The organism is Paenibacillus psychroresistens (genome assembly GCF_009728935.1).
In the GTDB taxonomy this organism is placed as follows: Bacteria; Bacillota; Bacilli; order Paenibacillales; family NBRC-103111; genus Paenibacillus_AC; species Paenibacillus_AC psychroresistens.
This window is the reverse complement of record NZ_CP034235.1, coordinates 4,705,540-4,936,225: the sequence shown is the minus strand read 5'-3', so window position 1 is coordinate 4,936,225 and position 230,686 is coordinate 4,705,540. Positions and strand designations below refer to the sequence as shown.

The following is a 230,686-nucleotide window of genomic DNA, read 5'->3' as shown; positions in this document are numbered from 1 at the left end:
AATACATAACATTTACCATCAAACAGTCTGCCTTGAACATCCTCATCTTTACCATAAGTAACGATTCCTCCGTCCAGCTGCGCTACATCCGTAAAACCTTCCTTCAGTAAAAAGCCAGAAAGCTTCTCACAACGAATCCCGCCTGTACAATAAGTTAAAATGGGGCGATCCTTGTATTCACTTAAATTCTGCCTAATCCACTCAGGGAAATCACGAAAGGATTCGACTTCCGGTTTAATGGCATTACGGAAATGCCCTACATCATATTCATAATAATTGCGGCCATCTAAGATAATAACATCTTCGTCTTGCATTTTTTCGTAAAATTCTTTTGGAGAAAGATGTTTACCCGTAATTACATTGGGATCGACATCATCCTCTAGGCGAAAAGTAACCAATTCCTTTTTCGGTCGTACGAATATTTTGGCGAAAGCATGTCCTTCAGAAGGATCTATTTTAAACGATATTCCTTCAAAAAGAGGGTGGCTTTGCATATAGGCCATATAAGTATCCGTTTGCTCTACTGTTCCAGAGAGAGTGCCATTAATCCCCTCTGCCGCTACAAGAATACGGCCTTTAACCCCTAGATCCTTGCAATATTGTAAATGCTCCTTAGCAAACACTTCATAGTTCGCAATGGGCACATATTTATAATAAAGTAGAATGCGATAATTTAACTCTGTAGTCATGTTTTTTCCTCCTATGTGATCCTTCTTTGCTGAAAGACGTTTTCTATTTCTAAAAATATATCAATTTTCACGAGGTGAAGCAACTATGAGGAACGAATAAATAGGCACGACTGTAAAAACCAGCCATGCCCATTTCATTATTTGCAACTGCTAAGGGAGCATAAGTGCATTAATCTCTTTCAAGGAATTCATATCATTTGCTTTAATTTGGGCATTGGATAATGTGTATAATGTGCTATTGATGTACATAATCCGGTTGATGCTCTTGTCGCTGTAATACCAATTACCGCCAGCTTGAGCAAGATCATCTTCATTTAAGTGTGTGATGGTTCCTGTAAGCTTAAAGCCGGTTTTTAAATCTAGATGATAGACAAAGGCACCTTGATAAGCAAATTGTCCATAGGCAGGAGACGGATTGTTTATCGACGGCTTCTCATTGCTGCTAGGGTCGATTTTCATCAGAGTAACTGGGAAAGCCAATAATCCTTTGTCCTTATCGAACAGCAATGCTTTTGGATTGTGCAGCAGCTCTGAATCTGTCCCGCGGTCCCCGATGCTTTCTTTAAACATTTCGATAGGGTGGCTGACATCCGTTACATCAAACATCGCAATTTTCATTCCTTGGTAAAAAGCTGTTGTGCTATTACTACCTGTAATCCCACTATTCCCATTAGATACCACGACCGTGTCTTTGCCAAAACCTATGATATGATTTTCGTCATAAGGATGTAGATAATCACTATAGCCTGGAATTTTTAGAGACCCGAGAACCTTTGGAGATTGCGGATTCGTAAGATCAATAACGAATAATGGATCTACTTGCTTGAAAGTAACGATATAAGCCCGATTCCCCATAAACCTTGTCGAATAAATCCGTTCACCTGGAGCCAAATTTTCAAGCTTGCCTGTAACCTCTAAGGCTTCGTTTAATACATACACATTGTTTTTAGATGTCTGCTCATCATTGCGCCAAGCCTCGCCGCTTGTTGTTGCGATCCGGAAGTAGCCTGCATATTCGTCCATGGCATATTGATTCAATACGGTACCAGGTACCTCGCCACTACCCGCAAAACGAACAGTTGCTTGATCTAACATGAATTTATAGACCAAGCTGGTCGTTTGCTGTTGAGGTAGAGCTATGGGGGAAACATTTGAAGCATTTGCAACAGGCTCTACGCCATTCAGATGCTTATACTGACTTAGAGTTATATAAAGATTTTTCTCTGAAGCAAATACATTCTGGCTGGAGCCTAAATAAGCTTCAACATTTGCTTTGGTAGTGGGTTGATCTAAATTCACTCCGGCTATCAGTAAATAGTTAGGCTGGATGGATTGTGGAAAATAACGCATATGATCATATCCAATAGGAATTAACTTATCGGAAACAGCCGTGTCACGAAAACCAGGCGATGGAACTTCCGTTTTCTCATTCATAATCGAATAGCTGTTCACATACTGGTTTGCGATAAGATAGAGGCTGGCTCCAATTTTACGAGAGGTTACATAGCTGCCTTCAAGCTCAATTTCACGCACCTTTTGGATGTTTTCTTTATTGCGAATGTCATATTGAATAGCCTTTACGGTGCTTTGGCCTCTAATCGGCATCAAACGCTTGGAATCTGCTTGGATCGAATTAGGTGCACTAATCGCAATGTTATTGTATGAAGTACCAATGACTATTAAACGAGTCTCATCTAAGTAAAGCTCTGTTGGCATAAATTGCTGCTCCGTAAAAGGAAGAGTAGCAACGACCTTCATTTCCTCAGCTGGTAAAGCTTTTGTAACAATAATCCGCTGTTTGTTGACTTGATAAATGTATTGGCCATCTGTTTTGACGATGTCTGCTTCATCCACACCTTTTACTTGTACATTTGTACTGGAGTGATCGCTGCTAGCGCCATTAGGTGCCGGCATTGCTGCTACTGGTGCTGCTGGTGCAGTTTCAGCGTTGGATACTGGCGATTTACTAATCAAATCCATAGTTTGGTCTGTACTAGGGGCATATTTAACGAGTAAGTCCTGTAAATGCTTATAGTCGCCTACTACAGGCAATAAACTTGCTTCATTTTCAATCGTAATTTTCTTGGTAATCCCATTCCATTTAACAATCGACCCAAAAGCCTCGCTAAAAAAACGCAAAGGTATCATCGTAGTTCCATTAACAATAATAGGTGCCGTTGCTAATTGAAAGCTAGCTTTATTTCGTTTGGCTAAGGTTTTGTTGATCGTTAGCTGAAGAGTGGTAGTGCCTTTTACAGCCGTTATGGTTTGTTGGGCATTATTCCAGCTGATTTCAGCACCCATGGCTTCGGCAATCGTGCGAAGTGGTACGATCATTGTCCCATTTTGCAAACGAGGTTGCACCGTAAATGCTAATGTTTTACCATCCAACGTAAAGCTGTAAGCACTGTCTGAGCTTGCTGCAAAAGCGGGTGTAATCGACGACACACCAAGTGAGAAGAGGAGCAGTAATACAAGATTAGGATATAAAAGCCATTTTTTCATACAAATAACCCCCGATTTATATTCTTCCTAATCATTAAACGAGAATATCTTCCATTTTGTTGCGTTTTCATTGTAAATAAAAAAGCTCATCCACAACCTATAATCTGGCTGCTGATGAGCATTTAATGTAAGTTCATTCTTATGCGTTTAGCTGCTCCATTTGCTCAATCAGTTCCTTGAACACACTCATCGCTTGTTTGATTGGCTCAGGAGAGGACATATCAACGCCGGCTTTTTTTAGAATATTGATGGAGTAATCACTTCCGCCGCTTTGCAAGAAACCAAGGTAACGATCTACTGCTGGCTGGCCTTCGCTAATAATTTGTTTAGCAAAGCTAGTTGCAGCCGAGAAGCCTGTGGCATATTTGTAAACATAAAAGCTGTTATAGAAATGCGGGATACGTGCCCATTCCACTTCAATATCTTTATCCACAACCATCTCATTGCCAAAATATTGTTTGTTTAAGTTGTAATAAATCGAGCTTAGCTCTTGTGGAGTTAAGGACTCGCCTACTTCTGCTTTCTCGTGAGTGATTTTCTCGAATTCAGCAAACATCGTCTGACGGAAAACGGTTGTGCGGAATTGATCAGCGTAATAAGTAAGCAGGAACATTTTAGCTTTAGGTTCCGTGGTCTTTTTTAGCATGTAATCCATTAGTAAAGCTTCATTCAGTGTAGAAGCGACTTCAGCTAGGAAAATCGTATATTGAGCTTCACGGTAAGGCTGATTGGAGTCGGATAGATAACTATGCATCGCATGGCCCATTTCATGAGCAAGAGTAAACATGCTGTTAAGGTTATCTTTATGGTTGAGCAATACGTAAGGATGTGTGCCAAAGGCACCCCAGCTGTAAGCTCCACTGCGTTTGCCTTCATTCTCATAAATATCGACCCAGCCGTCATTAAAGCCTTGCTTTAATACCTTCAAATAGCTTTCACCAAGTGGCTTTAAGCTTTCTAAGACCATATTCTTTGCTTCATCGTAGGTAATGTCCATTTTAAACTCGTCAACAAGCGGCGCGAATAAATCATACATATGCAATTCATCAACTTTAAGCAGTTTTTTACGCAGCTTCGTATAACGCTGCATTAACGGTAAGGATTCATGAATGGTATCAATCAAGTTAGTGTAAACATCCTTCGAGATATTGTCGCCATATAGGGACATTTCCAATACAGAAGGATATTTTTTAGCGCGGGCATAAAAGACATTTTTCGTGATATTTGCGTTTAGAATAGCGCCGATGGTGTTCTTTTGCTTCGCATAAGTGGCATACATCGCTTCAAAAGCATTCTTCCGTACATCACGGTCTTTGCTTTCGAGAAATTGGATGTAACGGCCTTGTGTCAGCTCGATTTCTTCTCCATGCTCATTTTTAACCTTAGGAAATTTCATATCTGCATTGTTCAGCATCCCAAAAATAGTTCCTGGGGCTTGTGCTAAATTTCCGACCTGAGCAAGTAGAGCCTCTTCTGCTTTGGATAGCACATGAGCTTTTTGGCGCTTCATTTCTTCAAGAGTATGCTTATATAAACTTAAGTCTGGGTTAACGATTAGCGCATTAAGCTGATCATCGGCAAGGCTAAGAATTTCTGGAACGATAAAAGAAAGAGATTCATTAGCTTCAACACTCAGCTTTTTGGACTTTTCGGAGAGGGCTTGAAACTCTGCTTCTGCTGTATCTTCATGGTGCTTCATATTGGCATAAACGTAAAGTCTTTCGGTATGTACGGAAATTTCATCCTCTAAGGCGAAGCAGGCTTTTATGGTTGCCGCATCCTGAAGCTTACTTTGATAGGCATCCACTTTTTTCAATAATTCCTTAGTTGCTTGATATTCTTGATCCCATGCTTTTTGATTGGGGAAAAGGTCTTCGAGCTTCCAACGCTGCTCCACAGGGATTTCTGAACGCTTGGCTAATTGAGTCATAGGTATCCTCCTAGTAAATTGAGATGGTTTACTTTCTACTGCGAGTACCGGTGCTTGAAATGTCTGCATAGTGCAGCAGGCCAATAAACCGATGGACAGGGCAAAGGGAATCATTCGCATAGTCGCGCTCCTAAGTTTTTAGCTTAGTATAGGCGCTTAGTGTAAGAAGCTATACAACATTAGAAAAAAAGCTAAGCTAACCATGACGATCGCAATAAGTGCAAGAGGCCGTTTCATCTGGGGCGGTAGAGAATCGCGCTTCATTATGATTATAAGTGCTAGTGAAAACGCGACAATAATAAAAGTAAGAATCGACCCGGAATCATCCAATTTGTTCACCTCGGTTATATTTTTAAAAAAGCCTTTCTTACACACGATAAGAGAGGCTCTTAAAAGCTATAGTTTTATACCTCGCGGAATGCTGTCATTATATCTTCCCACTCTTGAAGATTATCTGCATAATCAGACTTGGGAAAACGTTGCTCAACCCAATGCATCATAGCAGGACGACTGAGAAAGGTTTGAGAGTCTTCCCCCCATTGATCCGAGATTTCTCTTACATTTAAAGATTTGCCGTTTACCTCAACCGTAAGCATATTCCAATTGTCTTTCTTGTAAATCGAATGTTTTTTAATCATCAGGTACTCCGTTTCTTATATTGTATTATCAAAAATATACTCTATGACAACGTATAAATCAAGAAAATCGGCGACAAACTGCGAGCTAGTATGGGTTGAAGAGAATGGAAAAGGGTGGTAATATCTAAGTTAGGCCAGAGTGGCCATACAGGTAACATGCAGGTGCAGGAAAATGGCATGCATGCAAACTGTAAGATGAGTTGAGGAGAGTTGATTTAGATGAATGAGCCGAGGAAGTTTTATGAGCAAGTGGGTGTTGCGATGACATGTCGCTCCTACACGGAATACGAAAAAATGTTTGTGTTGAATGAGGAAGAGCTGCAGAATGGTGTTATTCTTGACATTGCTGCTGGTGCATCGTCGTTTACAGCAGTAGCCAAAAGTAAAGGATTCAAAGCAATTGCAGTTGATCCGCTTTACCTGAAATCTGTCCCAGACATGGCTGAGTTTGGCCTCAACGAAATAACCTCCTCTACGGATAAATTATCTAAGCTAACCCAAGCCTTTGATTGGAGTTATTATGGCAGCCCAGAGCTGCACCGTGAGAATAGATTAAGATCTTTGGATGTATTCATGAATGACTATGCCAGAGCAGATGCGAACCTAACCTATTTCACTTCCGCCTTGCCCGTATTGTCCTTTGCCTCTAATACGTTTTCATTGATCCTTTGCAGTCATTTTTTATTCTTATATCAGGAACAATTTGACTATAGTTTTCATATAAATGCTGTAATAGAAATGCTTCGAGTATGTCAAGTCGGCGGACAAATTCGAATATATCCTATCTATGATTTTAAAGGCTTGCCTTTCCCGAATTTACAAAAGCTAATGAACCAAATTCAGGAGCATGGTGCAATAGCAGAATTGGCTCCATCTCAGCTGCCTTTTATCCCTGGCTCCACTCATTATTTAAAGATTTCTAAGCTCTAAAATCATTCATCTACACTCATTTTTATCTTGAAAATGAATTTGGATTCATGATATAATACACACAATCGTCACAAATGGCGATATTTTTTAGGAGGTTGTTTATTTGAAGGGTACAGTGAAATGGTTCAATGCAGAAAAAGGCTACGGTTTTATCTCAGTTGAGAACGGTGACGATGTGTTCGTTCATTTTTCAGCAATCCAAGGAGAAGGCTTTAAATCATTAGAAGAAGGGCAATCCATTGAGTTCGAAATAACCCAAGGAAACCGCGGTCCTCAAGCAGCTAACGTCGTTAAATTATAAGTTTAAGTGGTCCTTATAATGACTATTCATTCTACCTAATAGAAGCAGTTCCTCTTGTATGGGGAGCTGCTTTTTTCTGTTTTTAGGCGAATTTAAGGATTGATTTTGACCGCTCTTTTTGAACATGGTAAACTAAGAATAGTAATTTTAACAATAGGGAGCGACATCTCAATGCCAAAGTTTAAGAATTTTAAGGATAGAAAAGGTAAAGCCGATCAAGCACGCAATAATATGTATGTTAAATTAGCTCGCGAAATTTTTGTGGAAGCCCGCAGAGGCGGTGCTAATCCGGATGGAAACTTTAAATTAAAAACTGCGATTGCTAATGCACGCCAGATTAATATGCCTAATGACAATATTGATCGTGCCTTGAAAAAGGCAGTTGGCGGTGCAGATACCGTAGATTATGAAGAAATGATGTATGAAGGCTACGGTCCAGGTGGAGCCGCGATCATGGTTAAGTGTTTGACAGATAACCGCAATCGTTCAGCAGCAGATGTTAGAGCGATTTTTAATAAACGTGGTGGCAATATGGGTGAAACAGGCTCAGTTAGCTATATGTTTGATGAAAAAGGCATTCTCGTTATCGATCGTGAGAAATATGAGCTGGACGAGGATGAACTAATGATGCAAGTGCTAGACAGCGGGGCAGAGGATGTAATTACAACGGATGAAACCTTTGAGGTTGTCACACATCCCCATGAGTTTGAAGTCGTTAAGAATGCTTTGGAAACGGCAGGACTTTCCTTCGCAACAGCCGGCATTCGTTGGATTCCACAGAATACGGTTCAAGCGGATGGAGATAATGCGGACAAGCTCTTAAAAATGATGGATGCGTTTGATGAACTGGACGATGTGCAGGATGTATTTGCTAATTTTGAGGTAGATGAGGCTTAATTAAGAATGGTTAGAATCTCATCAATTTCTTTACGATTTAAACGACCTGGAATCTCCGCTGGATGACCCAATGAAATCACCATATTGATTTGGCACTCTTCCGGAATTTGCAGGTATTCTCTTAATTGTTCTTGAGCTAATAGGACTGGCCCTGTCATTGGACAGGTTGCTAGTCCTTTTGCATGTGCGGCAAGCATTAGGTTCTGGGAGGCAAGACAGCTGCTTTTAATACCTTCCTCAGCCCAAACGGATGCTTCAACTAATTGAATGGGTTCAAATATTTTATCGCGAAATTTAGAGGTGTAAGGTGTAGCTAAACAGATGATTAACACGGGTGCATTAGAGAAAGCAGTGGCATAAGGCCCGAAGGACTTCACAAGCAATCGTGCTTCCCTGTTTAAGCCTTGTTGTTCGGCTGTCTCTGCTCTTAAGTGAAGCTGATCCCAAGTCAATTGCTCAATTTCTTTAATTTTACTCTTGTTGGTAATCGCAATGAATTTCCAGGTTTGAGAGTTGGTATCGCTGGGAGCATAACGAGCACAATCAATAATTTCACGAATATCTTCAACAGATACAGCCTGATCAGTAAAATTACGTATGCTGCGCCGATTGATCAGGATCTCTTTAAATTCGGTATAATTCATCAGGAAGACCACCTTTTGTATGAATTGATACTAGATTCTAGTATCTGGTACTAATTATACTTATGTATGATAAAAATGCAATCGAAATTAAGCTTTACCGTTATTCTTAATAATTCTAAACCCCGCCCCCCCAATTGACTATTAGTAACTTTAATTTTCTTCCCCAGATCACCCTTATTTTCGTAAAGTAGCTTTATCCCGTTTGAAATTTAAGAAATGTAGAAGCAGCCAAGTGCAACCTGCAAAAATCCAGTTAGATTGGGCAAAAAAGAGTGTTAGTGAGCATTTGCCTACAAATATCCAGTTTGTTTTCAAAAAAATGGCCGAAAGAGGTCTTTTTAGCTCTTTTTAGGAATTCTAAATGGATAATTGCAGGTAGATGGCATGAAAAAGGATGAATTGACTTAATGAAACTGTATTTTTGTGTTTTCATTTTATGGACAGAGCTTTAAACTTGTTTACCATTCCATTTCATCTAAACTTTTTCTTAATAGCTCATAGTGCAGAATTTTATGCCCTTTTCCACGTGGGATAGGACGCAACCACTCCTTTTTGCAAAGGGACTGCAAACAACCAACTGAATTTCGGTGGTCTATAACCAAGTGATTTTCAATATCTATGGGACGAATTGGACGAGATAGCTGATAAGCCAATAATACAATTTCTCTTTCTATTCGATTCAATATATTTACAGGAGCAAGTCCTGTCTTATAGCGGCTAAGAATTAGTCGTAGTAAGGTAATACAGAGCTCTGGACGGTGAGCAACATCATCATAGGCAAAGGAAACCACACGAAAACCCATTGCTTGTAGGAAGGTTTCTCGATTCAATTCTTCACAATATCGATTGCGATCCATATCTCGCACATGAGCATCATAACCTTTTATTTCCCAGATTACTTTTACAGGCCCAGGTAGCCAAGCAAAATCAGCGAAATAGGAGCGTCTTCTCAAGTCCAGAATTTCATATTCTGGATGTAAATCATCCAAATTACCAATCAGCGCCCACCAAACATTTCTCAAAAATAAGATTTCTCCATGCTGATGCCCTCGCTCTAACCGTCCTCGCCTTTCTCCAGTTCGCTTCTCTAGATGTTTATCCAGCCAATTTTTATGCGCATTATCAAAATCCATACACTTCTTCCTCCAATTCTACAAATAAAAAACGCCCCTAAACCATCTGATTGATGGATAGGGACGTTCTTCGTCACTTTATATAAACATTATACCTTAAATGGGCTGGGGTGAAAAGGGATTGGTTATAGGAATTAATATCCGATAAGCAGCTGTTTATTAGAGTTTTCAAGTTTCTCAACCACTATCTTGATCTTTAAAATGAGCCAGCAAGAAACCAATCCCAGCTACAAATGCAATTGCGCTAGCAACAATATATAGTGTATGACCACCCCAACGATCAAAGACGAGGCCGCCAAGCAAGCTGCTTATTAATCCAGCCATTCCGCTATAGACGACAGTAAAGATCGCTTGCCCAGTAGCGCGATATTGATCAGGAACAATCTGAGTGATATAACGAAATGCCGTGAATAAAAAGATGCCAAAGGTAATGCTATGCAGGGCTTGAATCATAATAATATAATGGGGTTCTATGGTAATACTCATCAAAAGATACCGAATAACAAAAGCAAAGCTTGCTAAAGCCAGTAAAGGCAGTTCCTTATAACGATCTCCGTATCTGCTTAATAAGAAAAATATCGGAATTTCACTTAATGCTGAAACGGTCCAAGAGTATCCAATTAAAGCTTGACTCGCGCCTAATTCGTGAAGGTAGAGTGATAAAAAAGCATCATTCGCACGATGAGAGATGGCTAAGACTAATATAAGTGAGAGAAAGATAATTAACTTGCGTGATAAAAGGATCTGAAAGAGGCCAGAAAATTCAATTTTTTTAATGTTGCCGCGACTATCTTTTAAGAGAAGTGACAATAAAAGCGACAAACCAATTGTGCTGATGGTTAAGAGTGCAATGAGCTGGGGATGCTCCTTTTGCGATTGCAGCATTATTCCGAAAACTAATGCGGAGGCGGCAAATCCAATGGAGCCCCAAACTCGAAAGGAAGCATAGCTTGCTCCTTTTTTACTGCTGTAAAGTAGTAATTGGCTGTCATTTAAAGTATTTAACGGTGTCTGGAAGAAATAAAAGCCTATCATTGCAATAAAAATCAAGAAATAACTATTCATCTGAAATAAAAATAAAGCTAGACAAAGCTGGCCAATCAAAACGGCAACAATTGTTTTTTTCATAGTATGATATTTATCACTGATATATCCCCAGAACAAATTAGATAATATACTAATCGTTGGCCCAATGGAATAAATTAAGCCAATTTGAGTTTTGCTGTAGCCCATTGAGACAAAATAGGTTGGGAAAAACGAAATGATCAAAGCATTGGTCATGAAAAATGAAAAAGTAAAGCCTCGCAATAAATTTGAACTTTTAATATCTGTTGGTTCAGAACGCATGTATTTCACTCGTTTCTTACAGCTTTTGGATTAGTATAGCATAGAAATGTTTGGCTTGGGTGGCTTGGAGCTTGCATTAGTGGTACATTTATTAGGGTAAGGGGGAATTAAGACATGAGAGCAGAATTCGTTTATAATGACCGATTAGGGATACCAGTACCTGAGTTAAATGAAGATTGGGAAAGCTACCCAATTAAAATACGTGAACAAATTGTTGATGAATGGGAGCAAATTCGTGGTCGAATTCCAGAACGCATCTTTGAATTGGAGAAGATCATAAACATCAAACAGAATCTCTTAAATGTTGAAGAGAATTTCCCGCTGGCTTGTCAGCTGAATTCTCAAATAGCGGAATGTGCCAGTATAATAAATGACTTACATTTATGGTATAGATCAAATCAAGATCTGCACTCGCGGGTTCATCAATAAAGTGATATAATCTTATTTTGAAGTGCAACAACACAAGTATGGGGGCACCATTTTGAATTCCAATCAAGCTAATTCTAAGCTAATACCGCATAATCCCATATCCTTAATGACACGTGTTTATCGTTATATTCTGCCTGAAGTAAAGGCTCAGCTTCATGTTTGGCGTGAGACTGCAGAACGAATCCCAGATCATGAGCTTAAAACCCAAGCGTTAGCAAGCATAGCTACAAAGCAATTTCATTGTGAGGGTGGAGCTGTTTATGCTGCTGCCAATTTGCCGCAAAGACATGTGTTGATCCCTTTAATTGTTGCTTTTCAAACAATCAGTGATTATCTGGATAATTTATGTGATAGGAGTACGTCGCTTGATCCGCGAGATTTTCGCCAATTGCACCAATCTATGCTTGATGCAGTGGATCCTGATGCACCTTTTCACGATTATTATGAATACCATGAGGAAACCGACGATGGTGGCTATTTATTAAAATTGGTAACGACGTGCCAAGCTTGGATTAAGCTGTTGCCTGCTTATGGGCTAGTAGCAGAAGAAGTCAGACAATTGGTCTCATTATATTGTGATTTGCAAGTCTATAAACATATACGTGTTGATCTACGTGAACAAGCTTTATTGGATTGGTGGGAAGAGCAAAAACATGCCTATCCACAGCTCAAATGGAATGAATTTGCAGCTGCAACCGGCTCTACGCTTGGTGTGTTTATGTTCTTTCTAGCAGCGACGGATCGTGGTCTGGATGCAACTAAAGTCCAAGCTATTCGTGAAGCATATTTTCCCTATGTTTGTGGACTTCATATTTTATTAGATTATTTAATTGATCAAGAAGAAGATATAGCAGGAGGAGATCTTAACTTCTGCAGCTATTATGAAAACAAAGACTTTGCCGTTCATCGGATTGCCCAAATTGTATTAAAAGCGAGAGAGCAGGTTGCTTTATTAGAAGCACCATCCTTTCATCGGATGATAATAGAAGGCCTTATTGCCGTTTATTTAACAGACCCTAAGGTTCGCAAGCAATCTGAGGTAAAGCAAATGTCCAAGCAGCTCATGAAAAAGAGTCCGTTAACGCGATTATTCTTTTTTTTCAATAGTAAATGGATTCGATTGGTATCTAATCGTTATTAATGATTTATATTATATAAGGGGGAAGTAGAATGTCAGCTGTACAATCTATTGCAGTATTAACAAGTGGTGGAGATTCTCAGGGGATGAACGCAGCGGTACGTGCTGTTGTTCGTAGTGCATTATTTCATGGATTGAAGGTATTTGCCGTTCAAAGAGGGTTTACAGGTTTAATTAATGACGATATTCGTCAGATGGATTTGCGTAGTGTTGGCGATATTATCCAACGTGGAGGTACTATTCTTCAAACAGCTCGTTGTAAAGAGTTCATGTTACCTGAAGGTCAAGAAAAGGCAGCACAGAATTTGAAAAATCGTGGGATTGATGGATTGGTAGTTATTGGCGGCGATGGTTCTTACCAAGGTGCTAACAAGCTTAGCAAGCTTGGAATTAAAACTATGGGCTTGCCTGGAACGATTGATAATGATATTCCTTTTACTGATTTTACAATTGGTTTTCACACAGCGGTTAGTATTGTTGTTGATGCGGTTAATAAACTAAGAGATACGATGTCCTCTCATGAACGTTCTTCTTTGGTTGAGGTTATGGGAAGACATTGTGGTGATATTGCTTTATATGCTGGATTAGCTAGTGGAGCGGAAACAATTCTTGTTCCAGAAATCGAGTATGATTTACAATCCGTTGCTAAACGTATGAAGGAGAATTTTGATCATGGCAAGCGACATAGTATTATTCTCGTTGCAGAAGGTGTAGGTAAAGGCGACGATATCGCTAAAGCCATCACTGTACACAACGGAATCGAGCCGCGAGTTACGGTGCTTGGCCACATTCAACGTGGCGGTGCGCCTACGCATAATGATCGTATTCTGGCCAGTCAATTAGGTGATTTTGCAGTGCGTCAGTTAATAGATGGCGATTCAGGTAAAGCATGTGGAATTATTAAAAATGTATTAGTAGCTACAGATATTGAGAAAGTTGTGAATACCAAGAAGGAATTCAACATAGAAATGTATAATCTTGCCTTGCGTTTGTCTCAATAATTTAGCGCTAATTCTATTATAGAACGAAAAGTAAGCAGTATCTGAGGATGTAGTAAATCAGATACTGCTTATTTATGTTTAAGTAACACTTTTGTAATGTTTAATTAAGACTTCATTGAAACAAAACCATGACAGAAAAGCCAATGACAGACGAAAAAATGGAAGCGAAATAGAATAAAGTAATAAGACCGTAGTTACTTGAAGGATAAGTAACTACGGTCTAATAATGTTTAATTATATTTTACACCTTCCGTAAATCGGTTCTTGGAATTCCAGAGTAAGAATTCATCAACTCCACTTTCCTTAAGGGCACGTATTTGTTCATCCAACTCATGTTTACCATATTGAATATGTCCAGGCACCCAGGTAGCAGTAAAATCTTGAATCCATGGACGTATGATTGGTTTTAAGGCATCAATCGATTCCAGCTTTTTATGAGTATCCTTCATCGCTCCCAAAATGGTTTTATAAGGGGCAGCATCCGGCACTTTTGAATCAAACCAGCCTGTGCTGTAATGACTTGGATATATCATTGGTGAAATTACATCAACATTCATCGAAATTTTATTGAAATCCTGACCTATTCCTTCAGCTGCTGGGACTGAGGCGGCATATCCGAAGATATCAACAGATACGCGTGCCCCTAATGGGGTTATCTGGTCTTTAGCATATTTAACAAAAGAAGAGACAACATCGGTTCGAGTACGCTTATCTTTGGTATATTTCAATATGTCAGCGCGTTTCTCAAAGCCTTCAGGAAAACGTACATAGTCAAATTGAATTTCTTTGAACCCGGCTTTGATGGCTTCTTTGGCAACTTCGATATTATAATCCCAAACCTCTTGCATATAGGGATTAACAAAGCTGGCACCACTTGTTGCTTTATTCTTCCAAACAGTTCCATCCGCATTAACAAAGGAATATTCCGGTTTCTTCTCTGCCAGAATCGTATCTTTAAACACAACAATTCGGGCAATCGGATAAATATTATGTTCTTTAAATGTCGCCATTAACTTAGGCATATCCCTAATTATCTTCTGTGTAGTTCCAAAAGCTGCTAATTTCGGATTTCCCGTATCATAAGTAATGTAGCCATTATCATCTTTAATATCAAGGACAATGGAATTTAATTCCGTATCATCCAGCAGCTTCAACATGGTTTGGAATCTTTCGACTCCCACGCTATAAGCGGTTGAATAGATTCCTTTTACTTTAACGGCTTCTGGTTGAGGATCCTTTTTATTAATTGGGATAAGAGGTACATCATTTGGAAAGTTGACAACAACTTGTTCAGGTGGCTTATTTGAGTTAATGGAAGCCTGAACCAATTGGTCTATCGTAAGATCTGTATGACTACCGGATAAATTTCCCCAAACCATCATTAATGCAGCAAGTAAAATATCCATCTGTAATTTGTCTCCTAATTTTCAATTATCCTTTTATTATAAAATAATTTCACCGATCCGGACACAGGTAATTTGAAGCATTTTGTTGAAAAATAGCGAATAAGAAAGGGGAGAGCGAAAAAAAACGCCCATTAGTGTAATCGGGCGTCTTTTTGATGCTCATAAATACTGTGTTGAATAATTTCCACTGCATCTTCTGCCACAAGCGCATCGATTCCATTAGCGAGAACAATTTGAAAATCCAGCTCATTTCGCTTCAAAAAAGGATAAAGCTCTGGGGTTAACATCATTACAATCCTGGATAAACTTACAGTTTCCACAGACCTCACCCTTCCAATCGAATTGATATAGCGATTAGAGAAAAGTAAAACGGAAAGCTTACAACATAACCAGAATTCATATGAAATTGTATGCTTCTCAAGTATAACATAATCTGAGGTTAATAGGTATCCGCTATTTTCACGATTTAAGCTTGCGAAACTCTCCAATTACCGTGGTCGTCTCGACTATATTAACAAAAGCTTTGGGATCGCACTCTTTAATAATGGCTTTAAACTCAGCAAGTTCATACCTTGTAATGACTGTCATTAGCATATCTTTTTCTTGATTCGAGTATGCGCCTGCTGTTTTGATCAGTGTGACTCCTCGAGGTAAATTTAGCAATCTTTTGGTGATTAATTCTTTTTGCTCAGTTATGATAAAAGCCGTTACTTTCAAATGGCGAATATGAATGGTGTCCATGACTCTACTAACAATAAACATCGATAGCATGGAATAAAGTGCTAGGTTCCAATCTTCTTTGAAATAACCCAGAGCGAATACGACAATACTATTGAGAGCTAGTAGAAAGGAACCTAATGGAAAATCGTGCTTGCGTGTGAGAATGGATCCAATAATATCAAATCCACCTGAAGAACCACCAATTCGCAGTGTGATTCCAGAGCCAATCCCTAATAAAACACCACCAAATACTGCGGAAATAGTTTGATCAAACTTAAAGCTAATCGAATCGACAGGAATGATCTGCATAAACCAAACGGTAAAAATAACTGAAATCACACTCAATATAATGAATTTCCGTCCAATTGCAATAATTCCCCAAACCAAAACAGGAAGATTGCTGATAAAATAGATCAAGCCAATATTCCAATTGGTGAAATAACCTACAATCATAGCAACGCCGGATAGACCTCCGCTTAACAATTGATGTGGGATAAGAAACAAATTAAAGCTTACTGCGATAAAAGCTGCACCGAGCACGACAACTACTATTTCAAAAAATCGCTTCATCTGCACTCACCTTGTAATAAGTTTGTCAATTTTGGTTGATTTTCATCCAGTAAGTTTATGGAATTCAACAAACCATTCTATTTTTTCTTTTTGGTGAAGGTGCCTGATTTTTCACTTGTACTAGGCTTTTTAAATGAAGGCTTTGAGCCATCGTTTTTTCTTGTGAGTTCCGATGTTGCTGAGCTTGTATTAGATTTTGATTTGCTATTAAAGCTCCCAGCACGATCTGAAGTTGTAGGTACATTTGAATCAGCTTTAGTGGTTGTGGTTTTCGTACTCTGAGTAGATGAAGGCTGGGAGCTATACCCACCATAATCAGAGCCGCTATTGTCACTTAACTCGCCTAATACGGCTTGTATAACAGAAGCTGTTAAGTAAGTTTTTAGAAAATCAGATGCATAGTTATCTTTGGCATATTCGATCGAGTCAATCTCAATAAGTGAGTTTTTCTCATTTGCTGGGTCTTTTTGAATGTTGATGATTTTTGTTTTATAAACCAAAAACATTTTATCCTTGCTTTCCTTACTTTGCTCTTTAGGTGCTTCTTCTTGTGCAAGCTCAGTAGCAACTAAAGGGACGTCTTGATTTTCCGCAGAATATACTTTGGCATTTTCTTTTCCCTTGCCTTGCACATCAACAAGCGGATAGGTTTCTTTAATATAATTGCTTGCATTTGAACAACCAAGCAATAAAGTAAAGATCAATCCAAGGGCAATCCATCCATACCAACGTTTCATCTTTGTTCACCTCAAGGAAATAATGGGATTAAGGACGATTTGTTCTCATAAATTTAACCTCGGATGTTGGAGTTCTTGTACCTTGAAGCGCTACAAATTTACCATCTTGCCACTGCAAGAAGAAATAATTCTCATCGGTTGAGAAATATCGCCAAATTAGAACATCATCGCCACTACGAAAATCTGTACGCCCTTCGGTTCTTGTCACATCGGAACGATGGCTTTCTAATGTGTAAGACATTTCGCCGTCGATGTCCAGAGTTGAAGGGACGTCGTTGGGATCATCTAGTGCACCTTCGACAAATTCACAGATGAAGCACTCATTGGTGCGTCCTTTTTCAATGATAAGACAGGATATGTTTTTGCCATTTTGTAGGTAATAAGCTATGCGGTGAGGGGCATAACCGCGGTCAAAATAGAACACTTTCCCTGAAACGACGTATTCTTCTAAATCAACGGTCACAATATCGCCTACATTTGAATCCTCTAATAAATTAACGACAGCTTGCTGAGGTACTTTTTTTTCGCTTTTAATGATGGCACCAATACGCTTGAAAATGGACATAGTTCCAACGCTCCTCCAATGAAATCACATACTTTAAACATACCCTTTATACGTTTTTTCTGCAATCGGGTTTCAAGATGAAAAATAAATGAAAAGAAAATTGAGCCAACATGGCTATTATTAGGTTAAGTGTGATATAGTAGTAATGATGTTCTTAAGTACGGCATGTATTTTCCATCTGGATAGGGAAATACTTTTTTGTTTGTGTATCGATTTTATGTTCATATGTGGATACTATATGCGTATAGAAAAGTCGCACTTAAGGGTATAAAGAAATATAGGGGTGAGCAACCTTTACCCTGTATAAAAGGAGATTGAAGTCATTTGAAAACATTTAACGAGTTTGGCCTTGAACCTAAGGTACTACAAGCAATTACTGAATTGGGGTACGAGGAATCAACACCCATTCAGGAGGCTACAATTCCTTTGGCTATGGAAGGTAGAGATTTAATCGGTCAAGCCCAAACCGGAACGGGTAAGACGGCGGCATTCGGTATTCCTCTAATCCACAAAATTCAAGTTAAAGAAGAGAAAATCGTTGCACTTATCATGTGTCCTACACGTGAATTGGCGATTCAAGTTGCAGAAGATATCGAGAAATTGGGACGTTTCAAGGGGATTCGTTCATTGCCGATTTATGGCGGCCAAGATATTGTGAAGCAAATTCGCTCTTTGAAGAAAAAGCCGCAAATTATCATTGGAACACCAGGACGTTTGTTGGATCATATTAACCGCAAGACGATTAAGCTGGAAGATGTACAAACCGTTATTCTAGATGAAGCGGATGAAATGCTTGATATGGGCTTTATGGAAGACATTCAATCCATTTTGAAGCTTGTACCTGCAACACGCCACACCATGTTGTTCTCGGCAACAATGCCAATGAACATCCAAAAGCTTGCCCAACAATTTTTACGCAACCCTGAGCATGTTTCAGTTATGTCGAAGAATATCACTGCACCATTGATACATCAGGCATATATTGAAGTTCATGAAAAACAAAAATTCGAAGCGCTTAGTCGTTTAATTGATATGGAAGCTCCGGATTTAGCGATTATTTTTGGACGTACAAAACGTCGGGTAGATGAATTATCAGAAGCATTACAAAAACGTGGTTATTCCGCTGATGGTCTACATGGCGATTTATCACAAAACCAACGTGATGCTGTAATGCGTAAATTCCGTGATGGCAGCATCGATGTTCTAGTTGCAACTGATGTAGCAGCAAGAGGCTTGGATGTTTCAGGCGTTTCACATGTTATTAACTTTGATATGCCGCAAGATCCAGAAAGCTATGTACACAGAATTGGTCGTACAGGACGCGCTGGTAAAGAAGGTAAAGCCTTAACATTTGTAACACCTCGTGAAATTGATCATTTGCATTTTATCGAGAAAGTTACTAAGCATAAAATTGATAAAAAACCTTTGCCAAGCATGGCTGAAGCCATTGAAGGCAAACAAAAAGCAACAGCTGAAAGAATTCTTGACGCTGTACAGAATGAAAAAGGCCATGAATTCAGAGGGCTTGCTATCCAATTGTTAGAGCAATATGACTCTGTAAATTTATTGTCATGTGCTTTACAATTATTAACAGGTGACAGCAAGGAAGTTTCAGTGGAGTTAACTCCGGAAGATCCGTTACGCGCTAAAAAGCGTCATGGCGATATTCGTTCATCAGGTAGACGCCCAAGTGCTCCTTATTCCTCAGGCAGCTCATCAGGTGGATCTTCAGGTGGAAGACGTTATGATCGCAGCTCAGGATCAGGTGGTTCAAGCACTGGAGGTTCAAGCTCACGCCCGCCACGTAAAGAAGGCGGCGGCTGGGAAGGTCGCGATAGCAGACCAGGCAATAGAGATTATAAAGGTACTAACCGGGATGCCAATAAATCCCCGCGCAGTAAAGAAGATTTTGTAAATAAATGAGCTTGATTTAATAAGGAAGGCGATGTTCTTAATGAACCTCGCCTTTTGTTTGAACAAAACTGTTTTTTTAATTTAATTTCCTATATAATAAGACAAGCAGAAAACTCTGCGTATGCTTATTAAGTCAGTTTTCTGGTAAAACTCAGTAAACGCTTACGATGCCAGTTTTCTGGCGAAAACTCAGTACATGCTTACGATGCCAGTTTTCTGGCGAAAACTCTAAGGGGGATATGGTTTTGGAATTTAAAGGGATGATGGGTGGACTTTATAAAATAACGGAATGGATAATGCGGTTAGCGGTCATTAATTTATTGTGGATTGCTTGCTCGATCCCTTTCGTCTTTATTGCCATTGTAGTTTTGCTAACACCTGCTGCGACAACGGATACTTCAATGGATTCATTGATTTGGGGATTAATATTTCTAGCCATTATTGCGCCCTTTACAATCATACCAGCCTCGTCAGCAATGTTTTCCGTTGCGCGTAAATGGGTAACTGGCGATGAGGATGTACCTTTATTAAAAACTTTTTTCCGCAGCTATAAAGAGAATTATAGGCAAGCTATGATAGGAGGTTTTATCTTTGTCATTCTTGCTGCTATTTTGACGGTCAATATGAAATTTTATAGTGGCAATACCATTAATTCACTTGGTTTTCTAGTTTATTTATTCATTGTCCTGTTTGTGTTCTTAATTGCTGCTTTTTTCAACTTTTTATCCATACTAGCTCATTTCCATATGAAGATATGGCAAATTATTAAGAACAGTATTTTACTTACTTTAGGTAACCCGATTCAATCTATTGGGATCTTGGTAGTAAATGCCTTTATTATTTTTATTGGTTACAGATTTGGCAAAGGATTCATGTATGTGTTCTTCACTGGGAGTTTAATTGCTTATTCAACTTTTTGGCAATTTAATCGCAATTTGCAGAAAATTCAAACTAAGTTTGAGAAGCAGAATGCAGAAAAAGAACTATTGGAACAAGAAACTAAAGGCAACGAAATTAAATAGTGTAAAGTTTACTTTCAAATTAGAAAGTCATATAATAAATGAGAATCCTGCGATGCTCGTTACGGTTTTAAGTTGTTTTAAACCAATGACTGTTTTCCGGGAGACCCATATTGAAACGCAGCTGACATGCCCCCGAAAGGGGATCTCAAAAACGTTTCTGCGGTCACCCACCTGCTAAGGCGGGTTTGGAACACGTAAATCGGACGGCAAAGCGGGTTTTAACGTTTTTAATAATTCAATTACAATAGAAGCCCACAAACCAGAAGGAGGGAATTATATTGAAGATTTTTATTGATACAGCTAATTTGGCAGAAATTCAAGAAGCGTTTGATCTAGGGGTTATTGCTGGAGTTACAACTAATCCTTCATTAGTAGCTAAAGAAGGCAAGGACTTTTTTGTAATGCTGAAGGATTTGATTGCGATCGTTGGCGATTTGCCAGTAAGTGCAGAGGTTATTAGCTTGAAATCAGAAGAAATGGTCGAGCAAGGCAAGAAGCTTGCAGCTATTGGGCCTGGTATTGTTGTTAAATTACCGATGACTGAAGAAGGCTTGAAAGCTACTAAGCAATTGACAGCACTTGGCATCAAAACTAATGTTACTTTAATCTTTAGCTCCACTCAAGCTTTATTGGCTGCAAGAGCGGGTGCAACATATGTATCACCATTTATTGGTCGTTTGGATGATATTAATCAAGTTGGAATGAATTTAATCCATGAAATCAGTGAGATTTTTAAAATTCATGGGATTCAGTCCGAAATCATCGCAGCAAGCATTCGTCATTCTGCTCATGTTATTGAATCTGCTTTAGCTGGGTCTGATATAGCTACTTGCCCTTTAAAAATTATTCAAGCCATGATTAAGCATCCATTAACAGATGCAGGAATTGCTAAATTTACGGCAGATTGGGAAGGCTCTAAACTAGGCTCCTTCTAATATCCTGATATATAATAAAAGGCTTAAGCCTAAGTAGTTAAACTACTGGGCTTCAGCCTTTTTTTGCTGATTTATTCTTGGACAAGATCGCTTAATTTGTGAAAAGAATCCTTGAGAATCGGGTATAAATTTCGGTAGATACTGTAGTATTCTTCATATTTAAGCTGGTTTTCTTCATTTGGCAGAATACGTTCTTCAACTTGAATCCATTTCTCACATAAGGAAGCAATATCTTGCTTTAATACACCTGACGCAGCCATCACAGCAGCTCCATAGGCAGGACCATCTGTTGAGTTAACCGTGACGACTGGATATCCGAAGATATCAGCAATCATTTGACGCCAGAATAAGCTGCGAGCTCCACCACCACTTACTCTAAGTTCACTAATGCTAACGGAAGATTGCTTCATTAATTCCAATGAGTCACGCAAACCAAATGTAATGCCTTCCAATACAGCGCGAGTGAGATGGGCTTTGGAATGACGCAAATTCAAGCCGATGAAGCCTCCACGTGCTTTAGGATCTGGATAAGGTGTTCTTTCACCTGTTAAATAAGGAAGGAATAATAAGCCTTCACTGCCAAGCGGAGCTGTTGCTGCTAATTCAGTCAAATATTCATATACATCTCTGCCTTCAGCAGCAGCTTTCTCCAATTCTTCATATCCAAAATGGTTTTTCCACCATTGTAAGGAACCACCTGCGGATAGCATCACGCCCATGCGATGCCATTTATCGGGAACGCCATGACAGAAGGAATGAAGTCTAAATTGATCATCTACCTGATAGCTATCGTCATGTACAAACACAACACCGGATGTTCCAAGAGCTACAGAGGCGATCCCTTTTTTAACAACGCCAACACCAACAGCTCCACAGGCTTGATCGCCTCCGCCTGCTACAACAGGAGTGCCAACAGTAAGTCCTGTTAATTGGCTAGCTTCATCTAATAGACCGCCTACAACGTCATTGCTTTCAAATAACGGCGGTAACCATTCCATTGGAATTCCAAGCTGACTTACAACCTCATTAGACCAACGGCGGTTTGCGACATCAAGAAGAAGCGTACCACTTGCATCAGCTACATCCATCCCGAATGTTCCTGTTAATTTTAGCCGTACATAATCCTTAGGGAGCATGATATGAGCTACCTTGGCATAATTCTCAGGCTCCTGGTCTTTGAGCCAAACAATTTTCGGTGCGGTAAATCCAGTTAATGCTTTATTTCCTGTGAGCTTGCCCAGCTTTTCAACACCTATGGTTGCTTCAATCCATTCACATTGACTGGCAGTACGCTGATCGCACCATAATAAAGCAGGACGTATCACATTCAAATGCTCATCCAAAAAGACAGACCCATGCATTTGTCCGGACAAGCCTACTCCTATAATTTCATTTCCAGAAACAGCGGATTTTTGCAGCAGATCCTTAATACAGGCAATAGAACCATGCCACCAATCCTCCGGATTCTGTTCTGCCCAGCCTGGAAAAGGCTGCAACAAAGGATATTCCGCACTTGCACTGCTTTTTACTTGGCCAGCTTCATCAACTAAAATACATTTAACGGCTGAAGTACCTAAATCAATCCCTAGAAAATATGCCACAACAGTCACCTCGAATTTTTCTTGAAACTTTGTTTAATTGATTTACAAAGTTTGTATTATATATATTCGAACTATATTTTAAAATTCCTGCTTATGCAGGTAAACGATCATAAACGAAGAATAATAAACATAAGAGAAAATGGGAGGAGCAGATAGTCATGTTTGCTGAAGAAAGGCTTTTACGAATTGTAGCCATGGTCAACAAGCTGGGAAAGGCAACAGTAGCGGAGTTAAGTGAGAGCTTAGCTGTTTCCTCTGTAACCATTCGTCGGGATTTAGAGAGATTGGATCAGGAAGCACTTTTGATTCGTACCCATGGTGGAGCCATGGCTTTGCAGAATAATAAACTAGAGATTACTCAAGAGAAATCATTTTCTGAAAAAGAAGAAGCTTTTGCCGTCGAGAAAGAACGGATTGCTGAGGCTGCTTCCAAGCTTGTTAATGATGGAGATGCTGTATTATTGACACCTGGTACAACAAATATGCGCTTAGCGAGAATGCTTATTGGTAAGAAAGAATTAACATTAGTAACTAATGCTGCTAATATCGTTACTCATATCGGAAGTGAGTCTGGTATTGATATCATTCTTACTGGAGGTAAGCTTCGAAACAAATCTTATGCGATGGTTGGGCCATTAGCTGATCAAGCATTAAGTGGAATTCGTGTTGATAAGCTGTTTCTAGGGATTGATGGCTTTGACTTTAACGAAGGATTAACCACCCCCAATTTAGCTGAAGCTAATACGAATCGACAGATGATCTCTATCGCTAAAAAAGTCATTGTTGTAGCCGATCACAGTAAATTCGGCAAAGTTACCTTCTCACAAATTGCTCCGATTAATGTAGTGCATACGGTGATATCTGATCATTTGCTGCCACTCGATGTTGCTGATAAAATCAGGGGGCTCGGAATTGAATTAATTTTATGTTAAGCCTTAATAACTATTGTCAAAGCACTAACTTTGGAATATAATGAAAATGAAAGTAAACGAAACTAAATTATCATAAATGAAGTTACTCTAAATGAAAAGGAAGTGGTGAGTGAACCATGTCAAAAAACCTAGAACAATTAACCAATAGATTTGTCGAGTTACATGGCGAGTCAACGGAAGCTATACGTTATTTCAACGCACCGGGAAGAGTCAATTTGATTGGCGAGCATACAGATTATAATGGAGGTTACGTGTTTCCAGCAGCGTTGACGTTTGGAACTTCTTTATTGCTTCGCAAAAGAGCAGATAATCAGCTGCATATGGCATCTGAGAATTTCTCACTTAATAAAACAATAACCTTAGAGCATGCAGCTAATGTAAAAGAAGATGATTGGATTAATTATCCTAAAGCGATTCTTGTACATTTGGCGAAGCGAGGATTTACTTTTGGCGGCTATGACGTGCTTTATTATGGTGAAATACCCAATGGTGCCGGTTTATCTTCATCTGCTTCACTTCAGCTAGTTACTGCCTTCGGATTTATGAGTATGGAGGGTCATCCGATTGATCGTGTGCAGCTGGCTTTAGTAGCACAAGAGTCAGAAAATCAGTTTATGATGGTTAATTGTGGAATTATGGATCAATTTACGGTATCGATGGGTAAAAAAGATCATGCAATCCTTTTAAAATGTGATGACCTTCATTATGAATATGTCCCCTTCGAAAGCAAAGGATATAAAATTGTTATTGGCAATACAAACAAAAGAAGAGGTTTAGTCGATTCTGAATATAATGCTCGAAGAGCACAATGTGAGCAAGCGGTGCAATTTCTCAGAGCAGCATTTCCCCAATTAAATTTCTTAGGTGAAATTAACTCCGAGCAGCTAGCTGCAAACGCACATTTGATAACAGATGAAGTTGTTCTAAAAAGAGCACAGCATGTTATTGAAGAAAATGATCGAGTGTTGAAATCAGTTACTGCATTGAAGAACAATGAGCTTCATGCATTTGGTGAATTGATGACAGCTTCACACAAATCACTACAATATTTATATGAAGTATCCTGTAGAGAATTAGATGTAATGGTTGAAGCGGCGCTACAATGTCAAGGAGTGTTAGGATCTAGAATGACGGGTGCAGGTTTTGGCGGTTGTACAGTTTCATTGGTCCATGAGGATCATGTGGCGGAATTTATTGAGCAAGTTGGTTCATCCTATGCAGCACAAACTGATTTTAAAGCAGAATTTTACGTAGCAGATATCGGGGATGGCGTTAAAGAGGAGGTCATATAATGGCAGTTTTAGTAACAGGTGGAGCAGGATATATTGGTTCTCATACAGTAGCGGCTTTATTGGAGCGGAATGAAAGTGTGGTTGTGATAGACAATTTGCAGCAAGGCCACCAAGAAGCCGTATTAGGCGGTGTCTTCTATAAAGGCGATATTCGTGATACAGACCTTTTGGATAAAGTTTTTGCAGAGAACGACATTGATGCAGTTATCCATTTTGCAGCTAATTCCTTAGTTGGTGAATCCATGCAGAATCCTGGGAAATATTATCACAATAACGTGTTTGGTGCGATTTGTTTATTAGAGAAAATGAAAACAAGCGGTGTGAAAAAAATTATTTTTTCTTCAACAGCAGCTACTTATGGAGAACCAGAAAGTGTTCCTGTCCTAGAAAGTGATCCGACAAATCCGACAAACACATATGGTGAAACTAAGCTTGCAATGGAAAAAATGATGAAATGGTTTGATGTAGCACATGGAGTTAAGTTTGTTGCCTTGCGTTATTTTAATGCTGCTGGCGCTCATGAGAATGGCCAAATTGGCGAGGATCATTCGCCTGAAACTCATCTAGTTCCTTTAATCCTCCAAGTACCGCTTGGTCAAAGAGAGCATATTGCCATTTATGGTGAAGATTACCCAACGCCTGATGGTACTTGCATTCGTGATTATTTGCATGTATCTGATTTAGCTGATGCGCATATTCTTGCGCTGGATATGCTGCGTGAAGGCGGAGAAAGCAATGTGTATAACCTGGGGAGCGGTAAAGGCTTCTCTGTTAAGGAAATGATCGAGGTTGCCCGTAAAGTAACAGGTCATCCTATTCCAGCGATCGTGCAAGCAAGAAGAAGTGGAGATCCTGCAGTTCTAATTGCTTCCTCGGATAAAATAAAACAACAGCTGGGTTGGAACCCTTCGCGTGACAGCTTAGAAGCAATTATTCAAACAGCATGGAATTGGCATCAAAAGCACCCAGAAGGGTATGGAAAACAGTAGAATAGAGGCGTGGAAAAGCATGAGCCAAGAACCGAATAACACGGATAATGATATTAAATTAAACATAGCAAAGCTTGTCCAATTTGCACTTAATCAGCAATTGCTTGAACATTGGGATGTTGTGTCAGCAACGAATGCTTTGTTGGATTTACTGGGTGTAGCTGAACCGTACTCCGAAGAGTTATTAGAATCAAACGAAAAAAGCGCAGTGGATATTCTATCACACATTTTGGACTATGCTGTAGAGCAAGGTATTCTTCAGGACAATAATACGACACTAAGGGACCTTTTGGATGCCAAAATCATGGGTTTACTCATGCCGCGCCAGTCTGAGGTCATTCGTAAATTCTGGCAGACTGTAGAAGAGGAATCCATTCAAAAAGCTACGGAATTGTATTACCAGCTTTCAATAGATTCCAATTATATTCGGATGGACCGAATTGCTAAGAATTTATATTGGCAAACAGCGACGGAATATGGCAGCTTGGAAATCACAGTAAACCTTTCTAAGCCCGAGAAGGATCCTAAGGAAATTGCACTTGAGCGCAGCTTACCGCAAAGCAGCTATCCTAAATGCTTACTATGTTATGAAAATGTCGGTTATGCGGGCAGATTGAACCATCCTGCTCGTCAAAATCATCGTGTGATTCCGCTTCAATTAGACGGATCAACTTGGTTTTTGCAGTATTCGCCTTACGTTTATTACAATGAACATAGTATTATTTTCTGCGAGCAGCATACGCCAATGAAGATATCACAACACACTTTCACGCGCTTACTTGATTTCGTTGGACAATTTCCACATTATTTTATTGGCTCTAATGCCGATTTGCCGATTGTGGGCGGTTCCATATTGAATCATGATCACTTTCAAGGTGGTCGCCATAGCTTTCCGATGGAGAAAGCAGGGGTGCTGGCATCCTTCTCCATCTCAGAATATCCTCAGGTGAAAATGGGCATTGTTAAATGGCCTATGTCTGTTATTCGGATTTCTAGTAAAGATCCACAGGATTTAATTCTATTGGCAACACGAATTTACGAGGCGTGGCAGGGGTACAGTGATCCAGCAGCTGAGGTTCAATCCGAATCTAAGGTTGATGGAGTATTAACTCCTCATAACACGGTAACACCTATTGCTCGCATGAATGGGGCTGCTGAGTATGAGCTTGATTTAGTGCTGCGGAATAATCGAACTACAGATGAGCAACCTTTTGGCATATTTCATCCGCATGAGCCTTTACACCATATCAAAAAAGAAAACATCGGACTGATTGAAGTGATGGGTTTAGCGGTTTTGCCAGGTAGATTGCAGAATGAAATGCAGCAGATCGAGCAAATACTTACAGGTGAGCTTATTTTCGATTCAGTTATATTGGAAAATACTCAGCATGTCTTGTATAAACATAAAACTTGGATCGAAGAGTTGATTAAGGAATATGGGATTAGCCATTCCGATCAGTCTGCACAAGATTTAGTACGAAATGAAGTAGGAAATAAATTTCTTGCTGTACTGTCAGATGCCGGTGTTTATAAAAATGATCCTATCGGTTTAGAGGCTTTTCATAGATTTATGCTGCATTTGGGTTGTAAGGTTGGCATATAATTGTAAATAAGGTAAAAGAATAGGCCGGATTAGGCTTACTTTTACAATTACCCCTTTTTCTTAGGACGAAACCATGGTAAGATTAAATTTAGTGTGAATGCTTAGACAAAGATGGCCTGTCGCACTTGACTTTATTGAGGGGGGAAAGGCGCATTGCTTAAGCGTAACTTAATCGGCTTATTACGTAGTTTTGATCAAACTGGTGAGAGGGCGAAAGACCCAGCATTAAAAACCAAACACTACAAAATGTCCAGAGATCAAGCTTGGACAGAAGTCACTACTACTTTAAAAAAATTAAACGGATACAAAATCTTACATGAGGTGCAGAATGTCGGTGAAATCGTAATGGAGAAAAAGACGATTACGGGCAGAAGACAGGATATTACCGTAACTCTTTTTTCAGTAACTCCACTAAAAACGGCCATTGATATTTATTCGGCTTCGCGTGGATCCTTGGGGGATTTAGGCTCCAATTACCGTACTATCCTTGAAATCTATCGTACTTTGGATAAAAAATTAGCAGCTTACAGAATTACATAAAAAAGCGAGGAAGAATTTCTTCCCCGCTTTTTTTGCGGTTTGCTTAAATTAATTTAGCTAGAGCTTCAAGAGCTTTGTCAAAATCCGGAGGATTCGTCATTTCACCTAAGTATTCTACATATTGAACTTTGTTGTCGGCATCTACAATGAAGATTGATCTCATCAATAAGCCAAGCTCTTTAATATAAACGCCATAAGCTTCGCCAAATGTTCTATCTTTATAGTCAGACAATGTAGTCAATTGATCTACACCAGCAGCACCACACCAGCGAGCTTGTGCAAAGGGCAAGTCCACACTAATGGTTAGGATAGTTACTTTGTCGCCTAATTTGCCAGCTTCAACATTGAAACGACGTGTTTGTGCATCGCACGTTCCTGTGTCTAGGGATGGAACTACACTAATTAGCTTCACTTTTCCATCATAATCCTTCAAGGAAACCTGAGTCATTAAATCTTTGTTTACTTTGAAATCAGGTGCTGTATCGCCTACTTTAATTTCAGGTCCGATAAGCGTAAGCGGGTTTCCTTTTATTGTTGCTACACCAGTACGTTCTTGTGCCATAAAATAATTCCTCCTATAAATTGTTTTTGAGAAGACTTGGTAATCCGACGTTTCTTATTATAATATGTAGAAAAGGCAATTGTCCAATTTAGGAAAGAAGGATCAGAATGGAACTAAGACAACTGCATTATTTTGTTAGTGTTGCGAAAAAGCAGCATGTCACTCATGCAGCCGAAGAACTGCATGTGGCACAATCTGCTGTAAGCCGACAAATTCATTTGCTCGAAGAAGAATTAAACCTGCAGCTTTTCGTTCAGAAGGGGCGTAATTTACAGCTGACTCCTGTAGGAAAGCTATTACTTAATAAGATTGAAGGTATTCTATCGGATCTAGAGCGTGTAGTCCAAGAAGCCCATGAATTCCTTGATCCGAATAAAGGTGAAATTCGCATTGGTTTTCCGCATAGCTTGGGTGTCAATTTGCTGCCTACAGTTGTTGCTTGCTATCGTAAGATCAACCCTGAGGTTAAGTTTCGTTTAAAGCAAGGCACATATAATAGTTTAATTCGTGATTTAACCAATGGTGAGATTGATTTGAGCTTCATCTCGCCATTCCCTGAGAATCATGCTTTAGTTTCAGGACAGATTCTACTTACAGAGGAGCTTTATGCAATCCTGCCGGCACAACATGAGCTGGCAAACGAAGTATCCTTGCATCTATCCCAGCTTAAAGAAGAACCATTTGTCATGTTCAGTGAAGACTATTCTTTACGTGCGATTGTTCTAGATGCTTGTAAAAGAGTAGGTTTCGTTCCTAAGTTTGGTTTTGAAGGAGATGAAACAGATACAATTAGGGGATTGGTTGCTGCAGGCTTGGGAGTTAGCTTATTGCCAGAGATGGCGATAACAGAGCGAGGACCCTTGCAGCCGGCTAAAGTCCGGTTACAGGAACCTAAAGTAACAAGGACAATTGGATTGATTCGTCGCAAGGGTGAGAAGATTCCACCTGTAGCTGAAAGATTCCAAACCTTCTTAATTGACTATTTTAAGGAAAAATAAAAGCTTCACTTAGCTGAAACAGCTAGGTGAAGCTTTTATAATATTATCTAGGGGATTAATCGTTCGAACGGGCCATTAGAATGTATTTAATCAACGTTAGTACTGATATTAATGCTGCGGCTACATAGGTCATGGCGGCTGCGTTTAAAACCTTGCCAACCCCAACCTGTTCATCGCTGTGCACAAAACCTAGTGGACCCATTGCCCTGCGAGCTCGAGTACTTGCGTTAAACTCTACAGGCAAAGTAATTAATTGAAAGATAACTGCAACGGAGAATAAAATAATGCCTAACGTAAGCAGAAAATGAAATTGAGAAAAAATGAAACCGCCAATAATCAATAGAGGTGCTAATCCAGATGAGAAGTTTACGGCTGGAAATATCTTGTGGCGAGCTACTAACATAGGGTAATGAACCTTATGCTGAACAGCATGACCAACCTCATGACAAGCAACTGCAACGGCTGAAATGGATTTCTCGTAATAGACTGGCTCTGATAAACGTATAATGCGTGTAGTGGGGTCATAATGATCTGTAAGCCGTCCAGCAATAGGTTCAATGGCTACATCATATAAACCATTTGCGTCGAGCATACGCCGTGCTGCTTCGTATCCGGTAACTCCAGCTTGATTAGGGACCTCGGCCCATTTGTTGAACGTACTTTTTACACGAAAGGATGCCCATAATGATACGGCGAACATCGCGTAAATGAAATAATCCATCCAATGAAAGTAAAATAACATTTGATATTCCTCCTCAGAATTTTGTTAATAAAATTCATTTGCTTCTATAGAAGCGGACCTTTGCCAAGCAGAATAAGTAGAGCTTCAATACAAGCTGCGCTTTGTGGTGTTAGGATCTTAAAGGCTTGTTTCATTTGATTCGGTTTCAGGTGATCAAACAATGGACTAAGTTCCTTAACTTCCTTCTCTAATTGATGAAGATGTAAATTAAGTGCTGAAAGCTTGTCGGTGACTTCTCCGTCGTGACTTACTTTCTCCCATTGCTCAAATGTACTTTTAATCTCCTCCAAGCTATATTTCTCTTTCTTCATGGTCTCAATACGTTTAAGGCGAGCTAAGGTTTCATCACTATAATAGCGATAATTTTTGTCTGATCGTTTATCTGGATCAATTAGCCCAAGCTTTGTGTAATAATCAATCGTGCGTTGGCTTATATTCGATATTTTGGCTAATTCTCCAATGCGGTATAGCTTTTCCATAATTCCATCACTCCTTTGGGACATTTCACTCTAATAATGATACTTAATTTAAACCATACAGTCAAAGGTAATGCTTTTTAAGTGTAAATACATAACATCTCATGTTAATTTATATCCAAATCCGAATTATAATGTTAGAAATCCGTTTAATTTTCGTATTTTAGTAAAAAACCTGTTGTCAAAATCAATCACTCTGTATATAATGACAATAAGAAGTAGATTACATGTTATGAAAACTAACATCAAAAGGGAGTGGTTCATGTGTTAAAGAAAATGTTATTTGCTTCAATCTTTATGGTCCTATTGTTCCCCACATTCGCATTCGCTGCTGATGCAACCGTTCCAGAGCTAACAAGCGCGATTAACTCGCTTTGGGTTATGGTAGCCGCAATCCTAGTTATTTTTATGCAAGCAGGATTCGCATTATTAGAAGCAGGATCAACAAGAATGAAGAATGCAGGTCATGTTGCTGGTAAAACAGTTTTAACTTTTGGGATTTGTGCTTTAGCCTTTTGGGCAATTGGTTTCGGATTCGCTTTTGGAGATGGAAATAATTTCTTCGGTACAACTGGATTTTTCGTAGACGGGACAGTAGAGCAAGCAACTAAGTCGTTTAGTTCATTAGCTTTCTCTGATGTTGGTATAAGTCTTAAATTCTTATTCCAGACAGCTTTTGCTGGAGTATCACTTGCAATTGCTTGGGGTGGATTTGCTGAAAGAGCAAAACTATCCGTTTACTTCATATTCGGTCTATTGTTCACCGTTCTTATCTATCCTATTGTTGCTCACTGGGTATGGGGCGGCGGTTGGTTGGCAGATATCGGTATGCAGGATTTTGCCGGATCAACAGTTGTTCATTTACAAGGTGCTACAGCGGCCTTGGTTGCAACGATCTTACTTAAACCGCGTATTGGTAAGTTCAATAAAGACGGTTCAGCTAACTTGATCCCTGGACATAACCAAGTGTTAACAGTATTAGGGGTTATTATCCTTTGGATTTGCTGGTTTGGATTTAATGCAGGAAGCACGCTTAGCGTAATGGGTGAAGGCTTCTTCGGATACATCGCTTTAACTACGAATTTAGCAACAGCTGCCGGTGCAGTAGCGGCATTAGTTGTTTCATGGATTTACTTTGGTAAAGCTGATATTCCAGCTATGCTAAATGGTGTGCTTGCAGCACTTGTTGCCATCACAGCTGCTTGTGCGTTTGTTGAACCTTGGGCAGCAGTTGTTATCGGAGCTGTATCAGGTATTCTTACATTCTTTACTTCTCAGTGGTTTGAGAAATTGGGCTTGGATGATCCGATTTACGCTTTCTCTGTTCATGGTATTGCTGGGATTTGGGGAACACTTTCAACAGGTTTGTTCGCAACTAAGGAATTGGCTGCTAAGGTCGCTATCGGTCAAGCGGGTCTATTCTATGGTGGTGGATGGCACCAATTGTTTGTTCAAGCTAAGGGAGTTTTCGGAGCATTCGCATTTGTTGCTGTACTAAGCTTTATTATTCTTGGTATAATCAGAGTAACTATGGGTCTTCGGGTAACAGAAGAAGAAGAAATTATTGGGCTAGATTTAAGTGAGCATGGTACTTACGGGTATCCTGAGCAAATGAAAAAAGCAAATAATTCAGCTATTTAAATAAAACTATTAGTTTGTTGGGTTGGTGAAAGGGGATTGCATCATGTATAAACTCTCACTTGAAACAAGCCGTGAGCTCATCTTAAACGCTAAAGATTTTAGTAGTTTAAGAGTACTCCGGGATCAGGTGCATGAGATTATACAGGTGCATCCCCTTTTGAGCACCCCAATTGAATGGAACCAGCAATTAAATGACATTCATGATTGGTTGATACAACGATGTATTGTGATTTCAGAACAATTGCTTATAGATAAAGGGTTTGGAGCAGCTCCAGTACCTTATGCCTTTTTACTATTTGGAAGTGGCGGTAGAAAAGAACAAACGCTTTGGAGTGATCAGGACAATGGTTTGATCTATGAGTCAACTGAAGTAGAAGATGAGGAAGAAGTAGCTGGTTATTTTAAAGCTTTGGCTGATTGTATTATTAGCGGTTTAATGGTGCTAGGATATCCTCCTTGTGAGGGTGATGTGATATCGAGCAACGAAAGCTGGCGCAAATCTTTAACAGATTGGAAAAAAAATGTACAAGATTGGTTGGAAGAACCCAATTGGGAGAATATCCGATATCTATTAATAATCGAGGATATGCGAGCCGTTTATGGCGATGTATCAATAGTAGATAAGTTAAAAGAATTCGTAGCTGAATTTATAAGTTCGCATCGTTCCATTCTAGAAAACTTGCTTCAGAATACGTTGCACCGTAAAACTTCATTGGGTATTTTTGGGCAGCTGCTAACGGAGCGGTATGGTGAAGATGCTGGTGGAGTGGATATTAAATATGGCTCCTATATTCCCATCGTAAATGGAATTCGATTATTGGCTATTCAAGAAGATGTTCGAGAAACATCGACTTTAGAACGTATAGATAGGCTTCTGGAATGTAAAGCAATCACAAATGCACAAGCAAACGAATGGAAAAAAGCTATGGCGCTGAATCTTGAATTACGCTCCAAGACACCTTTCCAGCTAGAAGATGGTTTATTCTCCTCAAGGGGGAAATTATTAACTAGCCAATTATCAAAACAAACAAAGAAGGCGTTAAAATATTCTTTATATACAGGAATTGATTTACAGAAGTTTGTCCAGAAAAAGGTACAGCATGAGCTGGATCAATAATAATAAAGGAGATGGTAGCGGATGAAGGAACCTAAGCCCCCTAGCGGGATGTGGCAGCTCTATAAAATGGGCGGCATTACTCCTGCAATTAATTCGATGTTTAATCCGCAGAATGCACAGCAAATGGCCTTCATCCGATCTATCATGAAGGAGCAACGCCAAAATTCATTATATGATGTAACTTTGAATGATCTGCATGCTGTGGTGTTTGATCTGGAAACTACTGGATTCTCCCCTTATAATGGGGATGAAATTATCTCAATTGGCGCTGTGGTTGTGGAAGGCAGAGATGTTAAGTCAGAAGAGACCTTCTATAGCAATGTGAATCCCAAACGCAACATTCCTACAGTTGTTGAGGAGCTTACGGGGATAACTAATAAGATGGGATCAGAAGCACCGGAATTAATCCAAGCCTTACGCAGATTTTTAGAATTTGTCCAGAAGCGAATATTGATTGCGCATGGAACAGGGCATGATAAGCAGTTTTTGAACTCGGCTTTATGGAAAACCTCAAAAACGAATCTCACTCACCGGGTCTTGGATACGATGATGATTGCCAAATGGCTGCATCCTAAACGTAGGGATTTTGGACTGGATTCGTTATTGGATCATTACGAGATTTCGATAGATCCAGCTCAGCGACATCATGCGTTGGGGGATTCTTTAATGACAGCCAATCTTTGGTGTAAGTTTATGAAGGAAATGGAAAACAGAGAAGTCAATAATTTGGGCGATCTATATGCTCATTTAAGTCACATGGCTTAGGGTGAACCCATAATAATCTCAATAGTCTGCTCCTTGATGGAGTGGGGCTTTTTTTGTTGATTTGAGCTAAATTCGAAGGATTTCATGATCGGTTGATTGGGTTGAGTCAAGGAGAGGATGGCATAGATAGGCAATGTCCAAGGGCTTTGTAAGTCAGCATTAGAAGGGTATGCATCAGTAAGGGGATGAGAATGAAAAATACCAATCCAGGGATAACCATGCTTGCTGTAAATTAGCTTAAGCAATTCCTCGCGATTAAATTCAAACTGGTTATTAGCTGAATTCGCGATATTCGTAATACCCCTAAACGATTTTATTGTAAGTGAATCTGGATCATTAGTTCCTAAAAAGACACCACAAGCTTCGTTTGGCAGCTGGAATCTACAGTAATCAATAAGTTCATTATATAATTGAAAAGTTATTTTTATCATTGTCCACACCTCTTAATAGCCCAATAAACATCAAGTATACACATAAATTAGGTTATTTTGAAGTAAGCTTTATTGTACCTCGGCTTCAGGTTTAATCAAGAAGAATACCATTACTAAAGTACCCAAGGCTAAAGAAGAAACGGTAATGAATATAATTTTATCAGACTTTTCCATCATCCAACCAAACAAGGGGGGGCCTAAAGCTACACCTAGAAAGCGAAGGCTGCTATATAAAGATGTAATCATGCCTCGCTCGCTCTTTTCTACAGTTCCTGTAATCATTGTATTCAGACAAGGCAGCAGAAGCCCTGTACCAATACTGCTTAGTGTCAAAAGTCCAATGAAGATATACACATTCTTGAAAAAAAATAAAGTTAATCCAAGCGACACGGTCATAATAATTAAGCCAATGTTCATTAACCACCGCATTAAAACGCCATTTTTCTTGATTTTACTTCCTGTAACGTAGGACGTGATAACCATTCCTAATAATGGGATCGCTAATACTAGCCCTTTAATAACTCCTTTTAAGCTATAGGGAGGCTCCTCGAGGATATTGGATAAATAAAAGAGCACGCCAAACAGAGTAAATAAAGCCAGAGAACCAGCGAGAAACGCAGGGAGCAACCACTTTCCCTTTTCTTTGATAATAGATTTGATGTCCGAAATGTAAGGTTTAAGCTTTTTCGGCTTTGTAGCTTTTTTAGGCTCTTTTATCACCCATACAACGGCTATTATTGAAAGTAGACAAAATATCGGAAAAGCAAAAAATGCTGCATACCAGATAATTAATGCAAATAAAGCCCCTATTATCGGACTAATTACTTTACCAGCACCATTCGAGGCTTCAATTAATCCTAATGCCTTACTTTGTGTCGCGCCTTGGTACATGTCTCCTACGAGGGCTAATGATATTGGGCCTGTACCAGCCGCTCCAATGCCTTGTATGGCCCGTGCAATGATAATGATGGTATAAGAGTTCCAAACAGCCCCAAAGCCTGCTAAAACGCCTGCTAGCCCATAAATGATTAATGAAGGTATTATGACAGCTTTGCGTGAGAAACGGTCAGATAGAAAGCCGGCAATAGGAATGACAATGGCAGCCGTTAAGGAGAATAACGTGATGATAAAGCTGCTTTGTGCTTTAGTAATGCCAAGCTCTGTGACCATTTGAGGCAGGATTGGAATGAGCATAGAGTTGCCTAATACTAGAACCATAGGGATGGTCGCTAAAGCGATAAATTGACCAATGATTCCTTTGGACTTAGTTTTTTTTGAAGGGCTTTGTGTCTCCTCTTGGTCTATGGAGCTTTCGAATGTAACATTAAGCCAAGATTTTGTTTTTGCTTTTGCCAAGGGAATTACGCCTCCTGCAGATCGGTTTGCAATTAATGTTCCCACATGGTAAAACAAACATACGAAGGTCGATTAATTCGAAATTGGAGAAGTGATTCTAAATGGTTGATCAAATATGAATAATAAGCTTTCTAAAAATTTAGCTGTTTTCGTTGTCTTACTGATTCTAATCGGCATTGCCGTATTTCAGAATGTGTCTGCACGAGGAAAAGATGTCTTGAAAAAGGATGATAATGAAGTTGTGGATACAGCTCCTAAGCCTGGGTTTCTCGCTCCAACCTTTCAATTAACGGGATTGGATGGAAAGTCTTATCAGGTTGGGGGTAAACAGGATAAACCTTATATGCTGAATTTTTGGGCATCCTGGTGTGGTCCGTGTGAATTAGAAGCACCAGATTTGAAGAATATGTATGATAAATATAAGGATGATTTCAATTTATACGGTATCAACACTACGGATAAAGACAATTTAGATGATATGAAGAAATTTGTGAAGCAGTATAAATTACCTTTCCCCATCCTGTTGGACAAGGAAGGTAAAGTTGCAGATCTATACCGATTTAACCTTATTCCCACCAGCTTTTTGGTTGATCGTAATGGGGTTGTAGTGGATGTGATTCATATTTTATCACCATCAGAGCTTGAACGGAAAATCAAAAAATTGATTAAAGAGTGAAAAAAACGGCTTATTCTAGAAGAGATCCTCTAGAATAAGCCGTTATAATTTAAACATAGATAGCTATATGATTTAATGATTAACTAAACCGAAACGTTCTTTTTGTTTCTCTGACTCATGTTTAATCTGTGTTTGGCCAATTAATGCATATCGTATGCTATCGATCAGTGCCAACCAGCTTGCTTCAAAGATATTCTCGGATACGCCAACCGTACTCCATGTATTGTTGAAATCACTTGATTCGATTAGAACTCGAACTTTCCCTGCCGTAGCAACCTTATCATCAATCACCCGTACTTTGTAATCGGATAAATGCATATTCTGAATACTTGGATAGTAAGCGATTAAAGCTTTTCTTAGTGCGTTGTCCAAAGCATTTACAGGGCCATTTCCTTCGGCTACAGTGTAGACCGTTTCACCGTGCACTTTGATTTTGATGATCGCTTCGGAAACGACCGCTTGGCTAGCGATTTTCTCGACACTGATTTTAAAAGATTCGAGTGTAAACATTTCTTCAATTTCACCTGAAGCTTGGCGTAATAAGAGTTCAAGTGAAGCGTCGGCACCTTCAAATTGGTAGCCTTGATGCTCCATAGCTTTTATTCTATCAATAATTTCTTTAGTCTGGGCTTGTTCCATATTGAGATTTATATTCAATTCCTGAGCTTTAAACATTAAATTGCTTTGGCCGGCTAGTTCAGAAACCAATACGCGTTGTTTATTTCCTACTAATTCTGGTTTGATATGCTCGTAAGTTCTAGAATCCTTCATTATAGCTGAAACATGAATGCCGCCTTTATGCGCGAACGCTGCAACACCCACGTAAGGTTGGTTCACAGGCATATGCACATTTGCAATTTCACTAACGAACCGAGCAACGGATGTCAAGCTTTGCAGCTGAGGTTCAGTTAGGCAAGGATAGTTAAGCTTTAACTGAAGATTGGGGATGATCGAGCACAAATTTGCATTTCCGCAACGTTCACCATAACCATTCATTGTACCTTGTACCTGTCTAGCACCTGCCTGGATAGCTGTTAAGCTGTTGGCAACAGCAAGCTCGCAATCGTTATGTGTATGAATTCCGATAGGTGTAGTCATTATGCTGCAAACGTGGCTGACAATATCATATATTTCACCTGGCAAGGTACCGCCATTGGTATCGCACAATACGATCCAGTCAGCTCCAGCATCCTCTGCTTTTTTGAGACAGGCTAGGGCATATTCAGGATTATTCTTATACCCATCAAAGAAATGCTCCGCATCATATATCGTTTCTAAACCTTTAGACTTAAGAAATTTAAAAGAATCATAGATCATTGCTAAATTTTCTTCTAATGAAGTCTGTAATGCAGTATGAACATGGAAGTCCCAAGCTTTACCAACTAAAGTGGCCACAGGCATCCCGCAATCAATAATACGCTTTAAGCCAGCATCTGTTTCCACATCTGTATCTTTACGACGTGTACTCCCGAATGCGACGAATTTAGCGTTGTTTAGCTTAATGTGTTTGGCCCGCTCAAAAAACTCTATATCCTTGCTATTGCTGCCAGGGTTACCACCTTCTATGTAATGGACGCCAAGAGCATCAAGCTTTAAAGCTATTTTTATTTTATCTTCAACGGATAGGCTGACACCTTCACCTTGCGTGCCGTCTCTTAATGTTGTATCGAAAATTTTAATATTTGCATTCATAGCGAACGAATCCTCCTAAGGCTATACCAATTTTAGCTCATGCGATAAAATATTATAGCATAATTTCTCATCAAGAACACGCTTTTCGTAAGGGAAATTATGATTATATGTTCAGAAACTTGACCAGCCAAGGGCGGAATTGTATGCTGTAATTGCTTTACTATTTTACGGAGGTGCTCATTTAATGTCTACTAAACCTGAAAGAACCTTATTGCCTGTCCCGAATCCCCATGAGGATCGCGATTATGAAGTGGAAATCGAATGTCCTGAATTTACAGCTTTATGCCCAGTAACAGGTCAACCCGACTTCGCGACAATTATAATTAAATATATTCCAGGCCCTTATATTGTTGAGTTAAAGTCCTTGAAGCTATATATTTGGAGCTTTCGTGACGAAGGTCATTTTCATGAAGATGTTACGAATATGATTCTAAATGATATCGTTAAGTTTATTCAACCGCGTAAGCTGCATGTTACGGGCAAATTCAATGTGCGCGGCGGCATTTACACTACTGTTCGTGCAGAATATGAAGCCAAGCGCTGAGTTCTATCCCAAGGATGGTAGAGTCATTCTGCACACAGATATGAATGCATTTTACTGTTCGGTACATGAAGCAGTCGAGCCTGATAAGTATCGAGGCAAGCCAATAGCTGTTGCAGGGAGCGTAGAGCTGCGTAAAGGGATCGTAGTGACTTCCTCCTATGTAGCTCGTTCCCAAGGGGTTAAGACGGGTATGCAGGTGCGAGAGGCTTTTAAAGTCTGTCCAGAGCTTATCATCATTCAACCTGATTTTGAGCAGTATCGCTTGTTCTCCAAAGCCTTTATGCAAATTGCTTATAGTTATTCACCTTTAATAGAGGCTATGTCTATTGACGAATGTTATTTAGATATTACCGGTTCAAAGCTTTTTGGCTCCCCATTAGAAATTGCTCAAGCTCTGCAAACGAGAATTCGTGTAGAGCTTGATTTGCCATGTTCAATTGGAATTGCACCTAATAAACTACTAGCCAAAATGGCTTCTGATATGAAAAAACCAAACGGGATTTCTATTTTACGAAGAAGAGATGTTCCGCGGCTGCTATGGGACAAACCATGTGCCTATTTATTCGGGATCGGCCGACAAACAGGAGACAAGCTGAGTGTTCTGAATATTCAAACTATCGGACAGCTGGCTGCTGCTGAGGAATCCTTTTTGATCAAACATTTTGGTGTGATTGGCAGCTGGCTGAAGCAGGCTGCTAATGGGATTGACCATTCCCCGGTTAATCCGCTGAATGAAGCAAGCAAGTCGATCGGACATACGACGACATTGCCGCAAAATTTAACAGAGAAAACCGCTATTGATCGCGTTTTTCTGAATTTGGCAGATCAGGTTGCGAGAAGATTGCGAAGACAGCATTTAACGGCTGGCACTATTCAGATTACTATCCGGGATCCGGAAATGAAGACCATTACACGTTCTTTCACTCCAGCAGCTCCGACAGAGAATGCAGATGATATTTACCATGAGGCATGCCGTTTATTTCATTTGCATTGGAAGTCTGGAAAAGCTGTGCGATTATTGGGAATCACACTGCAAAGTCTCCAGGATAAAGATAAATCTGCGATGCAGTTGGATTTGTTTGATTTTGAGAAGCAGCCTAAGAGAGAGCAATTAAACCTAGCCATGGATCGCATTCGAGATAAATATGGGGAAAGCGCCTTGCTTACAGCAGGTATGATCAGTAACGATCCATCCGCTTTAATTCGTAATCACAAGGTACGAGGTACCTCATTACAAATGGATCATCTCAAAATAAGTAATTTTGATGAAGAGTCATAAATTATTGCAGAAATCTTGGGATTAAGTATTTGAACTTTCCATCATTTTGTATTATAGTTTACATGATAGATACTAAATAATGAGGAGGAGTAAGAACAATGGCAAAATACACTTGGGTTGAAAAAGATACATGTATCGCTTGTGGTGCATGCGGCGCGACTGCTCCGGACATTTATGATTATGACGATGAAGGCTTAGCTGAAGTTATTTTTGATGGTGATGGCAATAAAGGGGTTACAGTAATTCCTGACAATCTTTTGGACGACCTTCAGGATGCACAAGATGGCTGCCCTACGGATTCTATTAAAGTAGCAGACGCTGCATTCAACAAAGCAGGTTAATTCTATTACCGTTTGAAACAAAAGGCTGATCTCATTACGTAGTTTAAACTGCGGATGGAGATTAGCCTTTTTGAATTTTAAACAAGTAAAAAAGACTGCCCGCAGAGGACAGTCTGAGTAATATTAAGTAGAATTATACAGGTGTCTTAAGATGCTCGATTACCTCATATAACTTAACAGGCAATGATTTACCTTTCATCATTTTTTCACCGATACAATTGTATTCAAAATATTCTTTGGTTCTTTCATAGGTTGCTTCGGAAACAAGCACTTGGTTAGGCTGAGTGTTCGATTCAATACGCGCAGCTGTATTTACGTTATCACCGATAGCTGTGTAGTCAATTCGCAGATAAGATCCAATATTACCTACAACCACTTCGCCGGTGTTAATACCAATACCAACACTTATCGTAACTCCGTATTTCTCCAAAACATCCGCTCTAACCTGAATCATCCCTTTTTGCATATCATAAGCGGATTTTACGGCAAAGTACTCATGGTGTTTAACATCTAGAGGTGCATTGTACAAGATCATCGCTGCATCTCCAATAAACTTATCAATCGTACCATGATTCTCCAACGCTTTTTCGGTAATTAAGTTGAACATCATGTTAAGGAATCCAACAACCTCTTCTGGCTGTAGCTTCTCTGAAAGTGGTGTGAATCCACGAACGTCGAGGAACAGTACCGATAGCTCTTTACTAATTCCACCAAGCTTAATTTCTTGGTCACTCTTAGCAATTTCTTTAACGAGATCTGGTGAGATATAACGTCCAAATTGTTTGGTAATGTAATTCTTTTGTTTGGTTTCGAAATAAGTTTTTATCGATATATTTACAAGAAAGCTTAACAATAAGGCGGCAATAGGTGAAACAGTATTCACAAAGATTCCATTCGTAGCGGAGTAGGAGAACAAGTAATATTGACCAACCAACATGGCAATTATCAGTACAAAAACAATAATAAAGCTGGTTGTAGGTTTGAACTTCCAGGATAAATAGGCTGCTCCAAGGAACAGGACTAAGATAAGAAAAAAGGTTATTTTCTGTTTCTCAGGTGTGATATGGGTATCATTTATTAATTGGTTAATAATGTTGGCGTGGACATATACCAGCTTAGTTTTACTTTCTATAGGAGTTCTACCATCATCGTTACTTACTCCAGTTGCAGTAAAGCCTATTAGTACGGCAGTGTTTCTAAGCTTATATTTGCCTTCTGTATCGTTCATTATTTTGTGAAATGGGATTACCTGAATGTCGTCGGAATTAAGATCATATTTAATCTGCATTTCCGCATTTTTGTAATTGTTTAGATAGTTGGTATCAACATCAATCCCAATATTACGAGCAGATTGAATTGCTAAGGAATCAATCATTCCTTCGGGTGTATTAATTCTCAGGAATGTTTTGCGAATAACATTATCTTTATCCACGTTTGCATTGACATGTCCTACCTGCGTAACAGCTCCAAACTCAGGAAAAGGCATTATGACACTTTTAGAAGTTATGGGCTCATTTGGATGCTTGATTGTAACATTGGAATTATCAATATCGTTAAACTTACCCGTGAAATCAGCCTGAGCAGGGAGAATAATATTATCATACTTGGCTAAGGCATCAGCAAATGCTTTATCGCTTTCTGGATTGCTTTTTTCATAAAATTGAATATCGAAGCCTATTGATGCGGCTCCGGCTTTTTCTAGATGTTCAATTACAGGTATGTAAGATTTGCGATCCCAAGGAAATGCTCCAAGCTCTTTAAGTGATTCATCGTCAATGGCTACAACCACAACATCATGATGGTATTCATTTGTCATGGTGCTTTTCATATCGAAATCGTACAAAGAGTTGCTTAAAACCAATAGAGGCCCTATTAGTAGAAAACAGAGCAAAAGAACAGGGATATTACCTATTAAAGCGGTTGTCCAAAGTTTTCTTTTCATCGCATGCATTTCTCCCATTTTTTATGAAATTTATTAATCTATAAAAACAATAATACAAACGTTGAAGCTTCACAACACTAAATTGATAAAAAAAGTAATAATATGTCGTAAAGCAGAAAGATTAGCGAAAATGTAATGCAAATTACAGAACATTCGACAATATTCCTCTATAATCAACAGTTGTGCTATTTAATTTGCTATAAAGAGAGGAAGTATCTTACTTATTCCGACAAATTTTTCATTGTGCTTTTGTCTGTTTCAATCTAGAATAGAAGGAAAGTATTACTAAATAACACAATAGCGTCAAAAGTACTATTGAAATATAGGTCTATTATCTATTAATCTATTACAATAGGCTAAATTTATCAAAAAAATAAATAAATTAATGAAGGCAGGAAGGGGAAAAATTATGAAATTCAATCGAAATTTATCAGCAATTGTCATTGCAACATTCTTGTTAACTCTTATTTCGACAGGAATCGCTACACCAGCACTAGGGAAATCTTCACGTATTGCCATAATTTCTGATTTAACAGGTTCAGCTACAGTTAAAAGCTCAGGAGGTTCACGTGAATATGATGCTTACATTGATATGGGGCTAGCTCAAGGCGATTACATAACTACAGATGCTAATTCTTCTGTTACATTTAAAATTAAAGATCATGAGGATGAGGTTACCATCGGTTCTAATGCGGTTGTTTCCCTTACTACATTAACGGATAAAGGCAAAGGCAAGAAATCAAAAATTAAAGTACTTTCAGGTTCCGTTTGGTCGAATGTTAAGAAGCTTTCCGGCGGAGACGACTTTGAGGTAGAAACACCAACAGCTGTCATGGCGGTTCGTGGAACTAAGGTTCTGACAAACGTGGACAGTGAAACGGGTGAAACCTACGTGGCTGTTGCCGCAGGTACTGTTTCTGCAAAGACTAATAGTGAAGATGCTACAGAGGATGAAGGTAAAGAAATTCTGATAGCTCCTTCTCAGCAGCTTTCATTAGATTCTCGCGATGAAGTTACTGATTTGGAAGACAAGGTAGCTATTATTGATCCGGAAAAACTTGTTTCGGAAACTCCTTCTGAAATTATCGAAGCGATTATTAAAGATAAAGCTGATATTGATCGAGAAAATGCTGAGTTTATTGCCGCGCAAAAAGAAAAGATTGCCAATGGAGATCCTACAGGTATTGCTAGAGATGGAGCGGGTTCATCATTAGATACTAAAGATCAAAGCGAATTGGACAAGGTTGCTAAGAACCTTGACAATCTTATCGGTAATGTTGCTAAAACAGCGATAGAAGAGAAAAAAGTAGACAAAGAGAAAATTGATAAAATTATTGAAGAATTAAATAAGGATATTACGGATCCGACTAAAAAATTGGACTTAGATAAAGTCTTGCCTATGGATAAAACCGCAGGAGTAGATCCGGAGCTTCAGAAGAAAAAGGATGAAGAGTTAAAGAAGCTTGAAGCTGCCAAGAAAGCAGCCGATGAAGTGAAAAAAGCAGCTGAAGATGCCGCTAAATTAAAGCTAGCAGAAGCTTTGAAGAAGCTTGATGCTGAAAAAGCTAGAATTGCTAAGGAAAAAGAAGATTTAGGTTTGAATAAACCGACACCGACACCATCACCGATACCAGTACCATCACCTAGTTCATCACCAGCTCCAACAACCAGACAAACGGTGGCTACACCTAGCTTTGACATACCAGCAGGAACATATACTTCTCCACAATCCGTTCATTTTACATCAGCAACTGAAGGTGTTACCTACTATTACACAACGGATAAGACAACACCTACTACTTCGTCTACACCAGGTGCTTTTGTAACTATCGATAAGATTAGCACACTAAAAGTTATAGCTACTAAACCGGGTTACAATGATTCTGCAGTAGCTAGCAGAGATTATACAATTGCTGTGGCTGCTCCATCATTCGATCATGGATCCGGTGCAGTTTCATCCGGTACTCCTGTTACTATCACGACGGTAACTGCAGGTGCAGTTATTCGATATACAACTAACAATACCAAACCTACTTCAACATCTACTATTTTTAACAGCAGCAGCCCGATACAAATTACTTCAGATACAACAATTAGAGCTATTGCTTTTAAAGCAAATCTAGCTGATTCGTCTGAAATCACAGTAGCTTATACATTATCAGTATTACAGACTGCAGAAAAACCAACCTTCTTACCTGGAGAAGGCACCTTTACAACTACAAAAACAATTGAATTATTTTCTGCTACACAAGATGCAACAATTTATTACACAACAGATGGCAGTGAGCCTGTGATCAATGGATCTGGCGTTGTCTCTACAGATTCAATAACACATGCATACACTATTCCAATTAATGTTTCAGTTACCACAACGATAAAAGCAATTGCCGTCAAGCCAGGCATGCTCAAATCTGGTACTGCAACTGGCTTATTTACGATTAATTTACCGTTACCTGCAGTAACAGTTACTCCTACAATAAATCAATTTGGCTCTAATAATTTTGATTTAGTGTTAACTATTAATAATCTTATAGCTGCCAATCAGGTTGCTGGTGTTGAGGTGCACGTAGTCTCTCCTGGAAATGTCAATTTAACTGCACTTCAGAGTGGTATTAGCTCAGCCTTCTTTGGGGAAAGCAGCGTAAAGAGATTTAATAATGCAGTATCAAGAGAAGTGATTTTTGCAGCAGTTCTTCCTACTATGGATCCAGATGCAAATATTACTGGTCCATATGAACTGGTTAAACTTCCATTTTCAATATTTGCATCAACAGAAAATACAACTCAGTATCCACTTACGATTTATATTAAAGTTGTAAATACTGATGGAACAAGCTATACATTTCAGAACTTTAACTTTGGTACAGACATCATAGATACACCTGCAACAATTCCAGTTACTTATTTCAACCCCGTGATTTTAACTGAACAGTAATAAAATTAATAAAAGAAATAGTTACCAACAGAACATCTAACCAATAAAGGAGAAACCTATGAAAAGAATTAAAAGTGTTGTTATAAGTTCGCTGCTTACTGCAGCTTTAGTAGGCGGGACAAGCATTGCATCAGCAAGCATTTCCAAAGATGGTGTTTTCTCCTCAAAGGATTCCAATCAGTTATTGTCTAGTAGTTTGAATGTTGCAGGTACTGGGGATGCAGGGACAACGAATGGAGAAGCGCTTGCTTCTCTGTTCCGTTCCCCACAATCGATCCTAGTTGCTGCAGACGGTTCGATTATTGTTTCTGATTCCAACAGCCAAGTGATTCGTAAAATTGCGGCAGGCAAGGTAACGACATTAGCTGGCGCATCGGTAGAGAAGGATGCACAAGGATTCCCGGTTGGCGGTTTATTGGATGGGACTTCAGACTTATCATTTTTTAATCACCCCAATGGAATTGCACTTGGTGTTAATGGATCGATTTATATAGCTGATACAGATAATCACGCGATTCGTGTGATTGATGCGACTGGAACTGTAACAATTCTTGCTGGTAATGGTGTTCAAGGAAATGTTAATGCTGTTGGCAAGGAAGCGAAATTCAATCATCCTACTGATCTTGCAGTTGCTAAAGATGGTACTGTCTATGTTGCAGATACCTTGAACAATGCCATTCGTAAAATTACAGCAGATGGAACTGTAACTACGTTAAATGCAGCATCGGACCGTAAAGTACTAATAGCTTCAGGTCAAACAATTGCTGCTGGGGATTACTTGGATGGGGCGCTTACTCAAGCTAAGTTTAATGAACCTTCTGGGATTGCGATTGATGCTAAAGGCAATTTATATGTAAGTGATACAGGCAACCAAAAAATTCGTTACATTGATTTGGCATCTGGCCAAGTGACAACAGTTGCAGGTAGTGGGTCATATGAAACTGCTAAAATCAATGTAGTTGGAGACTATGCGGATGGAGATGCAGCTAAGGCGATGTTTGATAGTCCTCTTGGTATCACAGTTACAGATGAAGGTGGATTACTAATTGCAGATAGCTTAAACCATTCCATACGTTACTTATACAACGGTAAAGTATCAACAATTGCGGGGGATGCAGATCAATTCGCTGGTGAAGCTAATGGTGTTGAGCGTTCCACACAATTTAGCGTTCCTACAGATGTTGCAGTAGCAGCAGATGGCACTATTCTTGTCACGGATTCCTTCAACAATAAAATTCGCTCGATTACACCTTATCAATTGCCAGCTGACTTAGCTAAGGATGATTCAATCAAAGTCGTTTATAATGGCAAATCCGTAGTATTTGATTCCAAAGCTGAGATTAAAGCATCACGTACGATGGTTCCATTCCGTGCGATTGCTGAAGCATTAGGTTATGAAGTGAAATATACGGCTGAAGGGCAAATCATAGAAATGACTAAAGGCACAGTAACTATCAAGATGGCTATTGGAGCTAAGACAGTAACTACGATTGAAAAAGATAAAGCTGACGTAATTACAACAATCGATGTTGCACCTTATATAATTGCAAAAGATAATCGTACATTAATTCCAGTTCGCTTTTTTGCAGAACAAGTTGGTCTAAATGTGGAATGGAATCAGAAGAACCACACAGCCATTTTACGTAACTAATTTTATGGATTTGCCAATGTTTATCTAAGGATCGCCTTTCCAGAAATAATGGAGAGGCGATTTTTATATTGGTTTTCTTCAAAAACCGCTGCTTTTTTCCGATATATAAAATGAAGAAGTGGGGGGTGTGCGAATTGGAAGGCTTGGAACAAGAGGATCCGTTATATCTGAAGAATTTTGTAAAGGTCCATCCAGAGAATAAAATGGGCTGGTATTTACTTGGAAAACAATATGAATCACAGGGCAAAGAAGGCAAAGCCAAGTATTGTTTTGCTCAAGCTGGTGATGTATATAGCGCTTTTGAGATGACAAACCCGATACAGTTAGATGCTTCTGAAAAAGCATTGGATCCCAATTCAATTCCAGAACAGAAAATAGTACATAAGATGAACAGGTTGAAGCAAAGAATTAAGATCGCTTATCGAGCTGTCATTGTGGCTTCATTAGTCATATTCGCTTTAACCTATTTGCCTGCAGATGCACTTGAAGAAGCGAGCGAGGATTTGGAAGACATAGCTGTAGCTGAAGCTGATTTGGAGAGCGGTTTAAATGTTTTCTATATCGAGGATGGCAGTATTTCCAATGACATTCAAAAAGCTTTAAATACGATGATTACACCTAATGGTAAAGAAAAAAAACTATCTATTATAGTAAAAGCTCCTAAAAGTGCGGATGGACAATGGGTAATGTGGCAAAAAACACCAGCCCCACTGCTTTCCGCTGAAAGAGACGCAAATTCAGGTAAACTAATCGTTAGCTATCATGATAGCGCCGTGTGTGAATGTACGGCAGTTGGTGGAGCTGCTGCACTACGGACGGTGAAAAGCTGGAAGCAACAGCAAGAACAACTAAGTGTACTAAGATCAACGATGGCTGCTTATGAAAAAGCAAATGGGAAATTGCCAGCAAAAGCAGATTCAATGACTAATGATTACCCAAAGAATATTATCCCAGGATTAAGTGAAGTCATGAGAAAAGCATATCCTTATTACACAGTTGCTGATTCTCATAAAGTTATAATGAAAAACAATCCTATAGTGGACATCAATCCGACTCCACTACCAATGGCTACTAATCAGCCAGAAGATGAAGTGAAGCTGCCAACAGATGATTCTAAACCTTCTACAATACCTAAAGCGACTGCAAAACCAGCTGCTGCTCAGAATGCGACTGCAAATTATGAAATTGTACCACCGCTAGATGACCCATTGGAAATTGTAGTTGATCCTCAAACGCATCAATTGGCATTAGTCAGCGGAAAGGTTATTGTTCGTAAATATTCAATTGGTCTAGGCGGCGAGAAAACACCGCAAGGCAGCTTTACGATTACGGAGAAAGTTCGCAGTCCAAATGGGCATGACAATGGAGATTTTGGCAGTCGTGGGATGACGCTTTCTGACACCCTTTACGCGATCCATGGTACGAATAAGCCATCCAGTATAGGATTGGACGAGTCACTGGGCTGTATCCGGATGCTGAAGGAAGATATTGAAGAGTTATTCGATATGGCCCCGCTTGGGACGAAGGTAACTATCGGTAAGGTAAAGCTGCCACTAGAGCCAACAACGGAAAAAACCCGGTTTCATTCCCCTCATACAGAAGAGGAAACGAATCCAGGTCGGATTTATAAATGGTTGAATTAAGTGTAAACAATTAGAAGTACTGCCATAATGATAATAATTGCACCAGCAGAGGCACCGATCCATATTAACGCTTTTTTGTTGATTTCTTCTTGCTTTTTGCGTTGCATGGGCTTCTTTTTTAACATGGATATCAACCTCTCTATATCTATTTATTTTATATTACCATAATGTAAACGTTTTAGGACAATCTATTTAGATAAATATTTTGCTTGTAATGACAAAATGTGTGAATTGTACTTCCCTTTTGGAGATGAAACATATAAAATACTCAAGAGAATATTTAAATTAGAAATGAGTGTTTGCAAATGTTTTACAGAAAGCTGCTTCGTCCCCTATTATTTGGTTTAAGTGCTGAGAAGGCACATCATCTTACTATACACGGCCTTTCTTTGGCTGAGAAAATCCCAGGCGGTATAAGTCTACTGAGAATGTTATATGGGATGAGCAAGCAGAAAAAGCTAACCATTAAGCTCGGAGGGATTGAATTTCCCAATCCAATCGGTTTGGCGGCAGGCTTAGACAAGAATGCAGTAGCTGTTGCTGGATTTTCTTCAATTGGTTTTGGTTTTATGGAAGTAGGTACAATTACACCTAAAGAGCAGCCAGGTAATCCCTTGCCGCGTTTATTCCGCTTACCTATAGATACGGCTATTATTAATCGAATGGGCTTTAATAATGTTGGCGCAGATCAAATGGCAGTCAATTTGAAAAAGGCCAAACCCTATATAATACCGGTTGCTGTTAATATTGGCAAAAACAAAGTCACAGCCAACGAAGATGCGGTTGATGATTATCGTGCCTGTATTCGGCATTTATATGCAGAGGGCGATTTTTTTGTAGTGAATATCAGCTCACCTAATACTCCTGGTCTGCGTAGTTTACAACATGGCGAAGAACTGCGTATATTACTGGAAGCAGTCAAAGAAGAGATGAGTATACAGCGCAACCGACATGGCGGCAGTAATAAACCAATATGGGTAAAAATAGCGCCAGATGTCAGCGTGGAAGAATTGAGTTATATGATTGAAACCATTGTACAGAGTGGTATCACTGGAGTTATTGCCACGAACACAACATTAAATCGGGATGGACTACAGCATGTTAATGCAACTGAGGCAGGCGGATTAAGTGGGAAACCGTTAACGAACCGATCAACGGAAATTATTAGGCAAATTTATAAGCAGACGAATGGGACGCTGCCGATCATTGGATGCGGTGGTGTTTTTACGGCTGAGGATGCTTATGATAAAATACGAGCAGGAGCTAGCTTAGTTGAAGTCTATACTGCGTTGATTTATGAGGGGCCAAGCTTGATCAAACGATTGAACAAAGGACTTTTGCAATTGTTGGCTCGGGATGGATATTCACATATTTCGCAAGCCATTGGAGCTGACCACCCGAAACTAGGATGAATATCGGATAAACTAATATTCGTTTTCCGTATAGATAGAATGGAGGATTCCGGATGGATGCACGAGATTGGGACAAATTTTTACTCCCCTATGAGCAGGCACTTGAGGAACTAAAGGTTAAATTCAAAATTTTGCGCTCTGAGCTGAAAAGCCGTGAGGAATATACACCTATCGAATTCGTGACCGGCAGAATCAAACGGAAATCCAGTATTCTTGATAAAGCTAAAAAACTAAACGTCCCCATGGACCAAATTGAAACAGGCATTGAGGATATCACTGGAATTCGGATTATGTGCCAATTTGTTGAGGATATCGAGCGGATTCATGAGCTGATCTCAATGAGACAGGATATGAAAGTGATTTATGTCAAAGATTATGTAGTGAATAAGAAGCCAAGCGGCTACCGAAGCTACCATATTATAATTGAGTATCCGGTTCAAACTTCATTAGGAATTAAAAAAGTATTGGCCGAAATTCAAATTCGGACATTGGCGATGAATTTCTGGGCAACGATTGAGCACTCCTTGAATTATAAATATAAAGAGAGTTTACCGGAGAATGTGACTTTGCGCTTGAGTAAAGCAGCAGAAGCTGCCTATTTGCTGGATGAAGAAATGTCTAGCATCCGTAATGAGATTATGGAATCACAGCGCTTGTTTGAGGATAAATCCAATTTGGTTTCTAAAGTGTTGAATGACATTCAAGAGCTGTATTTCTACCATCGAGTTCGTGAGGCTGCGCAATTTCAGCTGCGGTTTAATGAACTGTGGGAAAATGATGCATCATGGAACATGACAGAGCTTTCCTTGGACATTGAAGTGGCATTGGCACGTGCCAAAAAAGATAATCAGAAGCGTTAATGGAAGGACGAAAGGAAGCTAGGAATGGATGCAAGGTTATGATCGCTTATACGTGGATTTTATCTATTATTTTAATATAGAACGGGATTATTTTGAATGTCATGAGGTTATGGAAGAATTGTGGCTCGAGGAGGGGCGTAAACCTCTCTACCAAGGTTTATTGCAGATTGCCGTTGGATTGTACCACCACTGGAATGGGAACGTTGGCGGGTCGATTAAGCTATTCTCACAGGGTATCGATAAATTGCAGCATTTTGCAAGTCCAATTCTAGGGATTGATTTGGCAAAGATCGTTGAAGAGAGTCGAGTTTACGTACAAAAGCTGCTTAATATTACTACGGAGCCGTTTGAATTCTATGATTTGAATATTAGCGTGTTAGACCCAAATCTTGAAGAGCAGCTTGCTGCAGCTATTCTCCGGCACGGTTAACGTAGCCGGTTTTGTTGTTTTATTTCAGTTGCTAATAAGGAGATGACCACTGATGTCCGAGCACTTACCAGCAGCATTCGTTGACAAAATGAAAGTGCTGCTTCAGGATCAATTTCCTGCATTTCTCGCTTCCTATTCAGAGCCCAGATATTACGGTCTGCGAATTAATACGCTTAAGGTTTCCGTGGAGAAATTTAAACGATTGTCGCCATTTCAGTTGAGTGAGATTCTTTGGGCGAAGGAAGGCTTCTACTACGAAGAGGGAGAGCGTCCAGGAAAGCACCCTTACTATAATGCAGGGCTTTATTACATTCAAGAGCCTACTGCAATGGCTCCTGTTGAGTTTTTGGATATCCAGCCAGGAGATAAGGTGCTTGATTTATGTGCTGCGCCAGGCGGGAAATCAACGCAAATTGCCGCGAAGCTTAAGCAAACCGGATTAATTGTTGTTAATGATAACCATGCTGATCGGGTCAAACCGTTAGTCAAGAATCTTGAATTGTTCGGAGTGCGCAATGCAGTTGTTTTGAATGAACTGCCGAATCGACTTGAGCGGGTGTTTAAAGATTATTTTGATAAAATATTGGTGGATGCGCCGTGTTCAGGGGAAGGAATGTTCCGTAAGGAAGAGGAGATGGTTAAGCAGTGGGATCTAAATTCCGCAGCTAAATATGCACTCATGCAGCGGGATATTCTGAAATCTGCTGGGGTTATGCTGGCTCCTGGAGGCCGGCTGGTTTATTCAACTTGTACATTCTCTCCGGAAGAAAATGAAGAAATGATCGCACAATTTATTGAGGAGTCTTCTGATTTCTCTGTGGTTCCGATTGAAGCAGACTTTGGCTTTGTTTCATCCAAGGATGGTTCAGCACGTTTGTGGCCTCATTTGCTTAAGGGCGAAGGCCATTATGTAGCCGTGCTGCAGCGTAAAGGTGAAAAAACAGATAGAGCCACACTTGAAGAACCAACACCTGAGATTCCTTCTAAAAGACCAACTAAACCGGCTGTTAAACCCATTGAGATCGATTTAACACCTTTTCATCAGTTTTGTAAGGATCAATTGTTGCTTGAAATGCCAGGCGTAGAAAAGCTTTATGGAGAGCATCTTTATTTAATGCCCGAGGGCTTACCAAGTCTGGACGGGATTAAGGTTATTAAACCAGGCTGGTACATGGGAGCTGTTCGTAAGAATCGTTTTGAGCCTGCTCACGCTCTAGCGATGGGATTACATGCGGATGAAGCGATAAGAGTCTTACAGCTTAATTCTACGGACGGTGATGCGATTCGTTATCTAAAGGGCGAAACCATCATGGCAGATGAACAAAGTATTGAACGAAAGCACGTAGATAGCCCGGTTAAAGGGCATTGCTTAATTTGTATTGATGGCTTTCCTGCAGGTTGGGGAAAATGGCAAGAGGGCATGATTAAAAATGAGTATCCGGCAGGATGGAGATGGATGGCATGAAAACAACACAGCGTTTGGATAAAATATTAGCACATTCCGGATATGGGACTCGCAGTGAAATTAAGCTGCTTGTTAAACGCCATGCTGTTACTGTGAATGGAAAAGCTATAAAAGACAGCGGACTACAAGTGAACCCAGACACGGATCAAATCGAAGTAGAGGGAGAAAAGGTACATTTTCAAGCTCAAACCTATTTAATGTTGAACAAACCGCAAGGAGTTATCTCTGCAACTGAGGATAGTCGTGAACGGACTGTGTTGGATTTGTTAGAGCCGCCTTTTGCGCATATGGCTTTGTTTCCAGTTGGGCGGTTGGATAAAGATACGGAAGGCTTACTTTTGCTAACAGATGACGGCAAGCTTGCGCATAATTTACTTTCTCCCAAGAAGCACGTGGCCAAGACTTATTATGCAGAGGTAACAGGACTTGTAGATGAATCGGATCAAGCTGTATTTGCTCAAGGGGTAGAGCTGGATGACGGATATGTCACTATGCCTGCCAAGCTAGTTATACTGGTAGCCGGTGATCCTTCTTTACTTAAGAATTCTAAGATTGAGCTGACTATAATGGAGGGGAAATTCCACCAGGTCAAAAGAATGTTTATAGCCGTTGGCAAAAAGGTTACCTTTCTCAAACGAATATCGATGGGAAGCTTGAAGCTCGATGAGTATCTTGCTCCTGGGGAATACCGTGAATTGACGGAGGACGAGCTTCAGCAGCTTAGAGGAGGCAAAGAAAATGAATTATAAGCTCATTGCTTTGGATGTAGATGGCACATTGCTGAATGATGAATATATGCTGACGGAGAAGACCAAATACGCGGTAAAGCGTGCAAACGATGCTGGCGCTCAAATTGTGTTATGTACTGGAAGAGGACCGCAAAATACACTTCCAATTCTAGCGGAATTGGGCTTGGAGGGTATCGTTATTACTCATAATGGAGCAGCTACCGTACAATCAAAGGATCTTAAGATACTTCACGAGGTAACCTTTCTTTCCGAGGACATCAAGCCATTTATTGAGTACTGTCGAGCGAAACAAGCTCATTTTGCGATAAACGCTCCTTTTGAGATTTATGTGGAAGAATTCAATGATGAAATTAAAGCGATGTACAATAAATTTAAGCTAGAGCCAATTGTGACTAAAGATGCTATTGCTCTTGATATTGATCGGGTTAAATTATCTGTTTTTAGCGAACGGACAGCAATGGATCAAATAGAAGCAGATTGGAGAGCGATGGCTAGTCCACTCAGTATTATTAGAAGTGGACATCACTTTATTGATATTATGCATGCAGAAGCTTCTAAAGGCCATGCATTACGCCGATTAGCAGAGGATAAAGGGATCAAACAGGAAGAAATCATGGCCATAGGCAATTATTATAATGATAGTGAGATGATCCTCTATGCTGGATTAGGTATCGCGATGGCCAATTCTCCAGAGCCACTTAAACTTCAGGCGAATGAACTAACAGGCTCTAACAATGAAGATGGAGTTTATCAAGCGATTATGAAATATTGTTTCTAGTGCATAAAAGCTTTCAATAAAATTAAGTCCGTTGGGACAGCCTATAAGAGGAATATCATTCAATTCCTTGGAGGGGTTATCTATGGCAAATGTGTTCTTACGACCAGATTTAAAAACAGCAGGTGGAGAAGTAAGCGATATTCTGCTAAACGGACGATATATTGGTTCATTAACGGTTGTTTATCGTGAGCTTCAACGTGTATCAGGGGCGATTCAATTGGATCAGCCTTCTTTGCCATTCTCAGATAAAGAACATGTATTAAATCACATTCAGACTTACATACAAGCTTTCGCTAGTTCAGTTGAGGCAGCGGAGTGTACGGTTTATGTCAGTTATAGCGCTGTTGATTGCTATATTGATCATTTTGAGCTGAATGGGGAAGACGAATTTGAAGATGACAATTATTTTGAAGATATGGATGAAGAAATAGAAACTTTAGAAATGGCAGGGAAGGAGTACCATTTGGTTATTGTCGGAGAAGGGAGAAGTAACCTGGAATATCATGTATATGATGAGGAACAGGAATGGGCAGCCGAAGCTTTAATCACTATTCGTGATGAGGATGTTGTCGGAGAGATTCATTGGCTATTTGACCCAGAGGAGGAAGAAATTGAAGCGGTTACTGCGCTTCTAATGTCTGATTTTGATGAAGAGGCAATTCATACAATGGTGCTCAACCATCATTATGAAAATGAACTTATCGAACGGATAAATTGTGAGCCCTCTCACTAAAGTCGAAATTACCTAATTTTGCTTCCCTCTTTCGCCAAAAAAGGTCATAATAGAGCGAAAGGGGAGATCAGAATGAATGTGACGCAAAAGGAGCTTAGTCATCTAATATTCTTAGCAGATGTTGTTATGAACGGCAAGAAAAAAGTGATGATGGAAGAAACGCTGCAATGCTTAATTTATATCGTTAAATCCATTCATGAAATCGAGTTGCCTGATAATGTAGTCGAACAAATGCATCTGCATATTGAAAAAATAGAGGAACAGCTGCGTTCAGAGAATGACCGCTTACAGGAGATTCAGCATAATCTGGCTCAGCCCAACCAACGTAAGCCTTTGGGATAGTGATTCTTAATCTGTCCATTGCTTTCTTTTCCCCATCCAAGTGCAAACCCATCGATAGTAATTAAGAGCCATCCATTATGACGACCGTCCCCGTGTAGAGCTTCTCCATGCAAATAACTCAATATCTCAGGTGATGTAGTGGAAAAATCGTAAGAATTAGTAATAACCTCTGGAGATATCGCTAAAGCTAAAGAATGGGTGGGTTCCAGGCGATTTTTCTTGATTGTTCCTAAATGAAGTCCAGGCCTTAATATTTTTAAGCCCTTAAGGTAGTTGGCGTTAAATGGACAATCTGCAACGCGCGGCAGCCAATATAGCTGGTCTCCGAATAATAAAGGCTCTCCTTGCTCTAGCACCAATCCTGGCACATGCATTTCAGCAAAGGATTCAAATAAGCTCCAAGCCTCACTTACCACTTTGGGTAGGTTTTTTCTTTTTTCTGTGTTGTCAAAATATCGTTTTTGAGCGTTTGTATGAGCTTGGATTTCGGCTTTTTTGTGCAAAATAGCAGCAAAATGACCTTCTCCACGATCTAAATGCGGCCAAATGCGTTCCGTGCGAACAAGCTCGAATTGTGGGAATTCCGCGATGATCTTAGCGATAATCAGCTCATTCTCTTCTGCTGAAAAAGTACATGTGGAATAGGCAAGCTGTCCATTTGGCTTTAACATCAGCACGGCTTGGCGCAGAATATCCATTTGACGAATGGCACACATCGTTACATGGTCTGGAGACCATTCGGCAATCGCATCAGGGTCTTTGCGGAACATGCCTTCACCTGAACATGGAGCATCCAACATGATTTTATCGAAAAAGACTGGGAATTTCACAGCTAATTGCTCAGGATTACAAGAGGTAACAACGGCATTGGTTACACCCATTCGTTCGATATTCTCGGAGAGAATTTTTGCTCTAGCCGGATGGATTTCATTTGCAATCAGCAAACCTTTTCCTTGCATCTTCCCTGCAATTTGCGTCGATTTCCCGCCAGGTGCAGCGGCAAGGTCGAGCACAATATCACCAGGCAGCGGATTAAGCAATTCAACAACAGACATAGCCGAGGGCTCTTGGATGTAATAGAGACCCGCTGCATGGTAGGGGTGTTTACCGGGACGAGATGTTGTTTCGTCATAATAAAATCCTGTGGAACACCAAGGAATGGGTTCTATTTGAAAGCTAATTTTTAATGGATTAGTGATAGTATCGCTTATAGCAGATTTCAGCGTATTGATCCGTAATCCCTGCGTTTTTGGTTGATTATAGCTATTCAAAAAGTCATCTGCCGCTTTTCCCAAAATATCACGCATTCGCTCAATAAAGGCTTCTGGAAGTTTTATCATATTAGGTAAAGCTCCTTAATTATTAGTGTAATGTTCTAATCTATAGTACCAATTTGCTAGCTGAAAATGAAGCATGTCCGTTTATTTAGCAATTATAAGGAATTTGTTAGGTAAGTAAATGTAATTCTAACATGAGCTTCTATTTGGGAGGCAATAATTATGGATGGTATCGCAATTTGAAATTATCATGGAAGCTTGGTGGCACTGTAGGGTTCGTATTGGTTCTCGCTTTTTTGGTGTTAATTAGCCCAAATTTAGCGCAGCTTCGCACAATCAGTATAAGCGAAGGTGAATAAATAAGCTTGATTTAGGTAGGATCGGAATTTCTCATTGTGAGAACCTAATCCAGCGTGGTATAATAGAAAAGTTTTTATTGCTTGGAGGGAAGAACATGGGGTTCCATATACCAAAAAAAGTACAAATGCTAGGAGAAGACATTCAGTCAACTCAATTAAAATATCATAACAAACGTGTGTTGATTTCTAAGGAATTTACGTTTGATAGTGCACACCATCTTCATTGTTATGAAGGGAAATGCAAAAATCTGCACGGCCATACGTATCGTTTGCAAGTAGTAGTCTCAGGGCGAACAGATGAGCGAGGGCTTGCGATTGATTTCTCGGATTTAAAACGAATTACCAAGCTGCATATCATTGATCGGTTGGATCATCGATATTTAAATGAAGTATTGCCTTTGATGAATACAACTGCAGAGAATATGGTGGTCTGGATTTATGAACAGCTTCATGCTGCTCTAGAAACGGAATATCCAAATGCTGAAATCCGCCTAGAGGAAATTAGGCTTTGGGAAACACCAACCAGCTATGCTGCGATAACGCGGTCTATGATGGAGGAAGAGTAATATGCATGAAATTAAAATACCAATGGTAGAAATATTCGAAACGGTAGAAGGCGAAGGGACTCGAGCAGGGTTTCCTACCGTCTTCGTCCGTTTGTTTGGGTGTAATTTGCGTTGCTCCTGGTGTGATACTAAATATAGCTATCCGCCTGAACAAGCAGGGGATGTTATGACAATTAGTGAAATCATCGAGCAAGTTCAAACGTTCAGCTCTCGTTATATCTGCTTGACGGGTGGTGAGCCGCTTTTATATGGTGCGCATTCTTTAGCTCTGATCCATGCGCTGCTAGAGATTGAGTCGCTGGAGGATATTCATATTGAGACGAACGGCGCCATTGAATTAGGCTATTATATGGAACGTATTGAATCGCCGAAGGTTAGATATATTATGGATTTTAAACTTCCGGGTTCAGGTGAAATGGAGCGGATGCTCTATAGCAATTTTGCTTTATTGCGTGCGGAGGATGAACTGAAATTTGTCATCGCAAGCGAAGCAGATTTCGCTACAGCAGTTCAGGTTCTGCAGGAAAATCCAACAGCAGCTCTTCCTTTGTTTAGCCCAGTTTGGGAGACAATGCCTCCAGCGAAGCTAGTTGAGCTAATGCTTGAGCACAAGCTTTCACATGTAAAGCTGAATTTGCAGCTGCATAAGATCATTTGGGATCCAGCCAAAAGAGGCGTTTAAACAACAAATAATGCTATTAACAGTAAAGCAGGATGGAAGGTGAAGCAGATGAGTGAAAAAAAGAAAAAAGCAGTGATCATTCTCAGTGGAGGGTTGGATAGTACGACTTGCATGGGAATGGCTTTAGAGCTTGGTTATGAGCTTTATCCATTGACGTTTGATTACGGACAAAGACATCATATTGAAATTGAAAATGCTCGCAGTGTAGCAGAATATTATGGGGTAGCCAAGCAGCATAAAGTGATTAAGCTAGGTTTCCTGCGTGATTTCGGTGGAAGTGCGTTAACGGATCAGTCGATAGATGTTCCTGTGGGTGAGGAAGAAGCTTCTGAAATTCCTGTAACCTATGTGCCAGGGCGCAATTTACTATTTTTATCTATTGCAACGTCCTTTGCTGAAGCTTCTGGGGCTGATGCCATCTATATAGGAGTAAATGCCTTGGATTATAGCGGTTATCCCGATTGTCGTCCTGCATTTATCCATAAGTTTGAAGAAGTTATAGCTCTCGCTACTAAAGTAGGAGTTGAAAGCGATGGTTTGCAGATTGCCACCCCATTAATCGAACTAAGCAAAGCGGAGATAATTCGTGAAGGTGTGAGGTTAAAGGTTCCTTATCATTTGACTACCTCTTGCTACAACGGCCGAGCTGAAGCTTGTGGAGAATGTGATAGCTGCCGTCTACGGTTAAAAGGATTTGCAGATGCAGGTCTCAAGGATCCCATTGCTTATGAACAACAATCTCTATAGTAACAAGCGATTAAGCTGGATCAGAGCGATTCTGGCGCTTGCATTGGTAGGATGGATGGCACTCATTTATTTGAAATCTAACGAACCTTACCAAACGCAAGATATTAGACCACTTCTCACAGAATGGTTTCCTGCTGCTGCGATTAATTATTGGTTGCCTCATTTGGAGTTTAATTATAGTGGTCAGTTAATAACTTGGAAAGAGCCTTATGCCATGCTTGAGTTTTTCTTGCGTAAAAGTGCTCATGTATTGGAGTATGCATTACTTACAGGTTTATGGTTTAGTAATTTGCAATGGACAAGGTTTAAATATTACAGCATTTTATTAAGCCCAATTCTGGCTGTGCTCTATGCGATCACGGATGAATGGCATCAATCGTTTATAGCGGGTCGAACAGGACATGCCATCGATGTAGCAGTGGATTCTATTGGTTGTCTGATTGTTATTATGCTTATATGGCTTTTTCGAAGCAGGAGAAACATAAACAGAGGAGTTAAGAGATCATGAATACTGTGCAAAATCTGCCTGAAGCGATGATTTTTGATTTGGATGGAACGCTTTTTCAAACTGAAACTGTATTAATACCGGCTTATAATCGACTATATGATCAGTTGCGCGCAGAAGGCCTTTTCGAAGGAGAAACACCGGATATTCAGCGGATTCTTGGCAGCCTCGGGATGCTGTTGACGGATATTTGGAAGCGTGTTATGCCTGAAGCAACATTGGCAGCACGAGAACGAGCCAATGTGCTGCTCCTCCAATATCAATTGGAAGAGCTGGCAAACAAGACAGGTGAGCTATATCCTAAAGTACTTGAAACATTAACTACTCTACATCGTAAAGGGATTCGTCTCTTTGTGGCAAGCAATGGCTTAGAGGGTTACGTCAAAGGTGTTGTTGCTGCAAAAGGGTTAGATCACTTATTTGAAGGTTTGTACAGTGCGGGTGAATATCAAACACAATCTAAAGTTGATTTGGTACGTATGTTATTGGTTGAATATGATCTGCAATCGGCTTGGATGGTAGGGGATCGATCCTCTGATGTTGAAGCTGGCAAAGAAAATCAACTTTTTGTAGTTGGCTGCAGCTATGCGGATTTTGGCAATTCCAAGGAGTTGGATGAGGCTGATATTGTAATTGGTACCTTTGGGGATTTACTGAAGCTTACTGCTTTTGATCCAGAATAGCCAAATCAGTAATACGTTGATTACAATTTGTTTGGAATAATATGCCCTGGGGTGTTACCCGGGGTACCCCGTTTTGAATATTTTGAAGAAGTCAAAAGCATATTAGCTTAAGAAAACAAAAAACACCTATTAAAGAAAATAGGTGCATAATTGAGAGATTAATAGGAAAGCAACTAGAGTTGAATGGATTGAGGACGAATGTACTTAACTACTTTATTCTTGCCGGTTGATTTGGCTTTGTACATGGCATCATCTGCTTGTTTAATTAACTGCTCTGCAGTAATTCCAGGCTGGAGCTTGCTGTAGCCAACACTTATGGTAACCCCTGCTTCTTTTTCTACACGTTTGCGGATTTCTTCAGCTAGCTCGCCAGTGACTGTCTCTGGATCAGTGACCAGAATAACCAATTCCTCGCCACCGTATCTTCCACATACGCCAAACTCCTCAGCAGCTTCCTTCATAATTGTGGCAACCTGCTGTAAAGCTTCGTCCCCTTTTTGATGACCTTTGGTATCATTTAATTTTTTGAAATTATCAATATCGGCAAAAATAACCGAGACAGCTACACTATTGCTGACATATTGATTGACACGACTTACAAAATATCGACGATTATAAAGGCCTGTTAAACCATCTGTTATGGAGTTGGTGTAGCTTGTCTGCAATAATTCAACGACTCGTTCAAAAAGAATAATGAATAAAATAGCATAGTAAGCAACGGGTAAAAAATTAGCAATCCCAGAAAAAACCCGTGATTCTGAATCTAGGAAATAGGTATTAATAAAATGGGAGATATGCATGAAAAAATAGAGTGTCAAACCTAAACGATATTTTTGGGTTTGTCCGATCCGATTCGCAACTACAAAATAGCAAATAAAAACTAGGATTAGCAAATATAAGTCCAAGCCGAGATCTTGCATTTGTTCGATCTGTGATTGTGTGCCCTCGAACCAATTATTAACGCTGAAATGCAGCAAGGAAATTACAAACGCCAGAAAAACAGAGCCGTAAAAAAGGAGAAATTGTTTCATTCTAGATGGGTTATAGAGCTGATAGATTCCCATATTCACTAGGATGAAAGAGAGTACTTTTAGAAAGGAAACCAGATATTCAGATAGAGCGCTATGCAAGGTTGAGGCTTCTACGGTAATAACTAAAGCGTATTGAAAGATAACAATAAACAAGGAAATGGTTAATGAAAAATAAGCTTTTTTACGGCGATTGAGGAATAAGCTTAAAGACATGATAAACATTAATATTAAAATCATAATAATTAACGAGGCTGAATAAATATGACTAATTGTGCCGGTAAATAACTCAGAAGGATTCATTTGGAGCCTCCATTTATTAAGCTGTCTATATTATAGCAAAAAATACATTTAGAAGGTACAATAGATAGCGTAACTATGTAATGATTGGAGTGGACACATGAATATTCTACAAGCCTTATTTTTTCCGCCAGAGCAACCAGGCGGGGTTTCCTCCATGATCCCCTACATTCAAGAACGTTACCTTAAAAAGGGCTGGGAGATGGAGTTATTTTCATTACCCAAACGTATACGCAATAAAGGAACTGAAGTTGTGGAATTCTCTACCTTTGATTGGAAGGTTTTTGCCGGCAATCCTACCGTTGAAAAATATATTCAAACCTATAAAGATTATTTATGGTGGACGAAAATGCGTATTACTAAAAGCTATGATTTAATTCATGGGCATCATCCGATTGCCGCTTTAGTTATGAAGCAGCTTTTTCCGGATACTCCTGTCATCATAACGATTCATTCAAGCTACGAGAAGGAGCTAATTCTCAATGGCAAAATTGCTGAGAATGGCCCTGAGCATCAATTTTTGACCGCGATCTACCGCGAGATTGAGGAGAAGGTTGATCGTATTGTGACCGTTTCCGTTTCTTTTAAACAGTATTTATCGGATTATGTGGATGACTTTGATCGGATCGTTGTAATCCCCAATGGATTCGATGAAAAGCGCTTTAAACCGTTTCCACATGAGAATGCTACTACACAATTTATCTCAGTATGTCGGCTAGTTCCAGCCAAAGGATTAGATACTTTATTGCAAGCTTGTTCGTTATTGAAAAAGAATGGGCATCCCTTTGTTTTACATTTAATTGGTGATGGTCCAAGTCGTCCAGAATTAGAGAAAATGGCGATTGATTTAAATATTTATGAGGAAACGATATTTTATGGCTATATGCTGCATCCAGAAGAGTTCATGCCATTTTTTGATGTCTTTGTATTACCATCACAAGCGGAAGCATTTGGCTCTGTATTTGCAGAGGCAGCGTTATGCTTATTGGCATTAGTAGGTACGAATGTAGGCGGTATTGCTGAGCAAATTGAAGATGGCCGCAATGGGTTATTGGTTCCAGTAGGCAATTCAGTAGCGCTTTATCATGCCTTGGAAAAGTTAGTAATCGATCCTAGCTTTCGCTATAATTTAGCAAGAGCGGCTTGGGATAAAGCCAAAAAAACCTATTCGATGAATCGAGTTATTCAACAAATGACTAAGGTTTATGAAATGTATCGGAAACAGGATGGAAATTCAATATAAACGAGGTGTAGCAATGAAAGCCTTTCGATTTATTCATGCGGCTGATCTGCATTTGGATAGCCCTTTTGTCGGAATGGCTGAATTGCCACTTGGGATTCGCGAATCATTGCGGCAATCGACATTTAAGGCAATGGCGAATTTGGTAGAGCTGGCAATTCAGCAAAGCGTTGATTTTGTCTTAATAAGCGGAGATGTTTACGATTTAGCGGATCGTTCGCTGCGTGCACAAATTCGCTTTCAAAAAGCGCTGCAGCGTTTAAGTGCAGCGGGTATTGCAAGCTATATTGTACATGGAAACCATGATCCTGAGGATGGGCGAGCGGCTAGGCTGAATTGGCCAACGCTAGCTTATTTTTTTTCTGCCAGAGAGGTGGAATCATTGCCAGTTAAGCTTGAAGGCAAAGGTACTGTTGCGCAGATATATGGGATTTCGTATGCAACTGCAGCAGTGACAGAGAATTTAGCTAAACGCATTACTGAAAAATATCAGCAAAATATAGGGAGTCATTCGGATTTGTTTCGAATTGGGCTTTTACATACAAATGTCGAAGGAAATCAAGCTCATGCCAATTATGCACCTTGCTCGATTCAAGATTTATTAGGAAGTGGAATGGACTATTGGGCCTTGGGGCATGTTCATACTCGGCAAGTGCTGAATACGGAGCCAGCTATTGTTTACCCTGGCAATCTACAGGGACGGAGTATACGTGAAACGGAGGCAAAAGGTTGTTATATCGTGGATGTATCGGAATTCGGTGAAGCTAAACTGACATTCCATGCCTTGGATGCTATTCGTTGGCAGCAGCGCTCTATTTCCATTCAAGGCATTCATACCGAGCAGGAGCTGAAGGAACGGTTTGAGCTTGAATTGGAGAAAGCTCGTGAGGACGCTGCCGGTCGTGCGTCCATTATACGGATAACCTTAACGGATCGTGGACCGATTCATGTTACGCTGCAAAAAAAGAGTGTGCTGGATGAGCTCATTACTGAATTGCGTGAGGATGAAGTTAGACGGCTTGAAAACTTGGGTAGTTTGAATGTGGGATTAATAGAACTAGATGGGATAGTAGAAACGGCTGATCCGCTAACGGGGAATTATGTATGGATCGAATCTGTACAAGTGCATTCTGGGTTAGAGGTAGATAAAAATTTGCTGCTTGACCAAGAAAGCTTTCTCGGTGATCTTCTGCGTTTATCGGAGTCCATTCTCACGGATGAGGCTTTATTGGCTGCATTTTGTGCGGAGACTTTGGATCCCTTGTTTACGCAAAGTAAAGCGGCTAAGTATTTAAGCGGAGTAGGGCGAGAGGAACATAAAGCTTGGGTGAAAGCCGCACAAGAGCTGGCTATCGACTTTCTGGCCGCGGATGCGAGGTGGGATGAATGAAGCTGCGCACGATTCATGTCGAAGGCTTTGGTTTGCTGCGGGATAAGACGCTGCAGCTGGAAGGCCCGCTGACGTTGCTTTATGGCCGCAACGAAGCGGGCAAGAGCACGCTCATGGGCTTCATCCGCGCGGTTCTGTTCGGCTTTCCAGCACGGGCAAGCGGTGCTGGAAGCCTTGAACCGCTCATGGGCGGCGCCCATGGAGGTTACCTCACCCTCGAGACCACCGAGGGTGAACGCATTCGCGTCGAGCGCCGCGAGGGCGCTTCCGCCAGCGCGGGGCGCGGACGTGCCCCCGGCGGGGGCCACGTGCGCGTCACGCTCGCCAGCGGCGCTCAAGGCGGCGCGGAGCTGCTGCAGCCGCTGCTGGGCGGCATCACTGGCGAGCTGTTCCGCAGCCTGTTCGCGTTCAGCCTTGGCGAGCTGCAAGAGGTTCGCACGCTGCAGAGCGATGCGCTCAGCGGCTATCTCTACAGCGCGGGCTTAGGCGCCCGCGGCGATACAATCATGGCCGCGGAGCGCAAGCTCACGCTCGAGATGGAGCAGCTGTTTCGGCCGCGCGGGCGAAACCAAGCACTCAACCTGACGCTCCTGAAGCTGGAGGAGCAGGAAGCGGACATCCGCCGCAGTAAAGAGCAGGCGGGTCGCTACAATGACTACTTGGCTGAAATGACTAGCTTGGATGAGCGAATTCTCGAGCTGGACCACTTAATGCGCGAGCAAAGAAGCGAATTAACCAAGCTCGAAACGGCGGAGCAAGCAAGAAGCCACTGGCAGCGAGGCAATGAAATTCGAACGGGTCTCATGGATCTGCGAGCTTTTGAAGTTTTTCCTGAGGATGCAATGAACCGTTTTAATGAGCTTACTAAAGCTCAAGAGCTTCTCTTAATCGAGCAGGACAAGCACCAGCTGATGATTGAACAGCTTAGCGAAGAAATGAATGCCATTCAAATAGATCCCGATGTACTATTGCACCAAACAGAGCTGGACGAATTATACGAGCAGCTTACCGTTTATCGGATAGATCAGGATTCGGCCAAAGAGCTTAGCCTCGAAGTAGAACAACAGCGGCTTCAGCTGGATCGACTTTTACGTCAAATTGCCGGGCATTGGAATGAAAGCATTTTGGAGGAGTTTGCTGTTACCGTTGCTTTGCGTGAACAAGTTAGACGCTGGGATGCTGAATTAGAGCAGCTGCAACAAGAGCGAGAGTTTACTTTAAGTGAATTGCAGCGAATGTCTATTCAAATGGAAGAAGCCAAGGAAAAGGCAAATCGACTTGAAAATAAGCTGTTATTGAAAAAGCAAATGGTCTTTGGAGAGTTGACTTTAGACGCACAACAGGAAATGGATACCTTAACCGTTAGCATACCGCAGCTTCGTAAACAGCTTCAGATGAGGCAGCAGCTAAGACTGGAGCTTCGTCATTTGGAGCAGCTAGGGGGGAGAGTGCAGTCCGTTGAAGCAGAGAATAGCACTAATACTTGGCTGCATTCTGCTTTTCGCTGGTTCTGCATGGGGGCATGTCTAATTCTTCCGGTTTATTTCATCCTGCAGAAGCAGCCAATTGGTGCGGTGATTAGCTTTATTAGTCTTTTGATAATTTCACTCGGAGTCTGGGTATATACACCAAAAGCCCAGAGCTCAGTTCGAGCCAAGAGAGTCTTCCCAACTGGAATAGACAAGCTGGAGCAGGATTTAATGGTAATAGATAAAGCTTTATATCAAAGAATGGAACAGCTGGTCGGTTTAGCTGAAATAGCTTCTGCAAGCAGCTTTAACAGTAAGGCATTAACCGATCAACAGCTGGACGAGAGTATAGATCAGCTGCAGCAAGCATCTGATATTTGGCGGGAAGGCAAGCGAGAGCTGCTCCTAGACGAACAAAAATGGCAGGAGGCAGCTGATAACAACACAAAGCTGCAGATGCTCAATAAGACAATCTTAAATAAGCAGAAGGAAAGCTTAGTAAAACTGGCCGAAGCCACAACGGGCTGGCAGGTATGGTTAACTAAAAATCAATTGGCTATCGAGCTTTCACCTAAAAGCGTGTTGGAAATTCTTCAACTGATCGAATCGGGTCAGCAGCAGCTCCAGCAAAAACAACGTAATCAAGCCAAATACATGGTTATCCACAATCGAATAACTGAGTACGAGCATAACGTTCTTAATCTTATGAGCTTAGCCCGCAAAGAGGATATTCAGCTTGCATTGCGAAGTTGGAAAGAAACCGCCGAGCATACCGCACAATCTTTAATTAACCGAAATCGACTAGAACAACAGCTTACACAAACCCAATCACAACAGTTGCTGCATAGGGAGTCTTTGGAGAGGATTCAAAAGCGAATTTTAGATTTATGGCAGGAAGCAGAGAGTCAGGATGAAACGCATTTCCGCTTGCATGTCAGACAGAATAATGAGCGTATGGCCTATAAAGAAGAATTGCGGCAAATAGATGTGGCTCTAGATGTATTTATGAGTTCAACGCGCAAAGATCAATTAGACGGCTTATTATCCGAGCTAACGTCCCAAGAGCTTATCCAGAAAATGGCTGAGGGTGATCAGACTTTGCTAGCTTTGGAACGGGAAGTCGACCAGCTTAAAGACCGCAGAGGCAAATTACGAAGTGAGCTGGAAAAGCTAGAGCAAGGAGCTGAACATTCAGAGCGCTTGCAGCACATCGAGCAGCAAAAAGCAGTTCTAACCGAGCAAGCAGGACAATGGGCTAAGGCAGCTTTTTGTGCCAGCCTATTCAGAAAAGCTCGCGAGCTCTATGAACGTGAACGCCAACCAGGTGTATTGCTGCTCGCTACAGAATATTTTCAAACTATCACATCTGGTGAATATTTACGGGTTAGGGTACCTATCGGTGAGAAAAAAATAATCGTCGAGCACGCAAGCGGGCGAATGATGGATTCATCTTTACTAAGCCGTGGTACCGCTGAACAGCTTTATCTAGCGATGCGATTTGCACTTGCTGAGGAATATGCACGGAAAGCATCGCTGCCATTAATATTGGATGATATTCTTGTTAATTTTGACAAGGAGCGTATGCGGCAGACTCTAGTATTACTTGCAGAGATATCGGCCAAGCATCAAGTGATTTTTTTTACTTGCCATCGTCATGTAGCAGATGCGTTCTCGGAACAAATACCAGCTCATCAGCAGATCCTGCTCTAAAGTGAGGTAAAAACCAGTGGATTTCTGTATTTTACAGCCTATTCTTCGCCCATCTCCTATCATATAATTATTCTGTTAAAAAACAGATTAAGGGAGCTATGCACATGAACTCGCTGAATGAAGCTTTGTGGATATGGAATCGTGAAAATCAGTCTTTGGTCAACCAATATGTGGATTTCCGTCATGAATTTGATTTAATAGAGGCTGCTAGCCATGCTAGCTTGCTTCTATCTGTTGATTCTGATTATGCTGTATGGCTTAATGGGCAATTTGTGGAGTATGGACAATACGATGATTACCCGCAGAATAAAGCTTATGATTACTTAACCGTCGGTCATTTGCTTCATGCTGGAACCAACGTATTAACGATACTTGCTTACTATCAAGGTGAAAGCACCTTCCAATATCGCAAAGGTAATCCGGGACTTATTTATTCCTTAGATACAGGTGAGTCCATTATCTGCAGCGGCTCAGATACCTTTTGCCGCCAGTCCTTGTCATATGTTAACGGCCTAACTACCCATATATCCGTACAGCTGGGCTATACCTTCGAATATAAAGCGGCTTCTGATGATCAATGGCGTGCTCTAAACTATAGGATGTCTGGGGTTTGGGAGGCTGCAGATACTAATCTATTGCTTAATAAGATATGGCCAAGCCTCTACGAAAGACCGCTAAAAAAGCTGATTTTAAAAGAGAGAATCCAAGCAAGCTTAAAGTCGCAAGGAGTGTTTATTCGCAATGCAGAACCAATCGAGACGGCTGCAAAGCTCATCCAAAGTGATTTTTTATCGTTTCGCATGCCTGAGAATATTCTCGTAGACACTTCCGAAATAAATTTAGAAGCACTAACTTCTCATTCAAAGCTGTCACTAGCAGCTTCCTGGTTCAAAGAGGTAACAGGTATTTATCTGGTATACGATCTTGGTCAAGAGGAAAGCGGATTGTTCGAGCTAGAAGTAGACGCTGAGCATGGAGCAATAATTGATATTGGCTATGGCGAGCATTTGGATGACCTGCGTGTTAGAGCTAGTGTGGGAGAACGGAATTTTGCATTTACTTATCATTGCGGCCAAGGTCCTCAAACCTTTACCCATTATTTCAAAAGAATTGCCGGTCGCTATATTCAACTGCACATTCATGGTGTTCAAGAACGATTCGTGTTGCACTATGCCGGAATGAGACCTGTGGAATATCCGATTGAGCTAAGAGGGGAGTTTGATTGCCCGGACTTGCTGCATATGAGAATTGCTCAAACAGCAGTGCGTACTCTTCATTTGTGCATGCATGAGCATTATGAAGATACACCTTGGCGTGAGCAAGCTTTGTACGCATTAGATTCAAGGAATCAAGCTTTATGCGGCTATTATTGCTTTGGGGAATATGATTTCCCACAGGAATCCTTTAAACTGCTTGGAGAATCACTCAGAGACGACGGCTTTCTAGAAATATGCGCACCGGCAGAGTGTGAGATCACAATTCCTTCCTTCAGCTTTATGTGGGTGGTGGAGCTTGCTGAGTTTATGCTGTACAGTGGAAGATTAGAATATATTGCCACGGTCCTGCCAATCGTTCAGCGTATGATGAATGTACACATTTCCAATATGCAGGATGACCTATTAAGGACACCTGTAGAAAAAGGATACTGGAACTTTTACGACTGGGAGAATGGGCTGGAAGGATATGCAGAAATTAATGAGTGCAGATGGGACGCTCCATTGAATCTGGTTTTTGTTATGGCGTTGGAAGCGGCTGGGGCTATGCTGAATTCTTGTGGATTGAGCGAGGAATCGATACGATACACAGCTATTGCTGAGAGAGTTAAGCTAGCGGTACATGAACGATTCTGGGTTTCCACAGAAGGAGCGTATCTAACTTATCAAGAAGCAGAAAGAGCTGATCATTACGCTGAGCTTACCCAAGCCTTAGCTTTATTAGCAGCTATCCCACCTAATGATGAAATTGCTGATCAGGTACGAGCGGGTTTAGCTGTTAAAGAGAATGGATATGTTCCCATTACATTGAGTCATTCGATTTTTAAATTTAAAGCTTTGTTGGGTGAACCGGCAAGATATCAGAACTTAGTTTTTGAATCGATTGGCGAAACCTGGGGATCCATGCTATTCAACGGGGCTACTAGCTTTTGGGAGACGAAGGATGGTTCAGCAGCATTCTCGAATGCAGGGAGTTTATGTCATGGCTGGTCTGCGATTCCACTCTTTTTCTATTATGCTTATTTATTAGGTGTGCAGCCGATCGAACCTGGCTTTAAAACATTTAAAGTCGTTCCTACCCCAGCAGGCTTTCATAAAATATCAGGAGTTGTCCCAACGCCTTATGGACCTATCGAGGTTAATTGGCAGCAAACACCTGCAGGGCTTGAGCTTCGAGTTACACATCCAGATGAGATTAGCAGGGTGATATAATCTTTATCGAGTATCTCTATTAATTCCAAAAAGCCAAGATTCCTCTTTTATAGGGAGTCTTGGCTTTTAATTTTGTGAATTATCCCGAAATGAAATGATATTCCTTTTGTTTATTTCCTCGAGGAGCATTTGAATAAATTTATTTTCCAACTTGTGTTTAATAGCGTCTCTGTAGCAACTGATGAGCTGATGATCGTTAAGCTGAAACATCCTGTATAACCTACTTTTCTATTTTCTGCGTTTCCATTTGATTAAATGCGAGTGATTTTTGGAGAGATACCCATGATTCTAGGATGATGTGTGGTTCAGGTAGTTTAATCTCTGAAAAGCTACGATGAAGGGCATTTTGAAATGCAGCATTAAATTTACCATCGAATAGGTTTTTATCCATTTATATGCACCCTAACTTTGTTGAGCATAAAGTCCTATTTATTATAGTACACTTCATTTGCTCAAGAGTCAGCGCAAACATTATGCATTATTTACCATTTATTTTTCGATTTAATGCAAAAAAATGCAAAAAAAATTGTATATCGGTTATTATCCGAATATACAATCTCTTTTTAATTTGGTAGAATTAGGAGAAGTCATTTCCACCATAGCTGTACGGTTTCTGTGGCTTTTTTCTCGAATAAGGTTGATTTAACTGCTTGTTCCTCTGAGGGAGATAATTGATAAGTCTCTAATATTTTCCCATTAATTAGATTGCTTGCAGAATTAAACAAATTAAGTTTTTTTAAGTTTCTTACAGCAAGATTAAGCTGAGGTGACCATGTAATCGTTTGCATATTTCACCCCCATCCTTTTTTATAAATGTATGTTGTGGATTATTATACCAGAAATAAAAGGGATGTTAAACGATGAAGAAAAAATATATTGTTTTTGTTTTGATAGTGATATTTTTAGCAATTCGAGCATGGGTTGTTTATGTTTCTTTCAGTTATCCATATAGTGGAATAAACTTATTGAAGAATAAGAGCAATGAATATGTAATTAATCAATTTGACATGGCAAAAGCAGCTTCTGTGTTTGGATTACAGTTAGGAGATATTGTATTGAAAGTAAACGGTAATGAGGTGGATGAATATTCTTATGTCCAAAAGTGGAGAACTTTAGACCGCTTCGAATCTTTATTAATAGAGCGAAATGGCCAGCGAATTACAGTTGTAGCTCCTAAACATACTTATTTTGCTAATAGTTTGCTTAATCTTTCATATTTAGGTGAAATTTTAAGCTTTGCAATGGCGTTATTGCTCTATAAAAAGCTCCGTTCATATTCGGCCCGTTTTTTATCACTTGTATTCCTTAATGCAGGAATTGTTTTTATGAGCTTAGGTGTGTCCATTAGAGGTGATTTATTAGGCAAAGTATTTATTAATGCGGGGGTTATGCTGGTTCCAGTTCTTTTCTTGCATTTTTTAATTATCATGCTGCATGAAAAGGCAAATCTTACACTTCCTCGAGGATTTCTTAAATACTTATATTTTCCAATTATTTTATCTACTTTATTATTGTTTATTTGTATTAATATGAAAAACATTGCCTATTTAGTAAATTACTATACCTCATTAGCAACTATGCTATATTTCATCTTGGGTCTTATACTGAATCTATTACTTTTGTCCTATATTTATTTCATACATCGCAATAAGAAAACCTACGCATCTACTTTAATAAAGATTGTTTGGTTAGCGCTTTTTACTTCATTTCTGCCATTGGCACTATTATCATTTTTCCCTAAGTTCTTTTACGGATATGAATGGGTCAACTCATCCATAACTGGATGGGCAGTACTATTTCTACCCATTACTTTTGCTTATCTAATTACGACCAAACAGCTATATGATATAGATACGATATTTCGGAGGATTTTGTTAACCCTACTTATTTCAATTGTTCCAAGTGGTTTCATAGTTGGAGTTATTTCCTTTTATCTACCTAGAGAGAATCTTATTAATAATGTAGGCACTTTGTTTTTTTTAATCCTGATAGTAATCTCATTTGTTCTTTACTCCCTCGAATATATAACAACTAAGCTAGAAAGGGTTATCTTCCCTCGCAAGAATCAGTTAAAGAATGCGTTAAAGAAAATTTCGAAGAATATGGAGTCGATTTCCAATATGCGTGAGCTGAAGGAGATTATTCTAGTAGATATTGTGCAAACGCTACATGTATTCGGAGGAGCTATCGTCTTCCAGTATCCCCATGAGATTGAGTCGATTACGGAAGGGAAAATCAACTTGGCCACAATGGAAAGTTCGCTTTCTAATTGTGAATTAGATTCGGACGAATCTGACTATTCCGTATTCCCCATTAACCAACACGAAGAATACAAAAGCTTTCTCGTCATGACCCGCAATAAAACGAATACACATCTCAATTTAGAGGAGAAGCAATGGTTGGGTTTAATCGTTTCCTATCTGGCGGTTAGCTTAGAGAATCTATATCTAATTCGCAAGCTGAACTTGAAGCTGCATGAGCTAGCAGCGCAAATTCCCAATGAGCAGGCTGCTCAGGAATTTGTCTGGTTTCGCAAGATTATGTTTGAGCTGCAGGAGAAAGAACGGGTTCGCATCGCAATGGATCTCCATGATACAACAATGCAGGATCTCTATTTCTTGAAGTTGAAAATGGAGGCTTTTATGAAAGAGCACATTATATTGGAAGCAGGTGAACGAAAGCTTGCCAGCATTTATGATTATATTGAAATTATTAATAGTAATCTGCGTCAAAGCTGCTTCGAGCTGTATCCGCATTTATTGCAAGAGATTGGTTTAATCGATACGATTCGTCAGGTCATTGAACAAGAGGAAATCGGCTTGCCATTCAAACTGCAATTTATTACAAAGGGCGCTATTAAAATTGAAGAAAGTAGCTTAGAAGCTAAACGTCATATGTTTCGGATTTTTCAAGAGCTGCTGAATAATGCGAAAAAACATTCTAAAGCGACTTCAGTAAAGCTGGAATTAACCTTTCGTCAAGATTATTTTTATTTTATTTATGAGGATGATGGTATTGGGTTTGAAGAGGGGCGTGTAAGTGCTAAAGAAATTAGTTCATCAGGAAATGGTATTGAACAATTAAAAAGCAGGGCGATCTATCTCAACGGAAGATTTGAACTGGAAACGGAGCTGGGAAAAGGTGTGAGGATGCAAATTATTCTACCGAAGGAGGGGTTGATAGCGTGAATAAAGTGATGCGAGTACTTGTAGTTGATGATCATCCCTTGTTTGCCAATGCTACAAAAGCCATATTGCAGGAAATGGAACGAATTGAAGTGATAGGAACGGCAGGCAACGGAAAAGACTGTCTTGAGATGGTGAAAATCCATCAGCCAGAGCTTGTTTTTCTTGATTATTATTTACCGGATCAGCTGGGGAGTCAGGTTGCGAGAATGATTAAAACTCAATATCCGCACATTCATATTGTTATTTTTACTGGAGTCGAGGTATCCAAAATTTTCAATAAATTAATTGAGGCAGGCGTTTCGGGTGTTATCTCTAAAGGTTCTAGTGAAAATACAATCAAGAATATGGTAAATTGCATTAGGGATAACCATGTTGCGGTGCCTCTGTCATTTTTTCAGAAAATGCGAATTATCGAGGATCATACTTCGAATTCATTTGAGCTAACACATGATGAAGTGCAGATTATGACTCTGCTGGTTGGTGGATTTACTCACGAGCAAATCGGTGAGCAAATCCATTTAAGCAAACGTACGGTGGATAATTACTTGAAGCGAATTTATGATAAAATGGGGATTAAAACCAGAGCACAAGCTGTCGAGCAGTTTGTGCAAAGTGACTATTATCTAGAGGCGGATGGGAGAGGTTAAGGATGTTAGTGAGTCTATGCAAAAATCATACTTCCGAAATGAGCAGGTAGATGAAAGTTTATTTTACCTGTAGGTGACCACGCCCAGTAATGGCGATTGCCATGTGGATCATCGTCAATTCTATAGAAGTTAACACTCCAGGCTGATCCGCTTTGTATAGGAATTGAAAAGTTATCTGTAGAGAGCTTAATGGAATAAACATAATTTTTCTCTGCAATTCTCTCGGCAGTAGTCTCAATTCCAACTGCATTCCATTTCTCATTTGGTATTATGGTACCTGCTAAATCATTGGTTACCATGGCATCGAACAAGACGTTGTGAGGACTGACCTCATACTCTTGATATTGACGGCCATCTCCAACTTCATCAATGAAAACCTCGACTACATCTTCTAAATATAAGGGTTCATCTCTATGCTGAAAATTAGCTACTATATAGTCATCCTCACACTCGAAGCGGAAGCAAACAAAATCTTTATTCCAACAAGCTTTAACCTTGGTTTTGAGCCTTGGTTGCTCACCATTCGCTGTTTCTACTAATTCGATCGCTGGAATAGCTTGCCAAGCCTCCGCGGAAAGGGTCTCTACTTTATTACATACATAACTATATGGATTCTGCATTTTATAAGCTCCTCTTTAGGATGATGTCTATGCAATAAATGGTAAACGATGTGATTCTATAAGTAAAGTGTAAGCTGTATGACTTGAAATATAGTATACTATTAAGGTAATATTGCGAAACCAAGGAGGTTGAAAGTATGCCCATCCCGAGATTACCGCAAAATGATCGCGAAATTACTTATCAGGTTGGCTGGAAAAAAGGCACAATACATAAAAAAGTGGATATCGAAACACCTGCTGCTATTGTTGTTGAACCAAAAGGGCTTATATCATATATTTGGCACAAAGCACCTAGTCTTCCTGCTTCAATGGACCTATATGTTTTATGTGCACTCCCTTTGATTAGCGTCTTAGCCATAGCTGCGCTTATTTATTTCCTTACCCAATCTTAGTCAAGCAGAAAAGAGGTACAGCATGTATACAATTTTAGGAGTTTTGGCTGCCGTTTTATGTGTTTTGATCACAGCTGGGACGATTTATACCATTTGGTCGATAGTTAGGCAAAGAAATAATCAACAAAGTAAACAACCTATTTCTGAAACAGTAGGTCGTTACTTTCTAAAATGGTCCTTCATGGATTACGCGATTATCATCGTATTTTTATGTGGTATGTTGTTCTTATTGGCTGAGGTGATTACTGTTATGAAGGATCGGGAAAGCTTCCCACTTTATCATTATGGTTATCTCTTGTCTGGCTTTATTTTTTCATTGCTGGGCATGTTATTCATGGTTGCTCGTTTTGCCATTGTATTAAGGATGGTGCAGAGTATGGACCGAATTGCGCTTGTAGACCATCATAATGAACCAAATGATACTGATACAACCAAATAGCGGATACAAGGTAGATAGCAGCATGCTAAATCCAAGCTGGCTGACCATGTAGCTGAAGCCTAAGAGCAGCGCTAAGAGTATATGGGGGTGGAGACGAGTATAGGGCTGAAGCTGCTGAGTGAGCCCGTACAGACCTGCAATGTAGGTTGTAAAGATTTCCCCGAAAATAACCAAGGTGTACATCAACTGAATACCTCTGCCAAGCCGTTGGATGATGTGGCCCATTGGGATTTCGTATTGTTGAATCCCAGGCATTTGCGCAGATAAGGCGTAATGGGCGGAAAGCAGCAATAAGCCAATTCCAATACCACCTAGAATTCCACCCCAATATAGCACCGATTTATCCTTGATGGCACTACTTAGAGGGACGAGTACTGCTTGAGCGCCTGCCAAGTTAAACGCAGCATATACAATAGGTGAGAACCATATCTGTGCATAGGGGAAATCACTGGTGATTCTTAACCAGCCTGTATGATTAGGAATGTGCCAGGTATGCCAGACGACAATGATTGTAAAAGTAATCATTAGCGGAACAACAAAAGAATTAACCTTCATAATGGCCTGAATTCCATTGGTCAGAACAAAATATGCAAGGACTAGTGTAAGTATCAAGCCAGTTTGGTAAGAGAAATGTAGCTGTTCCTCGAACAAAGAACCTGCTCCAGCTAGCATTACAGCTGATGTCCCCAGTAGGATGAGCATCATAAACCAGCTAATCCAGCGCCCAATAATGGGTCCGAATAAGACTTTGTTTAAATCTTCGTAATTAGAGGCCCCGGCACTTTTAGCCAGAAGCATGACCTTCACACCTATCCATATAAATAAAAATGTCGCCAGTACAATGGTCAAAGCTGCATATCGGCCATATAAAGTGAAGAACTGAAGGATTTCTTGACCGGAAGCAAAGCCAGCACCGACAATCGTTCCCATGTAGGTGAAAGCTACAAGTATAATTTGCTGCCATTTTTTGTTCATTATTTTTTATTTCTCCTTCCTATAAGCTTTTGTACAAGTTATGTAACGGGCCGCAATTGCATGACTGTAAATAAATGCAGGCAAATAAAAACGGCACACCGTTAAGGTGTGCCGCAAACAACATGTATATTTAATTAGGATTCTTCGACTCCGAATAGCTTAATGGATTGAATGGTTTTTGTTTTTGGGTCAATGTCTAGCTTGAGAATAGCTGTTTTAGTATTATAGGAAATCACATAGCTTGTATTCTTATCGGGTTTGCCTAGTAGCTCTAGGGCTTGAGCTGACGTTTGCCCTAAACGAAGTCCGCTCAGTCCAGGATTCACTTTAGTGCTGCTGACATCAACGAATTGAATGCCATTTGTTGTATTAAAGCCAATGCTAAAGCCATCATATTGATAGACTGTAATGGGCTCGGCGGGATCCTCCATGATATAAGTTTCAAGTGGTTTGCCATATTGCACTATTGCCTTCTCTTGAGCTTCACCAATGGCTAGTCCCATAATTTGAGGTTGTTTGGAGCTAAATACGGGAAGCTTCTCTTTAGTTTCAGTTGAAAGGGTCTGTTGAGCATTATTACTAGCAACTGTAGCTTGATCGCTTGATTTAGTTATGGTTGGTTCATTGCTTGTGCTCTGAGTTGGTAATGCTGTCACAGGTTGGACGACTGGCAGATTAACATTCACAACCTCATGGGTCGGTGAAGGTGTGGGTGGAGTAGAAGCAATTGTCGTGTCTATTAAAGTGGAATTACAGCCGGATAGCAATAGTCCGCCAATTATACAAATACAGCCAAGTAGGATTTTTGTTCTTGATTTCATAGGTTCTCTTCTCTCTATAAATAGTGTCTTATAATATTAGACCACTAAATGTGCTAAAAAGTTGCATGAAATGTATATATTTTGTGAAAATTCTTGAAATATTTTCTAATTTTAATGTAATTTATGACTAAGTTTAGTTTATACTTGATAATGACTTCTGGGTTATGATAAATTTACAGCAGATATACGGGTTTATTTAGGGGGTTATTAGATGGAACAATTGAAACAGCGCATATTGGCTGAAGGTGTCATAATGACTAATGAGGTATTAAAGCTCGATGGTATTCTTAATCATCAAGTGGACCCACAGCTCATTATGCAAATAGGTAGACAGTTTGCCTTGCTTTTTGCCAGTGAGAAGCCTACAAAGGTTCTGACCATCGAATCATCTGGTATTACGGTTGCGTTTGCTACTGCTTTGGAATTAAAAGTGCCTATGGTTTTTGCAAGGCGGAAAAAAACACTGACTACGGATGATGATTCTTATTGTGAGCGGGTACCGTCTTTTACAAAAGGAATTGTGACTGATATCATGGTGTCAAAGGCATTTATTTCCAAAGAGGATCGAATCTTGTTTATCGATGATATTATTGCCAATGGTGATGCTGCTAGGGGAATTATCCGCATTATTGAAAGATCGGGTGCTGATTTAGTTGGTTTCGGCGTAGTCGTAGAGAAAACATTTCAAGCGGGGGCAAGGACAATACGTGATTTAGGCGTTCGAGTCGACTCCATTGTGAAGATTTCCAGCTTAGATAATGGAATTATTGCTTTCGAGTAATAAGGAACGGGAAGAAGGGAGGAATTTCATATAATTCACTTCTTCCAACGCAATCATTTTTAATTTATAATAAGATTATGGAATAGAGAGGAGGCAACAACATGGGGAATGAACTGATTCCGTTTGATTACCTAATGGGCAAGCTTTCAGAAGCCAAAAATCATTTTGAACGTGCTCTCGATTGTAAGCACACAGATTTTGATGATCTGTATCCCTATATGATTGAGCATCCTCAATTCTTCTGGTATAAGAGGTATGTGGCTTGGTCCGAGCTTCTGACACTTGTAATGCTTTGCAACGAGTTAAAGGTACTTTGGCAGGAGAGTTTTTCAGAACCGCAGGTGGATTACATCTCTAAACGTGTTATGTCTAGCAAAGTGCTGGATTGCTGGTTTGAAACCAATGATTCCAAAGAACATGTCAGCTAATTTCAAACTAGTTGAATTGTATGACTTAGACCTAAACGTTAACATTCGTTTAGGTCTTTGTGTTAGAATCAAGGATATGCATCGTCTCAATATGCTGTCTTGTTTCGGTTGTCCCTAATTCGTGCAGCTTTATGTAGATATCACGCAGATGATTGTCGTAGGTAGAATTCTCTTCGTTATAATAGGTGCTTAAGCTTAGTGGAAAGCTATGGCTATACGTGGCAAACTCGGCATCTGCAGTGTCTTCAAACAATTGCTTAATTTGATCGTATTCCTCTTCATTGGCGTTAATCACAAAATCATAATTGAATGCAGTTGAGTCTTCCATGATTTCTCCAGATTGTACGGTTACATAGTAGGTTTTTTTATCCATATACGGCTCCTCCTGCATAATCTTATTTGATATTTTGTCCTTGCTGTGGATAATTATGTACAAGCGTTAAATATATTTGGAGGTGTGGAAATAAATGATTACGGATGAACAATTAAATGAATTCCGTGAGGTTGGTACGAAGCTTCGAGTTATTCGTGATATAGATCCCATTAATGACGTAAAGGGCATTGTTGTTGCTTGGGACGAGCATTCCGTATTAATACGCAAGCAAAACCGTAAGGTAATAAAACTTGTACGAAGCTACACCTTCCAGCCTTGGGAGCAAAAAAGAGAAGAGGATGAGACAAATGAAAAAATGGATTCTGGCAGTTAGTTTGGTATTCCTCTGTTTCTTGCCTATCTCATCTGTGTTTGCAGCTGCGGTAAAACCAATCAAAGCAGCGGTAAAACCAGTCAAAGCAGTGGCAAAACCAGTCAAAGCAGTGCCTCCAAAAGTGAAATCGATTTTTATTTTTCTGGACGGCAAGAAAGTAGCTTTTAAATTACAGCAGCCGATCAACGTCAATGGAAGGGTGCTAGTCCCTCTACGTGATATATTTGAAGCGTTAGGCGCCAAAATTGAGTGGGATGATACAACTAAAACAGTCACCGCTAAAAAGGCTGATGTGATAATTACCTATAAGATTGGCAGTTTAACAGGAAATCGCAATAATGAAATCATTGAAATACCAGTAGCGGGTAAATTAGTGGAAGGTACTACGATGATTCCGCTGAGATTCGTTGGAGAAGCGCTTGGGACTAACATTAGCTGGGACGAGCACTCTCAAACAGTACTTGTTTCATCGAAGGTGAAGACAGAGGTTGAAGTGACGAATATTCTCGAAGGGAATGTCGTGGAGATTAAAGGTGGTGACAAAACCGATAAATTAGTTTTGATTGGTTTTGATCAGCTGAATCCCAATTTTGAGGCAGAAGCGACTCAGTGGCTCTCAGAGCAATTAGTGGGTATGACTATTCATGTTGAAATGGATTCTAAGCTAAGGGAAGCACATGGTTATCTGCTGGCTTACGTTTATTTACCAGATGGATCCTTGTTAAACTCGCAAATTTTTGCTAAAGGTTACGCTAAGCTCAAAATGACTGCGCCTAATACCCGCTGGACGGAGCTATTAACTTATGTGCAAAACGGAGCCAAAAACCATAAAATCGGCTTATGGGCGCCCGCTCCGGCAGGTTGATACCTATTCGATTGTAAACTCGCATTCTTCTCGCAAATAGTAGGCGCCGTTAATTTTAACAGAATGCTTCGTATAACGTTCAATAATACCGCCATATTCTAGAATGGCATAAATGTCATCAGCCGTACGTTGCATCACAGAAACTTTACGCTGAGCAAGCGATGCGGCGAAAAGCTCCATGTCGGTTGATATTGTTTTGGATGGGGGATGCATTGGGTTTCACTCCTGTTCAAAGAAATCACTATTACGATTTTACAACTTAACTGCGAAAAAGAAAAGACTGTAATGACCTAGTTTATACTGGAAATTCAAATTTAATTAAATAAACCTCCAAAACTACGATTAGTAGAATTGGAGGTTTTATTCCATTTATTCATGATTACCGATTAATGCAATGATTTGTTTTTTAAGCTGAATGAACTCTTGTGAATCTTTACCCTTGCCCTCATCTTTAAGTGAAGCTGGAATAATAACCTCTTGCTTAATCCGGCCAGGATGAGCATCCATTACATAAACACGTTGAGAGAGGAAAATGGCTTCTTCGATGTCATGAGTTATAAATACAACGGTCATTTTTTCTTTTTTCCAAATGTCCAAGAGCATTTCTTGCATAGAACCTTTAGTCATTGGATCTAGAGCGCCGAAGGGTTCATCCATGAGCAGCACCTCTGGCTTATTGGCGAGTGCCCTTGCAATAGCGACACGTTGCTTCATACCGCCAGAGAGCTCTTTAGGGAATGAGTTGGCAAACCGCTGAAGAGAGACCATTTCCATAAAACGCGCCGAGATTTTACGTTTATCTAAGATATGCATATTCTGCAGGGTAAGACCAAATTCAATGTTCTCTCGTACATTCAACCATGGGAAAAGCGTATAGGATTGGAAAACCATTCCGCGATCTGCACCAGGCCCGTTAATTTCAGAGCCAGAGATTTGAATGGAACCATCGCTTGCTTCCTCTAAACCTGCTAAGATTCGCAATAATGTTGATTTTCCGCAGCCTGATGTGCCAACAAAGCTGACAAACTCATGTGGAAACACATCGAAGGAGACTCGCTCTAAGGCTTGGAATGAATTTTTTTTAGTCTGGTAAACTTTAGAGACGTCTCTAGCAGATATTTTGGCTTCGGTAGCGGTTGTAATTGACATAGTAGCTTATCTCCTTTCCAGCCAAGGGAAGAATTTACGGTGGCAGTAAGCGAAAATGCGATCTGTTAAAAGCCCTAGCAATCCGATGACGATAATTCCTGCGAAAATCTGATCTGTATTAAGAAATCTTTGTGCTTTCATAATGGAGAATCCGAGACCACTACTTGCTGCTACTAGTTCGGCCACAACCAAGTAAGTCCAAGCCCAACCGATTATTAATCGTAAAGTGTTCATTAGGTCAGGAAGCAGGGCAGGAATTAAAACTTTTTCGATGACCTGCCATTGCTTAGCTCCTAATGTATAAGAGACTTGCAGCAGATCATTGGAAACGGCTCTTGTATTGTCTGCAACCATGAGCAGCAGCTGGAAAAAACAACCGATAAATATGACAATGATTTTTGCGGTTTCTCCGATACCTGACCAAACCATGATTAAGGGGATAAAGGCAGTTGCCGGCATATAGCGAATAAATTCAGTTGGCGGAACTAGAATAGCTTCTGCGAATTTATAGGCTCCAGCGAGTATCCCGAGAGGGATCGCTAGTAAACTGGCTAATAAAAACCCCATTAGGATACGGAACAAGCTTATGCCGACATTATTCCAAAAGGTAACTTCATTTAATTGAGTAAAGAGTCTTTGGAAAACCTGGCCAGGAGTCGGAAGAAAGGTTTGCTGCACATAATGGCCATAACTTAATATACTCCAGAATATGAGACCGCCTATAAACATTGAGAGCACACCGGAAACATACCACTTGGTGCTGATTTCGCTACGTATTGTTAGTGTTTTCCATCTACGCTTTTTTTGCACGGTCATACCTCTTTTCGAGAATCAGCTATTTGGATTCTTTGATAATCGCTTCTATGAAGGAGTTATCCAAGAATGACTTAGGATCTGGGATTGATGAGAGCATGTCTAAGCTTTTTAAGAATTCTGCCGTTTTATTAGCTGTGAAATACAAGGATGAATAATCTGTTCCTTCTGTAAATGCTTTTTGATTATCTTCTTTTGTAAAAATCTTCACGCTATCTACACCTAATTTATATTCATCCACTGGAGTTTCAGCTGCTTTTGCCATAATAGCCAAGGACTCTTCCGGATTTTTCTGCCAGTAGTCTAATGCATCAAACCAAGCTAATAGAATATTCTTAACATCATCTGGACGATTTTTAGTAACTGATTCTTTGAATACGAGTAAATCAGGAATTAATCCTGGTGTATCTTTTGAAGAAAATAACAGTTTCCCTTTGCCTTCTGCAAGTGCTTTGCTTAAGAAGGGCTCCCACAATACGGCTGCATCCAGATTGCCTGAGATGAAAGCAGGACCAGCATCATTAACGGTCATATTCGTATATTTAACATCGTTTTCTTTCATTCCGTTTTTATCAAGAGCTGTTAGCATTAAAAGATGATCAACCGTACCTAATTCTGTTGCAATTTTCTTGCCTTTAAGATCAGCGAAGGAATTAATCCCTTCTTTTACAACAACACCGTCTCCACCATTGGAATTATCATTTACAAGAACGGCTTTAAGTGCAATGCCTTTGCTAGCTGGTGCTAGTGTATCACTAAGCGTTTGGCTGTTAGCATCAACCTTTCCAGTTGCTAAAGCAGATAACGAATCACTGTAAACGGGGAAGTAGACCAATTCGGCATTTACGCCGCGTTTTTCAAAGAAGCCTTTTTCTTTAACTAAATACCAGACAAACCAACCTGGCCAAGGGCTTAAAGCGATTTTGATCGGTTCATTCGAGCCTGCTGCACCTTTGTCATCTTTGTTGCCACAAGCAGCTAGTACGGAGCTCAACAATAATACGACAATCATTAATATAAATAGCTTTTTTTTCATTTTAATTCCCACTCTCTTTTTTATTTAATAAAGAAAGCCCGGGAAGATATCGGTTAAGATATCCTCCCGGGCTTTTATCCCTCCGTGTGCACAGCTTTGGACTGTGTGTTTCCTCTTGGACCGAACCGGATAAATCCGTGGAACCCTAGGTAACAATTTGAGTATGTTGTTTTCTTTTTACCACATTTAGGAAGTATTACATTTTGGAGTTCCAAAATAGACTTGCTAATTGGCGAATAAACCTACCTTTAAGCGCGGTCGCACATCTTCGAATAACTTCGATATTGGTTTATCTCATCTTAAGTCAAAACAGCCTATAATGTCAATATACATAACACAAAAATTATTTAATCATGTATCTTAAGTGGATTATTGCTAAATTCAAGATTATATGTGATAATACATAACATAGTAAATGAAAAGGAGTGATCCTTATGTATTCAATTCACTATCACATCAAAATGCATGAATCCTCGCTTAAATCGCAGCAGACTGAATCAGTAACGGAGAAACAAATGTTCAGAATAGATTTAATGAGATGGTTCAAGAAGAAAGCTTAACAAGAAGCTTGTTGTTGACTTAAATAATTTCAGCTTAAGACTATCCAATTATTCATAATGAGGACATAACTTGAGAAAAAGCGTAAAGCCATTGGCTTTACGCTTTTTGATGCTCCGTTTTATTTCACTGGTAGGAAATTCTTGCTTGTTGATTACGGTATTGGGAAGGGGGGATACCATACATAGATTTGAACATGCGTGTAAAATATATAGGCTCCATACCAATACGCAAGGCGATTTGCGTGATCATCATATCCTCTCGCGATTCAAGAAGCGCTGCTGCGGTTTGCATTCGGATACGTTTAAGATATTCGATAGGAGTAGCTCCTAAAACTTGTCTGAACAGCCTTGTTAATTGCCTTTGGGAATAGCCGAATCGTTCCGAAAGCTCTGCTATCGTGAGCCCTCGCTCCATATGGTCTTGAAGGAAAGTGGCTGCTGTGATAACAATCGATTCTTTATAGGATAAAGGACGCCCAGAATTAATTTCCACGGCCTCCCGATTAGATGAGCTTTGTTTGCGAAGTTCTGTCAGGAACACTAGGAGAAGTTCAGTTGTAGACCATATATCATTATCTAGACCAGATAAACCCCATATATCCGAGATTAAACCAATTAATCGACTCGAATCCTGCAAAGCTAACAACTCTGGAACTCCGCCAAATCCCCATGCAGCAGTCGAATCACTTTTTCCCGTGAAAGAAATAAAAGCCACTTGCCAAGGTTCTTCGCCATCTGGAAAATATTCATGGGGAATGGATGCGGGAATATATAGCATGGAAAGTGGAGAAAGTAATTTCCACTCTTTAGCTCCTGAGAAGCGGAATATTCCCTTGCCGGATAAAGTGATTATCAGTTGGTTTGCAGAAAAACCATCGACCCTCGCGATCGGGGTTTGATTCTCAGATCCTACTGTATAGACGGTAAATGGTAGACCAGATTGATGCCCGTTTGAAAAATTTGTCCGCAGCGGCAGCAGTTCAATAGTCATGGTGCATCCCCTTTAAAATGTCCAATTTATGCTGGTGTTTGTCCGTTTTTGAGCTACTTTAACCTATCTATCATACCTTATAATTGGGAAGGTGAACAACATAAAAACGGGCTGGATTTGAGAGGGGACTGTGATTTAGATGATTAACGTGCCAAAGTTTTATGAGGACCTTACTGTCTTACAGCAAGGTCGTTCTGCACCGCGAGCCTATTATATTCCTTACAGCAATACCGAAGCTGCTGCATCTGGCAAACGCGGAAGATCTCCTTACTACCAAACGCTGAATGGCAGCTGGAAATTTCAATACAATACTAGCTTAGCTAGTGTGGAAGACAAATTTTATAAGAATGAAATGGACGTTTCTAACTGGGATTCTCTCATAGTCCCATCCTGCTGGCAGGTGAATGGCTATGACCAATTGCATTATACGAACGTTAATTATCCGATACCGTGTGATCCACCTTTTGTACCAGATGATAATCCAGTAGGACTTTATGTTAGGGATTTTAATGTTTCGGAATCATGGGAGCTCAAAAAGCAGTATATTGTTTTCGAGGGTGTAAACTCTTGCTTCTATTTATGGGTAAATGGTGAGTTTGTTGGCTATAGCCAAGGCAGCCGGGTTCCTGCGGAATTCGACTTAACGGATTTTCTGCGTCCAGGCCAGAATAGAATTGGCGTCATGGTATTGAAATGGTGTGACGGCACCTATATAGAAGATCAGGATGCATGGCGTTATTCCGGCATTTTCCGTGATGTGTACTTACTTGCACGTGACGCTCATCATATTAGGGATTTATTCATTAAACAAGAGATCGCTGATGATTTCAGTAAATCAGAACTTCGAATCGATTTGGAAACAACAGGACCATCAAAGATTATAGCTGAACTAAAAGATGCTGCTGGGAATTTAATTGCTTCTGGAGAGAAGGATGTAGATGGCAATGGTGAGCTTGTTCTGAAGATCGCCAATCCAACGCTGTGGAATGCGGAGCAGCCTTACTTGTATCAGCTTTATGTTCATGCTGGAGCGGAAGTTTTAGTTAACTCAGTTGGTTTCCGTCGAATCGAGGTTCTAAATGGTGTATTCACGATTAATGGCCAGATGGTTAAGCTTAAAGGGGTTAACCGACACGATTCGCATCCCATACTTGGACAAACCATTCCATTAAACCATATGATTCAGGATTTGAAGCTGATGAAACAGCATAACATTAATACGATTCGTACTTCCCATTATCCAAATGATCCACGTTTTCTTGAGCTCTGCAATAAGATTGGCTTCTATGTGATTGATGAGGCAGATCTTGAATGTCATGGAATCGGCATTGCCGAAAATTGGGCAGAGGGAGCGCTGCACAAGCTCTCCGCAAACCCGATGTGGCGTGAAGCCTTTCTGGAGCGTGCAATTAGAATGGTAGAGCGTGACAAGAATCAGCCGTCTGTTATCATCTGGTCCATGGGAAATGAGTCTGGTTTCGATAGCAATCATATAGCTATGCAAGTCTGGACCCAAGAACGCGATGCTTCGCGTTTAGTCCATTATGAAGGCGCAGCTTCCGGCTATAACGGCAGTAAAGACGTGGAAAGCCTGGATATAGAGAGTAGAATGTACGCTACAGTTCAGTCTCTGGAAGAATATGCTATGGACGAGAGCCATACAAAACCACTTTTTCTCTGTGAATACAGTCATGCGATGGGCAATGGGCCTGGAGATCTGCAGGATTACTGGGATGCGATTTATAAGCAACCGAAGCTGATGGGCGGATGTGTTTGGGAATGGTGCGATCATGGGATCCAAACCTACACCGAGAACGGAGTACCGTACTTTGCATATGGCGGAGATTTTGGAGATAAGCCAAATGATGGAAATTTCTGTATTGATGGGCTGGTTACACCAGATCGCAAACCGCATACAGGATTGAAAGAGCTCAAGCAAGTAATTTCTCCAGTTCGCATTGAAGCGGATGATCTAGCAGGCTTAAAGTATAAAGTGACTAATCTCTTTGATTTTCTCGATTTGTCAGTTGTTTATTTAACTTGGAAAATCGAAGTGAATGGTGAAATCGCGAAACAAGGGCATATTTGGGAGCTAAATGCCAAACCGCATGCGAGTCAAGCTGTGAGTGTTCCCTTTGAGAAAAGCTCGAATGGAGCTGCACTGCTCACGTTTAGCGTCCACATGAAAGATGAAACGAAATGGGCTGCAGCAGGCTTTGAGTTAGGTTTTCAGCAATTTGAGTTGGCTGCTGCTACTAGAATAGATAAGGCAAATTTTAAGCCAATATCAGCTATAAAGACTACTGTTCAAGAAAATTTACTAATTCTCGAAGGCTTTGATTTCCGTCATATTTTTGATCAACATACAGGTACATTTATTTCCTTGACTAAAAACGGTGTTGAAATGCTAGGAGCTCCTGCGACTTTTGAAATATGGCGGGCACCCACAGACAACGACAGAAATATTAAGCATAAGTGGATAGAAGAAGGGTACGACAGCACGTTTATGAAAGTTTATGATGTGAAATGGGAGCAGCCAGAGAGATCAAAGGTAAACATTTCGGTATCATTCTCATTAGGCGGCTACATCCGCTATCCGGTTCTTAAAGGCGAAGCTCTTTGGAGTGTAGACGGAACAGGCGAATTAACACTTTCGGTTAAGGCAGCTGTGAGAGATGAGCTAGTATTTTTGCCGAGATTTGGATTGCGCCTAGCGATGCCAAGTGGAACCGAAGAAATTGAGTATGCTGGGTTCGGTCCTCATGAAAGTTATGTTGATAAACGTCGAAGTGTGCACAAGGGTACTTTTCTGCTTTCGGTGGATGAGATGCACGAATCTTATATTTTCCCGCAGGAAAACGGATCCCGCTATGGTACTGAATGGGCCATAGCTTCGAATAGTCAAGGAATGGGATTGAAGTTTGAGAGCTCAACGCCATTCTCATTCAATGCATCCCACTATTCCTTGGAGGAGCTCACAGCTAAGACGCACGCTCACATGCTGGAGAAAAGCAAGCTTACGTTCCTACATCTCGATTATAAGCTCAGTGGGATTGGTTCAAACTCTTGCGGGCCAGAGCTTTTGGACAAATACAGATTAGCTGAAAAGTCATTCACATTCGATTTGAAGATCAGGCCGATATTCAAGGAAGATGAGTAAGGGGTAAATGAAAAGGAGGCATTGGCATGCTATTGGATTTGCGAACAATGGTATTGAGTCGTCCAAACACTTGGCTTGAAGTCATCTCTAAGCTGGATAGCCATAATAATAGAAGTATTTATATCCGTACGATGCAATCGGATGCAAATCCAAGAGAAATATTTCAGATCATTCCACTTGATAGCAATGGGAACGCTAAGCCGTTTGTCGATGAAGCTACAACCTCTTTGGTAGGCTTGAATATGGAGGATGGCAGAGTAGAAATTCTTATTGATGAAGATGGAAATATGCGGATTCGAGGTGTGGCGGCGGGCTTCCAGCTGTTTCGTCAAGAGCCAGATGATAGAGGGTATAAAGCAGATTATCCGTTTGCGATTGGCAAAAGTCGTATTCAAGTAAATGCCTATCGGTCACGTAAACAGTACATGATTTCGATCCTGCAAGGCAAATCTCTGATCGTTGCTCCGTGGGAGGCGGTTACTTGTCCAACCATTGCGCTAAGTTTCTTGCCGGATGAGAGCAGTGGGATTTCGGAGATTGTTATAGAGCCATTTGATACCAGCTGGAAAGAAAGAGTTTACGAAACAGGCTTTCAGACATGTTATGCAGAAGCAGAAGCTGCATTCGAGCAATGGTTGCAGGACTGTCCCCTTGAGGATGGCGGTTATCCAAGTATCCGCGAGTTGGCTGCCTATGTGCAATATGCTTCTATGGTACCGCCGTCTGGATTGCTGACACGGAAAACGATGCTGATCTCTCCGGGCTTTAATGGAGTTTGGAGCTGGGATCATTGTTTTAATGCGATGGCGCTTGCAAGCTCACGTTCTGACATGGCTTGGGATCAGCTGATGATTCCTTTTGACCATCAGGATGATTTCGGAGCTATCCCCGATTATGTGAAGAATGGTGAAATCGTTTGGAATTATACGAAACCGCCGATACATGGCTGGACTTTGCGGAAAATGCTGGAGAAAACGGATGCGATTACGATAACGCAATTGGAGCTTTTCTATCCTAAGCTGACTGCTTGGACAGAATGGTGGTTTAATTATCGGGATTATGATGGGAATGGGATTCCCCAATATAATCATGGCAATGACAGCGGCTGGGATAACTCAACGGTTTTTGGAAGAGCGGGAGCTGTGGAATGTCCCGATTTGTCCGCATTTCTCGTTATTCAGCTGGATGTTCTCGCTGAGTTAGCTGCCAGAATTGGACGCGTTGAGGAGGCACTAGCGTGGCAGCAGCGTTCCGATAAGTTGCTTCAGCTAATGCTGGATTATTTTTGGAATGGTGAAAAATTCATTGCTAAGCGCAGCGGGACGGATGAGGTAATAGATACGGACAGTTTGCTGCATTGGATACCCGTTATCCTTGGATCCAAGCTGCCCAAAGATATTCTACAACGGATAGTAGATGAGCTTGGTCCAAACGGTCCGTTTTTAACGAAGTGGGGTCTTGCTACTGAAAAGCCAAGTAGTCCTCATTATCGCCCTGATGGTTACTGGCGTGGACCTATCTGGTCACCTGTTATGTTTATTGTAGCAGATGGATTGATGAATGCCGGAGAACAGGAGCTCGCGGATGAAATTGCGCTTCAATTTATGCGACTCTGCGAATCAGGCGGATTAGCAGAGAACTACGATGCATTAAATGGTGTCGGCCAGCGTGACCGTTTTCATACTTGGCCAGCGAGTGTATTTCAGCTGTTTGCCACAGATTTTATGAAAGAGAAGGGACCTGTGGAAAAATGAAGCCAAAGTGGAGGGTAGATAATCAAGCAATATCTATTCGGTTTTATGGAGAAGAGCAGCGTTTCTGGAGTATATCCGGGTGTGATAATGAGTGGGAATGGAACATAGAAGCACCGACTTTTGAAGTTAATGGACAGTTAATTCAAGTTAGCTTAAAGGAAATTGATCTGCATAATCCACCTAAACAGCTGCATAACGGGACTAAAGAATATCGACTTGGCGGTAAAATTAGTGGTGCAGAGCATTTACAGCTAGATTGGATTGTCCGAGTGCCGGATGCTGTAAATCCAGTTGTACGTTTCTGCTATGAACTCCGAGCCGACGGAGATTATCGCTTAACTAAGGAAACCGGCAGTGATCGACTGCGTTATGCTGCATTTTCATTGAGCGAATTATCACGTGCTAATGAAATTCGGTTTTCCGAGTTCATCGAGCTGGCCCATAGCTTTTGCCTCACGGAACGTCAGCTTACCTCACGGCATTTTGAGAACAGCGAACGAGTCATGGGACCGATGCTGACAGCAGGTAATGATACCCACCAAGTTTTATTCTCTTACGAGCATGGTTCACAAATACCGGATGCTTTTATTGATTTTCTCCTGACACCAGACCGAAAGGTTGCTATTGCAGCTGTTAAAGGAAATTATTATGATGGTTTTCCTTTAAGCTCAGATATTCCCTTTCGTACAGTCTGGTTACAAGCTGCATACATGTCTGGAAGTGAAGAGGAGCTTTCAGTTGCCTACCGCAATTTTATCCTTAATCATTTCACTCTGAATACGGAGAGCCGCAAGCCTTATATTTTCTACAACACATGGAATTATCAGGAACGAAATCGCAATTGGTACGACAAAAAATATCTCGAGGACATGAATCTCGAGCGAATGCTCAAGGAGATTGATGCAGCTCATATTATGGGGATTGATGTCTTTGTCATTGATACGGGCTGGTATGAGAAAACCGGGGACTGGCAGGTTAGTCGCAAAAGGTTTCCCGATGGGCTGAAGCAGGTGAAATTAAAGCTTGACGAGTATGGGATGAAGCTCGGTTTATGGTTTAACCCGACGGTAGCCTCAATCTCTAGCAGTATGCTTAATAATCATCAGGATTGCATCCTCTCATGGAATGGTGAGAAGTCGCAGCCGCAGAGTATTTGGGAGACAGAAGAAAGTATAACACTTTGTCTGGTCAGCCGTTATGCAGATGCTTTTGCAGATGAGCTAATCCGTCTTGTTCGTGAGGTAGGTGTTACTTATTTTAAATGGGATGGTATCGGTCAATATGGCTGTAATGATCCCAATCACGAGCATGGCACAATATCCAATTCACTGCAAGATCGCGCGGATAGCTATGCTTTCCAACAGGTAGAAGCTATGGTCCGGATTGTCGATAAGCTTTGTGCGGCTTGTCCCGAAGCGATTGTCGATTTCGACATCACAGAAGGGCATCGTTCTGTCGGTCTAGCTTTTCTGTCTGCTGGGAAATATTTTTTGGTTAATAATGGACCTTATTTTCAGAATTATAACGTGCCGATTGATTTGGAGAAGGATAACGTCAACCTATTTTTTTATCCTGGTCCTGCCCGTGGTTGGATTTGCAGGATGCCGCTGGGATATGACAAATGGATTCCATCTGTTCTTTTCTTGACTCATTACCTGCCTGATGATCCGCATGATAACCAATTGATGTCTTTGGCATCACTTATTTTGGGTCAGAATGGGATTTGGGGAGATCTTCCTGCAGTTTCCATTGAGGGAGCAGAATGGATTGGCAGTTTTCTAGCTCGTTACAAAGAGGTTAGCAAAGATATTACAGAGAGTACTTCAGTGAGAGAGGGAGCCATAGGCGGTGTCTTAGAGGTACACGAAAAGCTGTCTGTTACATCCGGAAAGGGTGCAGTTGTACTTTTGTCTGCTGCTGCGGGTATTTATCGTTATATTACTCAGAATAAGCCTAACCCGACTTTCTGGCACACAGAAGGTGTCTCGATTAGCTTTGATACAAAAGGCAGAGCAGTAATCGAAGCCGAGTTCAAAAATACAAGTGCACATATCATTCTATTTGGTATATGAGCTTAACCGCTTCTATATAAAGCCTCCTTTCCATGAGCTGCATTATGGATGGAGGCTTTTATACCTACTTTAAACTAAACATGATATACTAAGGCAACGACATTTTACAATTTATTTACATATAACAGGAGAGTTAACATGCAGCCTTTTCTCAAACGATTCTTTCCCTCCATTTTCATTTCAAAGCTGCTGAAGGTATTTGGTTTCTTAATTGCCAGAGTGCATTTGCTCCTATTACCTCTACTTATATTATTTTATTTTGAATATTTAGCTCGGGATAGTGTAGAAGCCATGTTTACTTGGAGCTGGGAGCAGCCGATGCCTTTCCGGCTTAACTACATCATTGTGTTGGCTTTGTTCCTGCTGTTTATAAGTATTTGCGGTAGGACCTGGATGGCTTATTTGGCGTTAGCAGCGATTATGACGATAATTGGCTTCGTAACCGGTGTTAAGCTCAAGTTTCTTGGAGTCCCCTTGATGCCATGGGATGTTTTGTTGAGTAAAGAAACGGAAGCTATTTCCACGTATTTAACAGGTATTTGGGACTGGATATTGCTGAGCTGGAGCTTTGGGTTTATTGCCATTAGCTATCTGCTGATTCGGTGGGTTCCGCGATTTAATATAAAAATCAAATGGCCAGAAAAAATTATTTTATTGGGGATTTCCTGCTGTATATTATTCAGTGTATATGGCGAAAATCCGCTCGATTTGAAAAATAACTTTCATATTTTTAATGTCACCTGGGATCAAGGACAGAATTATAGATTAAATGGTTTTCTGGTTGCGACTACTTTGAATCTTAAGCTAGCTTTTGTACCCAAACCTGTGGATTATACGGAAGCACATATGAAAGAGCTTATTCAAAGTGTTCCACGCAGAACGAATATTGATCAAACGGTTAAACCTAATATTATTGTTATTCTAAGTGAATCATTATTCGATCCAACTCTGTTGCCCAAAGTGAAGTTTGAAAAAGACCCTATGCCTTTTATGCGTGATCTGATGAAAAATTACTCAAGTGGCTTAATGCTTTCACCCCAATTTGGTGGTGGAACAGCCAATGTTGAGTTTGAGGTGCTTACAGGAAATTCAATGAGGTTTACACCACCTGGCTCCACACCTTATATCCAATATGCTAATCATGGCATTGATTCCTTAGCAAGTATTCTAACAAGGCAGGGTTATGAAGCTACTGCAATTAGCCCTTTTTTTAATTGGTTTTACAATAGTAAGAATGTGTATAAGAACTTTGGATTTTCCCACTATATTAGCCTTGAGTTTTTTGAACAACATTTTAAAGGGCATGAAATAGCCGATGTAGAGGTAACGAAGAATATTATCGCCCAAACCGAAAAGTCAGCAGGCCCTGACTTCATTTTTGCCAACACGATGGAAAACCATCAGCCCTATGATGCGGATAAATTTTATACAAACCCGATTAAAGTGACAGGTGATATAAGTAAGAAGGGATTAGGTATGCTGACGTCCTATACGACAGGAGTAGTCGATGCGGATCTCATGCTTAAAACGTTGGTTGAGTATTATACGGTGAAGAAAGAGCCTACCATTCTCGTATTCTTTGGTGATCATAAGCCTGTTTTGGGTTCGAATTATGGGGTGTATACGGAAACAGGTTATTTTAAGCCGAATGATACGGGGCGTTTAAGAAAGGAATTCGATGTGCCCCTGGTTGTTTGGAACAATTATCTCCCAAAGCATAAGGATGAGCTGGATATTAGTCCTGCATTTCTTGGCTCCTATGTATTGAATCTGGCGGAAAAGGAAGGCACGGCATATACGGATTATCTCTATAATTTCTCGCAAAAGATTCCGATTATTCCACCTTCCTTCTATTATGAAGGCTTTCATATCGAGCAGAATGAGCTTAATCCTTATAAGCTTTTTCAATATGACATGATGTTTGGGAAACAATATGTTTTGAAAGACTACCCACAGCCAATCGTCAATCCTACCTTTAAATTAGGCTATGACAAAATGGTTATAGATTCATTGGATCCTAAGCAAGTTACAGCTGGAGTGGCATTTCAAACCGTGGGCGATGAATCAATTATAACAATATCAGGCCGCAATTTTGTTGAGAAGTGTGAAGTTTATGCCAATGGAAAGCCATTGGATACTCGGCTGCAGGGCGACGGTAAATTGAAGGTATACATTCCACAAAAGCTCATAGATAAGCCTGGTGAAATTACTTTTGTGGTTAAAGTTTTGGATTCGCAAGGTATAGTCGTAGCTGATTCTGAGCCATTTAAGCTAAAAGTCGCAAAGGGATAAGGATAATTTTACAGCGAATACCAAGGAAGATTTCGGAGAAACTAAGGCTGTAGTCCCAATGATATTTAAGGAGGCCATTTAGTTGAAGAATAATAAGAATGATTCAATGGAACAAAAGAACCAAAGCATGAAAAATAAAAGCGATGATGCGCAGAAAAGCAAAGCTAATATCATCGACCCAACGGATAAAAAGCTGCATGCGCCTAACCGTCCTTCGATTTAACTTTTGAGAGAAAATGTCAGTTCGCGATTTATTCGTGGGCTGATTTTTTTTGCGAATGTTTAGACTAATGCGATATCAAATTAATACTCGATATGGCGGATAATAGCCTCTAAATCTTGCGTTTGAACACCCTTCATGTTATTATATCTTCGAATACACGGATGAATTTATTAAAAGTTTTGAAACGTTATTTGCACATTTTAGTCTCACAAGCGGTCATGGCGGAATTGGCAGACGCGCACGGTTCAGGTCCGTGTGGGCTTACCCCCGTGGAGGTTCGAGTCCTCTTGACCGCACCAAACTCTCAAGCCCAACTCTTCCTAGGAAGAGTTCTTTTTATAAATAAGAGATTGACAAAAAAGATCCATTTGTTATAAAATTAAATTATAATTTGAATACGTATTCAAAGTTGAGGTGTCAAGGATGATCTCATCCAAAGATGTAGCCAAGAGGGCTGGTGTTTCACAGCCTACCGTTTCACGTGTACTTAATAATCCAGAGAGTGTTAAACCGGAGAAACGGAATAAGGTCCTGCAAGCAATGGAAGAATTGGGTTATTATCCGAATTTGATTGCCCGCAGCCTGGTTACCAATTCGACAAGAACGATTGCGCTAATATCCGGTACGCTTAAGAATGGATTTTTTGCCGAAACAACGGACTCGATTATTCATATTGCTAAGCAAAAAGGGTATAAGACCATTGTATATTTTGAGGATGAGAATGAGGATGAAATTACAGATTATTGGGATTCGATTATGGGGCATAAGGTGGATGGTATCCTGTTATCGCTGATCAGACTTGATGACCCTAATCTGAAGAAATTAGTTAATTCACAGATCCCTTGTGTCTTTTTTAACAGAAGGCCTCGCAATGAAAGCAATTTTGTTGTACTCGACAATGTAATGGCGGCTAGTTTGCTTACTCAGCATTTGTTGGATTTGGGACACCAAAGAATTGCTTATATTTCTGGGAAAACAGATGTATCGACATTTAACGAACGCAAGCTAGGCTTTGAAGAAACTATGCAACAGTCCAAGATTAAGCAGATACCAGAGCTGATACATTTTATTAATACTTCCAACGATGAGATAGATCAATTGATACCTAAGTTGATTCATAGGGCTGAGCCTCCAACTGCGATTATTTGTGCTACAGATGCTATGGCGTTAATTTGTATAGATATTGTGATGTCTATGGGGCTGCGTATACCAGAAGACATCAGTATTGCCGGAATTGATGATACACGTATGGCTTCACATCAAGCTTTTCAGCTTACGACTGTAGGTCATCAAAAGCTTGCTATGGGAGAGATTGCAGCATTGAATCTAATTGAGATGATTGAAGAAAGCAGCGCTCAAGAGCCATTACGGCAGATTATTCTAAAGCCGGAGCTAGTTATCAGGAAAACAACTGCGCATTTAGTTAAGTAAGGAAGAGTAGCGGCGGTTAATATTCTTAAGCTCTTCTGAACTGGCATTCTCAGAAGCAAATTTTGAATACGTATTCAAAAAAGAATTTTCTTGGAGGTAGACCCTAATGACGAAATGGATAAAAGCAGGAAAAAGTCAATCAGAGCTTCTTGAGTATGACCAGAATGTAAATGAAACAGTACGCGGAATTATAGAAAATGTGGGGAAACACGGGGATAAGTCGGTTCGAGAGCTGTCTGAGAAATTTGATCACTGGTCTCCCGAACAATTCAGGTTAAGCCCAGAGCAGTTGGATGAAATCGTCGCTCGAGTACCAGAACAAGTGAAGACAGATATACGCTTCGCACAAACCCAGGTGCGTAACTTTGCCGAAAAGCAAAGAGCAACCATTCTTGATCTTGAAGTAGAGACGCTTCCAGGTGTTATTCTCGGACATCGCAATATTCCGGTTAATAGTGTAGGCTGCTATATTCCCGGAGGGCGTTATCCTATGGTCGCATCTGCACATATGAGTATTCTTACAGCCAAGGTTGCCGGTGTGAAACGGGTGATTGCTTGCACTCCTCCCATGAATGGAGTCATTCCTGATGCCACGGTTTGCGCAATGGTCTTTGCAGGTGCAGATGAAATTTATATTCTTGGAGGTGTGCAAGCCATGGTCGCCATGGCGCTTGGTACTGAAACCATTAAATCTGTCGACATGCTAGTAGGCCCGGGAAATGCGTTCGTTGCTGAAGCCAAACGTCAATTATATGGTAAGGTCGGGATTGATTTATTCGCAGGTCCAACTGAGGTGCTGATTATTGCAGATCATACGGCAGATGCAGAAATGGTCGCGTGTGATATTCTCGGTCAGTCCGAGCATGGGCCAACGTCACCCGGTGTATTAATTACTACTTCGGAAAAGCTCGCCTATGAAACAATCGACGAAATCCAAAGACAGCTGCTAACGCTATCGACTGCAGATATTGCAAGTGTTGCTTGGCGAGATAATGGAATGATTATTCTCGTTGAAAGCATTGAAGAAGCAGTTATTGAAGCTGATAAGCTAGCCTATGAACATGTTGAGGTTCTTACTGAAAATCCGAGATATTTTCTGGAGCATTTAACCAACTATGGCGCCTTGTTTCTTGGACCAGAAACAAATGTAGCTTATGGTGATAAAGCGATTGGCACCAATCACACATTGCCGACAAAAGGAGCAGCACGTTATACAGGCGGACTTTGGGTAGGTAAATTTCTCAAAACCTGTACCTATCAGGAATGTACCCCTGAAGCAAGCGCTTTGGTTGGAGAATATGTAGCAAGGCTATGTGAGATTGAAAATTTTGCAGGGCATAAAGAGCAAGCGCTCTTGCGTGTTCGCCGTTACGGGAATAAGTAATGTGTAAAATAAGAGGATGAAAACTTGACAAGATTGTTGCTACATTGACAACATCCCTTGCTCAATGATATTATTTGGCAAGCACCACAACACATTCGAGCGTGCACCCCGATTGGGGTGCTTTATTGTATAAATAAGCAGATTTACAACGGGAAAGGGTCGATACATACATATGGAGAATTATAAACATACAGTAGCTTCATTAATTGCCTCTCAATTAGAAGGAATGGAAACAGCCGATGTACTGGAGCTGCTCGAGTATCCGCCGAATCCACAGATGGGCGATCTTTCTATGCCTTGCTTCAGGCTAAGTAAAACCTTGCGTAAAGCGCCATTGGTGATAGCGGAGGAGTTGCAGCGCAGCATCCCAACTCATGAAGCTGTCGAGCGGATTGAAGCTACAGCAGGATATTTAAATATCTTCCTCCAGCCAGCCGTTTTTGCTAAAAATGTACTAACTGAGGTTTTATCCGCACAAGAACAATACGGCTCGCAGAATCTCGGGCAAGGTAGGAAAATTGTTATTGATTATTCATCACCTAATATCGCTAAGCATTTTCATATTGGGCATTTGCGTTCAACAATGATTGGAAATGCCTTATATCAAATATACTCGTTTTTGGGCTACAAGGTTATAGGTGTCAATCACTTAGGAGATTGGGGCACACAATTCGGTAAATTAATGGTGGCTTATCGTCTCTGGGGAGAAGAAGCCATAATTAAGGAAGACGGAGTGACAGAACTACAACGGCTTTATGTGAAGTTTCATGAGGAAGCTGAGGAAAAACCAGAGCTAGATGACGAAGCGCGTGCTTGGTTTGTTAAGCTAGAGCAAGGCGATGCAGAGGCAAATCGACTTTGGAAGTGGTTTGTTGATATTAGCTTGCAGGAGTACAACAAGATTTATGAATTGTTAGGCGTGAAATTTGATTCATTTGCTGGAGAAAGCTTTTATAATGATAAAATGGCTGAAGTTATCCAAGAGCTTAACGATAAAAATATGCTTGAGCAAGACGAAGGCGCTACATTGATTCGGTTGGACGATTACAATATGCCGCCGGCTTTGATGATGAAAAAAGATGGTAGTACGTTGTATCACACACGTGATGTGGCTGCTGCGTTATATCGGAAAAAGGAATATGATTTTGCCAAATCGATCTATGTGGTCGGTTCTCCGCAAAACTTGCATTTTCAGCAGATTTTTAAAATTGTTGAATTGATGGGATATAGCTGGGCTGAGGATATGGTCCATGTTGGCTTTGGCCAAGTGAGCCTTGAAGGCGCTAAGCTGGCAACACGTAAAGGAAATGTAATTATGCTTGAAGATTTGCTGCGTCAGTCTGTTGATAAAATTCGCGAAATTATGGACAATAAACATTCGGTTATACCTAATAAAGATGAAGTGGCAAGGCAGGTTGGAGTTGGAGCTATTATTTTTAATGATCTCAGCACAAATAGGTTGAAGGACGTAGTATTCTCATGGGAAGAGGCGCTTAATACAGAAGGTGAAACAGGGCCTTATGTGCAATATACCCATGCCAGAGCTTGCAGCGTTTTACTAAAAGCTGGAGAGCTTCCTATAGCGGATAGTGTTAATTTTGAGTTATTGAGTAACATAGAGGCAGTTGGAGTGGCAAAGGAATTGTACTTCTTCGTCGAAAGAATTGAGCAAGCGATGAACAAGCTCGAGCCTTCGGTAATCAGTCGCTACCTGGTCGATTTAGCTCAAGCCTTCAATCGCTTTTACCATGAATGCCCTATACTTAAAGCTGAGAATGAAGAAATACGTGCTGCAAGATTGGTATTAGTGCAAGCAGTCAAGATTACTTTACGAAATGGTTTAAAGCTGATTGGACTGGAAGCGCCAGAGCAAATATAATTAGATAACCGTTAATAAGCAACTAAGTCAGAGGGAAGCCTCTGGCTTTTACTTGTTCATATTGAGTTCATAGAATTGGAGTATGCTCATAACAGTAGATAGATACTAACTAGGGAGTGGAAGCAAATATGAACAAAACCAAGGAAACAGGGAATTGGCGATCCTTTTATCGATTGATTAGAGATACAAAGCCATCCAAGCTTCTATTAAGTATAGCGATTGGCTTAAGTGTAATAACATCCATAGGTGGATTGATTATTCCATTGTTCACAAAGAATCTAGTAGACGGTTTTTCGTTGGATAACATTCACCCTAGCCAGGTCATACTTATGGCTTTAACTTTCGTTTTTCAGGCGGTTGCCTCAGGGGCATCGATTTATCTTTTAACAAAGATTGGGCAAAAAGTAGTAGCTACGCTGCGAGATCAATTGTGGAAAAAGCTGCTCATACTGCCTGTTCCTTTTTATGATAAAAATCGTACAGGTGAAACAATCAGCCGAGTTACTAACGATACAGGTGTAGTGAAAAATTTGATCACCGAACATTTAACTAGCTTATTTACAGGCCTAATCTCCATTGTTGGATCTATTGTGCTTTTGCTGTATATGGATTGGCGGATGACATTGGTCATGCTTACCGTGGTTCCATTTTCACTATTAATTCTTATCCCAATGGGTCGTCAGATGCATAAGGTTTCACGTGGTCTGCAGGATGAGACTGCTAGATTTACGGGTATATTGAATCAGGTCCTATCAGAAATACGTCTAGTTAAGTCTTCAAATGCAGAAGCAAACGAATATAAAAGCGGTAAAAGCGGAATAACCAACCTCTTTCAGTTTGGATTGAAGGAAGGTAAGATTCAAGCTATAATTGCACCTCTAATGTCCTTGATCATCATGGCTTTGCTTGTTGTGATTATTGGTTATGGGGGAATGCGTGTATCCTCAGGTGCGCTTACAGCAGGAGAATTGGTTGCATTTATTCTCTATCTGGTGCAAATTATTATGCCGATGGGTCAATTGACCTCCTTTTTTACTCAGCTGCAGAAATCTATTGGGGCTACAGAAAGAATTATTTCCACACTAGCAGCGGAAGAAGAAGATCATACCGCTGGACGTGAACTGATTAACGCAAGTCAGCCAATTAAAGTCGAGCATTTAACTTTTGCCTACGAGAATGGTGAAAATATACTCAATGATATCAATTTTACAATGGAAGCGGGCAAGGTTACGGCAATTGTCGGACCTAGCGGAGGTGGGAAGACGACGATCTTCTCGATGCTGGAGAGGTTCTACAAAGCCCAATCAGGTGTGATTAAATTAGGATCTGATCCAATAGAAGAATTCTCCTTGCAGTCATGGAGGAGTAAAATAGGCTATGTTTCTCAGGAAAGCCCACTGGTTGCAGGGACAATAAGTGATAATATTAAATACGGATTAGAACGTGAAGTCAGTGAGACTGAGCTGCGAAAAGCGGCAGAAATGGCTTATGCGGACCAGTTTATAGATGAATTTGCAGATGGTTATAACACAGAAGTTGGCGAAAGAGGGATTAAGCTCTCAGGTGGACAAAGGCAAAGAATTGGGATAGCTCGGGCTTTATTAAGAAATCCACAAATTCTGATGCTGGATGAAGCGACGTCTAGCTTGGACAGCAAATCAGAGGTTTTTGTGCAAAAGGCGCTGAAGAATCTGATGAAGGGCAGAACTACCCTGGTCATTGCCCATCGCTTATCTACAGTTGTAGAAGCAGATCAAATATTATTTATTGAAAAAGGCCGTATTACCGGAAGCGGCAGACACGATCAATTGCTTACTACACACACCATGTACCGAGAGTTTGCTGAGCAGCAGCTGCAGATCAAAGAATTGGTTTCAGTAATGGAGGTGAGCTAATTTATGACCAAAATATTGATTGTCGATGATGACCCTCATATTCGTGAATTGTTGAGGGTGCTTTTGCGAAATGAAGGCTATGAAATCTATGAAGCAGAGGATGGTTTGCTAGCTCTTAGCTTACTTGAGTCGATTAAAGTGGATATGGTGATTCTGGACATAATGATGCCTAACATGGATGGCTGGGAGCTCTGCCGAGAAGTAAGAAAACAATATGATTTGCCAATGCTTATGTTAACCGCCAAAGGAGAAACCATGCAGAAGGTCAAAGGATTTGAGCATGGGACCGATGATTATCTAGTAAAGCCGTTTGAGCCTCAGGAGCTATTAGTGCGTGTGAAAGCAGTCCTTAAGCGTTATCGGATTGCGGTTTCGCAGACTGTTCAGTTTGGAGATTTGATCTTAGATCGTAAGACATTTGAAATATCGATTGGCAGTCAAATTCTAAACCTTCCGCTTAAAGAATTTGAGCTTTTGTTTAAACTAGCAAGCTATCCAGGCAAAACCTTCTCTCGTGAACAGCTGATTGAACAAATTTGGGGCTATGATTATGAAGGGGATGAGCGAACGGTAGACGTCCATATTAAACGAATTCGCGAGCGTTTTCCAGAAGAGCAGCATTCCTTTAAAATTAGTACGATTCGCGGATTGGGTTATCGTTTGGAGGTTCGGGGATGAATGATGAGCGAACGAAGAAGCGACATGAGCAAAGATTAAGGCAAGAGCAAAAGCGAGAGCGGAGACAGAATTATTCGCGTGGTAAATTGCATGGGGATAATCAGGAGCTAGCAAAAACCAAACTTACTAAATGGCATATTATCAGGGGCATACTTGGTATTATAGCAGTGTTTAGCTATATTCTAATATGTTGGACGCTTGCCTATTACCTGACACCGCATCTCTATGATTGGCTGAATAAACACCCACATCCGTTTGCGAAGCAGCTAATTAATTCTGTTCTTGGTTTTTTTCTTTTTGGATTAACCATTACGATCATTGGCAGTTTAACCGCACCTAAACGCATGGCAGGGTTAAAAGTTATTATCGATGGAATTAGACAAATAGCTAAAGGCAATTTCGCTGTACAGCTTCCTGTTAACCATAGAGGGGATCCATTCACAGAAATCGTGACAAGCATTAATAATATGGCACTTGAGCTCAGTCAGATGGAGCAAATGAGACAAGAATTTATTTCAAACGTTTCTCATGAAATCCAATCTCCGCTGACTTCAATCAGTGGATTCGCTAAAGTGCTGCAGAATAGCGAGCTGGATCATTTGGAACGAGTACATTACCTGAGTATCATTGAAGCCGAAAGCTTGCGACTAGCTAAACTAAGCGAAAATTTATTGAAGCTAACTTCATTGGAGTCGGAGCATCATCCGTTTGAAATCAAGCGGTATCGCTTAGACAAGCAGCTGCGCAACCTGATTCTGGCATGTGAGCCTTTATGGGTGGATAAAGGAATTGAAATGGATATTGATTTGGAAGACATTCACATACATGCAGATGAAGATTTGATGAGCCAGGTTTGGGTCAATTTAATTCATAACAGCATTAAATTCACACCGCAAAATGGGGCTATTCAGATTTCTGCTCATAAGCAGCTTAATGATGTGATTATTAAGATTAAGGATACTGGGCTGGGTATTGCGGAGGAAGATTTAGCTTTTATTTTTGACCGTTTTTATAAGGCGGATAAATCACGTAATCGCTCCACTACGGGCAGTGGATTAGGACTCTCGATTGTTAAAAAAATAATCAACATGCATCAAGGGACAATCCAAGCGGAAAGCCACTTAGGCGAGTGGACAGAAATGACCTTGAAGCTTCCTTTGGAGCAGTGAATGGAAAGTTATGGTTTACTGGATTAAGAAACTCATGTACAATTTAAGAAAGCGGAAGCACCGCCAAACGTAGATTAGCTGCGATTTGGTTGGTGCTTTTTTTGTTGTGAATTTATTTATGGATGGGAATTGTTTTTTCCTGAGGTTTACGAGGCTATTGATTTCAATTATGTGACTTTTTTATCGGAGGAGGTATTTACAGATGTTGTTTTAGGTGAAAGCCGAATAGTAGATGTATTGATTGAAACGAGACTTAAGAATGAAGACGCGCTTATAATCGTTCATTTTGAATCGCAAGCACAATATCAAGAAAAATTTGCCGAGAGGATGTTTATCTACTTTAGCCGGTTATTTGAAAAGTATCGCAGGCGGATTATTCCAATTGCAATTTTTAGTTATAAACCTCTGAAGAATGAACCAGCTAGCTTGATATGTCTTTCTCTTTTATGAAAATTCTAAATTTTAATTATTGTATAATTGAATTGCGTAAGAAAAAATGGCGTGATTATATCCAACAAAACAACCCGGTTGCTGCTGCATTACTAAGCAAAATGAGGTATAATAAAAAAGAACGTGTATATGTTAAGGTTGAGTTTTTGCGGATGCTCGTGAGGTTGAAGCTTGATCCTGCAAAAATGCGATTAATTACTGGTTTTTTTGATACGTACTTAGTGCTAAGCAAAATAGAGGAACAAAAGCTTCAGAATGAAATACAAAGGCTGGAACCAGATGAGGAGGAAAAGATTATGGAGCTGAAGACCAATTGGGAAAAGACAGCGGAATTGAAAGGTAAGCTAGAAGGAAAGTTAGAAGGTAAGCTAGAAGGCAAGTTGGAATATGGGCGTAAATTCATTAGCAAATTAGTTAAGGCTCATTTTGGCGAGGATTGCACAGACATGCTCTTACAAATTGAAAACCTCAGCAATCTCGAAATTCTAGAGCAATTGACAGATGAGTTATTTCGTAGCTCTCAGCTGGAGGACACAAGAAAACTAATAAATGAAGCCTACGAGAAGCAACAAAATCTAAACTAAATAAATTGGTTATGACCACTTAAAGGTAGAATCCTAAAGGTGGTTTTTTTTTTAGCTTTACCTTCACCTAACGTTATAGTTTATAATGAGTTGTAACAAGGAGTGAATGATATGCAAATCAATGAAATTGTGCAAAAGTTGAATATGACTGCGCGGGCTATTCGATTTTACGAAGAAAAGGGTTTGATCTCACCGCAAAAGCAAGCAATTAACCAATATCGTGTTTTTACAGAGCAGGAGGTTTGGCGCCTGCAGACTATCATTGCTTTGAGAGAGGTTGGAATGAACTTAGAGGACATCAAAAGTGCACTCGAGCAAATGGAAGGAGGCGATTATGACGAGCTGCAATATTATCTAGAGCTTCAGAGATCAATGATGTTCTCGCAATGGTTGGAATATAAACAGATGATTGCAACCACGGATGGATTGATCGACTTGCTCAAGCAAGAAAAGAGTTTACCGCTAAGCGGCATATATGAGCTTGCGGAAGGATCTAAACGTTTAAGGAATGTGCGAAAAAACTGGCGGGATCAATGGGATTATGATGGACGAGCGGTTACTCATGATCAAGTAGTAGCCAATCTAGATGAAGATAGGGATCCTGAGTACAAGGATTATGCGGAAGCTTTAAGCTCAGTTGCCGAAACCATTTCACCACAAACAGGTGAGGTAGGATTGGATTTGGGGACGGGGACAGGAAACCTGGCTGGACAATTTCTGGCAAGCGGCATAACAATGTGTGGTGTGGATCAATCCAAAGAAATGCTGCGGCAGTGTCGGCTTAAATTCCCACATATGGAGACTAAGCTAGGCAATTTTCTGGCGATACCTTATTTGGATGATCAGTTTGATTTTGTAGTGAGCAGCTTCGCATTTCATCATTTAACTAATGAGCAGAAGCAGTTATCTTTGCAAGAAATGGAACGTGTGCTCAAACCAAACGGGCGGCTTTGTCTGGCTGATTTAATTTATTCGGAAGCTGAGAATGAGATTAAACCAGCAGCAGGAGCGGGTAAATTTTATGCAAGCTTAGCCGATTTACTCACTTGGTTCGATCAGCATGGATTTATGGTTCAATATAAACAAATCAACTCTCTGCTGCATATTATTCATGCGATTAAAGCTTGATTAGCTGAGATTGTAGGAGTATAGTGGAGAACATTTTAGGGGAAAATAACTCTATAATGTTCGTTAAACAGCTCGGAGGTGAATCGGATGGCCGATAAGGGTGAGGAATTGGTGCAGTACATTACTGAAAAAGTGGCTCATTACATGGACACTCCTAAAGAAGAGCGCAAACGGAACCGCAAACTGCGAAATTCCAAGGAAGCTTGGTTGACTCGCTGGTTCGGAGTGGTCCCATTCGCGTTCTCGATGTGGCTGGATCAACGCAAGAAAAAGCTAAAACGTCGTTAAGGGTAAAAAGCGCCTGCTTCGAGTAAAGAGGACAAAGGAAGGTAACGTGCGCCTTCATCATCCAAAGCAATATAAATTTGATCACCATTCCATAGCTGGTAGCCGGTCAGGGCAAAAGGATGTATTACAGAATGGTTATATAGCTTGCTCATATAAGTTAGCTTTGGATGTGCTTTTATGGCAAGCTTTAAATCAGCTAACGTCTTAACCTTAAGTGGGTTGCCTTTTACCCACGAAAGCTTCTCGAAGGGATCGTAGGCTGGAGTTACGATGCTTTCTTTGAGCTGCGATGAGCTTAGATTAGTAATTACTTCTGTTGATGCTCTAGAATTTAGTAGTTGAGCTGAATTATCAAGCTGATTGACTGTAATAAGCTTCTCACCTGTTTTGCCATCGAAATAATAAACCTCTGAACCGTAAGATACCCGCCAAAAATTCTCTAGTGTATTCAAAATGAAACGTTCCTTCAACCAGCTTGTGTCAATTGTAAAATCAGCTAATGTAAATGATTGATCAATAAGTGCTTGCTGCATCATCGACTGATACAGCGTATTGAAGCTGAATAAAGGCTGAGGACCAAGTCCATATTCCAGAAGCTTATAATGCTTGCCATCTTCCATGGCACCAACAATAAGATAACCAACCTCGAGACTATCTTTTCGTATCACAACAAGCCAGCTATGGGTACCGGGACCAACGGGAAGGCTCTCCCATTTAGCTTTTTTCCAAGCATCAAAGCCAGTTTCATCACTTAGAACAGTTATCCAAGCTTTAATCGCACTCTTTAAATTCGTCGAATCAGATATATCTTGGGGTACTTGTATAGCTTGTCCATCAACAACGTTATTCAAAGGGATAGGTGTGTGGTCTGTAGATCCCACCATACTGATGATGAGTAGTGGAATCCAGAGTAAAACCAATTTCATGATAGCTTTCGCCTCCAGGATTAGGGTCTGACACGATTCACAAGCAATCGTATAATTCTATTGTAAAGGGGAGCTGCTAAAATATTTGTTGGCTTGTTGTAGGCGAAATGTAGTCTTTAACAGGTGAATTTGTAAGTCCTTAGCGTTAATCATCAGTTGATGCTAAGTTGGGGGATTTTGAGATGAAATAATCCGCAGTTAATGGCAGCTGCTTCGATCCGCGGGTGATATTGTGAATTGATTTCTTGCTGACGTTTCTGATATTGCTCCGAAACCTCAGTTTTATGCTCCTCTTCAAGCGATGCCAACAATTCAATGTAATAATCATCCATTCGGCTTTGCTCTACCTTTAAACGTTCCCTTGCCTCAACTGCCCAGCTATGATCATACACTTTCAGCTTATTCTCCATATATTGCTCAGCTAGCGCAGCCGTTTTCTGCAAGGTCATTTGCTTAGGCTGAAGATGTACATTTAAGGGAAGGCGAGGCGACAGCTTTTTCTTCAAAAGAGTCTGGTGAAAGTTCTCGACAATTTCACCAGAGTTTAAGGAGATACCCAGCGAATGGAGCTCACTGCGCTTCATATCACAGGTGAACTCAACTTTATAGTTGATTCCAAGCCAAGTGCTGTATCCCACAGGTGGCTTGCCTTTGGGAGGATTAACGGGAGACGCCTCAAACAAATTTATCCATCGCCCTTTGTTATGAACCGAGCGGAAAACTTGTCCCAACCTAGGACTACCAAAGCTAACCTCATGGCGTTGAACTCTCGCAGCGAAGTCTATTACACCGGGACCACCCATTACTGGCGGCTCCAAAGTATTATTCAATGGGTCAAAGATGAAGCAATACGTCATAGTTTCTGGCTCAATCCCCATCCGTTCAACAAAACCCCAATAGTAGGAACGTTGAGTGAGCTCTTTATCTGCTTGAGGTGAGAGCTTGACTGTGACGTAACCAACGCCTTTTTCAATAATATGGCAATTAGTAGCTTGTAAATATTGCATCATAAAGCTTTCAATCTGCGTTGCATTCATTCTTTCGGCTCACCCCTTAGTAGCTTCAACAAAAGCCTCACCCCATTCATTCAGCTTGGTTTTGATTTCTGCGTCATTAGTTGCTTCTAGAATGATTTTCGAAAGGTGGCTTTCGAGCGATGACTTCTTTTCGATTTTCTCTAGAATGACATCCAATCCGCCAATAACCAGCTCGAACATATTGATTTTTTCGTGCAGCAGAGAAACGATATGCTCTTCTATCGTGCCTGTCGTTGATAAATTATAGATTTTGACATCATGGGTTTGACCTAAACGGTGGACACGGCCAATTCGCTGCTCGACCCGCATGGGATTCCAAGGCAGATCGAAATTAATCATATGGTGGCAGAATTGCAGATTAATGCCTTCACCACCAGCTTCTGTTGCGACCAGTATTTGTGCTCGCTTGCGGAATAAATCCATCATCCAGTCCTTCTTGCCGCGACTCATCCCTCCACGATATGGAACCGCAGTGATCTGGCGATCTTTAAAGAATTTCAACAAATATTCCTGCGAAGCGCGATATTCCGTAAAAATGATCACCTTGTCGCCAATTTCCTGAACTAGTTCAAGGGTTTTATCGGCTTTGGTATTGGACTGGATGCTTTTGATTTTCTCGACTAACCCCCAGATTTCTGCTCTTAGCGGAGAGTCAACGGCTGTCTTTTTAAACAAATTGACAAGTGTGACGAATACCGCATCTCGACTGCTGCAAACCTCACGCTGCAGTGTTACGAGCGAAAGTGCGCTAACAATATCGCCTCCGCCTTCACGATAACGCCCCTTTACATAGTTGGTTACACCATCGTAAAGAGCTTGCTCATCCTCTGAAAGTGTAAGTGGAATGTTGCGCACATGTCGTTTAGTGAAAGAAATGCCGCCATCGCTACGGCGATTGCGAATCATGACCTTGCCGAGCTCTAGCTGCAATAGATCCTCGTTTTTTGGGATTCTTTTATCGACGACAAAGCTGCTTTGGAAATGACTTAACCCCCCGAGCTGTCCAGGTTTAAGAATATTAATTAAATTGTATATTTCGCTAAGATCGTTTTGGATAGGTGTTGCAGTTAGAAGTAGACAATACTTTTTGTGGAGCTGATTGACGAATTGATAGTTGGTTGTTTTCTTGTTTTTGAGCTTATGGGCTTCGTCAATGATTAGCATGTCATACTCCATATTGAGTACGATTTCACGGTGCGGATCTCGTTTAGCTGTGTCAATAGAAGCAACTACAATATCATTTTGTTCCCACATATATTGTTTTTTCTGTGCTACTGCGGGGATACCGAATTTTTGGTTCAGCTCGCGCACCCATTGCAGCACTAAAGAAGCGGGTACCAATATCAGTACCTTGCGGATTAAACCACGTATTAAATATTCTTTAAGAATAAGACCGGCTTCGATGGTTTTGCCTAAACCGACTTCATCGGCAAGGATTGCACGACCGCGCATTTCATGCATAACTCTGCGTGCAGTATCAATTTGATGAGCCATAGGCTCCAGCTGCGGGATATGCTTGAGGCATAATAATTCGTCAAAGCTAGCAATGAGCTGAGCCTGCTCAGCTTCATAAGCCAACTGATACATTTGCCAATCATCCCAGGGACCATTCTGATCAATCCGATTTTGCATTTCTGTTACCCAACTGCGATCCCATTGCAGAGAGGGCTGATCCTGTTGAATCATTAGCCGTTTGGTCGGCGCCATAATCGCCATCATTCAACCTCCTGAGTATTACCTGAGCTAAGCTATTTCTAGAGAGTTTGCTGGTTCAGCCGAGCATTCGCTCGTAAAATATAGTATGATCCAATTGCAGGCATTTCATAACTTACAGCAAGAAAGGAAAACAAAATGGAGACATGGAGATTTATTCGTTCGGGGCTAGGTAGCCCAGCGTACAATATGGCAATGGATGAAGCGATAACAGTGGCACATAGTGAAGGAAAGGTTCCGCCAACCTTGCGGTTTTACGGCTGGAATCCGCCAACCTTAAGCATAGGCTACTTTCAAAAAGCGGCAGCAGAGGTAGATTTGGAGGCAGCGGATCGACTGGGGATTGGTTTTGTCAGGCGGCCTACAGGCGGTCGAGCAGTACTGCATGATCAAGAATTAACTTATAGTATTATTGTTGCCGAGAATTATCCAGGTATGCCAAGCGGGGTTACGGAAGCTTATCGAGTATTAAGTGAAGGCTTGCTGCGAGGGTTTATCAAGCTCGGATTAGATGCTCAGATGATGCAGCTGGAGAGTGGGGCTAAGCGCGAGGCTAATGCAGTGACTTCCGCAGCTTGCTTTGATGCACCATCGTGGTACGAGCTTGTCGTTGAAGGGCGCAAGGTAGCGGGCAGTGCGCAAATGCGACATAAAGGCGCCGTGCTGCAGCATGGCTCGGTTTTATTGGAGCTGGATGTGGATCAGCTCTTTGATCTGTTACGCTTTCCTAATGATGCGGTGAGACAGCGCATGCAGAAGTCTTTTCACAGCAAAGCTATAGCGATTAATACATTGCGCAGCGAGCTTGGGTTGAGCCGAGTGACATTGGATGAGGCGGAAGCGGCTTTTCAGCAAGGCTTTGCTGAGGGGATGGATGTGCAGTTTGAAGCGGCAGAACCAACGGAGTATGAGGTTGCTTTGGCAGAACAGCTGATGGTTGAAAAGTATGGAACTACGGAGTGGAATATGCGGAAGTAGTGGCTGATAACGAATAATGTGTAGTTTGAATAATTGTATTTAAAACCACTAAAAGTTTGTTTTTTAGTGGTTTTAAATGTATTTTAACGGGGAGATAGCTTGGTTGTAAGTAACTAACTCAGAAATTTCAACTCAAACGCTTCTTGAAGCCGCTCCGTTATAGGGCCGATAACACCATCGGCTACTTTTTGCTGATCTATCGCAACCACTGGAGTAACTTCCACGGTAGTTCCCGTAATAAATACCTCGTCTGCAGAACGCAGTGCATCCAAAGTAAAAGGCTCCTCCAAAATGGGCAGCTCCAGTTCTCTGGCTAAAGCTAACACAATAGCTCTAGTGACACCATGCAAAATCAGATTGTTAGCAGGATGAGTATGCAAGACTCCATCTTTGACCATCATCACGTTCGACAGGCTGCATTCTGTGACTAAACCATCCCGATGTAAAATGGCTTCATCTGCTCCGGCATCAAGCGCTTCTTGTTTAGCGAGCACGTTTGGTAGTAAGTTGAGTGTTTTTAAATCGCAGCGCAGCCAACGAATATCGGCTACTATTTTCACAGTAATCCCTTGCTTCATTATATGTACGGGGCGTTTAACTTCATTACAATGGGCGTAAACAACTGGCTCTGATTTTAGCGGGAATGCATGTGCTCTTGGCGCTGCTCCCCGGGTAATCTGCAGATAGACAGTGCCTTCGATAATCTTTTCTACTTGCAGTAACGAATTTAGCTTCTCTTCTAGAAGCTCAATGGAATAAGGGAGCTGAATTTGGACTGCTTCCGCTGTTCGAATCAATCTTGCGAAATGCGCCTCTTTGGCAAAAAGCTCACCCTTATAAACCCGAAACATCTCGTAAACACCATCACCAAAATTGTAGCCTCGATCGTCTGGCGAAATGTGAATCGATGATTTTTCAACGATTTGATCCTGAAATAGTATCATAAGCAACCTCCAATGAAACAATAATCAATATTGTACCATTTGATCATAAGACTGTGAAATAAAAAAGCTTGATAGCAAGAGAGAATGCAAGATAATAGAAGAGAATAGCCTCTCAAATTGTCTAAATCGTCTAAATTTTTATCGATATGCACTATATAGAGGAGTATAATAGAAATAATATACAAGATATAGTTTGTGGGAGGATGTTCTTATGGATACTGTGCAGACCACGAGATTAGAAGGATTAAGCGAAAAGATTTTTCTCGATCGTTATGCTTTAAAGGATGCAGATACCAATAATACCAAGGTTGGCGATCTGGTATTAGCTTTAACTAAAGACGATGCCAAATTTCCGGCTAAAGAAGTTGGAGAAGTCATTAAACGCGAAGGCAATCGAGTTTCAATAAAGCTTAGCAGTGGCGATATTATCGAAACAACCATTGAGAAGCTTACTTTGACCAAAGAAAAAACACCAGACCAGCTCTGGAAGCGTCTGGCTGGAGCAATGGCATCTGTAGAATTTACTCCCGAGAAACAAAAGGAATGGACCGATAAATTCAAATATATTTTGCAGGATTGGAAGCTTGTGCCTGGAGGACGTATTGCTGCTGGTGCGGATGCGAGTGATGAATTAACACTGTTTAATTGTTATGTAATACCATCTCCACAAGACAGTCGTGGCGGGATTATGAAAACATTAACTGAAATGACTGAAATCATGGCACGCGGTGGTGGAGTGGGGATTAATCTTTCCTCTTTAAGACCACGGAGAGCAATTGTTAAAGGAGTCAATGGTGCATCAAGTGGTGCTGTTTCATGGGGAGGATTATTTAGTTATGCTACTGGTTTGATCGAGCAGGGTGGTAGTCGCCGCGGAGCATTAATGCTGATGATCAATGATTGGCATCCCGATCTAGTCGACTTTATTACCGTCAAACAAACGGCTGGACAAGTTACCAATGCTAACTTATCTGTTTGCGTAAGTAATGGTTTCATGAAAGCGGTCAAAGAGGACTTGGATTGGGATTTGGTTTTCCCAGACACGAATGATGCAGATTACAATACACTGTGGGACGGCAGCCTCGAAAAGTGGAAGGCACTGGGTAAAGCGGTCAAGCTCATTCAAACCGTAAAAGCACGCGAGGTATGGAAAATAATCATCGAGTCAGCTTGGAAATCAGCCGAGCCCGGTGTGGTTTTTATGGAGCGATATAATGAGATGTCTAATAGCTGGTATTTTAACCCGATTATTTGTACTAATCCATGCTTTCATGCAGATACTCGCATTTCAACTGAATTTGGTTTAATTCGGATTGATGACCTATTTAATAAAGTGGGCATGGGACATTTTTTGGCAGCTACGGATGATCGAATCATGAATGAAGTTCAAGTGGTTAATGGGCGTTCCTATGCAGTCCCAGGCACAACTATGCGGAGGGCTCGTGTTTTTCCAACTGGGGTTAAACAAACTCTGAAGATAGAATTAGCAAATGGGATGGAGCTTAAAGTTACACCTGATCACCGAATCCTTACACAATTAGGTTGGAAAGAAGCCAAGGATTTAACTTATGAGGATCAAGTATACATCCAATCTGGAGCAGGGCAATTTGCAGCAGAAGATGAGCTGGGTAGAGATTGGGGCTTATTTCTTGGATGGCTTACTGGGGACGGCTGGATTTCACAGCGTGGAGATATTGGAATGGTTTTTGGCAAAGAGGATGAAGAAGTCGTAGCCCGAATGGTTGAAATTGGACTAAGATTAACAGGAACGGAAGCTAAAGTATTCGAAAGAGAAGGCGGAACGAAGCAAGTTTATTGGTGGAAAAAACATTTTAGAGACCAGCTGCTAAAGCTTGGTGTGAAACAAGTAAAAGCTCCAGAAAAAGAGGTCCCAGCTGCATTATTTACTTCTACTCGTGAAACCGTAATTGCATTTATCCAAGGATTATTCAGTGCTGATGGAACCGTATATGAGAATGATGAAATGCACCGATCAGTTAGACTTACATCCGCTTCACGTAAATTGCTTCAAGATGTTCAATTGTTGTTGCTTAATTTTGGGATCCATGGACATATCTATAGTCGAGCCAAGAATAATCAAGCTCAATTTACTTATCGCACAATCGATGGAGTCGATAAGTCATATGAATCTAAAGGATTCTTCGAGTTAATTCTGAGTGGCAATAACATTCTTGAGTTTCAGATGCAGATCGGGTTCTCATTATTAAATCGTAAGCAAGAAGCATTGGAAAGAATCGCACGTCCATCACGTAAAAGCGAGAAATTCATCTCTCAAGTAAAAATCATTACAGAAGGTGAGGCGGTAATGGTTTACGATGTCAATGAGCCAGCGACTCATTCTTTGATTGCTAATGGGGTTGTAGCTCACAACTGCGGAGAACAAGGCCTACCAGCATGGGGAGTTTGCAACCTGGCTGCAGTTAATCTCTCTAAATTCTATGATGCTGACAAACAAGATGTAGCATGGGATGAGCTCGGAAAGGTGGTGCGTTATTCCACACGTTTTTTAGATAATGTTATCGATAAGACACCGTATCATTTTGAGGAAAATAAAGAGAATCAACAAGGAGAACGTCGAGTAGGTTTAGGAACAATGGGACTTGCTGAGTTGATGATAAAGCTAGAAATTCGCTATGGCAGCCCAGAATCACTCACTTTTTTGGATAAGCTTTATGGCTATATGGCCAAAGAAGCCTATATCGCCTCAGCCGAGATTGCTGAAGAAAAAGGCTCATTTAAGCATTTCAAGCTGGATAAATTTCTCCAAAGCGGCTTTATGAAAAATATGGTCAAAATATATCCAGAAGTTGGAGCAGCGATTGAGAAAAAAGGCATGCGCAATGTTACTGTAATTACTCAAGCACCAACTGGCAGTACAGGAACGATGGTCGGAACATCGACAGGGATTGAACCCTATTTCGCTTTTGAATACTTCCGTCAAAGTCGCTTGGGTTATGATAAACAATTAGTGCCGATTGCGCAGAATTGGTTGGATAAGCACCCTAATCAAGAACTGCCGGATTACTATGTAACATCAATGTCTCTATCGGCTGAGGATCATATTCGTGTACAAGCAGCTATTCAAACATGGGTGGACAGCTCTATTTCCAAAACGGCAAATTGTCCAGCAGACTTCACCGTAGAAGAAACTGCACGATTGTATGAGCTTGCTTTTGACCTAGGTTGCAAGGGAGTGACGATTTACCGTGATGGTAGCCGTGATGTCCAAGTGCTTTCCACCGAGAAAAAAGCAGCTGAAAAAGAATCGGCTGTAGCTGCCGCCTTACCCGAAGAAGAATTAGCTGCTGAGGAAGCTTCAGCGAATATTAGCATTAAAAATCAGGAAATTCACGACAAGCAATATAAAAGTCGTCCGCAAATTCTGAGAGGTGCAACTTACAAAGTAAACACACCATTCGGAATGGCTTATATCACAATTAATGATTTAAACGGCATTCCAAGTGAAATCTTCTTGAATGTAGGTAAAGCAGGTTCCGACGTCTTCGCAATGTCCGAAGCGTTAGGCCGAGTTTGCTCCTTGTTCCTCCGTTATGGAGATCACGGCAATAAAGTTAACTTGCTGATTAAACATCTTAAAGGTATTGGCGGTTCAGGTGCAATAGGCTTTGGAGTTAACCGCGTTGAATCCATTGCGGATGCAGTAGCTAAATCATTAGAGCTCCATAATGAAGGCAGCAATAACGGATATGTTTCGGTTGTTCATAACCCGACAGCACCCGAAGCAGCCACACTGGATTATGATGTAACTGTTCCAAGTGTACACACGTCCAGTACTTCGAGCAAAGATATATGTCCATCCTGCGGATCTATTTCATTGATCAATATAGAAGGTTGTAAAACGTGCAGTAATTGCGGGTATAGTAAGTGTTGAGATGAAAAAAAGGCTGAGAGGCCTTTTTTTTGTGTGTAGACATCCTCAGACTGAAGTCAGCTCTGTAACCGAGACTGTGGAAACTACTAAGAATCCTGAGAGTTCTGGTTACGGAGAATAATCTGACAGTCGAGCTACAGCTTATTTTCGAGAAATAAGCTTGGTTGTAGAGAAGCTTTTAACCAGAACGAATCTATTCGTTGCGGGTTAAAGTTTTTTACTGTCTTGGCACATTCTGTGCTTCCTTGAGCAAAACTGCTGGCTTCAAATTGCAGCCTCTCATGAAACAAATACGATAGAATCTTAATTGGATTCGTGCGGTCTGGAGTGGGAGCTACCATTATCTCGAAAACACTCTTTGAAATGTACAACTTCAAAGAGCTGATATGATCCCTATTGCGAAACCTACGCTTTGCAGAGAAATAGGAGTTATATTTCATCGTGTTAAACAAATAGGAAAGGCTGCAAAGGGATTTATTGATATATAAATAACACATGTAGAAAAGCTAAGAAATAATTAAGATTTCCACTACATCATAATTAAGATTTTTTACTTATATTTAGTTAAGTGAAAAGTCCTTAAACTATTTTATGATGAGAGGGAGTAGAGCATGTCATTGGTTTTAGAGGTTAATGGGTTAAGCAAGAAAATTGGCGAGAGCATGCTTGTTAATAAGATCTCTTTTAGTGTTCAGAAAGGTGAGATCTTCGGTCTGCTCGGACCAAACGGAGCCGGTAAAACAACTACTATCCGAATGCTAGTAGGACTTGCCCGCTCCACAGAAGGCACCATCTCCATATGTGGCCATGATATTCAGAGAGATCACCGCAATGCTTTGAAAAACGTGGGCACTATTGTTGAGAATCCGGAGCTTTATCCATACCTTAGCGGGTTGGAAAACCTGCGTCAGTTTGCGAGGCTGTCTGGCCCAATCAATGAAGCGAGAATTGCGGAGATTGTTAAATTAGTAGGTTTAGAAGAGCGAATCGGCGAAAAGGTAAAAAGATATTCATTGGGCATGAGGCAGCGGTTGGGTCTTGGTCAAGCTTTGCTGCATAATCCGGCCCTATTGATATTGGATGAGCCGACGAATGGATTAGATCCAAGCGGTATTCGCGAATTTCGCCAGCTTCTGCTCAATTTAGCCAAACAGGGCACAAGCATACTCATATCCAGCCATCTGTTGGCAGAGCTCGAACAGATTGTCGATCGCGTTGGTGTCATCCATCGGGGCAAATGGATAACGACAGCAACTTTGGCAGAGCTGAGCAGTCAGTCGAAGTTCAATCGGCTTATTTTGCATGTGGATTCGGTGGACAAGGCCTTACTTTGTTTGAAGACTGCACATCCTGAGCTTGAATTGCGCCATGAAAATCTGGGGCAATTGATCCTTGAAGAGCCGCCGAAGGTATTGAACCCGATTCTAGACAGCCTATTGCAAGCTAATGTACAAATTTTCAAGCTGGAAGTACAGAAATCCTCTCTGGAGGATGTCTTCTTAACGATGACTGGAGGGCCTGAGCATGCTTGAGTTTATCCGAATTTTTCAGAACGAATGGATCAAGCTGATCCGGCGCAAACGGTTTATCGTTGTTTTATTGCTTGGCTTAGCACTCATTAGTTTTTATACTTATGCGAGATATCATGATGAACAGAACAACAAGCACTATAACGACCCGGCTACTCAGCACCAAATGATGGATAGTCAAATCAAACGGGTTCAATTCCAGCTAGATACAGATAAGAATCTGAATGAAGAGCAGAAGAAGATGTTGCAGGAACAGCTTGAAGATATGAAGGAAAATAAAGCGAATATTGGAAAAGATGTAAACCAAAATCCACCGACCCAGGCGGATATACAGAAAAATATTGATGAGCTCAAGGCTTCCATAGCTGCATTGCTGCCTGATCAGGCTGTGCAGAAAGGAGAAATGCAAATTCAACTGCTTGTGGCAGAATATATGCTTATCCATCCTGTAAAGGATACGAATCATTCTTTGTCTACCTGGGATGCCATCGAAGATTTTCTCGATGTAGGTACGATGTTGTTTATCCCTCTATTATGTGTGTTGCTTGTAGCAGATATGGTCTCTGGAGAACAAACTGGTGGCACCATTAAGCTGCTTTTGACTCGCCCTGCCTCAAGAGTGAAAATTCTGTTTGCTAAATATGTAACGGCTGTCGTTGGGGCAATTTGCATCCATATTCTTATTTTAGGTGCGCTAACAGGAGGACTGCTTGCCTTTTTTGGCACACATGGTGCAGAGAATCCCAAAGTAGTTGGGATTAAATATGAGCAAGTCAATGCTGTGAAGGATGACGGCACAATCGGCCAACAAATGGCTGCCAAAACAGAGGATGCCACAGTTATTTCCAAGCGCTCTTTTGCAATTAATTCCATGCTGCTTACGTTGTTATCAACCATTGGCATGTGCGGTTTAGGCTTTTTCTGCTCTGTATTGGTCCGCTCTGCAGCGGTTAGTACAGGGATATCCATTGCTATAATCATAATAGGTACTATCATTATAGAGGCCATGCGAGGTACGGACATACTGAAATTCTTCTTGACTCCGAATTTCAATTTACCGGATATATGGACGGGCGATTTCTCTCGGAGTGCAGGGTTTTCGATGGAATTGAACCAAAGCTTGCTAATTTCAGCAGTATGGATCATCGGTATGTATGCGATTGGTCATTATATTTTTAAAAAGCGGGATATTCTAGCGTAATAAATTGGGAAGCGTGCATCTACTTGCTTCCCATTTACTCATTGCTCCAATATGGCTAAAATCCTATTTCTATTTGGGTAATGCACTGTATTCTGTAGGTGTAATACCCTCGGAATTCTTAAAAATACGACTGAAATAATGCTTATCGATATAACCAACAAGCTCGGAGATAAATGGTACAACAAAAACGGAGTTATGCGGGTTCGCAGCTCCGTTTTTCTAATCAATTATTGGAATATCACATGTTTTAGTTTCCTAGGGACAGTTAACTGAAAAACTCCTTAAACAATTTAATGGTTTCTTGCGGATTCTCCTCTGCGATCCAGTGTCCGCATTTATCTAGTTTCACTAATTTAAGGTCAGTTGCATGCGCATGTAAAAATAGATCAAGATTTTTATAACCGGACACGCCCCCAATACCAAGAACTGGCACTGACAGGTTTTTATAAGTTTTCAAATCTTCAATATCTTGCCTGAATGCTCTATACCAATTATTACCTGCGCGAAGTGCCCCAGGTTTTGCATATGCAGCAATATAGATCGCTCTTTCCTCTTTGGTAATAGCGCCTTTTTCATAGGCTAAATAATCAAAGAGCCAATTGTAAGCGATATCCAACTGTTTTCCTTGCAGCAATTGCTCAGGCAATTCTGGTATGGTATTGAATGCAAACCACCAATAAAACTTTGCGCGATCAGGATTATCAACATCGTACACTCCGGGCGGCGGTAAGATCGGGATTTTCAGAAAGTTGTCGTTTGGATGAGAAGCATCCATCATGGCTAGTTTTTTCGTGGCTTGGGGGTACATGGCTGCATAAGCATAAGCAACCGGGGCTCCGATATCATGTCCTGCTAAATTAATTTTTTCATAGCCAAGCTTTTTGACCAAGGCATAAATATCTGAAGCCATTGTCTTCTTATCATAGCCTGATTCAGGCTTGTCGGAACTCCCCATTCCACGATAATCAACGGAATAAACATGATATTTCTCAGCTAGAGCGGGCATAATTTTGTGAAACGCATACCATGTTTCCGGCCAGCCTGGGAGAAGGAATAGCGGTTCACCCTTACCACCTTCAACATAGTGAATCGTTATTCCATTTACCTTTTTGGTACCATTTTTGAATCCTGGAAGTTTTTTGACAAGCTCCTCATCAGAATAATCTTTGTTTTTTGCCTGGTCATTGCCTGAGTTCGAAACAATTTTAATCGGATTCTTATCTGTTGCGTTCTCTCTATCTTGGTGCTTGTTGTTTCCTGCGCAAGCTGAAAGAAGCATCAGCGCCATAATCATCGTAATAGTCATGAATTTGGCAAATAACTTTGATTTTTTTATGTACATAACAATCCCTCCATATTAAATTCATGGTTTTCATTTTTTTCTAAACCGAGAAATTGCTGAGATCAATCAACAAATATATTCACGGCGTTTGTCGGAAAACGAAGTTCTTCAATCTCAACGAAGTTGTAAACATTGTAGCCGCTGGAAAGCCACCAGAGACAGGTTGTCCCCATTGCTTATCCACTGAAACTTGGGATAATATAGATTTCCAAAGTAAGGCACCTTTTATACCTTTCCCTTTTTGAATGATATCCATTATAAAATTAAGATCATACTGTACAAAAGACAGGATCTAAGGTTTGTGCTTGAAGATAAAAAAGTATTAGACTAGATAATAGAGTTGGACAGATATGTTCAACAGAAATAATCTACTTTGAATTTATTTAAGTATTTAATTAAATTGTATTGTAGAAGAAATATTTGAGTTTAAATGAATGTTTTTGGATCTGGTTCACGTCTTATTAACAGAGGGGGTGAAAAATTGGAGATTCAAACAGAGATTGAACATATTAAAAAATCAATCTACGGTGATCAACAATCCTATTCAGTGCTTGTGCGAAAGTATTCCAATGCAATTTACAGTGTGGCGTATAGTATCTTGAATGATTTCCATGCCGCCCAAGATATTGCGCAAGATGCTTTTGTAAAAGCTTGGTTTAACATTGATCAGTTGAAGGACCCTAGTAAATTTGGTGCGTGGGTCATTAGTATTGCGAGAAATTTATGTAACGATCGATTAAGGAAACATAAAATTTTGGAAATGCCATTAAACGAAGCGTTCGATATTCCGGATGAGGTAACATTAGAAGAAATTATCAATCGGAAATCCGATTCTGAGACGATATGGCGAGCGGTATCCGTTCTAGATAAAAAATACCGCTTCATTACTTTGATGTATTTTATTGGAGGGTTTAATGCCAGGGAGATAAGTAAGTTGCTGGAAATACCTGTTCCGACAGTAGAAAGTCGCTTAAGAAGATCAAAGGCATTACTAAAAAAGGAGTTGATAGAGTTGGTTGAAAACGCAGCTAATGAGAAAAAATTGGGTGAAGCCTTCATAGGAAAAGTAAAGGCACGAATCAAAAATGTTTCCGTCGTTTTCCTGGTTGCAAGTCTTGAGGAATCGATTAATTTTTATGAAGAAATAGGGTTCGTCTCTGAAGACATCGGTGGTCATATACATATGAATTATGGGGGAGCTACATTCATTCTGCATGAGGTTAAACAAAACATAGATGTTCGGCCGTTTTCAGCGGCTGTTGGCGGTTTATATTTCGACGCCTTCTGTTACACAGATCCAGAAGGATTAAGGCATCTGGTTGAGGTGTTTCAATTTAAAGGCGTTGAAATTGTTAATGGACCACATTGGACAGAAAGATGGAGTGAAGTTACAATTCGTGATAATAATGGATACCAAATCGCATTCGGTGCAAACAACGAATAGTTCTAATCATTAGAGCTATTTAAAAATAAAACTTGCATTTGTGCATAAACACACTTATATTAAATACATGAATGAACTTGAACCTTTAACCTGTCACTGTGTCGTCTCCCGTCAATTAACCCGGCATATATCCAAGATTTATGAAAGGCATCTTGCTCCTTCAGGAATTACTGCGACTCAATTGGCAATACTGTCACTAATCGAACATCATAAGGAATTGACCATGAATGAGTTAGCAGACTTGTTGTTGATGGATCGCACTACATTACTTCGTGCGTTGAAGCCGCTTCAGTTACTTGAATGCTTGATAAGCACTCGTCATCCTGACGAACCACGTCGGCACATGTTTTCTTTATCGCAAAGTGGAAGCCTTAAGATCCAAGAGGCTAAACCTTTATGGGAAGCTGCTCAAATCGAATACGAAACGGATATTGGTCCTGAGCATGCACGTGCTCTTCGAAGCGATATGTTAAGCATTACAGGGGGCATTTGAAGCAAGTCCCCTTGTAATGGGTAATGTTAAGCATAAAAGTAGACTTTGTGGTTAATTAGTATCTTAAAATGTGCATATACACATTTAAAGATACTTCTAGTAGATCTGATTAGAAAGTAAGATGTACCTTCAAATAGCCACTTTTTGTTGGAACAGACGGACCTGGCAGGGGATTTACAATCATTCAAAACAAAATTCAAATAAAAAGGAGCAAAAAAAATTATGACAAAATTATTAGAAGGCAAGATTGCCGTTATTACTGGTGGAAGCTCAGGAATCGGTTTAGAAACTGCAAAGAAATTCGTCGCCGAAGGCGCGTATGTATTCATTACTGGTCGGCGCAAAGCCGAGCTAGATGCAGCAGTATCCGAGATTGGGCATAACGTTACTGCGGTACAAGGAGACGTTACGAACCTTGCCGATTTAGATAAGTTATATAGTGTCGTCAAGGAAGAAAAAGGCAAGGTGGATATCCTTTTCGCTAACGCCGCGATTGCAGAAGGAGCACCTTTAGAAGCAATTACGGAATCTCATTACGACCGTCATTTCGACATCAATGTCAAAGGTTTGGTGTTTACTGTCCAAAAAGCGCTGCCGTTGTTGACTGAAGGCTCGAGCATCATTCTAATGGCCTCTATTGTTGGTATCAAGGGAATGGGGGGACTGAGTATCTATTCTGCAACTAAAGCTGCAATTCGCAATCTGGCAAGAAGCTGGATTCAGGATCTCAAGGGGCGGAAGATTCGTATTAATGCAATTAGCCCAGGTAATACCGAAACCCCGGGTCTCGCTGGTCTTGCGGGTTCTGAGGCAGAGGTCGGCGGTTTTTACGATTATCTTAGCACTTTAACTCCTCTAGGCCGGAATGGTCAGCCAGCTGAAATCGCGGCTGTAGTTGCTTTCCTAGCTTCGGATGCTGCAAGTTTCATTAACGGTGCCGACATTCAAGTAGACGGTGGCTTTGCACAAATTTAATGCAAGCTTCGAATCTTATATAGTAAAAGCCTGTGGATTTAAGTCGATTTAAATAAATCAATATTAGAGGAGTTTATAAATTTATGAGCCAGAACAACGGAACACCAAGCGCGGTCATCAATAACAGCAAGGATTTAGAATGGTTTGATACAATGCCTGGAGAGCAAATGGCAATACGTATCCATAGCAATCAGGTTGGCGGGGCAGTTACTATTATGGAAGCCCGTGTACCTGCGCTGAGCGGTCCCCCGAAACATTATCATAAGGACCGGGAAGAAATTTTCGAAATTTTGGAAGGCACATTTCGCTTTCATTGCGGCGATGATGAATTTGATGTTACCCCTGGGACAAGCGTTGTCGTCCCTCGCGGCGTACCTCATGCCTGGGCCAATATTGGCACAGATACGGCACGAATTCTTTTTACCTTCGCTCCTGGCGGAATAGATGACTTTTTCACAAAAATTGGCCGTACACCACCAGAAGGCTGGAAAGAACTGTCAGAAAACTATGACACTTGGATTATCGGGCCACCATTACTCGTTGAACAAAAATAAGTATTAAAGCTATATTAATATAATCTAAATCGTATTTCTCCTAATTAATAGAAAAGCTTACAACTAAGAAAAAGTCTCCTAGTCAGCATAGACCAGGGATTCACTTTCTCTTAAGTGTAAGTTTTTTTTAAGTAGACCAAGTTCTTCCTCTTGCAATTAGGGGAATATGAGACTAAAATTAATTTATGCGAAGAGTCAACAAATGTTTAGGAGGTGTTGCTTGTAAAAGTGATTGAATCACATCCGGTTCAGATTGTTAAATACTAAGTTGGCTCATGAAATAGTCGAGGAAGCTCACCAGATTTGCCCTTATGCCAAAGCAACATGCGGCTATATTCGAAGTTATAACGAATATTTTTGGATAAGTTACGCACAAAATGTAAAAAATAAACCAGTCAAAAAAGGAGATGTTACTATGATAACAATGGAAAAGAAATTGTACACGGCTACTGTAAATGTTGAAGGTGGAAGAGAAGGTAAAGCAGTTTCGAGCGATGGTAATCTTAACTTGGACTTGAGATATCCGAAGGAGCTAGGCGGCCCAGGTAACGGAGTCAATCCGGAGCAGCTGTTCGCTGCTGGATTTGCTGCATGCTTCGAAGGTGCAATGGGAACCATTATTAAGAAAAAAGGAATTAAAACAGAAGGAATCTCAATCGCTTCAAATGTTTCACTCGGTAAGGATGCGAATGACGGCTATGTACTTGCAGTTCATTTCGACATTTCAGTAAAAGGCGTAGATATCAGTGTGGCTCAGGAAATTGTCGACGAAGCCCATAAAGTTTGTCCTTATGCCAGAGCAACTCAAGGCAATATCGAAGTCATATCGAATGTGATTGGCTAACGTATCATTTCACAAACCCCCGCTTGCCGAAAGCGGGGTTTTCAATATCTTAAAGCCACATAACTGATTGTTGGTTATACCGATGGGTCAGTCTTTGAAATATAAACAACAAATTAATTTTGAGGAGGTTACAGAATGGAAATTCATTCATTAAGAAAAGAAACTTTTAGGGGACAGACCGATCATGGGATCACACTCGTAGACTTTTATGAGACTAGCAGCAAATCCTGTCAAGATCAGCTTCTCATTGATGAGAAGCTGGCTCAAGAAGTAAGATATCAGGCTACCGTTACTAAGGTTGATATCCATCAGGAAAAAGAACTTGCAGCTGAATACGGTGTGTCGAGCGTTCCAACCATAATGCTGTTTAAAGATGGATATAAAGTGGAGACATGGGTTGGGCAGCAAAGTAAAGAAGTTTTGCAGCAACATATCATAAGCTATGCAACCATGGGTGATTCTTGCGTGTAACGGGTATCGTCCATATAGGTCAAAGAAGCCGATATTCGCGTTAATTGCGATGTTTTTCCTCTTGCATTTACGTGCATATGAGACTAAAATAAACTTTATAAAGGGGCAAACTAGGTTATGGAGGTGTAAAATTAATGCTCACCAATATGGAGTTCTGCAACTGTACAAAATTGAGACGCGCATCACGTCATATTACACGCTTCTACGACGCCTGTTTGGCAGAGTCGGGATCAGGGTTACGAGCTACTCAATTCTCCATTTTAGGCTATCTCAAGCAACGGGGGCCGCAGACGATGATAGAACTCGCTGAACTTATGACAATGGATCGTGCCACGATTGGACATAATCTTCGGCCACTGGAGCGTGATGGTTTGGTAAGTATTCAAGTAAGCGAACGTGATCGGCGTGCTAGAATCGTGTCAATCACCGACGAAGGGCTCAACCGCATTGCCATAGGAATAAAAGGTTGGGATCGAGCTCAGGCTGAATTCGAAAAGCAGTTTGGCTCTGAACTTGCAAAGTCAATGAGGAATATGATGGATGACGTTGTTGGAATTAACTTTTATGCCTGATTAAAGAAGTATCACTTGGTTAGACAGTAAGCAGATTCATTGAGATAATCTGCTCGCTTAGTAAATACGGGCATATGAGACTAAAATACTGCTATTACTGCAGGCTTACATTTCGTGTTTCTTATTAAAAAGTAGGTAATACTAAAATTAACTCTAAACTGAAAACTTTTAAATAAAAGGAGATCAAACTCAATGAACACCAACAACTTTCAAGAGCATCGAATTGACCGCGGACAAGGCAGCATCTATGCCCGAGATTACGCGGGTACTGGACCTGCATTTGTACTCATGCACGGCTTCCCCGACAATTTGCATATTTATGATGAATTGGTACCACACTTGGTTGCAGGAGGCAGAAGAGTCGTCGTATTCGACTTCCTTGGCTTCGGCGCTTCAGACAAACCGACTGGTGCCAAATATAGCTTCGAGCAGCAATTGGGTGATCTTCATGCGGTAGTGCAGGGCTTGGGACTTGACAAAATTATTCCGGTTGGTCACGATTCTTCCGGACCCGCGGCAGTCAACTATGCGATAGAGCATCCGGAGCATGTGGATTCCGTCTGCCTGATGAACGCCTTTTACTTGGAATCACCAACGGCTAAATATCCAGAGCTCATTGAGCTGTTTGCGACTACGAATTTGAAGGCACTCACGCAGGCCATTCTGCGCAGCCCGGAACAATTCGCTTGGGTGCTTAATTTCCAACGGAACAAATTCCAAGAGCATCTAACGGAAGATCAAAAAGTATCCTATGCGAAATTCCTCGGTCCGCTTATCGACGCCAATTTCAGAAATCAACCAAGCTCAGGTCCGGCGTTCGCGCAAATGACGACACATTTGTTCGAAGAAGTCGCCAAAAATACGAAGCGTATTAACAAGATGTGGGCGAACGATATTCCAGTCAAACTGATCTGGGGTGAAACCGATCCTTATCTAAACTACGGCATTGCGAAGCATCTCCATTCACTCTTGAAACATTCTTCCTTGCACATTTTACCGGCTGGCCACTGGGTTCAATTGGATATGCCGGACAAAGTCGCTGAGGTTATGTTAGGAAACGTATAAGAAATACTTTTGTTATTGAAGAGGAGTCCTTTTATGAATAAAATGCTTTGGATTGTTCTTATGATGTCCTGCGGAGCTACGTTTATTTCTTCCTTATTCCCTTTGTATGGCGAGCATTATCGGCTGAGCAGTCTGGAAATCACCATTTTGTTTGCCGTTTATGCCGCTGTCCTGCTGCCAACCTTGCTCATTGTGGGAGCCAAAGGGAGCACCTGGGGATTGAAAAGAGTGCTTCGCTACAGTATTTGGATTTCCATCGTGTCGACGTTGCTTTTTTTAGTTAGCTTCAACGTTTGGATGCTTTATGCGGCAAGGATTTTGGAAGGCATTGCATATGGAGCTTTTACAGGTACTGCCAGCGCTTTTCTATTAAAACAAACTGCTCCTAATAAAGTGAGTACAGCAATCAAATTATCAGGGGTAACAGTGAACCTTGGTTTTGGTCTGGGTCCAGCCATTTCAGGTTTAATCGTGCAATATCTGCATTTTCAGCCGCTTCGTTTGCCGTTTTGGTTTCTGCTCATCATGTTAGTGAGTTCCTTGGTAGTTCTGGAATTGTTACCGAAGCAAGTAGATTCCCAAGCACAGAAACCGGCTAAAACTAAGATTTCGCTGGGTGTTCCCGACAATATTCGTGTTCATTTTTGGTCTTTTATTGGACTTCCAATCTTTACTCTTTTTACGTTAGGTGGAATTGTGTTTTCGCTTATTCCATCGTTCACCAAGAACGTCATTCATACCAATAATCATGCTATTTCCGGGTTGTTAATTTTATTGCTTCTAGGCGGAGGCGCTTTTATGCAGTTCTTTCCTTGGCCGCGCAATCCCGTTACACGGATGCGTTTAGGAATCCTGTCTCTTGCCATTGGATCGTGGATTATTGTTTTTTCTGGTCAGTCTGCGAGTTTATTTTTGCTCTGGGCCGGCATATTGATTCAAGGAATTGGCGCCGGATGGACGTTCCAAGTTTGTTTAAGGTTCGCCAGTCAGTTGCCTAAGCCAGAAGAACGTCCACAAGTCATTTCCGCATTTTATTTAAGTGCTTACTCCGGATTCATTATTCCTCCTGTAGGCGTCGGAGTGCTGACTCAATTTTTTAATTTGAATGTATCGTTGATAATTCTAAATTTGTTTGCTGCGCTACTCGTAATTTATATATTGATTTATTCAGTAAAATTTAATCGTTATTATTCTAAAATGACATCCCGATAATCACCATTGCAGTTTTTTTGCTTTGGTTTATGACTATAAGAGTAAAGGGGGTGAGTTATTCCAACGCAAAGAGCAAGAAGAGCGGAGCTTAATGAATTGGGTTACTCATTACTTTACACTAACTTACAATGGAGGAATTCTTTTGCCCAAAAGAAAATCGCAAGTGTTAAAATTAATGGCTTTAACGCTGATTATAGCGTTGTTTCTTTCAGCTTGTGCAGGAAACAACAATCGGCAAATTAAGAATGAAACAGTTCCAAACTCACAGAGTTCACCGGTTTCGGACTTAGAGTATACAAAAGTTTCGTACTCACAAAGTTCAAAAGATGATTCCGGAGTTAACAAGAAAGCTTATTCGGATAAGGAGCTCGTCAAAAAACTTCCGGGATTCAAAAATGGATACAAAAAGGTAAACGGAATCACGCTTCACTATGTTGAGGGTGGTAAGGGAGAACCACTATTCCTTCTTCCAGGCTGGCCGCAAACCTGGTATGCCTATCACAAAGTTATGCAGGGTCTAGCCAAAAAATATCATGTTTATGTCGTTGAATATCGTGGAATGGGCGGCTCTGACAAGCCTGCATCAGGCTATGACAAGAAGACAATGGCGTCGGATGTCTATGCCTTGGTCAAAGAGCTTGGCTATACGAAAGTTAATATGGCAGGGCATGACATTGGGGCATTTGTTGCTTATGCTTATGCAGCCAATTACCCTCAAGCTACGACAAAACTAGCTTTATTGGATGTTGCTCATCCATCTGAACGCTATCTGGGACTCCCACTCGTGCCGCCACCCGGAGTGTACGATACGAGCATTAAAGATCATCCTATTTACCCTTGGTGGTTTGGACTTAATTCTGTTCCAGAATTGTCTGAGAAATTGCTGCAAGGAAATGGAATGAGTATTTATCAAGATTGGCTCTTTGACTATTTGGCCTATGGCAACAAACCTCCTATGACCAAAGAGGTCAAAGAAGTCTATTATGCGGCATATTCAAATGCTGAAGCAATTCGCGCAAGTAACGAGTGGTATAAAACATTCAGACAAGATATTGAAGATTTGAAAACTTATCCAAAACTATCAATGCCAGTTCTTGGTATTGGAGGTTTTAATTCCACTTTTAATAATCTAGATGCACATTTGCGTCAATATGCGTCTGATGTAAAATCGGTGAAGCTGGATGGAGCAGGACACTGGATCGCAGAGCAGAAGCCGCAAGAAACCATTAAAATGTTTATGGAGTTTTTCCGTTAACAACAAAAGTACTTAACTAACTTACAATGGAGGAAGCCTTATGCCCAAAAGAAAATCGAGAGTGTTCAAGTTAATGGCTTTAACGATGATTATAGCGTTGTTTCTTTCAGCTTGTGCAGGAAACAACAATCGGCAAATTAAGAATGAAACAGTTCCGGACTCACAGAGTTTACCGGTTTCGGACTTGGAGTATACAAAGGTTTCGTACTCACAAAGTTCAATAGATGAATCCGAAGTTGACAAGAAGGCTTATTCGGATAAAGAGCTTGTTAAAAAACTTCCAGGATTCAAAAATGGATACAAAAAAGTAAATGGAATCACGATTCACTATGTTGAGGGCGGTAAGGGTGAACCGCTATTCCTTCTTCCAGGCTGGCCGCAAACCTGGTACGCGTATCACAAAATTATGCCGGAACTAGCTAAGAAATATCATGTTTATGTCGTTGAATATCGTGGAATGGGTAGTTCCGACAAGCCTGAATCAGGCTATGATAAGAAGACTATGGCTTCAGATGTTTATGCCTTGGTCAAAGAGCTTGGCTATAAGAAAGTTAACATGGTGGGGCATGATATCGGGGCACAGGTTGCTTATGCTTATGCAGCTAATTACCCTCAAGCTACGACAAAACTAGCTATGTTGGATGTTCCTCATCCATTTGAAGGCTTCTTGGGAATCCCACTCTTGGCACCGCCGGGAGTGTACGATACGAGTATTAAAGATCATGCTGTTTACCCTTGGTGGTTTGCACTCAATTCTGTTCCAGGGTTGCCGGAGAAATTGCTGGCAGGAAAACAAATGAGTATCTATCAAGATTGGCTTTTTGACTATTTGGCCTATGACAAACCTCCTATGACCAAAGAGGACAAAGGTATCTACTATGCGGCATATTCAAGTGCTGAAGCGATTCGCGCAAGTAACGGGTGGTATAAAACATTTAGGCAAGATATTGAAGATTTGAAAACTTATCCGAAGCTATCAGTTCCCGTTCTCGGTATTGGAGGATTTGATTCCACTCTTCATACTCTTGATTTATTTTTACATCAATATGCAACTGACGTGAAAACAGTGAAACTAGATAAAGCCGGTCACTGGATCGCAGAGCAGAGCCCGCAAGAAACGATAAATCTGTTTAAAGAGTTTTTCCAGTAACAACAAAGCAGTGCATGGCAAGTCTAAGCCATGCACTGCTTTTTTTCGTTCATCAAGAATTTCTGAGGAAAGAGGATGCTCTAACCCGTTTTGGGGGCTTTGCTAATCATTAGGATAAGCTTATTAAACATATCGACTTTCATAATTTGTTTAATCAGAATAAATCCTATTGCACAGCCAAGACTATTTGCAATTAAATCATTGATATCGCTGGTTCTAGAGCTGCTTAAAGTTATTGCCATTATGAGCTGAGCGACTTCTATTCCCAATGATGTAAACAAGCCTATTTTCAGAGCGTTTTTCACAGTCCTCACACGACTATATAATAAAGGTAAAAAGAATCCTAGAGGTACCATCATAATCATATTGAGCGTAAAGCTCGGAATGTCATTATTTATGAAAGGGACGGGGTGGATAGAGTTATACCAGGGTGAGTTGCTGCTGTAAATACCTAAGTTGACATCTATTGGTATAAATACAAAATAGATTACAAAAAGCAGATAGAAAACAAAGGCTGCTTCTAAAAGCTCCAATGGTTGCTTTTTTACTCTCTTCATTCCAAGATACAATAAAACTAAAGGTACCATACTAGGAAAGCCTTGTGCGTAAAGGCGTTCTAGTCTTTTTTAGATTGCGACTAATGAAGGAGTTATTATTATTTCGCCATCTAGAGACATATTTTGAAATAAACAATCTCATTTTTCCCAGTTGCAGGAAAATGTAGGTTATTGTCGAAATAAACATAGTCATTTATATATCGAAATTAGAGGAGTCCTAATATGAGAAAACTTATGGTTTGGTTCATAGTTATTACATTTATTACAGGGAGCAATTCAACTGGCTATATAGCAGCAGCTTCTCAAACTGATTCATTCGATGAGACAGTTAAACAAAAAATCATACCAGAGATTGTGCAACTGCAGGACTCTACTAAACCAATTTCGAAATCGGACATGAGTAAGATGATTATCCGAGCGATAGAGCTACTCACAAACAAGTCTATTAATGACTTTTTAGTTGAAAAAGGCAAGAAAAATCCAGAACATTTTTTTAAGGATATAGACGACCCTTCTGTAATTGCAGCCTATGAATTAGGTATTGTGAAGGGGAAGTCAAATACTGCGTTTGGCCCTAACGATCCTATCCTGCGCAAGGAAGCCGCTGTCATCTTGGCGAATACTGCTGATACACTTGGACGATATATATATAATCTTCCTAGTAAGTTTAAGGATCGCTCGAAAATAGACGGTTGGGCACTGAATAGTATTGATTACGTCTCAGACAGAAAAATCATGTCAGATGACGGAAACGGCAGCTTCAACCCGAATGCTGTGTTAACTGCAGGACAGGCGATTATTAGCGTAATGCGGTTATATAATGACAATGGAAAACTGGCGATCTCCAAAGCAAAGCGGGATCAAATTGTTAAAGACGGCAAGCAGAAAAAAGCTGCAACGCGATTGGGAAGTGATACGATTTACCCCCAGAGCGGTATGGGTGATAATTTTAAGCTTTGGACAATATCGCTAGGAGCAGTGGTCGGATACGCTCTGGAAACCGAAAGTACTGTCTATATGGATGGGAAATACCTCAAGTCCTATGCCGTTGGTAACGTGAACGTCATAGATATCGAAGAACTTAGATCTTTCGGATACACGATCAAAGAGGATTCCAAAAATAAATTGATTTCGATTATTCGGAACAAAAATACGGTGAAAACGGAATATCATGAATCATTCGATAAATCCGATGTACTTATCGGTAATGCAGTTTATACGCTTTTGGCGAATGACCTAAAGGTGAAGACTTTTGATGACCGTGATTATGCACTTAACCTCTCACATAGCATCCCATCTTACACGACTACCACTGGGAAAACGTTGATTTCTGTTGAATTTTTCAACATCATCGCCAATAGATCGGACATTGAGGGCAAGATTGCGTTTGTAGGTAAAACTCCTGATAAGAAGGGATTTATTCTGCACACCTTAGCTGATGAGGATGTCAAATTTGCGACCAGTTACTACAATAGGTATTGGGTCGCCGATAAGTATCCCGAAACAGCTTTAAGTTTGCTTGATACGGAGGAGCAGCAGATTCTGAAAAAAGCACAGAGTATGCTTAAACCTATCATCAAACCGGAGATGGGTGAGTTTCAGAAGGAGAAAGCCATTTACGATTTTTTAGTCACCTATGGCTCTTATGACTACAACACTCTCCGCATTAGTAGAGGCCAATCTGTCGATCTGAGTGATCCTCCAGCTAACCCATACGCTGGTAATGTACATGGTTCTATTCTCGATGGCTTTGCTGTCTGCTCTGGTTGGTCAGAAGCCTACCATTTGCTGTTTACGCTAGTAGGCATGGAAAGCAAGGCGCCTTTAGTTAAATTGAATGGTGAAGCTCACCAATTTGTCTCCGTCAAAGTAGACGGCGAGTGGTATCATATTGAAGCAACTACAAAAGAAGAGCTTGGATCGAAGACATTTTATTACCAATCCTTTAATTTCACATATGAGGATGCCATTCAATTTCTAGGTTATAGTAACGGAGGAGACATGCGTGCAACTTCCCGAAAGTATGATTACCTGAATCATATGAATCGTGTCCGCCAACCGGACAAGAGCCCTTTTGAAATTGAGGATGAGGAGAAAGCTGCGGGTTTTGATGACCTACGTGAGAAAAATGAATAGAATAGGTTGCTTTTAGAGACTCCAACAATAGCTTTCCTTCCTTATTTTGTTCATTAACCAATGTTTCCTGTTTGCCAAGTCAGTTAATTATGGAATATCACCATTAGATAAATGTTTCATTTTCTAATCTCTAGGTTAAATAATTAGTAGCTGGATTAACCAAATAAGATTCTAGGAGAATTTATCATGAGTGACTCTAATCAAAAGAAAATTGTAGGGGTATTTCAAACCGAAGCAGAAACAACACTAGCAATTGAAGATTTGAAGTCTCACGGGTATTCTTCAGATGAAATCTCCGTTATTGCAAAAAATAAAGAGGTTATAGATAGTGTTACTGAAGAAACCGGGAGTAAAGCACCAGCAGGAGCAGTGGTAGGAGCAGCAACAGGTGGTATGCTCGGAGGTGTCGGCGGACTATTTTTAGGAATCGCAGCATTGGCAATTCCAGGAGTGGGTCCAATTGTTGCAGTAGGTCCGATTGCGGGTGCTATTCTTACTGGTATGGCTGTAGGAGCTGGAGCAGGTGGCTTGATAGGTGGCTTAATTGGTTTAGGGATTCCCGAAGATGAAGCTCGTCAATACAATAATTATTTAGATGGTGGTAATATCCTCGTTTTAGTTGATTCTGATGTGGATCGGAATGCTTATGCTTACGATACGTTTCGCAGTCATAATTCGTTAAATGCCAATTCCTACGACATAAATAATATGTAAAGCAATCGTATATTTATCTGTTACCTTTCATTGGCCGATTATAAAAAAAAACACATTATCTAGTCTCCGAGCATAAGCTTAATAAGCAAGAAAGGAGATGGACAATGTATCTGATATGGATAATAATTGTAGGCGGTTTAATTGGCTGGTTAAGTGGCAATCTCATTGGTAGAGATGTTCCAGGTGGTATTCTCGGTAACATTGTAGCCGGCTTCATTGGGGCTTTGTTGGGTACGGAAGTGCTGGGCGATTGGGGACCGATTATTGGCGGTTTCTATATTGTGCCGGCAATATTTGGTGCTGTAGTTGCTTTGCTAATTTTTTTCGCGATTGCACGTGGTGGCGGCTTACGACGACGGTAGTAAGGAATGAACAGCACATATACAGGATCGTTACTCTTTAGTGTTATCGCTGGAGGTTACGGTCCTAAATTCTTATTAAAACCTAGCAGGACAATAGTCCTCCTAAATTGTACTCATATATATATTTGACGTAAATCAGAAAACGTTGTAACCGTTCATTTTCCCTGTCGGAGAGAGAGCGGTTTTTTCTTAACGTTGTCAGGTCTGCGCTTTGATTTAGTAAATAGGGATTTTTTTAGTTTTCAGATCTCCCTCCGAATTTAACTTTTAAGGTTTCACGGAATTGAGAAGGGGTGATTTGTTCTTGCTTACGAAATTTTTCGATAAAATAATTAGAGCTTGCAAATCCGGTTTCAAAAGCTATTCTTTTGATAGATAAATTAGTTGTAAGCAGATACTTCTTTGCAAGCTTTAAACGGTTTTCGAAGAGATATTCGACGAAGGTTTTTCCCTTTAATTGACGAAACATTCGACTGAAATAAGACGGACTGAACCCACTTATTTCGGCTGCTTGCTCGAGCATAATATTCTTCGAACAGTTCTTCTGAATGTATTCTGCTGATTTGTTAATTTTCTCGGAAGCTTGAATTGGTGTAATGCCGTTAATTTGTTTGGAATGAAGCTGCATTTCAACAATTAACTCATAGAGTAATACGGCATATTGAGCCTCGTTTGTTGATTTATCTTGTTTGGTTAATTCGAAAATTCGGATGAATATAGCTTCAATTCTACTAATTGCATCTGTTGTAAATACCCACGCTTCGTTTTTGCCTATGTTGCCTAAAACATTTTGAATTCCCTTCCCCTTGAAAAAAATCCACCAGGCTTCCCACGGTTCCTCTAAATCCGAACCAAAATATTGAGCTTGATCACATCCGTAGAGAAAACCGTTTCCTGCTTTTAAGGGAATCATTTCTGTGCTTGTTTTAATGTAACCTTTACCTTTTACAATAAAATGAATGTTGTAGGTAAAGCTAGGGTGAATGATTCGACGAATGGAATGTTCAGGTTCATCATAAACGTGTCCTATAGCAATGGGATAACCAATTAATCTTGGAAATTCGGATTGGATGAGATATTTATAGTCATTCATTTTTTATAACTCCAATCGCAAAAAATTGATATAGATAATACATTATTGGGATATCTTCCTATATAACCATATTATACACTCATATAAACGTTTGAAAATACCATATCTTTGAATTTATAAGGGTAAGGAGAGTGAAAATTGCATAATTCGCCTAATAGTCAAACTGATCTCATAAAAGCGACCCATGTGACTCGAAGCTTTGGACATGGACCAGGAGCAGTCAGCGTGTTGAAAGGTGTTAATTTATCGGTTCCTTCAGGAAGTTTTATTGCCTTTAGAGGTCGTTCAGGATCTGGCAAAACGACATTAATTAATCTGTTGGGTGCACTAGATAAACCAACGGAAGGTTCTATTTTATTTGCTGGGCAAGAAATAACAAAATATTCAGATCGGGAGCGCGATGAATTAAGACGGACTAAATTCGGTCTCATTTTTCAATCATCCGCGCTTTTACCGATGATGTCAGCCTACGAGAATGTTGATTTCACACTTCGAATAGCAGGTATAAGTAAGCAAGACCGAGATATAGCTGTGTTACGGGCGCTTGAGCATGTAGGCTTGAAATCGCGCATGCATCATCGTCCCTTCGAAATGTCAGGTGGTGAGCAGCAAAGGACCGCTATTGCTCGTGCGATTGCACATAATCCAACGTTACTTTTGGCCGATGAACCGACCGCAGAGCTCGATAGCAGAACAGGATTGCAGATAATGAAAGTTTTTCGTGATCTTGTCAGGCTCGAGGGAATGACGGTAATTCTAACGACACATGATCCAACTATGATGGATCTGGTCGATCAAGTATATGAATTGGAGGATGGGCAATTTGTCGAAACGCAATAAACCTTACATAGCAATCGCATTCATAATCCTACTTGCAAGCTCACTTCTGTCTAGTTGCTCGATATTGCCAAAGGAAGAACAGGGATTGCAGCCACCGCTAGTTCAACCTGCACAGGAAAACTATAATACGGTTAAAGTAGAAAAAGGCACGGTATCTAAAGAAATAAAAGGTGCAGGAATCTTCGTCTCGACTAAAATGGATTCAGCGCAATTTATCAACAGCGGGGGCCGTTTGGAGAAAATAAACGTACAATCGGGTGATCAGGTTAAAAAAGGTGATGTACTCGTTCAGCTTACAGTGGATGGGTTGGATTTACAGCTTAAGGAGCAGGAGCTTGCACTAGTAAGAGCGCAATACATGTTAAAAATAGTTAACAAGACAAAGGGTATTGATCCTGAAAACGTGAAGATTGCTAAGTTAGGGCTTGAGATAGAACAAATTAAGTATGATCGACTTCAGCAATCCGTTGACGGGAAACAATTGAAAGCAAAAATCGATGGACAAGTGACTTTTATAACTGATTTGATTCAGGGAAGTATAATCGAGCCCTATCAAACATTGGTTGTGGTTGCTGATATTAGCAAGCTTATCGTTGCTTGGAATCCAAGTAATACAGAGGATATCCAGAAGGTTGAATTGGGTATGAGTGTGGATGTGACTATGAATACTGGAGATCCAATTATTGGCAAGGTTGTTCAGACACCCTCATCTGCTCCAACAACACAAGATACACAGCTAGCTGATAAATATTCTAAAACATTGTACGTAGAAATGGATAAATTACCGGATGGAGCGGAAATGGGTACTACGGCTTCATTATCTATTTATTTGCAAAAGCATGATAATGTGCTCAAAATCCCGTTAAGTGGATTACGTACATACCTAGGCAGAAACTTCGTGCAGGCGGTAGAGGGTGAAGGCTTGCGAGAGTTTGATGTAGAAACGGGTATCCAATCATCCGTTGATATTGAAATTACAAAGGGTTTAAAAGAAGGACAAGTCGTTGTGCTTCAGAATTAGGACGAATCAAACCTATGCAATTGGGAGGCTAACGCCGTGGCCTTATTTATCATGATTTTTCGTAAAATGGTGCAAAACAAGTGGCTGGAGATCAGTTTATTATTAGGTCTCGTGATTACGGTAGCACTAGTTAGTTCTATGCCAATCTATACCGAAGCTATTTTATCGCGAATGCTAGTTAAGGATCTGGAAAAACAGCAGCAAACTAGCCATATATATTCAGGCTCTTATAGTGCTTTTATGGTATTAACCGGAATAAAGAATGATCAAGTACGTAATATAATTAAACAGTCTGACAGTTTTATGAACAATCAGGCTGCCCTTGGGTTTAAATTGCCAATCAAGGAACTCGTTACTTCATTAGCCACAGCAAGATTTGAGATTGCGTCAGAAGCTTCAAGTTCAACTGATTTAAAAGAGAGTATTAGAGGCATTAGCGTCGCTTCTTCGATTGGATTAGAAAAGCATATTAAGCTTATTGATGGACGCATGCCGGGCGCACAACCAGTAGATGGAGTGTATGAAGTACTCGTTACTAATAATATGCTTATTAAATTAAAGACTGTGTTGAATAATGTTTTTACTATTCAAGACAAGCTTATCACTGAAAAGATTAAGCTGAAGCCAGTAGGGGTTTTCGAGAGTAAAATCAAAGATGATTTATTCTTCTCGACTGCAAGTATGGATAGATATTCGAGTTCATTTATAATGAACGAACAGCTGTATAATCAGGAATTTGTTCAAAAAGCGAAGCTTTCCATTGATAGTGTTGAATATTATTTTGTGATGGATTATAGCAAAATGAGACTTGGCAATGTAAAAGATTTTTTACTGACTAATAATTTAATAAAAAAGTGGGTGGATGGGCACAGCAACGGAACGAGCTTTGAAACTGTTCCTGCCCAAGGTACATTCAAGAGTTATGAGAGTCGAGCTGCTAATTTACGAATCCTAATTTGGTCACTTAATGTACCTGTAATTATTATGTTAGCTTTCTATATGTTTATGGTAGCCAATATGATTATGGAGCGGCAAAAAAATGAGATTGCCGTGCTTCGTAGTAGAGGTGCTGCCAGATGGAAAATAATGCTTATCTATTTAATTGAGTGTCTTTTACTAGCGATCGTTGCTTACCCTGTTGGGATTCTTCTAGGTTTGCTATTAATAAAGATGATAGGTGCATCCAATGGGTTTCTGGAGTTTGTCCAACGTTCAGCTATGCCCGTACATATTAATAGGGAAGCATTACAGTACGGATTAATAGCACTATCGATTTCGCTCATTATGATGTTAATCCCGGCTTTTCTGGCAACACGTGTTACAATTGTGGGTCTCAAGCAGCGGCTGGCTCGTCAGAATATTAAATCGGTTTGGCATAAGCTTTTTCTTGATATGATTGCACTTGGAATTGCCATATATGGCCTTCATATGTTCAGAGTAAGGATGAATACACTCTTGGATTTTGGACTAAGCACGACAGATTTAAAGATAGATTCCCTACAGTTTATTGTACCTGCACTCTTTATTCTCGGTTCTGGATTGTTTCTTTTGCGACTTTATCCTTATCTGCTGCAGCTCATTTATTGGGTAGGTCGTAAATGGTGGCCACCTTCTATATATGCAACACTTATTCAAGTAGGCCGCTCCAGCAGCCAATATCAGTTTTTAATGATTTTTTTAATTATGACGATTGCAACCGGCGTTTTTAGCGCAAGCGCGGCAAGAACGATTAACAATAATACAGAAGACCGTGTGAGTTATGGGATCGGTGCCGATGTTGTTCTACAGATGCAGTGGCCTAATGATGCTCCGCCTGCGGCAACTCTAGCAGATATAATTAAAGCAACATTTGAGAAGACTGGTTTAGCTGAACCACCAGAGCGAATTCATTACACAGAGCCACCAATTGAACCGGTTATTACGCTTCCTGGTGTTGAACAGTATGCTAAAGTTTTCAAGAAGCCTAATATTGGTGTTTCTGCTAAAGAAGTAAATAGCAATGCTACTCTAATGGCGATTAATACCTTTGATTTTGGGCGAACAGCTTGGTTTCGTGATGGTTTATTATCACATAGCTTTTACGAGTATTTAAATCTAATAGCAAGCAATCCAAAGGCGGTATTAATCTCCCAAACCATGGCAGATGAATTAAAGGTAAAGGTTGGAGATTTAATCGATTTAGGCTGGAGTGGCGTCGAGGATAGATCATTTACGGTCTATGGTATTATTAAGTATTTCCCTACTTTTAATCCGAATCAAACAGGTACTGGAAGCGAGCCTGCGCCGATGCTTGTGGTTGCCAATCTACGTTATGTTCAAGCCAATCTTGCAACCGAGCCTTACCAGATTTGGATGAAGCTAAAGCCAGGGGCGACAATGAATGAATTCTATCAGGGAATGAAGGACCGTAAGCTAAAAGCTATTCTAATTCAGGATACAAAAGCAGAGCTTATAACTTCCAAGAACGATCCCTTTTTACTTTCAATTAATGGTGTTTTATCACTCGGTTTTATGATATCACTCGGAATCAGCTTTATTGGCTTTCTGCTCTACTGGATGCTCGCATTACGTGGGAGAACACTTCAATACGGGATTTTGCGGGCTGTGGGTATCTCATTCCGCTCGCTCATCTTCATGCTGGCTGCTGAACAAATTCTTACCTCCGTTGCCGCAATTGCAATTGGTTTACTAATTGGAAATGTAACTAGTCGGCTATATGTACCTGTTTTCCAATCGGCTTTTGATGTGAAGAAGCTCGTTCCGCCTTTCCAGGTGATGTTCGATTCGATGGACACTATGCGGCTCTATATGGTTGTGTCGGTGATGCTGGTGCTGGGACTTTGCATTCTTGGGTGGATGCTGTCACGAATTAAAATGCATCAGGCACTGAAGCTTGGGGAGGACTAATTCATGATTAAATGTGAAGGCTTGGTGAAAATATATAAAATGTCTGAGCTAGAAGTGTTTGCACTTCAGGGCTTAGACTTGCAGGTGGAAAAAGGTGAATTGATGGCGATCATCGGCAACAGTGGAAGTGGTAAATCGACCCTGCTGAATATGCTTGGAGGGTTGGATCGCCCCTCTGCTGGGAGTTTGGTGGTAGATGGGAAGGATTTGCTGAAATTTAAAGAGCGTGACTTGGTTCGTTACAAGCAGGAGACCGTGGGCTTTGTTTGGCAGAATAATGCACGTAATTTAGTTCCGTATTTAACTGCGTTAGAGAACGTGGAAATACCGATGATGTTAGCAGGAAAACGTAAACGACAACGTGCGCTTGAATTACTAGAGTCTGTGGGCTTAAGCCACCGTGCCAAAAACAAGCTCCATCAGCTATCGGGTGGAGAGCAGCAACGTGTAGCCATTGCGATTGCGCTTGCTAACCACCCCAAGCTATTACTGGCTGATGAACCAACGGGTTCTGTAGATTCACGTATGGCTGCACAAATTCTTGATTTGTTCCGAATTCTTAACAGAGAAATTGGTATTACCATTGTTATTGTGACTCATGATCCGGAATTAGCTAAGAAAGTGGATCGAGTTGTCGCTATTCGGGATGGTAAGATTTCATCTGAAATGCTTCGTAAACGATCTTACGATGAGGATCTTGCTGAAATCGAGCAAGGTGGAGTTATTGAAGCTGAAACGCATGTTGAATACGGAATACTGGATAGAGCCGGACGTATTCAAATCCCAAGTGACTATCTAGAGGCACTGGGATTGAAAAAATCAAATAAATTAAAAATTGAATTAGCTGAACGAAGCATTTTACTATCTCCTCCTGAAGAGGCTTCCTAACAGTTGTATTTGAGAATAAAAAAAACTCGCCATTATTACGGCGAGTTTTCTTTATATGCTAATGTGAAGTCAAAACCAGTTATTCAATCATGCTTTTCATGGCCTTATACATCTTTTCAGCGTATCCGTCGATTTCATCTCGTGACATGCGGAAGCGATCCACAGAAGTACCGTATCCAATTTCATTTTTACCCTCTTCTAATCCTTTAAAAATTCCATCTGCAAAGGCATCTAATGGCTCTCCTTGAGTATGCAACCCGGCTCCACCTAAATCTGTATTCACTGCCGGAGGAGCAACTTCAATTACTTCTACAGAAGTATCAGAAAGCTGATGCCTTAAACTCATTGTAAATGAATGAAGCGCCGCTTTTGTTGCTGAATAAATTGGAGCAATCGCAAGCGGTGTAAAAGCTAGCCCGGATGTCACGTTAATGATAGCCGCCTGTTCTTTTGTTGCAAAAAATGGAGCGAACAGCATAGAAAGGTGGAAGGGTGCTTCAATGTTAGTTGTGATTTCTTTACTGAAATAACGCCAATTGTTCTTAGCATCCTCTTTTAACACATTAAAGCGTTGTTGGATTCCTGCATTGTTAACTAACACATTCACTTCTGGATAGTTCGCTGTTACCCAATCAAACAATGCAACACGCTCGGATTCAATATCCAAATCACTTACACGAGTAATAAGGCTAGGGAATTTTTCTTTCGCATTTTGAAGTGCGTTTTCACGTCTTCCACTAACGATGACTTTATTTCCAGCTTTTATAAAACGCTCTGCAAAAGCTAATCCTATACCAGAACTTCCGCCAGTAATAAGTATCGTATTTCCTGAAAGTTTCATATTTGTTCCTCTTTTCTTTCCTGAGTATACTTTGTATAACGTGTAATTTTTACTTCAATTCCTTTTAAGGCTTCTGTCATCAACGAAATTTCAGCTAGCACAGCTTGCTTGTGATTCTTCATCATTTCAAGTCGGAGTTCAGTGGTGCTAACTCCTTCTATTACCCAATCCACATATTGTTTGATTCCACTTATTGGCATGTGCGTGTTTTTTAGATAAATAATGATTCCAATGAACGTAATTTGATCTTCAGAATATAACCGCCTCCCAGCTTCATCACGCTCAATTAGCGGTATTAATTCTTTTTTCTCATAATAACGTAATGTTGATTCTGGAATATTGAGTTTGGCAGCAGCTTCGCTAATTGAATAATACTTCATCTGGAGGCCTCCAAATTTTATCTTTCATTATTGCTAGGAATAGCATACAACTTAAACCATGGTTTAAGTCAACAAAATAACAAAAAAATATTTTTCTAACGAATTAAGGAACAAACCTTCTGGCTATGCACATTTCTCCTGCTACTCAGATGCTTTATATGGAATTTCTCAGGTTGTTGAGAAAGTCAGCATCTCAATGAAATGCACTATTCCTACGATTAGAAGCTAATTTCCTTTCGTATGGATACAAATTTAGCCTTTAGCACAATAATGGTGCGTATAGCTTTCACTTAAGCACTAGTTGAATTGTTACGCACAAAAATCATGCTTATATCTAGAAAACACCCAGATTCTTCAGGAAAGTCTTAAGAATAAGCCTCATTCTTGTGCTTACATTGGATTTCGAGCGCTCCATCTCCATTATAAACACAACAATTAGGCTAATAAATTTTGACATCGACTCTGATGCCAGCATGACGATTTTATTCACCGATAAATTCTTGTACTTTCTCAACAACCTGAGGTTCTCCAGTTAGAACAAAAAATGAGCGACGGAAGCCCGTACGATTTGCTCGCACGGGCTTCTTTCGGCCTCGACACCGACATAGCCGATGATCGTTCAGTTGTTAAAGTAGTGACCTTCTTCGAGATCAAGGAGTAGTGACTGGTGCACTGGCCGCCATCCCAAGCGCTCCTGAGTCAGTGCGCTCGACGTCGGGTTGTCGATCGACGCGAAGTCACCGATCCTGCCGAAGTGGGAGACTGCCTCTTCGTGGGAAATGCTGACCACCGGCAGCTTTAGGTGGCGACCGATGACATCAGCGATGTCACGGAATGGCACACCCTCATCGCCGACAGCGTGCAGTCGTGTGCCTGCCGGCGCGGCTTCCAACGCCATTCTGTACAGACGCGCCGCATCGAGGCGATGCACGGCTGGCCAGCGGTTGGCCCCATCGCCGATGTAGGCTGAGAAGCCCTTGGCGCGAGCAATGCCGATCAGCATCGGGATGAAGCCATAATCGCCCGGACCGTGCACGGTCGGTGCGAGACGTACGACCGATGATCGCACTCCATGCTCCGCCAGCGCGATCGCAACATACTCCGCGAGCCTAGGCGGAGCGGGCAACCCTGGGTCCCGCACGTCTTCTTCTGTCCCGAAGCGAACTGGTGTGAGTATGAATGTTCCCGAGGTAACGACGAATGGTTTGCCGGAGCCTTCAAGCGCTGCTCCAATCGTCTCGATGGCTCGCTGTTCGGCTGCACACTGCTCGGCGTAGTCCAATTTGTCGCGCATGAAGGCGGTGTGGATGACGCCGTCCGCTAAGGCAGCTGCGCTGCGAAGGCTATCAAGGTCGTCGAGGGCGCCGCGATGCACATCGGCTCCAGCAGCCGTCAATGCTGCGGAAGCCTTGTCCGAGCGGGCCAGTCCGACGACCTGATGCCCGGCATCGATTAGTTCACGGACGACGGCGGAACCGACCCAGCCAGTCGCACCTGTTACAAAAACGCGCATAAAAAACTCCTCCTATAATGAAATTCATTACTTACATGTGCAATTCTAAAGTATAGAGTGCACTCTATAGCAATACATTTCGAATCAATGCTATAATAAAAAAATGGAAAACAAATTTTCGAGCAAACAAGTTTCGGAAGAAACGAGACTAAGTATCCACACATTGCGATACTATGAAAAAATCGGTTTAATTTACGGTATAGAACGGGATGAAAATGGGTATCGTCAGTATTCAGAGTCCGATATCGCATGGTTTCAAGCTTTAAGTTATTTTCGTGCAATGGGGATGCCCATTCGGGAGATTCAGCAGTTTGGCGCTTTGCAAAATCGTGAAGACTCTGCAATAACAGCGAGACGGAAATTCATGGAGACTTACCGTGGGAAAGTTATCGATCAAATAAATGAACTTGAAAAGACACTGGGGAAAATTGATCATAAAATCAATTTTTTTAAAAATCTAGAGACCTCAGATAAACTACAACAAGACAGATAACAACTACAAAAAGCAGATCAAAACTGGAGCAATACAGTCTTGATCTGCTTTTTAAGTTTGTTCAACTATTGTATCCGTAGCATCAATATGGACTCTATTATCATTAGTAAGTCACCTGAAGGATACTAGATGAATAAATAGTGCCTCCTTGTAGTGTCTAACCTAGTCGCTGGTTATTCTCTTCTATTGCGCAATATTACTGCAAGTCTGGCCGAAGGAAAAGTTGGCTATTTTTGGTGTGGTGCTTTAGAATTCAACACCATATTTGTGCCGAAAACTTTCCGGGGTGCAGCCAACCTGCTTTTTAAACGTTTGATGAAAATATGAAACACTGTTATAGCCGCAAATATCAGCGATATATGATACGGTATGCGCCGTTTGAATAAGCAATTCTTTGGCTTTGAAGATTCGTTTTGCTCCCAAATAGGCAGGTAAAGAAAATCCCGTAACCTGTTTAAAAACCCTGCTGAAGTGCTCCGGACTTACCAGTGCCTGTGAAGCTAGTATATTCAAGTTAAGCGTAATATTCAGGAAATTATCATCGATATACACTAGTATTTCCTTCAGCCAAATCTCGCTTTTAGTAAGCTTATCCATGTCTGGAGAGGTGTCTTTTCGGTTTTGTCTGCGGTTGACTTCAAGTAAAATCTGATGCAACAGGATCATTGCCGCATGCCGGCCTCCACTTTGTCCACTAAGCAATTCCTTATTAATCTCAGCTAGCAAAACTTCGCAACGGTTTAATTCATTTATGGATAAGGTATGTCGGTAACCTGTTGTATCTGATTTTCTTTCGAATGGCTGTAATAGCGTAAATACTTCTCCGAGCGAATGGGAGTGAATGAGGGAAGGGTGGAATATTATGACGCTACAATCATAAGGATCTGGTTCAGACGGAAGAGGTTTATGAATGACATCCCCTGCAATCGTATATACATCCCCCTTTTTCATGGAATACCATTCCTTATCGATAAAGAATGTGCCGTTACCTTCATGCACGAATACGATTTCATACCAAGCATGAAAATGATAAAAGTTCACTTTGTGTGCAGGATCACCCTTCATACGATAGATCCAGACGAGTGGAAATATAGGATCGTAAGAATGCTCTTCTCTAATGATGTCTTGCATGTAAATCCCTCTTCCTTCATGAATGTAATCTTTGAATGCCTTAATTATAACAAAAAAAATACCAAAAAATATCAAAAAAACACATAGGTAAGATAATATATCTAATCTTCCTATCATTCGAAATAGCTATACTGACAATACAAGCTTCAATTCATAATAGGAGGAGATCCACATGCAAAAAGCACAAACACAACCATTGCCAGAGTTGACGTCGGATTACGATATTTCCGTCGAACAGGTAGAGCATTTTGAGGGAAATGGTCATATTTGTTTAAGAGAGGTTGCTTCTTTGGAGGAAGTTACTGCTTACAGAGAGGTGATTGGGCAAATCGTTCAGCAAAGCGCGAAACAAGCTGATCCAATCTCAACACGAAATACTTATGGTAAAGCCTTTATACAAGTGACAAATCTATGGGAACGCTCGGAGGAAGTAAAGAAGTTTTCCTTTGCCCGCAGATTTGCCAAAATCGCTGCAGAACTTATGGGTGTAGATGGGGTGCGGATGTACCATGATCAGGCTTTGTACAAGGAAGCGGGCGGCGGCCATACGCCTTGGCATCAGGATCAGGTGCTTTGGCCGATTGATGAAAAGGACGATTACGATGTGGATGCCTTTGGTAGATATCTCTGCAGAGGTAGGCTCAATGACTTTCGCGTCAGGCAGTCAAAAGCTGGGATATGCCGCTGATTTATCGATCAACGATGAATCGCATACCACTTTGAGAGACCTGATCAAAGCCAAAGCAATTGAAACCATCACATACGGCGCAATGGCTGCGGGAGATGTTACTTTTCATAATGGTTGGACTATGCACAGCGCCCCAGGTAATCCGACAGACCAAACACGCGAAGTAATGACCATTATCTATGTAGCGGATGGTGCTAGAGTAGCTCAAACTGTAATAACAAGGGCACGCCAGAGTGATTTAGCTGCGTGGATTCCTGGTGCAGAGCCTGGGGAGTTGATCGAAAGCCACTTAAACCCAATCCTATATAAAAGATAATCATGAGAAATAAATCTAAAGTGATGGTCTCGAAAGAGCCATTGCTTTTTTATATTTTGCTGAAGTTACTTCCTTGGGAGATTCATTCCTAATATTCGCAGGGTACAGACTGCAAACAGCAAAAAGTGACGTTTTATCAACATGACAAAAATGTCACTTTATATGTTGTTATATCGATGGTTGGCGGGCAAAATAGTCGGTATAGTATAGTGGTGAAGGAGGTCGAAACAATGGCTAAAATTATTGGTTTGCTGCACAGCTGGATTATTCTGTATTATCCGATTTTGAAGGAGTTAAAGGAATTTCCGCAGCTTAAATCAATTATTTCAGCTGTTCTGATCTTGTATTTTGTTATCTACTGTCTGTTTTATTTATCCTCTGCCAGTGTTTATTATAAAATTGTGAATCAAAAAAACGCAATGAGCTAGTTCTCATTGCGTTTTTTGCTGTAATAATAAATACGGATCATCATCCTTCGGGAAACGAATGATAAATTGGGTATGAACACCGATCTTCGATGTACTTCTGGTTGATGCCAATCCCGCTGTCCCGAATTAGCAGCTGTTTTTCTTGCGGGGTTTCGAATGTTGAAATGGAAATCTCGCCGCCAGGCTCTGTATATTTTAAACTATTCGTCAATAACTGATTGATTATAAACTGCAGCCATTTAGGATCACTTTGAACTTCAATTGCATCTGTCTGCAAGACAATACGAATTTTCTTTGAAAAAAAGGTTTTCGAATGAGCCTTAACGATCTCTTTCGAAATTTGAATCATGTCACAATTCTGAATATCGTAATCCTGATTAAAGCTATCAAGCTTGGCGTAATAGAGAGCTTGATCGACGTAATTTTCAATCCTCGTGATCTCTTCCCTTAGACTATTGGCGTCCATCTCGGTTTGCTGCAGTAAGCGAAGAACCGCAATCGGTGTTTTTATCTTATGGAACCAAGAGACGATAAAATCATAATGCTCATTCTGCCTCGCATGAATCTGATTCATTTCACGGATATGCTGCTTTTTCAGCTCTTCGATGTGTAGTTGGGCCAATTCTCCTTCCAGCGATAAACTTTCATAATCCTCACTTTTCATCTGGCGAATCACAAGTACATTTTTCTGGAAACGAAAAAGTATAAATCGGAGCAAGACAATAGAAGATAGAGTGAAGGCATAGAAAAATGCTCCCCATGCCCAGCCGCCATTGGTATCAGTCAAAAATACTGCAGCCGAGATTAGAAAACCAGCCAGATATAAATAAATATATGGCTTTTCATAGGACAAATAGCGCAGAAAGGTCATTCGATCAAATACCCCATTTCTTTGCGGGTTACAATGAACTCTTCCAGTCCAAGTGCAGCGATTTTCCTCCGCATCCGGTTCACGTTCACGGTCAATGTGTTATCATCGACGAACTGTTCATCATTCCATAATGCCTGCATTAAGTCCTCACGCGAAACAATTTTCCCGATATTCCGCATCATCAATTGTAGAAGAATAAATTCATTCCTGCTTATCTCAATGTTTTGACCTTTATATTCAATTGTTAAGTTAGTTACATTTAATTTCAAACCCCGATGGATGAATCGAATGTTCTCATCTTCCTGATAGGTATATTTCCGGCGGATGAGCGCACTGATTTTCGCGATAAGGATATCCAAATCAAATGGCTTCTGGATAAAATCATCCCCACCCATATTAATCGCCATAATGATATCCATATTCTGATTTCTGGATGAAAGGAATATAATCGGCACCTTGGAAACAGAGCGTATTTGCTGGCACCAGTAATATCCATCAAAAACCGGAAGATTGATATCTAATAGAACGAGGTGTGGTAATTTTTTCATCGTCTTCAATCATCATTATTCTATACATGAAATCCCTCATTTTTGTAAAATGCTCACTTTGAGCTGCGAAATGAACTCGGAGAAACGCCGTAATTTCTTTTGAAGAGCTTAGAGAAGTGGAATTCGTCATAGAAGTGAAGGTTAGCTGAGATCTCTTTCACCGATTGGCTTGTCGTTTCAAGAGATATTTTAGCCGATTCTAATTTCAGCTTCAGCATATAATCACTTGGAGAAAGTCCAGTTTTGGCACGGAAACGTGTGAAAAAGGTAGTTCGGGACAAACCGCTCATGTGCACGAGTTCTTCGCTACGAATTATTTTGCCGATATGTTTGTGCATATAAATGATGACTTTGTTGAGCTCCTGATACTGAGGTTCTATGGCACTGGTTTGTTCCTTGGCGAATATCAGTAAGATTTCCTGCAAAAGTATCGAAGCGGCATACACATATCCATGCTGTTGCTCAATCAGAATGTCAATGATATGCTCGCATTTCTGTATAGCCTCTCCAATTTTCCCAGTCGGCACGACCTCACGGATCGGGATTTTAAGGTAGCGGGTCATATCAAGGCTGCTGAAGTCAATAAAATAAAACTTCCAGTCATCACTTTCACACTTATACGAGCAAGGAATTCCTTCTTGAAGGATAATATATGTCCCGACTTGTAACTCATAGGTTTGATTTAATTGCTTGAGAATTCCTTTTCCATCATAGGTGATAAACATGCCGGGGACATCAAAACCATCATCTTTAGTAGTGTGATAGGCATCGTTCGCTTGAACTTCCCAAATCGATATAAAATGGCAAGAAAAAACTATAGATTTTTCGTTTATTCGATAGGGAATATTCATAAAGGACATCGTTTATCCACCACCTGAAAATGTTCTATTGTGTACGATTATACATGAAGGACATACTGCAATCCATGGTTGATTTCGCTCATTTGGTTTACATTTAATTCATAAGCCACTTATCACATGAACATAAGGAGTGTAGATACAAATGATGCTGAAAGTAGGAAGCCGGGAATTAGAACTAAATGGGCAGCACTTAACGGAGCTTAGAAGCTCCAATGATATTTTCCATGATATTACGGCGTTGCGAGCGAGGATGGAAGAGGAGGGGTACTTGCTCATTCGTGGATTTCATAATCGAGATAAGGTGCTGGATGCTCGTACGGGTATTTTAGAGAAAATGGCCCAGATGGGGAAGCTTGATCGGGACACGCAGCTCGAAGAAGGTGTCATGGCAGACGGCAGCAAATCAATTTTCATGGGTGGTACCAACGAAGATTTGCCAGCGCTTTTGAATGTATTAAATGGTGATCATATTATGCGTTTTTTTGATGAATTTCTTGGCGAACAATCGCTAACCTTTCATTACAAATGGCTTCGAGCTGTGGGGAAAGGAGATTTCACCGGGGCACATTATGATATTGTATATATGGGCAGAGGAACACAGAATGTGTATACCGTTTGGTCTCCGCTTGGAGACGTTTCCTATGAAATGGGAGGTTTGGCAATTTGCCTTGGTTCAAATCGATTTGAGAATTTAAAGCAATCCTATGGCAAGAAAGATTCGGATCGGGATGGGATTGGTCATTATACGGATGATCCGCTGCTTATTACGGAGAAATTTGGCGGTAAGTGGGCGACAACGGAATTTCAGGCAGGTGATGTGCTTATTTTCGGGATGTTCTTATTACACTGCTCTCTCGAGAATACAACAAACCACTATCGGATTAGTGTTGATGCGAGGTACCAATCCGTCAATGAAAAGGTAGATGAAAGATGGAGTGGGAAAAAACCAAAAGGTCATTCTAATTAAGAAGGATGAACCAGCGGAAATCAGAGTGAGAGAAACAAAAACGGAGCTGCGAAAACCGCATACTCCGTTTTTTTTCGTATTCCGCCTGATTCCGATTAGCGCGAAGTGCAAAATCAGCACCAGTGATATTGGTGAGGTACTCATGATCTGCGACCTTTAACTGCAGTTTGTAATGCAATTTCCTGCAATAAATTTTCGCTGCTTTCTTCGAGCTTCATAGGGAATAGCACAGTTTTTTCAGGGTGCAATTTCTTCAGCTCTGGAAATACGGCGGCAGAGGCATAAATTTTGTCCAAGTCCCTGAATGTTTCATCCAAACGCTCGCGATCATTCATTCCCAATGTCTCCAAGTGAAGCTGATTAATCCCGGCTTCCCGAATCCGATTAGCCATCCATTCTCCTCCCGTTTTTCCCAAACAGACAAAGGCGACATGGGTATCTTTCTTCAGTTTAGCAATCTCAAGCAGCAGAGGTGCTTCAATTGTTGCCCCGATTACAATAACTTTACTATCGAAGCGAGCAAAAAGTGCTTTGGCCTCCTCCGCATGATTCAAGGTTGTGATGATGACATCGGAACGTTGGATAATTTCTCTCACTACATCATCATTTCCAGTAATTTCATCCAGAAATAAAGTTTCAATTTCCCCACCAGTTGCTCTTGCTATTTGCTGGCGATAAAAAGGATGATCATGACCTCGGCATTCCACCAGTAAAATTCGTAACTTGCCTGCTGGATATGGGGGCTGTAATAATGAGTAGGCAAGGCCCGCTATAAAAAAGGACTGCAAATCAAATCCCATGGCTGCAGCCTCACGAAGGGTATTGTTCAAAAGCTGCTGCATCGGTTTCCGCTCAGCGATGAGTTGCGTGGTCTCGCTCCCGCTGGTAATCTGCGTCCCGCGTCCCTTCTGCATGGTAACCAGCCCCTCGTCACGCAATTGACTGTATATCCAATTGACAGTATTCCGATTGAGCTCGAGCTCATCGGCTAATTGACTTGTTGAGGGAAGCATATCACCTGCTTCCATTTGTCCAATTCCGATTAGCCATTTAAGCTGTTCTTTAATTTGTGTATTTACGTTAAAGGTCAGTTGGGAATCAACTTGGAGTAAGTATTGTTTTTCTTCCATAACAAAAACCTCATTTCATGGTTAACTAGTTATATTATAACGCTGTTTAAAACATAATCCAACAAGCAATTGAGAATGATATCTATAAAATTGGATTGACATTTAGTTTTAAAAGTTATATAACTAGTTGACTAGTTTAATATGTATATAAAAGGTGGTGAGCGAATTGAGTAAAGTGGATGAAGCGGGAATTTGGCTGAAAATGAGGGGCAAAGCAAAAAGTCCATTAAAAGTCGTTCCAAGGAATGCGCTGATCGGTGCGATTGGTGGATTTACTGCTATAGCTCTTTTAGCTTTTCTATCCAATTTGACAACAAGTATTTGGATTATGGCCCCATTTGGCGCAACCTGCGTTTTGGCTTTCGGTCTCTGGGATGCTCCATTGTCTCAGCCGCGCAATATTATCGGAGGACATTTTATTTCGACATTAGTAGGGCTGCTGTGTTTTCATCTTTTTGGTCAAAGCAGTTGGGTTTTGGCTGCTGCAGTAGGTTTGGCGATTGGCCTGATGATGCTGAGCAAAACAACACATCCACCCGCAGGAGCCGATCCATTAGTAGTTATTCTAAGCGGGAGCAGCTGGTCTTTTCTTTTTGAGCCCGTATTGATCGGATCTGTACTTATAGTAATGGTCGCTTTGATAATTAATAATTTGGACAAGAAACGCATGTATCCGACATTCTGGATTTGATTGGAGGAAAGCGGTATGGAGAATGTTTATCATGAAGGTGAGTTGAAGGTTCAAAATCTTACGGGAGAAGCGACGATCGCTGCCCAGAACGGGAAGATGATCAGTTCCCAGTTTTCGAATGGGATTATTAACTTTCTAAAATATCAACAGTTTGCCGTATTGTCATCCAAGGATCGCGCTGGGAACGTGTGGGTAACATTTTTGACTGGAGAATCGGGTTTTGCTGAAGTTCTTGACGAGCACCGAATTGTGATTCGGGCTGGATTAATAGAAGGTGACCCTCTTGCTTTGGAGCCGTTAGAAAGAGCACAAATAGGGCTCTTAATTATCGATACGAACCGAAGAATCCGGCTGCGGATTAACGGAACGGCCGAAAAGCAGAAGGAGCAATTGATTGTAACCGCGCATCAGATTTACGGAAATTGTCCCAAGTATATTCAGAAAAGATCACTTCGTCCGGAGAAAGACGATTTTAGGCTGTTAAAGTCGGAGCAGCGAAGCAAAGAACTGAGCCTGAAGCAGCAGGAGTGGATTTCAAATACCGACACCTTCTATATAGGCAGCGTGAGTAAGGAGGGAGAAATGGATGTTTCTCATCGGGGAGGAAATCCAGGTTTTTTACACTTAGTCAATGCGAAGACCATATTGTTTCCTGATTATTTCGGCAATTCGATGTATAACACATTAGGAAATATTTATATAAACCCTTCAACGGGTCTGTTGTTTATCGACTATGAACATGGCCATTCGCTTCATTTGACTGGTTTAGCTGAAATCATTTGGGATGAGGAGCAGGCGTCTGTTTTTCCAGGAGCAGAACGATTAGTGCGATTTAATATTGCGGAAGTAGTCCAAGTGAAAAATGCTACTGAAATGCAGTGGGGGGATACAGAATTGTCGCCATATAATCCGGAAGGCTGAGTGGCGCTCTGGAGAGGAGGTGAGGAAGACAACTGAAACTGTTTGAAAACGATAGGCCAAGAATTTGAAAAATAATTATTTTCAGGAGGATTAATATGAGTACTAATAAATATTTGATCATTATTCAAGCTAATCAACAAGATATGGGTAAAGCGATGCATGGACTGCTATACGGCCAAGATCTGCACGAGGCAGGGATGGAGGTTGAAGTGTATTTTGATGGAGCGGGAACGCAGTGGCCAAATGAATTTAGCAAGCCGGATCACATTATTAACCCGTTATATAAGCAAGTGATGAAGACCGGCATTCTCAAGGGAGGCTGCGGAGCCTGTGCTGGATTCTTTGATGTCGAGGAAGAGGTACAGCAAGCGGGACTTAAACTGGTTGGAAGTGAGACCAATAGTGGTCATTTAAACTTTTCTCAATTCATGAAGGATGGTTTTGTACCTATTATTTTATAAAAAGGGGGATATCCATGAATATTCAAAAGCTTCCATGGGCAGGTATACGAGTTGAATTAGAGGACTCATCTGTTGTGATCGATCCGCTTTATCATTTTCCCGCCAAGTTAGGCGAGCCCAACGAGCCTTTCTTTCCCTTAGAGTCATTTGGTTCTGTAGCTGCTGTCTTAATTACTCATCAGCATGCGGATCATTTTGACCCACAAGCGATTATTGCTGCTTATGGTGCTGATGTACGAGTATTCGTCCCAGTTGAAATCGTAAATTTAGCGACTACCAACGGATTAAGCAACGTATCTGGCGCTGCCCTCGGTGAAACCTTCGTTATCGGGCCATTCACAATTATTGCCGCTAATTCCGTGGACGGCTCGGGTGATCCGCAAATATCCTGGATCGTTCGCGGTGGTGGTAAGCAAATGATTCACGCTGGAGATACATTATGGCATGGGTACTGGTGGAAGCTTGTTAAAGCCTACGGCACGTTTGATGTCGCTTGCCTGCCTGTGAATGGAGCCATAACGCAATTTCCGGGAGTGTCTCCATTTAGTGACCAGCCAATCTGTCTTACGCCGGAACAAGCGGTTATGGCAGCATTGATCTTAGGCGCTAATACGCTGATACCTATCCATTATAAGGCAGCCCATCACCCACCACTCTATACGCAGACACCAGATATGATGAACCGCTTAATCGAAAACGCCAAGGATCGGATAAACTTAAGTGTTTTACAAACTAAAGAAATTTTCACGATTTAGGGAGGTAAAGGAATGACGAAGAGAAAGATCGATCATGTAGGGATTATGGTGAACGATATGGATTCATCCATAAAGTTCTATACTGAGGTAGCTGGACTCGAGGTGAAGGATCGAAACGTTCATGCCAATGGACTTGAAGTGGTTTTTCTGGGCTACGGCTTTGAGGATGAGACAGAAATCGAATTGATTCACGGCTTCAAGGACCAATTGCCTTCTGAAGGTAAGGTGCATCATGTTGCGCTGTCAGTTTCGGACATTCAATTGGAATGGGACCGCGTTAAGCAAATCGGTGTAGAGTTCATAGATCAAGAAATTGCAACCATGCCGAACGGAATTCGTTATTTTTTCATTTACGGACCTGAAAAGGAATGGATCGAGTTCTTCCAGAGAGTATAATATCGAGGGATGATTTCTGCTAAGGAGCTGTTTAAAATTGCATCAAAATCGAGTGATTTATCTACTTAGCTTTGGCGGATTTGTAATGGGAACTGCAGAAATCATTGTTGCAGGTATTTTAGGAATGATAGTCAAGGATCTTAATGTTTCCGTAGGTTTAGCTGGTCAATTGGTTTCTATTTATGCAGCTGTTTTCGCAATTGGTTCACCCATACTTATTTCACTCACTGCGAAAGTGGAACGAAGAAAACTGCTGCTTCTTTCTTTTGCTGTTTTTATCATTGGTAATTTAATTGCCTATTTTAGTCCCAATTTCACTGTTCTAATTGTGTCCAGAATAGTTTTGGCGTCAAGTGCAAGTATTTTTACAGTAGTTGCTTTGACAGTTGGATCTAATCTGGTAGCACCGGAAAAGCGGGGGAATGCCATTGGTATCATTATTATGGGATTTAGTACATCCTTAGTCGTCGGTGCTCCTCTTGGCACTTTAATAGGCGAGTATTGGGGATGGCGCTCCGTGTTTATTTTTATAGCTATTTTGGCCGTATTTGCAATGATAGGCATTTATGCTTTTATTCCAAAATTGGCAGGGCAAGAGCCTGTTTCATTTAAAGCCCAATTTAAGGTTTTGAAAAACAAGCGTATTATCAGTGGATTATTAATTACATTTTTCTGGATGATAGGGTATCAATTAATGTTTACCTATATCTCTCCATTTTTACAGAATTCCGCTGGCCTCAATACAAATATGATTAGTGCTGCACTTTTAGTATGTGGAATATTTGCTGTTGTGGGTTCTCGTGCTGGAGGATATGGTGCAGATAAATGGGGGATTAACCGTACCTTGATTTTCAGCCTGCTTTTTCATGCAGTCGCTTTGGCCATACTGCCGTGGGTGGCTGCAACATTAATAGGAGCTTTTTTTATTCTGGCCGTTTGGATTGGTTCAGCTTGGACGACTACACCTGCTCTACAATACTATTTGGTTTCACTTTCTCCCAAGTCCCCCGATTTGGCATTGGGCTTGAATAATTCCGTGCTTCAATTGGGAGTGGCTGCTGGGGCTGCGATGGGGGGTTGGGTCGTATACCAATTTTCCGTAATTAGTCTAGGCTGGGTTGGAGCAATCGCAATCATTTTCGGACTGTTTGCTGCACTTTACTCATTTTCTGTTAAGAAGGCTATTGAGATATAACAAACAGCTGTTGTAATAATTTACGATACTATGGAGGTAATACTAGTGACATATGCAAACCATTCAACTAAACAAGAGTCCATTCATTCCGGATTCGGGCCTAGAACTACGGCAACAGAAGCTTTAGGAGGGCAAGATTTAACTGGGAAAATTGCTATTATCACCGGAGGCTATTCCGGTCTTGGATTAGAAGCTACAAAAGTGCTTGCAAAAGCAGGAGCTACGGTTATCGTGCCAGCTCGTTCATTGGAAAGAGCACATTCGATTGTTGGAGCAATTCCTGGTGTTAAAGTGGAGAGCTTGGATCTTATGAGCCGGGATTCCATTGATGCTTTCGCACAGCGATTCCTTGCTTCTAATCGTCCCTTACACATTCTTATTAATGCTGCTGCCATTATGGCAGTCCCTCTAGTACGTGATTCTTACGGAAATGAATCTCAGTTCTCTACTAATCACCTAGGACATTTCCAACTAACTGCACGGCTATGGCCAGCTTTGAAGAAAGCAGAGAATGCGAGAATTGTCACCGTTACTTCACGGATAGCTAAGCTAAGTGAGATAGATCTGGAGGATCCGAATTTTGAACATCAAGAATATGAAAAGTGGACCGCCTATGGAAGATCCAAGATAGCCAATGCCTTATTTACTGTTGAGATGGATAACAAGGGCAAGGGTGATGGAGTTCGTGCATTCACTGTACATCCGGGTACGATAATAACGGATTTGGCACGTAATCTGTCTGACGATGAGCTGGGCGCAATGGGGGCCTTGAATGAAAAAGGGGAACGTGCTTTACCAGAGTTTAATGACGAGTTTAAGAATATAGAAGAGGGAGCAGCCAGTATAGTCTGGTGTGCCGTGAATCGTCAATTGGATGGTTTAGGTGGTGTATACTGCGAAAATTCTGATATTGCGGAAGTAGTTGCTGATGATACCAATCCTTTTCAACCTGGGTTGTATAAAAGAGCTGTTGATCCCGATTTAGCAGCTAAACTATGGGTTCTAAGCGAGAATTTAATAGGTTTCAAATTTAATCTATAAACAGTTCAGATATAAAATGATGATATGTTTGCAAAAGCCGATTGTTGACGAATTAGTGGAAAAATTTAAGCATCAAGCTACAATCGCAAGAGTGAATATCGAACATGAAAAAGAGTTGAAAGCCGAATACGGTATAACGAGTATTCCAACTTTGATCCTTTTTAAAGACGGATATAGTGTAGAAAAATTTGTTGGACTTCAAACGGAGGACTCCTTATTCCAAAAAATTAAGCTATATACTTCAATAGGGGATACTTGCTAAGTTACTGACCGAATTAAAAAGAGCACTGCACTACCAAACTGAGTAGAATATAAAATGCAGCCAGTATCCTCGAGGAGGCTGGCTGCATTTTGCTTGTTAGTTCAAATGAGACGACCATCATCATTCCATTGCCCATAGATTTTATTCATACGGGTATGTTCAATAAATTTTGTTAATCGGTTCTGGTATAACAGTAGATCATTTTGTACGGACTGAATATTGTCAATTTTAATTCTCACATATAGTTCTGGCAAGCCTTGAAAATTGCGATAAAGCACATCATCCTGACGCAGCTCTGCCATGATAATTTCATTGATTTTAAAAGATTCAACCTTCATATCGGGTAATACTTTTATTCCTGCTTCTGTCATAAATCCTAATTTATCTAACCGTCGTACACGTTCTTTATTGAGCTCTGTCCAGTTACTGTTTTTTTTCCTGGGAGAGAATCGTTGTCCTGTTTGAAGGTCATCCACCTTTTTTTTTTGTACTATCAACCCAGCCATAACACAGGGCTTCTTCAACATAATCTAAGTAGCTGGCAGAATGAGTCTTATTCATAATCAGCCAGCAATAATCTTCCATTTCATGGTAGTCATTTAGCCATTTTCGCCATTCTTGTCTAGTGTGAGCATGCACCATTTTATCTATTTCCATTAATCTGACCCCTCCTTTAATTACTAGTATAAGCCATCTAAACTGACACCCATATGTCAGTTTGATCTAGTGAATCTGAGGCTGGAAAAATGGATAATTTCTTGTAGCAAAGCAATAGTTTAACACCTTACATGTTTGCGTTTGAAACCAAGACGCCCTCCAGCTACTGCCTTTTGAATATTTTCAGAAGCAATTATGAAACTGCTTTTTGGCTTGTCCTTTTTGACTTCTACTGGACCTACTGCCTTGGCGGTCTCAACCGCCTTATCATGTAACGGCAAATAGGATGACCCCACTGTGTAAATAAAATTATTCATAGCGTATTTAGTTCGTTCGGGAGAATCGTGAATCGTATTTTTCACAATATCAAGCATATTTGCAATTTTGCTTTCAGAAAATTCACTGTCTGGGCGATTACCCAAAAGCCAACAGTAACAACTCCAGCCCGCTGACATTCTCAGTTCTTCACCGCTTGCGATCCATTTATCGGCAACTTCTTGTGCAATATCTGCTTCTGACAAGGTTACTGCAACCACCCAATCGGACAGCATATAACAATAAGCCGCATCCATCCAACGGTCAAAATCGGCTTCAGTCATTGCTTTGGGGTCTGCAATTATGCCGGCAAAGTACATTGCATCGTAGTTCCCAGTGGAGTAAAGCTGCTCAGCCAAAGGTTGATTTATTTTAGTTTTCTTGAAGATCGGCTTCATCTCACCTGTAGTCACACCAAAAAGTGGTTCTTGAGCGCCGTTGGATCCGTATATCTTCTTCATTCTTTCCTTGCCGAGAGCTTCAAGTTCCTGCATTACCATTTCTAAATTCATTGTTTAACCCATCCTTTATTGAGTTTTTTAGAGAAATGCTATCCGTTTATTACCCTTGTTTCACTAGGTTTTCTGCCGTACGGAAAGCTAAGGCAAGAATCGTCAATACCGGGTTAACGCCGCCATTGGTCACGTGCACGGAGCCGTCACTCACCCAAAGATTATCGTAACCATGTACACGACCCAAGGGGTCGGTGACGGATGTCGCAGGGTTGTCACCCATACGCAATGTTCCCGCTTGATGCTGTCCTCCACTAAGTCCGCCACCTGGCCTGGTTTGCCAAACCTTCTGTGCACCAGAGGCCCAAAGCCAATTCTCCGCTTGCTCTGCTAACAAGGTCGCAGCTCTAATTGACTCTGGATGGACATTTCCTGATAGTTGAGCGACGGGTATCCCGAAGCGATCTTTAACTTTTGGTGAAAGCCGCACTCTGGACTCGGCGGTAGAGATCTCTTGGATCGGTCCCTGAATTTGGCTAGTGCGCAAGAAGCTCTCGCGCATCGTTTCCTTGCCTGCGATCCCCCAACGCACCGCATCCGGGGCAAGCGCTCGATACCAATGAATGAGTGGTAATCGTGTGAATTCGTTGGCAAGAAATCCACCCCCGATAATCCCGCCACCGTTACCATGATCAAAGCGAAAGGTGGCAATACTTACTCCAGGACCCAAACCATCTTGAACGGGTTCATCAAAGAGGCCGTAGGCACCTGCGTAGACATGACCCTGAAGGTTTCGTCCTACTTGTCCATTACGATTACCTATTCCATTTGGTTCCAAATCGCTTGCTGAGTTGAGGAGGAGGCGAGCACTTTCGATCGCCCCGGCGGCAACCATCACATGCCCTGCACGCACTTGCCTACGCTGGATCGAGCCCGCGACTTCCTGCACTAGGCGAACCCCAGTGGCATGCTTTCCTCCTTCGGTATCGATGCGTTCCACCATGGTATCGCAGATCAAGTCACAGTTACCCGTAGCTATAGCCCTGACTAACATCGTGTTATGGCCGCCATTCTTACTATTGGTGGGGCAAGGAAATCCGACACATTGGCCGCACCGCCCACAGGCTGGTCGACCGTCACGTTCAACTGAGTTGATGAGTAGAGGAACTGGCCCCACGTCCCATCCCAGTTTCGCTGCCCCCCGAGCCAAGCGTTCTGCTTCCAACGTCATCGATAGCGCTGGCATTGGATATGGGCGTCGTCGGTTACCGCGTCCATGATGGGCATCCCCATCACCAGAAACGCCGACTTCCCACTCGGCCCGCTCATAATAAGGTTCAAGTTCATCATATTGAATTGGCCAATCACTTAGCGAACTTCCATCCGGAACCCCATAGCGACTAGCCATACGAAAGTCATCCTTATGGAATCTCCATGCTTGCGCGCCATAGACCCGTGTTCCGCCGCCTAAAGTCATCGCATTATTATGATATTCGCCTTCAAAAGGTGCAGTTATCCGCTCTTCTCCGCCCGCCAAAAGAATCGTACGAGGGTTGCCTTTCAACCCTGGTCCCGTGTTATGGCCATATTTGCTTAAACGATGGTTGCGCAAATGGTCGTTGCCTATTTCATTGTATTGAAGCCAGCTTCCGCGTTCGACAACGAGAACACGAAGTCCCGATTCGGAGAGTACTGCCGCTGCTACCGAGCCTCCGGCTCCAGCTCCCACGATAATAACATCATACTGGTCTCGAAGCTGGTCGAAGGCCAGTTGCGGTAAGTCTGTTTCTTGGACAGGTGCTTGGCTTTCGGAGACAGTGCCCGGACGAAATCCGATCATGTTCCACGATTTGCTTTCGTGATTACCGCCAGCCGTAGGGCTTCCATAGTAACCTTCAATAACAAAGCTCAATAAAGTGTCAAAGAATAATTTAGGTGAAACAGGCCAGTCCAGAAAACGATCATGCTCTAAGTCATGCAACAATCTGTCTTGCTCAGCTGCCAACAGTTCCGTAAACGGTTGGCCATGGAGACCTAATGCTTTTGCATCCAATGCGAGAAGGCCGGGTTCGATCAAATCAGTCCATATTGCCGGCACCTCACCGGCGTGAAGCTCAAGATATTTCAGGACTCCACCATTTGTCGCCGATGGCCATGCATCTTCCGGAATCATCCGATTGGCAACTGCTTCTAATATTGGACGAACCTCGCTCGATAAATCAAAGGTCTTCATCTACGTTCACCATCCCAAGACATTTGGCTTACAACCTGAAACTGACGGATTCTAATCATTCTATAATAATAAAAATTCATACGAATTCTCCTTTTTTTCTGCTTCATAACTATAATACTTCTATATAAAGAACTGATTTCCTTCAAATCGCGATTTCGGGATGAGCGATAACTTTAACAACCTGTTGCTATTATCAATACTGTTGAAAAATACAAATTTTTGTCCATTCCCTCCATTTTCATACTATTATTTTATCGGTATATTGGGATTAACACCACAATCAAGCTTAGGATCATTTAGTAATTTTATCTAAGTAAGTGCAGTCAAATAAAACAACAGGAGGAATAGAAAAGATGTATCTTCATGGGACGAGTCGGATTAATGGGCAGGGACACTTAGAAATTGGTGGCTGTGACACTACAGCGTTAGTAGAGCAATATGGAACACCTTTATATGTAATGGATGAGGCGCAGATTCGTCAACGAGCACGTGAATTTACGGAGGCTTTTCAAGCTTCTGGCTTCAGGTTTCAGATTGCTTATGCAAGTAAGGCATTCTGTGTAATGGCCATGTGTAAGCTTGCAGAACAAGAAGGATTATCGCTCGATGTTGTCTCGGATGGTGAGCTGTTCACAGCTCTAAAAGCTGGGTTTCCAGTAGATCGTATTCACTTCCACGGTAACAACAAATCTCCTTTCGAGATTGAGATGGCAGTGGATGCTGGAATCGGATGTTTTGTTGTAGATAATTTTACAGAATTACAGCTTTTGAATGAAATTGCCGGGCAACGGAACCGAAGAGTAAAAATATTGTTCCGCGTTACTCCAGGTGTCGAGGCTCACACTCACGACTACATCTCAACGGGTCAAACTGATTCGAAATTCGGATTTGATATCGGTAACGGACAAGCCAAACAAGCAATCGAAACCGCAATAAACTTATCAAATATTGAAATATTAGGTATTCATTCTCATATTGGTTCTCAGATTTTCGAGGTCGAGGGCTTCCGTATGGCGGCTGAGCGTGTGGCAGTTTTCGCAGCGACTATTCGAACAGAGCTTGATATTACTCTACAAGTAATCAATCTTGGTGGAGGATTCGGCATTCGTTATAAAGAAGGGGATACACCTCTTCAAATCAGCCAGTATGTGAAGGCGATCACTGAAGCTATTAAAAATTGCTTTGGACAGGTTAATTATCCGTTGCCAGAAATTTGGGTAGAACCGGGGCGCAGTATGGTTGGTGATGCTGGAACAACGTTATATACGATTGGCACTTATAAAGATATCCCAGGAGTTCGTAAATATGTAGCTGTTGATGGAGGGATGACGGACAATCCACGCCCTGCTTTGTATGAATCGGTGTATGAGGCTATGCTCGCAAACAGAGCGAATGAAGCCAATGAAGAGATAGTAACTATTGCGGGTAAAGCATGTGAAAGTGGGGATATGCTCATCTGGGACATATCATTACCTAAGTCTAAATGGGGTGACATTCTGGCAGTTTCGTGCACAGGCGCCTACAATTATGCGATGGCCAGTAACTATAATCGAATTCGCCGCCCAGCTGTAGTATTTGTTCAAGCGGGGAAATCGGATCTAGTCGTTAAACGTGAGTCACAAGCTGACATAGTAAATAATGATTTAATTCCAGAACGACTTTTTGGATAATGCCAGTTTAACTAAAAGATCTCCAAGATGCTGCCTGTTTCGAGTAATCTCTTTAAATTTCTGAGAATTTTGCCTCTATTAATAGAAGAAGGTGCTTCGTAACAGCTTGATGAGTCATAGTCATTTGTTTACAAAAGCTCTCCTAAGGTCTGTCATATTTTGATCAGTCTTCACATTTCTAAAGAACACATTCGTTAGCGAATTATTTTAAATAAACCGAATATATGTCTCTCACGGTTTTGAGTGCTGGATTAAAGTTGAGTTTAAATATTCGTTTACAGGAATATACCTGTCATGGTATATTTACTTCAGAAATTAAAATAATAAACTCTATTTCAGGAGGAATTATTCATGACAAACAAAATGATTACCAAAGCAGAAGGAAACGTACTTACACTCGAGCGCGTATTTGATGCACCGCGAGAGCTTGTATTCAAAGTATTCTCGGAAGCAGAACACTTAAAGCATTGGTGGGGACCTCGTGGTTGGACGCTTACTGTATGCAACGTCGATTTCCGCCCCGGCGGTGTCTGGCATTACTGTATGAAGTGCATAAATGAGGAGCAGGTTGATTTTTTTGGATTTGAATCATGGGGCAAAGCAGTCTACGAGGAAATTGTGGTGCCAGAGAAGGTCATCTTCGTTGACTACTTCTCGGATGCTGAGGGGAATGTAGTAGAAGGAATGCCTTCCTCCCATATAACGATGACATTGGTTGACCTTGAAGGTAAGACAAAGATTATTAGCCGTGGTCAATATGAATCGGCAGAAGCACTTAAAAAAGTCATGGAAATGGGCATGGAGCAAGGTATTACAGAAACTTGGGATCGTCTCGAAGAGCATTTGCAGTCCTTACTGTAATCTTATTATATTTGAAGCCGCCAGTCACAGAGCTGGCGGCTTTTTCCCTATCACAGCAATAAAACCCTAAACTACGCTATATTTCCGCAACCCCATCAGAAAATACATTTAATTTTTACGATCTAAATTTATCGTTATTAGACTGTTTAGAACAATGTTTCAATAAATATGTATACTGGTCGTCTAAAATTCGCATATTCGAATATTGCGCCACCTGCAAGCTGCATTCGGCGCCCAGCGCGCTTCGCCCATGCCGGGATCATTATCATGGATTTCGAAGGCAATGTGTCCTTTCGGGCTTAGCAGATCTCGGACCACTGCGGCGTTATACAATGGGTGCTTTAAGGCAATTGTATCGATTTCAGAAATTTTCATATCGTTGATATGGACTGTGATTCGCGGAGACGCCCCTTCGACGCGGATCTTGAATTCATTCCAATTGTTCCATTTCCAAATAGACAGGAACTGCTCACCGGTTGCCGCATAATCAAGAATTGCTGCTTTGTCGGGTGTCATGGGCTCGAGTGTGGTCGAGGGGTCTTCCAGTCTCAGCCCTACGGGATTACCATGCCCATCGTACTTCGCATCGAGAGTGAAGTTGATGCCATGGAAGCCGCCAATGCCATTGCCATAAATACCTCCTATATTTCCCGAACGACGGTGATCGAGAAGGATTTGGAACCCTTGGGAGCCGAGGGAAGACGTACGCACCAGAATGCCAGTATCCGCAGGCCAGTCGGGATGTGCTTCAAAGACCAACTCGAAATCACCATACACTCCATCGGTGAGGAGATAACCGCCGTAACCGCATCCGGGCGGAGCTTGCCGTCCGGTGATTGCACCATCCTCAACAGTCCATTTTCCTGATGTTTGCATAGCGCAACGGTATTCCTCGGTAGTAGTATCCGGTTCAGGTTGTCCAGGGGCGCGGGGAACAGGCAAGCGAGGGACGAAATGCCAACCCGCCAGTGTTTTTTCGTCAAAAATTGGGGTGAATGTTGCGTCGTTTTTACACATTTTGCCTCCTTGTTTATTTATACTAATCATATTCCGACAATAGGTTTGACTCGGTTAGGTTATTGTTCAATGAACCAGCGGTTCAGTGGACTGCGGAAACGTCGATAACCTGTCTCAAAACCGCAGTGACAAGCTTATGGTCCTGATTTCCAGGCAAACCGGAAACGACAACCGAGCCAATTAAACCTGCTCCGCGAACTCGAATAGGAAATGCCCCGTTATATGGAGCATATCGCGAAGGATCCAAAAAATAACGATCGGCGATCGTTTTGCCTGCAGCTCTTAACTCGACTTCCAAATAGTAAGAACTGCGACCGAATCGATCGACGATACACGCTTTCCGTGCGGTCCAGGCATCATTGTCGGCTGAAGTGCCCGGACAGGCATAATGAAATACTTGCTGTTCACCTATCCGTATATCAATCGTTATCGATTTACTTTCAGCCTTAGCTCGGTCAATGATCGCCATTCCGATACATAGAGCTGTTTCATTGGAGAAAGAATCGAATTGTAATTCCTTCTCCTCCTGTAACAATTCTTCTAACAACTGATCATCTGTCATTGGTTTCACACCTGCCTTCACAAGGGAATATTGAGTTCCGCAGCGACCTTTCGGATATAAGCGGAAGCTTGCTGATACTCTTCGTTGGTCGACAAATGCTCGATAATCAGCGTAGTATCCGGGTTAAGCTTGTTCATTTCAGTAAGGAAAGTTCGATAATCCAGATTACCTTGACCCGGTATAACCTCTTCTAGATGAACGGTTAAGTGATTCCTTAGAAGAATATCCTTAGCATGACAGTTTCGAATATAGGGACCGAGCTTCTCGAAAAAGTCACGTATCATATCGCCATTTCTGTAATAAATTCGAGGGCTGCTGATAATATTCACTGGGTCGAAGTGGACTCCGAAGCCTTTGCGGTCAATTGCCTTGATTAAAGAAAGGTAGGAGTCCGCAGAATCCGGAAATACCCACGGCATCATTTCCAAAGCAAATATCGTGCGCTCAGGTTTTACTGCATCGATGATTTCTCGCGTCGTTTCTACAATCAGTTCAAATGTTTCGTCACTCAAGTTGTCCGGATCCGGCCCATCCCATTGTTCGCCTCGTGATCCAGCGATATTGACACAGCATTGAGCGCCAATCCGTTCGGCAAGCTCCAGCCTTTTGATACAGTAGTTTATGGCTTTGCGTCTTACGTCATCATTCCGGCTTATAGGGTTGCTCCAGGCGCCGACCTCGGAAATTAAGATATCATTTTGTTTGGCCACTTTCAGATAATCATCAAGCTCGGCGATGTCTTCATCACCGCTGATGGGGCAGGTTGTGGCGCGAAAGCCTGCTGCTTTGAGAGCATTCACCCAAATCTCCGGATTTTTTTGTTCTAAAAAGACCTGGCCACCAAGCCGCAAAATAATCACATCCTTCAGTTATTTATAGTTGACGGAAGATTCCGTTTTGAGCAATTATATCATAAACGCGCGTTTATACAATAAAGAGATTATAAAACCCGATCCATGATTTTTAATTTTATTTTTGAAATAAAGCATTGACAGCGCTTTAAAACGCTATGTATAATGAGGGCATAAACACGCGTTTACGAAAGAGGTCAAACATCATTGAAAAACCCAAAGATCAAAAGTGAGGAAATAGCTCGGATAGCTGGGGTATCAAGAAGTACAGTTAGCAGGGTCATTAATAACTATTCGAACGTACCAGCTGAAACGCGTGACAAAGTCATGAAAGTGATTCAAGATTACAATTACTTTCCTGTTATGTCGGCTCAAGTCCTTGCAGGCAAACGGATGCGCACGATTGGCCTGTTTCTCATTGAACCTGGAAATGTTTCCAGTGATAGCCTGACGAATATGTTACTTGTCAGTGTTATTGAGAATGCTTCAGAACACGGCTATTATATCTTGGCAAACATTATTCGCGACACCAAGAATAAGGATACAATCAGAAGTGTAAAAGAAATTTTTATGCAAAAAAGGATCGATGGAGGTATCTTTATCGGCGCAGCGATAAATGAACCGCTGATTGAGGAATTGATAGCAGAAGGATTTGTTGTTGGCGTTGTTGATCAGAACCAAGAATATCCCCAATCCAATCGGATTGTTGCTAATTTTAACAATGATTCAGGTATGAAGCAGGCTTTGGCGTATTTGGTTGACCTGGGACATACAAAGATCGGCGTTATTAATGGGGATATGAACCGCCTTTCTGGTCAAACGAAATACGAGGGCTTCAAAAAGGCGATGCACCTGCATAATTTGCCTGTCAAACCGGACTGGGTTTTGCCTGGCGATTTTCATGATAGAAGCGGCTACGATGCGATCCAAACACTTTTGCACATTCCAACCGATCTGCCTACTGCCATTATTGCAGCCAATGACAGTGTAGCTTTTGGCGCTATTCGCGCACTTAAGGAACATGGATTGCAGGTACCGGAAGATATTTCCGTCATCGGTTTCGATGATCACGTGCTGAGTGATATGCACCATCCCGCACTTACAACAATTCGCGTCGATTTCAACGATATGTTGAAGCACTTGACCACAGATGTGATCGCTAAAATTGAGCTAGGTACAACGAATATTAAAGAAATCACAATGGATTGCAGTCTGGTTGTCAGAGATTCGTGCAAAAGGATCTAAATTTTTTTATCGACAAATAAACGCGCGTTTACGCAAAGGTAAACTAATGAGAGGAGGGATGTCGAATGTAGTAAACGGCTAATATTTTCGTAGGTATCCTATTTCTAATCACTTACTACAATTAAGGGGAATTAAAGTTAATCTTGCCAGGTAAGACAGATCAATCAAAGACTTTAAAACTCATGCAGAAGGATCAAATTTTTTTATCCCGCAATAAACGCGCGTTTACGACATGGATCAAATGCTGTGCCACTATGCAGTTTTAAAAATTAAAGGAGGAATTGTACGTGAAAAAGATGAAACTCAGAAGAGTTCTACCGTTCGTTCTAGTGACCTTGCTTATGGTTTTTATTATTGCAGCATGTGAAAGCGCTCCCAGTCAATCTGATGCAGGCACAACTAAGGAAAGTGCAGGTACTTCCAGCAATCCCCCAGAAAACATGGACCCCAATGGAAAATATTCGAAACCGGTAACGTTGTCGAGAGGCGTTCAAACTGCGGCTGCTACGAAGCTGCTAGATGGTGAAACCTTGGATGATAACCGTTGGAGCCGTTTGATCAAAGACAAACTCAACATTGACCTTAAGGTTTCTTTCTCTGCCGACAGCAGCACCGACGCATATAAAAACAAGCTGAATGCCATCATTGCTTCAGGCGACCTGCCTGACACATTCCAAACGCAGGATGCTAATGTATTTCTGCAGCTGGCAAAGAATGGACAGTTGGCGGATCTCACCGATGTCTATAACAAATATGCATCGGATTCAGTCAAGGCATATCAGACAAGATTTGCTGATTCGTTCAAGGGTGCTACGATAGACGGTAAGCTTTATGCCATACCGCGCATGAACGACAACTTCCACGAGGCGCCATTCCTGTGGATACGTGAGGACTGGCTTAAGAATACCAATTCTCAGCCTCCGAAGACCATAGAAGAAATGGTCGCTCTTGCAAAGAAGTTCGCTACCGGCGATCCGGATGGTAACGGCATAAATGGCGATACGTATGGACTTGCCCTCAACAAGGATCTTATCAGACAAAACCATGGCAGCATTCTTGGTTTGGTCTCCGCCTTTGCCGTTCCCGGACGTGATGAAAGTATGTTTTACCGCGACGAGAATGGCAAGATGACTTTTGCCTGGACCCAGCCGAACATGAAGGCAGCGCTTTCTCAGTTGGCAGATATGTATAAGGAAGGTCTTATCGACAAGGAATTTACCTCCAAAGACGAATCAGCGCTGGTTGAAGATATTACTAGCGGCAAGATTGGCATGGCTTACGGCAGCAACTGGGGCACATGGTATCCTTACAATAATGTTTACAAAAAAGATGGCGTTATCGTACATCCATATCCCATCCCCACAAAGGATGGTTACGATTACAAAATTGGTATCGAGAGCAACGCTGTTGGCCAAATGACAATGGTCAGCGCGAAAGCTAAGAATCCTGAAGCCGTAATCAAGATACTTAATCTGTATGATCAGACTGTCAATTACTCAACGAAAGAAGACTACCTCAAATATTGGTCGAATGAGCAGTATAGGCTGTCCCCAATATACATCGATCAGCCGGGTGAAGTTTATGCAGCTGATTTGTTGAAGGCCTTCGATAAAGGATCCTCTGACGGCCTTGCTCCTGCTGCAAAGCCCTTATATGACTATATTATTGGCTTTGAAGATGGATCACTTGCAAAAGACGATAATGCTTTTGGCACCTGGGGACAGATGTCCAAATCAGGCTCTCTGCCATGGGTATTGAACAAGTACATCCCCGATAATGCAATTGTTCAGAGCATCCTGGGTATTGAACGGCCTGAAGTGTGGTTGACCAATGTTTCTTCGCTGGATACGCTCACGATAACAACCTTTACCAATATCATTACAGGTGCTAAACCTGTCGATTATTTCGACACCTTTGTGAAGCAGTGGCTGAAGGCGGGTGGTCAACAGACTCTTGATGAGCTTGACAAAATGTATCCAGCTAAATAAGTTACACTAATTCAAGGACTGCGGTGGTTTAATTCCACCGCAGTTATATAAACAAGGTTTAGCTGATATGCAGCGCCGTGTCTATTCGAACTGCCGAAATCATCGGGCCTTGTTCCAAAATATGTACAGGTGGTGATAACTGGTGTTTGTAAATCTGAAGCGAAAAGATAAGATGCTAAGAGAGCTTCCTTTGTATTTCATGCTGCTCCCCGCAGTTGCTCTGGTTGCTATTTATAGCTATGGATCTATGGCAGGCGTTGTGATCGCGTTCCAGAAATTTGTTCCGGCAAAAGGTATGTTTGGACATCAACAGTGGGTTGGGTTTCAAAATTTCACTACGTTGTTTTCTATGCCAAATATATGGCCAGTTATTAAAAATACGGTCATTATTGCATTCTTTAAATTGCTTGGAGGCGTGATTGTTCCGGTTGTGTTTGCACTATTGCTCAACGAAGTCAGGAATTTGTTTACCAAACGCATTTTCCAGACGCTGGTCTATCTGCCGCATTTCTTATCCTGGGTTATATTATCCGGTATCCTTTTAAATCTTTTATCACCGGGTGAGGGGCTTGTCAATATATTCATATCCAAGCTTGGAATTGAACCGATTTTTTTCCTTGGCAATCCGGATGTGTTCCCAGGCACGATGGTAGTAGCCGATATTTGGAAGACTTTTGGATTCGGATCGGTCATATACCTGGCTGCACTTACAAGCATTGACCCTTCGCTTTATGAGGCCGCAGTTATCGACGGCGCAAATCGTTGGCGGCAGACATTACACATCACACTGCCTGGCATTTCGGCTATCATAGTGCTGATGACTGTATTGGGTCTTGCTAATATCCTAAACGGTGGTTTCGATCAGATCTATAATATGTACAGCCCTGTGGTCTATTCTACCGGCGATATATTGGATACGCTTGTGTTCCGGCTGGGCATTGAGCAGGCTCAATACTCGCTTTCCACAGCTGCTGGCCTGTTTAAGTCAGGCGTATCACTGGTATTTATCGTTGTGTCTTATTACTTGGCTGACAAATTCACTGGTTATAGAGTCTTTTAATGGGGGATAGGAAAATGAGAATGATGGATTCCACATCACGTAAAATATTCCTTCTGTGCAATATAATTTTTCTACTGATTATTGCACTTGTATGCATAGCACCGTTTATCAATCTGCTCGCGGTATCTTTCTCTGACAAAACTGCAGTGGCTGCAGGAGAGGTTACTTTTTTTCCGATCGGTTTTACAACAGTCTCCTATGAATTTATTACGAACACTTCGAAGTTTTCCGCTTCACTTCTGGTCTCCATCAAGCGGACAGCGATTGGCGTGCCAATCAATCTGCTGTTGATCATCCTGACTGCTTATCCTCTCTCCAAATTAAAAGCGGAATTCAGGGCTCGGAGTATTTTTTCATGGTTCTTTGTTGTGACCATACTTTTCAACGCAGGATTGATTCCTACGTATATGGTGGTGAGGAATACCGGGTTGATCGATTCAATATGGTCGCTTGTGCTGCCGGGTGCGCTTCCTGTTTTCAGCATGCTGGTCGTGATGAACTATATGCGCAGCCTGCCGAAGGAATTGATGGAGGCAGCGTATATCGACGGTGCGAGTCATGTGCAGACGCTGATCAGAGTTGTTCTGCCAGTCTCGACTGCTACGCTCGCGACTGTAACGCTGTTCTCGTTTGTAGACCATTGGAACAGCTGGTTCGACGGCATGATCTATATGAATAGTATTCAAAACTATCCGCTGCAGACTTACTTGCAAACGGTAGTCGTGAACCCAGCGGAATTTATGCGCAACAATACCGATCTTAGCGGCAATTTATCCAAATATCTGTCTTTGGTTAGCGCCCGCACTACAGGTGCAGCGCAAATGTTCTTAGCAATGATACCGATTCTAATTATCTACCCGTTTCTGCAAAAGTATTTCACAACAGGGCTTGTGATGGGTAGCGTAAAGGAATGATGCAGAAAGGAGTAAAAAAAATGAAAGTATTTGTTACTGGAGGTACCGGTTTTATCGGCTCATATGTGGTCAAGGAGCTGCTTTTCCATGGACATGAGGTAACACTTTTTGCCAGAAATGCGAGCAAGGTCCCGGGTTTTGTGGACCATGAGCAAATCCGTTTTATTACAGGACAAATGGATGATGCCAGCGCTATCGCTAAGGGGCTTAAGGGACAAGATGCATGCGTCCATGTAGCGCTCTCATGGCTGGATGGGACAGCAATGAAAACATTAGTAAATGAAACGCTGCCCTCTGTCCGCCTGTTCCAGATGGCTGCGGAAGCGGGAGTAAAGAAGATCATTTATACCTCTTCCATTGCGAGCTTTGGCTCGGCGCCTAACAATGATAGGGGATTTATTAAACCTGATACTTATTATGGCGCCACCAAGGCCGCGACAGAGGCTTATCTTATGGCTATAGCCTCTCAATATCATATTCAGGCAAATATCATACGTCCAGGTTATACCTTTGGCAATCCGTGCGTGGAGGGCGGACCTCTCTATCCCGATCATAAGATTATAAATATGGTCAAAAGCGCTCTGGCAAACGAGTCCATGTCCTTTATCAAGAATGACGGTACGCAGTTTATCTGGGCAGGTGACCTTGCAAAAGTATACTCCACTTTGCTCCATTCCGATGAATTGGACCGCGGTTATTATACCGCTGTGAGTACTGAATTCCGTACATGGGCTCAGATAGCGCAAATGGCGGTAAGCTTACTTGGTTCCCAAAGCCAAATCATATTGGAGGACAAAGGACGTCCTGAGCCAGAAAACATGCCTATAGATGTTTCGCAAATCAAGAATATCTTTGGGTTTTCTTTCAAGGCCGATGCTTACATGAAGGAGCATATTCAATACCTGAGCACTTTGGAGTTGTAATTCACTATTCGGTGTCATGATTAAGAAGGAGGAGCAGCAATGAATATTGTGATCACTGGGGCGAATCGAGGACTTGGCTATGAGCTGACACTAGCTGCAGCACAAAGAGGCCATAAGGTAATAGCCGGAATTCGTTCGTCGCAACCCGGTGGGAAATTACTCGAATTAATCGACCTTTTTCCCGGTCAAATAGGGGCCGTCCAGCTCGATGTTTGTAACGAAGAAACAATAGCCCGTTTAGCGGAAAGGCTGCTGGCAGAACGACAAACAGTTGATGCTGTGATCAATAATGCCGGTATTTTGTTGGGCAGGGGTGTCGCCATAGAAGAAATGCCAATGGAGGATATCGTCGGGTCCTTCGAGATTAATTTGTTTGGTCCGATGATGGTGATCAAGCATTTGCTCCCGCTAATGACGGATGGTGCCTTGCGGGCTGTCCTTAACATTTCATCAGAAGCAGGCAGCTTGACTCATGCCTATGGAGGGGATTATCCCTATGCGATCTCCAAAACAGCGATCAACATGTTATCCAAACAGCTTAAAGAGTATGTAAAAGAAAGAGGAATTCGTGTGTACGCCATTCATCCAGGTTGGATCAAGACAGACATGGGTGGGGAGAAAGCTCCCGGAGATCCCGCTGAAAGTGCCAGAAGCATAATAGATATTCTCGAGATGAAAACAGAAATAGATCCGGAATGCTTTTTTATCAATGTTAAAGGTGAACCGATGCCTATCTGATTTTGCTAGCAAAGAGAGCTTATCACAAATATCTAGGGGGAAATTACATGTCAGACTTTACTATTGGATCATGGTCATTCCATGCGTTGTTTAATTCGGGGAAAATGAGCTTGTTTGGCTATTTGGAAAGCATAAAGTACCGCTATCGACTCCGTCACGCAGATATTTGGAACGGAATGCTGCTCTCCACTGAGGATGACTACATCCAGAGCGTCAAGGATACTTTAGACGAAGAAGAAATGATTGTCGCGAATCTTGCAGTGGATGGTGCTGATGTCTGGCATGATGATCCGAATGTTCGTGATCGAAACCATCAAAAGGCGCTCTTGTACCTAGATATTGCACGCCGGTGGGGAGTTCAAACGCTGCGGATCGATATGGGGATAAACTCGGTAGAAATGACAGATGAGCAGTATGAAATTTGTGTCAACCGATACAAGGAATATGCACAGTTTGCCAATGATCATGGTTTTCAGGTAGGCCCGCAGACGCATCAGGCAGCTGCCCAGTCTCCTCGAAACCTGCAACGAATTTTTAATGAAGTTTCTGCCCCAGGGTTCGGGATTATACTTAATGTCAACCGTTGGCTTATAGACAAGGAAATCGGTGACGAGATTGTAGCGCCTTATACAATCCATGCCCAGTTTGATCGGTCGTTTGTGGATTTTACAGGATCTGAGCTGCTTCAAAAAATACAACTGTTTCGTCAAGCCGGGTATCAGGGCTGCTGGTCTATGGAATTTCGGGGAGGGTCAGATGAATATCTTGAGGTTGAGCGTGATTTGCTGACCATTCGACAAGCTGTAAGGTTGGCGACTCACCAAGAATAGGATCAGAAGAAAATAAAAACAATGGAGATTAAACGATGAATACATTAAAAGAACCACGCAAGGTAGACGGAAGAAATGGGATAAGTATCTTGGAAACGGTAGATGTTTATAGCGGCGAACGCAGCGTCCTAGCCGAATTCGATTATGTAATGGAGGCGCCTAATTGGACCCGCGACGGCAAGCAGCTTGTATATAACAGCATGGGCATGCTTTACACGTTTGATCTCATCACGCATGAAAGTAAGGCTATAGAATCCGGTTATGCTATTCAATGCAATAACGACCATGTGCTTTCACCTGATAACTCGCACGTTGCGGTAAGCCATCATACCATCGAGGATGGCCAGTCTCGCATCTATATTTTGCCTTTAGAGGGTGGCAATCCAGTCCTCATCACGCCATTAGCCCCCAGCTATTTGCACGGTTGGTCGCCAGATGGAAACACGCTAGCTTATTGTGCAGAGCGAAACGGCGAGTACGACATTTACACGATCCCCTTTAACGGCGGCAAAGAAACAAAGTTAACAGATATAACCGGACTGAATGACGGACCTGAATATTCACCGGACGGTAAGCACATTTGGTTCAACTCGGTACGCTCAGGCCTTATGCAGGTGTGGCGGATGAATGCCAAAGGCAATGAACAAACGCAGATAACGTTTGATGAGAGCAATAACTGGTTTCCACATGTTTCTCCTGACGGAGAATTAGTCGCTTATATTAGTTATCGCAAGGGTGATGTCGCTCCGGGCGATCATCCCGCAAACAAAAATGTAGAAATTCGCTTGCTGCCAAGTTCTGGCGGAGAGTTCCGTACTTTGGTTAAGCTGTTTGGCGGACAAGGTACCATTAATGTGAATTCTTGGTCCCCCGACAGTAGGAAACTGGCTTTTGTTAGCTACAAGCTGATTGAATAGAGAGACCATTTACGCGGAGTTTAAAAAAATAGTGGAGGAATAATTATGAAAGTATTTGTTACTGGCGGTACCGGCAATATCGGACAAAACGTTACTAAAGCATTGCTTGCAGCAGGTCATGAAATCGTATTGCTTACGCGCACTCCCGACCGCATTCCTTATTATCAAACCCTATCCAACGTAACTCTTGTAAAGGGTAATATACTTGAGCTGGACGTGATGGAAAAGGCGCTTCAGGGCTGTGACGCTGTTATTCATATCGCGCTAGGTTGGGGGAACGATCCGGTCGAAATGCTTGAACATGATACGAAAGTTACGCTTTTCTTAGTAGATGCTGCAGAAAAAGCTGGATTGCAGAAATTTATTTATACCAGTTCTACTGCTGCAATGGGTGATCTTCGTGACGGCATGGACGAGACTGCTCTGCTGCTGCCAAATAATCTGTACGGTGCAACCAAAGCTGCTTCCGAAATGTATCTAATGGGCTTTAATATGTATTACAGTGGCCAGGGTGTGAATGGAACCAAAACCAAAATTGCAAGAAATGTTATTCGACCCGGTTATATTTTCTCTAATCCAGCTTATGGAGGCGGCGCATCTCAATCTGATGTTCGTTTCTTAAATATTGCAAAAGCTGCTCTTCAGAATGAAGACATCACTTTTAATAAATTCGATGGCACTCAGTTCCTTTCCGGTAAACAAATTGCAGAACTTTATGTGAAATTGCTGGAAAGTGACTTCAACAATGAAACTTTTATAGCGCTGGGGAAAAAAAATATTTTCTGGGCAGAAATTGCCCAAATTGCAATCGATTTGATCGATTCTTCCAGTAAAGTTATTATTCCTAATGCGGGTGAAGAAAGCAAAACTTCCTATTATAATGCCAGCAAAATGGAACGTTTATTCGGATTATCTTTTGAAGGTGATGAAGATCTGATAGATCACATTCAGTGGAATATTGATCGTGCACGCAAAATACTTGCAGGGGAACAGGTACATAACGTTTACCACGTTTGGTAAATAGTATCTGGAGCAAAGGAGAAGAAAAATGGAAAACACTATTCTTGGTACGACCCTGATTTGTCAGGTTGCAGTGATCGTTCGTGATGTGGAAAAGGCTACCCGCCGCTTTGCCGAACTTTTAGGCGTTCCCGTCCCTAACATTATTATGGCTAATGAAGATGGTAGTGATACGGTTTCATATATGGGACAGCCAACAAAAGGCAGGGTTAGGCTATCCTTCTTTCACATGGAGAATCTGGTTTTAGAGTTCATTGAACCGACAGAGGACCCTACTACATGGAAAGAATTTCTGGATATAAAAGGCCCTGGAGTTCATCACATCGCATTTAAAGCGAAGAACAGAATGCTTGAAACAGCGGCTAAGCTGGAGCAATTCGGCTACTCACTTATTCAAAATGGCGATAAATATGCTTATGTTGAAAGCACAGAAGATCTGGGTGTTATTCTCGAGCTTCTCGACATTGATTAAATAGTTGCAAATAATATCGCAGCAAGGCGCATGCACAAGCATGCGCCTATTTTATTTTTGATTGAATCATCCCAGATCTGAGGGGGGTTCATTTTTTGATGCATTCGGAGCCAACTGTGAATACGGCTTGGCTAGAAAAAGCTGCTTAGCGAGAAAAACCGGTGTGTAAGGCATATCATTGCGAAGCCAGGAGATAATTGTACCGATATAGGCGGAAGTACTGTACCAGATTACGATATCATTAGGAACGCTCGCAGCCCAAACCACTGAAGAAACATCTCGATTCTCGATTTTGTTTGTAATCATATCAATCATCAGCTTCATAAAACGTTCGGTAAAGACTGGTATACGTTTTGAGGCTAGCACAACCTTATAAAAAGTAGAATTTTTTGCAATGTGCTCAAGCAATTTAATCAATCTGGACGAATCACTGTCTATACCTGATTGGATCGCAACATCCTTTAATACTGCATTAATTTCATTAACCATGTCATCCGCCATCTTCTCCAGCATATCTGGAACATCCTGGTAGTGAAGATAGAAGGTGACACGATTGATGGTAGCGCGTTCTGTAATACGTTTTACGGATATTTTCTCAAATTCAACTTCCTGAAGCAAATCGATAAAGGCATCTCGAATCAATTGGCGAGTTCGAAATACACGCGGATCCATACGCGGTGAAGCTGTTGACATAGGTTCTCATTCCCTCTCTCCTTAAATACTCTGTACGACAATTTCATCCTGTTTGTAGATTATTATTCACATAAACGACAGATCGAAATTTTCTGTAAACTAATAAACATTTTTCAAAAAGCTGTTGCTTGTGAAATATAAGCTAGCGAATTATAATAATTTACGTTAGTTCATTATACAACACAGTGTCTATTAGTTGCACTAAAAATTTGAAGGGATTGAGCAGGATGAGCAAAGTTTTAGCGTTTGATAGTAGCACCATTAAGAAAGGCCCACTGTTGTTTGTCATGATTGTGGGGGCGTTCATTGCTGTTTTGAATCAGACCATTATGGGTGTCGCTATGCCGGAGCTGATGATCGATTTTGACATTGCGGCTTCTACAGCTCAATGGCTGACAACCGGTTATATGCTTGTAAACGGGATTCTTATTCCGATCACCGCCTATTTAATGCAGCGGTTCACAACCCGTGAGCTTTTTCTGTCATCCATGATTATTTTTCTTGGCGGTACTATTGTTTCAGCATTAGCGAATGACTTCAATATTTTGCTGACTGGCCGCCTGATTCAAGCAGCTGGAGCCGGTATTATTATGCCGCTGCTAATGAATGTAATCTTGACTGTCTTTCCTCCTGAGAAGCGAGGAGCCGCAATGGGGATGGTAGGCTTAGCCATTATTTTCGCCCCAGCTATCGGACCAACAATCGCAGGATATATCTTGGAGCATTATTCCTGGCAAACATTGTTTTATGGAATGATTCCATTTGTACTTATTGTTATTGCTGTTGCCATTATTTATCTGGTTAATGTGACTGAACGATCCTATCCCAAAATTGACGTTTATGGTGCAATTCTCTCAACAATCGGGTTTGGAGCTCTTCTTTATGGTTTCAGCAGTGCTGCAAGTAAGGGCTGGTCAAGTGCAGAAGTACTTTTATTTATTGCTGCCGGAGTTGTCTCCTTGATTTTGTTCGTCTGGCGACAGCTGGTCTCCAAAAGTCCGCTTCTTGATCTTAGGGCGTTTAAATACAGCATGTTCTCCCTGACGACTGTTATTAATATTGCGGTTACGATGGTCATGTATGCAGATATGATGCTGCTTCCACTGTACTTGCAGAATGCACGTGGATACACAGCTATGGAATCTGGGCTTCTGATGCTCCCAGGCGCACTTCTAATGGGACTTATGATGCCGATAACCGGAAAAATGTTCGATCGGTTCGGAGCGAAGTGGCTGTCCATTATCGGGATGGCTATTACGATCGTGACCACAATTGGTTTTGTTAATCTGACCGATTCCACCAGTTATACTTATTTAGTTCTGATGTCCACAGGACGACGTATCGGGATGGCCATGTTTCTGATGCCAATTACAACGGCGGGCTTAAACCAACTTCCCTCAAGACTGAATGCGCATGGTACGGCTATCTCCAACACCATCAAACAGGTGGCTGGTGCAATAGGTACTGCGTTGATTGTCACGGTTATGACGTCAAGCACTAAGTCTCATCTTCAGGATTTGACCGCTGCTGGCGGCTCTTCTTCACAGAAGGATATGATTGTACAGTCGTCTATTCAGGGCATTAATGATGCGTACTTGTTTATTATTGGAATCGGAATTGTCGGTCTGATATTATCTTTCTTCATTAAACGCACGGGACAGGCTGAGGATAAAGAATCTGAAATCCACTTGGACCATAAAACCGTTAAGGTAACTCTATAAAGATTAGGATAAAGCAGCTAGACTACGTCCAGATATTCGTTAATGAATGAAGGAAGAAGGAACGGCATATGCAAGCCTATGATATTATGATTAGTCAAGTGTATAAGGTAAAAAATTCAGTGATCATCGGATCAGCGGGCTTCCCATCGTAAATGAACGAAATGAAATCGTTGCTTACATTAGCGATGGTGACATAATGCGATATATCGGCAAAAAGCACATGACCATGGGCGAAAAGAAAATCAAAAAAGTACCGGTAGAACGACAAGGTGTTTTGGTGGGCATTATAAGCCGTGGTGATGTGATCAGACATGTATTTAAACAATTTATTGATTAATTTCATTACAGAGAGGGCAGACGAATGATTGCATTCGTCCTGCCCTTTACGCATGGGTTCGCAAGCTCAAGAATATTTTTTGCGGAAAATGGAAAAATACCCTTATCAGTGTTTTCTTTGGGGGGGCCAATTCAGTGAAGGGGTTTAGGAAGTGGATGCGCAATAAGCCTGGGTATCCAACAATACCTGAGGATATTCTCTCCGAAGATGAAGAGAACTCCACCAGGTTAACCTCCGATTTAGAGCAAAATGAGTTGGTTTTTAAAAAAATATTCGAAAACAGTACCGACATGGTGTTCCGTAGAGTTCAACTGGCTGGAGAAAATCATTGGCTTCTCATATATCTTGCAAGTCTGGTTGAAGAAAAGGTGATTGACGATCATATATTGAAACCATTGTTATCTAAATATACAAAACAAGAGGATTTAATAAATGAAAAAGCAGCAGGTCTAGATGATCGGATTATCTCTTTAGGGGAAACGAAAGTTACATCTCAAGTAATTGATATTGTTCGACAATTGTTAAACGGTTTTGCAGCCGTCCTTACAATTGGGGACAGCGATGCTATGATGGTCAAGGTTAACGGTAGACCACAACGAAGTCTTGAAGAGCCTTCATCGGAACCTGTCATTCGCGGTCCAAGGGATGGATTTATCGAAAGTATCTCAACAAATATAGGATTAATACGCAGCAGACTTAAAACATCACGGCTAAAAATGGAATCCCTTACGATTGGAGAGCTATCTCAAACGCAAGTAGTCATCTCTTATATAGTTGGAATTGTTTCCGAACCAGTAGTTGAGGAAGTTCGAAAAAGGATAACTCGGATTCAAATTGACGGTATCCTAGATTCAGCTTACATTGAGGAATTTATTGAAGATTCTCCTTTCTCGCCTTTTCCACAAGTAAATAGTACAGAACGACCAGATGTTGTAGCTGCTGAGCTATTGGAAGGGAAAGTGGCCATTCTTGTCGATACAAGTCCATTTGTACTCATTGTTCCCATGACATTCTGGGCTGGACTTCAGGCAAGCGAGGATTACTATATACGCTGGCCTATCGCAACTTTTGTGCGGTGGATTCGTTTTCTTTTCATAATAATTGCGATATTCGCTCCATCTCTATATGTAGCCATTTCTACTTTTCATCAGGAAATGATTCCGACTAATCTCGTGCTGAGTATTGTCTCATCAAGAGAGCCAGTTCCCTTTCCGGCTTTCATTGAAGCCTTATTGATGGAAGTCATCTTTGAAGCTTTGCGGGAGGCAGGTATTCGCTTGCCTAAACAGATAGGGCAAGCGATAAGTATTGTCGGGGCATTAGTCATCGGTCAAGCAGCTGTTCAGGCAGGAATTATATCAGCTCCAGTTGTTATTATTGTATCCATCACAGGAATCGCAGCATTCACAATTCCACGATATAGCTTTGCAAATGCAGTTCGGTTACTACGCTTTCCGATGCTATTTTTGGCTGGTACCCTTGGACTTTATGGCATTGTGCTTGGATTTCTGGGTATTTTGTTACATGTAACATCGCTTCGTTCGTTCGGCGTCCCTTATTTTACTCCAGTAGCCCCGCTTACATTTACTAATTTGAAGGATGTAATAATCCGGGCACCAATATGGGCTAAAACTCGTCGTCCACAAGCAACCGGTTCTAACAATCCGGTCCGTGAACCAGCAGGCCAGAAACCAGGTCCGAGTCAAGGGATGCAGCCACCTGAGAACAATTAGGATGCTAGCTTTTCATAAGATAAAGAAAGGAGCAGGTACTTCTGAATGAAACTATTCCTATATATCGGTTTACTATTCACCGTATTGATTACAAGCGGTTGTTGGGACCGTGTGGAGATCAATGATCTTGCCTTTGTTATGGGAACGGCATTGGACTTATCAGAGGATGGCAACGTAATAGTGTCCGTTCAGATCGCAATCCCTTCGTCAGGGCCGGGGGGGCCGGGGGGGGGCGGCGGGCGGCAAGAGAAGTTTTTTGTGATATCGGCTGTTGGAAAGAATGGCAATGAAGCGCATCAATTGCTTCAGAAAAAAAGCTCGCGCACGTTATTCACCGCCCATCGCGGCGTTGTTTTTATAGGTGAACGGTTAGCCAAACACGGAATTAAAGATGCCGTCGATGTTTTCACTCACGATCCGCGTAATCGCTTAAAAACCTACATAATGGTTGTAAAAGGAAGAGAAGGGCGGGAAATTTTGCAGACTAAATACCCTTTTGAACAAGTGCCTATCGAAGCTGTCAAGGAAATGGAGGGTTTAGGAACTGATTTAGCAGTTACCTTGCGAGACTTTTTTATGGCGGCATCAAGCGAAGGCATTAGTCCAGTTATGGGAGTCATGGATTTCGAGGATTCTAAAGAAGAAATGAAAGAAAACAAAAATAAAATATTTAAGCTAGGCGGATCAGCCATTTTTAAGAATTTCAAATTAGTCGGGTTTTTAAACGAAAAAGAAACAAATGGATTTATTTGGGTTACCGATAAGTTGAAGCATAGCAGGATCAACGCCTATTTACCAGAAGGTAATGGGAATGTGGGAATGGTTTTATACCATGTAAAGCGAAAAATCACCCCAGAAATAAGTGGTGATAAGGTTAAAATCTTGATTCAGCTGTGGGGTCAAGGAAGTCTTGTCGAAAATAATTCCCAATTGGATATCAGTCTTTCGAAGAATCTGGATATTGTGCAGAAAGCATTAGAGAAATCGGTTAAGGAACAAATACAGACTTTGTTAGCTAAAGTCCAAAAGCAGTATAAAGTAGATAGCATGGGTTTCGGCCAAGAAATTTACCGTAACATGCCGAAAAAGTGGGAATTGTTAAAAGGAGAATGGGATAATAAGTTTCCAGAGGTAGACACTTCTATTGAAGTTAAGCTAACTATTAGTGGAATTGGGATGGCAGGTCCTCCTCTACAATTGAAAGATAAGGAGATCATAAAATGATTGTACAAATAGTGGGATATATACTTGCATTGGTTCTATGGTCTTTTGTTAAAATACAGTCCTTGCTTAGTAAGCAAGAAAAAAAAGAAGCAGCATTATATGGCGGTTTAATGGGAGCATCAACTATTATTGGTTCCTTATTAATAGCGCAAGTTGACATTCCAAGTGTGGTTATCCCGTTCAAAGTTATTTTTGAGCCCATAGGAAAAATGCTTTTAAAGCAATGACTTATTGACTTTTCTCTTTAGGGTATCGATCATTAAAAGTGCTAACGGTATAAGGCTTTGTGTGAAAAAGCCCGCGCTCGGATAAATAAAAGCAATATAATTACGAAGCTCCGTTCCATTCTTGAAAACAAATACCGATCCGATTATGGATAATAATGCTATTGGTATTACGAATTCCCGATAATTACGGATACCGATAAGCTGGCTAATACTAAGACTCAAGATAAACAACGATATCGAGATCTTCACAAAAATTCCAGTCACCCACACGGAAACAGCGATTGCTTCCAGACGTTCAAAGGAGCCTACAATACCAATATATTGAATAACACTTAAAAATGAATAGGTTAACCTAGGTGTTAGTGGACCGAGGACCATAATGGTTAATATAACAATGCTGAAAACAATAATAGAAATACTTAAAAGCGCAATCAGCGAGACCTTGCGAGCCTTTTTTGGTTGATTTAAATAAGGAAGGAGCCATCCCAATATAAATACTTGATTCATAAATGCGCCTGCTGGAGTGACAGCGCCTTGTAATATCGGCATTACTCCTGCTGCTAAAATGGGCTTTAGTTGGTTTGAATCAGCTTCCCCAACCATTAGGATAAAAAGCGGAATCAAAAAAATAATGCTCAGTGGGGCAAGAAATTCACCGCATCTTGCGATGACCTCAATCCCAGCAATAACGGCTAGACTGCAAAAGATCAATAATGTTAGACCCCCTACGATCGGTGGGGTTTTTGGCAATAAAACGGTATCAATAAATAAAGTATGCTGCATAATCATAACTGAAATGGACATATACCAAAAAAAAATGTAATAAATGCCTAAACATTTTCCTAAGGCATTCCCCATGATTTTTGAACTATATTGTATAATGGTCATACCCGGATACCGATTCGCGAGTTTAATCATTGCCCAAATAGTTAATATTCCTGTTGCAGCAGCAGGGAATACGGATATCCAAGCATCTTGTTTGGCGAACATTACCATCTGTCCGGGAACGGTTAAGAAAATGGTGGAAACGACAAAACTAAATAGTAAAAAGCCTAGCTGGGTTCCTGTGATTTTTTCTGTTGTCTGCATCTTCAAAATCTCCTTTTTATTGTGTCTATCAGTAGAAGTAACATCGGTATGAGATTTTGGTTTAAAAATGCCAAAATAGGAAAAGTGAAAACAATAAAATTATGAAGCTCCATTTCATTTTTATGAATAAAAACGGACCCAATAATGGATAGAAGTGCTATGGGAGGTATGAAATCACGATAATTTCGGATGCCCATAAGCTGGCTTATACTAATACATAAGATAAACAACGTCACAGATATTTTAACAAAAATCCCCGTAACCCACATCGAGACAGCGATTGCCTCCAGACGTTCAAAGGATCCCTCGATACCCACATACTGAATGACACTTAAAAATGGGTAGGTTAAATTACCTGCCAATGGACCTAAGATCATAATGGTAAGTAATACAATAAAGAAAATAAGAATGGAAATACCGAAAAGGGCAATCAGTGAAACGGTACGTGCCTTTTTAGGTTTATTTAAATAAGGGAGGAGCCATCCCAATATAAATAATTGATTCATAAATCCGCCTGCTGGTCCAATAGCCCCTTGGAGCACTGGCAGTATTCCGCCTCCTAAAATGGGTTTTAACTGGTTGATATCTCCTTCCTTAGTTATCAGAATCAGGAGTGGTATTATAAAAAATAGGATGAGCAGTGTAATAAACTCATTACATCTTGCAATAACCTCAATTCCTGTGAATACTGCCAGGCTGCATATGATAAATAATGTCAGATTCGCTACAATAGATGGGCTTTTTGGCAATAAAAGTGCATTAATAAAATTAGCATGAAGCATTGTAGTAGTCATTATAAAAACAAACCAGTAATAAATGTAATATATCCCTAATAAACCACCTAACCATTTTCCAATTATTTTTGGGCTGTATTGGATAATCGTTAAACCTGGATATCGATTCCCTAGTGCAGTCATTACCCAAATACTTAATAATCCTGATAAAGCAGCAGGAAATACCGAGATCCAGGCATCTTGTTTGGCAAACATCACCGTCATACTAGGAATGGTTATGATGACGGTAGAAACTATAAAAGTAAATAGTAATAAGCCTAGTTGGGTTCCCGTGATTTTTTCTGTTGGCTGCAATTTATACACTCCCCTTTAGCACACAGAGTGTTCCAAGTATCGACTTATCGCTATCTATTTATACGCGTATAGGAAGATGATACAGATGCTGAAAAATAGAAAAAGTGGCCGACTAGGACAAGATTAATGCCTAGTCAACCACTATCTATTTTATGAAGGCTTCTGATGAACACCTTCTAAGATAAATACGAAATACCTGTCAGAGACTCCGATACATCCCAAAGCTGTTTAGTAATTTGTGGATTATATAATTTGAGCACGGAAGTATCAATTTTGGGATAGCCTTTGTTTCCGCCTTTTCCATCTGGACCTAGGTATTCTCCGCCATCGAGCATTGGATTAGTTGCTGCATACAGAGTTGGTAAAGCTCCCATTTCTGCTGATTGTGGCGATAAGAGGAATTTTACTATTCTCATGAGGGGGCCGGCTTGTTTGCCAGATCCAAGCGAGAACAAGTTGGTATTGGCTCGGCCAGGATGACTGCCTAAGCTGATAGTATTAGAACCGCTTGCTTTCAGTCTAACATTCAGCTCTTGGGCAAATAATAAATTGGCTAGCTTACTCTGACCATAGAATTGCACCCTGTTGTAGCCTTTACTGCCATCGAGATTATCAAAATTAATTTTACCTCCATTTGCAACTGTGCTGCTTAGAGTAACAACACGTGAAGATGGAGTATTATTCAGCAAAGGCAACATAAGTCCTGTAAGCGCAAAATGTCCGAGATGATTACTGCCGAACTGGAGTTCAAAACCGTCCTTGGTCTTCTGATAAGGTGGGGTCATAACGCCAGCATTGTTGATTAACAAAGTAAGTGAATCATAAGTTTGCTGATACTCTTGGGCAAATTCATGGATGCTGGCAAGATCGCTAAGATCCAGCTTCATCAGTTTCAGTTTAGCGCTGGGATATTCTTGCATTAGTTGTCTTGAAACCACTGCACCTTTTTCGACATTCCGGATGGCAAAAACCACTTCTGCTCCTTTTGCCGCAAAAGCCCGTGCAGTTTCATAACCGATTCCGCTGCTTGCGCCTGTGATTACAACCCTAATTCCCTGTTGATTAGGTATTTGTTTAACTGTCCAATTGTTTCCCATAAACATCACCCCTATTATTTGACGAAACCAGCGTTATTATTTCAAAACGGTTGGTCTAATCACAATCTCGTTGACTCCGATATCATCAGGCTCATTAATGGCATATGCAATTGCTCTAGCAATACTATAAGGAGAAATGGCCATGCTTTTCATTTGACTTGCCATAGCCTGAATGGCGGGGCTGCTTATAGTATTGAATAGCTCTGTATCCGTCATTCCTGGCGATATGATAGTGGATCTGATATTTGAGGATGGGGATTCCTCCTGGCGCAAGCCTTCTGAAATTGCTCTTACAGCAAATTTTGTAGCGCTGTATACGGCAGAAGTAGGATGTACCTCATAACCGGCAACTGAGGAAAGGTTGATGATATGTCCGAATTTCTGTTCCCTCATAATAGGCAACACAGCAGCAATGCCGTTTAGAACTCCTTTGATATTAACATCGATCATTTGATCCCATTCTTCGACTTTCAGCTCGTTAAGAAATGAATTTGGCATTATTCCTGCATTATTTACAAGTACATCAATTCGGCCATATTGCTCCAATGCGAACTGTGCCAGCTTTTGCATATCTTCTAATGAAACTACATCGGTTTGGATATAAGCAGCCTCACCGCCTGCTTGTTCAATTTCGTTAACAATAGTTTGCAGACGCTCTTCTCTTCTAGCGGCCAATACGAGCTTTGCACCGTTTTGTGCCAACAGCTTAGCTGCAGCCTCTCCTATACCACTTGATGCACCGGTAATTATGATCACTTTCGATTTCAAGTTTTCCAATTTTATCGCTCCTTAATGATAATTCAGCTAGTAAATGAATAAGTGTTGATTATCTAACAGCTGTTGATTATTATTATATAGAGAAGTTAAGTTAATTCAATCGCTAATAAAGGCCGTTTTGTACTATATCCAACAGAAACAATAGAAATGTTCATTAACAGGAGGAGGCTATTGAAGAATGGATACTGAAACTAAAACAGATAGACGCATCCTAAGAACAAAGGAAGCCATTAACAAAGCGTTTCTAGAGCTTTTTTCCGAGAAAGAACTCGAACAAATCACAATTAATGATATATCTGAACGAGCCAATGTAAACCGCGGAACCATCTATCTGCACTACACGGATAAATATGACTTGCTTAATAAATGCATAGATGACCATTTAAGCAAAATGTTCATTTCATGCTCAGTGATCGATATTAATCACGAAAAAGTAAATCTGACCGGAACGCTGAAGGCAGTATTTACCTATTTTGAGCAGCATTTTCTATTCTTTTCTTCCATGCTCTCTAATAAACGAACCTCCTTATTTCGGGAACGCATGCTGCAGTTCATTGTAGCTAACAAAAAAGAGAAGATAGATGAGCAAGGCATCAATCAGGATATAGATAAGGAATTGATTATACAATTTATGTCCTCAGCTTTCGTTGGTATTGTGGAATGGTGGATTCTGAAAAATATGCCACATTCGCCTCAGTCAATGGCAGAGCAGGTATGGAGATTATTTGAAAGGAACGATATTTAGCGTATGTCATGAATGCTTAAGACCAGATCTGTGTAATATTCGATTAACTAAGGCAGGTGCCAGACCCATGGGTAAAAAAATATTAATCTTGGAAGATGACTCAACCATTGCAGCTGGACTTGAATATGCCCTCGAGCAAGAAGACTTTACTGTGATAGTTTGCAGAAATGTTGCTGAAAGCTATGCCTTTTTTGAACATAATGATGTAGATATGGCTCTATTGGATGTATCGCTTCCCGATGGGAATGGATATGATGTATGCCGATTCATTAAAGCGAAATTTGATATCCCCGTGCTCTTTTTGACTGTAAATGATGATGAAGCTAATGTGGTTATGGGTTTGGATTTAGGGGCTGATGATTATATTGCCAAGCCATTCCGCTTGCGTGAATTGATATCCAGGATCCATTCTGTATTCCGCCGATATCGCAAAGACGGTGTATCCAAGCACATAGTCTTGATCAGCGATTTAATTATTCATACCTCGCAAGCAAAGGTATTTAAGAATAAAGTTGAAGTGATTCTGACAGCTCTGGAATATCGCCTGCTGCTAAGGCTAGTCAATCACGAAGGGCAGATTCTAAGCAGGAATCAATTGCTGGAAGGACTTTGGGATATTGCTGGAGATTTCGTCAATGACAATACTCTATCCGTTTACATCAAGCGGCTGCGCGAGAAAATTGAAACGGATCCCCAGAACCCAAGTATTATCCATACCATACGCGGCCTAGGTTATAAGGCGGGTGAGTGATTTGAAATTATTGCGTAACAAAGAAATTCGCTGGCTTTTGTTTGCTTTAGTTTTTAGTGTTGTCATTATTAGTGTTTTTTCATTCATTGCTTATGGTTTGGTGAGCGGGATAATTTCAATCTTCACGGCTCTTGTTTTTACAGCTATTTTTATCCTATTTACTTATAAGAGACATAAGAATATCGGTGAATTAACGGACTATCTGCAGCAAATGAGCAATGGAATTTATGATCTGCAATTTCGCGATAATGAAGAAGGTGAGCTTAGCATACTCAAAAATGAGATATATAAAGTCAGTGTCACACTGCTGGAGCTCGCAGAAATGATGAAAAAAGATCGGCAAGCTCTGGCAGACGCTTTATCTGACATATCGCATCAAATTAAGACGCCTTTAACAGGGATGCAGGTTGCGATTGAACTGCTTTGTGATGGGAATCTTACAATAGCCAAGCAGGACGAATTTCTCAAAGCCATTCGCACACAGCTGAAGCATACTGAAGGGCTTATCACAGCCTTATTGAAATTGTCCAAGCTTGATGCCAAGACAATAGCTTTTAAGCAGCAGAGAATAAATGTGAAAGAGCTTATACATAAGGCCATTCAACCCTTACTTATCATAATTGAACTAAAGCAGCAGCATTTAACTCTGACTGGTGATGACGGCATTGTATTTATCGGAGATGAGTTCTGGAGTATGGAAGCATTGACGAATATCATCAAAAATAGTGTCGAGCATACAAGTGTTGGCGGTCATATTCAGATTGAGTGGCAAGAAAACCCGATTTATACGGAGATCAAGGTATCCGATGATGGAGAAGGGATTGCTAAAGAAGATTTGCCCTACATCTTTCAACGTTTCTACAAAGGCAAGAACAGCAAACCAGAAAGCAGCGGGATTGGGCTCGCCATGGCCCAAAGCATTATCAATGAACAATCAGGCAGGATTTCTTTGTTGAGCCAAGATGGAATAGGCACTAGTTTTACAATCAAGCTTTACAAGAGTGACAAAATTGTAAGACAGCTAGTCACCGAATCGTCACTTTCATAGTTTATGATGGTTATAGATTCGAAAACTAGGAGTGAAAGATATGGAAATTCTAAGAGTGGAAAACGTATCGAAAATTTATGGAACAGGCGAAACCGCCGTGCATGCCCTTAACAACATTTCATTTTCCGTACATAAAGGCGAGTTTATTTCCATCATTGGGCCGTCAGGCTCAGGTAAATCAACACTGATGCACATATTAGGCGGCGTCGATACGCCGACATCCGGCAAGGTATTTGTCGAAAATGTCGATGTTTATGGGCAGAACCAAACGAAGCTTGCCATCTTCAGAAGAAGGCAAATTGGCTTGATTTATCAATTTTATAATCTTATTCCTGTGCTGGATGTTGAAGAAAATATCACCTTGCCGATTCTGCTGGACAGCCGAAAAGTGAATCAAAAGCGATTAGATGAGGTCATTCATACATTAGGGCTAGACCAGAGAAGAAGCCATCTACCGAACCAGCTTTCGGGTGGCCAGCAGCAGCGTGTCTCCATTGGCAGGGCGATCATTAGCAATCCAGCGCTTGTTCTTGCAGATGAGCCAACCGGGAATTTGGACAGTAGAAACGGCAATGAAATCCTCGAATTACTCAAAATATCGAATAAAATCCATAATCAAACGATTATTGTCATTACGCACGACGAAAGCATTGCTTTACAATCCGACCGTATTATCGCGATTGAAGACGGCAGGCTTGTGAAGGATGAGGTCATTCGCCGATGAATATCATAACCAAATGGACTTTAAGAACCCTTAAGCTGAACAAAAGCCGGACGATTGTCACCATCATTGGTATTATTCTATCGGCAATGTTGATTACCTCCGTAGCAACTCTTTGCGTCACCTTCCAAAATTATGCGTTAAAGAAAACCATGGCTACTTTTGGCAACTGGGATGCTAAATTTCAGGTAGCAGCTTATATAGATGTAAAAACCATAACAGAAAATATGCCTATTAAATCAGTCATGCTGCAGAGAACAGTAGGGTTCAATGATATTGGAGCGATACATGGACCAAGGCATCAATATATGTCATTGATTGAGCTGGATCAAGCTTCTTTTGCAGATTTTAACATTGATTTGTTAGACGGTAAATTACCAATCGGCAGCACCGAAATCGTACTTTCCTCCTATTTTTTAGAAGCAAGCGGCAAGAGCTATAAAGTCGGCGATAAAGTGACCTTTGCATTAGGCGAGCGACTTGAAGAGAGCGGGGATAATTCCCGTAAAAGTAAGGCTCCAGAAAAGCAACCCGCTGATACTGCTCCTTCCAAGGCTGCGACTGTTCCATCCAAAGAATATACGGTCGTCGGTATTATGAAAGCAACCAGTGTGAATGCCGGTGTTAATGGTTTTACGGCTATTTCTTATTTGGATCCAGCGACTTTAAAACCAGCCGATGCTGTAAGCGTATATTTACAATCTTCTTCTCCCCGCAGCATTGTTAAGCTTGGTAACTCACTCAGCCAAAAGCTTGGTAAACCTATTATGTACAATACGCAATTGCTTCAGGCGAAAGGGGTATACGCAGGCGGTGATCTCAATATTGCCATATATGGCATTGGGGCTATTATGTTTATCATTATTATGATCGGCTCCATTGCGTTGATTTATAATGCTTTTGCCATCTCTGTCAGTGAGCGGCTGCGCCAATTTGGCATGTTATCGAGCGTTGGTGCAACGAGGCAGCAGCTTCGCAATTCTGTATTATTCGAAGGTTTCTTTCTAGGCCTTATCAGCATTCCAATAGGCATCATTGTTGGTGTTTTTGCTACTGGCCTAACCTTGACGCTATTAGCGCCTGTCATCGAAAATCTTTTCAACGATGGGATTTCCTTTGATTTGGTTATATCAGGGTATGCCATAGGATTAGCTTTTGTTTTGGGGATGGTTACGATTCTCATCTCAGCGTGGATTCCCACGAAAAAAGCAGCCAATATGTCTGCAATGGATGCAATACGCCAAACGGATGACATCCGAATAACCGGAAAGCAAATCAGAACCTCTAAGCTGGTTAAGAAATTGTTTGGCTTTGAAGGTGAGCTGGCGCTTAAAAACCTCAAACGAAATAAAAAGAAATTTCGGGCGACTGTTTTCTCGTTTTTTATTAGCATCGTTTTGTTTATTGTCGTTTCGTCTTTTACGATGTATCTAAAGAACACAGCCTACATATCAACAACAGAGGGGATTGACGGTGATATTCTGATTTCTTTTGTCCATGGTAAATATGAGAATGAGCAAAAGCTAATTGGAGAACTCACAGCTATTCCAGCGGTTACCGATTATTCCGCTTACAAAACCATGAATAAAATAGTGAGTATCCCGACTAAAGCTTTAAACCACTCTTTCCAGAAAGATCTTTATCCAGGTAAACAGGCAGAATACTTGGGACTAGGTCTGAGCATATATGGAATGAATGATCAAGATTACCGGAAATATCTCGAAGCTGAAGGACTTATCTTTGCAGAGTATAACGATCCTAATAATCCTAAAGCGATTGCTATTAACCGAACGAGCTATGTGAATAAAAACAACACTATGGTTTATTCGGACATACTTATGAGTAATCTGCCAGTCCAAGCTCAGATTTTGAGCTTGCTCAATCAGAGATCTCCGGCTTATCAGGTATACGGGGGTGAATGGGAGGACTTAGGCGGTAAAATGACAGAATTTGGCGTGATCAAGAATAAAGTAGCTATTGAAGCTGATCTGTCCAATTACTTTGATTTGCAGGCTGCTTCCGTTTATTCGATCGCGATTGCCCATGAAACCGGAAACGCTCCAGCTGGAATTGCTGGAATTAGCTCTAGCAATATCAATGCCGCCAAAATAGAACTGCTGGTTTCGGATACCTTATTTGAAGAGTTAATGAAAACGACTCCGCATGAAGGCTCTGAATTTGCTCAAGTTATATTAAATGCAGACGATTCGAAGGAAATCATGAACCAAGCTTTCGATGTGTTCGTTAAAAACGGAGTACCCGCTACAAGCTTATACAGTAATAAGGCTAAAGCGCAGCAGGCCAAGAATATTTGGATTATTGTATCGATATTCTGCTACAGCTTTATTACACTTATTACTTTAATTGCAGTAGTTAATGTTTTTAATACGATCTCGACTAATATTTATTTGCGGAGGCGGGAATTCGCGATGCTGAAGTCAGTTGGCATGACACCGAGAAGCTTCAACAAAATGATTATATTTGAAAGTACGTTCTATGGGATACAAGCTTTATTCTATGGGCTGTTGGTTGGTATAACGATTAGTTTTGCCATACATTATCTGTTGGAAAAAGTAGTTAACGGTACAACCGGAACCTTGCCTTGGATTAATATTCTTTCCTGTATTGTTGGTGTATTTGTAATCGTGTTTATGACCATGCGTTATGCAATGGCTAAGGTTAATAAGGCAAACATTATTGATGTTCTAAAAACAGATACGTTATAGAGTTACCTCTTTAGGAGAATAGTTTATTAGAGGTTGCCTCTTTCATAAAGGGGCTATCTTGTGAGGGGCGTTAATTATAACGAGCAAAACTTGTTATCTGATTTATATTTGAGTAACATGGATCTTATATAATATTTAACATGATGGATTCGAAAATCCACCTACAAAAGCGAAATGATAGAAATGGAGGCAAGTAGATGATCTTTTATAGTATCGCTATTTTAGTTGTTCTCGTGGATCAGATTTGCAAAATTCTCGTCAGAATGAATATAAAGCTGGATGATAATTTAGTATTATGGGGCATACAAATGACACATATTGAAAATAGCGGTATGGCAGGCGGTTTATTTCAAGGTTATGCCTATCTTTTTGGGATTGTAGCCATTGTGTTTGTAGGGGCTATCATTTATTTTCGCAAGAACGGTGAGTTAAAAGGGATTATGAACGAGATCAGCTTTGCTTTTCTTGTAGGTGGAGCAATGGGCAATGGAATTGACCGGTTGTTATTCGGGCAGGTTACTGATTTTCTGATCTCGCGTTCAGGAAATGGTGTGCTCAATATGGCTGATCATGCAATTGAAATAGGAGTTTTATTGTTAATAGGCAATTTTGTCTTTCAGTTATTGAAACGCTGGAGCTATAAATTTTGTACACCGGTCTAGTGAAGGTGCTTGGACGCAACAAAAAAGGCCTCAACGGGCCTTTTTTTACATTGTATTATTTAATGTATTTCGCACGAGCGATCTGTGTTGCCTCAACCATATTGCGTAAAGAATCAATGGTTTCATCAAAGCCTCGAGTTTTAAGTCCACAGTCCGGATTAATCCAGAACAGCTTGGGATCTAACACACGTAAGGCTCGATCAATCATGTTCGTCATTTCTGCAACGTGTGGAACACGTGGACTATGGATATCATATACGCCTAAACCAATACCGAGTTTATAAGTGTTCTCCTCGAAGCTGTGCACCAATTCGCCATGGCTGCGTGATGTTTCAATTGAGATCACATCTGCATCCATTTCTTCAATAGATCCAATCATGTCATGGAATTCGCAATAACACATATGCGTATGAATTTGCGTTGAATCATGTACTGTGCATGTGGTCATACGGAATGCTTTGACAGCCCAAGCTAAGTAATTGGCTTGTTCAGCTTCCTTAAGCGGCAATCCTTCACGAACTGCTGGTTCATCTACCTGAATCATGCCAATTCCCGCTTGCTCAAGTGCTTCGACTTCTTGTCTGAGTGCATAAGCTAGCTGATAGGCAATTTGTTCTCGTGAGATATCTTCGCGGACAAACGACCAATTCAAGATCGTTATCGGCCCAGTCAGCATTCCTTTAACAGGATGCTTCGTCCGTGACTGTGCATATTTGGTTTCAGCGACGGTCATCTCTCCCGTAAATGCGACATCTCCGAAAATTACCGGCGGCTTCACACAGCGTGAGCCATAGGATTGCACCCACCCGTTCTGAGTAAAAGCAAATCCTGCAAGCTTCTCACCAAAGAACTCAACCATATCCGTCCGCTCGAATTCTCCGTGCACAAGCACATCCAGGCCAATTTCCTCTTGCAGTTTAATCCAGATATCGATTTGTCCATGGATAAAGTCATTATATTGCTCGTTATTCCAATCACCTTTTCTCCATAGCTGGCGAGCTTTACGAACTTCTGCCGATTGCGGAAAGCTGCCAATTGTTGTAGTTGGGAGCAGGGGTAATTGCCATTTCTGCTGTTGAACTATATTTCGCTGAGGAAATGGTTGATTTCGCACTTGTTGTTGATTACTAATGGCGGCAACGGCATGCTGAATTTCACTGCGTTCACCTAGGAGCTTGAGCGCCTGAAAGGCACGATCGTTTTCCTCCAGCTCATCTGTGATATCAGCTCCGTCTGTCAAGAATCCCCTCACTAGAAGTCCAAGCTCATCGAGCTTTTCATCTGCAAAAGCGAGAGCATCCTTCAATTCAGCAACGAGCTTCTTCTCACGTTCAACCGTTACTGGAACATGAAGCAGACTGCATGAGGATTGAATGATTAGGCGCTCGGGCTTAACAAATTCAGCTAACTCCTTTAAGAGTGCCAGTTTAGCGCGAAGTGGAGCTTTCCAGATGCCACGGCCGTCGATAATACCCACACCTAGAACCTTATCTGCTGGAAAACCCAGTGCTCTAATCGATGTCAGATTACCATTTAAACCGTGAACGAAATCAAGGCCAATTCCTGTGACAGGTAGTGCTGCAATGTCGCTGTAATGCTCAATGGATTCAAAGTAAGTTTGCAGCATAATTTTTAAATTGGGCACGGAAGCAGCAAATGTCTCATAAATTTTCTTTAATTGCTGAATTTCAAATTCGGTTAACTTAGTTACGAGAATCGGTTCGTCAATCTGTACCCATTCCACACCTTCAATAGAAAGCTCTTGCAGGATCTGAACATAAAGGGGCAGCAATTTGTCGAGATAAGCATCAGCTTCGGATAAGGTGTATCCTTTTGAAAGCTTTAAGAAAGTCAAAGGACCCACAATAACCGGTTTACCTTCAATTCCAAGCTTTTCTTTAGCCTCCCGGTAAGCAATTAGAGGTCTATTTTCAGTAAGTACTGGCGATGCTCCGTCTAATTCAGGAACAATATAATGATAGTTGGTGTTAAACCATTTAGTCATTTCGCTTGCAGTAGCATCCTTAGTTCCACGAGCTATCCCATAATAGACAGATAAGGGAACAATCCCATCAATATACGAAAAACGTTTAGGAATAAGGCCAAACATAGTGGCAGTATCCAGCATATGATCGTAATAACTAAAATCATTGACCGGAATCAAACTAATTCCTTTTTCTTGCTGCTTACGCAAATGACTTAAACGGATCTCTTGCAATTGATTGTGAAACTCTGTTTCTTCAAGCTTGCCCGACCAGAATGCCTCAAGTGCTTTCTTCCATTCTCGATCTATACCAATTCGTGGATATCCCAATACGCTACTTTTTATCATCTTGTAAACTCCCTTTTAATTAATAGTTGCAACAGGTGAATGTTTACAAGAAAGATATCATGAATAGCTTGGTATAGCGTAAATCCATTAAACTATACCTAGTTATAGTCTAAGGATATAACGAGTTTATTTGGAGGTTGCCTGCTTTAATGCTTGGATATAGGCGATTCCGAGTATGGAGAGTGAAACATTGCGATGGGAGATCCAACCTACATTAATAATTTCATCTGACTCCAAAGGGATAGGGATAATTTCATTGCCATTTAAATCGGCACTTAATACTCCAGTTGATATAGTGTAACCGTTTAACCCAATCAGCAAGTTAAAAAGTGTCGCTCGGTCATTCACGCGAATGCTCTTCTTGTGGGATAGCGTGCTGAGGATCTCTTCTGAAAAATGAAAGGAATTATACTCCCCTTGATCAAAAGAAAGATACGGATAATGCTGAAGCTGCTCAATCGTCACGCTGGATTGCTGGGCTAGCGGGTTCTTGCTGCTGATAAAAATATGCGGTTTCGCCGTAAATAAGCTGTTGAATTGCAAATTTGCAGCTCGGAGTAAATTATTAATGACCTTTCCATTAAACTCGTTCAAATATAGAATCCCAATCTCACTGCGTAAGCTCTTGACATCCTCGATTATTTCGTAGGTTTGGGTTTCGCGTAAAGCAAACTCATATTCTTCATTTCCATATTCTTGGACTAAACTCACGAAAGCATTTACTGCAAAAGCGTAATGCTGAGTGGATACTGAGAAATGCTGCGGAGATGGCTTCGCATTGAGATAGCGGCTTTCTAATAATTCAGCTTGCTCAACTACTTGACGTGCGTAGCTCAGGAATTCAACGCCTTCTTTAGAAAGCGAGATCCCTTTGTTAGATCGCTCAAAAATCGTGATTTTTAGCTCTTCCTCAAGCTCCTTAATCGCATTTGATAGACTAGGCTGAGAAATAAACAATCGTTTGGCGGCCTCATTAATCGAACCTTGCTTTGAAACCTCAATTACATATTTTAATTGCTGCAGAGTCAAGGCAAACCACTCCTTTCAAGCGTGATAAATTTCATCCTAATAATAGAGGTAAATGTTTCCTTATGTCGAAATTTAAGTGAGACTAAAGTAACTTTTATTATATATTATGGGGGATAGCAGTATGAAAGCAATACAAATGTTCATAGTAATCATTGCTTTAGGTGGCTTAATGGGAATACAGAACAAAGCAACTGCAGCACAAGCTTTAGATCCGAATATATATTTGCCTGATAAAGGTATGGTGATGAATTGGGAAATTGACGAAACAGCTCCGAAACGTCCCAAGCCTATTCTCTTAAATCCTACAAAATATGATTTGAAGTGGAAATTGGAAAATAGTTTACCTCTTAATTTAGTCCAGGATCAACAGGGTGTTTTATATTTTTCAGACTTTAGAGACAAAGTAAATGCTGTATATCCAAATGGAGAAATCAAATGGAGCGTAAAGCTCGATGCCGAACTAACTGTAACCTATTTATTAATTGGCAAGGACGATACACTTTACGCATATAGCAAACTAGATAATGAGGATACAATCATTTATGCCATAGCTGAGAATGGCACGATTAAATGGAAAAAGCAGTCCAAGGATATAATCAGCCGTTATAATAATCAATTCGCAGGTGATTCGGAAGGTAATCTCATTGTATTTACTACAGACGGTTTGGTCTCTTATAATTCCAGTGGTGAAGCTAATTGGTTAAACAAAACGGTCTCAAGCACTAATATAGCATATATTCTTCCCCAAACTATTCATACAGATAATAATAGTAATATCTACGTCGATACAGATAATCAAGAAATTATTTCAATAGACAAGGAAGGGAAGCTTAGATGGAAAACGTCAAATGCCAACTTTCTAGATGGCAAAACTTTTTTTAAGCCATACTTTTCAGCAAAAGGTTTGATTTATTCGGTAACTCCAAGTGGACTGCATATGATTGAGTCAGACACCGGAACTATGATTGAACCAGACAAATTGGATTTCGCCGATATTCAATCCTCTGGCCTGCCAAGTGATGGTAAAGGTGGATTCTATCTTGATAATTCAGGAAACGTTGCAAAAATGGATCATTTAGGTGAAGTTAAATGGCAATACAAGACTAGAGATACTGAAAAGTATGGGCTTGGTCTTCTGGATGGAGTCGTTTCAGACAAAGACGGAAATGTATATTTCACTGGTGGTGTTGGCAATATTTATGGTCTTAATAGTGAGGGGCAAGAATTTTTTGTGCTTTTGAGAAATGCTTTTTGGTACAAAAGTGTGGAATTGGTTATTGGGAAAAACAATAATATCTATGCGATCAATAATGATATAGGCCTAACTTCTTTTGGCAAGAAACAAATTCAAATATTCATTAATAATCTTAGCTTACCGATGTCACTAGAACCAATTAACAACAAAGGAACTGTATTAGTTCCGTTCCGAGATTTATTTGAAGGACTTGGCCTCAAGGTAGAATGGGATCAAGAGACTAAGCTGATAACGGGCTCAAAAGAAGGTCTAACCATCCAGTTTAAAATTGGAGATAAATTCGCTCTAGTTAACGGGGTACAAACGGCGCTATCTAATCCACCGGAGCTTAGAAACGGCAATACTTTTGTTCCGCTAAGATTTATTAGTGAAGCAACAGGTAGCTCAGTCAAGTGGAATGGTAAAAATTCGTCGATTAATATTGAGCAAAAGTAATCACTACAAAGAAACGGCAAATCCCCTCAAGCTGTATGGGGACTTGCCGTTTTATTTTGTCACCTTGGATAGTCCGAGGGCTGCACATCTTTAAGCTGCCACGGAGATTGGATAGATTGTCTAGCAAAAATAAACTTATAGGTGATCGTTCGTTTAGAGCCTCCCTTTTTTTGAATCGCTGCCTTTAGTTGGATTTCGGTTGATAAAAGCTCACCCCAATTAGAGTCATCCGTGTTGAGCTTGTCCGCTAATCCTCGCTGTTTTTCTATTTTGATCGCTAGAATATCATTCATTTGCTCAATAAAATATTCGAATTTAACTTTGTCGATGTCAACTGAAGCTTCACGCAGCAGCTCTAGATCCTGCTGGCTTAGGGCTTCAATAAAGCTTTCGGCCATAACAGCTGGGGATGCCGCTTTTAAGAAAGCCTGCAGCTTCCCAGCAGATTTATACACCATCAGCTGATGGGCAAGATCAGGGGTTGGAGTTTTATGTGTTGTGCTGCGGAAGAAATGGACACAGAAATGTCCCGAAAAATCATTGTCAGGAATGCCATCGCCACCATGCGGCATACCATTCATTGATGCGGCTAGCCATTCATCGCCTGAATGAACAAGGATTGCCCTTCGTTTCCAGCTCCATTCGCCTTGATAAATTTGTTTCATAATAGCTGAATCTGCTTTTGAAAGTGGTTGTACATCTGCATGGTCCCTGCCTGCACGCCGTTGAACCTGAAAAGTAGAACCCGTTTCATAATCCATTATGGTAAAAATGCTTTTAATAGGTACAGCATGGTCTGCATCCTGCCAAGGAATTAATTTTCCGTAAGGCTTAATACTCAATTCTGTGTTAGATGGTTTAATGACTTGATTTACAGCTGTTGAAATATTAATTTCCTCAGGAAGCTGCTTCAACGTTCTAGGAACTGCTCGTGGTTTATGTTCAATTACATGTGAAGAGTAGAGTGAGATGATAACTGAGCCTGCACCTGCGCTGGACCGAATCAAGATGGGTTGATTATATTGATTCTGAAAAGTGAAATCAGGCCCATCCCAGCTAACGGTAGCATCTCGTCCAGGAGGGACATACGGAACATTTCTGCTATGAGAATAACGCTGGATAATTCGCAAGCCTGCTCGGTCTACAGAATTGAATAAGGTAGAGGATACCTGGCAGATCCCGCCTCCAATCCCTTCGGACAGCTCACCTCTGACAATGACTGTTGCTTGCAGGTATCCTCTATCTGCTGTCCGTTTTCCGACTACTTGATTAAATGAAAAGGTCTCGCCAGGAAAAATGACATGATTGTTAAGTGTTTTCGCGGCAAGCGAAATGTTAGACGAACGGTTCTTATTGTTGGCATTGAAATAGGTTATGTAATGGCCAATTGGTTTTTCACGGATTTGGGCAAGCAGTTCGCTATCGACTTTAGCATGTAGGGTTAACAATGGGATATCAAGCTTATTGAGACCATTCCCAGAAAAATAGGAGGTAAATTGGTCCATAAATAGTTCGCGATGCAGCTTATGTCCTGTCTTTTCAGGTATGTTTTCCTGATGATTGCCGATCTTGGCATTAACAGGTGCTTGATACACTTGTTTATCGAGATTATTCAGAAGCTGCTGCAATTTAACCATATCGATTAGTGAAGAGCCAGGTAATACGTATTCCACTTGTTTAATAATAACTAGGGTCTTTCCCTGATAGTCTAGTTCCAAGCTGTCAGGTTGATCCATATGCTGCATTGAAAATAAAAGTCCTGCAATCCACAACAGCTTCAATGTAAGTATTCCTCCTTTATAGCATCTTTAATAATTGTTCTAACAAAGCCATCATTTTATGCATTAATGACTAAAAGCCTGATATCCATTAAGGAGTTTCGGGCTTTTCCTGGTTTATGTTTCAATGTTACTTATATAATTACAAAGTATATTATTATAATTTGGAATGTATATTATTGTCGAAAGCGGAACAATTCGGTAAGAAAAGGGAGAATAGAATGAAAATTATTGGAATTGAAGGCATGACACAGAAAAATATTGAATATGAGCTACAAATGGGTGGGAAATTTGTCATTTATACATATAGTATTTCTGTTCTTGTCCTCTCGTTCAAACGCAGCTCAGATATTTATTTCCACAAGCACAATGAGGGCAGAGTGAAAAAAGGTTTGAAATTCACACTTTTGAGTGCTGTTTTAGGATGGTGGGGCATTCCTTGGGGACCGATTTACACTATCGGAGCGCTTATAACGAATTTTGGCGGTGGCAAGGATGTTACTCAGGAGGTCAACAAATACATAAGCAGTCAAGTCGTATATTAGCTTTAAATAAACCTATAACTAGTTTAAGGGGAGGACACCGAATTGAAGAAAGTGCTGATACTCGGTTTCTCTGGTTCTGGAAAGTCTACTTTTGCTAGACAGCTTGGAAATGCAATTAATATCCCCGTGATTCATTTAGATACCGTGTATTGGAAGCCAGGTTGGGTAGCCAGCAATAAACAAGAATGGGATAAAGTGATTACAATGCTCCTCGAACAAGAGGAGTATATCATTGATGGCAATTATCCCACTTCACTGAATAGAAGGTTACTTGAAGCGGATACGGTCTTTTATTTTGATTTGTCGATTTTCCTCTGTTTATATCGAGTACTAAAGCGAAGGTTATCCACACAAGGTGAAACCGCAATAGATAGAGCAGGGGGCTGTTCTGAACCAATAAACCTGCTTTTTTTTGTGAAATGGATTTGGAATTTTAGAAAAAGATATCGGAATTTTAAACAAAAAAAAGCTGGGATCATAAAGGTGTAAAAAATACCGAAAGAGGTGTAAACGCTTCATTGTTGCAGGTTGAGAAGAGTTCTATAATGAGGACATGAAGCAATTAACTCATTTATAAGGAGAGATTCACCATGACGATCGAGAGTGCAAAGAAGATTGAAATAACAGAGCAAGAAATGAAACAGTATAAAGAGCTGGGCTACATTATTTTCAATAACCTTTTCTCCGCAGAGGAAATGGATAAAGTTCGTGCCATTATCGATGAATTTGATCGAGAGTCGGAGATGATCCTTAGACAAAAAGATAGGGATTTCATCAGTTCAGCAGGACAGATCAATTTTACTTCAGGTCTCAATTTTCGCAGCCCTGAATTGCAGCAATTTACTGCAGATCAACGGTTTGTAGATATCACAACTACCATTCTTGGCCCTGACATCAAGCTTTATTGGGATCAATCCGTTTATAAACGTCCTGAAGCTAGTAAGGATTTTCCATGGCACCAGGATAATGGGTATGTTCCAACGGAACCCGAACAGTATGTTACCTGCTGGATTGCATTGGATGATGCAACGGTTGAGAATGGCTGCATTTGGGTTCAGCCGGGTACCCACCTGAAAGGGTTCGTAACGCATATTAAGACAGATCTAGGCTGGATTTGCTATTATGGAGACATTGAAGGAATTCCAGTCGAGTTAAAAAAGGGAAGCGTAGTTGCTTTCAATTCTTTACTCTTTCATAAAAGCACACCAAATCGCAGCAAAACAGATACTCGTAAAGCCTATATCACTCAGTATTCAGTTGATGGTTCGTTCAATCCTATCACGAATAAGATATTCCAAAATGGTCCGCTGATTGCCAAAGACGGTAAATCTGCTTATACAGAATTCGTTACAAAAGAAAATTGCTAAACGTGAAAATTGGAAAAGGCATAAGGGTGTGAATTTTTGGTCATGAAACCGATAGATTTGGCGCAAGGCCCCTGGTCCGTTCAATTGCATACTGTTAAACAATCCTATTACTCCAAGCTGGATTTGCAAAATTGCCTCTTTTCTCATTGGATTATTAGTTATGTTAAAGAAGGTTATGTGAGGACAACTACTAGGGGAGAATCTCATTATGCAAAAGCTGGCGATATCATGCTGCATCCGCCACATCTGCCTTTTGCTGAATATTCGGAAACCAAGGGGGATCACCTGTGGATACAAGTGAGCCTGCTGTGCTCACACCATTTCGATTTGCTTCAGCTATATCGTGTGTCTCCTATAGTTACAATTTCTGATTTCAAAGGCTATGAAGCCGTATTCCTTAAGCTGATGACGGCATGGGAGGATCAAGGGGCTGCTTTCCGTGATTTAAAACTGACTTCGGCAATGCTTCAGCTAACGGAACAAATTATGGTGGGCTGGGAAAATGCAGGAAGTCCCAAGCGATCTGAAGCTTTTAATTCATCAGGAGATCGTTTTTCAGATTTAGTAGGCCAAATGTCGTTGCGGCTTCATCAAAAAGTTTCGAGAGAGGATCTGGCAGCTCAGGTATGTTTAAGCAGCAATTACATGGACCGTGTTTTTCAGCAGCAATATGGATTAACTCCTATGCAGATGCTTCGAGAAATGCGGTTGAACCGTGCCAAGCAGCTGCTTGAACAAACCACGGATACACTTGAGTCAATTGCCTCCCAGTGCGGATTGACGGATGCATCCTATCTCTGCAAGCAGTTCAAAAAGCAGTTCAGCAAGCTGCCAACGGAATACAGAGAATCTGTGAGAATTACACAGTCAGCAGATCTATATGGGGTCTAAGATGAACCGACGCAGATATTATTTAAATAGGAGGAAGATATGAAAAAACCGATCGATTATGTGAAGCCCAATATTGGTACGATAGGTCATTTGCTTACTTCAACTCAGCCAACTGTTTCCTTGCCTCATGGCATGCTGCAGGTTGCTCCCATAGTAACACCGGGAATTAAAGATCATTATTTGGCTGATAAAATTTTCGGTTTTTCAACAGGCAGCGCGATGATCATGGCTTCGCAAGGGAAACTTGGGCATGAATCATTTCCAATCGCATCCACCTATGATCATGATATTGAAACGACAACCCCTTATTATCACGCTGTTTTACTTGAGGATACGGAAATATATGCGGAATATACCGTTTCCTATCATTCTATGTACTACCGGTTTTCATTTCCAGAGGGGAAAGATTCTACCATTCTAATAAGTATGCCAAATCAGCCTTGTCAGCTGGAATGCTTAGATTCTAATAAAATAACCGGTTGGGTTGCTCAATCAGGAGTAACTCTTTATTTGTATGTAGAGTTTTCAAAGCCGTTTCAATCCACCCTTTTTAAATCCGGAGACAATGGAGAGCTTACTCAATTTGTTCAATTTGAGACGTCAGCTCAAGAACAAATAAGTGTGAAGGTGGGAGTTTCTTATCTTAGTATTGAACAAGCGCAAAAAAACTTGCTCCAGGAGATTAACAACTGGGATTTTGAAGAGGTTAAATCGACGGCTTATTCCATTTGGAATGAAGCATTAAGCAAGATTGAAGTTGATGGAGGAAGTGAAGAGCAGCGTACTATCTTTTATACGGCTTTATATAGATCGATGCTGCATATGAACAATATTACGGAAGATGGAAAATATTATAGCGGATACGACAATAAGGTACACTTCTCTGATAAACATGATTTTTATACCAATGATAATATGTGGGATTCCTACCGTTGCTTGCATCCGCTCCAGCTCCTGCTTGAACCGCAGCGTCAAATGGATATGATTGTTTCTTATTTGCGCATGTACGAACAAAGCGGCTGGCTTCCGCAATTTCCTGCGGTAGCAGGGGATCGACCTTTTATGACGGGGAATCATGCAGCTGCGATGATTGTGGATACTTTTATGAAAGGATATGCCGAGTTTGATCTCGAAGTAGCTTATGCTGCGATTAAGAAAAATGCAATGGAGTCAACAATGCTTCCTTGGGTGATTGGAGGATTGACAGAATTAGAAAAAGTGTACATGGAAAAAGGATTTTTCCCAGCCTTAAAAAAAGCTGAATCTGAATGGGTACAGGAAGTCGATGGCTTCGAGCGACGCCAGGCCGTATCTGTTACTTTAGAGCATGCATATGACGATTGGTGTATTGCTCAAATGGCGAAAGCATTGAATTACATGGAGGACTACCAATATTTCATGAATCGGGCGCAAAACTATAAACATGTTTTTGATGAGCGGATTGGGTTCATGGCTCCCAAGTCCGCTGATGGCCATTGGGTTGTTGATTTTGATCCCAAGCTAAGTGGAGGACAGGGAGGCAGAGATTATTTTGCTGAATGCAATTCGTGGATTTATACCTTTCATGTTCAGCATGATCTTGCTGGATTAATCGAATTACTAGGTGGCAGGGAGCAATTCGCGGCGAAACTAGATTCGCTTTTTGTCGAGCAATATGGTACCTCCAAATATGAATTTCTTAATCAATTCCCGGATTCAACAGGATTAATGGGACAATATTGTCAGGGGAATGAACCTGCTTTTCATATCCCCTATTTGTACAACTACGCAGGAATGCCTTGGAAAACTCAACGTAAAGCAAGAGAGATTATGAAGGTATGGTATACAGATAGCCCATTGGGAATTTGCGGTGATGAAGATGCAGGTGCCATGTCATCCTGGTACGTGTTTTCCGCAATGGGGTTCTATCCGGTATGTCCAGGAAAGCCTTTTTATGATATCGGAAGTCCAATATTCGAGAAGGTAACGATTAATTTAGATCAGGATAAAACGTTTATCATTCAAGCAAATGGAGCCTCCGAGATAAATAAATATATTCAATCCGCCTATTTGAATGGACAGCTTTATGACAAACCTTATCTTGAACATGCTGATATTGTCGGTGGTGGAACGCTTATTTTACAAATGGGCCATCGGCCAAATAAGCAATGGGGATTATCAGGAAGATAGGTTAAGGAAGCACACCATGCTTAATCAGTTGGTTTGGCTGTTATAAGAAGCTTTTTAAGGAAGGTGCCTTCCTAATTTGTGTATGTTGTTCAAGGGAATAAGCTAATTTAATTAGTGTGGGTTCAGAGTAAGCCATTGCGGAGAAGGTCACTCCAAAAGGAACACCAGCCGCAGTATACCCAGCAGGTACAACAATGGAGGGATATCCGGCTCTTGAAGTTACGGTTGCTCCAAAATCTGCTGGGAAGAGTAAGGCATCCAGCTCAAACTCTTTCATGGTGGCATCTATTCCATCCGTTTGGCACGTTTGTAAGTCTCTAGTCTTATCTCGGATATAATTAGGCTCTGTTAATTTTCCTGTTGTAGTAAACTCAGTTTCAATAAGTGTGGACTGGCCATATTTTAAAGTTTCTATAGGGTGATTGTGATTAAAATCAATAATCTCTTTAAGGGAATGTATAGGAGCATGTGGACCCAACCGTGATAAATACATATTAAGCGCAGATTTAAACTCGTTGAATACAACACTGGAATAGATAATTTCACGGCAAGTTTTGATATTCGCAGACTCGACAATTACCGCACCTTGCTGCCTCATACTTTCAACAGCTTTATTAAAAATCGCTAGCTGCTCTTCGGTCAATTCCTCAAAATAATAATCGCGAGGTATCCCAATCCGCGCCCCGTTTAATCCGTGCTTATCCAAGTATGTTGTGTAATCCATTCGTCTTTTACCTTTATTCGCTCCCATCGCAGAGTCATTCACATCATCGCCTAATAGTGCATTGAGCAGCAAAACAGCATCTGTCACCGTTCTTGCCATAGGTCCGGCTGTATCTTGACTATAAGAAAGTGGAAGAATGCCTGAGCGGCTAATTAAACCAACAGTTGGTTTAATACCTACAGTTGAGCTGAGGTTGCCAGGATTAAGGATTGAGCCTGAGGTTTCTGTACCTACAGCAACGGTACAAAAGCTGCAAGCAACAGCTACCGCTGAACCCGAGCTTGATCCCCCCGTAGGTGTAGAAATGTTATAGGGGTTGAGTACCTGACCGCCGCGAGAGCTATATCCGGAAGGCATCCCGTCCGTCATGAAATTTGCAAACTCCGTCATATTAGCCTTGCCTAGAATAATCGCGCCAGCTTCGCGAAGCTTTTCTACAATATAAGCATCCTGGATGGCATAAGAATTCGCCAGTGCAAGCGAACCGGCGCTTGTATGCAGGGCATCTCCAGTATTAATATTGTCTTTCAATAAAACCGGAATGCCATGCATCGGTCCTCTAGAGCCTTGATTTTGCCGTTCATTATCTAAGGCTTCCGCGATAAATAATGCATCTGGATTAATTTCGAGCACAGAGTTTATCGTTAAGCCTTCTTTATCGTAATTAGCAATGCGGTTTAAGTATAAAAGGACTAAAGCTTTGGCAGTCAATTCTCCGGATTCAAATGCATTTTGAATGTCTTGAATGGTTGCTTCCTCTAATTGAAAATGCATAATTATCCCTCTTTTCGTTACTATGTATTCCTTACAAGTTCTTCATAAAAGTCAGATCCCCTGCTTCGCAAGCCGTTTTCGACAAAGCATCTAAGAAATTAACAATAAATTAATAATTGAATAATCATAACGTCATAAATGTGCTAGAGAAAGTCACAAATTTGGTAGTTTTATACAAAAGTGAAGAGTAAAGTAGGTATGTAGTTATTTAAAGATCACAACTTGAAATCGCTTACAAAATAATTGGAGGTGGCTGCGTACTCACGAAATTCAGCTTTCAAAAGGCAAACAAAATTTTAGGAGGTTAGCTAATATGTTAAAGTCCATTCAAGCTTTAAAAAGAAATCATCTCTTAGTGCTTATTTTAGTATTTACATTAATTTGTGCACAGTTTTCATTTGTAAGATTTGCAGCTACTGCATTTGCAGCAGCTTATGAAGCGGAAGCAGGTACTTTGGCTGGAGGAGCTGTTGTTGGTACTGATCATACTGGGTATACAGGATCAGGTTTTGTAGGCGGCTTCACAGATGGTAATATAGGCAATGTATCCTTGCAATTTACCGTAAATGCTGCAACAGCAGGCAGTTATAATGCTACTTTAAGATATGCTAACGGAACAGGCAGCTCCAGAACGCTTAGCGTTTATGTTAACGGCACTAAGATTAGACAAACCACTTTGGCAAGTTTAGCGAATTGGGATACCTGGGGAACTAAGCTGGAAGCTCTGACCTTAACAGCCGGGAATAATACGATTAAATATAAATTTGATACTACGGATTCTGGCAATGTAAACATAGACAATCTGAATGTGGTTAGTGCAGGAGCAACTCCAACGCCTACCCCAACACCGACTCCACCACCAGCAGGTACTTATGAAGCAGAGTCCTCTGCATTATCCGGTGGGACTGCTGTTTATTCAGACCACACTGGCTATTCAGGAACGGGTTTTGTAGGTGGGTTTACAGACGTGAATAAGGGGAATGCTGCTGCACAGTTCACTGTAAATGCAGCCTCTGCAGGAAGCTATAATGTCACAATCCGCTATGCGAATTCATCAGGTCAAGCTCAAACGTTAAGTATCTATGTGAACGGTACTAAAATTCGCCAAACCTCGTTAGCAAATTTAGCCAATTGGGATACTTGGGGGACTAAGGTAGAAGCGTTGGCTCTTATAGCTGGAAGCAATACGATTCGCCTTAAATATGATACAACGGATACAGGTAATGTAAATGTAGATAGAATCAATGTGGCCTCAGGCGGTACAGCAACACCGACACCGACTGCTACGCCAACACCAACGCCAACTCCGACACCAACCGTAACACCGACGCCTCCACCTCCATCTGGCGGCACTTATCAAGCGGAATCGGCTGTAAGAGCAGGCGGAACAGCGGTTGCCACGGATCATACGGGCTATACAGGAACGGGTTTTGTAGGCGGTTTTTCAGATGTTAATAAAGGGAATGCAGCTTTAACCTTCACAGTAAACGTTACCTCCGCAGGTAATTATCCGATTACGCTTAGATATGCCAATGCTTCGGGACCAGCCCAGACGCTTAGCATATATGTGAATGGTACGAAACTTTCGCAGATCATCCTGGCTAATCTTGCGAACTGGGATACATGGGGTACTGTTGTAACTTATGTAGCTCTGAATAACGGCAACAATACAATCATGTACAAATATGATACGACAGACACAGGTAATGTAAATCTGGATAAAATTGATGTTGGTGCCAAGGCTACACCAACGCCAACTCCTTCACCAACACCAGTGCCAACACCAACACCGCTTCCAGGAACCTATGGAGCGACTATGCCATATGACACTTATGAGGTGGAGAGCGCAACGTTTACAGGAGCTTTAGTAGGTCCTTCAACAACTGCAGGAACCCTCGCTTCGGAATCATCCGGAAGAAAAGCCGTACAGCTTACAGCTGCAGGACAATATGCTCAAATTACATTAGCTAAAGCCGCACAAGGCATAACGCTTAGATATTCTATCCCCGATAACGCAGCGGGTACTGGAATTGATTCCGCTATCAGCTTATATGTCGGCGGAACGTTCATTAAAGATGTTAATTTAACCTCAAAATATGCTTGGAATTATGGAGAATGGGGCAGTATTTCGAGTGTAATTCGTTGGTCTAACAACCCGACTACACCTTCTACAACGCCAGCTCATATGTTTGATGAGGTTTCCGTACTATTAGGTCAGCAATATCCAATTGGAACAGTAATTAAATTCCAAAGAAATGCGACTAATTTGAACTTTAGCTCTACAGCAAGTGTAACGCTGGATTTAATCGAAACAGAAGCTGTTCCTGCTGCATTAACAATGCCGGCAAACTATGTTTCAATTACAAGCTATGGTGCAGTAGCCAATGATGGAGCAGATGATACAGCAGCAATGAACAGTGCCATAACGGCTGTTACAGGCTCTGGTGGAACTAAAGTAGGCGTTTGGATTCCAACAGGAACCTTTAACTTTAACACAGGGCATAAAGGTGCAGGCTATGACGGATCAGGCACAAGAATTTACCTGCCGCTTGGCGTATCTGTAAAAGGTGCCGGCATTTGGTATTCAGCACTTTCTGGTGATTATGCTGGTTTTGTCCTGAAAGGGAATTCAACGGTTTCGGGAATGAAGATAAGTGCAAATGATATCATCAGAGATGATCAGCTCGGTGTTGCTGGTATTGATGGTGTAGCAACAAACTCAACGATATCCAACCTTTGGATCGAGCATGGAAAAGTAGGTATCTGGTTCTCCGACGATACCAACAATGGTACGGTTACGACCAATAGAGTTAGAGACGTTTGGGCAGATGGATTGAATTTCTCAAGAGGTACTTCTAATTCAACAGCTACTAATAACTCATTCAGAAACACCGGTGACGATGGCATGGCCATGTGGTCATGGGATGGACATTTAGACAATAATAATACGTTCAGCTACAATACAGTACAAATTCCTACGCTTGCCAATGGCATTGGTATTTACGGTGGTTCAAACAATAAGGTCATCAGTAACTTAGTCACGGATACAGTACGTTCGGGCGGAGGTATCTCTTATGGAACTAACTTTAGTCCTCCATCTATGACAGGTACGTTGCTTATTCAGAACAACATGCTTTTAAGAACGGGTTCTGCTCACAGAGATTATGGCTATCAGATTGGCGCGATTTGGGCTTATTGGTTAAATAACAATGGCTTAGCTAATAACCTTACAGTAACGGTATCAGGTAATGTGATTAATGACAGCACCTATGCAGGGATTTTTATTGAAGAACCGGCACCTAACATTTCGGTTACTTATGCAAACAATACAATCAATAATCCTGGAACCTACGGTGTTTCTGTTAGAAGCACAGCAGGTGGCACTTCCGTATTCAACAGTAATACAGTTAATAATGCACCATCAGGTAAATTCATCAATGCTTCACCTAACTTTACAGTTTCAGGTACAGGCAACAACTGGTAAACTTCATAATAAAGCTTAATAGGTAAACTAAATCAGCGCATACCCTTGATGAAGATCATTGTGGTATGCGCTGGATTGTTTTTCTTAATAGAGGTCACAATCTTAGTATCTTTAGTGATTATTTTAATAGTTACTAGATTGGCATTGCTGTATAATTGGAGCTAAAACCATTTCATTCCAGCATTGGAAAAGGAGTCACCATGAGAAAAGCTACCATTCGTTCCAGGCTAATTATTGGCTTTTGTCTCGTTACTATTCCTTTGACCATTCTTTTGCTGTTGAATAGCTTATATGCGACTAAGGTAATCCATTCCCAGCTCGCGGTATCCAACAAGAATTTATTGACCATGTATATGAATAATACAGATAGTATTTTAGATGAAATCAATAAATTTCTCTATAAAACAGCCAAACAGGATACCAATCTGATTTCACTCAGTGAATACGATAAAAATAGCTTTGAGTATTACGATAAAAAAATTCATGTGGTTAATGAGCTAAATCTGAACTCAACTTATTACAATGCAGCAGACGTTTTATTTGCTTACAGCTCGAAGCATGATGAGCTGCTTATTGCTCCGCAGCAGCTTGTCCCTTATGACAAAAAACAAGCCATTCAAGCGAAGCTATTAGAAATATTAAAGGACCGCAGCATGGTTCAGAAGAACAATCAATGGACTCTGGTCAAGCTCGATCAGGAATATGGTTTAGTGCGAATTGTTGACACGGACTATAAATCATATATTGGCGCATGGATTGATCTTAGTCGACTTATACTGCCTTTTCAGCATTTAAGTGAGGATAATCGAGTGCAGGCTATGTTTGTTTCCAATGCTGGTGAAGCTGTAACGGAGCTTCCGAATGAACATTTGGAGGATCAATCCAAGCTGATTAATTGGTCTCAATATATGAATCAGCCGCAAAAAATCTACAATATCATTAAGCTAAAAGAACCTTATTTTCTCGTTGATCAACAATCTAAATTCGCGGATATTCGCTTGGTGTTGATGATTCCCGAGAAGGACCTGCTTGAAGGTCTAACTTTTTTTAAACAATTAAATTATCTAATTCCATTACTAGTTGTCATTATCTTAATTCTCTATTTGGTCTTCCTGCAAAGATCAATTGTTAAGCCTATTCATAACCTGATACAGGGAATGCGCAAGGTGAGAACTGGAAATTTGTCCGTCAGGCTGGAGGAGCATAATTTAGCAGAGTTTATCTTGATTAATGAAACCTTTAATGACATGGCAGAGGAAATTGAACATTTGAAAATCGATGTTTATGAAGAGCACATCCAAACTCAGAAAGCAGAGCTCAAGCATTTGCAGGCCCAAATTCACCCGCATTTCTTTATGAATTCTTTGAATATAGTGTTCAATCTCGCACAAATCAAGAACTTTGAATTGATTCAGACCATGGCTTTGCATCTGGTTAAATTTTTTCGTTTTACAACAAGGACCCATCTGCTAACCGTTAAATTAAGCGAAGAATTAGAGCACATTAGCAATTATCTAATCATTCAATCCTTGCGATTTCCAGATAATCTAGCTTATGAGGTAAACATAGCAAGTGAACTGGAGGACTACAGTATCCCGCCATTGACGGTTCAACCCCTTGTGGAAAATGCATTGATTCATGGCTTTACCATTAAGCATGTGGAGCCGTTTAAAGTTTCTATCCATGTGACTCTGGATCCGCTTATGCCCGATGAATATATTCTGATTCGTGTTATGGATAATGGGAAAGGCATCGCCTCAGAAGTATTAGAGGTCCTGCAGTCCAATCAATATTATCAATCCGAGGAAGGGCATATTGGCCTTAGCAATGTGCTTCGCCGCTGTAGGCTGTATTACAAATCAGAAGTAAGCCTCACCTTTGAGAACACGGTCCCAAAAGGTGCGATTGTCAGCCTGCGCCTGCCACGGAATGTATAAATGATTGGTTATAATATCACTTTTGGAGGCTATGTATATGTATAAAGTTCTGGTTGTGGATGATGAAATATATGCGGTTAAAGGACTTATTTCTGGAGTCAACTGGGAAAAGCTTGGAGTAACAGATGTGTTTGAAGCGTTTCATTCACTGCAAGCCAAAGAGTTATTATTGGCCCACGATATGGATGTGATGATTTGTGATATTGAAATGCCTGAAGGGAATGGACTGGAGCTGCTGGAGTGGGTGAGGGAGAATAAGCCTGGAGTGGAAACGATTTTCTTCACCTGTCATGCTGAGTTTAGCTTCATTAAAAAGGCCATTCAATTGGGAAGCTATGATTATTTATTAAAGCCTGTTGTCTATGCAGAAATTGAACATGTGCTTCAAGGGGCTTTATTACGTGTAGACAGTAAGCGAGAAATGAATGAAGCAACTGAAGGCTTTCAGAAATATTATCAGCTCTGGCAAAGCCAGAAGCCGATTCGCATTGAGCGCTTTTGGCAGGATTTGTTGAGACAACGCATTCTACCTAATCAGGATGTAATTCGTAATGCATTGGAATCGCATTCATTTGAGGCTGTGCAATCGGTACAGCTTATTCTAATTAGCTTAGAGGAATGGAGTAAAGCTTTTAACTCGCGAGATGAAGAAATTATGGAGTTTGCTCTACAAAAGGCAGCGGAAGAGTTAATTCTAGAAAAGCTTTCAGGCAGTATTTTTAAGGATCATCACGGCAACACGATGTGTATCCTCTATTTAGGCAATGAAATGGTAGAAACAGCTGAAATTAAAACATTATGTGAGCATTATATTAGCTCCTGCAACCAATATTTCTACAGCAAAATATCATGTTACGTTGGCGAGAAGATACCAGTAACCGATATTATGAAGTCTTACCATGGACTATTGAATATGGAATATCGGAACGTCACGCAATCCAATCGGGTCATATTCACACAGGATCAGCTAAAAGAAGATAGAGGAGTAATTCTTGACTCGTTTAATGAATGGGCTGAGTGGTTAGAGCGTGGAGATGTAGACCAGCTATATCGTAACTTGGAGCTGGTTTTTCAAGAGATGAATGAGGAACAGGTGACTGTTGAAACCTTAATTACCTTTTATCATAGCTTCCTCCAAGTCGTCTATTATGTCTTGCATCGCAAAGGAGTGTCGGTCAAAATGCTTCATGATGCCGATAAGTTTCCATTGCCGAACCATGTAACCGATTCTCTATATCAGCTCAAAAATTGGATAAAGCAGGTTATCCCTATTGTTGTTCAATTGCTTTTTTTCAAGAGTCCAACAAATCCGATCATTCAAAAGCTAAAGCTGCATATTAAAGAGAATCTCTATCAAGAAATGACTCGGGAAATGCTAGCCTCCCTTGTTTATCTGAATCCTGCCTACTTGTCCAGATTGTTTCGCAAGGAAACAGGGCTTTCCTTATCGGACTATATTCTGCAAGAAAGAATGGCTAAAGCGGCAGATATGCTGTTATGTACGGATAAAACGATCAGTGAAATTGCGGATAGCTTGGGCTATGATAATTTTTCTTATTTTGCACGTTTATTCAAGAAAATTCACGGGATGACACCGCAATATTATCGGAAGTCCTTGCATGCATGAAGCGTGTTTAGCGAAGAAAGGAGTGGCCCAAATGTACAGAGTGACTAAAGCATGGCATCAGACATTTATTGTATTCATTCTCATTCTTCCTATGCTTGTTGCCTGTAATAAGCAGACGGATCTGTCCGTTAAGGCGGATCCTAAGCAAGCTCCGACACATCTGGTCATGGTGTTTCCTTCTTCAGCATTGCCTAAGGATCTAGAATTAGTTGAAGCCGAAATCAATCAATATCTGCTGAAAAAGATGAATGCTACCTTAGAGATTCGCCCGACGCATCTTGGGGTTTGGTGGGATAAAATCAGCTTAATGTTTACTTCTAATGAGCCTTTTGATTTATTGTTTACTGCAGGCTGGTTGGAGCTTGGACAAGAGGTTGCTAAAGAGCAGATTATTCCGTTAGACGACCTATTGGAGCAATATGGCCAGGATATTACAAAAGTATTGGATCCTGCCATTGTCCAAGGGGGGAAACTAGATGGGAAAATATATGGAGTTGTGACTAATAAGGAATTTGCTGCTACAAAAGGGATAGTGATGCGCAAAGATCTGATTGCTAAATATCAATTTAATCTATCCAATATTCATGAATTGAAGGATTTGGCGCCTATTCTTCAGACGATAAAGCTGAACGAACCGGGCATTATTCCCTTACAAGCCAGATCGGACAGAACTCCCCTAACTTTACTAATGCAGTATGGCAAATATGATATGCTCGGCGATGGTCCCGGAGTTCTAGATCGCAATAGTAGAGATTTAAAGGTTATTAACATGTATGAAACTCCGCAATATAAGGAGTATGCCGAGCTTATGCACAAATGGAATCAAGCGGGTTATATCAACAGAGATGCGGCCACAACCAATGATAACGAATTTTATGCTGTGAAAGCAGGGAAGGCATTTGCCTATGCGGAATCTTTAAAGCCAGGCATTGAGGTTCAAGTATCTCGTGATACAGGTGTCCCTATGACAGCCGTGGAATTGACTAAGCCGTTTACGACTACAGCGGATACGACAAGTGCTATGTTTTCGATTCCTCGCACCTCCAAAAAGCCAGAAGAGGCAATGAAATTTCTAAATTTGCTCTACACTGATGAATACTTGTTAAACCTCTTAAATTGGGGGATTGAAGGGAAACATTATATCAAATCAGCGGATAACCGTATCCAATATCCAGCGGGAGTGGATGCAAGTAATGTAGGCTATAACATTAACGCTTCATGGATGTTTGGCAATCAATTGAATTCGTACATTTGGTCCAATGAGGATCCCGACATTTGGGAGAAATACAAGCAATTCAATGACCAAGCAGATAAATCGCCAGCTTTAGGCTTTGTTTTCTATAATGACAAGGTGAAGAATGAAATAGCGGCATGTCTCGATGTTGATAAAGAATTTGGGCCTGCTTTGAATACAGGAGAGCTAGACCCAGATATTATCCTGCCTAAATATCTTGAGAAATTAAAGCTAGCAGGTATTGATCGAATCATTGCCGAAAAGCAGCGTCAATTGAATGAATGGGCTAAAAAGTAATCAAATAACATTTGGAAAACCGTCCGAGATTTTAGGGGCGGTTTTCTAACGTTAAAAAGATGTCATAATTTTTGCTGTTTAAGTCATCAAATTAATAGTTGAAATATCTGGATTTTTATATAATTTATGTTTATACAGATTCAATTACTAAGGTTTAACAGTTAGAATTAACCATTCTCAGGAGGGTACTACTATGAAGGCAAGTTATACAAGAAAAATCAAGCTATGTTCTCTGTTTATAGGTTTAGTATTAGCCCAAATCTTATTAGTTTCTTGTGATTCCTCCACACCTACGAATTCTCCTACGGTAATGCCTACGCTTGCGGCAACGCCATCTCCCGTTGTCAGGGCGACACCAGCAGCAGCTCCGGTACAAGATGGTGCTGTTATTTATGAAGCGGAGCTTGCTGCAATTTCTGGTGGTGCTGCGATAGCAACTGACCATATTGATTTTACGGGGACCGCTTTTGTAGCCGGATATGTGGATGGGAACAAGGGATTCGCAGCTACTCAATTCACCGTTGATGCCGAAGCAGCAGGTGATTATGATGTCATACTGCGTTACGCAAATGGAACAGGCAGTGCGAAGACGTTAAGTGTTTATGTCAATGAGGCTTTGATTGAGCAAATCAGCTTAGATACGGTCGGCAGCTGGGATGACTGGGGCACTAAAGTCGAGAATTTTACTTTAATTGCTGGAAGCAATGCAATCAGCTATCGCTTCGGTGAATCCGATTCCGGCAATGTCAATATAGATCAAATTAGTGTCAGCCGTTCAGCAGGAGGGCCGAAAGCAACAGCTACTCCACCTCCACGCTTAGGTGGGACTTATGAAGCAGAAGCAGCGGTCTTGTCTGGTGGATCTGAAGTAACTTCAGATCATACTGGTTTCAGTGGGACTGGATTTGTTAGTGGATTTAGTGATGCTAATAAAGCTAAAGCCGCCATTCAATTTACCGTAAATGTACCGATTGCGGGGAATTATCCGGCTTCATTAAGATATACAAGCGCTTTGGGTACAGTGCAAACACTCAGCTTATATGTGAACGAGAAGCTGATTAAGCCGCTTTCTTTTGAAAGCATGCAAGATTGGGAAACTTGGGGGCTTGTGCTCGAAACGTTGGCATTAAATGCTGGCGATAATACGATTACTTATAAATATGATGCTGCAGATTCTGGCAATATCAACTTGGATAATCTCAATATCGGATTATTGCCTCAGGTTACTCCCAAAACAACGCCTAAACCAACAAAACTAGCCATTCCGAACAAAACAACTGCTGTATATGAAGCGGAAGCAGCTTTCTTTTCAGGCGGTGTTCAAGCTGCGAGCAGTTTAAAGGGGTTCTCCGCAACAGGCTATTTAAATTCATTTACAGCTGACGGAGCTAGAGCGATCTTTGCCGTTCACTCCCCAGCTGCAGATAAGTATCTCGTTTCCCTGAAATATTCCAATGACACAGGAGCAACAAAATCTCTGAGTATTTATGTGAATGGTTTAAAACAATTGCAAACCTCGCTGGAAGCTACAAAAAACTCCAGCACTTGGGTTGCAAAAGTTGAAACGCTAACATTGCGAAATGGCTATAATACGGTTAGTTACCAATATGACCAAGGGGATAGTGGGGCTATTCAAATCGATTCTATAAGTGTGGCGAATAGCTCAGTTGGATCAGCTCGTGGAGCTAATCTTCCTTATATCGAATATGAAGCTGAGAAGGGTGTTATTGGAGGTGGGGCAACCATCTTGGCTAAAGATCGAACGTATCTTACCCTTGCTTCCGAAGCTTCTGGCAGACAGGCAGTAAAATTAGCCGCTACCGGACAATTTGTACAATTCACTAATAAGACTGCCGCTAATTCTATGGTAATCCGTTATTCTATGCCCGATGCTGCCAGCGGAGCTGAAGGAATAACGGCTCCACTTAGTATTTACGTGAATGGTGTAAAACAAAGCGTTAATCTAAGCTCCAAATATGCTTGGGTTTATGGTGACTATCCTTACAATAATGTGCAGAAACCGGAGACTGGACATCATTTCTTCGATGAAACGCATACTTTAATTAATGTACCTGCTGGTGCAACAGTTAAGCTGCAGAAAGATAAAACGGATACAGCGGAATACTACATTATCGATTTTATTGATTTAGAGCAAGTAGATGCTCCCTATGCGATGCCTGATAATTATATATCGATAGCAGATGCACCTTATAATGCAGTAGGCAATGGAACTACCGATAATACGAAGACAATTAGGGATGCCATTAAAGATGCGACTGCAGCAGGCAAAGGCTTATGGATTCCGGAGGGTCAATTCTTGATAAACGACCGGATAAATGTCAGCAATTTAACGATTCGTGGTGCCGGACCTTGGTATTCATCGATCAATGGCTGGAATGGCAAAGGTGGGTTTATTGGTAAGGGCGATCATATTGGCATGTTTGATTTTGCCATATTAGGTGATGTGAGCTACAGAAATGATGGGGCTTTTGATGCTGGAATCGAGGGTGATTTTGGTACTGGATCTATCGTGCAGAATGTCTGGATGGAGCATGTTAAAGTTGGTCTTTGGATAGATTCGCCAACGGATGGCCTATACATCGGCGGAGTTAGAGTAAGAGATACCTTTGCGGATGGGGTCAATTTGCATAAGGGAACGAAGAATACTATATTCGAACAAAGCAATGTAAGGAACACCGGTGATGATAACTTAGCGATGTGGTCAGAAGTTACTCCAACTGAGAATAATAATTTCCGGTTCAACACTTTGCAGCTGCCTATGCTTGCCAACAATATTGGGATTTATGGTGGGATAGACAACAAAGCGGAAGACAACCTCGCCTACGATACGGTAAATGTAGGAGCGGGGATTAACATTAATACCGATTATAATTCAATGCCTTTTGGCGGTGTAACAACTCTACAGCGCAATACTTTGGTTCGAACAGGTTCAGTCGGAAACAATGGGATCATAGTTGGAGCTGTATGGGTTAATTTGCCGAAAGCCCCTATTAGTGAGCCTGTCATCTTTACAGATATCCTCATAAATGACAGTACATTTAACGGTATATCCATTTATGGACAGGATATCTGGACGAAGGGCAGCTTTAATAATGTGACCATTGAGAAAACGGGAGCTTACGGAGTTCAGGTTTCGGCCAATGCACAGGGCTCAGCCGATTTCAGTAAGGTTAAAGTATCTGGAGCGAAAGAAGGTGGACTCAATACATTAGCAGATCTGTTCAAAATAACAAAATTGGCTGGAAATAGCGGCTGGTAGAAGTCAAACAAATTTCGCCATGATTTGGGAAAGCAATCGTTTAATGAAATCCACCAACTCTGGTGGATTTCATTAAACGATTGCTTCTGTTCCTAAGCCGATGAAAATTTTAGCAAGAAATGGGATGTCACTTTTCACTGTAAAGTGGTCAAGCCAACCAGTGCCATCTTTGCGTATATGAAGCTTGATGCGTCGACCTAATTCTGTCTCGCAACGCTGAACACCCTCTATAGATAGCTCGACCTCTAAACGGATCAGCTCCTGTTTCATTTTGACAAATGATTCCCAGTTTCCGAGATGAACATGGCGAAGATCCAGCGGCTTCAATACGGCAGGTTCAGTCTCATAAACGACTGAAAGCATCCGGTCACACCGGAATAACCGATAATCATCGCGGGAAAAGCAATAGGCCGGACAAACGATTGTTGATCCCCAAATGTCGTGGGATGCAATACGTCATTCCGCTACCTATGTACGGACGATGCCGACTTGGGGAGGGGGTGCGGCAGCGGCTTTTCTCTTCTCGGGAGCTACCTCTCTTATATGGTATCAGAAAATCATCAATTGGAAAACGTCTACCGGCCAAACCAGCTACTCACGTATTTTACTCATTACCACAGGTTCGGGCGTACTTTTGCTCTTGGTGGCTTATTTCGTACCCATCGGTTTTTTTGGCATGGAGGCATTGCAGCATTTGAACTACATTTGGTTCTCGGTAGAGGATTCGGTCCGGATGAAGTGGTTTGTGGTCGAAAGATTGGTCTATGTGTATATGTTAATATTCGCGTTATATACGTTTTTCGGCGTAATCAGTAGTTGGCATATCGCGTTCCATTACGCAAAATCCTTCTTAATAAACAGGTCGAGAAAAGTGGAATGGCTGTTACTGGCTGTTTTCGCTGCTGTGCCGTTTGGATTTGTATATGTGGTGGATATAAACCTATTTATTCGAATAGGTCGATATTTTGTAATCAGTCGCATAATCGGGAATATGTGTTTGATTGTCCTTCTCATTTACTTAGCTCGGAAAAAGAGTAATGCCCATGTGTAGGTTGCCGATGGTGCTTCTAGTTATCGTAGTAGTGGGTAGTTTGTTTTCCTTATCTGGTTGCAGTGGTGTAGATATCGACAAGCGAAGTGTAGTTGTAGGAATAGGTGTCGATGTAGGTAAAAAAGCGCGTTTTCGCGTGTCGTTAGAGGTCATTGTGCCGAAAGGGGGAGAAAACAGTGGGAATGGCCAATTTTTCATACTTGACCAAGAAGCAAACTCTATCACATATGCCGTAGAGGCTCTTCAAGCCAAGAGTGAAAAACTTCTTGACTTCACTCACACAAAAATAGTCGTCATGGGGGAGGATTTAGCGAGGGAAAATGCGGATTTATTGCTGGACTACGCCGTACGTAAGCCTGGTTTGCAGTTCATCGCCTGGATGGTGGTTGCCCGCCCTAATGCCAACGCACTGCTGAAGTTAAAGACAAAATCAGGGTAACCTTCCAGTATGTATATTGATGATATGTTTTCTGATCTGCACCAGGAATCGACGCATCTTGAGGCTGTACCGATGTCGAAGTTTTACGCACGTTTCTATGAACTGGGCGCTGATCCTTATCTGCCAATCCTGGAGCTCAAAGGAGACAATATTACTACAGAACGGCTTGCTCTATTTGATAAGAAGGGGATGAGGAGCGAACTGGAACCGGAGGAAACGAGCCTCTTTAGGTTAATCACACAAAAGCCGAAACGGTTCTATTACGAGCTTAATGGGAAGGACGAGAATGACCTTATGGTCACAATGATTCGCGATGCGAAGGTAAGGTATATTCTGAAGGAAGATCCAAAGCCGCCTAAAATAAAGTACGATGTTCGCCTAAGCGGCATCGTTGCGGAGAGTGGAAACGAAGAAGTTGTTGATACGTCTGTCTACGAGTTAGTAGAAGAACGGGAAATAAAACTTAAAGTGGTGAGGCTACTTGAGAAAATACAAAGTGCAGGTCTGGATCCACTTGGATTCGGTCTTCACTATCTCTCCTACCACTGGAATCCAAAAGGTGATTGGGAGGCGTGGCAAGCTTTATATCCACAACTGAAATTTGAAGCTGATGTTCAGGTACAACTGCGATCCGAGGGGTTCGTGAAATAATTAAGACTACTTATACTATTAAACCAAGCAATTAAAGGATTGTAGATGGACAAACAAACTACAACGATTTGTGACACTAATCATTACAGTATTTTTCGAGTCAAAATTGGTATGTATTTGAATCGAAGATATTGTAATTGGTAGAAAAAAATATTATATAGAAATAAATCCCTTATAATCTTAGGCTTTTCAGTCCATGTCGACTGACTGAGTTGTGACAAATCTACATTCCAAATCAGTGATAAACAAAGTTACAAATGGTGACAATCTTAATTACAACTCACAAAATAATAGCCAATCAAAATGCAAGAACAGTGTAGAGACTTGAGCGTCATGGATTGCTTAAATATTTCACACTTGTCTGTTCTCCAGCTGAGAAGGCTTATCCAAGCCAGAAAATGAGCTTCGTGAGCTAGTGAAGAAATTCAGAAAGTAAACGAGCCCATATCAATCTCGGAAGTAACGGTTAGAGCTTTGCGGTGGGCGTAGCTTAGAGAGCTATAATCCTAGCTAATTTCATAAAAATAGGCGGTCCCATCTCGGAGTTTTTCCGGGAGGAGATCGCTTTTTTTATAAAAATATAAGTCAATAGTGGATATAGGGCTGCTGTTGGTAAGGGTACTGAGTTTGCGGTGGCTGAGGCTGTAAAGGCTGACCATAGGTTTGATTAAAATAACTCTGATTGGCAGGAATTGAATTAATATAAGGCTGCTTTTGTTGTGGCATGCCCTTCATTGCTCCAGCCACCTCTTGTTTTTGGCAATCAGCAGGTGGACCAATTACTACGGTGTTTTGAAGGGGAGCTAGTGTGTCTTTTACCTTAGCTTGATTAAGACAGTAGGTGTGGGCAAGCACGTTTGCAGGCGTTAATCTTAAGATATCTGAACCAAAAATAGTATCGGGAACAGGGGCATCAAAGATCGCGAGCAGATGGGTGTTGTCTATTGTTGCGATCTCATAATGCCACCAGCCCTGAGGTACATTCGCGACCTGACCAGGAGTTATGGGGAAATGAAGCAGGCAATTGGTGAATGGATTAATAATTGAAACCACTGCCGAACCGGAGATACAGTAAACCAACTCAGCTGCATTTTGATGATAATGGGGTTCAACAACATTAGCTGTACTAAAGTAGATATCCAGCAAAGATGTATTCTCCAAGGTATTTAGCTGCATTATAGAAAGCGTATTGATGTAATTATTGGCGTCTTTTTTGAAAGTGGTGTTATTGCTCAAATCATAAGTGAACTGAACAGAAGGGGACGTATAATCCATGTATGAAGTCATTTTTGAATATTCCTACCTTTCTAAACGCATATGTTTATGGTTCTAATAAAATAATATATGCGTTTACCTATATACAAGTGCGAATTATTGAGATTATAAATTGGTCTTGGTCTGTGGGTATTTGACTACAGGCCATTTTTCTTTGCGTAAAGCATCTAATAAATCAGCTCCAACGTGCAAGTTATCTTGAACGAGCTGTCGAGGTGAAAGTGCCATCCATTGGTTTAATGAGATATCGACGAAGCGATCACTTTTGAACATTTCTAAGAACCATAATGTTTCGCTGCCTGTATTCTGGATGTAATGGCCATTTGCAAAAGGTACATAACCCACATCTCCAGCTCTATAATTGAATGTTCGAGCTATGCCATTGCCAGCAAATACAGTCATTCTTCCTTGGCCTGTGAGATAATACTGCCATTCGTCGTTATTAGGGTGCCAATGAAGCTCTCTCATAGCACCTGGCTCGACTTCGACCAATGCCGCAGCAATCGTTTTGGATATTGGAAAGTTCGATGAATCTACTATCCGTACACTCCCACCAGGCGTTTTTAATGGAGTTTGTGCCAATAATTGATGCTTAAAGCTTAGCGGAATTGTCCCGTAAGGTGATTGTACTCTCTGGCTTTCCAACGAACCCGGAACAGCATCTTGAAATATATAGACTTGATCGGATGAAATAGAGTTAAAGGCAAGCTCTGAAACTCCAAAATTAGCTGAAAGTACTTCTTTTGGAGTATGGGCAAACCAATCTGAGATGGACAAGGTATTCAGATCTGAGAAGCTGCCATCATCAAAAACAAGCAGGAATTCACAGCCTTCCGCTAAACCCTGAATGGAATGTGGCAAGCCTGCCGGGAAGTACCACAAGTCGCCTGGACCTAAATCTGCAATGAAATTTCGTCCCTCTGGATCCATGGCTGTAATTCTTGCCCGGCCTAACAGCATATAAGCCCACTCTGCTTGTTGATGCCAATGTAACTCGCGAACACCTCCTGGTGTTAAACTCATATTAACTCCAGCGAGTGTTGTGGCGATAGGGAGATCCCTGGCTGTAATTTCACGAGACCAGCCACCCTGATTCAACTGCATGTGTGTATCAGAGAAAGAGAGTTTGAGATTAGGAAGCAAGCCATTGTCGGTAGCTGGAGGGACGAACATATTAGGATTTTCAAGATCTCGCATCACATCACGTGGGCCAAGATCGATTCCTCCAGCTCCATCATTTCTTATTGGCTGTGGTATTTGAGTATTATTTTTATGGGAATTCTCAGGAATTTTAATTAGTTTATCTCCTTCCGAATGTGTAAGATGACAAAGATTTCCTAACTATTTAATGTTTATGGTATAAGCTTGAGTGATATGTAAAATTGATTTAATTATCATATAAATATGGTAAAATGAGTTTGAACAGGAGTGATCGAACTTGCAAAAATGGCTGCGCTTCATACTGGCATTTACTATATTGGCTCTACTACTTCCTATGATGTCGGTACAAGCCGCAACTGAAAAAGTGACCTTACAGCTTAAATGGAAGCATCAATTCCAATTCGCCGGCTACTATGCTGCACTGGAAAAAGGCTACTATAAAGAAGCTGGTTTTGATGTAAACTTGAAAGAGGTCGATATATCAAAGGATCCTATAGATCAAGTTATCCATGGTGAAGCTGAATTTGGCTCAGCGTCCGCAGAATTGGTGCAAAGACGTTCACAGGGAGATCCTGTAGTTGTGCTTGGTGTCGTTTTTCAACATTCACCGCTTGTGTTAATTGCACATGAGGACGAAGGAATATCTAACTTGCATGATCTCAAAGGCAAAAAAATTATGCTGGAGACCCAATCTGCTGAAATTTATGCCTATTTAAATATGGAAGGCATTACTAAAGATCAAATGGAAGTTGTGCCTCATTCCTACAATTTAAAGGATTTTATTGAACGACGTGTGGATGCGGTCTCGGTTTATACGACAGATGAATTGTATGTGCTTAACCATCAGGGGATAGCTGTTCATGTTTTTCAGCCAAGGGCGAACGGGATTGATTTCTATGGCGATGTATTGTTTACTACCGAAGCACAAATTAAGAAGGATCCCAAACGAGTCCAAGCTTTTAGAGATGCCAGCATGCGTGGTTGGAAATATGCGATGGAACATACGGATGAGATCATAGACTTGATTATTAGTAAATATAGCAAGCTGCATTCAAAGGAAGAGCTTCAGGATGAAGCAAGAAAAATGCAAATCCTTTTACAGCCCGAATTGATTGAGCCTGGTTATTCTAACCGAGATCGTTGGGAGCATATGGTGGCTACTTTTAAGGATATGGGGATGATTTCTAAGGCGGAATTCCCGATGGATGCTTTCCTTTTTGAGAAAGAGGATACGTATAAGCTGCCTCATTGGGTGAAGAATGTTCTGATCATATTGGCTTGTATTCTGTTGCCGCTCATGATTATTACAGTCTATATCTCTAGAATGAATAGAAATTTACGGTTCCAAATTAAGAAACGCCAACAAGCTGAGGATGATCTAGAGGAAAGTGAAGTTAGGCTGAAGTTGCTTGTGGAGAGCACGGATGAATTAATCGTAATGTTTGATTTAGAAGGCAAATGTATTTATTTCAACGGTTCACTTAAATATGGAATTGATGCTGGGCAGTTGATAGGCAAAACGCACGACGAGTGGATTAAATCAGAGCTGTATAGCGTTCTATTTAAGAATGTTCATAACGTAATCCAAGACGGAAACAAAATGTCTGATGAATTTTCTGTTGAACTGAATGGAGAATTTGTCTGGTTTTCGAATAATCTATATCCAGTTCGCAATGCAAAGCAGCAAATGATTGCTGTAGCTTTCATTACAAGAGACATTACCGAGCGCAAAATAAGTGAAGAAAAGCTCGATTATATGGCTCAATATGATAGCTTGACTGGGCTGCTTAATCGCAATAGCTTTTATGAGAGATTGGCTCACGACATGAGTATTTCCGCAAGAAATCAACAGCAACTGGCTTTATTGTTCATTGATCTCGATAGCTTTAAAGAGGTGAATGATAATTACGGCCATAAAACAGGAGATGAATTGCTGAAAGAAGTAGCGCAACGCTTAACCTCAAGTGTGCGTGAGTCCGATACGGTTATGCGCTTAGCTGGAGATGAATTTGTAATTATTCTGATGAACCTCAAGGGTAAAACAGAAATTAGCCGCATAACTGAGCTGATTCTGCAGAATGTTTGCGCTTCGATTTCGATTGAGGACAAGCAGCTGCAAGTAACTGCAAGCATTGGAATTAGTATTTATCCAGAAGATGGCATTGAAGCAGAAGAATTGTTAAATCGAGCGGATTCAGCTATGTATGATTCCAAAAAAAGTGGAGTTAACAATTATAGCTATTATAGGCAAGAATAAGGATTATAAAAAGGAGTTGATTTTAAATGGAAAATTCAAATTCGAAAATTACGACGTTTTTAATGTTCGAGGGTAAGGCAGAAGAGGCGATGAAGCTTTACACCTCTATATTTGATCAATCCGAAATAATTAGTATTCAGCGTTATGGAGCGAATCAAGCGGGGGCTGAAGGCAGTGTACTGCAAGCCACATTCTCATTGCATGGACAAGTATTCATGTGCATCGATAGCAGCGTTAAACATGGGTTTACTTTTACACCAGCCATATCCTTGTATGTAACTTGCGATACTGAAGCTGAGATCGACCGCGTTTTTGCACAGCTGTCTGAGGATGGAAAAGTGCTAATGGCATTAGACAGTTATCCGTTTAGCAAAAGATTTGGTTGGCTGCAGGATAAGTTCGGTGTTTCGTGGCAATTAAATCTTAACAACGGTAATAACATAGACTAGATGAAGCATCTAAAGAGTAGCCCCATTGGTTACTCTTTTTACTTATATAAATAGATATAACCGATCTAGCGGGCTGCTTTTTTTGTCGGTTTAAAGTGCTTTTAAGAGCTGGGCAATTAGTGTAGGATTATTAGTAGGAAACTTTAACAAAAGGAGTGACAAGTGAATGCTGCTAAACAGTAAGTTTTTTCGGTTTTTTCTAGTGATATGCTCGCTTTTAATTTTATTGGCGATTGTTTACATGACTGCGAAAATTAGCTTTATTTTTAGGCCTTTAGCGATGATCTTTAATATTCTCATTCTGCCCTTTATGCTAGCAGGCTTCTTCTACTATTTATTACGTCCGTTGGTGACTTACTTTGAGAAAATAAAAATTAATAAAACCATCTCGATCATTTTGATTTATTGTGTTCTGGCTGCTGCTGCCGTCGTATTTTTTATTATTATATGGCCTTTGCTGCAAACCCAGATTGAGAATTTTATCAAGAGTGCTCCGGAACTGATTAAAGGCTTTCAGGCACAGATCAATAAAATTCAAGAGAATCGTTTGGTAGCGATGTTCGTTGGGGATGATTCCGATCTGTCAACGAAGTTATCCGAGTATTTGAATACAGCTATTACGATTGCTTCGAATTATATTTCGAATATTTTTGCAATTATCACTAGCTTCGTGATTGTTATTGCGACAGCGCCTATTATTCTGTATTACATGTTAAAAGAAAGCGAGCATATTCCCAGTTCGATTCTTCACATTATCCCAAGACGGTTCCGCAAGGATGGCAGGGAGGTTATTCTAGAAATTGATGATGCCTTAAGCGGCTTTATTGTAGGCCGTGTTATTATTACTTGTCTGTTAGGTGTTTTACTATATATTGGATTTATGATCATCGGGCTGCCTTACGCGTTATTGTTGGCAGTTATCGCTACGGTGCTGAATATCATTCCCTATATTGGACAGTTTTTGGGTGCTATACCTTGTCTAATTGTTGCTTTTATTGATGCGCCGTCGATGATAATATGGGTAGTGATTGTTACGGTAATTGCTCAACAAATCGAAAGCAGCTTTCTATCACCGCATATTTATGGAAAACGTCTGGATATTCACCCATTGACTACGATTATTCTGCTATTAGTGGCAGGGGATATCGTCGGAATACTTGGTGTTATTCTAGCGATTCCAGCTTATATGGTTGTGAAAATAATTATAGTGCGAATCTATCGCATCTTTCTGGCTGATAAATTTGAGGAATTGATTGAGTGAGATTATCCAGTCAGATACGGACTTCATAAATCTGCGTTTTGGTGCTGTCTTGCCTGATTCTAGCTGGATTCCCGATGTAATAAATTCCACGGATAACCTGGACGTCCCATTCGTCCAATTGGGTCAGGTTTACGCAAGCGATGTTGTGACGGCCATTATTCGAACTGTCGAGGCACCGATTAAGCTAGAGGTTCGTACTTGTAATTTAGTGGGGCCGGATTCCAACTGCAGTATTTCTACACTCGAAATGCTTCGCATGATTCTGAAGGATAAAGCGCCAGAATTTGATCTCTCTTATTATGAACAACCGGGGAATGCCCATAAACCACTTTATGCGATGGATGGAATTTATCGTGAATTTGGTTTTAAAGCAATCAAATCAACACGTCCTTTTGAGCATGGAGTAATTAAATGAATTGACAACAATTAAATTTAGTGTAAGAATAGATTAACTTTTATAAAAGAAATTCGTTAACGAGAAAGAGTAAGCTATGATCTTGTTCCCCAGAGAGTTGGCGTATGGCTGAAAGCCAATGTTCATGTTCTAGCTGAAAATCCGCTCCGAGAAGTAAAGCTGAAGCTTGAGTAAGCTTTACCGGGATCCCGCCGTTACAAGGGCCGCGTATGTTAGTACGCAGTTGAGGTGCTATAGGAGCAGATAATGCTTTTATGGAATTAGGGTGGTATCGCGAGTTCAATCTCGTCCCTTTCAGGGGCGGGATTTTTTGTGTTTTCAACTATGATTAAGGAGTGGGTTATATGCGTCCAGTTGATGTTAAGGAAAAAGCTGCAGATCGTGAGAAGAGGATTTATGAGCAGTGGAGTAAGGATCAGACCTTTGCTAAGTCAGTTAATCAACGAGCTGGCAGTCCGCGTTTTGTATTCTATGAAGGCCCGCCAACCGCTAATGGCGCACCGCATATTGGCCATGTTCTTGGTCGGGTTATTAAGGATTTTATCTGTCGGTATAAGACAATGACAGGGCATCAAGTATTACGCAAAGCTGGTTGGGATACGCATGGATTACCTGTAGAGCTTGGGGTGGAGAAGGAGCTGGGTATCTCAGGCAAACAAGCAATCGAAGCTTACGGTGTTGAGAAATTCATCGATAAATGCAAAGCCAGTGTGTTCCGATATGAGAAGCAATGGCGTGAATTAACCGAGTCAATCGGCTACTGGACCGATATGAATGATCCTTACATTACCTTGTCTAATGATTATATCGAGAGTGTTTGGCATATTCTATCCAAAGTCCACAAGGAAGGCCATCTCTATAAAGGCCATCGCGTAAGTCCTTATTGCCCAAGCTGCCAAACAACTCTCAGCTCACATGAACTAGCACAGGGTTACGAAGATGTGAAGGATCTTAGTGCAACCGTGAAATTTAAAAGCAGCGAAGGGGAGAGTTTCCTAGCGTGGACGACAACGCCTTGGACTTTACCGGCAAATGTAGCCTTGGCCGTAAATCCCGAGCTGGATTACGTTAAGGTAAAGCAGAATAATGAGGTCTATATCCTAGCCAAAAATCTGTTAGCTAAAATTATCCAAGAGCCTTACGAGCTGCTATCTGAGCATAAAGGGGATGAATTTGTAGGTGTTTCTTATGAAGCCCCTTATCCTTATGCGACCGATAAACTTAGATATGTTGTAATTGCAGCAGATTTTGTGAGTGATACGAGCGGGACGGGAATTGTCCACATTGCTCCAGCACATGGGGAAGATGATTATCGTGCTTCACAAAAGCAGGGTATTGAAATTCTGAATGTGGTTGGACTGGATGGCTGTTATACCGCTGATGTCACTGAGTTCGCTGGTCGTTTTGTTAAGGATTGTGATGTGGATATCGTTAAAGATTTATCAAAACGCAGCCTATTATTCTCAAAAGAGCGTTATGAGCACAGCTACCCTTTCTGCTGGCGCTGTAAAACGCCGCTGCTCTATTATGCCATGGAAAGCTGGTTTATCCGAACTACAGCAATTAAAGATAAAATGATCGCAAACAATAAAGCAGTCAAATGGTATCCAGATCACGTGAGAGATGGACGTTTTGGTAAATTTCTCGATGAGCTAGTGGATTGGAATATCAGCCGAAATCGCTATTGGGGAACACCGCTTAATGTATGGGTTTGCCAAGACTGCGGCAATGAGCACGCACCAGGAAGTATCGCGGAATTGCGGGAGAACGCTACAAAACCAATATCTGAAAATTTGGAGCTGCATAAACCTTTTATAGATGAAATCCGGCTTAATTGCTCAGCATGCTCAGGCGAAATGGTACGTTCCTCAGAAGTAATAGATGTCTGGTTTGATAGTGGCTCTATGCCATTTGCGCAGCATCATTATCCGTTTGAGAATCAAGCAGCATTTGACGAGCAATATCCTGCAGATATCATTTGTGAAGGAATTGATCAAACTCGTGGCTGGTTCTATAGCTTGTTAGCGGTATCGACCCTTTTTACAGGGAAAGCTCCTTATAAAGCAGTGATGGCGACGGGACATATTTTAGACGAGAATGGTCTGAAAATGTCTAAGAGCAAAGGGAACGTTGTGGATCCATGGGAAATAATCAATGAATTTGGTGCGGATGCCTTTCGCTGGGCTTTGCTGTCTGACAGTGCTCCTTGGCTTAGCAAGCGTTTCTCAAGATCGATTGTGGCAGAAGCTAAATCTAAAGTTATCGATACACTAGTAAATGCTCATGCTTTTTATGTTATGTACGCTAAGATTGATCAATACGATCCAGCGGTAGATGTTAATGAAGAGTCTGCGAATATGCTCGATCAATGGATGATATCACGACTTAACCAGACGATAGATAAGGTTCGAGCTGGCTTGGAAACTTATGATTTCATGAACGCAGCTCAAGCTATTGAAAGCATTGTAGACGAATTCAGTAATTGGTATATCCGTCGTTCAAGGGAGCGTTTCTGGGGCAAAGGATTGTCAGAGGATAAATGCGCTGCATATAGAACGATGCGTCAGGTGTTATTAACGCTCAGCCGATTAATGGCTCCTTTTACACCTTTCCTAGCGGAAGAAATCTATAGTAATTTAGCAGTCGGAGGCAGCGTTCATTTAACTGATTTTCCCGACTCCAATCCGTCTGTTATTGATTTGGCCTTAGAAGCAAATATGGGAAGAGTTAAACAAATTGTTGAGCTCGCGAGGATCATTCGCAATGATACAGGCCTTAAGAATCGTCAGCCGCTATCGGAGCTGATCGTCATTATGGAAGGGACTCTGGGTTCAGCTGCATTTGTTGATATTATTCAAGATGAAATGAATGTGAAAGCCATTCGCGTCGAATCACAGAATAACGAGCTTACTAACTACTCGTTGAAAATGAATTTAAAGCTATCAGGACCCAAATACGGCAAGCTGATCTCTGGAATGCAAGCTTATTTGAAGGGCTTAGAGCAAGCGAAAATTCTGCTGATGCTCGAGAAGGGTTACTTTGCTTACAAGCCTGAAAACGGAGAGACGATCAACATTTCCTTGGAAGAAGTGTTGGTAGAGCGTCAAGCCAAGCCAGGTTTCGCATCGGCTACCGGCTATAATATGACGGTTTCACTCAATACGAGCCTTACGCCTGACCTCGAAAAAGAAGGGATGATCCGGGAGCTGATTCGTGCGATTCAAGATCTTCGCAAGAAATACGATCTTCCGATTGATAAGCGGGTAGACCTCGTTATTCATACAGACGAAGACACTTGGAGTACAATCATTCAGTTTGAAGATTTACTTCAAAAGAACGTGCTGCTTCAATCATTGAAATTTGGGGAAAACAGCAGCGGAGAGCAAATTCAAATTGCGGAAAAAACATTATGGCTTGGGATTGAATGAGTTGAATTGAAAAAAGGAAACCTAAACGGAGTCTGCCAATGCAGCTCCGTTTTTTTAAAGGAAAAACTCCCTTTAAAATGATCGCAAATGGATTAAACGGTTACTTAACGGTACATTTTCCAGCTACAGAGTGAGCTCTAACGAACCAGCTCAATAAACCTGCTTGCTGAGCTGGATAGCGGCATGTTGCGCATAGTCATAATTCCTACATGAGAAGGCGGCAGCCGTACATCTAATTGGATCTCGAAGAGAGAGCCCTCTTCCAGCTCCTTGGAAACAAATTCTCTGGTTACGTAAGAGATTCCAAGTCCTTTCAGCGCAAACTCGATGAGCAGATCCACACTTCCGACTTCGATTTCAGGTTTGAGTTTGTAGCCGTAGCTTTGGAATAATTCCGTAATGGCCATTCGCGCCCGGCTATTGCGCGAGAATAGAATGACGGGGTACTGGAGCAGCATATCCAGTGATAAGACTACATCCTTAAGGTCGGCATAACGGGCCCCTGCTACAAAACAATCCGATAGCTGGATACTCTCTCTCACTTCGAGCTGGGGATCGACGATTGGCATACGCACGACACCCATATCGATTCTGCCTTCTTTTAAGAAAGCAATAATCTCAGGCGTAGTTCCATGATTAAGTTGAAGTCGGATGCTGGGATGCTTCTGATGAAAGTCTTCCAAGTAAGGAAGCAAATAATGCTTAAACAATGAATCACTTCCCCCGAGCCGCAGCTCGCCGCTGTCCAAATTTTTAAGTGCAGCCATTTTTTCTTCGGCACGCGAGATTAAAATCTGAGACTGTTCAATATAGGAGTAGAGGATGGCACCTTCTTGCGTCACCGCAACACCTTTGGAATTCCGATAAAACAAAGTAATGCCAAAGCTTGATTCGAGCTGTTTGATCGCGTGGCTAACACTTGGTTGGGTGAGATACAAGGCCTTGGCTGCTTGTGTCAAGCTGCCTGTTTTCGCAGCCCAGTAAAAAACTTTGTATAATTCATAGTTATTGTTCATAGATGGGGTCTATAGCTCCTGTGAAATATATTGATTACTTGTATAGATGATAATCGTATTATAATCAAAATATGAAAAAGAAACCAGAGCAGACGGATTGACAAGCAGTCAAATTGCTAATGCAGCAGTCGCTGCCGTCAATGCGGACAACAAAGAGAGCTCATCTGGAAGGAGAAAGAAAAATGGAGGCAACCACGTTTGTCTTGTTCGGAGCGACAGGGGATTTAGCCAAAAGAAAAATTTACCCTGCCTTATATAATTTGTTTATTGATCAAAAGCTACCTGCTTCCTTCTCTGTAATAGGACTTGGCAGAAGAGAGCTTTCAAATGAAGTATTTCAGAAAAATGTGGAGCAATCTCTTCGTAGCTTTTCCAGAAGAGCAGTGGACGATCCAGGATCAGTGAAAGCTTTCTTAGAAGCATTTCGTTACAGCGTTTTGGACGTTGGACATAAAGAGGATTATCAAAAGCTGCTGCAGTTGGTAGAACAACGCGAAGCTGAACTGAATATTCCACAGAATCGTCTGTTCTATTTATCAGTTGGTCCTGAGTTTTTTGACATTATTGCTACTAGCATCAAAGAGAGTGGACTTGGATCTACAAAAGGCTGGAAACGCCTGATAATCGAAAAGCCATTTGGCCATGATTTGCAATCGGCTAGGGAGTTAAATCAGAAGCTGAGCATATCCTTTGCGGAGCATGAAATATTCCGCATCGATCATTACTTAGGAAAGCCAATGGTGCAGAAGCTTGAGGTACTACAGCAAGCCAATCCTGTTCTACAGGCATTATGGACCAATCATTACATTGCCAATGTGCAAATCACAGCTATTGAAACAGTCGGTGTTGAAGAAAGAGCTGGTTACTACGATCACGTTGGCGCCATTCGTGATATGTTCCAGAATCATATGCTGCAATTACTTATGATGTTATCCATTCACCTGCCGAAGGGCAGCACTTCTGAAGAAGTCCGTTTAAAAAAGAAACGGATTATGGAAGCTTTAGAGCCGCTGCAAAAAGAGGATGTTGCTATGAATGTGGTTCGCGGGCAATATACAGCTGGTACAATCCAAGGCAAAGCCGTAGTCGGATATAAAGACGAACCTGGTATTGGCCAAGACTCCATGAATGATACCTTTATAGCTGCCAGATTGGAGATCGATGACGTTTTTTGGAGGGAGGTTCCCTTCTATATTCGAACTGGCAAAAGAACGCAGGAGAAATCAACGCGAATTGTTATTGAGTTCAAAGAACCTTTAAAGCAGCACTCTTCTACATACGAGGAGAAAACAAATCCCAATCTTTTAATATTTGAAATCAATCCAAATGAAGGCATTACCTTGCAATTAAATACCAAGGATCCCCAGCATGAAGGTGAGTTTAAGCCGATTCTAATTGACTTTCACACGAGCCGCAAGGATGTGCCAGAAGCTTATGAAAACTTGATTTACGACGCTCTGCGTGGAGATCCAACCTTCTTTGCTCATTGGGATGAAGTAGAATTGTCTTGGAAGTGGGTTCAACCCATCTTGAATGCATTTGAAGAGAATCTCGTTCCGCTTCATCCCTATTCAGCAGGTTCTTTTGG

Annotated in this window: 215 protein-coding genes, 1 tRNA gene, 1 other RNA gene, 1 pseudogene, 1 riboswitch and 1 other annotated feature (2 of these 220 running past the window's edge); of the genes and pseudogenes, 146 read left to right on the top strand and 72 right to left on the bottom strand. The window is 41.1% G+C overall.

Annotated features, from left to right (window positions below):
- From trhO to EHS13_RS22630, 4 genes are all read right to left on the bottom strand, one after another.
- A protein-coding gene (gene trhO, locus EHS13_RS22645) for an oxygen-dependent tRNA uridine(34) hydroxylase TrhO (RefSeq protein WP_155702570.1) crosses the window boundary here: on the bottom strand, nt 1-689 show its 5' portion. It extends 214 nt beyond the left edge of the window; only the first 689 of its 903 coding nucleotides appear in the window; its start codon is at nt 687-689; the stop codon falls past the left edge of the window.
- Between the two features lie 150 nt (nt 690-839).
- Nucleotides 840-3,194 (bottom strand): beta-propeller domain-containing protein, encoded by a 2,355-nt coding sequence (locus tag EHS13_RS22640; protein WP_155702569.1) that lies wholly within the window; start codon nt 3,192-3,194, stop codon nt 840-842.
- 139 nt (nt 3,195-3,333) lie between these two features.
- Nucleotides 3,334-5,124, bottom strand: a complete 1,791-nt coding sequence (gene pepF / locus EHS13_RS22635; protein WP_193571439.1) for an oligoendopeptidase F — start codon at nt 5,122-5,124, stop codon at nt 3,334-3,336.
- A gap of 404 nt (nt 5,125-5,528) precedes the next feature.
- Nucleotides 5,529-5,762 carry a hypothetical protein gene (locus tag EHS13_RS22630; protein WP_155702567.1) on the bottom strand — a complete coding sequence of 78 codons (234 nt, stop codon included), beginning with the start codon at nt 5,760-5,762 and terminating at the stop codon, nt 5,529-5,531.
- A 219-nt stretch (nt 5,763-5,981) separates the two neighbouring features.
- Here EHS13_RS22630 and EHS13_RS22625 point away from each other — a divergent pair, with 219 nt between their 5' ends.
- From EHS13_RS22625 to EHS13_RS22615, 3 genes are all read left to right on the top strand, one after another.
- The gene (locus EHS13_RS22625; RefSeq protein WP_155702566.1) at nt 5,982-6,692 is read left to right on the top strand and encodes a methylase; all 711 of its coding nucleotides are present in this window, start codon (nt 5,982-5,984) and stop codon (nt 6,690-6,692) included.
- A gap of 103 nt (nt 6,693-6,795) precedes the next feature.
- A complete protein-coding gene (locus tag EHS13_RS22620; protein ID WP_155702565.1) occupies nt 6,796-6,993 on the top strand; it encodes a cold shock domain-containing protein in 198 nt (65 codons plus the stop codon).
- Between the two features lie 171 nt (nt 6,994-7,164).
- The gene (locus EHS13_RS22615) at nt 7,165-7,890 is read left to right on the top strand and encodes a YebC/PmpR family DNA-binding transcriptional regulator (RefSeq protein ID WP_155702564.1); all 726 of its coding nucleotides are present in this window, start codon (nt 7,165-7,167) and stop codon (nt 7,888-7,890) included.
- On the opposite strand, the gene EHS13_RS22610 is transcribed toward EHS13_RS22615, so the two are convergent.
- From EHS13_RS22610 to EHS13_RS22600, 3 genes are all read right to left on the bottom strand, one after another.
- Entirely contained in the window at nt 7,887-8,534 is a 648-nt protein-coding gene (locus EHS13_RS22610; protein ID WP_155702563.1) for a nitroreductase family protein, read from the bottom strand. The two genes, EHS13_RS22615 and EHS13_RS22610, sit on opposite strands and share 4 nt — an antisense overlap.
- Before the next feature lie 458 nt (nt 8,535-8,992).
- A complete protein-coding gene (locus EHS13_RS22605; RefSeq protein ID WP_155702562.1) occupies nt 8,993-9,667 on the bottom strand; it encodes a hypothetical protein in 675 nt (224 codons plus the stop codon).
- Between the two features lie 177 nt (nt 9,668-9,844).
- A complete protein-coding gene (locus tag EHS13_RS22600; protein WP_155702561.1) occupies nt 9,845-11,014 on the bottom strand; it encodes an MFS transporter in 1,170 nt (389 codons plus the stop codon).
- A 114-nt stretch (nt 11,015-11,128) separates the two neighbouring features.
- On the opposite strand from EHS13_RS22600, the gene EHS13_RS22595 reads away from it, so the two are divergent.
- From EHS13_RS22595 to pfkA, 3 genes are all read left to right on the top strand, one after another.
- A complete protein-coding gene (locus tag EHS13_RS22595; RefSeq protein ID WP_155702560.1) occupies nt 11,129-11,443 on the top strand; it encodes a hypothetical protein in 315 nt (104 codons plus the stop codon).
- A gap of 106 nt (nt 11,444-11,549) precedes the next feature.
- Entirely contained in the window at nt 11,550-12,584 is a 1,035-nt protein-coding gene (locus EHS13_RS22590; RefSeq protein ID WP_155705476.1) for a tetraprenyl-beta-curcumene synthase family protein, read from the top strand.
- A gap of 29 nt (nt 12,585-12,613) precedes the next feature.
- Nucleotides 12,614-13,582, top strand: coding sequence for a 6-phosphofructokinase (pfkA, locus tag EHS13_RS22585; protein ID WP_155702559.1), 969 nt, complete (start codon nt 12,614-12,616; stop codon nt 13,580-13,582).
- A 230-nt stretch (nt 13,583-13,812) separates the two neighbouring features.
- Here the strand turns inward: pfkA and EHS13_RS22580 are convergent, their stop codons facing one another.
- The 5 genes from EHS13_RS22580 to EHS13_RS22565 form a co-directional block, all read right to left on the bottom strand.
- Entirely contained in the window at nt 13,813-14,988 is a 1,176-nt protein-coding gene (locus EHS13_RS22580) for a putative glycoside hydrolase (RefSeq protein ID WP_155702558.1), read from the bottom strand.
- 131 nt (nt 14,989-15,119) lie between these two features.
- On the bottom strand, nt 15,120-15,308 hold the full coding sequence (locus EHS13_RS36265) for a hypothetical protein (protein ID WP_162462902.1): 189 nt from the start codon (nt 15,306-15,308) through the stop codon (nt 15,120-15,122).
- A gap of 139 nt (nt 15,309-15,447) precedes the next feature.
- On the bottom strand, nt 15,448-16,278 hold the full coding sequence (locus tag EHS13_RS22575; protein WP_155702557.1) for a YitT family protein: 831 nt from the start codon (nt 16,276-16,278) through the stop codon (nt 15,448-15,450).
- Between the two features lie 77 nt (nt 16,279-16,355).
- On the bottom strand, nt 16,356-17,015 hold the full coding sequence (locus EHS13_RS22570) for a DUF4247 domain-containing protein (RefSeq protein WP_155702556.1): 660 nt from the start codon (nt 17,013-17,015) through the stop codon (nt 16,356-16,358).
- A 28-nt stretch (nt 17,016-17,043) separates the two neighbouring features.
- Nucleotides 17,044-17,580, bottom strand: coding sequence for a DUF4178 domain-containing protein (locus EHS13_RS22565; RefSeq protein ID WP_155702555.1), 537 nt, complete (start codon nt 17,578-17,580; stop codon nt 17,044-17,046).
- 324 nt (nt 17,581-17,904) lie between these two features.
- Between EHS13_RS22565 and EHS13_RS22560 the strand changes: the two genes are divergently transcribed.
- From EHS13_RS22560 to fsa, 4 genes are all read left to right on the top strand, one after another.
- Nucleotides 17,905-19,503, top strand: a complete 1,599-nt coding sequence (locus EHS13_RS22560) for a degradosome RNA helicase CshA (protein ID WP_155702554.1) — start codon at nt 17,905-17,907, stop codon at nt 19,501-19,503.
- A 236-nt stretch (nt 19,504-19,739) separates the two neighbouring features.
- A complete protein-coding gene (locus EHS13_RS22555; RefSeq protein ID WP_162463207.1) occupies nt 19,740-20,516 on the top strand; it encodes a YesL family protein in 777 nt (258 codons plus the stop codon).
- A gap of 41 nt (nt 20,517-20,557) precedes the next feature.
- A non-coding RNA gene (ssrS, locus tag EHS13_RS22550) (6S RNA) lies at nt 20,558-20,738 on the top strand.
- 56 nt (nt 20,739-20,794) lie between these two features.
- The gene (gene fsa, locus EHS13_RS22545) at nt 20,795-21,451 is read left to right on the top strand and encodes a fructose-6-phosphate aldolase (protein WP_155702552.1); all 657 of its coding nucleotides are present in this window, start codon (nt 20,795-20,797) and stop codon (nt 21,449-21,451) included.
- 71 nt (nt 21,452-21,522) lie between these two features.
- On the opposite strand, the gene xylB is transcribed toward fsa, so the two are convergent.
- A complete protein-coding gene (gene xylB / locus EHS13_RS22540; protein WP_155702551.1) occupies nt 21,523-23,052 on the bottom strand; it encodes a xylulokinase in 1,530 nt (509 codons plus the stop codon).
- Nucleotides 23,053-23,210: 158 nt separating this feature from the next.
- On the opposite strand from xylB, the gene EHS13_RS22535 reads away from it, so the two are divergent.
- The 5 genes from EHS13_RS22535 to EHS13_RS22515 all read left to right on the top strand — a co-directional run bounded on the left by EHS13_RS22535 (nt 23,211) and on the right by EHS13_RS22515 (nt 28,408).
- Nucleotides 23,211-23,984 (top strand): DeoR/GlpR family DNA-binding transcription regulator, encoded by a 774-nt coding sequence (locus EHS13_RS22535; RefSeq protein ID WP_155702550.1) that lies wholly within the window; start codon nt 23,211-23,213, stop codon nt 23,982-23,984.
- A 116-nt stretch (nt 23,985-24,100) separates the two neighbouring features.
- Nucleotides 24,101-25,276 carry a galactokinase gene (locus EHS13_RS22530; RefSeq protein ID WP_155702549.1) on the top strand — a complete coding sequence of 392 codons (1,176 nt, stop codon included), beginning with the start codon at nt 24,101-24,103 and terminating at the stop codon, nt 25,274-25,276.
- On the top strand, nt 25,276-26,265 hold the full coding sequence (gene galE / locus EHS13_RS22525; protein WP_155702548.1) for a UDP-glucose 4-epimerase GalE: 990 nt from the start codon (nt 25,276-25,278) through the stop codon (nt 26,263-26,265). Before EHS13_RS22530 ends, galE begins: the two co-directional genes overlap by 1 nt.
- 19 nt (nt 26,266-26,284) lie before the next feature.
- Complete coding sequence (locus tag EHS13_RS22520; protein WP_155702547.1) at nt 26,285-27,868, top strand: UDP-glucose--hexose-1-phosphate uridylyltransferase; 1,584 nt, start codon at nt 26,285-26,287, stop codon at nt 27,866-27,868.
- A 153-nt stretch (nt 27,869-28,021) separates the two neighbouring features.
- The gene (locus EHS13_RS22515; RefSeq protein ID WP_155702546.1) at nt 28,022-28,408 is read left to right on the top strand and encodes a DUF1499 domain-containing protein; all 387 of its coding nucleotides are present in this window, start codon (nt 28,022-28,024) and stop codon (nt 28,406-28,408) included.
- Between the two features lie 43 nt (nt 28,409-28,451).
- Here the strand turns inward: EHS13_RS22515 and tpx are convergent, their stop codons facing one another.
- On the bottom strand, nt 28,452-28,970 hold the full coding sequence (gene tpx, locus EHS13_RS22510) for a thiol peroxidase (protein WP_155702545.1): 519 nt from the start codon (nt 28,968-28,970) through the stop codon (nt 28,452-28,454).
- A gap of 107 nt (nt 28,971-29,077) precedes the next feature.
- Between tpx and EHS13_RS22505 the strand changes: the two genes are divergently transcribed.
- Entirely contained in the window at nt 29,078-29,968 is an 891-nt protein-coding gene (locus tag EHS13_RS22505; protein ID WP_155702544.1) for a glutamate biosynthesis transcriptional regulator GltC, read from the top strand.
- Between the two features lie 55 nt (nt 29,969-30,023).
- Here the strand turns inward: EHS13_RS22505 and EHS13_RS22500 are convergent, their stop codons facing one another.
- Together EHS13_RS22500 and EHS13_RS22495 are read right to left on the bottom strand one after the other, a co-directional pair.
- Nucleotides 30,024-30,710, bottom strand: coding sequence for a zinc metallopeptidase (locus EHS13_RS22500; protein ID WP_155702543.1), 687 nt, complete (start codon nt 30,708-30,710; stop codon nt 30,024-30,026).
- A gap of 44 nt (nt 30,711-30,754) precedes the next feature.
- The gene (locus EHS13_RS22495; RefSeq protein WP_155702542.1) at nt 30,755-31,189 is read right to left on the bottom strand and encodes a MerR family transcriptional regulator; all 435 of its coding nucleotides are present in this window, start codon (nt 31,187-31,189) and stop codon (nt 30,755-30,757) included.
- Between the two features lie 273 nt (nt 31,190-31,462).
- On the opposite strand from EHS13_RS22495, the gene EHS13_RS22490 reads away from it, so the two are divergent.
- Genes EHS13_RS22490 through EHS13_RS22480 form a run of 3 tightly spaced genes read left to right on the top strand, consistent with a single transcriptional unit; the run spans nt 31,463 to nt 34,709 of the window.
- Nucleotides 31,463-32,827 (top strand): ammonium transporter, encoded by a 1,365-nt coding sequence (locus tag EHS13_RS22490; RefSeq protein WP_155705475.1) that lies wholly within the window; start codon nt 31,463-31,465, stop codon nt 32,825-32,827.
- A 43-nt stretch (nt 32,828-32,870) separates the two neighbouring features.
- Nucleotides 32,871-33,944 (top strand): DUF294 nucleotidyltransferase-like domain-containing protein, encoded by a 1,074-nt coding sequence (locus EHS13_RS22485; protein ID WP_155702541.1) that lies wholly within the window; start codon nt 32,871-32,873, stop codon nt 33,942-33,944.
- A 21-nt stretch (nt 33,945-33,965) separates the two neighbouring features.
- Entirely contained in the window at nt 33,966-34,709 is a 744-nt protein-coding gene (locus tag EHS13_RS22480; RefSeq protein ID WP_155702540.1) for an exonuclease domain-containing protein, read from the top strand.
- On the opposite strand, the gene EHS13_RS22475 is transcribed toward EHS13_RS22480, so the two are convergent.
- On the bottom strand, nt 34,706-35,140 hold the full coding sequence (locus EHS13_RS22475) for a M67 family metallopeptidase (protein WP_155702539.1): 435 nt from the start codon (nt 35,138-35,140) through the stop codon (nt 34,706-34,708). The genes EHS13_RS22480 and EHS13_RS22475 overlap by 4 nt on opposite strands.
- A 69-nt stretch (nt 35,141-35,209) precedes the next feature.
- Nucleotides 35,210-36,496, bottom strand: coding sequence for an MFS transporter (locus tag EHS13_RS22470; RefSeq protein ID WP_155702538.1), 1,287 nt, complete (start codon nt 36,494-36,496; stop codon nt 35,210-35,212).
- Nucleotides 36,497-36,611: 115 nt separating this feature from the next.
- Between EHS13_RS22470 and EHS13_RS22465 the strand changes: the two genes are divergently transcribed.
- Nucleotides 36,612-37,172 carry a TlpA family protein disulfide reductase gene (locus EHS13_RS22465; protein ID WP_155702537.1) on the top strand — a complete coding sequence of 187 codons (561 nt, stop codon included), beginning with the start codon at nt 36,612-36,614 and terminating at the stop codon, nt 37,170-37,172.
- Nucleotides 37,173-37,244: 72 nt separating this feature from the next.
- Here EHS13_RS22465 and cimA read toward each other — a convergent pair whose 3' ends face one another.
- Complete coding sequence (gene cimA, locus EHS13_RS22460; protein ID WP_155702536.1) at nt 37,245-38,864, bottom strand: citramalate synthase; 1,620 nt, start codon at nt 38,862-38,864, stop codon at nt 37,245-37,247.
- Between the two features lie 184 nt (nt 38,865-39,048).
- Here cimA and queF point away from each other — a divergent pair, with 184 nt between their 5' ends.
- From queF to EHS13_RS22445, 3 genes are all read left to right on the top strand, one after another.
- Complete coding sequence (queF, locus tag EHS13_RS22455) at nt 39,049-39,408, top strand: preQ(1) synthase (protein ID WP_155702535.1); 360 nt, start codon at nt 39,049-39,051, stop codon at nt 39,406-39,408.
- Nucleotides 39,392-40,687 (top strand): DNA polymerase IV, encoded by a 1,296-nt coding sequence (locus EHS13_RS22450; protein WP_155705474.1) that lies wholly within the window; start codon nt 39,392-39,394, stop codon nt 40,685-40,687. The genes queF and EHS13_RS22450 overlap by 17 nt, the downstream gene beginning before the upstream one ends.
- 98 nt (nt 40,688-40,785) lie before the next feature.
- Complete coding sequence (locus tag EHS13_RS22445) at nt 40,786-41,028, top strand: ferredoxin (RefSeq protein ID WP_155702534.1); 243 nt, start codon at nt 40,786-40,788, stop codon at nt 41,026-41,028.
- A 133-nt stretch (nt 41,029-41,161) separates the two neighbouring features.
- On the opposite strand, the gene EHS13_RS22440 is transcribed toward EHS13_RS22445, so the two are convergent.
- Complete coding sequence (locus tag EHS13_RS22440; RefSeq protein ID WP_155702533.1) at nt 41,162-42,970, bottom strand: CHASE2 domain-containing protein; 1,809 nt, start codon at nt 42,968-42,970, stop codon at nt 41,162-41,164.
- 409 nt (nt 42,971-43,379) lie between these two features.
- On the opposite strand from EHS13_RS22440, the gene EHS13_RS22435 reads away from it, so the two are divergent.
- The 3 genes from EHS13_RS22435 (at nt 43,380) to EHS13_RS22425 (ending at nt 49,199) form a co-directional block, all read left to right on the top strand.
- The gene (locus EHS13_RS22435) at nt 43,380-45,905 is read left to right on the top strand and encodes a chitobiase/beta-hexosaminidase C-terminal domain-containing protein (protein WP_162463206.1); all 2,526 of its coding nucleotides are present in this window, start codon (nt 43,380-43,382) and stop codon (nt 45,903-45,905) included.
- A 58-nt stretch (nt 45,906-45,963) separates the two neighbouring features.
- Entirely contained in the window at nt 45,964-47,556 is a 1,593-nt protein-coding gene (locus tag EHS13_RS22430; RefSeq protein ID WP_155702531.1) for a stalk domain-containing protein, read from the top strand.
- 203 nt (nt 47,557-47,759) lie between these two features.
- Nucleotides 47,760-49,199, top strand: coding sequence for a L,D-transpeptidase (locus EHS13_RS22425; protein WP_452446427.1), 1,440 nt, complete (start codon nt 47,760-47,762; stop codon nt 49,197-49,199).
- Here EHS13_RS22425 and EHS13_RS37255 read toward each other — a convergent pair.
- The gene (locus tag EHS13_RS37255; protein ID WP_264373546.1) at nt 49,196-49,324 is read right to left on the bottom strand and encodes a hypothetical protein; all 129 of its coding nucleotides are present in this window, start codon (nt 49,322-49,324) and stop codon (nt 49,196-49,198) included. The two genes, EHS13_RS22425 and EHS13_RS37255, sit on opposite strands and share 4 nt — an antisense overlap.
- A gap of 180 nt (nt 49,325-49,504) precedes the next feature.
- Between EHS13_RS37255 and EHS13_RS22415 the strand changes: the two genes are divergently transcribed.
- The 8 genes from EHS13_RS22415 (at nt 49,505) to EHS13_RS22380 (ending at nt 55,968) form a co-directional block, all read left to right on the top strand.
- Nucleotides 49,505-50,611, top strand: coding sequence for a quinone-dependent dihydroorotate dehydrogenase (locus tag EHS13_RS22415; RefSeq protein ID WP_155702528.1), 1,107 nt, complete (start codon nt 49,505-49,507; stop codon nt 50,609-50,611).
- A gap of 53 nt (nt 50,612-50,664) precedes the next feature.
- Entirely contained in the window at nt 50,665-51,471 is an 807-nt protein-coding gene (locus tag EHS13_RS22410) for a GTP diphosphokinase (protein ID WP_155702527.1), read from the top strand.
- Between the two features lie 28 nt (nt 51,472-51,499).
- Nucleotides 51,500-51,901, top strand: coding sequence for a DUF309 domain-containing protein (locus EHS13_RS22405; RefSeq protein WP_155702526.1), 402 nt, complete (start codon nt 51,500-51,502; stop codon nt 51,899-51,901).
- 52 nt (nt 51,902-51,953) lie between these two features.
- Nucleotides 51,954-53,366, top strand: coding sequence for an RsmF rRNA methyltransferase first C-terminal domain-containing protein (locus EHS13_RS22400; protein WP_155702525.1), 1,413 nt, complete (start codon nt 51,954-51,956; stop codon nt 53,364-53,366).
- On the top strand, nt 53,363-54,115 hold the full coding sequence (locus EHS13_RS22395; RefSeq protein ID WP_155702524.1) for a pseudouridine synthase: 753 nt from the start codon (nt 53,363-53,365) through the stop codon (nt 54,113-54,115). Before EHS13_RS22400 ends, EHS13_RS22395 begins: the two co-directional genes overlap by 4 nt.
- A complete protein-coding gene (locus EHS13_RS22390) occupies nt 54,105-54,893 on the top strand; it encodes a Cof-type HAD-IIB family hydrolase (RefSeq protein ID WP_155702523.1) in 789 nt (262 codons plus the stop codon). Before EHS13_RS22395 ends, EHS13_RS22390 begins: the two co-directional genes overlap by 11 nt.
- Nucleotides 54,894-54,975: 82 nt before the next feature.
- A complete protein-coding gene (locus tag EHS13_RS22385; RefSeq protein ID WP_155702522.1) occupies nt 54,976-55,626 on the top strand; it encodes a hypothetical protein in 651 nt (216 codons plus the stop codon).
- A 72-nt stretch (nt 55,627-55,698) separates the two neighbouring features.
- Nucleotides 55,699-55,968 (top strand): hypothetical protein, encoded by a 270-nt coding sequence (locus EHS13_RS22380; protein WP_155702521.1) that lies wholly within the window; start codon nt 55,699-55,701, stop codon nt 55,966-55,968.
- Here the strand turns inward: EHS13_RS22380 and EHS13_RS22375 are convergent.
- On the bottom strand, nt 55,938-57,308 hold the full coding sequence (locus EHS13_RS22375; RefSeq protein ID WP_155702520.1) for an RsmF rRNA methyltransferase first C-terminal domain-containing protein: 1,371 nt from the start codon (nt 57,306-57,308) through the stop codon (nt 55,938-55,940). The genes EHS13_RS22380 and EHS13_RS22375 overlap by 31 nt on opposite strands.
- A gap of 131 nt (nt 57,309-57,439) precedes the next feature.
- Here EHS13_RS22375 and EHS13_RS36875 point away from each other — a divergent pair, with 131 nt between their 5' ends.
- The 6 genes from EHS13_RS36875 to EHS13_RS22345 all read left to right on the top strand — a co-directional run bounded on the left by EHS13_RS36875 (nt 57,440) and on the right by EHS13_RS22345 (nt 60,787).
- Entirely contained in the window at nt 57,440-57,604 is a 165-nt protein-coding gene (locus tag EHS13_RS36875) for a hypothetical protein (RefSeq protein ID WP_155702519.1), read from the top strand.
- Between the two features lie 95 nt (nt 57,605-57,699).
- Nucleotides 57,700-58,170 carry a 6-carboxytetrahydropterin synthase QueD gene (gene queD, locus EHS13_RS22365; protein WP_155702518.1) on the top strand — a complete coding sequence of 157 codons (471 nt, stop codon included), beginning with the start codon at nt 57,700-57,702 and terminating at the stop codon, nt 58,168-58,170.
- A gap of 1 nt (nt 58,171) precedes the next feature.
- Nucleotides 58,172-58,852 carry a 7-carboxy-7-deazaguanine synthase QueE gene (locus EHS13_RS22360; RefSeq protein ID WP_155702517.1) on the top strand — a complete coding sequence of 227 codons (681 nt, stop codon included), beginning with the start codon at nt 58,172-58,174 and terminating at the stop codon, nt 58,850-58,852.
- Nucleotides 58,853-58,900: 48 nt separating this feature from the next.
- Nucleotides 58,901-59,599: a 7-cyano-7-deazaguanine synthase QueC gene (queC, locus tag EHS13_RS22355; protein WP_155702516.1), complete on the top strand. Its 699-nt coding sequence runs from the start codon at nt 58,901-58,903 to the stop codon at nt 59,597-59,599.
- Nucleotides 59,580-60,107, top strand: coding sequence for a VanZ family protein (locus EHS13_RS22350; RefSeq protein WP_155702515.1), 528 nt, complete (start codon nt 59,580-59,582; stop codon nt 60,105-60,107). The genes queC and EHS13_RS22350 overlap by 20 nt, the downstream gene beginning before the upstream one ends.
- Nucleotides 60,104-60,787 carry an HAD hydrolase-like protein gene (locus tag EHS13_RS22345; RefSeq protein WP_155702514.1) on the top strand — a complete coding sequence of 228 codons (684 nt, stop codon included), beginning with the start codon at nt 60,104-60,106 and terminating at the stop codon, nt 60,785-60,787. Before EHS13_RS22350 ends, EHS13_RS22345 begins: the two co-directional genes overlap by 4 nt.
- 173 nt (nt 60,788-60,960) lie before the next feature.
- On the opposite strand, the gene EHS13_RS22340 is transcribed toward EHS13_RS22345, so the two are convergent.
- Nucleotides 60,961-62,118: a GGDEF domain-containing protein gene (locus EHS13_RS22340; RefSeq protein ID WP_155702513.1), complete on the bottom strand. Its 1,158-nt coding sequence runs from the start codon at nt 62,116-62,118 to the stop codon at nt 60,961-60,963.
- Between the two features lie 97 nt (nt 62,119-62,215).
- Between EHS13_RS22340 and EHS13_RS22335 the strand changes: the two genes are divergently transcribed.
- The 4 genes from EHS13_RS22335 (at nt 62,216) to EHS13_RS22320 (ending at nt 70,350) form a co-directional block, all read left to right on the top strand.
- The gene (locus tag EHS13_RS22335) at nt 62,216-63,358 is read left to right on the top strand and encodes a glycosyltransferase family 4 protein (RefSeq protein WP_155702512.1); all 1,143 of its coding nucleotides are present in this window, start codon (nt 62,216-62,218) and stop codon (nt 63,356-63,358) included.
- A 13-nt stretch (nt 63,359-63,371) separates the two neighbouring features.
- Complete coding sequence (locus tag EHS13_RS22330; RefSeq protein ID WP_155702511.1) at nt 63,372-64,745, top strand: metallophosphoesterase family protein; 1,374 nt, start codon at nt 63,372-63,374, stop codon at nt 64,743-64,745.
- A complete protein-coding gene (locus tag EHS13_RS22325) occupies nt 64,742-67,924 on the top strand; it encodes an AAA family ATPase (RefSeq protein ID WP_155702510.1) in 3,183 nt (1,060 codons plus the stop codon). The genes EHS13_RS22330 and EHS13_RS22325 overlap by 4 nt, the downstream gene beginning before the upstream one ends.
- A gap of 104 nt (nt 67,925-68,028) precedes the next feature.
- Entirely contained in the window at nt 68,029-70,350 is a 2,322-nt protein-coding gene (locus tag EHS13_RS22320) for a family 78 glycoside hydrolase catalytic domain (RefSeq protein ID WP_162463204.1), read from the top strand.
- A 66-nt stretch (nt 70,351-70,416) separates the two neighbouring features.
- Here EHS13_RS22320 and sda read toward each other — a convergent pair whose 3' ends face one another.
- From sda to EHS13_RS22305, 3 genes are all read right to left on the bottom strand, one after another.
- Entirely contained in the window at nt 70,417-70,560 is a 144-nt protein-coding gene (gene sda, locus EHS13_RS37585; protein WP_155702508.1) for a sporulation histidine kinase inhibitor Sda, read from the bottom strand.
- A 10-nt stretch (nt 70,561-70,570) separates the two neighbouring features.
- Complete coding sequence (locus EHS13_RS22310) at nt 70,571-70,741, bottom strand: hypothetical protein (protein WP_155702507.1); 171 nt, start codon at nt 70,739-70,741, stop codon at nt 70,571-70,573.
- Between the two features lie 196 nt (nt 70,742-70,937).
- Nucleotides 70,938-71,138 carry a hypothetical protein gene (locus tag EHS13_RS22305; RefSeq protein ID WP_155702506.1) on the bottom strand — a complete coding sequence of 67 codons (201 nt, stop codon included), beginning with the start codon at nt 71,136-71,138 and terminating at the stop codon, nt 70,938-70,940.
- A gap of 72 nt (nt 71,139-71,210) precedes the next feature.
- Here EHS13_RS22305 and EHS13_RS22300 point away from each other — a divergent pair, with 72 nt between their 5' ends.
- On the top strand, nt 71,211-73,538 hold the full coding sequence (locus EHS13_RS22300) for an ATP-binding protein (RefSeq protein WP_155702505.1): 2,328 nt from the start codon (nt 71,211-71,213) through the stop codon (nt 73,536-73,538).
- The gene (locus EHS13_RS22295) at nt 73,535-74,185 is read left to right on the top strand and encodes a response regulator transcription factor (protein ID WP_155702504.1); all 651 of its coding nucleotides are present in this window, start codon (nt 73,535-73,537) and stop codon (nt 74,183-74,185) included. Before EHS13_RS22300 ends, EHS13_RS22295 begins: the two co-directional genes overlap by 4 nt.
- Nucleotides 74,186-74,199: 14 nt before the next feature.
- Here EHS13_RS22295 and EHS13_RS22290 read toward each other — a convergent pair whose 3' ends face one another.
- Nucleotides 74,200-74,805: a carbohydrate-binding family 9-like protein gene (locus tag EHS13_RS22290; protein WP_155702503.1), complete on the bottom strand. Its 606-nt coding sequence runs from the start codon at nt 74,803-74,805 to the stop codon at nt 74,200-74,202.
- Between the two features lie 137 nt (nt 74,806-74,942).
- On the opposite strand from EHS13_RS22290, the gene EHS13_RS22285 reads away from it, so the two are divergent.
- Both EHS13_RS22285 and EHS13_RS22280 read left to right on the top strand, forming a co-directional pair.
- Entirely contained in the window at nt 74,943-75,197 is a 255-nt protein-coding gene (locus EHS13_RS22285) for a hypothetical protein (RefSeq protein ID WP_155702502.1), read from the top strand.
- 22 nt (nt 75,198-75,219) lie between these two features.
- Entirely contained in the window at nt 75,220-75,636 is a 417-nt protein-coding gene (locus tag EHS13_RS22280) for a hypothetical protein (RefSeq protein ID WP_155702501.1), read from the top strand.
- On the opposite strand, the gene EHS13_RS22275 is transcribed toward EHS13_RS22280, so the two are convergent.
- Both EHS13_RS22275 and EHS13_RS22270 read right to left on the bottom strand, forming a co-directional pair.
- A complete protein-coding gene (locus tag EHS13_RS22275) occupies nt 75,556-76,611 on the bottom strand; it encodes a YkvI family membrane protein (protein ID WP_155702500.1) in 1,056 nt (351 codons plus the stop codon). The genes EHS13_RS22280 and EHS13_RS22275 overlap by 81 nt on opposite strands.
- Before the next feature lie 134 nt (nt 76,612-76,745).
- Nucleotides 76,746-77,432, bottom strand: coding sequence for a DUF4309 domain-containing protein (locus tag EHS13_RS22270; RefSeq protein ID WP_155702499.1), 687 nt, complete (start codon nt 77,430-77,432; stop codon nt 76,746-76,748).
- Nucleotides 77,433-77,643: 211 nt separating this feature from the next.
- On the opposite strand from EHS13_RS22270, the gene EHS13_RS22265 reads away from it, so the two are divergent.
- On the top strand, nt 77,644-78,213 hold the full coding sequence (locus EHS13_RS22265) for a xanthine phosphoribosyltransferase (protein ID WP_155702498.1): 570 nt from the start codon (nt 77,644-77,646) through the stop codon (nt 78,211-78,213).
- A gap of 101 nt (nt 78,214-78,314) precedes the next feature.
- Entirely contained in the window at nt 78,315-78,641 is a 327-nt protein-coding gene (locus tag EHS13_RS22260; RefSeq protein ID WP_155702497.1) for a hypothetical protein, read from the top strand.
- 49 nt (nt 78,642-78,690) lie between these two features.
- Here the strand turns inward: EHS13_RS22260 and EHS13_RS22255 are convergent, their stop codons facing one another.
- Nucleotides 78,691-79,014, bottom strand: a complete 324-nt coding sequence (locus EHS13_RS22255; protein WP_155702496.1) for a hypothetical protein — start codon at nt 79,012-79,014, stop codon at nt 78,691-78,693.
- Nucleotides 79,015-79,108: 94 nt separating this feature from the next.
- Between EHS13_RS22255 and EHS13_RS22250 the strand changes: the two genes are divergently transcribed.
- Complete coding sequence (locus EHS13_RS22250) at nt 79,109-79,348, top strand: hypothetical protein (protein WP_155702495.1); 240 nt, start codon at nt 79,109-79,111, stop codon at nt 79,346-79,348.
- Nucleotides 79,323-80,213 carry a stalk domain-containing protein gene (locus tag EHS13_RS22245; RefSeq protein WP_162463203.1) on the top strand — a complete coding sequence of 297 codons (891 nt, stop codon included), beginning with the start codon at nt 79,323-79,325 and terminating at the stop codon, nt 80,211-80,213. Before EHS13_RS22250 ends, EHS13_RS22245 begins: the two co-directional genes overlap by 26 nt.
- 3 nt (nt 80,214-80,216) lie before the next feature.
- Here the strand turns inward: EHS13_RS22245 and EHS13_RS22240 are convergent, their stop codons facing one another.
- The 4 genes from EHS13_RS22240 to EHS13_RS22225 all read right to left on the bottom strand — a co-directional run bounded on the left by EHS13_RS22240 (nt 80,217) and on the right by EHS13_RS22225 (nt 83,211).
- On the bottom strand, nt 80,217-80,426 hold the full coding sequence (locus EHS13_RS22240; RefSeq protein ID WP_155702493.1) for a hypothetical protein: 210 nt from the start codon (nt 80,424-80,426) through the stop codon (nt 80,217-80,219).
- 156 nt (nt 80,427-80,582) lie between these two features.
- Nucleotides 80,583-81,362: an ABC transporter ATP-binding protein gene (locus EHS13_RS22235; RefSeq protein ID WP_155702492.1), complete on the bottom strand. Its 780-nt coding sequence runs from the start codon at nt 81,360-81,362 to the stop codon at nt 80,583-80,585.
- Nucleotides 81,363-81,368: 6 nt separating this feature from the next.
- On the bottom strand, nt 81,369-82,172 hold the full coding sequence (locus EHS13_RS22230; RefSeq protein WP_405083516.1) for an ABC transporter permease: 804 nt from the start codon (nt 82,170-82,172) through the stop codon (nt 81,369-81,371).
- Nucleotides 82,173-82,197: 25 nt separating this feature from the next.
- A complete protein-coding gene (locus EHS13_RS22225) occupies nt 82,198-83,211 on the bottom strand; it encodes an ABC transporter substrate-binding protein (RefSeq protein ID WP_155702490.1) in 1,014 nt (337 codons plus the stop codon).
- A 61-nt stretch (nt 83,212-83,272) separates the two neighbouring features.
- Nucleotides 83,273-83,371: riboswitch (guanidine-I (ykkC/yxkD leader) on the bottom strand.
- A gap of 274 nt (nt 83,372-83,645) precedes the next feature.
- Here EHS13_RS22225 and EHS13_RS37250 point away from each other — a divergent pair.
- On the top strand, nt 83,646-83,771 hold the full coding sequence (locus tag EHS13_RS37250; RefSeq protein WP_264373545.1) for a hypothetical protein: 126 nt from the start codon (nt 83,646-83,648) through the stop codon (nt 83,769-83,771).
- A gap of 124 nt (nt 83,772-83,895) precedes the next feature.
- On the opposite strand, the gene EHS13_RS22220 is transcribed toward EHS13_RS37250, so the two are convergent.
- Complete coding sequence (locus EHS13_RS22220) at nt 83,896-84,762, bottom strand: AraC family transcriptional regulator (RefSeq protein WP_155702489.1); 867 nt, start codon at nt 84,760-84,762, stop codon at nt 83,896-83,898.
- Between the two features lie 139 nt (nt 84,763-84,901).
- On the opposite strand from EHS13_RS22220, the gene EHS13_RS22215 reads away from it, so the two are divergent.
- From EHS13_RS22215 to EHS13_RS22145, 16 genes are all read left to right on the top strand, one after another.
- Nucleotides 84,902-87,922, top strand: coding sequence for a glycoside hydrolase family 2 TIM barrel-domain containing protein (locus EHS13_RS22215; protein WP_155702488.1), 3,021 nt, complete (start codon nt 84,902-84,904; stop codon nt 87,920-87,922).
- A gap of 26 nt (nt 87,923-87,948) precedes the next feature.
- A complete protein-coding gene (locus EHS13_RS22210; RefSeq protein WP_155702487.1) occupies nt 87,949-89,676 on the top strand; it encodes an amylo-alpha-1,6-glucosidase in 1,728 nt (575 codons plus the stop codon).
- Entirely contained in the window at nt 89,673-91,748 is a 2,076-nt protein-coding gene (locus EHS13_RS22205) for an alpha-galactosidase (protein ID WP_155702486.1), read from the top strand. Before EHS13_RS22210 ends, EHS13_RS22205 begins: the two co-directional genes overlap by 4 nt.
- 138 nt (nt 91,749-91,886) lie before the next feature.
- Entirely contained in the window at nt 91,887-94,040 is a 2,154-nt protein-coding gene (locus tag EHS13_RS22200; RefSeq protein ID WP_155702485.1) for an LTA synthase family protein, read from the top strand.
- 82 nt (nt 94,041-94,122) lie between these two features.
- On the top strand, nt 94,123-94,263 hold the full coding sequence (locus tag EHS13_RS22195; protein ID WP_155702484.1) for a hypothetical protein: 141 nt from the start codon (nt 94,123-94,125) through the stop codon (nt 94,261-94,263).
- Between the two features lie 212 nt (nt 94,264-94,475).
- Nucleotides 94,476-94,562 (top strand) — tRNA-Leu (locus EHS13_RS22190).
- Between the two features lie 124 nt (nt 94,563-94,686).
- Nucleotides 94,687-95,694, top strand: coding sequence for a LacI family DNA-binding transcriptional regulator (locus EHS13_RS22185; RefSeq protein ID WP_155702483.1), 1,008 nt, complete (start codon nt 94,687-94,689; stop codon nt 95,692-95,694).
- Nucleotides 95,695-95,800: 106 nt separating this feature from the next.
- A complete protein-coding gene (gene hisD, locus EHS13_RS22180) occupies nt 95,801-97,078 on the top strand; it encodes a histidinol dehydrogenase (RefSeq protein ID WP_155702482.1) in 1,278 nt (425 codons plus the stop codon).
- A gap of 172 nt (nt 97,079-97,250) precedes the next feature.
- Nucleotides 97,251-98,957 (top strand): arginine--tRNA ligase, encoded by a 1,707-nt coding sequence (gene argS / locus EHS13_RS22175; protein WP_155702481.1) that lies wholly within the window; start codon nt 97,251-97,253, stop codon nt 98,955-98,957.
- A 128-nt stretch (nt 98,958-99,085) separates the two neighbouring features.
- Nucleotides 99,086-100,852 (top strand): ABC transporter ATP-binding protein, encoded by a 1,767-nt coding sequence (locus EHS13_RS22170; RefSeq protein WP_155702480.1) that lies wholly within the window; start codon nt 99,086-99,088, stop codon nt 100,850-100,852.
- A 3-nt stretch (nt 100,853-100,855) separates the two neighbouring features.
- Entirely contained in the window at nt 100,856-101,530 is a 675-nt protein-coding gene (locus EHS13_RS22165; RefSeq protein WP_155702479.1) for a response regulator transcription factor, read from the top strand.
- Nucleotides 101,527-102,699, top strand: coding sequence for a sensor histidine kinase (locus EHS13_RS22160; RefSeq protein WP_155702478.1), 1,173 nt, complete (start codon nt 101,527-101,529; stop codon nt 102,697-102,699). Before EHS13_RS22165 ends, EHS13_RS22160 begins: the two co-directional genes overlap by 4 nt.
- A 171-nt stretch (nt 102,700-102,870) precedes the next feature.
- On the top strand, nt 102,871-103,149 hold the full coding sequence (locus tag EHS13_RS36260; RefSeq protein ID WP_227013478.1) for an RpnC/YadD family protein: 279 nt from the start codon (nt 102,871-102,873) through the stop codon (nt 103,147-103,149).
- The gene (locus EHS13_RS22155; protein ID WP_155702477.1) at nt 103,146-103,733 is read left to right on the top strand and encodes an RpnC/YadD family protein; all 588 of its coding nucleotides are present in this window, start codon (nt 103,146-103,148) and stop codon (nt 103,731-103,733) included. The genes EHS13_RS36260 and EHS13_RS22155 overlap by 4 nt, the downstream gene beginning before the upstream one ends.
- A gap of 111 nt (nt 103,734-103,844) precedes the next feature.
- On the top strand, nt 103,845-104,861 hold the full coding sequence (locus EHS13_RS22150) for a MerR family transcriptional regulator (protein WP_155702476.1): 1,017 nt from the start codon (nt 103,845-103,847) through the stop codon (nt 104,859-104,861).
- An 87-nt stretch (nt 104,862-104,948) separates the two neighbouring features.
- The gene (locus EHS13_RS22145; protein WP_155702475.1) at nt 104,949-105,149 is read left to right on the top strand and encodes a YqzE family protein; all 201 of its coding nucleotides are present in this window, start codon (nt 104,949-104,951) and stop codon (nt 105,147-105,149) included.
- Here the strand turns inward: EHS13_RS22145 and EHS13_RS22140 are convergent.
- From EHS13_RS22140 to EHS13_RS22130, 3 genes are all read right to left on the bottom strand, one after another.
- Nucleotides 105,146-106,075 carry a hypothetical protein gene (locus EHS13_RS22140; protein WP_155702474.1) on the bottom strand — a complete coding sequence of 310 codons (930 nt, stop codon included), beginning with the start codon at nt 106,073-106,075 and terminating at the stop codon, nt 105,146-105,148. The genes EHS13_RS22145 and EHS13_RS22140 overlap by 4 nt on opposite strands.
- 152 nt (nt 106,076-106,227) lie before the next feature.
- Nucleotides 106,228-107,112: a YqhG family protein gene (locus EHS13_RS22135; protein ID WP_155702473.1), complete on the bottom strand. Its 885-nt coding sequence runs from the start codon at nt 107,110-107,112 to the stop codon at nt 106,228-106,230.
- A gap of 9 nt (nt 107,113-107,121) precedes the next feature.
- Entirely contained in the window at nt 107,122-108,828 is a 1,707-nt protein-coding gene (locus EHS13_RS22130) for a DEAD/DEAH box helicase (protein WP_193571548.1), read from the bottom strand.
- Nucleotides 108,829-108,963: 135 nt separating this feature from the next.
- Here EHS13_RS22130 and EHS13_RS22125 point away from each other — a divergent pair, with 135 nt between their 5' ends.
- Nucleotides 108,964-109,803, top strand: a complete 840-nt coding sequence (locus tag EHS13_RS22125) for a lipoate--protein ligase family protein (RefSeq protein WP_155702472.1) — start codon at nt 108,964-108,966, stop codon at nt 109,801-109,803.
- Nucleotides 109,804-109,916: 113 nt separating this feature from the next.
- Here EHS13_RS22125 and dat read toward each other — a convergent pair whose 3' ends face one another.
- On the bottom strand, nt 109,917-110,747 hold the full coding sequence (gene dat, locus EHS13_RS22120) for a D-amino-acid transaminase (protein ID WP_155702471.1): 831 nt from the start codon (nt 110,745-110,747) through the stop codon (nt 109,917-109,919).
- 211 nt (nt 110,748-110,958) lie between these two features.
- Here dat and EHS13_RS22115 point away from each other — a divergent pair, with 211 nt between their 5' ends.
- Entirely contained in the window at nt 110,959-114,660 is a 3,702-nt protein-coding gene (locus EHS13_RS22115) for an LAGLIDADG family homing endonuclease (protein WP_155702470.1), read from the top strand.
- Between the two features lie 134 nt (nt 114,661-114,794).
- Here EHS13_RS22115 and EHS13_RS22110 read toward each other — a convergent pair whose 3' ends face one another.
- A complete protein-coding gene (locus tag EHS13_RS22110) occupies nt 114,795-115,100 on the bottom strand; it encodes a hypothetical protein (protein ID WP_227013477.1) in 306 nt (101 codons plus the stop codon).
- 171 nt (nt 115,101-115,271) lie between these two features.
- Between EHS13_RS22110 and EHS13_RS22105 the strand changes: the two genes are divergently transcribed.
- Nucleotides 115,272-116,192, top strand: a complete 921-nt coding sequence (locus EHS13_RS22105) for an ABC transporter ATP-binding protein (protein ID WP_155702468.1) — start codon at nt 115,272-115,274, stop codon at nt 116,190-116,192.
- Nucleotides 116,185-117,390, top strand: coding sequence for an ABC transporter permease (locus EHS13_RS22100; RefSeq protein WP_155702467.1), 1,206 nt, complete (start codon nt 116,185-116,187; stop codon nt 117,388-117,390). Before EHS13_RS22105 ends, EHS13_RS22100 begins: the two co-directional genes overlap by 8 nt.
- Before the next feature lie 69 nt (nt 117,391-117,459).
- Here EHS13_RS22100 and EHS13_RS37580 read toward each other — a convergent pair whose 3' ends face one another.
- Nucleotides 117,460-117,561 carry an AraC family transcriptional regulator gene (locus EHS13_RS37580; protein WP_155705472.1) on the bottom strand — a complete coding sequence of 34 codons (102 nt, stop codon included), beginning with the start codon at nt 117,559-117,561 and terminating at the stop codon, nt 117,460-117,462.
- A gap of 94 nt (nt 117,562-117,655) precedes the next feature.
- On the bottom strand, nt 117,656-118,732 hold the full coding sequence (locus EHS13_RS22090) for an alpha/beta fold hydrolase (protein WP_227013476.1): 1,077 nt from the start codon (nt 118,730-118,732) through the stop codon (nt 117,656-117,658).
- A 481-nt stretch (nt 118,733-119,213) separates the two neighbouring features.
- Here EHS13_RS22090 and EHS13_RS22085 point away from each other — a divergent pair, with 481 nt between their 5' ends.
- From EHS13_RS22085 to EHS13_RS22035, 11 genes are all read left to right on the top strand, one after another.
- A complete protein-coding gene (locus tag EHS13_RS22085) occupies nt 119,214-120,176 on the top strand; it encodes a sigma-70 family RNA polymerase sigma factor (RefSeq protein WP_162463201.1) in 963 nt (320 codons plus the stop codon).
- 67 nt (nt 120,177-120,243) lie between these two features.
- Nucleotides 120,244-120,669: a MarR family winged helix-turn-helix transcriptional regulator gene (locus EHS13_RS22080; RefSeq protein ID WP_155702465.1), complete on the top strand. Its 426-nt coding sequence runs from the start codon at nt 120,244-120,246 to the stop codon at nt 120,667-120,669.
- Between the two features lie 222 nt (nt 120,670-120,891).
- Complete coding sequence (locus EHS13_RS22075) at nt 120,892-121,644, top strand: SDR family NAD(P)-dependent oxidoreductase (RefSeq protein ID WP_155702464.1); 753 nt, start codon at nt 120,892-120,894, stop codon at nt 121,642-121,644.
- A gap of 83 nt (nt 121,645-121,727) precedes the next feature.
- Complete coding sequence (locus EHS13_RS22070; RefSeq protein ID WP_155702463.1) at nt 121,728-122,198, top strand: cupin domain-containing protein; 471 nt, start codon at nt 121,728-121,730, stop codon at nt 122,196-122,198.
- 415 nt (nt 122,199-122,613) lie between these two features.
- Entirely contained in the window at nt 122,614-123,042 is a 429-nt protein-coding gene (locus EHS13_RS22065) for an organic hydroperoxide resistance protein (protein WP_155702462.1), read from the top strand.
- A gap of 135 nt (nt 123,043-123,177) precedes the next feature.
- Nucleotides 123,178-123,513, top strand: coding sequence for a thioredoxin domain-containing protein (locus tag EHS13_RS22060; RefSeq protein WP_155702461.1), 336 nt, complete (start codon nt 123,178-123,180; stop codon nt 123,511-123,513).
- Nucleotides 123,514-123,647: 134 nt separating this feature from the next.
- Complete coding sequence (locus tag EHS13_RS22055) at nt 123,648-124,085, top strand: MarR family winged helix-turn-helix transcriptional regulator (RefSeq protein ID WP_155702460.1); 438 nt, start codon at nt 123,648-123,650, stop codon at nt 124,083-124,085.
- A gap of 192 nt (nt 124,086-124,277) precedes the next feature.
- Nucleotides 124,278-125,150, top strand: a complete 873-nt coding sequence (locus EHS13_RS22050; RefSeq protein WP_155702459.1) for an alpha/beta fold hydrolase — start codon at nt 124,278-124,280, stop codon at nt 125,148-125,150.
- 33 nt (nt 125,151-125,183) lie between these two features.
- Nucleotides 125,184-126,362, top strand: coding sequence for an MFS transporter (locus tag EHS13_RS22045; RefSeq protein ID WP_155702458.1), 1,179 nt, complete (start codon nt 125,184-125,186; stop codon nt 126,360-126,362).
- Between the two features lie 142 nt (nt 126,363-126,504).
- Nucleotides 126,505-127,617, top strand: coding sequence for an alpha/beta fold hydrolase (locus EHS13_RS22040; protein ID WP_227013475.1), 1,113 nt, complete (start codon nt 126,505-126,507; stop codon nt 127,615-127,617).
- A 40-nt stretch (nt 127,618-127,657) separates the two neighbouring features.
- Nucleotides 127,658-128,767, top strand: coding sequence for an alpha/beta fold hydrolase (locus EHS13_RS22035; protein ID WP_227013474.1), 1,110 nt, complete (start codon nt 127,658-127,660; stop codon nt 128,765-128,767).
- 80 nt (nt 128,768-128,847) lie between these two features.
- Here the strand turns inward: EHS13_RS22035 and EHS13_RS22030 are convergent, their stop codons facing one another.
- On the bottom strand, nt 128,848-129,324 hold the full coding sequence (locus EHS13_RS22030) for a VanZ family protein (protein WP_227013473.1): 477 nt from the start codon (nt 129,322-129,324) through the stop codon (nt 128,848-128,850).
- A gap of 222 nt (nt 129,325-129,546) precedes the next feature.
- Here EHS13_RS22030 and EHS13_RS22025 point away from each other — a divergent pair, with 222 nt between their 5' ends.
- The 3 genes from EHS13_RS22025 (at nt 129,547) to EHS13_RS22015 (ending at nt 132,536) form a co-directional block, all read left to right on the top strand.
- Nucleotides 129,547-131,460: an S-layer homology domain-containing protein gene (locus EHS13_RS22025; RefSeq protein WP_155702456.1), complete on the top strand. Its 1,914-nt coding sequence runs from the start codon at nt 129,547-129,549 to the stop codon at nt 131,458-131,460.
- Nucleotides 131,461-131,646: 186 nt separating this feature from the next.
- A complete protein-coding gene (locus EHS13_RS22020; RefSeq protein WP_155702455.1) occupies nt 131,647-132,174 on the top strand; it encodes a general stress protein in 528 nt (175 codons plus the stop codon).
- A 104-nt stretch (nt 132,175-132,278) separates the two neighbouring features.
- On the top strand, nt 132,279-132,536 hold the full coding sequence (locus tag EHS13_RS22015; RefSeq protein ID WP_155702454.1) for a GlsB/YeaQ/YmgE family stress response membrane protein: 258 nt from the start codon (nt 132,279-132,281) through the stop codon (nt 132,534-132,536).
- 235 nt (nt 132,537-132,771) lie between these two features.
- On the opposite strand, the gene EHS13_RS22010 is transcribed toward EHS13_RS22015, so the two are convergent.
- Nucleotides 132,772-133,629, bottom strand: coding sequence for an AraC family transcriptional regulator (locus EHS13_RS22010; protein ID WP_155702453.1), 858 nt, complete (start codon nt 133,627-133,629; stop codon nt 132,772-132,774).
- Nucleotides 133,630-133,767: 138 nt separating this feature from the next.
- On the opposite strand from EHS13_RS22010, the gene EHS13_RS22005 reads away from it, so the two are divergent.
- The 4 genes from EHS13_RS22005 to EHS13_RS21990 are packed head-to-tail and all read left to right on the top strand — an operon-like array spanning nt 133,768 to nt 139,285.
- The gene (locus tag EHS13_RS22005; protein WP_155702452.1) at nt 133,768-134,469 is read left to right on the top strand and encodes an ABC transporter ATP-binding protein; all 702 of its coding nucleotides are present in this window, start codon (nt 133,768-133,770) and stop codon (nt 134,467-134,469) included.
- Nucleotides 134,453-135,490 carry an efflux RND transporter periplasmic adaptor subunit gene (locus tag EHS13_RS22000; RefSeq protein WP_162463199.1) on the top strand — a complete coding sequence of 346 codons (1,038 nt, stop codon included), beginning with the start codon at nt 134,453-134,455 and terminating at the stop codon, nt 135,488-135,490. The genes EHS13_RS22005 and EHS13_RS22000 overlap by 17 nt, the downstream gene beginning before the upstream one ends.
- Nucleotides 135,491-135,526: 36 nt before the next feature.
- Nucleotides 135,527-138,397 carry an ABC transporter permease gene (locus tag EHS13_RS21995; protein WP_227013472.1) on the top strand — a complete coding sequence of 957 codons (2,871 nt, stop codon included), beginning with the start codon at nt 135,527-135,529 and terminating at the stop codon, nt 138,395-138,397.
- Between the two features lie 3 nt (nt 138,398-138,400).
- A complete protein-coding gene (locus tag EHS13_RS21990; RefSeq protein WP_155702450.1) occupies nt 138,401-139,285 on the top strand; it encodes an ABC transporter ATP-binding protein in 885 nt (294 codons plus the stop codon).
- A 79-nt stretch (nt 139,286-139,364) separates the two neighbouring features.
- Here EHS13_RS21990 and EHS13_RS21985 read toward each other — a convergent pair whose 3' ends face one another.
- From EHS13_RS21985 to EHS13_RS21975, 3 genes are all read right to left on the bottom strand, one after another.
- Complete coding sequence (locus EHS13_RS21985) at nt 139,365-140,126, bottom strand: SDR family oxidoreductase (RefSeq protein ID WP_155702449.1); 762 nt, start codon at nt 140,124-140,126, stop codon at nt 139,365-139,367.
- Nucleotides 140,123-140,506 carry a MerR family transcriptional regulator gene (locus EHS13_RS21980; RefSeq protein ID WP_155702448.1) on the bottom strand — a complete coding sequence of 128 codons (384 nt, stop codon included), beginning with the start codon at nt 140,504-140,506 and terminating at the stop codon, nt 140,123-140,125. Before EHS13_RS21980 ends, EHS13_RS21985 begins: the two co-directional genes overlap by 4 nt.
- Before the next feature lie 619 nt (nt 140,507-141,125).
- Complete coding sequence (locus tag EHS13_RS21975) at nt 141,126-142,019, bottom strand: SDR family oxidoreductase (RefSeq protein WP_155702447.1); 894 nt, start codon at nt 142,017-142,019, stop codon at nt 141,126-141,128.
- Nucleotides 142,020-142,122: 103 nt separating this feature from the next.
- On the opposite strand from EHS13_RS21975, the gene EHS13_RS21970 reads away from it, so the two are divergent.
- Nucleotides 142,123-142,512 carry a MerR family transcriptional regulator gene (locus tag EHS13_RS21970; RefSeq protein WP_155702446.1) on the top strand — a complete coding sequence of 130 codons (390 nt, stop codon included), beginning with the start codon at nt 142,123-142,125 and terminating at the stop codon, nt 142,510-142,512.
- A 246-nt stretch (nt 142,513-142,758) separates the two neighbouring features.
- Here the strand turns inward: EHS13_RS21970 and EHS13_RS21965 are convergent, their stop codons facing one another.
- Nucleotides 142,759-143,643, bottom strand: a complete 885-nt coding sequence (locus tag EHS13_RS21965; protein ID WP_162463198.1) for an AraC family transcriptional regulator — start codon at nt 143,641-143,643, stop codon at nt 142,759-142,761.
- Between the two features lie 172 nt (nt 143,644-143,815).
- Between EHS13_RS21965 and EHS13_RS37245 the strand changes: the two genes are divergently transcribed.
- The 3 genes from EHS13_RS37245 (at nt 143,816) to EHS13_RS21955 (ending at nt 145,075) form a co-directional block, all read left to right on the top strand.
- The gene (locus EHS13_RS37245; protein ID WP_264373544.1) at nt 143,816-144,331 is read left to right on the top strand and encodes a phytanoyl-CoA dioxygenase family protein; all 516 of its coding nucleotides are present in this window, start codon (nt 143,816-143,818) and stop codon (nt 144,329-144,331) included.
- On the top strand, nt 144,288-144,647 hold the full coding sequence (locus EHS13_RS37240; protein ID WP_264373543.1) for a phytanoyl-CoA dioxygenase family protein: 360 nt from the start codon (nt 144,288-144,290) through the stop codon (nt 144,645-144,647). The genes EHS13_RS37245 and EHS13_RS37240 overlap by 44 nt, the downstream gene beginning before the upstream one ends.
- A gap of 230 nt (nt 144,648-144,877) precedes the next feature.
- The gene (locus EHS13_RS21955) at nt 144,878-145,075 is read left to right on the top strand and encodes a hypothetical protein (RefSeq protein ID WP_155702444.1); all 198 of its coding nucleotides are present in this window, start codon (nt 144,878-144,880) and stop codon (nt 145,073-145,075) included.
- A gap of 40 nt (nt 145,076-145,115) precedes the next feature.
- On the opposite strand, the gene EHS13_RS21950 is transcribed toward EHS13_RS21955, so the two are convergent.
- From EHS13_RS21950 to EHS13_RS21940, 3 genes are read right to left on the bottom strand one after another with little or no spacing between them, the layout of a single operon-like run.
- The gene (locus EHS13_RS21950; protein ID WP_227013471.1) at nt 145,116-145,946 is read right to left on the bottom strand and encodes a sensor histidine kinase; all 831 of its coding nucleotides are present in this window, start codon (nt 145,944-145,946) and stop codon (nt 145,116-145,118) included.
- On the bottom strand, nt 145,943-146,494 hold the full coding sequence (locus tag EHS13_RS21945; protein WP_155702443.1) for a response regulator transcription factor: 552 nt from the start codon (nt 146,492-146,494) through the stop codon (nt 145,943-145,945). Before EHS13_RS21945 ends, EHS13_RS21950 begins: the two co-directional genes overlap by 4 nt.
- A 53-nt stretch (nt 146,495-146,547) precedes the next feature.
- Entirely contained in the window at nt 146,548-147,354 is an 807-nt protein-coding gene (locus EHS13_RS21940) for an AraC family transcriptional regulator (RefSeq protein WP_155702442.1), read from the bottom strand.
- Nucleotides 147,355-147,496: 142 nt separating this feature from the next.
- On the opposite strand from EHS13_RS21940, the gene EHS13_RS21935 reads away from it, so the two are divergent.
- Complete coding sequence (locus EHS13_RS21935; protein WP_155702441.1) at nt 147,497-148,321, top strand: phytanoyl-CoA dioxygenase family protein; 825 nt, start codon at nt 147,497-147,499, stop codon at nt 148,319-148,321.
- A gap of 140 nt (nt 148,322-148,461) precedes the next feature.
- On the opposite strand, the gene EHS13_RS21925 is transcribed toward EHS13_RS21935, so the two are convergent.
- Entirely contained in the window at nt 148,462-149,451 is a 990-nt protein-coding gene (locus EHS13_RS21925) for a GntR family transcriptional regulator (RefSeq protein WP_155702439.1), read from the bottom strand.
- Between the two features lie 202 nt (nt 149,452-149,653).
- On the opposite strand from EHS13_RS21925, the gene EHS13_RS21920 reads away from it, so the two are divergent.
- The 8 genes from EHS13_RS21920 to EHS13_RS21885 all read left to right on the top strand — a co-directional run bounded on the left by EHS13_RS21920 (nt 149,654) and on the right by EHS13_RS21885 (nt 155,173).
- Nucleotides 149,654-150,142, top strand: a complete 489-nt coding sequence (locus tag EHS13_RS21920) for an HPP family protein (protein WP_155705467.1) — start codon at nt 149,654-149,656, stop codon at nt 150,140-150,142.
- A 15-nt stretch (nt 150,143-150,157) separates the two neighbouring features.
- Nucleotides 150,158-151,063, top strand: a complete 906-nt coding sequence (locus EHS13_RS21915; protein WP_155702438.1) for a pyridoxamine 5'-phosphate oxidase family protein — start codon at nt 150,158-150,160, stop codon at nt 151,061-151,063.
- A 95-nt stretch (nt 151,064-151,158) separates the two neighbouring features.
- On the top strand, nt 151,159-151,524 hold the full coding sequence (locus EHS13_RS21910) for a hypothetical protein (RefSeq protein ID WP_155702437.1): 366 nt from the start codon (nt 151,159-151,161) through the stop codon (nt 151,522-151,524).
- Nucleotides 151,525-151,538: 14 nt separating this feature from the next.
- Nucleotides 151,539-152,279 (top strand): MBL fold metallo-hydrolase, encoded by a 741-nt coding sequence (locus EHS13_RS21905; RefSeq protein WP_155702436.1) that lies wholly within the window; start codon nt 151,539-151,541, stop codon nt 152,277-152,279.
- A gap of 12 nt (nt 152,280-152,291) precedes the next feature.
- Nucleotides 152,292-152,675, top strand: coding sequence for a VOC family protein (locus EHS13_RS21900; protein ID WP_155702435.1), 384 nt, complete (start codon nt 152,292-152,294; stop codon nt 152,673-152,675).
- Nucleotides 152,676-152,712: 37 nt separating this feature from the next.
- The gene (locus EHS13_RS21895) at nt 152,713-153,870 is read left to right on the top strand and encodes an MFS transporter (protein WP_155702434.1); all 1,158 of its coding nucleotides are present in this window, start codon (nt 152,713-152,715) and stop codon (nt 153,868-153,870) included.
- A 45-nt stretch (nt 153,871-153,915) separates the two neighbouring features.
- Nucleotides 153,916-154,911, top strand: a complete 996-nt coding sequence (locus EHS13_RS21890; protein WP_227013470.1) for an SDR family NAD(P)-dependent oxidoreductase — start codon at nt 153,916-153,918, stop codon at nt 154,909-154,911.
- Between the two features lie 16 nt (nt 154,912-154,927).
- Entirely contained in the window at nt 154,928-155,173 is a 246-nt protein-coding gene (locus EHS13_RS21885; protein WP_155702432.1) for a thioredoxin family protein, read from the top strand.
- A gap of 101 nt (nt 155,174-155,274) precedes the next feature.
- Here EHS13_RS21885 and EHS13_RS21880 read toward each other — a convergent pair.
- The 3 genes and pseudogenes from EHS13_RS21880 to EHS13_RS21870 form a co-directional block, all read right to left on the bottom strand.
- A pseudogene (locus tag EHS13_RS21880) lies at nt 155,275-155,830 on the bottom strand (YdeI/OmpD-associated family protein).
- 119 nt (nt 155,831-155,949) lie between these two features.
- Nucleotides 155,950-156,657: a DNA alkylation repair protein gene (locus tag EHS13_RS21875; protein WP_155702431.1), complete on the bottom strand. Its 708-nt coding sequence runs from the start codon at nt 156,655-156,657 to the stop codon at nt 155,950-155,952.
- A gap of 49 nt (nt 156,658-156,706) precedes the next feature.
- Complete coding sequence (locus EHS13_RS21870; protein ID WP_155702430.1) at nt 156,707-158,830, bottom strand: GMC family oxidoreductase; 2,124 nt, start codon at nt 158,828-158,830, stop codon at nt 156,707-156,709.
- Nucleotides 158,831-159,183: 353 nt separating this feature from the next.
- On the opposite strand from EHS13_RS21870, the gene lysA reads away from it, so the two are divergent.
- Nucleotides 159,184-160,500 (top strand): diaminopimelate decarboxylase, encoded by a 1,317-nt coding sequence (gene lysA / locus EHS13_RS21865; RefSeq protein ID WP_155702429.1) that lies wholly within the window; start codon nt 159,184-159,186, stop codon nt 160,498-160,500.
- A 351-nt stretch (nt 160,501-160,851) separates the two neighbouring features.
- A complete protein-coding gene (locus tag EHS13_RS21860) occupies nt 160,852-161,361 on the top strand; it encodes an SRPBCC domain-containing protein (RefSeq protein ID WP_155702428.1) in 510 nt (169 codons plus the stop codon).
- A 183-nt stretch (nt 161,362-161,544) separates the two neighbouring features.
- On the opposite strand, the gene EHS13_RS21855 is transcribed toward EHS13_RS21860, so the two are convergent.
- The 3 genes from EHS13_RS21855 to EHS13_RS21845 form a co-directional block, all read right to left on the bottom strand.
- Nucleotides 161,545-162,378 carry a 3-keto-disaccharide hydrolase gene (locus EHS13_RS21855; RefSeq protein ID WP_155702427.1) on the bottom strand — a complete coding sequence of 278 codons (834 nt, stop codon included), beginning with the start codon at nt 162,376-162,378 and terminating at the stop codon, nt 161,545-161,547.
- 82 nt (nt 162,379-162,460) lie between these two features.
- On the bottom strand, nt 162,461-162,940 hold the full coding sequence (locus EHS13_RS21850; protein ID WP_155702426.1) for a heme-degrading domain-containing protein: 480 nt from the start codon (nt 162,938-162,940) through the stop codon (nt 162,461-162,463).
- Between the two features lie 17 nt (nt 162,941-162,957).
- Nucleotides 162,958-163,740, bottom strand: coding sequence for a sugar phosphate isomerase/epimerase family protein (locus tag EHS13_RS21845; protein WP_227013469.1), 783 nt, complete (start codon nt 163,738-163,740; stop codon nt 162,958-162,960).
- A 258-nt stretch (nt 163,741-163,998) separates the two neighbouring features.
- On the opposite strand from EHS13_RS21845, the gene EHS13_RS21840 reads away from it, so the two are divergent.
- The 10 genes from EHS13_RS21840 (at nt 163,999) to EHS13_RS21795 (ending at nt 173,898) form a co-directional block, all read left to right on the top strand.
- Nucleotides 163,999-165,036 carry a LacI family DNA-binding transcriptional regulator gene (locus tag EHS13_RS21840; protein WP_155702424.1) on the top strand — a complete coding sequence of 346 codons (1,038 nt, stop codon included), beginning with the start codon at nt 163,999-164,001 and terminating at the stop codon, nt 165,034-165,036.
- A 296-nt stretch (nt 165,037-165,332) separates the two neighbouring features.
- On the top strand, nt 165,333-167,024 hold the full coding sequence (locus EHS13_RS21835) for an extracellular solute-binding protein (RefSeq protein ID WP_227014055.1): 1,692 nt from the start codon (nt 165,333-165,335) through the stop codon (nt 167,022-167,024).
- Between the two features lie 172 nt (nt 167,025-167,196).
- The gene (locus EHS13_RS21830) at nt 167,197-168,084 is read left to right on the top strand and encodes an ABC transporter permease (RefSeq protein WP_155705466.1); all 888 of its coding nucleotides are present in this window, start codon (nt 167,197-167,199) and stop codon (nt 168,082-168,084) included.
- A gap of 14 nt (nt 168,085-168,098) precedes the next feature.
- On the top strand, nt 168,099-168,998 hold the full coding sequence (locus tag EHS13_RS21825; RefSeq protein WP_227013468.1) for a carbohydrate ABC transporter permease: 900 nt from the start codon (nt 168,099-168,101) through the stop codon (nt 168,996-168,998).
- Nucleotides 168,999-169,018: 20 nt separating this feature from the next.
- On the top strand, nt 169,019-169,921 hold the full coding sequence (locus EHS13_RS21820) for an NAD-dependent epimerase/dehydratase family protein (RefSeq protein ID WP_162463196.1): 903 nt from the start codon (nt 169,019-169,021) through the stop codon (nt 169,919-169,921).
- Between the two features lie 39 nt (nt 169,922-169,960).
- Nucleotides 169,961-170,659, top strand: a complete 699-nt coding sequence (locus EHS13_RS21815) for an SDR family NAD(P)-dependent oxidoreductase (RefSeq protein ID WP_155702420.1) — start codon at nt 169,961-169,963, stop codon at nt 170,657-170,659.
- A 47-nt stretch (nt 170,660-170,706) separates the two neighbouring features.
- Nucleotides 170,707-171,489: a sugar phosphate isomerase/epimerase family protein gene (locus tag EHS13_RS21810; protein ID WP_155702419.1), complete on the top strand. Its 783-nt coding sequence runs from the start codon at nt 170,707-170,709 to the stop codon at nt 171,487-171,489.
- A 35-nt stretch (nt 171,490-171,524) separates the two neighbouring features.
- Nucleotides 171,525-172,406, top strand: a complete 882-nt coding sequence (locus EHS13_RS21805; RefSeq protein WP_155702418.1) for a TolB family protein — start codon at nt 171,525-171,527, stop codon at nt 172,404-172,406.
- 45 nt (nt 172,407-172,451) lie between these two features.
- Nucleotides 172,452-173,426, top strand: coding sequence for an NAD-dependent epimerase/dehydratase family protein (locus tag EHS13_RS21800; protein WP_155702417.1), 975 nt, complete (start codon nt 172,452-172,454; stop codon nt 173,424-173,426).
- Between the two features lie 28 nt (nt 173,427-173,454).
- A complete protein-coding gene (locus EHS13_RS21795; RefSeq protein WP_155702416.1) occupies nt 173,455-173,898 on the top strand; it encodes a VOC family protein in 444 nt (147 codons plus the stop codon).
- A gap of 66 nt (nt 173,899-173,964) precedes the next feature.
- Here EHS13_RS21795 and EHS13_RS21790 read toward each other — a convergent pair whose 3' ends face one another.
- Nucleotides 173,965-174,591 carry a TetR/AcrR family transcriptional regulator gene (locus EHS13_RS21790; protein WP_155702415.1) on the bottom strand — a complete coding sequence of 209 codons (627 nt, stop codon included), beginning with the start codon at nt 174,589-174,591 and terminating at the stop codon, nt 173,965-173,967.
- Nucleotides 174,592-174,818: 227 nt separating this feature from the next.
- On the opposite strand from EHS13_RS21790, the gene EHS13_RS21785 reads away from it, so the two are divergent.
- Nucleotides 174,819-176,312, top strand: coding sequence for a DHA2 family efflux MFS transporter permease subunit (locus tag EHS13_RS21785; protein WP_155702414.1), 1,494 nt, complete (start codon nt 174,819-174,821; stop codon nt 176,310-176,312).
- A gap of 94 nt (nt 176,313-176,406) precedes the next feature.
- Here the strand turns inward: EHS13_RS21785 and EHS13_RS37720 are convergent, their stop codons facing one another.
- On the bottom strand, nt 176,407-176,655 hold the full coding sequence (locus tag EHS13_RS37720; protein WP_452445353.1) for a hypothetical protein: 249 nt from the start codon (nt 176,653-176,655) through the stop codon (nt 176,407-176,409).
- A gap of 128 nt (nt 176,656-176,783) precedes the next feature.
- On the opposite strand from EHS13_RS37720, the gene EHS13_RS21775 reads away from it, so the two are divergent.
- Genes EHS13_RS21775 through EHS13_RS21765 form a run of 3 tightly spaced genes read left to right on the top strand, consistent with a single transcriptional unit; the run spans nt 176,784 to nt 179,833 of the window.
- Nucleotides 176,784-178,382: a spore germination protein gene (locus EHS13_RS21775; protein ID WP_155702413.1), complete on the top strand. Its 1,599-nt coding sequence runs from the start codon at nt 176,784-176,786 to the stop codon at nt 178,380-178,382.
- A 45-nt stretch (nt 178,383-178,427) separates the two neighbouring features.
- On the top strand, nt 178,428-179,606 hold the full coding sequence (locus EHS13_RS21770; RefSeq protein WP_155702412.1) for a Ger(x)C family spore germination protein: 1,179 nt from the start codon (nt 178,428-178,430) through the stop codon (nt 179,604-179,606).
- Nucleotides 179,603-179,833 (top strand): hypothetical protein, encoded by a 231-nt coding sequence (locus EHS13_RS21765; protein ID WP_155702411.1) that lies wholly within the window; start codon nt 179,603-179,605, stop codon nt 179,831-179,833. Before EHS13_RS21770 ends, EHS13_RS21765 begins: the two co-directional genes overlap by 4 nt.
- On the opposite strand, the gene EHS13_RS21760 is transcribed toward EHS13_RS21765, so the two are convergent.
- The 4 genes from EHS13_RS21760 to EHS13_RS21745 all read right to left on the bottom strand — a co-directional run bounded on the left by EHS13_RS21760 (nt 179,822) and on the right by EHS13_RS21745 (nt 183,884).
- The gene (locus tag EHS13_RS21760) at nt 179,822-180,922 is read right to left on the bottom strand and encodes a GerAB/ArcD/ProY family transporter (protein WP_155702410.1); all 1,101 of its coding nucleotides are present in this window, start codon (nt 180,920-180,922) and stop codon (nt 179,822-179,824) included. The two genes, EHS13_RS21765 and EHS13_RS21760, sit on opposite strands and share 12 nt — an antisense overlap.
- Nucleotides 180,923-180,924: 2 nt before the next feature.
- The gene (locus EHS13_RS21755) at nt 180,925-182,010 is read right to left on the bottom strand and encodes a GerAB/ArcD/ProY family transporter (protein ID WP_162463195.1); all 1,086 of its coding nucleotides are present in this window, start codon (nt 182,008-182,010) and stop codon (nt 180,925-180,927) included.
- Nucleotides 182,011-182,186: 176 nt separating this feature from the next.
- Complete coding sequence (locus EHS13_RS21750; RefSeq protein ID WP_155702408.1) at nt 182,187-183,107, bottom strand: oxidoreductase; 921 nt, start codon at nt 183,105-183,107, stop codon at nt 182,187-182,189.
- A gap of 36 nt (nt 183,108-183,143) precedes the next feature.
- Nucleotides 183,144-183,884 (bottom strand): SDR family oxidoreductase, encoded by a 741-nt coding sequence (locus EHS13_RS21745; protein WP_155702407.1) that lies wholly within the window; start codon nt 183,882-183,884, stop codon nt 183,144-183,146.
- 178 nt (nt 183,885-184,062) lie between these two features.
- Between EHS13_RS21745 and EHS13_RS21740 the strand changes: the two genes are divergently transcribed.
- From EHS13_RS21740 to lspA, 6 genes are all read left to right on the top strand, one after another.
- Nucleotides 184,063-184,629, top strand: coding sequence for a TetR/AcrR family transcriptional regulator (locus EHS13_RS21740; RefSeq protein WP_155702406.1), 567 nt, complete (start codon nt 184,063-184,065; stop codon nt 184,627-184,629).
- A 67-nt stretch (nt 184,630-184,696) separates the two neighbouring features.
- Entirely contained in the window at nt 184,697-185,380 is a 684-nt protein-coding gene (locus tag EHS13_RS21735; protein ID WP_155702405.1) for a response regulator transcription factor, read from the top strand.
- 1 nt (nt 185,381) lies between these two features.
- Nucleotides 185,382-186,428: a sensor histidine kinase gene (locus EHS13_RS21730; RefSeq protein ID WP_155702404.1), complete on the top strand. Its 1,047-nt coding sequence runs from the start codon at nt 185,382-185,384 to the stop codon at nt 186,426-186,428.
- A gap of 40 nt (nt 186,429-186,468) precedes the next feature.
- Complete coding sequence (locus tag EHS13_RS21725) at nt 186,469-187,152, top strand: ABC transporter ATP-binding protein (protein WP_155702403.1); 684 nt, start codon at nt 186,469-186,471, stop codon at nt 187,150-187,152.
- Nucleotides 187,149-189,875 carry an ABC transporter permease gene (locus EHS13_RS21720; RefSeq protein WP_155702402.1) on the top strand — a complete coding sequence of 909 codons (2,727 nt, stop codon included), beginning with the start codon at nt 187,149-187,151 and terminating at the stop codon, nt 189,873-189,875. Before EHS13_RS21725 ends, EHS13_RS21720 begins: the two co-directional genes overlap by 4 nt.
- A 197-nt stretch (nt 189,876-190,072) precedes the next feature.
- The gene (gene lspA, locus EHS13_RS21715) at nt 190,073-190,537 is read left to right on the top strand and encodes a signal peptidase II (protein WP_155702401.1); all 465 of its coding nucleotides are present in this window, start codon (nt 190,073-190,075) and stop codon (nt 190,535-190,537) included.
- A 55-nt stretch (nt 190,538-190,592) separates the two neighbouring features.
- On the opposite strand, the gene metE is transcribed toward lspA, so the two are convergent.
- Together metE and EHS13_RS21705 are read right to left on the bottom strand one after the other, a co-directional pair.
- The gene (gene metE / locus EHS13_RS21710; protein WP_155702400.1) at nt 190,593-192,869 is read right to left on the bottom strand and encodes a 5-methyltetrahydropteroyltriglutamate--homocysteine S-methyltransferase; all 2,277 of its coding nucleotides are present in this window, start codon (nt 192,867-192,869) and stop codon (nt 190,593-190,595) included.
- Nucleotides 192,870-192,995: 126 nt separating this feature from the next.
- On the bottom strand, nt 192,996-193,898 hold the full coding sequence (locus EHS13_RS21705; protein WP_155702399.1) for a LysR family transcriptional regulator: 903 nt from the start codon (nt 193,896-193,898) through the stop codon (nt 192,996-192,998).
- Nucleotides 193,899-194,019: 121 nt separating this feature from the next.
- Here EHS13_RS21705 and EHS13_RS21700 point away from each other — a divergent pair, with 121 nt between their 5' ends.
- Entirely contained in the window at nt 194,020-195,588 is a 1,569-nt protein-coding gene (locus EHS13_RS21700) for a stalk domain-containing protein (RefSeq protein WP_162463194.1), read from the top strand.
- A gap of 59 nt (nt 195,589-195,647) precedes the next feature.
- Here the strand turns inward: EHS13_RS21700 and EHS13_RS37390 are convergent, their stop codons facing one another.
- Nucleotides 195,648-197,369 (bottom strand): VanW family protein, encoded by a 1,722-nt coding sequence (locus EHS13_RS37390; protein ID WP_155702397.1) that lies wholly within the window; start codon nt 197,367-197,369, stop codon nt 195,648-195,650.
- A 218-nt stretch (nt 197,370-197,587) separates the two neighbouring features.
- Between EHS13_RS37390 and EHS13_RS21690 the strand changes: the two genes are divergently transcribed.
- The 5 genes from EHS13_RS21690 to EHS13_RS21670 all read left to right on the top strand — a co-directional run bounded on the left by EHS13_RS21690 (nt 197,588) and on the right by EHS13_RS21670 (nt 202,338).
- Nucleotides 197,588-197,911, top strand: coding sequence for a hypothetical protein (locus tag EHS13_RS21690; RefSeq protein WP_155702396.1), 324 nt, complete (start codon nt 197,588-197,590; stop codon nt 197,909-197,911).
- A 42-nt stretch (nt 197,912-197,953) separates the two neighbouring features.
- Nucleotides 197,954-198,400, top strand: a complete 447-nt coding sequence (locus EHS13_RS21685) for a P-loop NTPase family protein (RefSeq protein ID WP_155702395.1) — start codon at nt 197,954-197,956, stop codon at nt 198,398-198,400.
- A gap of 101 nt (nt 198,401-198,501) precedes the next feature.
- Nucleotides 198,502-199,278, top strand: coding sequence for a phytanoyl-CoA dioxygenase family protein (locus EHS13_RS21680; RefSeq protein WP_155702394.1), 777 nt, complete (start codon nt 198,502-198,504; stop codon nt 199,276-199,278).
- A gap of 42 nt (nt 199,279-199,320) precedes the next feature.
- The gene (locus tag EHS13_RS21675) at nt 199,321-200,169 is read left to right on the top strand and encodes an AraC family transcriptional regulator (protein ID WP_155702393.1); all 849 of its coding nucleotides are present in this window, start codon (nt 199,321-199,323) and stop codon (nt 200,167-200,169) included.
- Nucleotides 200,170-200,208: 39 nt separating this feature from the next.
- On the top strand, nt 200,209-202,338 hold the full coding sequence (locus tag EHS13_RS21670) for a GH92 family glycosyl hydrolase (RefSeq protein WP_155702392.1): 2,130 nt from the start codon (nt 200,209-200,211) through the stop codon (nt 202,336-202,338).
- A 40-nt stretch (nt 202,339-202,378) separates the two neighbouring features.
- On the opposite strand, the gene EHS13_RS21665 is transcribed toward EHS13_RS21670, so the two are convergent.
- A complete protein-coding gene (locus tag EHS13_RS21665; RefSeq protein ID WP_155702391.1) occupies nt 202,379-203,836 on the bottom strand; it encodes an amidase family protein in 1,458 nt (485 codons plus the stop codon).
- A 313-nt stretch (nt 203,837-204,149) separates the two neighbouring features.
- Between EHS13_RS21665 and EHS13_RS21660 the strand changes: the two genes are divergently transcribed.
- The 5 genes from EHS13_RS21660 to EHS13_RS21640 all read left to right on the top strand — a co-directional run bounded on the left by EHS13_RS21660 (nt 204,150) and on the right by EHS13_RS21640 (nt 215,695).
- A complete protein-coding gene (locus EHS13_RS21660) occupies nt 204,150-207,320 on the top strand; it encodes a CBM35 domain-containing protein (RefSeq protein ID WP_155702390.1) in 3,171 nt (1,056 codons plus the stop codon).
- 200 nt (nt 207,321-207,520) lie between these two features.
- Nucleotides 207,521-209,257 carry a sensor histidine kinase gene (locus EHS13_RS21655; protein WP_155702389.1) on the top strand — a complete coding sequence of 579 codons (1,737 nt, stop codon included), beginning with the start codon at nt 207,521-207,523 and terminating at the stop codon, nt 209,255-209,257.
- A 37-nt stretch (nt 209,258-209,294) separates the two neighbouring features.
- On the top strand, nt 209,295-210,884 hold the full coding sequence (locus EHS13_RS21650; RefSeq protein ID WP_162463193.1) for a helix-turn-helix domain-containing protein: 1,590 nt from the start codon (nt 209,295-209,297) through the stop codon (nt 210,882-210,884).
- A 31-nt stretch (nt 210,885-210,915) separates the two neighbouring features.
- Entirely contained in the window at nt 210,916-212,415 is a 1,500-nt protein-coding gene (locus EHS13_RS21645) for an ABC transporter substrate-binding protein (RefSeq protein WP_162463192.1), read from the top strand.
- Between the two features lie 193 nt (nt 212,416-212,608).
- Nucleotides 212,609-215,695 (top strand): CBM35 domain-containing protein, encoded by a 3,087-nt coding sequence (locus EHS13_RS21640; RefSeq protein WP_155702386.1) that lies wholly within the window; start codon nt 212,609-212,611, stop codon nt 215,693-215,695.
- A gap of 72 nt (nt 215,696-215,767) precedes the next feature.
- Here the strand turns inward: EHS13_RS21640 and EHS13_RS21635 are convergent, their stop codons facing one another.
- On the bottom strand, nt 215,768-216,058 hold the full coding sequence (locus EHS13_RS21635; protein WP_452445347.1) for a WYL domain-containing protein: 291 nt from the start codon (nt 216,056-216,058) through the stop codon (nt 215,768-215,770).
- Between the two features lie 73 nt (nt 216,059-216,131).
- Here EHS13_RS21635 and EHS13_RS21630 point away from each other — a divergent pair, with 73 nt between their 5' ends.
- The 3 genes from EHS13_RS21630 to EHS13_RS21620 are packed head-to-tail and all read left to right on the top strand — an operon-like array spanning nt 216,132 to nt 217,836.
- The gene (locus EHS13_RS21630; protein ID WP_155702384.1) at nt 216,132-216,746 is read left to right on the top strand and encodes a hypothetical protein; all 615 of its coding nucleotides are present in this window, start codon (nt 216,132-216,134) and stop codon (nt 216,744-216,746) included.
- Between the two features lie 7 nt (nt 216,747-216,753).
- Entirely contained in the window at nt 216,754-217,185 is a 432-nt protein-coding gene (locus tag EHS13_RS21625) for a Ger(x)C family spore germination protein (protein ID WP_155702383.1), read from the top strand.
- Nucleotides 217,186-217,194: 9 nt separating this feature from the next.
- A complete protein-coding gene (locus EHS13_RS21620) occupies nt 217,195-217,836 on the top strand; it encodes a Ger(x)C family spore germination C-terminal domain-containing protein (protein WP_155702382.1) in 642 nt (213 codons plus the stop codon).
- Between the two features lie 585 nt (nt 217,837-218,421).
- Here EHS13_RS21620 and EHS13_RS21615 read toward each other — a convergent pair.
- Entirely contained in the window at nt 218,422-219,123 is a 702-nt protein-coding gene (locus EHS13_RS21615; protein WP_155702381.1) for a cupin domain-containing protein, read from the bottom strand.
- A gap of 93 nt (nt 219,124-219,216) precedes the next feature.
- Nucleotides 219,217-220,401 (bottom strand): oxalate decarboxylase family bicupin, encoded by a 1,185-nt coding sequence (locus EHS13_RS21610; protein WP_405083590.1) that lies wholly within the window; start codon nt 220,399-220,401, stop codon nt 219,217-219,219.
- A gap of 148 nt (nt 220,402-220,549) precedes the next feature.
- On the opposite strand from EHS13_RS21610, the gene EHS13_RS21605 reads away from it, so the two are divergent.
- The 5 genes from EHS13_RS21605 (at nt 220,550) to ileS (ending at nt 228,082) form a co-directional block, all read left to right on the top strand.
- Nucleotides 220,550-222,529 (top strand): diguanylate cyclase domain-containing protein, encoded by a 1,980-nt coding sequence (locus EHS13_RS21605; RefSeq protein ID WP_155702379.1) that lies wholly within the window; start codon nt 220,550-220,552, stop codon nt 222,527-222,529.
- Nucleotides 222,530-222,555: 26 nt separating this feature from the next.
- Nucleotides 222,556-222,978: a VOC family protein gene (locus EHS13_RS21600; protein ID WP_155702378.1), complete on the top strand. Its 423-nt coding sequence runs from the start codon at nt 222,556-222,558 to the stop codon at nt 222,976-222,978.
- Nucleotides 222,979-223,144: 166 nt separating this feature from the next.
- The gene (locus tag EHS13_RS21595; RefSeq protein WP_155702377.1) at nt 223,145-224,239 is read left to right on the top strand and encodes an AI-2E family transporter; all 1,095 of its coding nucleotides are present in this window, start codon (nt 223,145-223,147) and stop codon (nt 224,237-224,239) included.
- Complete coding sequence (locus tag EHS13_RS21590; RefSeq protein WP_155702376.1) at nt 224,232-224,654, top strand: hypothetical protein; 423 nt, start codon at nt 224,232-224,234, stop codon at nt 224,652-224,654. The genes EHS13_RS21595 and EHS13_RS21590 overlap by 8 nt, the downstream gene beginning before the upstream one ends.
- A 47-nt stretch (nt 224,655-224,701) precedes the next feature.
- Nucleotides 224,702-224,950 (top strand) — a binding site (T-box leader).
- A 48-nt stretch (nt 224,951-224,998) separates the two neighbouring features.
- The gene (gene ileS / locus EHS13_RS21585) at nt 224,999-228,082 is read left to right on the top strand and encodes an isoleucine--tRNA ligase (protein WP_155702375.1); all 3,084 of its coding nucleotides are present in this window, start codon (nt 224,999-225,001) and stop codon (nt 228,080-228,082) included.
- Nucleotides 228,083-228,219: 137 nt separating this feature from the next.
- On the opposite strand, the gene EHS13_RS21580 is transcribed toward ileS, so the two are convergent.
- Nucleotides 228,220-229,098 carry a LysR family transcriptional regulator gene (locus EHS13_RS21580; RefSeq protein ID WP_155702374.1) on the bottom strand — a complete coding sequence of 293 codons (879 nt, stop codon included), beginning with the start codon at nt 229,096-229,098 and terminating at the stop codon, nt 228,220-228,222.
- Between the two features lie 182 nt (nt 229,099-229,280).
- Between EHS13_RS21580 and zwf the strand changes: the two genes are divergently transcribed.
- Nucleotides 229,281-230,686 carry the 5' portion of a glucose-6-phosphate dehydrogenase gene (zwf, locus tag EHS13_RS21575; protein WP_155702373.1) on the top strand. The gene runs 121 nt beyond the window's last position, so only the first 1,406 of its 1,527 coding nucleotides appear in the window; it begins with the start codon at nt 229,281-229,283; the stop codon falls past the right edge of the window.

Coding starts and splice junctions, on each gene's coding strand:
- EHS13_RS22640 (WP_155702569.1), bottom strand. CDS start 3,194: ATGAAAAAATGGCTTTTATATCCTAATCTTGTATTACTGCTCCTCTTC.
- pepF (WP_193571439.1), bottom strand. CDS start 5,124: ATGACTCAATTAGCCAAGCGTTCAGAAATCCCTGTGGAGCAGCGTTGG.
- EHS13_RS22630 (WP_155702567.1), bottom strand. CDS start 5,762: ATGATTAAAAAACATTCGATTTACAAGAAAGACAATTGGAATATGCTT.
- EHS13_RS22625 (WP_155702566.1), top strand. CDS start 5,982: ATGAATGAGCCGAGGAAGTTTTATGAGCAAGTGGGTGTTGCGATGACA.
- EHS13_RS22615 (WP_155702564.1), top strand. CDS start 7,165: ATGCCAAAGTTTAAGAATTTTAAGGATAGAAAAGGTAAAGCCGATCAA.
- EHS13_RS22610 (WP_155702563.1), bottom strand. CDS start 8,534: ATGAATTATACCGAATTTAAAGAGATCCTGATCAATCGGCGCAGCATA.
- EHS13_RS22605 (WP_155702562.1), bottom strand. CDS start 9,667: ATGGATTTTGATAATGCGCATAAAAATTGGCTGGATAAACATCTAGAG.
- EHS13_RS22600 (WP_155702561.1), bottom strand. CDS start 11,014: ATGCGTTCTGAACCAACAGATATTAAAAGTTCAAATTTATTGCGAGGC.
- EHS13_RS22595 (WP_155702560.1), top strand. CDS start 11,129: ATGAGAGCAGAATTCGTTTATAATGACCGATTAGGGATACCAGTACCT.
- EHS13_RS22590 (WP_155705476.1), top strand. CDS start 11,550: ATGACACGTGTTTATCGTTATATTCTGCCTGAAGTAAAGGCTCAGCTT.
- pfkA (WP_155702559.1), top strand. CDS start 12,614: ATGTCAGCTGTACAATCTATTGCAGTATTAACAAGTGGTGGAGATTCT.
- EHS13_RS22580 (WP_155702558.1), bottom strand. CDS start 14,988: ATGGATATTTTACTTGCTGCATTAATGATGGTTTGGGGAAATTTATCC.
- EHS13_RS22575 (WP_155702557.1), bottom strand. CDS start 16,278: ATGAAGCGATTTTTTGAAATAGTAGTTGTCGTGCTCGGTGCAGCTTTT.
- EHS13_RS22570 (WP_155702556.1), bottom strand. CDS start 17,015: ATGAAACGTTGGTATGGATGGATTGCCCTTGGATTGATCTTTACTTTA.
- EHS13_RS22565 (WP_155702555.1), bottom strand. CDS start 17,580: ATGTCCATTTTCAAGCGTATTGGTGCCATCATTAAAAGCGAAAAAAAA.
- EHS13_RS22535 (WP_155702550.1), top strand. CDS start 23,211: ATGTTTGCTGAAGAAAGGCTTTTACGAATTGTAGCCATGGTCAACAAG.
- EHS13_RS22530 (WP_155702549.1), top strand. CDS start 24,101: ATGTCAAAAAACCTAGAACAATTAACCAATAGATTTGTCGAGTTACAT.
- galE (WP_155702548.1), top strand. CDS start 25,276: ATGGCAGTTTTAGTAACAGGTGGAGCAGGATATATTGGTTCTCATACA.
- EHS13_RS22520 (WP_155702547.1), top strand. CDS start 26,285: ATGAGCCAAGAACCGAATAACACGGATAATGATATTAAATTAAACATA.
- tpx (WP_155702545.1), bottom strand. CDS start 28,970: ATGGCACAAGAACGTACTGGTGTAGCAACAATAAAAGGAAACCCGCTT.
- EHS13_RS22505 (WP_155702544.1), top strand. CDS start 29,078: ATGGAACTAAGACAACTGCATTATTTTGTTAGTGTTGCGAAAAAGCAG.
- EHS13_RS22500 (WP_155702543.1), bottom strand. CDS start 30,710: ATGTTATTTTACTTTCATTGGATGGATTATTTCATTTACGCGATGTTC.
- EHS13_RS22495 (WP_155702542.1), bottom strand. CDS start 31,189: ATGGAAAAGCTATACCGCATTGGAGAATTAGCCAAAATATCGAATATA.
- EHS13_RS22490 (WP_155705475.1), top strand. CDS start 31,463: ATGTTATTTGCTTCAATCTTTATGGTCCTATTGTTCCCCACATTCGCA.
- EHS13_RS22485 (WP_155702541.1), top strand. CDS start 32,871: ATGTATAAACTCTCACTTGAAACAAGCCGTGAGCTCATCTTAAACGCT.
- EHS13_RS22480 (WP_155702540.1), top strand. CDS start 33,966: ATGAAGGAACCTAAGCCCCCTAGCGGGATGTGGCAGCTCTATAAAATG.
- EHS13_RS22475 (WP_155702539.1), bottom strand. CDS start 35,140: ATGATAAAAATAACTTTTCAATTATATAATGAACTTATTGATTACTGT.
- EHS13_RS22465 (WP_155702537.1), top strand. CDS start 36,612: ATGAATAATAAGCTTTCTAAAAATTTAGCTGTTTTCGTTGTCTTACTG.
- cimA (WP_155702536.1), bottom strand. CDS start 38,864: ATGAATGCAAATATTAAAATTTTCGATACAACATTAAGAGACGGCACG.
- queF (WP_155702535.1), top strand. CDS start 39,049: ATGTCTACTAAACCTGAAAGAACCTTATTGCCTGTCCCGAATCCCCAT.
- EHS13_RS22450 (WP_155705474.1), top strand. CDS start 39,392: ATGAAGCCAAGCGCTGAGTTCTATCCCAAGGATGGTAGAGTCATTCTG.
- EHS13_RS22445 (WP_155702534.1), top strand. CDS start 40,786: ATGGCAAAATACACTTGGGTTGAAAAAGATACATGTATCGCTTGTGGT.
- EHS13_RS22440 (WP_155702533.1), bottom strand. CDS start 42,970: ATGAAAAGAAAACTTTGGACAACCGCTTTAATAGGTAATATCCCTGTT.
- EHS13_RS22435 (WP_162463206.1), top strand. CDS start 43,380: ATGAAATTCAATCGAAATTTATCAGCAATTGTCATTGCAACATTCTTG.
- EHS13_RS22430 (WP_155702531.1), top strand. CDS start 45,964: ATGAAAAGAATTAAAAGTGTTGTTATAAGTTCGCTGCTTACTGCAGCT.
- EHS13_RS22425 (WP_452446427.1), top strand. CDS start 47,760: ATGGGCTGGTATTTACTTGGAAAACAATATGAATCACAGGGCAAAGAA.
- EHS13_RS37255 (WP_264373546.1), bottom strand. CDS start 49,324: ATGTTAAAAAAGAAGCCCATGCAACGCAAAAAGCAAGAAGAAATCAAC.
- EHS13_RS22415 (WP_155702528.1), top strand. CDS start 49,505: ATGTTTTACAGAAAGCTGCTTCGTCCCCTATTATTTGGTTTAAGTGCT.
- EHS13_RS22410 (WP_155702527.1), top strand. CDS start 50,665: ATGGATGCACGAGATTGGGACAAATTTTTACTCCCCTATGAGCAGGCA.
- EHS13_RS22405 (WP_155702526.1), top strand. CDS start 51,500: ATGCAAGGTTATGATCGCTTATACGTGGATTTTATCTATTATTTTAAT.
- EHS13_RS22400 (WP_155702525.1), top strand. CDS start 51,954: ATGTCCGAGCACTTACCAGCAGCATTCGTTGACAAAATGAAAGTGCTG.
- EHS13_RS22395 (WP_155702524.1), top strand. CDS start 53,363: ATGAAAACAACACAGCGTTTGGATAAAATATTAGCACATTCCGGATAT.
- EHS13_RS22390 (WP_155702523.1), top strand. CDS start 54,105: ATGAATTATAAGCTCATTGCTTTGGATGTAGATGGCACATTGCTGAAT.
- EHS13_RS22385 (WP_155702522.1), top strand. CDS start 54,976: ATGGCAAATGTGTTCTTACGACCAGATTTAAAAACAGCAGGTGGAGAA.
- EHS13_RS22380 (WP_155702521.1), top strand. CDS start 55,699: ATGAATGTGACGCAAAAGGAGCTTAGTCATCTAATATTCTTAGCAGAT.
- EHS13_RS22375 (WP_155702520.1), bottom strand. CDS start 57,308: ATGATAAAACTTCCAGAAGCCTTTATTGAGCGAATGCGTGATATTTTG.
- EHS13_RS36875 (WP_155702519.1), top strand. CDS start 57,440: ATGAGCTTCTATTTGGGAGGCAATAATTATGGATGGTATCGCAATTTG.
- queD (WP_155702518.1), top strand. CDS start 57,700: ATGGGGTTCCATATACCAAAAAAAGTACAAATGCTAGGAGAAGACATT.
- EHS13_RS22360 (WP_155702517.1), top strand. CDS start 58,172: ATGCATGAAATTAAAATACCAATGGTAGAAATATTCGAAACGGTAGAA.
- queC (WP_155702516.1), top strand. CDS start 58,901: ATGAGTGAAAAAAAGAAAAAAGCAGTGATCATTCTCAGTGGAGGGTTG.
- EHS13_RS22350 (WP_155702515.1), top strand. CDS start 59,580: ATGAACAACAATCTCTATAGTAACAAGCGATTAAGCTGGATCAGAGCG.
- EHS13_RS22345 (WP_155702514.1), top strand. CDS start 60,104: ATGAATACTGTGCAAAATCTGCCTGAAGCGATGATTTTTGATTTGGAT.
- EHS13_RS22340 (WP_155702513.1), bottom strand. CDS start 62,118: ATGAATCCTTCTGAGTTATTTACCGGCACAATTAGTCATATTTATTCA.
- EHS13_RS22335 (WP_155702512.1), top strand. CDS start 62,216: ATGAATATTCTACAAGCCTTATTTTTTCCGCCAGAGCAACCAGGCGGG.
- EHS13_RS22330 (WP_155702511.1), top strand. CDS start 63,372: ATGAAAGCCTTTCGATTTATTCATGCGGCTGATCTGCATTTGGATAGC.
- EHS13_RS22325 (WP_155702510.1), top strand. CDS start 64,742: ATGAAGCTGCGCACGATTCATGTCGAAGGCTTTGGTTTGCTGCGGGAT.
- EHS13_RS22320 (WP_162463204.1), top strand. CDS start 68,029: ATGAACTCGCTGAATGAAGCTTTGTGGATATGGAATCGTGAAAATCAG.
- sda (WP_155702508.1), bottom strand. CDS start 70,560: ATGTTTCAGCTTAACGATCATCAGCTCATCAGTTGCTACAGAGACGCT.
- EHS13_RS22310 (WP_155702507.1), bottom strand. CDS start 70,741: ATGGATAAAAACCTATTCGATGGTAAATTTAATGCTGCATTTCAAAAT.
- EHS13_RS22305 (WP_155702506.1), bottom strand. CDS start 71,138: ATGCAAACGATTACATGGTCACCTCAGCTTAATCTTGCTGTAAGAAAC.
- EHS13_RS22300 (WP_155702505.1), top strand. CDS start 71,211: ATGAAGAAAAAATATATTGTTTTTGTTTTGATAGTGATATTTTTAGCA.
- EHS13_RS22290 (WP_155702503.1), bottom strand. CDS start 74,805: ATGCAGAATCCATATAGTTATGTATGTAATAAAGTAGAGACCCTTTCC.
- EHS13_RS22285 (WP_155702502.1), top strand. CDS start 74,943: ATGCCCATCCCGAGATTACCGCAAAATGATCGCGAAATTACTTATCAG.
- EHS13_RS22280 (WP_155702501.1), top strand. CDS start 75,220: ATGTATACAATTTTAGGAGTTTTGGCTGCCGTTTTATGTGTTTTGATC.
- EHS13_RS22275 (WP_155702500.1), bottom strand. CDS start 76,611: ATGAACAAAAAATGGCAGCAAATTATACTTGTAGCTTTCACCTACATG.
- EHS13_RS22270 (WP_155702499.1), bottom strand. CDS start 77,432: ATGAAATCAAGAACAAAAATCCTACTTGGCTGTATTTGTATAATTGGC.
- EHS13_RS22265 (WP_155702498.1), top strand. CDS start 77,644: ATGGAACAATTGAAACAGCGCATATTGGCTGAAGGTGTCATAATGACT.
- EHS13_RS22260 (WP_155702497.1), top strand. CDS start 78,315: ATGGGGAATGAACTGATTCCGTTTGATTACCTAATGGGCAAGCTTTCA.
- EHS13_RS22255 (WP_155702496.1), bottom strand. CDS start 79,014: ATGGATAAAAAAACCTACTATGTAACCGTACAATCTGGAGAAATCATG.
- EHS13_RS22250 (WP_155702495.1), top strand. CDS start 79,109: ATGATTACGGATGAACAATTAAATGAATTCCGTGAGGTTGGTACGAAG.
- EHS13_RS22245 (WP_162463203.1), top strand. CDS start 79,323: ATGAAAAAATGGATTCTGGCAGTTAGTTTGGTATTCCTCTGTTTCTTG.
- EHS13_RS22240 (WP_155702493.1), bottom strand. CDS start 80,426: ATGCATCCCCCATCCAAAACAATATCAACCGACATGGAGCTTTTCGCC.
- EHS13_RS22235 (WP_155702492.1), bottom strand. CDS start 81,362: ATGTCAATTACAACCGCTACCGAAGCCAAAATATCTGCTAGAGACGTC.
- EHS13_RS22225 (WP_155702490.1), bottom strand. CDS start 83,211: ATGAAAAAAAAGCTATTTATATTAATGATTGTCGTATTATTGTTGAGC.
- EHS13_RS37250 (WP_264373545.1), top strand. CDS start 83,646: ATGTATTCAATTCACTATCACATCAAAATGCATGAATCCTCGCTTAAA.
- EHS13_RS22220 (WP_155702489.1), bottom strand. CDS start 84,762: ATGACTATTGAACTGCTGCCGCTGCGGACAAATTTTTCAAACGGGCAT.
- EHS13_RS22215 (WP_155702488.1), top strand. CDS start 84,902: ATGATTAACGTGCCAAAGTTTTATGAGGACCTTACTGTCTTACAGCAA.
- EHS13_RS22210 (WP_155702487.1), top strand. CDS start 87,949: ATGCTATTGGATTTGCGAACAATGGTATTGAGTCGTCCAAACACTTGG.
- EHS13_RS22205 (WP_155702486.1), top strand. CDS start 89,673: ATGAAGCCAAAGTGGAGGGTAGATAATCAAGCAATATCTATTCGGTTT.
- EHS13_RS22200 (WP_155702485.1), top strand. CDS start 91,887: ATGCAGCCTTTTCTCAAACGATTCTTTCCCTCCATTTTCATTTCAAAG.
- EHS13_RS22185 (WP_155702483.1), top strand. CDS start 94,687: ATGATCTCATCCAAAGATGTAGCCAAGAGGGCTGGTGTTTCACAGCCT.
- hisD (WP_155702482.1), top strand. CDS start 95,801: ATGACGAAATGGATAAAAGCAGGAAAAAGTCAATCAGAGCTTCTTGAG.
- argS (WP_155702481.1), top strand. CDS start 97,251: ATGGAGAATTATAAACATACAGTAGCTTCATTAATTGCCTCTCAATTA.
- EHS13_RS22170 (WP_155702480.1), top strand. CDS start 99,086: ATGAACAAAACCAAGGAAACAGGGAATTGGCGATCCTTTTATCGATTG.
- EHS13_RS22165 (WP_155702479.1), top strand. CDS start 100,856: ATGACCAAAATATTGATTGTCGATGATGACCCTCATATTCGTGAATTG.
- EHS13_RS22160 (WP_155702478.1), top strand. CDS start 101,527: ATGAATGATGAGCGAACGAAGAAGCGACATGAGCAAAGATTAAGGCAA.
- EHS13_RS22155 (WP_155702477.1), top strand. CDS start 103,146: ATGAAAATTCTAAATTTTAATTATTGTATAATTGAATTGCGTAAGAAA.
- EHS13_RS22150 (WP_155702476.1), top strand. CDS start 103,845: ATGCAAATCAATGAAATTGTGCAAAAGTTGAATATGACTGCGCGGGCT.
- EHS13_RS22145 (WP_155702475.1), top strand. CDS start 104,949: ATGGCCGATAAGGGTGAGGAATTGGTGCAGTACATTACTGAAAAAGTG.
- EHS13_RS22140 (WP_155702474.1), bottom strand. CDS start 106,075: ATGAAATTGGTTTTACTCTGGATTCCACTACTCATCATCAGTATGGTG.
- EHS13_RS22135 (WP_155702473.1), bottom strand. CDS start 107,112: ATGAATGCAACGCAGATTGAAAGCTTTATGATGCAATATTTACAAGCT.
- EHS13_RS22130 (WP_193571548.1), bottom strand. CDS start 108,828: ATGGCGATTATGGCGCCGACCAAACGGCTAATGATTCAACAGGATCAG.
- EHS13_RS22125 (WP_155702472.1), top strand. CDS start 108,964: ATGGAGACATGGAGATTTATTCGTTCGGGGCTAGGTAGCCCAGCGTAC.
- dat (WP_155702471.1), bottom strand. CDS start 110,747: ATGATACTATTTCAGGATCAAATCGTTGAAAAATCATCGATTCACATT.
- EHS13_RS22115 (WP_155702470.1), top strand. CDS start 110,959: ATGGATACTGTGCAGACCACGAGATTAGAAGGATTAAGCGAAAAGATT.
- EHS13_RS22110 (WP_227013477.1), bottom strand. CDS start 115,100: ATGAAATATAACTCCTATTTCTCTGCAAAGCGTAGGTTTCGCAATAGG.
- EHS13_RS22105 (WP_155702468.1), top strand. CDS start 115,272: ATGTCATTGGTTTTAGAGGTTAATGGGTTAAGCAAGAAAATTGGCGAG.
- EHS13_RS22100 (WP_155702467.1), top strand. CDS start 116,185: ATGCTTGAGTTTATCCGAATTTTTCAGAACGAATGGATCAAGCTGATC.
- EHS13_RS22090 (WP_227013476.1), bottom strand. CDS start 118,732: ATGTACATAAAAAAATCAAAGTTATTTGCCAAATTCATGACTATTACG.
- EHS13_RS22080 (WP_155702465.1), top strand. CDS start 120,244: ATGAATGAACTTGAACCTTTAACCTGTCACTGTGTCGTCTCCCGTCAA.
- EHS13_RS22075 (WP_155702464.1), top strand. CDS start 120,892: ATGACAAAATTATTAGAAGGCAAGATTGCCGTTATTACTGGTGGAAGC.
- EHS13_RS22070 (WP_155702463.1), top strand. CDS start 121,728: ATGAGCCAGAACAACGGAACACCAAGCGCGGTCATCAATAACAGCAAG.
- EHS13_RS22065 (WP_155702462.1), top strand. CDS start 122,614: ATGATAACAATGGAAAAGAAATTGTACACGGCTACTGTAAATGTTGAA.
- EHS13_RS22060 (WP_155702461.1), top strand. CDS start 123,178: ATGGAAATTCATTCATTAAGAAAAGAAACTTTTAGGGGACAGACCGAT.
- EHS13_RS22055 (WP_155702460.1), top strand. CDS start 123,648: ATGCTCACCAATATGGAGTTCTGCAACTGTACAAAATTGAGACGCGCA.
- EHS13_RS22050 (WP_155702459.1), top strand. CDS start 124,278: ATGAACACCAACAACTTTCAAGAGCATCGAATTGACCGCGGACAAGGC.
- EHS13_RS22045 (WP_155702458.1), top strand. CDS start 125,184: ATGAATAAAATGCTTTGGATTGTTCTTATGATGTCCTGCGGAGCTACG.
- EHS13_RS22035 (WP_227013474.1), top strand. CDS start 127,658: ATGCCCAAAAGAAAATCGAGAGTGTTCAAGTTAATGGCTTTAACGATG.
- EHS13_RS22030 (WP_227013473.1), bottom strand. CDS start 129,324: ATGAAGAGAGTAAAAAAGCAACCATTGGAGCTTTTAGAAGCAGCCTTT.
- EHS13_RS22025 (WP_155702456.1), top strand. CDS start 129,547: ATGAGAAAACTTATGGTTTGGTTCATAGTTATTACATTTATTACAGGG.
- EHS13_RS22020 (WP_155702455.1), top strand. CDS start 131,647: ATGAGTGACTCTAATCAAAAGAAAATTGTAGGGGTATTTCAAACCGAA.
- EHS13_RS22015 (WP_155702454.1), top strand. CDS start 132,279: ATGTATCTGATATGGATAATAATTGTAGGCGGTTTAATTGGCTGGTTA.
- EHS13_RS22010 (WP_155702453.1), bottom strand. CDS start 133,629: ATGAATGACTATAAATATCTCATCCAATCCGAATTTCCAAGATTAATT.
- EHS13_RS21990 (WP_155702450.1), top strand. CDS start 138,401: ATGATTAAATGTGAAGGCTTGGTGAAAATATATAAAATGTCTGAGCTA.
- EHS13_RS21985 (WP_155702449.1), bottom strand. CDS start 140,126: ATGAAACTTTCAGGAAATACGATACTTATTACTGGCGGAAGTTCTGGT.
- EHS13_RS21980 (WP_155702448.1), bottom strand. CDS start 140,506: ATGAAGTATTATTCAATTAGCGAAGCTGCTGCCAAACTCAATATTCCA.
- EHS13_RS21975 (WP_155702447.1), bottom strand. CDS start 142,019: ATGCGCGTTTTTGTAACAGGTGCGACTGGCTGGGTCGGTTCCGCCGTC.
- EHS13_RS21970 (WP_155702446.1), top strand. CDS start 142,123: ATGGAAAACAAATTTTCGAGCAAACAAGTTTCGGAAGAAACGAGACTA.
- EHS13_RS21965 (WP_162463198.1), bottom strand. CDS start 143,643: ATGCAAGACATCATTAGAGAAGAGCATTCTTACGATCCTATATTTCCA.
- EHS13_RS37245 (WP_264373544.1), top strand. CDS start 143,816: ATGCAAAAAGCACAAACACAACCATTGCCAGAGTTGACGTCGGATTAC.
- EHS13_RS37240 (WP_264373543.1), top strand. CDS start 144,288: ATGACTTTCGCGTCAGGCAGTCAAAAGCTGGGATATGCCGCTGATTTA.
- EHS13_RS21955 (WP_155702444.1), top strand. CDS start 144,878: ATGGCTAAAATTATTGGTTTGCTGCACAGCTGGATTATTCTGTATTAT.
- EHS13_RS21950 (WP_227013471.1), bottom strand. CDS start 145,946: ATGACCTTTCTGCGCTATTTGTCCTATGAAAAGCCATATATTTATTTA.
- EHS13_RS21945 (WP_155702443.1), bottom strand. CDS start 146,494: ATGAAAAAATTACCACACCTCGTTCTATTAGATATCAATCTTCCGGTT.
- EHS13_RS21940 (WP_155702442.1), bottom strand. CDS start 147,354: ATGTCCTTTATGAATATTCCCTATCGAATAAACGAAAAATCTATAGTT.
- EHS13_RS21935 (WP_155702441.1), top strand. CDS start 147,497: ATGATGCTGAAAGTAGGAAGCCGGGAATTAGAACTAAATGGGCAGCAC.
- EHS13_RS21925 (WP_155702439.1), bottom strand. CDS start 149,451: ATGGAAGAAAAACAATACTTACTCCAAGTTGATTCCCAACTGACCTTT.
- EHS13_RS21920 (WP_155705467.1), top strand. CDS start 149,654: ATGAGGGGCAAAGCAAAAAGTCCATTAAAAGTCGTTCCAAGGAATGCG.
- EHS13_RS21915 (WP_155702438.1), top strand. CDS start 150,158: ATGGAGAATGTTTATCATGAAGGTGAGTTGAAGGTTCAAAATCTTACG.
- EHS13_RS21910 (WP_155702437.1), top strand. CDS start 151,159: ATGAGTACTAATAAATATTTGATCATTATTCAAGCTAATCAACAAGAT.
- EHS13_RS21905 (WP_155702436.1), top strand. CDS start 151,539: ATGAATATTCAAAAGCTTCCATGGGCAGGTATACGAGTTGAATTAGAG.
- EHS13_RS21900 (WP_155702435.1), top strand. CDS start 152,292: ATGACGAAGAGAAAGATCGATCATGTAGGGATTATGGTGAACGATATG.
- EHS13_RS21885 (WP_155702432.1), top strand. CDS start 154,928: ATGATGATATGTTTGCAAAAGCCGATTGTTGACGAATTAGTGGAAAAA.
- EHS13_RS21875 (WP_155702431.1), bottom strand. CDS start 156,657: ATGAATTTAGAAATGGTAATGCAGGAACTTGAAGCTCTCGGCAAGGAA.
- EHS13_RS21870 (WP_155702430.1), bottom strand. CDS start 158,830: ATGAAGACCTTTGATTTATCGAGCGAGGTTCGTCCAATATTAGAAGCA.
- lysA (WP_155702429.1), top strand. CDS start 159,184: ATGTATCTTCATGGGACGAGTCGGATTAATGGGCAGGGACACTTAGAA.
- EHS13_RS21860 (WP_155702428.1), top strand. CDS start 160,852: ATGACAAACAAAATGATTACCAAAGCAGAAGGAAACGTACTTACACTC.
- EHS13_RS21855 (WP_155702427.1), bottom strand. CDS start 162,378: ATGTGTAAAAACGACGCAACATTCACCCCAATTTTTGACGAAAAAACA.
- EHS13_RS21850 (WP_155702426.1), bottom strand. CDS start 162,940: ATGACAGATGATCAGTTGTTAGAAGAATTGTTACAGGAGGAGAAGGAA.
- EHS13_RS21835 (WP_227014055.1), top strand. CDS start 165,333: ATGAAACTCAGAAGAGTTCTACCGTTCGTTCTAGTGACCTTGCTTATG.
- EHS13_RS21830 (WP_155705466.1), top strand. CDS start 167,197: ATGCTAAGAGAGCTTCCTTTGTATTTCATGCTGCTCCCCGCAGTTGCT.
- EHS13_RS21825 (WP_227013468.1), top strand. CDS start 168,099: ATGAGAATGATGGATTCCACATCACGTAAAATATTCCTTCTGTGCAAT.
- EHS13_RS21820 (WP_162463196.1), top strand. CDS start 169,019: ATGAAAGTATTTGTTACTGGAGGTACCGGTTTTATCGGCTCATATGTG.
- EHS13_RS21815 (WP_155702420.1), top strand. CDS start 169,961: ATGAATATTGTGATCACTGGGGCGAATCGAGGACTTGGCTATGAGCTG.
- EHS13_RS21810 (WP_155702419.1), top strand. CDS start 170,707: ATGTCAGACTTTACTATTGGATCATGGTCATTCCATGCGTTGTTTAAT.
- EHS13_RS21805 (WP_155702418.1), top strand. CDS start 171,525: ATGAATACATTAAAAGAACCACGCAAGGTAGACGGAAGAAATGGGATA.
- EHS13_RS21800 (WP_155702417.1), top strand. CDS start 172,452: ATGAAAGTATTTGTTACTGGCGGTACCGGCAATATCGGACAAAACGTT.
- EHS13_RS21795 (WP_155702416.1), top strand. CDS start 173,455: ATGGAAAACACTATTCTTGGTACGACCCTGATTTGTCAGGTTGCAGTG.
- EHS13_RS21790 (WP_155702415.1), bottom strand. CDS start 174,591: ATGTCAACAGCTTCACCGCGTATGGATCCGCGTGTATTTCGAACTCGC.
- EHS13_RS21785 (WP_155702414.1), top strand. CDS start 174,819: ATGAGCAAAGTTTTAGCGTTTGATAGTAGCACCATTAAGAAAGGCCCA.
- EHS13_RS37720 (WP_452445353.1), bottom strand. CDS start 176,655: ATGAAATTAATCAATAAATTGTTTAAATACATGTCTGATCACATCACC.
- EHS13_RS21770 (WP_155702412.1), top strand. CDS start 178,428: ATGAAACTATTCCTATATATCGGTTTACTATTCACCGTATTGATTACA.
- EHS13_RS21765 (WP_155702411.1), top strand. CDS start 179,603: ATGATTGTACAAATAGTGGGATATATACTTGCATTGGTTCTATGGTCT.
- EHS13_RS21760 (WP_155702410.1), bottom strand. CDS start 180,922: ATGCAGACAACAGAAAAAATCACAGGAACCCAGCTAGGCTTTTTACTA.
- EHS13_RS21750 (WP_155702408.1), bottom strand. CDS start 183,107: ATGGGAAACAATTGGACAGTTAAACAAATACCTAATCAACAGGGAATT.
- EHS13_RS21740 (WP_155702406.1), top strand. CDS start 184,063: ATGGATACTGAAACTAAAACAGATAGACGCATCCTAAGAACAAAGGAA.
- EHS13_RS21735 (WP_155702405.1), top strand. CDS start 184,697: ATGGGTAAAAAAATATTAATCTTGGAAGATGACTCAACCATTGCAGCT.
- EHS13_RS21725 (WP_155702403.1), top strand. CDS start 186,469: ATGGAAATTCTAAGAGTGGAAAACGTATCGAAAATTTATGGAACAGGC.
- EHS13_RS21720 (WP_155702402.1), top strand. CDS start 187,149: ATGAATATCATAACCAAATGGACTTTAAGAACCCTTAAGCTGAACAAA.
- lspA (WP_155702401.1), top strand. CDS start 190,073: ATGATCTTTTATAGTATCGCTATTTTAGTTGTTCTCGTGGATCAGATT.
- metE (WP_155702400.1), bottom strand. CDS start 192,869: ATGATAAAAAGTAGCGTATTGGGATATCCACGAATTGGTATAGATCGA.
- EHS13_RS21700 (WP_162463194.1), top strand. CDS start 194,020: ATGAAAGCAATACAAATGTTCATAGTAATCATTGCTTTAGGTGGCTTA.
- EHS13_RS21690 (WP_155702396.1), top strand. CDS start 197,588: ATGAAAATTATTGGAATTGAAGGCATGACACAGAAAAATATTGAATAT.
- EHS13_RS21680 (WP_155702394.1), top strand. CDS start 198,502: ATGACGATCGAGAGTGCAAAGAAGATTGAAATAACAGAGCAAGAAATG.
- EHS13_RS21675 (WP_155702393.1), top strand. CDS start 199,321: ATGAAACCGATAGATTTGGCGCAAGGCCCCTGGTCCGTTCAATTGCAT.
- EHS13_RS21670 (WP_155702392.1), top strand. CDS start 200,209: ATGAAAAAACCGATCGATTATGTGAAGCCCAATATTGGTACGATAGGT.
- EHS13_RS21665 (WP_155702391.1), bottom strand. CDS start 203,836: ATGCATTTTCAATTAGAGGAAGCAACCATTCAAGACATTCAAAATGCA.
- EHS13_RS21660 (WP_155702390.1), top strand. CDS start 204,150: ATGTTAAAGTCCATTCAAGCTTTAAAAAGAAATCATCTCTTAGTGCTT.
- EHS13_RS21655 (WP_155702389.1), top strand. CDS start 207,521: ATGAGAAAAGCTACCATTCGTTCCAGGCTAATTATTGGCTTTTGTCTC.
- EHS13_RS21650 (WP_162463193.1), top strand. CDS start 209,295: ATGTATAAAGTTCTGGTTGTGGATGATGAAATATATGCGGTTAAAGGA.
- EHS13_RS21645 (WP_162463192.1), top strand. CDS start 210,916: ATGTACAGAGTGACTAAAGCATGGCATCAGACATTTATTGTATTCATT.
- EHS13_RS21640 (WP_155702386.1), top strand. CDS start 212,609: ATGAAGGCAAGTTATACAAGAAAAATCAAGCTATGTTCTCTGTTTATA.
- EHS13_RS21635 (WP_452445347.1), bottom strand. CDS start 216,058: ATGCTTTCAGTCGTTTATGAGACTGAACCTGCCGTATTGAAGCCGCTG.
- EHS13_RS21630 (WP_155702384.1), top strand. CDS start 216,132: ATGTCGTGGGATGCAATACGTCATTCCGCTACCTATGTACGGACGATG.
- EHS13_RS21625 (WP_155702383.1), top strand. CDS start 216,754: ATGGTGCTTCTAGTTATCGTAGTAGTGGGTAGTTTGTTTTCCTTATCT.
- EHS13_RS21620 (WP_155702382.1), top strand. CDS start 217,195: ATGTATATTGATGATATGTTTTCTGATCTGCACCAGGAATCGACGCAT.
- EHS13_RS21615 (WP_155702381.1), bottom strand. CDS start 219,123: ATGACTTCATACATGGATTATACGTCCCCTTCTGTTCAGTTCACTTAT.
- EHS13_RS21600 (WP_155702378.1), top strand. CDS start 222,556: ATGGAAAATTCAAATTCGAAAATTACGACGTTTTTAATGTTCGAGGGT.
- EHS13_RS21595 (WP_155702377.1), top strand. CDS start 223,145: ATGCTGCTAAACAGTAAGTTTTTTCGGTTTTTTCTAGTGATATGCTCG.
- ileS (WP_155702375.1), top strand. CDS start 224,999: ATGCGTCCAGTTGATGTTAAGGAAAAAGCTGCAGATCGTGAGAAGAGG.
- EHS13_RS21580 (WP_155702374.1), bottom strand. CDS start 229,098: ATGAACAATAACTATGAATTATACAAAGTTTTTTACTGGGCTGCGAAA.